General features: G+C 57.8%; 196 protein-coding genes, 1 tRNA gene, 6 pseudogenes and 2 riboswitches (1 of these 205 running past the window's edge). Of the genes and pseudogenes, 81 read left to right on the forward strand and 122 right to left on the reverse strand.

All coding sequences use genetic code 11. The features are described from left to right. From C4N22_RS02410 to C4N22_RS02450, 9 genes are all read right to left on the reverse strand, one after another. A protein-coding gene (locus C4N22_RS02410) for a hypothetical protein (protein WP_112147861.1) crosses the window boundary here: on the reverse strand, positions 1-798 show its 5' portion. It extends 273 nt beyond the left edge of the window; only the first 798 of its 1,071 coding nucleotides appear in the window; its start codon is at positions 796-798; the stop codon falls past the left edge of the window. Between the two features lie 21 nt (positions 799-819). Further along, the gene (gene ftsH / locus C4N22_RS02415) at positions 820-2,952 is read right to left on the reverse strand and encodes an ATP-dependent zinc metalloprotease FtsH (RefSeq protein ID WP_112147862.1); all 2,133 of its coding nucleotides are present in this window, start codon (positions 2,950-2,952) and stop codon (positions 820-822) included. A gap of 30 nt (positions 2,953-2,982) precedes the next feature. Then, positions 2,983-3,531 carry a hypoxanthine phosphoribosyltransferase gene (gene hpt / locus C4N22_RS02420; RefSeq protein ID WP_022257671.1) on the reverse strand — a complete coding sequence of 183 codons (549 nt, stop codon included), beginning with the start codon at positions 3,529-3,531 and terminating at the stop codon, positions 2,983-2,985. Beyond that, positions 3,528-5,003, reverse strand: coding sequence for a tRNA lysidine(34) synthetase TilS (gene tilS, locus C4N22_RS02425; RefSeq protein WP_112147863.1), 1,476 nt, complete (start codon positions 5,001-5,003; stop codon positions 3,528-3,530). Before tilS ends, hpt begins: the two co-directional genes overlap by 4 nt. After that, positions 5,003-6,403, reverse strand: coding sequence for a replicative DNA helicase (dnaB, locus tag C4N22_RS02430; protein WP_112114624.1), 1,401 nt, complete (start codon positions 6,401-6,403; stop codon positions 5,003-5,005). The genes tilS and dnaB overlap by 1 nt, the downstream gene beginning before the upstream one ends. A gap of 73 nt (positions 6,404-6,476) precedes the next feature. Next, positions 6,477-6,932: a 50S ribosomal protein L9 gene (rplI, locus tag C4N22_RS02435; RefSeq protein ID WP_022257668.1), complete on the reverse strand. Its 456-nt coding sequence runs from the start codon at positions 6,930-6,932 to the stop codon at positions 6,477-6,479. Positions 6,933-7,000: 68 nt separating this feature from the next. Further along, positions 7,001-8,107, reverse strand: a complete 1,107-nt coding sequence (glf, locus tag C4N22_RS02440; RefSeq protein ID WP_112147864.1) for a UDP-galactopyranose mutase — start codon at positions 8,105-8,107, stop codon at positions 7,001-7,003. After that, the gene (locus tag C4N22_RS02445; RefSeq protein WP_242980925.1) at positions 8,104-10,113 is read right to left on the reverse strand and encodes a DHH family phosphoesterase; all 2,010 of its coding nucleotides are present in this window, start codon (positions 10,111-10,113) and stop codon (positions 8,104-8,106) included. The genes glf and C4N22_RS02445 overlap by 4 nt, the downstream gene beginning before the upstream one ends. Before the next feature lie 52 nt (positions 10,114-10,165). Then, positions 10,166-11,959, reverse strand: a complete 1,794-nt coding sequence (locus C4N22_RS02450) for a ribonuclease J (protein ID WP_112147866.1) — start codon at positions 11,957-11,959, stop codon at positions 10,166-10,168. Between the two features lie 410 nt (positions 11,960-12,369). Here C4N22_RS02450 and rnhA point away from each other — a divergent pair, with 410 nt between their 5' ends. Then, a complete protein-coding gene (gene rnhA, locus C4N22_RS02455) occupies positions 12,370-12,834 on the forward strand; it encodes a ribonuclease HI (protein ID WP_112114621.1) in 465 nt (154 codons plus the stop codon). Then, positions 12,831-13,349 carry a hypothetical protein gene (locus C4N22_RS02460; protein ID WP_112147867.1) on the forward strand — a complete coding sequence of 173 codons (519 nt, stop codon included), beginning with the start codon at positions 12,831-12,833 and terminating at the stop codon, positions 13,347-13,349. The genes rnhA and C4N22_RS02460 overlap by 4 nt, the downstream gene beginning before the upstream one ends. Before the next feature lie 63 nt (positions 13,350-13,412). On the opposite strand, the gene mgsA is transcribed toward C4N22_RS02460, so the two are convergent. The 9 genes from mgsA to zapA form a co-directional block, all read right to left on the reverse strand. Continuing rightward, positions 13,413-13,823 (reverse strand): methylglyoxal synthase, encoded by a 411-nt coding sequence (gene mgsA / locus C4N22_RS02465; RefSeq protein WP_022257662.1) that lies wholly within the window; start codon positions 13,821-13,823, stop codon positions 13,413-13,415. A 157-nt stretch (positions 13,824-13,980) separates the two neighbouring features. After that, the gene (locus C4N22_RS02470; protein ID WP_112147868.1) at positions 13,981-16,176 is read right to left on the reverse strand and encodes a peptidoglycan D,D-transpeptidase FtsI family protein; all 2,196 of its coding nucleotides are present in this window, start codon (positions 16,174-16,176) and stop codon (positions 13,981-13,983) included. Positions 16,177-16,217: 41 nt separating this feature from the next. After that, positions 16,218-16,751: a rod shape-determining protein MreD gene (gene mreD, locus C4N22_RS02475; protein ID WP_112147869.1), complete on the reverse strand. Its 534-nt coding sequence runs from the start codon at positions 16,749-16,751 to the stop codon at positions 16,218-16,220. 16 nt (positions 16,752-16,767) lie between these two features. Next, positions 16,768-17,598 carry a rod shape-determining protein MreC gene (gene mreC, locus C4N22_RS02480; RefSeq protein WP_022257659.1) on the reverse strand — a complete coding sequence of 277 codons (831 nt, stop codon included), beginning with the start codon at positions 17,596-17,598 and terminating at the stop codon, positions 16,768-16,770. Between the two features lie 57 nt (positions 17,599-17,655). After that, entirely contained in the window at positions 17,656-18,678 is a 1,023-nt protein-coding gene (locus tag C4N22_RS02485; RefSeq protein ID WP_022257658.1) for a rod shape-determining protein, read from the reverse strand. Between the two features lie 173 nt (positions 18,679-18,851). Next, on the reverse strand, positions 18,852-19,409 hold the full coding sequence (locus C4N22_RS02490) for a Maf family protein (protein ID WP_112114616.1): 558 nt from the start codon (positions 19,407-19,409) through the stop codon (positions 18,852-18,854). Positions 19,410-19,545: 136 nt separating this feature from the next. Next, the gene (gene dut, locus C4N22_RS02495) at positions 19,546-19,992 is read right to left on the reverse strand and encodes a dUTP diphosphatase (protein WP_022257656.1); all 447 of its coding nucleotides are present in this window, start codon (positions 19,990-19,992) and stop codon (positions 19,546-19,548) included. Positions 19,993-20,131: 139 nt separating this feature from the next. After that, positions 20,132-22,201: a U32 family peptidase gene (locus tag C4N22_RS02500; RefSeq protein WP_112147871.1), complete on the reverse strand. Its 2,070-nt coding sequence runs from the start codon at positions 22,199-22,201 to the stop codon at positions 20,132-20,134. 62 nt (positions 22,202-22,263) lie between these two features. Next, the gene (zapA, locus tag C4N22_RS02505; RefSeq protein WP_112147872.1) at positions 22,264-22,671 is read right to left on the reverse strand and encodes a cell division protein ZapA; all 408 of its coding nucleotides are present in this window, start codon (positions 22,669-22,671) and stop codon (positions 22,264-22,266) included. Between the two features lie 463 nt (positions 22,672-23,134). On the opposite strand from zapA, the gene C4N22_RS02510 reads away from it, so the two are divergent. From C4N22_RS02510 to C4N22_RS02545, 8 genes are all read left to right on the forward strand, one after another. After that, on the forward strand, positions 23,135-25,531 hold the full coding sequence (locus C4N22_RS02510) for a glycogen/starch/alpha-glucan phosphorylase (protein WP_112147873.1): 2,397 nt from the start codon (positions 23,135-23,137) through the stop codon (positions 25,529-25,531). Positions 25,532-25,712: 181 nt separating this feature from the next. Continuing rightward, the gene (locus C4N22_RS02515; RefSeq protein WP_112147874.1) at positions 25,713-27,569 is read left to right on the forward strand and encodes a glycoside hydrolase family 13 protein; all 1,857 of its coding nucleotides are present in this window, start codon (positions 25,713-25,715) and stop codon (positions 27,567-27,569) included. A 103-nt stretch (positions 27,570-27,672) separates the two neighbouring features. Then, positions 27,673-28,131, forward strand: a complete 459-nt coding sequence (locus C4N22_RS02520) for an NfeD family protein (protein WP_112147875.1) — start codon at positions 27,673-27,675, stop codon at positions 28,129-28,131. 14 nt (positions 28,132-28,145) lie between these two features. After that, the gene (locus tag C4N22_RS02525; RefSeq protein ID WP_022257650.1) at positions 28,146-29,051 is read left to right on the forward strand and encodes an SPFH domain-containing protein; all 906 of its coding nucleotides are present in this window, start codon (positions 28,146-28,148) and stop codon (positions 29,049-29,051) included. 3 nt (positions 29,052-29,054) lie between these two features. Continuing rightward, positions 29,055-29,540: a YhcH/YjgK/YiaL family protein gene (locus tag C4N22_RS02530; RefSeq protein ID WP_112147876.1), complete on the forward strand. Its 486-nt coding sequence runs from the start codon at positions 29,055-29,057 to the stop codon at positions 29,538-29,540. 98 nt (positions 29,541-29,638) lie between these two features. After that, positions 29,639-30,784, forward strand: coding sequence for a GNAT family N-acetyltransferase (locus C4N22_RS13170; RefSeq protein WP_112147877.1), 1,146 nt, complete (start codon positions 29,639-29,641; stop codon positions 30,782-30,784). A gap of 104 nt (positions 30,785-30,888) precedes the next feature. Continuing rightward, the gene (locus C4N22_RS02540; RefSeq protein ID WP_112147878.1) at positions 30,889-31,164 is read left to right on the forward strand and encodes a type II toxin-antitoxin system Phd/YefM family antitoxin; all 276 of its coding nucleotides are present in this window, start codon (positions 30,889-30,891) and stop codon (positions 31,162-31,164) included. Further along, positions 31,145-31,447, forward strand: a complete 303-nt coding sequence (locus C4N22_RS02545; protein ID WP_022257645.1) for a type II toxin-antitoxin system RelE/ParE family toxin — start codon at positions 31,145-31,147, stop codon at positions 31,445-31,447. The genes C4N22_RS02540 and C4N22_RS02545 overlap by 20 nt, the downstream gene beginning before the upstream one ends. Before the next feature lie 51 nt (positions 31,448-31,498). On the opposite strand, the gene mgtE is transcribed toward C4N22_RS02545, so the two are convergent. Continuing rightward, on the reverse strand, positions 31,499-32,887 hold the full coding sequence (gene mgtE, locus C4N22_RS02550; RefSeq protein ID WP_112147879.1) for a magnesium transporter: 1,389 nt from the start codon (positions 32,885-32,887) through the stop codon (positions 31,499-31,501). Between the two features lie 378 nt (positions 32,888-33,265). Here mgtE and C4N22_RS02555 point away from each other — a divergent pair, with 378 nt between their 5' ends. Continuing rightward, positions 33,266-34,153 carry an aldose 1-epimerase family protein gene (locus C4N22_RS02555; RefSeq protein ID WP_112147880.1) on the forward strand — a complete coding sequence of 296 codons (888 nt, stop codon included), beginning with the start codon at positions 33,266-33,268 and terminating at the stop codon, positions 34,151-34,153. 54 nt (positions 34,154-34,207) lie between these two features. On the opposite strand, the gene C4N22_RS02560 is transcribed toward C4N22_RS02555, so the two are convergent. Together C4N22_RS02560 and dapF are read right to left on the reverse strand one after the other, a co-directional pair. Next, complete coding sequence (locus tag C4N22_RS02560; protein ID WP_112147881.1) at positions 34,208-35,395, reverse strand: LL-diaminopimelate aminotransferase; 1,188 nt, start codon at positions 35,393-35,395, stop codon at positions 34,208-34,210. 138 nt (positions 35,396-35,533) lie between these two features. After that, positions 35,534-36,379: a diaminopimelate epimerase gene (gene dapF / locus C4N22_RS02565; protein ID WP_112147882.1), complete on the reverse strand. Its 846-nt coding sequence runs from the start codon at positions 36,377-36,379 to the stop codon at positions 35,534-35,536. A gap of 413 nt (positions 36,380-36,792) precedes the next feature. Here dapF and acpP point away from each other — a divergent pair, with 413 nt between their 5' ends. From acpP to C4N22_RS02585, 4 genes are all read left to right on the forward strand, one after another. Then, positions 36,793-37,032, forward strand: coding sequence for an acyl carrier protein (gene acpP, locus C4N22_RS02570; RefSeq protein WP_022257640.1), 240 nt, complete (start codon positions 36,793-36,795; stop codon positions 37,030-37,032). Positions 37,033-37,169: 137 nt separating this feature from the next. Continuing rightward, positions 37,170-38,609 carry a proline--tRNA ligase gene (gene proS / locus C4N22_RS02575; RefSeq protein WP_112114605.1) on the forward strand — a complete coding sequence of 480 codons (1,440 nt, stop codon included), beginning with the start codon at positions 37,170-37,172 and terminating at the stop codon, positions 38,607-38,609. Between the two features lie 190 nt (positions 38,610-38,799). Further along, entirely contained in the window at positions 38,800-41,409 is a 2,610-nt protein-coding gene (locus C4N22_RS02580) for a peptidoglycan-binding domain-containing protein (RefSeq protein WP_112147883.1), read from the forward strand. Positions 41,410-41,414: 5 nt separating this feature from the next. Next, positions 41,415-42,107, forward strand: a complete 693-nt coding sequence (locus tag C4N22_RS02585; RefSeq protein ID WP_112114603.1) for a peptidoglycan-binding domain-containing protein — start codon at positions 41,415-41,417, stop codon at positions 42,105-42,107. 82 nt (positions 42,108-42,189) lie between these two features. On the opposite strand, the gene C4N22_RS02590 is transcribed toward C4N22_RS02585, so the two are convergent. From C4N22_RS02590 to C4N22_RS02605, 4 genes are all read right to left on the reverse strand, one after another. Next, complete coding sequence (locus tag C4N22_RS02590) at positions 42,190-42,912, reverse strand: NAD-dependent protein deacylase (RefSeq protein WP_112114602.1); 723 nt, start codon at positions 42,910-42,912, stop codon at positions 42,190-42,192. A 94-nt stretch (positions 42,913-43,006) separates the two neighbouring features. Continuing rightward, the gene (locus C4N22_RS02595; protein WP_112147884.1) at positions 43,007-43,906 is read right to left on the reverse strand and encodes an NAD(P)H-hydrate dehydratase; all 900 of its coding nucleotides are present in this window, start codon (positions 43,904-43,906) and stop codon (positions 43,007-43,009) included. 2 nt (positions 43,907-43,908) lie between these two features. Beyond that, on the reverse strand, positions 43,909-46,536 hold the full coding sequence (locus C4N22_RS02600; protein ID WP_112147885.1) for a translation factor GTPase family protein: 2,628 nt from the start codon (positions 46,534-46,536) through the stop codon (positions 43,909-43,911). Positions 46,537-46,545: 9 nt separating this feature from the next. Further along, positions 46,546-46,965 (reverse strand): hypothetical protein, encoded by a 420-nt coding sequence (locus tag C4N22_RS02605; RefSeq protein WP_022257633.1) that lies wholly within the window; start codon positions 46,963-46,965, stop codon positions 46,546-46,548. Positions 46,966-47,482: 517 nt separating this feature from the next. Here C4N22_RS02605 and C4N22_RS02610 point away from each other — a divergent pair. The 6 genes from C4N22_RS02610 to C4N22_RS02635 all read left to right on the forward strand — a co-directional run bounded on the left by C4N22_RS02610 (position 47,483) and on the right by C4N22_RS02635 (position 55,917). Continuing rightward, positions 47,483-49,510, forward strand: coding sequence for a peptide ABC transporter substrate-binding protein (locus C4N22_RS02610; RefSeq protein WP_112147886.1), 2,028 nt, complete (start codon positions 47,483-47,485; stop codon positions 49,508-49,510). A gap of 445 nt (positions 49,511-49,955) precedes the next feature. Beyond that, positions 49,956-51,974 (forward strand): ABC transporter substrate-binding protein, encoded by a 2,019-nt coding sequence (locus C4N22_RS02615; protein ID WP_112147887.1) that lies wholly within the window; start codon positions 49,956-49,958, stop codon positions 51,972-51,974. Between the two features lie 36 nt (positions 51,975-52,010). Beyond that, on the forward strand, positions 52,011-52,961 hold the full coding sequence (locus C4N22_RS02620; RefSeq protein ID WP_022257630.1) for an ABC transporter permease: 951 nt from the start codon (positions 52,011-52,013) through the stop codon (positions 52,959-52,961). Beyond that, the gene (locus tag C4N22_RS02625) at positions 52,961-53,902 is read left to right on the forward strand and encodes an ABC transporter permease (protein ID WP_112147888.1); all 942 of its coding nucleotides are present in this window, start codon (positions 52,961-52,963) and stop codon (positions 53,900-53,902) included. Before C4N22_RS02620 ends, C4N22_RS02625 begins: the two co-directional genes overlap by 1 nt. A 25-nt stretch (positions 53,903-53,927) precedes the next feature. After that, positions 53,928-54,983 carry an ABC transporter ATP-binding protein gene (locus C4N22_RS02630; protein WP_022257628.1) on the forward strand — a complete coding sequence of 352 codons (1,056 nt, stop codon included), beginning with the start codon at positions 53,928-53,930 and terminating at the stop codon, positions 54,981-54,983. After that, positions 54,976-55,917 (forward strand): ATP-binding cassette domain-containing protein, encoded by a 942-nt coding sequence (locus tag C4N22_RS02635; RefSeq protein ID WP_022257627.1) that lies wholly within the window; start codon positions 54,976-54,978, stop codon positions 55,915-55,917. The genes C4N22_RS02630 and C4N22_RS02635 overlap by 8 nt, the downstream gene beginning before the upstream one ends. A 169-nt stretch (positions 55,918-56,086) precedes the next feature. On the opposite strand, the gene C4N22_RS02640 is transcribed toward C4N22_RS02635, so the two are convergent. The 5 genes from C4N22_RS02640 to C4N22_RS02660 form a co-directional block, all read right to left on the reverse strand. Continuing rightward, positions 56,087-57,037: a hypothetical protein gene (locus C4N22_RS02640; RefSeq protein WP_112147889.1), complete on the reverse strand. Its 951-nt coding sequence runs from the start codon at positions 57,035-57,037 to the stop codon at positions 56,087-56,089. Positions 57,038-57,059: 22 nt separating this feature from the next. Continuing rightward, positions 57,060-58,379, reverse strand: coding sequence for a competence/damage-inducible protein A (locus tag C4N22_RS02645; RefSeq protein WP_112147890.1), 1,320 nt, complete (start codon positions 58,377-58,379; stop codon positions 57,060-57,062). Between the two features lie 4 nt (positions 58,380-58,383). Beyond that, a complete protein-coding gene (thiI, locus tag C4N22_RS02650) occupies positions 58,384-59,583 on the reverse strand; it encodes a tRNA uracil 4-sulfurtransferase ThiI (RefSeq protein WP_112147891.1) in 1,200 nt (399 codons plus the stop codon). Between the two features lies 1 nt (position 59,584). Continuing rightward, on the reverse strand, positions 59,585-60,736 hold the full coding sequence (locus C4N22_RS02655; RefSeq protein ID WP_112147892.1) for a cysteine desulfurase family protein: 1,152 nt from the start codon (positions 60,734-60,736) through the stop codon (positions 59,585-59,587). Positions 60,737-60,892: 156 nt separating this feature from the next. Further along, a complete protein-coding gene (locus C4N22_RS02660) occupies positions 60,893-61,180 on the reverse strand; it encodes a hypothetical protein (protein WP_022257622.1) in 288 nt (95 codons plus the stop codon). 162 nt (positions 61,181-61,342) lie between these two features. On the opposite strand from C4N22_RS02660, the gene C4N22_RS02665 reads away from it, so the two are divergent. The 9 genes from C4N22_RS02665 (at position 61,343) to C4N22_RS02705 (ending at position 74,249) form a co-directional block, all read left to right on the forward strand. Then, positions 61,343-62,227, forward strand: coding sequence for a GDSL-type esterase/lipase family protein (locus C4N22_RS02665; RefSeq protein WP_112147893.1), 885 nt, complete (start codon positions 61,343-61,345; stop codon positions 62,225-62,227). A 512-nt stretch (positions 62,228-62,739) separates the two neighbouring features. Then, positions 62,740-64,206 (forward strand): aminotransferase class I/II-fold pyridoxal phosphate-dependent enzyme, encoded by a 1,467-nt coding sequence (locus C4N22_RS02670; protein ID WP_022257620.1) that lies wholly within the window; start codon positions 62,740-62,742, stop codon positions 64,204-64,206. A gap of 18 nt (positions 64,207-64,224) precedes the next feature. Next, positions 64,225-65,085, forward strand: coding sequence for a polyamine aminopropyltransferase (gene speE / locus C4N22_RS02675; protein ID WP_112114590.1), 861 nt, complete (start codon positions 64,225-64,227; stop codon positions 65,083-65,085). Next, the gene (speB, locus tag C4N22_RS02680; RefSeq protein ID WP_112147894.1) at positions 65,082-65,960 is read left to right on the forward strand and encodes an agmatinase; all 879 of its coding nucleotides are present in this window, start codon (positions 65,082-65,084) and stop codon (positions 65,958-65,960) included. Before speE ends, speB begins: the two co-directional genes overlap by 4 nt. Before the next feature lie 49 nt (positions 65,961-66,009). Then, positions 66,010-67,269, forward strand: coding sequence for a saccharopine dehydrogenase family protein (locus C4N22_RS02685; RefSeq protein ID WP_022257617.1), 1,260 nt, complete (start codon positions 66,010-66,012; stop codon positions 67,267-67,269). Beyond that, complete coding sequence (locus C4N22_RS02690; protein ID WP_112147895.1) at positions 67,269-68,486, forward strand: carboxynorspermidine decarboxylase; 1,218 nt, start codon at positions 67,269-67,271, stop codon at positions 68,484-68,486. Before C4N22_RS02685 ends, C4N22_RS02690 begins: the two co-directional genes overlap by 1 nt. A gap of 559 nt (positions 68,487-69,045) precedes the next feature. Beyond that, positions 69,046-69,393 (forward strand): Hpt domain-containing protein, encoded by a 348-nt coding sequence (locus C4N22_RS02695; protein ID WP_112147896.1) that lies wholly within the window; start codon positions 69,046-69,048, stop codon positions 69,391-69,393. A 36-nt stretch (positions 69,394-69,429) separates the two neighbouring features. Beyond that, complete coding sequence (locus tag C4N22_RS02700) at positions 69,430-71,295, forward strand: ABC transporter substrate-binding protein (protein WP_112147897.1); 1,866 nt, start codon at positions 69,430-69,432, stop codon at positions 71,293-71,295. 5 nt (positions 71,296-71,300) lie between these two features. Next, positions 71,301-74,249 (forward strand): response regulator, encoded by a 2,949-nt coding sequence (locus tag C4N22_RS02705; RefSeq protein WP_112147898.1) that lies wholly within the window; start codon positions 71,301-71,303, stop codon positions 74,247-74,249. Between the two features lie 115 nt (positions 74,250-74,364). Here the strand turns inward: C4N22_RS02705 and C4N22_RS02710 are convergent, their stop codons facing one another. The 14 genes and pseudogenes from C4N22_RS02710 to C4N22_RS02775 form a co-directional block, all read right to left on the reverse strand. Then, positions 74,365-76,944 (reverse strand): response regulator, encoded by a 2,580-nt coding sequence (locus C4N22_RS02710; protein WP_112147899.1) that lies wholly within the window; start codon positions 76,942-76,944, stop codon positions 74,365-74,367. After that, positions 76,934-77,761: a substrate-binding periplasmic protein gene (locus C4N22_RS02715; RefSeq protein WP_112147900.1), complete on the reverse strand. Its 828-nt coding sequence runs from the start codon at positions 77,759-77,761 to the stop codon at positions 76,934-76,936. Before C4N22_RS02715 ends, C4N22_RS02710 begins: the two co-directional genes overlap by 11 nt. Positions 77,762-77,800: 39 nt before the next feature. Continuing rightward, on the reverse strand, positions 77,801-79,606 hold the full coding sequence (locus C4N22_RS02720) for a diguanylate cyclase (RefSeq protein ID WP_242980926.1): 1,806 nt from the start codon (positions 79,604-79,606) through the stop codon (positions 77,801-77,803). Positions 79,607-79,864: 258 nt separating this feature from the next. Further along, positions 79,865-82,126: a hybrid sensor histidine kinase/response regulator gene (locus tag C4N22_RS02725; protein ID WP_112147902.1), complete on the reverse strand. Its 2,262-nt coding sequence runs from the start codon at positions 82,124-82,126 to the stop codon at positions 79,865-79,867. A 25-nt stretch (positions 82,127-82,151) separates the two neighbouring features. Further along, positions 82,152-83,936 carry an ABC transporter substrate-binding protein gene (locus C4N22_RS02730; RefSeq protein ID WP_112147903.1) on the reverse strand — a complete coding sequence of 595 codons (1,785 nt, stop codon included), beginning with the start codon at positions 83,934-83,936 and terminating at the stop codon, positions 82,152-82,154. 475 nt (positions 83,937-84,411) lie between these two features. After that, positions 84,412-85,893: a recombinase family protein gene (locus C4N22_RS02735; protein WP_112147904.1), complete on the reverse strand. Its 1,482-nt coding sequence runs from the start codon at positions 85,891-85,893 to the stop codon at positions 84,412-84,414. 18 nt (positions 85,894-85,911) lie between these two features. Next, positions 85,912-86,451, reverse strand: a complete 540-nt coding sequence (locus C4N22_RS02740; RefSeq protein WP_112147905.1) for a transcriptional regulator — start codon at positions 86,449-86,451, stop codon at positions 85,912-85,914. Then, a complete protein-coding gene (locus C4N22_RS02745) occupies positions 86,439-86,978 on the reverse strand; it encodes a DUF6036 family nucleotidyltransferase (RefSeq protein ID WP_117476688.1) in 540 nt (179 codons plus the stop codon). Before C4N22_RS02745 ends, C4N22_RS02740 begins: the two co-directional genes overlap by 13 nt. Before the next feature lie 120 nt (positions 86,979-87,098). Beyond that, positions 87,099-87,233: pseudogene (locus C4N22_RS13205) on the reverse strand (type I restriction enzyme endonuclease domain-containing protein); the annotation flags it as partial. A gap of 149 nt (positions 87,234-87,382) precedes the next feature. Further along, positions 87,383-89,542, reverse strand: coding sequence for a 1,3-beta-galactosyl-N-acetylhexosamine phosphorylase (gene gnpA / locus C4N22_RS02755; RefSeq protein ID WP_112147906.1), 2,160 nt, complete (start codon positions 89,540-89,542; stop codon positions 87,383-87,385). A gap of 38 nt (positions 89,543-89,580) precedes the next feature. Next, positions 89,581-89,769 (reverse strand): DUF6903 family protein, encoded by a 189-nt coding sequence (locus C4N22_RS02760; protein WP_005926920.1) that lies wholly within the window; start codon positions 89,767-89,769, stop codon positions 89,581-89,583. An 11-nt stretch (positions 89,770-89,780) separates the two neighbouring features. Further along, entirely contained in the window at positions 89,781-90,677 is an 897-nt protein-coding gene (locus tag C4N22_RS02765; RefSeq protein WP_112147907.1) for a carbohydrate ABC transporter permease, read from the reverse strand. A 12-nt stretch (positions 90,678-90,689) separates the two neighbouring features. Next, a complete protein-coding gene (locus C4N22_RS02770) occupies positions 90,690-91,574 on the reverse strand; it encodes a carbohydrate ABC transporter permease (protein WP_005926926.1) in 885 nt (294 codons plus the stop codon). 87 nt (positions 91,575-91,661) lie between these two features. Beyond that, the gene (locus C4N22_RS02775) at positions 91,662-93,032 is read right to left on the reverse strand and encodes a carbohydrate ABC transporter substrate-binding protein (RefSeq protein WP_112147908.1); all 1,371 of its coding nucleotides are present in this window, start codon (positions 93,030-93,032) and stop codon (positions 91,662-91,664) included. A 431-nt stretch (positions 93,033-93,463) separates the two neighbouring features. Here C4N22_RS02775 and C4N22_RS02780 point away from each other — a divergent pair, with 431 nt between their 5' ends. The 6 genes from C4N22_RS02780 to C4N22_RS02815 all read left to right on the forward strand — a co-directional run bounded on the left by C4N22_RS02780 (position 93,464) and on the right by C4N22_RS02815 (position 100,056). Further along, positions 93,464-94,330, forward strand: a complete 867-nt coding sequence (locus C4N22_RS02780) for a helix-turn-helix domain-containing protein (protein ID WP_112147909.1) — start codon at positions 93,464-93,466, stop codon at positions 94,328-94,330. Between the two features lie 19 nt (positions 94,331-94,349). Further along, a complete protein-coding gene (locus C4N22_RS02785; protein WP_181567159.1) occupies positions 94,350-95,459 on the forward strand; it encodes a phosphotransferase enzyme family protein in 1,110 nt (369 codons plus the stop codon). A gap of 1,195 nt (positions 95,460-96,654) precedes the next feature. Continuing rightward, entirely contained in the window at positions 96,655-97,119 is a 465-nt protein-coding gene (locus C4N22_RS02800; protein WP_112147911.1) for a plasmid mobilization protein, read from the forward strand. Positions 97,120-97,203: 84 nt separating this feature from the next. After that, positions 97,204-98,691: a relaxase/mobilization nuclease domain-containing protein gene (locus C4N22_RS02805; protein WP_112147912.1), complete on the forward strand. Its 1,488-nt coding sequence runs from the start codon at positions 97,204-97,206 to the stop codon at positions 98,689-98,691. Between the two features lie 12 nt (positions 98,692-98,703). Then, the gene (locus tag C4N22_RS02810) at positions 98,704-99,639 is read left to right on the forward strand and encodes a hypothetical protein (RefSeq protein WP_112147913.1); all 936 of its coding nucleotides are present in this window, start codon (positions 98,704-98,706) and stop codon (positions 99,637-99,639) included. 138 nt (positions 99,640-99,777) lie between these two features. After that, entirely contained in the window at positions 99,778-100,056 is a 279-nt protein-coding gene (locus C4N22_RS02815; RefSeq protein ID WP_112147914.1) for a transposase, read from the forward strand. Here the strand turns inward: C4N22_RS02815 and C4N22_RS02820 are convergent, their stop codons facing one another. From C4N22_RS02820 to C4N22_RS02850, 7 genes are all read right to left on the reverse strand, one after another. Further along, complete coding sequence (locus C4N22_RS02820) at positions 100,057-101,031, reverse strand: SIR2 family protein (RefSeq protein ID WP_112147915.1); 975 nt, start codon at positions 101,029-101,031, stop codon at positions 100,057-100,059. 238 nt (positions 101,032-101,269) lie between these two features. After that, a tRNA-Pro gene (locus tag C4N22_RS02825) sits at positions 101,270-101,347 on the reverse strand. Positions 101,348-101,419: 72 nt separating this feature from the next. Next, positions 101,420-102,220: a ComF family protein gene (locus tag C4N22_RS02830; RefSeq protein ID WP_022256895.1), complete on the reverse strand. Its 801-nt coding sequence runs from the start codon at positions 102,218-102,220 to the stop codon at positions 101,420-101,422. Next, on the reverse strand, positions 102,220-104,316 hold the full coding sequence (locus C4N22_RS02835) for an S-layer homology domain-containing protein (protein WP_112147916.1): 2,097 nt from the start codon (positions 104,314-104,316) through the stop codon (positions 102,220-102,222). The genes C4N22_RS02830 and C4N22_RS02835 overlap by 1 nt, the downstream gene beginning before the upstream one ends. 16 nt (positions 104,317-104,332) lie before the next feature. After that, positions 104,333-105,535 (reverse strand): ABC transporter permease, encoded by a 1,203-nt coding sequence (locus tag C4N22_RS02840; protein WP_022256893.1) that lies wholly within the window; start codon positions 105,533-105,535, stop codon positions 104,333-104,335. Further along, on the reverse strand, positions 105,532-106,287 hold the full coding sequence (locus C4N22_RS02845) for an ABC transporter ATP-binding protein (protein WP_022256892.1): 756 nt from the start codon (positions 106,285-106,287) through the stop codon (positions 105,532-105,534). Before C4N22_RS02845 ends, C4N22_RS02840 begins: the two co-directional genes overlap by 4 nt. A 15-nt stretch (positions 106,288-106,302) precedes the next feature. Continuing rightward, positions 106,303-107,967: an HlyD family efflux transporter periplasmic adaptor subunit gene (locus tag C4N22_RS02850; protein WP_112147917.1), complete on the reverse strand. Its 1,665-nt coding sequence runs from the start codon at positions 107,965-107,967 to the stop codon at positions 106,303-106,305. Between the two features lie 349 nt (positions 107,968-108,316). On the opposite strand from C4N22_RS02850, the gene C4N22_RS02855 reads away from it, so the two are divergent. After that, positions 108,317-108,886 (forward strand): biotin transporter BioY, encoded by a 570-nt coding sequence (locus tag C4N22_RS02855; protein WP_112147918.1) that lies wholly within the window; start codon positions 108,317-108,319, stop codon positions 108,884-108,886. Then, entirely contained in the window at positions 108,883-109,284 is a 402-nt protein-coding gene (locus C4N22_RS02860) for a DUF1284 domain-containing protein (RefSeq protein ID WP_112114575.1), read from the forward strand. The genes C4N22_RS02855 and C4N22_RS02860 overlap by 4 nt, the downstream gene beginning before the upstream one ends. A gap of 141 nt (positions 109,285-109,425) precedes the next feature. Here C4N22_RS02860 and C4N22_RS02865 read toward each other — a convergent pair whose 3' ends face one another. The 5 genes from C4N22_RS02865 to C4N22_RS02885 all read right to left on the reverse strand — a co-directional run bounded on the left by C4N22_RS02865 (position 109,426) and on the right by C4N22_RS02885 (position 115,027). Next, positions 109,426-109,794 carry a NusG domain II-containing protein gene (locus tag C4N22_RS02865; protein ID WP_112147919.1) on the reverse strand — a complete coding sequence of 123 codons (369 nt, stop codon included), beginning with the start codon at positions 109,792-109,794 and terminating at the stop codon, positions 109,426-109,428. Continuing rightward, positions 109,791-111,677 carry a flavocytochrome c gene (locus C4N22_RS02870; RefSeq protein WP_112147920.1) on the reverse strand — a complete coding sequence of 629 codons (1,887 nt, stop codon included), beginning with the start codon at positions 111,675-111,677 and terminating at the stop codon, positions 109,791-109,793. The genes C4N22_RS02865 and C4N22_RS02870 overlap by 4 nt, the downstream gene beginning before the upstream one ends. 125 nt (positions 111,678-111,802) lie before the next feature. Further along, the gene (locus C4N22_RS02875; protein ID WP_022256886.1) at positions 111,803-112,801 is read right to left on the reverse strand and encodes a GGGtGRT protein; all 999 of its coding nucleotides are present in this window, start codon (positions 112,799-112,801) and stop codon (positions 111,803-111,805) included. Between the two features lie 17 nt (positions 112,802-112,818). After that, positions 112,819-113,520 (reverse strand): iron-sulfur cluster assembly scaffold protein, encoded by a 702-nt coding sequence (locus C4N22_RS02880; protein WP_112114572.1) that lies wholly within the window; start codon positions 113,518-113,520, stop codon positions 112,819-112,821. Positions 113,521-113,815: 295 nt separating this feature from the next. Then, a complete protein-coding gene (locus tag C4N22_RS02885; RefSeq protein ID WP_242980927.1) occupies positions 113,816-115,027 on the reverse strand; it encodes an MFS transporter in 1,212 nt (403 codons plus the stop codon). 253 nt (positions 115,028-115,280) lie between these two features. Here C4N22_RS02885 and hisS point away from each other — a divergent pair, with 253 nt between their 5' ends. Continuing rightward, complete coding sequence (hisS, locus tag C4N22_RS02890; protein ID WP_112147922.1) at positions 115,281-116,513, forward strand: histidine--tRNA ligase; 1,233 nt, start codon at positions 115,281-115,283, stop codon at positions 116,511-116,513. Between the two features lie 56 nt (positions 116,514-116,569). On the opposite strand, the gene C4N22_RS02895 is transcribed toward hisS, so the two are convergent. The 6 genes from C4N22_RS02895 to C4N22_RS02920 all read right to left on the reverse strand — a co-directional run bounded on the left by C4N22_RS02895 (position 116,570) and on the right by C4N22_RS02920 (position 124,448). Continuing rightward, positions 116,570-117,853, reverse strand: coding sequence for a putative ABC transporter permease (locus tag C4N22_RS02895; RefSeq protein ID WP_112147923.1), 1,284 nt, complete (start codon positions 117,851-117,853; stop codon positions 116,570-116,572). A gap of 177 nt (positions 117,854-118,030) precedes the next feature. Further along, positions 118,031-119,179 (reverse strand): lactaldehyde reductase, encoded by a 1,149-nt coding sequence (fucO, locus tag C4N22_RS02900; protein ID WP_112114568.1) that lies wholly within the window; start codon positions 119,177-119,179, stop codon positions 118,031-118,033. 240 nt (positions 119,180-119,419) lie between these two features. Next, complete coding sequence (locus tag C4N22_RS02905; RefSeq protein WP_112147924.1) at positions 119,420-119,935, reverse strand: hypothetical protein; 516 nt, start codon at positions 119,933-119,935, stop codon at positions 119,420-119,422. 616 nt (positions 119,936-120,551) lie between these two features. Then, positions 120,552-121,844, reverse strand: a complete 1,293-nt coding sequence (locus C4N22_RS02910; protein ID WP_112147925.1) for a serine dehydratase subunit alpha family protein — start codon at positions 121,842-121,844, stop codon at positions 120,552-120,554. Positions 121,845-121,865: 21 nt separating this feature from the next. Next, positions 121,866-123,263, reverse strand: coding sequence for an alanine/glycine:cation symporter family protein (locus C4N22_RS02915; RefSeq protein ID WP_022257565.1), 1,398 nt, complete (start codon positions 123,261-123,263; stop codon positions 121,866-121,868). A 117-nt stretch (positions 123,264-123,380) separates the two neighbouring features. Then, complete coding sequence (locus tag C4N22_RS02920; protein ID WP_112147926.1) at positions 123,381-124,448, reverse strand: hypothetical protein; 1,068 nt, start codon at positions 124,446-124,448, stop codon at positions 123,381-123,383. A gap of 177 nt (positions 124,449-124,625) precedes the next feature. On the opposite strand from C4N22_RS02920, the gene C4N22_RS02925 reads away from it, so the two are divergent. From C4N22_RS02925 to C4N22_RS02935, 3 genes are all read left to right on the forward strand, one after another. Then, a complete protein-coding gene (locus tag C4N22_RS02925; RefSeq protein WP_112147927.1) occupies positions 124,626-125,555 on the forward strand; it encodes an AAA family ATPase in 930 nt (309 codons plus the stop codon). An 11-nt stretch (positions 125,556-125,566) separates the two neighbouring features. Then, positions 125,567-127,321 (forward strand): hypothetical protein, encoded by a 1,755-nt coding sequence (locus C4N22_RS02930; RefSeq protein WP_112147928.1) that lies wholly within the window; start codon positions 125,567-125,569, stop codon positions 127,319-127,321. Between the two features lie 149 nt (positions 127,322-127,470). Continuing rightward, positions 127,471-128,214 carry a hypothetical protein gene (locus tag C4N22_RS02935; protein WP_112147929.1) on the forward strand — a complete coding sequence of 248 codons (744 nt, stop codon included), beginning with the start codon at positions 127,471-127,473 and terminating at the stop codon, positions 128,212-128,214. A gap of 71 nt (positions 128,215-128,285) precedes the next feature. On the opposite strand, the gene C4N22_RS02940 is transcribed toward C4N22_RS02935, so the two are convergent. The 25 genes from C4N22_RS02940 to C4N22_RS03060 form a co-directional block, all read right to left on the reverse strand. Then, on the reverse strand, positions 128,286-128,960 hold the full coding sequence (locus tag C4N22_RS02940) for a precorrin-8X methylmutase (RefSeq protein WP_112147930.1): 675 nt from the start codon (positions 128,958-128,960) through the stop codon (positions 128,286-128,288). Next, the gene (locus C4N22_RS02945) at positions 128,957-129,469 is read right to left on the reverse strand and encodes a cob(I)yrinic acid a,c-diamide adenosyltransferase (RefSeq protein ID WP_112114561.1); all 513 of its coding nucleotides are present in this window, start codon (positions 129,467-129,469) and stop codon (positions 128,957-128,959) included. The genes C4N22_RS02940 and C4N22_RS02945 overlap by 4 nt, the downstream gene beginning before the upstream one ends. 1 nt (position 129,470) lies before the next feature. Continuing rightward, a complete protein-coding gene (locus C4N22_RS02950; protein WP_112147931.1) occupies positions 129,471-130,955 on the reverse strand; it encodes a cobyric acid synthase in 1,485 nt (494 codons plus the stop codon). After that, positions 130,952-132,007: a threonine-phosphate decarboxylase CobD gene (gene cobD, locus C4N22_RS02955; protein WP_112147932.1), complete on the reverse strand. Its 1,056-nt coding sequence runs from the start codon at positions 132,005-132,007 to the stop codon at positions 130,952-130,954. The genes C4N22_RS02950 and cobD overlap by 4 nt, the downstream gene beginning before the upstream one ends. Before the next feature lie 11 nt (positions 132,008-132,018). Next, positions 132,019-132,969, reverse strand: a complete 951-nt coding sequence (gene cbiB / locus C4N22_RS02960) for an adenosylcobinamide-phosphate synthase CbiB (RefSeq protein WP_112147933.1) — start codon at positions 132,967-132,969, stop codon at positions 132,019-132,021. Continuing rightward, positions 132,969-133,577: a histidine phosphatase family protein gene (locus C4N22_RS02965; RefSeq protein ID WP_112147934.1), complete on the reverse strand. Its 609-nt coding sequence runs from the start codon at positions 133,575-133,577 to the stop codon at positions 132,969-132,971. Before C4N22_RS02965 ends, cbiB begins: the two co-directional genes overlap by 1 nt. Beyond that, entirely contained in the window at positions 133,571-133,891 is a 321-nt protein-coding gene (locus tag C4N22_RS02970) for a bifunctional adenosylcobinamide kinase/adenosylcobinamide-phosphate guanylyltransferase (RefSeq protein WP_112147935.1), read from the reverse strand. Before C4N22_RS02970 ends, C4N22_RS02965 begins: the two co-directional genes overlap by 7 nt. 1 nt (position 133,892) lies before the next feature. Further along, the gene (locus C4N22_RS02975) at positions 133,893-134,645 is read right to left on the reverse strand and encodes an adenosylcobinamide-GDP ribazoletransferase (protein WP_112147936.1); all 753 of its coding nucleotides are present in this window, start codon (positions 134,643-134,645) and stop codon (positions 133,893-133,895) included. Beyond that, positions 134,642-135,166, reverse strand: coding sequence for a bifunctional adenosylcobinamide kinase/adenosylcobinamide-phosphate guanylyltransferase (locus C4N22_RS02980; protein ID WP_112147937.1), 525 nt, complete (start codon positions 135,164-135,166; stop codon positions 134,642-134,644). The genes C4N22_RS02975 and C4N22_RS02980 overlap by 4 nt, the downstream gene beginning before the upstream one ends. Next, a complete protein-coding gene (gene cobT / locus C4N22_RS02985; protein WP_112147938.1) occupies positions 135,160-136,236 on the reverse strand; it encodes a nicotinate-nucleotide--dimethylbenzimidazole phosphoribosyltransferase in 1,077 nt (358 codons plus the stop codon). Before cobT ends, C4N22_RS02980 begins: the two co-directional genes overlap by 7 nt. Continuing rightward, complete coding sequence (locus C4N22_RS02990; protein WP_112147939.1) at positions 136,233-137,591, reverse strand: cobyrinate a,c-diamide synthase; 1,359 nt, start codon at positions 137,589-137,591, stop codon at positions 136,233-136,235. Before C4N22_RS02990 ends, cobT begins: the two co-directional genes overlap by 4 nt. Next, complete coding sequence (gene cbiE / locus C4N22_RS02995; protein ID WP_112147940.1) at positions 137,588-138,802, reverse strand: precorrin-6y C5,15-methyltransferase (decarboxylating) subunit CbiE; 1,215 nt, start codon at positions 138,800-138,802, stop codon at positions 137,588-137,590. The genes C4N22_RS02990 and cbiE overlap by 4 nt, the downstream gene beginning before the upstream one ends. Continuing rightward, entirely contained in the window at positions 138,799-139,536 is a 738-nt protein-coding gene (cobK, locus tag C4N22_RS03000) for a precorrin-6A reductase (protein ID WP_022257582.1), read from the reverse strand. Before cobK ends, cbiE begins: the two co-directional genes overlap by 4 nt. Continuing rightward, positions 139,533-140,273 carry a precorrin-3B C(17)-methyltransferase gene (cobJ, locus tag C4N22_RS03005; protein WP_112147941.1) on the reverse strand — a complete coding sequence of 247 codons (741 nt, stop codon included), beginning with the start codon at positions 140,271-140,273 and terminating at the stop codon, positions 139,533-139,535. The genes cobK and cobJ overlap by 4 nt, the downstream gene beginning before the upstream one ends. Then, positions 140,260-141,273, reverse strand: coding sequence for a cobalt-precorrin 5A hydrolase (locus C4N22_RS03010; protein WP_112147942.1), 1,014 nt, complete (start codon positions 141,271-141,273; stop codon positions 140,260-140,262). The genes cobJ and C4N22_RS03010 overlap by 14 nt, the downstream gene beginning before the upstream one ends. Further along, entirely contained in the window at positions 141,270-142,037 is a 768-nt protein-coding gene (gene cobM, locus C4N22_RS03015) for a precorrin-4 C(11)-methyltransferase (RefSeq protein WP_112147943.1), read from the reverse strand. Before cobM ends, C4N22_RS03010 begins: the two co-directional genes overlap by 4 nt. Positions 142,038-142,041: 4 nt before the next feature. Next, positions 142,042-142,743: a precorrin-2 C(20)-methyltransferase gene (cobI, locus tag C4N22_RS03020; protein WP_112147944.1), complete on the reverse strand. Its 702-nt coding sequence runs from the start codon at positions 142,741-142,743 to the stop codon at positions 142,042-142,044. Then, complete coding sequence (gene cbiD / locus C4N22_RS03025) at positions 142,731-144,686, reverse strand: cobalt-precorrin-5B (C(1))-methyltransferase CbiD (RefSeq protein WP_112147945.1); 1,956 nt, start codon at positions 144,684-144,686, stop codon at positions 142,731-142,733. The genes cobI and cbiD overlap by 13 nt, the downstream gene beginning before the upstream one ends. After that, positions 144,683-145,702: a FecCD family ABC transporter permease gene (locus C4N22_RS03030; RefSeq protein ID WP_112147946.1), complete on the reverse strand. Its 1,020-nt coding sequence runs from the start codon at positions 145,700-145,702 to the stop codon at positions 144,683-144,685. Before C4N22_RS03030 ends, cbiD begins: the two co-directional genes overlap by 4 nt. 23 nt (positions 145,703-145,725) lie before the next feature. After that, positions 145,726-146,874: an ABC transporter substrate-binding protein gene (locus tag C4N22_RS03035; protein WP_112147947.1), complete on the reverse strand. Its 1,149-nt coding sequence runs from the start codon at positions 146,872-146,874 to the stop codon at positions 145,726-145,728. A gap of 4 nt (positions 146,875-146,878) precedes the next feature. Then, positions 146,879-147,763: an iron transporter gene (locus C4N22_RS03040; RefSeq protein WP_112147948.1), complete on the reverse strand. Its 885-nt coding sequence runs from the start codon at positions 147,761-147,763 to the stop codon at positions 146,879-146,881. Positions 147,764-147,885: 122 nt separating this feature from the next. Then, positions 147,886-149,127 carry a sirohydrochlorin cobaltochelatase gene (locus C4N22_RS03045; RefSeq protein ID WP_112147949.1) on the reverse strand — a complete coding sequence of 414 codons (1,242 nt, stop codon included), beginning with the start codon at positions 149,125-149,127 and terminating at the stop codon, positions 147,886-147,888. A gap of 178 nt (positions 149,128-149,305) precedes the next feature. After that, positions 149,306-149,532, reverse strand: a riboswitch (cobalamin riboswitch). A 43-nt stretch (positions 149,533-149,575) separates the two neighbouring features. Beyond that, positions 149,576-152,281 carry a helicase associated domain-containing protein gene (locus C4N22_RS03050; RefSeq protein ID WP_112147950.1) on the reverse strand — a complete coding sequence of 902 codons (2,706 nt, stop codon included), beginning with the start codon at positions 152,279-152,281 and terminating at the stop codon, positions 149,576-149,578. 398 nt (positions 152,282-152,679) lie between these two features. Then, on the reverse strand, positions 152,680-154,986 hold the full coding sequence (locus C4N22_RS03055) for an S-layer homology domain-containing protein (RefSeq protein WP_112147951.1): 2,307 nt from the start codon (positions 154,984-154,986) through the stop codon (positions 152,680-152,682). A 100-nt stretch (positions 154,987-155,086) separates the two neighbouring features. Further along, positions 155,087-157,585: a helix-turn-helix transcriptional regulator gene (locus C4N22_RS03060; protein ID WP_112147952.1), complete on the reverse strand. Its 2,499-nt coding sequence runs from the start codon at positions 157,583-157,585 to the stop codon at positions 155,087-155,089. 171 nt (positions 157,586-157,756) lie between these two features. On the opposite strand from C4N22_RS03060, the gene C4N22_RS03065 reads away from it, so the two are divergent. Next, on the forward strand, positions 157,757-159,121 hold the full coding sequence (locus tag C4N22_RS03065; RefSeq protein ID WP_112147953.1) for an MATE family efflux transporter: 1,365 nt from the start codon (positions 157,757-157,759) through the stop codon (positions 159,119-159,121). Positions 159,122-159,204: 83 nt separating this feature from the next. Here C4N22_RS03065 and C4N22_RS03070 read toward each other — a convergent pair whose 3' ends face one another. From C4N22_RS03070 to C4N22_RS03095, 6 genes are all read right to left on the reverse strand, one after another. Continuing rightward, positions 159,205-161,721, reverse strand: coding sequence for a TIM-barrel domain-containing protein (locus tag C4N22_RS03070; protein ID WP_112114540.1), 2,517 nt, complete (start codon positions 161,719-161,721; stop codon positions 159,205-159,207). Between the two features lie 26 nt (positions 161,722-161,747). Then, positions 161,748-164,243, reverse strand: a complete 2,496-nt coding sequence (locus C4N22_RS03075) for a TIM-barrel domain-containing protein (protein ID WP_112147954.1) — start codon at positions 164,241-164,243, stop codon at positions 161,748-161,750. A 130-nt stretch (positions 164,244-164,373) separates the two neighbouring features. Next, on the reverse strand, positions 164,374-165,693 hold the full coding sequence (locus tag C4N22_RS03080; protein WP_112147955.1) for a TRAP transporter large permease: 1,320 nt from the start codon (positions 165,691-165,693) through the stop codon (positions 164,374-164,376). Then, a complete protein-coding gene (locus C4N22_RS03085) occupies positions 165,693-166,181 on the reverse strand; it encodes a TRAP transporter small permease (RefSeq protein WP_112147956.1) in 489 nt (162 codons plus the stop codon). Before C4N22_RS03085 ends, C4N22_RS03080 begins: the two co-directional genes overlap by 1 nt. A gap of 108 nt (positions 166,182-166,289) precedes the next feature. Beyond that, on the reverse strand, positions 166,290-167,339 hold the full coding sequence (gene dctP / locus C4N22_RS03090; protein ID WP_112147957.1) for a TRAP transporter substrate-binding protein DctP: 1,050 nt from the start codon (positions 167,337-167,339) through the stop codon (positions 166,290-166,292). Between the two features lie 83 nt (positions 167,340-167,422). After that, positions 167,423-167,998: a YcxB family protein gene (locus C4N22_RS03095; RefSeq protein WP_158565122.1), complete on the reverse strand. Its 576-nt coding sequence runs from the start codon at positions 167,996-167,998 to the stop codon at positions 167,423-167,425. Between the two features lie 246 nt (positions 167,999-168,244). On the opposite strand from C4N22_RS03095, the gene C4N22_RS03100 reads away from it, so the two are divergent. Beyond that, a complete protein-coding gene (locus C4N22_RS03100) occupies positions 168,245-169,132 on the forward strand; it encodes a helix-turn-helix transcriptional regulator (RefSeq protein ID WP_112147959.1) in 888 nt (295 codons plus the stop codon). Between the two features lie 130 nt (positions 169,133-169,262). Here C4N22_RS03100 and C4N22_RS03105 read toward each other — a convergent pair whose 3' ends face one another. After that, entirely contained in the window at positions 169,263-170,120 is an 858-nt protein-coding gene (locus tag C4N22_RS03105; protein ID WP_022257398.1) for an AraC family transcriptional regulator, read from the reverse strand. 129 nt (positions 170,121-170,249) lie between these two features. On the opposite strand from C4N22_RS03105, the gene C4N22_RS03110 reads away from it, so the two are divergent. From C4N22_RS03110 to C4N22_RS03130, 5 genes and pseudogenes are all read left to right on the forward strand, one after another. Next, entirely contained in the window at positions 170,250-172,511 is a 2,262-nt protein-coding gene (locus tag C4N22_RS03110; RefSeq protein WP_112147960.1) for a glycogen/starch/alpha-glucan phosphorylase, read from the forward strand. Positions 172,512-173,158: 647 nt separating this feature from the next. After that, positions 173,159-173,443, forward strand: coding sequence for a hypothetical protein (locus tag C4N22_RS03115; RefSeq protein ID WP_015538118.1), 285 nt, complete (start codon positions 173,159-173,161; stop codon positions 173,441-173,443). Between the two features lie 166 nt (positions 173,444-173,609). Beyond that, a complete protein-coding gene (locus C4N22_RS03120) occupies positions 173,610-174,074 on the forward strand; it encodes a hypothetical protein (RefSeq protein WP_112147961.1) in 465 nt (154 codons plus the stop codon). After that, positions 174,071-174,260 (forward strand): annotated as a pseudogene (locus tag C4N22_RS13175) (recombinase family protein); the annotation flags it as partial. The gene C4N22_RS03120 and the pseudogene C4N22_RS13175, both read left to right, overlap by 4 nt. Positions 174,261-174,391: 131 nt before the next feature. After that, a complete protein-coding gene (locus C4N22_RS03130; protein ID WP_112091005.1) occupies positions 174,392-174,763 on the forward strand; it encodes a TnpV protein in 372 nt (123 codons plus the stop codon). Positions 174,764-174,811: 48 nt separating this feature from the next. On the opposite strand, the gene C4N22_RS03135 is transcribed toward C4N22_RS03130, so the two are convergent. Genes C4N22_RS03135 through C4N22_RS03145 form a run of 3 tightly spaced genes read right to left on the reverse strand, consistent with a single transcriptional unit; the run spans position 174,812 to position 177,746 of the window. Beyond that, positions 174,812-175,837, reverse strand: coding sequence for a virulence RhuM family protein (locus C4N22_RS03135; RefSeq protein ID WP_112091004.1), 1,026 nt, complete (start codon positions 175,835-175,837; stop codon positions 174,812-174,814). Positions 175,838-175,848: 11 nt separating this feature from the next. Next, entirely contained in the window at positions 175,849-176,757 is a 909-nt protein-coding gene (locus tag C4N22_RS03140) for a hypothetical protein (RefSeq protein WP_112091003.1), read from the reverse strand. Between the two features lie 56 nt (positions 176,758-176,813). Next, a complete protein-coding gene (locus tag C4N22_RS03145; RefSeq protein ID WP_112091002.1) occupies positions 176,814-177,746 on the reverse strand; it encodes a sigma-70 family RNA polymerase sigma factor in 933 nt (310 codons plus the stop codon). 153 nt (positions 177,747-177,899) lie between these two features. On the opposite strand from C4N22_RS03145, the gene C4N22_RS03150 reads away from it, so the two are divergent. The 8 genes from C4N22_RS03150 to mobQ all read left to right on the forward strand — a co-directional run bounded on the left by C4N22_RS03150 (position 177,900) and on the right by mobQ (position 185,264). Beyond that, positions 177,900-178,208: a transposon-encoded TnpW family protein gene (locus C4N22_RS03150; RefSeq protein ID WP_181567151.1), complete on the forward strand. Its 309-nt coding sequence runs from the start codon at positions 177,900-177,902 to the stop codon at positions 178,206-178,208. Beyond that, complete coding sequence (locus tag C4N22_RS03155; RefSeq protein WP_112091001.1) at positions 178,199-180,241, forward strand: recombinase family protein; 2,043 nt, start codon at positions 178,199-178,201, stop codon at positions 180,239-180,241. The genes C4N22_RS03150 and C4N22_RS03155 overlap by 10 nt, the downstream gene beginning before the upstream one ends. A gap of 68 nt (positions 180,242-180,309) precedes the next feature. After that, entirely contained in the window at positions 180,310-180,939 is a 630-nt protein-coding gene (locus tag C4N22_RS03160) for a CHC2 zinc finger domain-containing protein (protein ID WP_112091000.1), read from the forward strand. After that, positions 180,911-182,212, forward strand: coding sequence for a DNA primase family protein (locus C4N22_RS03165; RefSeq protein ID WP_112090999.1), 1,302 nt, complete (start codon positions 180,911-180,913; stop codon positions 182,210-182,212). Before C4N22_RS03160 ends, C4N22_RS03165 begins: the two co-directional genes overlap by 29 nt. A gap of 515 nt (positions 182,213-182,727) precedes the next feature. After that, the gene (locus C4N22_RS03175) at positions 182,728-182,943 is read left to right on the forward strand and encodes a DUF6471 domain-containing protein (protein ID WP_112090998.1); all 216 of its coding nucleotides are present in this window, start codon (positions 182,728-182,730) and stop codon (positions 182,941-182,943) included. Positions 182,944-182,956: 13 nt separating this feature from the next. Continuing rightward, on the forward strand, positions 182,957-183,163 hold the full coding sequence (locus tag C4N22_RS03180) for a DUF3847 domain-containing protein (RefSeq protein ID WP_008978058.1): 207 nt from the start codon (positions 182,957-182,959) through the stop codon (positions 183,161-183,163). A 166-nt stretch (positions 183,164-183,329) separates the two neighbouring features. Continuing rightward, positions 183,330-183,560 carry a hypothetical protein gene (locus C4N22_RS12715; RefSeq protein ID WP_055145317.1) on the forward strand — a complete coding sequence of 77 codons (231 nt, stop codon included), beginning with the start codon at positions 183,330-183,332 and terminating at the stop codon, positions 183,558-183,560. A 6-nt stretch (positions 183,561-183,566) separates the two neighbouring features. Further along, the gene (gene mobQ, locus C4N22_RS03185) at positions 183,567-185,264 is read left to right on the forward strand and encodes a MobQ family relaxase (protein WP_112090997.1); all 1,698 of its coding nucleotides are present in this window, start codon (positions 183,567-183,569) and stop codon (positions 185,262-185,264) included. Positions 185,265-185,397: 133 nt separating this feature from the next. On the opposite strand, the gene C4N22_RS03190 is transcribed toward mobQ, so the two are convergent. Both C4N22_RS03190 and C4N22_RS03195 read right to left on the reverse strand, forming a co-directional pair. After that, positions 185,398-186,078 carry a hypothetical protein gene (locus tag C4N22_RS03190; RefSeq protein WP_112090996.1) on the reverse strand — a complete coding sequence of 227 codons (681 nt, stop codon included), beginning with the start codon at positions 186,076-186,078 and terminating at the stop codon, positions 185,398-185,400. Continuing rightward, on the reverse strand, positions 186,075-186,635 hold the full coding sequence (locus tag C4N22_RS03195; RefSeq protein WP_055145326.1) for an RNA polymerase sigma factor: 561 nt from the start codon (positions 186,633-186,635) through the stop codon (positions 186,075-186,077). The genes C4N22_RS03190 and C4N22_RS03195 overlap by 4 nt, the downstream gene beginning before the upstream one ends. Before the next feature lie 401 nt (positions 186,636-187,036). On the opposite strand from C4N22_RS03195, the gene C4N22_RS03200 reads away from it, so the two are divergent. The 7 genes from C4N22_RS03200 to C4N22_RS03230 all read left to right on the forward strand — a co-directional run bounded on the left by C4N22_RS03200 (position 187,037) and on the right by C4N22_RS03230 (position 194,293). Continuing rightward, on the forward strand, positions 187,037-187,249 hold the full coding sequence (locus C4N22_RS03200) for a helix-turn-helix domain-containing protein (RefSeq protein ID WP_055145329.1): 213 nt from the start codon (positions 187,037-187,039) through the stop codon (positions 187,247-187,249). Then, positions 187,246-187,914, forward strand: a complete 669-nt coding sequence (locus C4N22_RS03205; protein WP_055145332.1) for a response regulator transcription factor — start codon at positions 187,246-187,248, stop codon at positions 187,912-187,914. Before C4N22_RS03200 ends, C4N22_RS03205 begins: the two co-directional genes overlap by 4 nt. 1 nt (position 187,915) lies before the next feature. Next, positions 187,916-188,923: a sensor histidine kinase gene (locus tag C4N22_RS03210; protein WP_055145335.1), complete on the forward strand. Its 1,008-nt coding sequence runs from the start codon at positions 187,916-187,918 to the stop codon at positions 188,921-188,923. A 100-nt stretch (positions 188,924-189,023) separates the two neighbouring features. Beyond that, positions 189,024-189,704, forward strand: a complete 681-nt coding sequence (locus C4N22_RS03215; protein ID WP_055145338.1) for an ABC transporter ATP-binding protein — start codon at positions 189,024-189,026, stop codon at positions 189,702-189,704. Continuing rightward, positions 189,704-192,208 (forward strand): ABC transporter permease, encoded by a 2,505-nt coding sequence (locus tag C4N22_RS03220; protein WP_112090995.1) that lies wholly within the window; start codon positions 189,704-189,706, stop codon positions 192,206-192,208. The genes C4N22_RS03215 and C4N22_RS03220 overlap by 1 nt, the downstream gene beginning before the upstream one ends. 42 nt (positions 192,209-192,250) lie before the next feature. After that, positions 192,251-192,613 carry a hypothetical protein gene (locus tag C4N22_RS03225; RefSeq protein ID WP_055145343.1) on the forward strand — a complete coding sequence of 121 codons (363 nt, stop codon included), beginning with the start codon at positions 192,251-192,253 and terminating at the stop codon, positions 192,611-192,613. A gap of 123 nt (positions 192,614-192,736) precedes the next feature. Continuing rightward, positions 192,737-194,293, forward strand: coding sequence for a recombinase family protein (locus tag C4N22_RS03230; RefSeq protein ID WP_278320609.1), 1,557 nt, complete (start codon positions 192,737-192,739; stop codon positions 194,291-194,293). Positions 194,294-194,567: 274 nt separating this feature from the next. On the opposite strand, the gene C4N22_RS03235 is transcribed toward C4N22_RS03230, so the two are convergent. Both C4N22_RS03235 and C4N22_RS03240 read right to left on the reverse strand, forming a co-directional pair. Next, positions 194,568-195,320, reverse strand: a complete 753-nt coding sequence (locus C4N22_RS03235) for a carboxymuconolactone decarboxylase family protein (RefSeq protein ID WP_112147963.1) — start codon at positions 195,318-195,320, stop codon at positions 194,568-194,570. Next, positions 195,311-195,859, reverse strand: coding sequence for a flavodoxin family protein (locus C4N22_RS03240; protein ID WP_112147964.1), 549 nt, complete (start codon positions 195,857-195,859; stop codon positions 195,311-195,313). The genes C4N22_RS03235 and C4N22_RS03240 overlap by 10 nt, the downstream gene beginning before the upstream one ends. Positions 195,860-195,976: 117 nt before the next feature. On the opposite strand from C4N22_RS03240, the gene C4N22_RS03245 reads away from it, so the two are divergent. Continuing rightward, complete coding sequence (locus tag C4N22_RS03245) at positions 195,977-196,444, forward strand: MerR family transcriptional regulator (protein ID WP_112147965.1); 468 nt, start codon at positions 195,977-195,979, stop codon at positions 196,442-196,444. Positions 196,445-196,482: 38 nt separating this feature from the next. On the opposite strand, the gene C4N22_RS03250 is transcribed toward C4N22_RS03245, so the two are convergent. Further along, the gene (locus C4N22_RS03250) at positions 196,483-196,734 is read right to left on the reverse strand and encodes a DUF6061 family protein (protein ID WP_112147966.1); all 252 of its coding nucleotides are present in this window, start codon (positions 196,732-196,734) and stop codon (positions 196,483-196,485) included. A gap of 221 nt (positions 196,735-196,955) precedes the next feature. Between C4N22_RS03250 and C4N22_RS12830 the strand changes: the two genes are divergently transcribed. After that, positions 196,956-197,288, forward strand: a complete 333-nt coding sequence (locus C4N22_RS12830) for a hypothetical protein (protein ID WP_181567152.1) — start codon at positions 196,956-196,958, stop codon at positions 197,286-197,288. Positions 197,289-197,351: 63 nt separating this feature from the next. On the opposite strand, the gene C4N22_RS03260 is transcribed toward C4N22_RS12830, so the two are convergent. Continuing rightward, positions 197,352-198,716: a sensor histidine kinase gene (locus C4N22_RS03260; RefSeq protein WP_112147968.1), complete on the reverse strand. Its 1,365-nt coding sequence runs from the start codon at positions 198,714-198,716 to the stop codon at positions 197,352-197,354. Then, on the reverse strand, positions 198,713-199,432 hold the full coding sequence (locus C4N22_RS03265) for a response regulator transcription factor (protein WP_112147969.1): 720 nt from the start codon (positions 199,430-199,432) through the stop codon (positions 198,713-198,715). Before C4N22_RS03265 ends, C4N22_RS03260 begins: the two co-directional genes overlap by 4 nt. 165 nt (positions 199,433-199,597) lie before the next feature. On the opposite strand from C4N22_RS03265, the gene C4N22_RS03270 reads away from it, so the two are divergent. The 9 genes from C4N22_RS03270 (at position 199,598) to C4N22_RS03310 (ending at position 206,765) form a co-directional block, all read left to right on the forward strand. Further along, positions 199,598-200,524, forward strand: a complete 927-nt coding sequence (locus C4N22_RS03270; RefSeq protein ID WP_112147970.1) for an ABC transporter ATP-binding protein — start codon at positions 199,598-199,600, stop codon at positions 200,522-200,524. A 1-nt stretch (position 200,525) separates the two neighbouring features. Further along, positions 200,526-201,275 (forward strand): ABC transporter permease, encoded by a 750-nt coding sequence (locus C4N22_RS03275; protein WP_112147971.1) that lies wholly within the window; start codon positions 200,526-200,528, stop codon positions 201,273-201,275. A 4-nt stretch (positions 201,276-201,279) separates the two neighbouring features. Next, positions 201,280-202,014, forward strand: a complete 735-nt coding sequence (locus C4N22_RS03280; RefSeq protein ID WP_112147972.1) for an ABC transporter permease — start codon at positions 201,280-201,282, stop codon at positions 202,012-202,014. 165 nt (positions 202,015-202,179) lie between these two features. Further along, positions 202,180-202,294: riboswitch (FMN riboswitch) on the forward strand. A 151-nt stretch (positions 202,295-202,445) separates the two neighbouring features. After that, positions 202,446-203,570, forward strand: coding sequence for a bifunctional diaminohydroxyphosphoribosylaminopyrimidine deaminase/5-amino-6-(5-phosphoribosylamino)uracil reductase RibD (gene ribD / locus C4N22_RS03285; RefSeq protein ID WP_112147973.1), 1,125 nt, complete (start codon positions 202,446-202,448; stop codon positions 203,568-203,570). After that, a complete protein-coding gene (locus tag C4N22_RS03290; RefSeq protein WP_181567153.1) occupies positions 203,534-204,175 on the forward strand; it encodes a riboflavin synthase in 642 nt (213 codons plus the stop codon). The genes ribD and C4N22_RS03290 overlap by 37 nt, the downstream gene beginning before the upstream one ends. Positions 204,176-204,187: 12 nt before the next feature. Further along, positions 204,188-205,384, forward strand: a complete 1,197-nt coding sequence (locus C4N22_RS03295) for a bifunctional 3,4-dihydroxy-2-butanone-4-phosphate synthase/GTP cyclohydrolase II (RefSeq protein WP_112147974.1) — start codon at positions 204,188-204,190, stop codon at positions 205,382-205,384. A gap of 21 nt (positions 205,385-205,405) precedes the next feature. After that, complete coding sequence (gene ribH / locus C4N22_RS03300; RefSeq protein WP_005920573.1) at positions 205,406-205,882, forward strand: 6,7-dimethyl-8-ribityllumazine synthase; 477 nt, start codon at positions 205,406-205,408, stop codon at positions 205,880-205,882. A 20-nt stretch (positions 205,883-205,902) separates the two neighbouring features. Next, positions 205,903-206,319 (forward strand): winged helix-turn-helix domain-containing protein, encoded by a 417-nt coding sequence (locus C4N22_RS03305; protein WP_112147975.1) that lies wholly within the window; start codon positions 205,903-205,905, stop codon positions 206,317-206,319. Then, positions 206,316-206,765: a low molecular weight protein-tyrosine-phosphatase gene (locus tag C4N22_RS03310; RefSeq protein ID WP_112147976.1), complete on the forward strand. Its 450-nt coding sequence runs from the start codon at positions 206,316-206,318 to the stop codon at positions 206,763-206,765. Before C4N22_RS03305 ends, C4N22_RS03310 begins: the two co-directional genes overlap by 4 nt. 356 nt (positions 206,766-207,121) lie before the next feature. Here C4N22_RS03310 and C4N22_RS13210 read toward each other — a convergent pair. The 16 genes and pseudogenes from C4N22_RS13210 to C4N22_RS03400 all read right to left on the reverse strand — a co-directional run. Next, positions 207,122-208,616, reverse strand: a pseudogene (locus C4N22_RS13210) (recombinase family protein); the annotation flags it as partial. Between the two features lie 130 nt (positions 208,617-208,746). Then, positions 208,747-210,474: an ABC transporter ATP-binding protein gene (locus tag C4N22_RS03325; RefSeq protein ID WP_112147977.1), complete on the reverse strand. Its 1,728-nt coding sequence runs from the start codon at positions 210,472-210,474 to the stop codon at positions 208,747-208,749. Positions 210,475-210,477: 3 nt separating this feature from the next. Beyond that, positions 210,478-212,247, reverse strand: a complete 1,770-nt coding sequence (locus tag C4N22_RS03330; protein ID WP_181567154.1) for an ABC transporter ATP-binding protein — start codon at positions 212,245-212,247, stop codon at positions 210,478-210,480. 74 nt (positions 212,248-212,321) lie between these two features. Beyond that, on the reverse strand, positions 212,322-213,101 hold the full coding sequence (locus tag C4N22_RS03335) for a hypothetical protein (RefSeq protein ID WP_242980929.1): 780 nt from the start codon (positions 213,099-213,101) through the stop codon (positions 212,322-212,324). Between the two features lie 108 nt (positions 213,102-213,209). Then, a complete protein-coding gene (locus C4N22_RS03340; protein WP_112147978.1) occupies positions 213,210-214,166 on the reverse strand; it encodes a helix-turn-helix domain-containing protein in 957 nt (318 codons plus the stop codon). A gap of 51 nt (positions 214,167-214,217) precedes the next feature. Beyond that, complete coding sequence (locus C4N22_RS03345; RefSeq protein WP_242980930.1) at positions 214,218-215,033, reverse strand: alpha/beta fold hydrolase; 816 nt, start codon at positions 215,031-215,033, stop codon at positions 214,218-214,220. Further along, entirely contained in the window at positions 215,015-215,617 is a 603-nt protein-coding gene (locus tag C4N22_RS03350; protein ID WP_112147980.1) for an L-2-amino-thiazoline-4-carboxylic acid hydrolase, read from the reverse strand. Before C4N22_RS03350 ends, C4N22_RS03345 begins: the two co-directional genes overlap by 19 nt. A 6-nt stretch (positions 215,618-215,623) precedes the next feature. Further along, the gene (locus C4N22_RS03355; protein ID WP_112147981.1) at positions 215,624-216,256 is read right to left on the reverse strand and encodes an L-2-amino-thiazoline-4-carboxylic acid hydrolase; all 633 of its coding nucleotides are present in this window, start codon (positions 216,254-216,256) and stop codon (positions 215,624-215,626) included. Then, on the reverse strand, positions 216,253-217,179 hold the full coding sequence (locus C4N22_RS03360) for a ketopantoate reductase family protein (protein ID WP_112147982.1): 927 nt from the start codon (positions 217,177-217,179) through the stop codon (positions 216,253-216,255). Before C4N22_RS03360 ends, C4N22_RS03355 begins: the two co-directional genes overlap by 4 nt. Next, positions 217,176-217,289 (reverse strand): annotated as a pseudogene (locus tag C4N22_RS13010) (class I SAM-dependent methyltransferase); the annotation flags it as partial. The pseudogene C4N22_RS13010 and the gene C4N22_RS03360, both read right to left, overlap by 4 nt. Beyond that, a complete protein-coding gene (locus tag C4N22_RS03370; protein WP_112147983.1) occupies positions 217,282-217,767 on the reverse strand; it encodes a hypothetical protein in 486 nt (161 codons plus the stop codon). The gene C4N22_RS03370 and the pseudogene C4N22_RS13010, both read right to left, overlap by 8 nt. Positions 217,768-217,885: 118 nt before the next feature. Then, a complete protein-coding gene (locus C4N22_RS03375) occupies positions 217,886-218,380 on the reverse strand; it encodes a hypothetical protein (protein ID WP_055186922.1) in 495 nt (164 codons plus the stop codon). Positions 218,381-218,442: 62 nt separating this feature from the next. After that, entirely contained in the window at positions 218,443-219,240 is a 798-nt protein-coding gene (locus tag C4N22_RS03380) for an alpha/beta fold hydrolase (RefSeq protein ID WP_055186921.1), read from the reverse strand. A gap of 90 nt (positions 219,241-219,330) precedes the next feature. Continuing rightward, the gene (locus C4N22_RS03385) at positions 219,331-220,188 is read right to left on the reverse strand and encodes an MBL fold metallo-hydrolase (RefSeq protein WP_112147984.1); all 858 of its coding nucleotides are present in this window, start codon (positions 220,186-220,188) and stop codon (positions 219,331-219,333) included. Between the two features lie 101 nt (positions 220,189-220,289). Continuing rightward, positions 220,290-221,057: an alpha/beta fold hydrolase gene (locus tag C4N22_RS03395; protein ID WP_112147985.1), complete on the reverse strand. Its 768-nt coding sequence runs from the start codon at positions 221,055-221,057 to the stop codon at positions 220,290-220,292. Positions 221,058-221,282: 225 nt separating this feature from the next. Beyond that, positions 221,283-221,489: pseudogene (locus C4N22_RS03400) on the reverse strand (ZIP family metal transporter); the annotation flags it as partial. Between the two features lie 229 nt (positions 221,490-221,718). Between C4N22_RS03400 and C4N22_RS03405 the strand changes: the two are divergent. From C4N22_RS03405 to C4N22_RS03420, 4 genes are read left to right on the forward strand one after another with little or no spacing between them, the layout of a single operon-like run. Further along, entirely contained in the window at positions 221,719-222,885 is a 1,167-nt protein-coding gene (locus C4N22_RS03405) for an ABC transporter substrate-binding protein (protein ID WP_112147987.1), read from the forward strand. After that, the gene (locus C4N22_RS03410) at positions 222,885-223,916 is read left to right on the forward strand and encodes a FecCD family ABC transporter permease (protein ID WP_112147988.1); all 1,032 of its coding nucleotides are present in this window, start codon (positions 222,885-222,887) and stop codon (positions 223,914-223,916) included. The genes C4N22_RS03405 and C4N22_RS03410 overlap by 1 nt, the downstream gene beginning before the upstream one ends. Next, positions 223,913-224,716 carry an ABC transporter ATP-binding protein gene (locus C4N22_RS03415; protein ID WP_097774985.1) on the forward strand — a complete coding sequence of 268 codons (804 nt, stop codon included), beginning with the start codon at positions 223,913-223,915 and terminating at the stop codon, positions 224,714-224,716. The genes C4N22_RS03410 and C4N22_RS03415 overlap by 4 nt, the downstream gene beginning before the upstream one ends. Next, positions 224,713-225,366: a cupin domain-containing protein gene (locus C4N22_RS03420; RefSeq protein WP_097781442.1), complete on the forward strand. Its 654-nt coding sequence runs from the start codon at positions 224,713-224,715 to the stop codon at positions 225,364-225,366. Before C4N22_RS03415 ends, C4N22_RS03420 begins: the two co-directional genes overlap by 4 nt. Positions 225,367-225,440: 74 nt before the next feature. Here the strand turns inward: C4N22_RS03420 and C4N22_RS03425 are convergent, their stop codons facing one another. Beyond that, the gene (locus C4N22_RS03425; RefSeq protein ID WP_242980931.1) at positions 225,441-229,313 is read right to left on the reverse strand and encodes an acyl-CoA dehydratase activase; all 3,873 of its coding nucleotides are present in this window, start codon (positions 229,311-229,313) and stop codon (positions 225,441-225,443) included. Between the two features lie 163 nt (positions 229,314-229,476). Between C4N22_RS03425 and C4N22_RS03430 the strand changes: the two genes are divergently transcribed. Beyond that, positions 229,477-230,160 carry a Crp/Fnr family transcriptional regulator gene (locus C4N22_RS03430; RefSeq protein WP_112147989.1) on the forward strand — a complete coding sequence of 228 codons (684 nt, stop codon included), beginning with the start codon at positions 229,477-229,479 and terminating at the stop codon, positions 230,158-230,160. A gap of 65 nt (positions 230,161-230,225) precedes the next feature. Here the strand turns inward: C4N22_RS03430 and C4N22_RS13015 are convergent. After that, positions 230,226-230,396, reverse strand: a pseudogene (locus C4N22_RS13015) (DUF6061 family protein); the annotation flags it as partial. Between C4N22_RS13015 and C4N22_RS13020 the strand changes: the two are divergent. Then, positions 230,353-230,508 (forward strand): DUF6061 family protein, encoded by a 156-nt coding sequence (locus C4N22_RS13020; RefSeq protein WP_347476085.1) that lies wholly within the window; start codon positions 230,353-230,355, stop codon positions 230,506-230,508. The pseudogene C4N22_RS13015 and the gene C4N22_RS13020 sit on opposite strands and share 44 nt — an antisense overlap. Positions 230,509-230,686: the final 178 nt, after the last annotated feature.

A 230,686-nucleotide genomic window follows, 5' to 3' on the forward strand; every position in this document is an offset into this window, starting at 1 on the left:
GCGGGTCTGCTCTCCGGCTTCCACCGGCTCCAGCGGCGGCGCAAAGGAGGCCGCCTGCTCCACATGGGGGCGGGCAGGCATGACCCGGGTCGCCTCTTCCTGGGCCGCGCTGCTCATGATACGGGTAGGCTCTTCCTGCGCGGCAGGCTGAACGGGCCGCACCGGTGCTTCCGACTGGGCAGCGGGCACGGGGTCCGGCTGCTCCGGCTGGAGCAGGGTGTTCAGGGCGTTCTGCAGCAGGATGCGGTCACAGCCGCACTCGGTGCAGTATACGGTATCCTCTTCTTTCGGGTGGAACGCGCCACAGGCGCAGTACCAGCCGTTTTCAAATACCTGGGGCATATACTTCAGGCCCTGACGGTTCATCCGGGCCTCCAGTGCTTTCTGCAGCTCGGGGCTCAGGCGGCGGGGGGCCGGCAGGCGCACCCGCTTGATGGCGTCCAGATGGACCACCCGCTTGCCGTTGTAGACGTTCTTGAGGGAAACATCCACACTGGTGATGGCTTTCTGGGTCACAAACACGGCATCGTCCATGCCAAAGCTCTCGCCGGGCTTCACGGCAATGTCACGATACTCAAACTCGTCCTCGCAGAGGATGATGCCGTCCACGCCCTTGCACTTGAAATGAATCTCCAGGGCTGTCAGCGTCACCTTGGAAATATTCTTAAAGGTCAGGCAGACCGCGTGCTCGCCGCTGATCTCGCCCTTGAGCAGCTCCACGCAGACAAACTGCACCGGGCTGCCCGGGGTGTAGTAATTGGCGCGTGTCCGTGCGACCGGTTCAAAATTTTCCTCCACAACACTCTCCCCTTTCCGGGTTTATTCTTCGGGTTTCTGGGCCGGGGCCTCCTCTGCCGGAGTCTCCACGGGCCGGGTCTGTTCCGCCATCTCGGCGGGCTCTGCCGGTTCGGCGGGCTCTGCCGGTTCTACCGTGGTCTGAGCCGGCTGGGCAGGCTCTTCCGCCTTGGGTTCCTCGCCGTCACGGGGGGCCAGAGTGCCGCCCGCCATCACGGTGTTGAACTCCTGCTCGTTGAGCTTTTCGCGCTCCATCAGAGCCTTGGCCAGCGCGTGCAGCTGGTCGATGTGCTCCGTCAGGGTGCGGCGGCAGGTTTCGTAGGCCTCGTCGATGATATCCCGCATCTCGCTGTCGATCTCGGCAGCGGTGGTCTCACTGTAGCCCTTGCCCTGTGCAAAGTCGCGGCCCAGGAACGTCTCTTCCTGAGAGGTACCGTACACCACCGGGCCCAGCCGCTCGGAGAAGCCGTACTTGGTGATCATCTGGCGGGCAATGTTGGTGGCCTGCTGCAGGTCATTGGAAGCACCCGTGGAGATGTCCTCCAAGATCAGCTGCTCGGCCACACGGCCGCCCAGGCTGGAAACGATGTCCTCAAACATCTCGCCTTTGGTCACATAGCTGCGGTCTTTCTCGGGCAGATACATGGTGTAACCGCCAGCCTGGCCGCGCGGGATAATGGTGATCTCATGCACACGGGGGTGGTGCTTGCAGTAGAAGCCCGCCACCGCGTGGCCTGCCTCGTGGTAGGCCGTGAGCTTTTTCTCTTCGGGGGTCACGACACGGCTCTTCTTCTCCGGGCCGGCCATCACTTTCATGGATGCTTCCTCGATGTCCTCCATCGTGATGGCCTTGCGGCTGCGCCGGGCAGCCAGAAGGGCAGCCTCGTTGACGAGGTTTTCCAGGTCAGCGCCCGCAAAACCCGCGGTGCGCTGCGCGATGACTTTCAGGGACACGTCCGGAGCCAGAGGCTTATTCTTGGTGTGGACTTTCAGGATCTCCTCACGGCCCTTGACATCGGGCAGGCCCACATAGACCTGACGGTCAAAGCGGCCGGGACGGAGCAGAGCCTTATCCAGAATGTCGGCACGGTTGGTAGCGGCCATGACGATGACGCCATCGTTGGCCTCAAAGCCATCCATCTCCACCAGCAGCTGGTTCAGGGTCTGCTCGCGCTCGTCGTGGCCGCCGCCGAGGCCGGCACCACGCTGACGGCCCACCGCATCGATCTCATCAATAAAGATGATGCAGGGCATGGTCTTCTTGGCCTTGTCAAACAGGTCTCGCACACGGGAAGCACCGACACCGACGTACATCTCCACAAAATCCGAGCCGGAAATGGAGTAGAACGGCACGCCGGCCTCACCGGCACAGGCACGGGCCAGCAGGGTCTTACCGGTACCCGGAGGGCCCACCAGCAGCACGCCGTGGGGGATGCGGGCACCCAGCGAGTTGAATTTATCCGGGCTCTTGAGGAATTCGACCACCTCTTTGAGCTCTTCTTTCTCCTCGTCTTCGCCCGCCACATCGGCAAAGGTAGCGGTCTTTTTGTTTTCCCGCTCGTCCTTGACCTTGGCTTTGCCCACGTTCATGATGCCGCCGCCGGCACCGCCGCCGCGCATCATGGAGAAGAGCAGGAAACCTGTGCAGCCCAGCATCCCCAGATAGAACAAAATCTCCATCCAGGGGATGGTCTCCTTGAGGGAGGTGTAATCGTACTCCATGGGAGCCGTGGGGTTGGCCGCGTCATAAGAATCAATATAACTCTGCACGTTCTCAATGAAAACGTAGGCATAGGGCAGCTTGTAGCGGACCGTCACGGTACCGTCCGAGTTCTTCTCCGCGGCCGTGGAATCCGCCGACGAAGACGACAGCATCCCGGACAGCAGGCCGCCGGTGGAATCTGCCGTGGAGGCAGCTGTAGCCTGCGGCAGGTCGAGGTCGCCCTCTTTCAGCGTCAGGGTAATGACGCTGGTGTTGCGGTCCAGGGTGAATTTGGTGACCTGATTGTGCTCAAAGTAGTGCACCACCGTCGAGTAGCTCATGGTAGAGCCGCCGGACATACCAGTGCCGCTGGTGAACACCGACCAGATCATCAGCACCGCTGCCAATGCCAGCGCAAAGATCAGCGGGTTAATACGAGGTCTTTTTGGTTGCAAGAATGATCAACTCCAGTTCTGGTAATGTTTTTATTTCTCGTAAACGCAGGGTTTGAGGATGCCGATATACGGCAGGTTGCGGTATTTTTCGTCGTAATCCAGGCCATAGCCCACCACGAACTCATCCGGCACCTGGAAGCCCTCGTAATCCGGCTTGATGTCAGCCTTGCGGCGGCTGGGTTTGTCCAGGATGGTGCAGATCTTCACGGAATTGGGGTGGCGCATCTTGAGCATGGGCACCAGGTTGGAGAGGGTGATGCCCGTGTCCAGAATGTCCTCCACGATCAGCACGTCCTTGCCGGACAGGTCGCCGTCCAGGTCTTTGATGATCTTGACCAGGCCGCTGCTGCTGGTGTTGCTGCCGCCGTAGCTGGACACGACCATGAAATCAATGCTGCAGGGGATGCTCACCGCCCGCATCAGGTCGGCCATAAAGACCACGGAGCCTTTCAGGATGGAAACGAGAACAAGGTTTTTGCCCTCATAGTCCCTGCTGATCTGTGCGCCCAGCTCCCGCACCTTGGCCTTGAGCTCTTCTTCGGAAACCAGAACGTTCTTGATATCGTCATGCATACTCATGATTCTACTTCCTCCATTGTTTGCAGTTTCAATTGCAAAACCAGCGTGCTGCCCGCATCCGGGGCAAGGCCAGCGGCAAAGCCTGTGCCGTGGACCCAAAGCACCTCGCTGCCTGCTGCCAGAAGCGGCAGGCCAGCCCGCTGCCGGGGCGGGATCCCCGCCTCGTTCATCCATTTGCGCAGCTCCTTGCCCACGCCCCGGCCTGCCGGGTGGAAACGGTCTCCCGGCTGACGGCAGCGCAGAACAAGAGCAGGATACAACGTAGTTATTTTAGCATAATCCGCTTGATTTTTTAAGTCTTTTTTATGAACACCCTGTATTTTTTCTTCAAATGGGGCCGGAACCACCCGGATTTTCAGCTTTTGGCCTCCGGGCAGGGGATATTCGGCCCCATCCGTGGGGAAAAACGGCTCATAAAATCCGGTGTTCTCCGGGCAGGCATCCGGCGTTTTTTCCCGCCAGAATGTCCCCTCCCCGGCGCGGAACCGGATCTCACCGGTCAGCTGCACCGCCCCGCTGCCGCGCCGCACCAGCGCTGCCAGCAGGCGGATGTATTTTTCCTCGGCGTCCCGCACCGGGGCCGTCAGACTGTGGAGGGCGGTTTCCAGGATGAGCGGGTCGGCCTTTTGCAATGGCTCCAGCGCCCAGACGCCCTCCCCGGCCTCCCGCGCGTACCGCGCCCCGGCGGGGAGCTTTGGGGGCAGCCGCTGCCCGGCCTCTTCCAGCAGTGTCGCCGCCTGCCGGGCAAAATAGGCGTCTGCCCGGGCGGCTTTCTCGCAAAAGCGGGCCAGATTTTCCTCCGCCGCCTCGTTGACCGAGCCAAGAGCCGGGAGGGCGGCGTGGCGCAGGCGGTTGCGGGCGTAGTCGTCCCCCGTGTTCGTCTCGTCCGTCACCCAGCGCTGCCCGCGGGCCATGCAGACAGCCTCCGTCTCTGCCCGGGTCAGGCCCAGCAGAGGGCGGCAGTAGCCGGGGCGTTTGGGGCGGATGCCCCCTGCCCCGTGCAGCCCGGTGCCCCGGGCCAGCCGGAACAGCAGCGTCTCTGCCTGGTCACTTGCAGTATGGGCCGTCGCAATGCAGTCTATCCCCTCCTGCCGCAGCTGTTCAAAACAGGCGTAGCGGAGGCGGCGGGCCCAATCCTCCCCGGCATGGGGCGGCACCGTAAAGCCAACCTCCGCCGGGCGGAAGACCCGCAGCGGCAGGCCCAGCTCCGCGCAGGCCTCCCGCACAAAAGCTTCGTCCCGGTCGGCCGTCTCCCCCCGCAGGCCGTGGTTGACATGGCAGACACTCAGCACAAAACCGGACTCTGCCTGTAAGGCCAGCAGCAGGTGCAGCAGGGCCATGCTGTCAGCCCCGCCGGACACCGCCGCGGCCAAGTGCAGCGGCTTTCCGGCTGTCAACGGCGTCAGCAGAGCCTCAGCCTCGCAAAACGCGCGGACACGCTGCAAAATGCCGGAAAAATCGTCGTGTTTCATCAGCGTTTAAAGTCCACATCCATAAAGCGGGTGTGGGCACCATCCCAGCCCAGCGGCACGGTACTGGTCTCACCGTGGCGGTTTTTGGCCACGATGCACTCGGCCGTGTCGGCGTCCACCTCGGCACCGTCCGGGTTCTGGCTGGCGTAATAGGAATCACGGTAGAGGAACAGCACGCAGTCGGCGTCCTGCTCGATGGAACCGGAATCACGCAGGTCGGACAGCTGGGGGCGGTGGGAGGAGTTGTTGCCCTGCTTTTCCACCGCACGGGACAGCTGGCTCAGCGCAATGATGGGCACATTCATCTCTTTGGCCATGATCTTGAGGTTTCGGGTGATGGAGCTGATCTCCTGTACACGGTTCTCGGTGCGCTGGCCCGTGGTCATCAGCTGCAGATAGTCAATGACGATGAGGCCCACATTGGGGCGGCTGGGGTCCTGGTTCACCCGGCGGATCTTGGCTTTCATCTCGGTGATGGTGATGCCCGAGGTGTCATCCATATAAATGGGCGCGTCATGGAGCTTCTCGGTGGCAAGGGCCAGGTACTCCCAGTCCTCCGCCCGGAGGGCGCCGGTGCGGAACGCCTGGCTGTCGATGCCGGCCTCCGCCGAGAGGATCCGGTTGGTCAGCTGCTCCTTGGTCATTTCGAGGCTGAAGATGGCCACCGGTACTTTCTGCTGCATGGCTACACGGGTGGCAATGTTCAGCGCAAAACTGGTCTTGCCCATACCGGGGCGGGCAGCCAGAATAATCAGGTCGCCGCGGCCAAGGCCGGTGAGCACGGTGTCCAGCAGGCGGAAGCCTGTAGGGATGCCCTTGTACTTATCGGCATCCGGGCCGCTGATCTTCTGCAGATTGGTCAGCGTTTCCACCATGCTGGAAGAAAGGGGCGTCAGGGCGCTGGAATCCCGCCCGGAGCGGATCTCATAAATGCGCTGCTCGGCGTTTTCCAGCAGCAGGTCCGCGTCCGGCTCGTCGCCCGCATCCTGCAAGATATCTTTCGCCACACCCATGAGCTGGCGGACCAGATATTTTTCCTGCACGATCTGGGCGTAGGCTTTCACGTTGGAGATGCTGGGCACCGTCTCGGCCAGGCCGGTCAGGTAGACTTTCGCCTCGTCCGCGCTGGGAAACACGCCGTCTGAGATGACCGCGTCCAGCAGGGTGACGAAATCAATGGTCTGATCGCTGGTGAACAGCCGCAGCATTTCCGAATAAATTTGGGCGTTCTGCCGGGTGTAGAACATCTCAGGCCGGATGATCTCAACCAGGTCGGTCAGTGTCTCCGGCTTGAGCAGCACCGCGCCCAGCACGCTCTGCTCGGCCTGCATGTTGTAGGGCAGATTGATGCCCACGCTTTCCAGATTCAGTTCATTGGAGTAATGTCGTTCGTTCGGCATGATCGTTTCCTCTGGGTCTCATACTACAAAAAGCGCCCCCTGCCGTGAGGGGGCGCAGACAGGCTTTTTCAGATCAGGCCTGCTCCACTTCCACTTGAATTTTGAACGAAGCCACCACACCGACATGCAGGCGGACTTTGGCGTTGAAAACGCCAGCGTCCTTGATGTCCTTGGTTTCCAGCTCGATCTTCTTTTTATCAATGGCGGTGCCGGCCAGTTCGGAGAGGGCTGCCGCCACTTCTTTGCCGGTGACCTTGCCGTGCAGGCGGCCGGAAGCGCCGCCCTTGGCCTTGATCGTCACGGTCTTGCCGTTGATCTTCGCAGCCACTGCCTGAGCAGCGGCCACGTTCTCTGCCTCATGGAAGTCCGCAGCCTCTTCCTTGCCGCGGGCAATATTCACCGCGCTGGCGTCGGCCACAGCGGCCAGCTTGCGCGGGAACAGAAAGTTGCGGGCGTAGCCGTCGGAGACCTCATGGATCTCGTCCTTTTTGCCAATGCCCTTGACGTCCTGCTTCAGAATCACTTTCATGATGTTATCCCTCACTTCTCACCGGAGAACCGGTGCAGTTTTGTAGCTCTAGTATACCGCAATTGCAATTATTCGGCAAGCTCTTTCTCCGCGACGCTCAGTGCCACCTCAATGACCTTGTCCATATCGTAGTATTTGTACTCGCCCAGGCGGCCGCCGAAGATGACCCCCGGCTCCGCGTCGGCCAGCTGCTTGTAGGCAGCATACAAGGCGCCGTTCTTCTCATCATTGACGGGGTAGTACGGCTCGTCGCCCTTTTTCCACTCAGCACTGTACTCCCGGCTGATAACGGTCTTGGGCTGGGTGCCAAACTCAAAGTGCTTGTGCTCAATGATGCGGGTGTAGGGTGTCTCGGCGTCGGTGTAGTTCACCACGGCGTTGCCCTGATAGTTGTCGGTGTCCAGCACCTCCGTCTCAAAGCGGACGCTGCGGTACTGCAAAGCACCCAGCTTGTAATCAAAGTAGGCGTCCACCGGGCCCGTGTAGACGATCTGATCCGCCAGCTTGTCCAGCTCCGCCTTGCGGGCCAGGTAATCCACACCCAGCTCAATCTCCACGCCGTCCAGCATCTTCTCCACCATGGCCGTGTAGCCGCCGTTGGGGATCCCCTGATACAGGGCATTAAAATAGTTGTCATCGTAGGTAAAACGGACGGGCAGCCGCTTAATGATGAACGCGGGCAGCTCGGTGCAGGGGCGGCCCCACTGTTTTCCAGTGTAGCCCTTGATGAGCTTCTCGTAGATATCGGTGCCCACCAGACTGATGGCCTGCTCCTCGAGGTTCTTCGGCTCGGTGATGCCTGCCTCGGCCCGCTGCTGCTCGATCTTTGCTTTTGCCTCGGCGGGAGTCACCACGCCCCACATCTTATTGAACGTGTTCATGTTGAACGGCAGGTTGTAGATCTCGCCGTGGTAGTTGGCCACCGGGCTGTTGGTATAGCGGTTGAACTCTGCAAACTGGTTCACATACTGCCACACAGCCTTGTTGTTGGTGTGGAAAATATGGGCACCGTAGCGGTGGACATGGATGCCCTCCACGCTCTCGGTGTAGATGTTGCCCGCAATGTGGTCCCGCTTATCAATGACGAGGCAGCGCTTTCCTGCCTTTTTGGCCTCATGGGCAAACACCGCGCCGTACAGGCCCGCGCCCACGATGAGATAATCATACTGCTTCATGGCTTGTTATCCTTTTTCTTTGGTTCCGCGTTCGCCTCGGAAGAAGTCTTCTTCTGGGATTCGCGGTATTGGTCGATGGCGGTCTGGATGCGTGCCCGGGCCGCCTCCGGGGTGATATGCTTGAGCTGTGCCGCCGCCATGGTCTGGTGGCCGCCGCCGCCCAGAGACTCCATGATGACCTGCACGTTGACCGCGCCCAGGCTCCGGGCCGAGATGTTCACGCCCGTGCCCACCTGCACCGCCACAAAGCTGGCCTCCACGTTCTGGATGGTCAGCAGGTCGTTGGCGGCCTGCGCAATGGCTACCCTGGCCTCCGGGGGTACTTCCCCGCTCACCGAGACGGCACAGTTTTTGTACATCTGGGCCGCCTCCACAAGGTCGGCCTTGGCGTTGTACTCCACCATGGTCACATCAAACAGCTGGCGCACCCGCTCGGTCTCCGCGCCATAGCGGCGGAGGGCGGCCGCGGCCTCAAAGGTCCGCACGCCGGTGTGGAGGGTAAAGTCTCTCGTATCCAGCATGATGCCGGCCAGCAGGCCCTCCGCTTCCACCCGGTTGGGCTTGTCATCCCGCTCGCCCACATACTGCAAAAGCTCCGTGACCAGCTCACTGGCAGAGGAGGAGTATGGCTCGTGGCAGACAAGGGCCGGGTTCTCAATAAAGCCCACGCCCTTGCGGTGGTGGTCGATGACGGCCACCTTGCCGCATTTTTCGAGAATTTCTTTGCTCTCTACCAGATTGACCTGGTATGTATCCACCACGATGCACAGCGTCCGCTTGGAGATGATGGGCAGTGCACCTTTGGGGTCGATGAAATCGTCCTCCTGCCCGGCGGCAACGAGAGCATTGATCAGGCTGGACGCCAGCGTGGCATCCCGGCGGACCGCGATAACGGCCGGCACATCACAAATTTTGCAGATGCGGAGCACACCCTCGGCAGAACCGATGGCGTCCAGGTCACTCATCCGGTGGCCCATGATGACCACATGGTCCGCCTCCTTGATGAGCTTGACCAGCTGGTCGGCCACAATGCGGCTGCGCACCTTGCTGCGCTTTTCCACGCCATGGCTGACGCCGCCGTAGAACGTAAAGCCGTCCGGCGTCATCTCGGCGGCCTGGTCGCCGCCGCGGCCCTGGGCCATATCCAGTGCCTGCACAGCCATGTCCTGGGCCTCCCGCAGGGTCTTGGCCCCGCGGCCAATGCCGATGGAGAGGGACAGGTTCACACTGGGGTCAAGGGCGCGGATTTTATCCAGCACGTCGTAGCCCCGCTTGGCAAACTGCTCCAGCTGGCGCTCCTCCACCACCGCGATGTAGCGGCCGCTGGCTACCCGGCGCAAAAAGCCCGTGCCCCGGCCGATCATCTCTTCCAGCACCCGGTTGATGCCCTCCAGCAGGCGGGCGCGCTCACTGTCCAGCATGTCGCTGAACACATCGTCGTAGCCATCCACCAGAAAGACGAGGTAACCCGGGCGGCTGGCTTTATACTCCGCCTCCACCCGGCGCAGGGCGGTCTCCTCATTGAAGACCACCAGCGTCATCGTTTCCGCATCGCCGGGCACGGTGGAGCTGTGGGCAGACCACACGCCATCGGCCAGGGTCAGCTGCTGGCCCTCCTGGGTGCGGGCCTGCTGCAGATCCAGCCCGGGGATGACTTTCTGCACCCGGCTCACCAGCAGGTCCTGCCCGCCCAGCATCCGCTGGCGGAACTGGTCATTGTACCAGAGCACGGTTTCCCCCGAGAGGAGGACCACCGGCTGGGAGAGGGGTTCCAGGCTGAATTTTGTTTTCGATTTTGTAAAGTCGCCGCCACAGACCCAGCGTGCCAGCTGGCTGCGGAGGCGGTAGCGGAACAGGCCCATGCCAATGCACCAGGCCGCTGCCAGCACCACCAGTACCGGCCAGATGGCTGGGCGCTGCACCAGCAATACCAGCATCAGCAGGACACACAGAATCGCCAGACAGGCGGTGAGCATCTCCAAAGTCCATCTTGGTTTTTGTTTCATCAGATCATATGCCTCCTGGCGGGCCTGCTCCTGCACAGCAGGGCCCGGTCGATCAGACCTCCATCAGAATGGGGAGGATCATGGGGCTGCGCTTGGTACGGCGATAGATATAGCTGCTCAGCGCCTCGCGCACACGGGTCTTGACGCTGTTCCAATCCCGCACATGCTCTTCCACGCAGCGGTCCAGCGCCGATTCCACAATGCTCTGGGCACCGTCCATCAGGCTCTCGTTCTCCCGCACATAGACAAAACCGCGGCTGACGAGGTCGGGGCCAGCCAGTACCTGGCCGGTCTTGCTGTCCACAGTGGCCACGATGATGACGAGGCCGTCCTCGGAGAGGTGCTTGCGGTCCCGCAGGACCACATTGCCCACGTCACCCACGCCCAGGCCGTCCACCATGACGGCACCGGCGGTGACAGGCTCGCCCAGCTTGATCTCATCCCGGCTGAGGATGACGTTGGAGCCGTTCTCCGCGATCAGGATGTTGCTGGTGGGGATGCCCAGGCTGGCGGCGGTCATGGCGTGCTTTTTGAGCTGCTTGTACTCGCCGTGCACGGGCAGGAAATACTTGGGTTTGGTCAGGGTGAGCATCAGCTTCTGCTCCTCCTGGCAGGCGTGGCCGGAAACGTGGACATCGTACATGCCCTCGTAGATGACCTCCGCGCCCAGCAGCAGCAGGCCGTTGACGATCTTGGTCACGCTCTTCTCGTTGCCGGGGATGGGCTTGGCCGAGATGATAATGAAATCGCCGGGGCCCACCCGCACCTGACGGTGGCTGCAGGAGGCCATGCGGGAGAGGGCGCTCAGGGGCTCGCCCTGGCTGCCCGTGGTCACCAGAACCACCTGCTCCGGCGGGTACTGGTTGAGCTCATCCACGCTGATGAGAGTCCCCTCCGGGATGTGCATATAGCCCAGCTCCTGGGCCATGGCCGTGTTGTTGACCATGCTGCGGCCGCTGAACGCCACCTTGCGGCCATCCTCCACAGCCAGATCAATGATCTGCTGCACGCGGTAAATGTTGGAGGCGAACGTCGCAATGATGATGCGCTTGTTCTGGGCGCGGGCAAACAGGCTGCGCACACCTGCCGCCACTTTCTGCTCCGTGGCCGTAAAGCCCGGGCGCTCCGCGTTGGTGGAATCGCTCAGCAGGGCCAGCACGCCTTTCTGGCCGTACTCGGAGAGGGTGGTCAGGTCGGTGGGGCCGCAGGCCAGCGGGGTGTAATCGATCTTGAAGTCGCCCGTCTGGATGATGGTGCCTGCCGGGCTGTCGATGGCAAAGGCCACCGAGTCCGGGATGGAGTGGTTGACATGGATGGGCTCCACCGTGAAGCAGCCCAGCTTGAGCTTCTGCTTGGGCACGATCTCCACAAACTTGGTCTTGCCGGCCAGGCCGAACTCCTCCAGCTTGTTCTTGATGAGGCCGCAGGTCAGGCGGGTGCCGTAGATGGGCAGATCAAATTTCTGCAGCAGATACGGGATGCTGCCGATGTGGTCCTCATGGCCGTGGGTGATGAGCAGGCCCTTGATCTTATCCTTATTCTGTACCACGAACGTGAAATCGGGGATGACCATGTCCACGCCGAACATATCACTGTCCGGGAAGACGAGGCCGCAGTCCACAATGATCATATCGCCGCAGCACTCGTACACGGTCATGTTCTTGCCCACTTCCCCCAGGCCGCCCAGCGGATAGATGTGGATGGGCACAGCGGCCTCCTTGGGCTGCTGCGGGCGGCGGGGACGCCGCGAATAATAGGGGCGGCGGGTGCGGGGGCGCTTCTCGCCGCTGTTGTCACTGGCCCGGTTCTGGGCGGGCGCGGGGTTCTGTTCTTTAACCTGTGCCATTCGTACCTCCAAAAAACAAATCGCAGAACACGGCCCACCCCCACCCGGGAGCGGCCGTCTTTTCTGCACAGGGAAGCATAAAATAAGCATCTGCTTCCGTTGGATGCATCCGTATAGAATTTATCCTGTCAGCGCCTTTTTTAAAGCCTGCTGGTGGTTCCGAAACAAGCTCTCTGCCTTTCCAGTCCATCTGTTCGATGCGACCGCGGCACTTATCCGGGAACGCTGTGAGCGCGCACTTACAGCGCGCCCCTATACGCATTTCGTTGCCATCAGTATAGTATTTCTCAGCGTTTTTGTCAATTCCAAGGTTTGGCAGGCCGGGCGGGCTCTATGCACTTTCCTCTTGACAGAACGTGTAAAATGGCTCTAAATAGAAGCAGTAAAAATTTACACACCGGGAGAAACGCATGAAACAGGTTGAAATTTACACCGACGGCGCGTGCAGCGGCAACCCCGGCCCCGGCGGCTGGGGCGCGGTGCTGCGGTATCGGTTCAATGGCAAAGTGTACGAAAAAGAGCTCAGCGGCGGCGACGCCAGCACCACCAACAACCGGATGGAGCTGACGGCCTTTATCGAGGCCCTGCGCCAGCTCAAGGAGCCGTGCGAAGTGCACCTGTGCTCCGACAGCCAGTATGTCATCAACGGGCTGGAAAAAGGCTGGGCCAAGGGCTGGAAGCGCCGGGGCTGGAAAAAATCCGATGGCTCCCCTGCCCTGAACCCGGACCTCTGGGAGCAGGCACTGGAGCAGGAAGCACGGCACAAACTCACATACGTCTGGGTCAAGGGCCACGCGGGCCACCCGGAAAACGAGCGCTGCGACCAGCTGGCCGTGGCACAGAGCCAGGCACATGGCGGGAGGCAGGGACGATGAGCGACACTTTTTTGCCCGGCAGCGGGTTTGATACCTACGAGCAGCAGGACAAAGTGCTGGTAGGCCTGGGCGGCGGCACGGCAGCCAAAGTAGCCGTCCGTATTTTGCAGCAGCAGGGCTTTGCGGTAGTGGGTGCCGTCGTGAAGCTCTCTGCCGAAGAAGAGCCTCTGGTGCAGTCCGCAAAAGAGGCCGCAAAGGCCCTTGGCATCGAGTGTGCCACCCTCAACGCCGAGGCGCTGGCCGCACAGGGAGTCCCTCCTGTGGACGCCCGCCTCTCTGCCCTGCTGACGGCGGCAGACAAACTGGGCATCCAGTACATCGCCACCGGGCACTTTGCCCAGGTGGAGACCGGGGCCGACGGCATCAGCCATATCTACCCGCCGGAAGACCCTGCCCAGGACGAGAGCGATGCTCTTGCCGCCCTGCCGCAGGATATCCTGGCCCGGCTCATCTTGCCGCTGGGGTCTTTCACCCCGGAGGATGTGCAGGAGATGGCCGCGGATTTTAACGTTTGACGCACACAAAAAGGCTCTGGGTCTTGCGATCCAGAGCCTTTGCTTTTTTTATTGATTGAATGATCACACGGACTGCTGCGGGTGGACGATATCACGCCAATCCAGGTCGCCGCGCTCCAGGCCGTGGATGAGCACCTCAGCGGTGGCGATGTTGGTGGCCATGGGGATGTTGTGCACATCGCACAGGCGCAGCAGGGTCATCTCATTGGGCTCGCTGGGCTTTGCATTGATGGGGTCGCGGAAGAACAGCAGCAGGTCCACCTCATTGCAGGCAATGCGGGACGCGATCTGCTGGTCACCGCCCTGAACCCCTGCCAGGAAACGCTGTACCTGCAGGCCCGTGGCCTCTGCGATCATCTTGCCAGTCGTCCCGGTGGCCACCAATTTATGCTGGCTCAAAATCCGGCAGTACGCCGTACAGAACTGAACCATCAGCTCCTTTTTGGAGTCATGCGCAATCAGTGCAATCGTCATCGGTCAACCTCTCCTTTTACCTCGCCCGGCTCTATTTTCTCTCTAGGGCATTGTATTGCATATATCATATTATCACAGTTTCCGTCATTTTACAACTGTTTTTTGGGCATTTCCGCTGGTTTTTCTGGTTTTTCCACCAAATCCGCATGACAGCGCCTTATGCCGCCGGAGCCGCCGCGGGTTCCGGCGCGGGAGTCGTCTCCCCTGCCGTGTCCGTCTCATCGGCTGCGGCGTCGCCGTCCACAGCCTCTGTCTTCGGATCGTCTACCGCCGGGTCGGCGGTCTCGGGTTCGTCCACCGTCAGGGTGCCGTTCTGCATGGCGAAGTAGGCATCAAAAATATCCGCCACCAGCTGGCCGGTACGGGCACCGGCACCGCCGTATTCCACCACGATGCCAATGGCGATCTGCGGGTCTTCCACCGGGCCATAGGCGATCATCGTCGCGTTGGTGTAATGCTTGCGGGTGCTGCCGGCGTAGTAGCTCTCACTGCGCTGGGGACTGCCCGTTTTGCAGGCGACGGTGTAGGGATAGCTTGCCAGTGCCGGGATGGTCTGGGCCACGCCCATCATGCCCTGCTGCACCAGGTCAAAGGTATCGCCCCGGTCTTCGATGACATCCATGACCTCCGGCTGGGTCTCCTGCAGGACTTTGCCCGTGTTGGTGTCCAGGATGGACTTGACAAAGTGGGTACGGTAGCGGGTGCCCCGGTTGGCGATGGTGCCCGCATAGGTAGCCAGCTGCACCGGCGTGATGACCGTGTTGCCCTGGCCGATGGCGGCCTGCACTTCCAGCGAGGCCGTGTAGTTGGAGTCGTTTTTCGTGGTCAGGCGGCCCAGTGCCTCGCTGACCTCCACGCCCGTGCGCTGGCCCAGGCCCAGCTTATAGGCATAAGCGTCGTAGACGTCACTGGTCACCCGGCGGCCCACATCGTAGAAGAAGATGTTGCAGCTCCATTTGATGGCCGTGATGACGTCGATGTTGCCCGTGTGGCCGTGGCGGGTGCACTTGGGGTGGTAATCCTGGAAGTAGTTGTACACGCCGTTGCAGTATACCGTGGAATACCGGTTGATGACGCCGGTGTCCAGCGCGGCAACGGCCACCGAGGGCTTATAGGTCGAGCCCGGGGTGTACAGGCCCTGCAGCGCCCGGTTGAACAGCGGCATCCCGGGGTCGGCGCTGTACTCGCTGTACTGGGTGGCGTAGAGGTTCTGGTCAAAGCTGGGGTAGTTGGCGGAGGCCAGCACGCTGCCGTCCTTGACATCCAGCACCACCACCGCGCCTGCATTGGCCCGGGCACCATCGGTGCCGTAGGCCCGGCTGATCATATCAATGTTTTTGCCCAGCGCCTGCTCCACCGCTTTCTGGAAATCGCTGTTGACGGTGAGCTGGACGGTGTGGCCCGGCTCCGGCACCGTGGTCATGGCCGTGCTGACGATGACGCCATCCGAGTTGCGGGTGATGGTCTCCACACCATCCTTGCCCCGCAGCTCATCCTCATAGGCCGATTCCAGGCCCGAGATGCCGATGACATCGTTCATATTGTAGCCTTTATCCCGCAGCGGATAGGTGGTCTGGCCGTTTTCATCGGTCACTTTCCACTTTTCCGCCGTGATCTTGCCCACCCGGCCCAGCACATGGGGCAGCACCGTGCCCTGCTCATAGCTGCGGGTGGAGGTCTCCACGATCTCCACGCCGGGCAGGGAGAGGCTGTTTTCCTTGATGGTGGCCACGGTCACATCGCTGACGTTTTCGGCCATGACAAAGTTGTTGACGTTGGAGAACGCCTGCTGCTGCATCTCATAGTGGATGCCGCCCAGCACCCGCTGCCAGTGGAGGGAGTAGGCGCTGAGGTCATAGTCCTCCACCAGTTTTTCCATCACGTCATCAGCGGTGGCGTACTGCTGCAGGCCCAGGCCCTCTTTCATGTTGGCAAGGCTCTTCTGATCGCTGGTGCTGTCCTCCGCAGCCGTAAACGTGTAGTGGCCGTTGGCATCCGGCTCGCTGATGAGGAGGGAGTCGTTCCAGCTCTCGCCGTTCTGCTCCAGCAGCTCCACGATCCGCTGCAGCATGGCGTCCAGATCCTCGCCGCCCATCAGCAGCTTGCTGAGCACCACATTGTAGCTGGTGGTGCTGGCCGCGATCCGTTTCCCCTCGCTGTCCACGATGTCGCCGCGGGCCGCCGTGACCGTAAAATGATAGTCCGTGGTGTTGGTGGCGCGGGCTTTGAAGCTGTCGCCGTTGACCAGCTGCAGAAAGATCAGCCGGAACACATACAGCCCCACGATAACCGCCGCAAAGGCGATGAGCAGCCGCATCCGGCGCATAACGGTCTTGTGTTCGTCCAAATTCATCTGGTTTCCTCCCGGCGGGGCAGGCTGCGGAGCCGCAGCACTCAGACCACGCCGTTGTCGATCTTGAATTCAATGCTGATCTTCCGCGCCGCCCAATAGATGGGCAGGCTGACCGGGATGCTCAGCACCGCGCTGGGAAGCACGAACCACAAAAAGCGGTTCCACGCCCCGCTGTAGCCCGGCATGTAATAGAAGAACAGCCAGTCGCAGACCAGCACCAGCACCGCGCACCCCGCCGCGATAAGCAAAAAGTTCTGAGCGGTGTCCTTGAGGTAGAGCTGCACCACGGCGGAGACGGCAAAGCTGAGGATCATCAGCTCCAGTGCCAGCATTCCCACGGTTCGGCCCGCCGTGTAGTCCCACATCAGGCCGCAGACCGCGCCGAAAATAGCCCCGGCAAACTCTCCTTCAAACACGGAGACCGCCAGTGCCAGCGGCAGCAGGTAGAGCGGCTTTGCCGCCCCCAGCTGAAACAGCCCGGGCATGGTCTGCAAAACCGTACACAGCAGCATCAGCAGCGTATAGCAGACCCATTTGAAGATCTGGCTGCTTTTGCGCTTGCGGCGTGATTCCATAGACAGGCTCCTCCTATCAGTAATTGGTAATGATAAACACATGCTTGACGGTACGGGGGTCCGCGCCGGGCTTAATCACCGCGATGGTGGATTTGCCGCTGGCTTCCGGCACCAGCTCCTGCACCACGCCCACCAGCACATCCGGCGGGAACACGCCGCCCAAACCGGTGGTGATGACCTGATCGTTGGCCTTGGTCAGGGTACTGCGGGAGAGGTTGGAGAGGATACACAGGCCCTCGGCGGCGTAATCCGCGCTGCCCGTGATGATGCCGTTGTCCCGGGTGCGGGACACCACGCCCGCCGCGTTGAAGCTGGGGTGCAAAATCGTCATGACCTTGCAGCTGGTCAGGTCTACTTCCGTCACCACGCCCAGCAGGTAGCCCTCGTCGCTGGTGATGGCGTCGTTGGCCTCCACCCCGTCCAGGCTGCCCTGATCCAGCGTGAAGCCGTAGAACGAATCCAGCGGGTCCCGCCCGATGACGAACGACGAAACATAGCTCATCTCCGGGTGCTGCTCCTGAATGTTGGTCAGGGCCTTGTAGGCCTCGTTTTCAGCCTTGAGCTTGTCGTAATCCACCATCTGGCCGCGCAGCTCGGCGTTTTCCGTGGTAAGCTTCTCGTTCTCTTCCAGAATGGCGTCGATGTTGGTGTACTTCTCCCACAGGGAGGAAACGCCATTGCTCACCGCCGCCGCCGCCCGCTGGAACGGGGCCACCGCCACGCTCAAAATCTCCTGCGGGGCGGCCGTCAGGCGGCCATTGGCACCGGCATAGGCCATGATGGCCGCCAGAAACACCGCGATGCCCACGAGGATCTTAAATTTCCAGGTATCGAAAAAATCTTTCAAGGGAGCTTCCTCCGATTGCAAAAAAGCGCGGACAGCCGGAGCCATCCGCGCGCTTTATCACATGTGTGCGCCGTCGGTATCCAGCACATCGTGCAGGACATCCACATGGTCGAGCACCGCGCCGGCGCCCTTGGCCACGCAGTCCAGCGGGTCTTCCGCCACATGGACGTCAATGCCCGTCTCACTCTGGATCAGCTGGTCCAGGCCGCGCAGCAGAGCGCCGCCGCCCGTCAGGGTGATGCCGTGGTCGATGATATCGGCACTCAGTTCCGGCGGGGTGCGCTCCAGCGTCTCCTTGATGGCGCTGGTAATCTTGACCAGGCACTCCAGCAGGGCCTCACGCACATCCTCGGAGTGGACCACGATGTTCTTGGGCAGGCCGTCCACCAGATTGCGGCCCTTGATCTCCATGGTCATCTCGGGGTCCATGGGGTAGGCGGAACCGATCTCGATCTTGATCTGCTCCGCGGTACGCTCACCGATGAGCAGGTTGTACTTCCGCTTGATGAACGCGATGATGGCCTGGTCGAACATATCACCGGCCATCCGGACGCTGCGGGAAGCCACGATGCCGCCCAGCGAGATCACGGCGATCTCCGCCGTGCCGCCGCCGATGTCCACGATCATGCTGCCGGTGGGCTCGCTGATGGGCAGGCCCGCACCGATGGCGGCAGCCATGGGCTCCTCGATCACGGAGACCTGACGGGCACCGGCTTTCAGGGTTGCCTCACGCACGGCGCGGCGCTCCACCTCGGTAACACCGGAGGGGATGCAGATGACCACGCGGGGGCGGGAGAACATGCTGTTGCCGCAGGCCTTTTTCAGGAAGTTTTCCAGCATATTGGCCGTGATGTCAAAATCCGCAATGACGCCGTCTTTCAGGGGGCGGACCGCCACGATGCTGCCGGGGGTACGGCCGATGACCGCCTTGGCCTCGCCGCCCACGCAGCGCACCTCATCGGTCTTGGTGTCCACCGCCACAACGGACGGTTCCCGCATGATAATGCCTTTTCCTTTCATGTAAACCAGGGTATTGGCAGTACCCAGGTCGATCCCTACATCTTTTGAAAACAAACTCATACTGAAGCTCTCTCCTTAAATTCTTTCCAGTTCTATTCCCAAAACGCACGGCAGACCGGACGAGATTCCGTCCGGCTGTCCATCGCAGAATAACACGCTATTATTATAGCCGCAAGACGCTGTTTTCTCAAGCGTTTTGTCAAGTTTTTTGGCAATTTTTCATTTTCAGTGCATCAAAATTGCTCGATGAGCCGGACAGTGCGGCTGACGGGGAGGCCCATAATGGTGTAATAATCGCCCTCGATGCGGTCCAGCCAGAGGGCTGCCCGGCCCTGAATGGCGTAGGCTCCGGCCTTATCGTAGGGCTCTTTTGTGGCCGTGTACCGCTCAATTTCTTCCTCGGAGATGGGGAAGAACGTCACGCGGCAGCTGTCCACAAAGCTCTTGGTCTGTGCGCCGTCCGAGACGCAGACGCCCGTGTGTACCTGATGGGTGGCACCGGACAGTGCCCGGAGCATCCGTTTGGCGTCCTCCACACTGTGGGGTTTGCCGAAGACTTCCCCGTTTACATCCACCACGGTATCGCACCCCAGTACCAGATCCCCCGGGTGTCGGGCAGCCACGGCCAGACACTTGCCCCGGGCCAGCTTTTCCACCAGCCGGGCAGGGGTATCTGCCGTGACGGCGCTCTCGTCAAAATCGCTGACATGGATTTCAAAATCCGTCGTGTACAGGCTCAAAAGCTCTTTCCGGCGGGGGCTGCCGGAAGCTAGTATCAATTTGGAGTTCATCTTATATCTTTCTGCCCTGCACCGCAGGGCCCGGCATTTTCCGTAACATCATTTTTCAGTGTTTCGCACTTTGTTGCCCAGCCTGCCAAGGGCTCCCCTGTCAGGGGAGCTGGCACGCGAAGCGTGACTGAGAGGTTTATTTTCCCGTCGAGCCAAAGCCGCCCTCGCCGCGGGTGGTATCGCCCAGCTCCTGCACCGGAGCAAAGGCGGCGGTGTACACCGGTGCGATGCAGAGCTGCGCCACCCGCTCGCCGGGCTGGATCGTATAGGGCTCCTTGCCCAGGTTGACCATGGGCACTTTCAGCTCGCCCCGATAATCGCTGTCAATGACGCCAACGCCGTTGGCCATGCACAGGCCATGCTTGATGGACAGGCCGCTCCGGGCATAGACCAGCGCCACGGTGTGGGCACCGGGCAGCTCAATGGCAAGGCCGGTGGGCACCAGTGCCCGCTCCATCGGGGCCAGTGTCAGGGGCTCGTCCAGCACGGCACACAGGTCGGCAGCAGCAGAGCCGGGGGTTGCATAAGCGGGCACCTTCGCCCGGGGGTCCAATACTTTATAGTTTACAGTGATGGGTTCCATAGTATACCTCGTTTTAATTGTTTCAGTCTACTCCCCCAGTCACCTACGGTGACAGCCCCCTCACAGAGGGGGCCTCGCCTCACGGTCAGCCTCCCTCTTTGAGGGAGGTGGCATCGCGTCAGCGATGACGGAAGGAGTTTTAGTTTGTACCTTTAAAATAGAGTCCGCGGGTGAAATCGCCCTCAAAGGGTGCATGGACACGGAGATTGTCCAGAATGGCAGCAGCCTCTTCCCTGCTTTCCAGCGTGAAGTAGGCCACGCCGTAGTCCACCGTCAGGGCACCGGGCTTGTCGCCCATATAGATGGGCACCGGGTTGTAGATGGTACGCACGCCCATGCCGCACCGCACCGGGAACTTTTTCGCCTTGCGGTCGGTCAGGGTACCCGTCTTATCGCAGTGGGCGCAGTCGTGGATGTTCTGCAGCGGGCAGGCACGGGTGACCATCAGCGGCATGTGGCCGTAGACCAGCACGCCCGTGGGCACCGGCTTGCCTGCATGGGTGGGGGCAATGGTGCTGATGTCGCTGTCTTTCGTCTCGGGCAGGATGAGCACCGAGCCAAGGCCGTTGTCCGCGTAGAACTGCGCCGCCACCTGATTGGTGACGTTCAGGCCAAAGCCGCCGGACATGGGCAGGCCCCGGCAGAGCCGCAGGTGGGCGATGTTGCTCACCTCATAGCCCGCAAAGCCTGCATCCTGGGTGGCCGCGACGCGGCGGGCGGTGTCCTCTTCCAGCTTGCCGAACATGACCCGGGGCAGCTCCAGGAGCGTCTTGCCCCGCCACTCGCGGGGGACACGGTCGGCCTGCGCGATGGGCAGGATCAGATATTCCACGCCGGAAAGAGCCTGTTCCGGCACCTGATCCCAGCGCTCAAACCGGGCACGGAGGGTCCGGTGGGGCGGCAGGGTGCGCTGGGGCAGCGGCTCCAGCTCCACATCCTGCACCGGCCAGGGGCGCAGCACCTCCCGCTTTTTGAGCAGGGCGTCCAGCGCCTCCCGGCGCAGCTCGTTCACGGTGCTGCCGGGCACGAACCAGGGGCCCTCGTCCATCTCCACCTCGATGTTTTCCGCTGCAAAGGGGGTGCCGCCCGTCTTGGCGAGGCTCCGCTTCAGGCTCTCGGTGGGGTCGGCGCGGGCGGGCTGAGGCTCAAAATCGCCGTAGGCAAACGCCTTGTTGCCGTCGGCGTCGGTCACGGTCAGCTTCTCGCCGCCCTCTTCGATTTCCAGCTTCATCCGCACGGGCACCCGGGAGCGCTCCCGGCGGTAGAGCTCCCGCAGGGCGGGCAGGGTCTTTTTGGTCAGTTCGGCGTCGGCCTCACTGCGGACGCCAAACATCGTGCCGTCGATCTTCCCGTCCAGATAGCCGGAGGTGAAGCCGGAGCGGCTGAACGCATTTTTCAGCAGGTCACGGTCATAGGCACGGCCCTCCCGGCCTGCCAGACAGGCGCTGACCGCCGCTGCCACATACTCCGGCGTGCGCAGGCGGCCTTCGATCTTGGCAGAGGCCACACCGATGGCCTGCAGCTGGTCCAGTTTGTCGATGACGGAGTTGTCTTTCAGGGAGAGGTGGTGCAGCCGCCCGGGCTTGCCCTCGGGCAGGGCGTTGGCCTCAAAGGGCAGGCGGCAGGGGCCTGCACAGGAGCCGCGGTTGCCGCTCCGTCCGCCCAAAAACGCCGACATATAGCACTGGCCGCTGACGCACATGCAGAGCGCGCCATGGACGAAGCACTCCGTCTCAATGCCGCAGTGCCTGGTGATCTGCTCCACCTCCGGCAAGCTCAGCTCACGGGCCAGCACCACCCGGGTAAAGCCCAGCTCCTTGAGCTCCAGCGCCCCCTGCAGGGTGTGGACACTCATCTGGGTGGAGCCATGGCGGGGCAGCTGGGGTGCGATCTTCCCAATGAGGGTGGCCACGGCCAGATCCTGGCAGATGACCGCATCCGCCCCACTGGCGGCCACCGCCCGGATGGCATCGCACAGAGAGGCCAGTTCCCCGCCGTACACGGTGGTGTTGAGGGCCACATGAACCTTGACGCCCCGGGCGTGGCAGAAGCGGACGGCCTCTTTCAGGCTGTCGGCATCAAAATTTCCGGCGCCCGTGCGGGCGTTGAAGCCGGAAAAGCCCAGATAAACCGCATCTGCCCCGCTGAATACGGCGGCGTGCAGCATTTCTTCACTGCCCACAGGGGCAAGGATCTCAATATTTGCCATAACTCTCCTTTTGACGGCATGTTGCTGTACCTATTAAATAGAATGGATCTGAGAGCTGTCCCTCAGTTGCCTGCCTCGGCTTTGGCGGCCTGCTCCCGGGCAGCGGCCTCTTTCATTTTGGCCTGCAGCTTTGCCAGCTGCTCCCGCAGGGCAGCATTTTCCCGCTGAAGCACCTCGTTTTCGGCCCGGACCTTATCCTCGGCCAGCTTTGCCTTGGCTGCATCGGCAATGTAATCCTGGATCTGGCTGCGCATGTTTTCAGCACTGCCCGCGCTCTTGCGGTATTCGTCCAGATAATCCATGGCACAGAAGACCGCTGCCTTGCTCAGGGAAAGGTTGCCGTTGTCGTCCAGCAGCTTTGTAATGTCCTCATCCAGCTTCTTAGCCAGAGAGGTGATGTAGTTCTCGGTATCCGTCGTTGCGATCGCATAGGGCGCGCCCGCAATGGTCACTCTCACTTTGTTTACCATCGTCTATCCTCACTTTACACAGGGTTTTGCGGCTCCTTGCGGCGGGTGTCTGCCGGGACTCCCGGGCAAAATGGCGTGTTCCCGGGGGTTCCGGTACCGGACCCCGCCCTTTGCGGAGCTTTTCTCTGTGGTTTTTTCATTTGGGGTGGAGTTTGTGGCCGAATTACCCCTCCAAAGAGGCTGTTCCGCGCCCGGTTTCGGCCCTGCGCCACCCATCTGTACTCTCTATTATAATATAAATACCGTGCGAGAAAAAGTGGTATTTTTGAAATTTCGGCAGATTTGTCAGAAACTCAGGGCCAAAAATAGCAGTTACGGCAAAAATAGGTGCTTTTTCTTGCAATCGTCGGGGGAACAGATTATAATATTACCGTTGTGTGAAGGACACGCGGGAGTATATTGGATTGTGTCCTATTCCGGAAAACTCAATAAATTTATGCACTCGTGCGGATAGGAGTTATTTATGACTACAAAAGAATTTGCAAAAATTCTTCAGGACAAGCTCACCAGCGAATATGGCGTGGAGCTGAGTGTTGCTTCCCAGCAGCAGATCTACCGTGCTCTGGCACTGATCTGCCGCCAGATGATGAGCGAGAACCACAAAAAGTTCCAGTCCCGTGCCATTGGCACCGGCACCAAGCAAGTGTATTACCTCTGCATGGAGTTTCTGATGGGCCGCAGCCTGAAAGTGAGCCTGTTCAACCTGGGCCTCGAGGATGTGGCACAGAAAGCTCTGGCCGATGCCGACATCAGCATCGACAGCATTTTTGAGGAAGAGCCCGATGCAGGCCTGGGCAACGGCGGTCTGGGCCGTCTGGCTGCCTGCTACCTGGATGGCATGGCCACCACCGGCATCTGCGGCACCGGCTACTCCATCCTGTACGAGTACGGCATCTTCAAACAGAAGATCGTGGACGGCTGGCAGCAGGAGCGTGCCGACAACTGGCTGCCCGGCGGTCAGGTCTGGCTGAAGAGCCACCCCGATCAGGCTGTGGAAGTCCGCTTTGACGGCGAGATCCACGAGAACTGGGATCACGGCTTCCATTATATCCAGCACACCAACTACAACAGCGTCATGGCTGTGCCCTCCGATATGTATGTGCAGGGCTACGACGGCAAGGGCGTGGCAAAGCTCCGCCTGTGGCAGGCCAAGGCCCCCGATTTTGATATGTCCAGCTTCTCTCTGGGCAACTACAACACCGCGATGAGCAAGAACGCAAGCGCCGAGCTCATCTCCAAGGTGCTGTACCCCAACGACAACCACGTTGAGGGCAAGATCCTCCGCCTGCGCCAGCAGTACTTCCTGTCTGCCGCTTCCATCGGTGATATCGTCCAGAGCCACCTGGCCACCTACGGCACGCTGGAGAACCTGGCCGACAAGGTCGCTATCCAGCTGAATGATACCCACCCCACCCTCGCCATCCCCGAGATGATGCGTATTCTGCTGGACGAGTGCGGCTTTGGCTGGGATAAGGCCTTTGAGATCTGCCAGAACGTCTTCTCCTACACCAACCACACCGTTATGGCCGAGGCTCTGGAGAAGTGGAATGTGGACATCTTCAAGATGACCCTGCCCCGCATCTACCAGATCGTGGTCGAGATGAACCGCCGTGCCCGCGAGAAGCTGGAGGCAGCATTCCCCGGCGACGAGGGCAAGATCAATTATATGGCCCTCATCGGCGACAATCAGGTGCGCATGGCCAACATCTGCGCTTACACCTCCAACAGCATCAACGGCGTCTCCAAGCTGCACAGCGAGATCATCAAGGAGAGCGTCTTCCACGATTACTACCTGTTCAAGCCCCAGGCGTTCAAGAACGTGACCAACGGCATCGCTTACCGCCGCTGGCTGCTGGCCTCCAACCCCGAGCTGTGCAAGCTGCTGGATGAGACCATTGGCGATGGCTACAAGCACGATGCTTCCGACCTGAGCAAGCTGAACAAGTACGCCACCGACAAGACCCTGCTCAAGAAGCTGAACGAGATCAAGCTGGACAACAAGAAGAACTTTGCCAACTACCTCTCCAAGAGCACCGGCCAGGTCATCGACCCCAACTCCATCTTTGACTGCCAGGTCAAGCGGATGCACGAGTACAAGCGCCAGCACCTGAACGCGCTGAACATCGCTGCCCAGTACCTGTACCTGAAAGAGAACCCCAACGCAGATTTCATCCCCAAGACCTATATCTTTGGCGCAAAGGCTGCTCCCGGCTACTACATGGCCAAGCAGATGATCCGGATGATCTGCAAGCTGGGCGACCTCATCAACAACGACCCCGCTGTCCGCGAAAAGCTGCGCGTGGTCTATCTGGAAGAGTACTGTGTCTCCCTGAGCGAGCACCTGATGCCCGCTGCCGAGGTCTCTGAGCAGATCTCTCTGGCTGGCACCGAGGCTTCCGGTACCGGCAACATGAAGTTCATGCTCAACGGTGCCATCACCCTGGGCACTCTGGACGGTGCAAACGTCGAGATCGCCGATGCCGCCGGCAAGGAGAACGAGCTGATCTTCGGTATGCTGACCCCCGAGGTCAACAACCTGAAGCGGGTCGGCTACCACCCCAACGCGTTCATCATGGGCGATGACGTGGCCAATGCCGCTCTGAACTTCCTGGAGCGCGGCTGGAACGGCGAGAACTTCCACGAAGTGACCGAGAACCTGCGCAGCAGCGACCCCTATATGGTCATGGCTGACTTCAAGGATTACCGCCGTGCACAGGCCGACCTGCAGAAGCTGTATGCTGACCGCGAGAAGTGGGCACAGATGAGCCTGAAGAATATTGCCAACAGCGGCATCTTCAGCGCGGACCGTGCTGTCCTCGATTACGCTCGTGACATCTGGCACGCCTCCGCTGTCAAGTAAGCCCTCTCAGGCCATGCTTCGCATTGCCAGCTCTCCCAAAGGGAGAGCCCTTGGCAGCCGGGTAAAGTTCCCGGTTTTCACAAAAAGCGTCTTCTCGATGCTTTTCCTGTAGTATCATATCTTATCGCCCCGGACTGTGTAACGGCTCCGGGGCGTTTTTTGAGAAAGGATCGATCTTCCCTTGTCTTGTCTGTTCAACAGCTATGACCCCTATTTCAAGCAGCCCTTTGGTGCCGTGCGCGCCGGGCAGACGGTGCACCTGTCCCTCTGCATCCCGGAAGAGCTGGGCTATGTGGACCCACACCTCGTCATCCAGAAAGAGGGCAAGAACGATGTGCCCGTCCATTACCGGATGAAATTTGACGGCCAGACGCCCAAACAGAACCATTTTTCGGTGGACGTCACGCTGGGCGACGTGGGCCTGTACTTCTATTACTTTGACCTCTACACCGATTTCCGCCGCATCGTCCGCGGGCCGGACAACTGCGGCGTGGTCAGCTGGCAGGAGGGCGAAAGCTGGCAGCTGACCGTTTACGAGCCCAGCTTCCAGACGCCGGACTCCATCAAGGGCAAGGTGTTCTACCAGATCTTCCCGGACCGCTTCTGCGAGGGCGTGGAGAACAAGCCCATGCCCTTCCCGGACCGGCTCTATCAGGCCGATAAGCACGCGGAGCCGTTCTGGCAGCCCAACGAGATCGGCGGCCACCTGAACGAGGACTACTTCGGCGGCGACCTGAAAGGCATCCAGCTCAAACTCCCCTACCTGCACGAGATGGGGGTGGACTTCCTCTACCTCAACCCCATTTTTGAGGCCCACTCCAACCACCGCTACAACACGGCCGATTACCTCAACGTAGACCCATTGCTTGGCACCAACGAGGATTTTGAAGCCCTCTGCATGGAAGCGGCCAAATACGGCATCGGCATCGTACTGGACGGCGTGTTCAGCCATACGGGCTCGGACAGCCGGTATTTCAACCGGGAGGGCCGCTATGGTGAGGGCGGTGCTTACCGTGACGCGAACTCCCCCTACCGCAGCTGGTACGATTTTGACCCCAAGTACAAGGGCGGCTACCGCAGCTGGTGGGGCTTTGAGACCCTGCCCGAAGTCAACGAGGAGACCCCCTCCTATGTCGATTTTGTCACGGGCGAGGGCGGCGTCATCGACACCTGGCTCCGCCGGGGCGCAGCCGGTTTCCGGCTGGATGTGGCCGACGAGCTGCCCGACAGCTTTATTGAAAAAGTGCGCGCCGCCGTCAAGCGGGTGGGCCCGGAAAAGTTCCTGCTGGGCGAGGTGTGGGAGGATGCCACCACCAAGTTCGGCTTTGACAAGCGCCGCACCTACCTGCTGGGCAAAGGGCTGGACAGCGTGATGAACTACCCGTTCAAAAATGCCGTGCTGGATTTCGTCAAAGGCAAGCCCGCCGAGCAGGCCATGAACGAGATCATGACCATCTGTGAGCACTACCCGGCCCCGGCCATGGATACGGCCCTCAACTTCCTCTCCACCCACGATACCGAACGCGCCCTCACCGTCATTGCGGATGAGCCCGCCAATGGCCGGGGCCGGGAGTGGCAGAGCGGCCGCTGCGTGACCGGCGACGCCTACGAAGAGGGCATCCTCCGGCTCAAGATGGCCTACGCCATCATCTACACTCTGCCCGGCGTGCCCTGCCTGTACTACGGCGACGAGATCGGGATGCAGGGCTACCGCGACCCGTTCAACCGCGGCTATTACTGCTGGGACAGCCACGAGAAGCGGCTCCGCCCGGTGCTGGCACAGCTGGCGCAGCTCCGCCACACCTGCGAGGCGTTCCACTCGGGTGCCCTGCGGGTGCTGCGGGCGGACGGCGGCGTGCTCCACTACCAGCGCATTGGGCTGGTGGAAACGGCGGAGATCATCGTCAACCGCACCGAGCACATCATCGTGGAGCCACTGGCCTCCGGCAAGCATACCGAGGTGAACCCCATGGGCTTCACCATCGTGGTGGAAGAGGCAGGTCACAACCCCAACCACAGCTATTACGATTACAAGTGACCGGATTTCGTATCCCACGCAACAATTCATGAAAAAATCATTGACCTTCACCCGGCTTTCTGCTTTATAATAGAACCAGAAACCCCGCAAAGGAGGGATGTGCATGTCTCTGGCTGTTTCCATCGACCCCATCTTCTGGCTGCTGTGTGCCATCGGTTTTGTGGTGCTGGAAGCCATGACCTGGAATCTCGTCTCTATCTGGTTTGCCGTGGGCAGTGCCGCTGCCCTGCTCAGCTGCCTGCTGGTGCAGTCGTTCCGGGTGCAGGCGGCGGTATTTATCGCCGTCAGCGCCCTCTGCCTGCTGGCCTTTAAGCCTCTGGCCAAAAAGCTGCGCAAAGCCCCCACCGCCACCAACGGCGACCGCAACCTGGGCCGGGAAGCCACGGTGCTGACCCCCGTGACAGCGGAAGCCACCGGCCGCGTCCGGCTGGACGGCGTGGACTGGAACGCCCGCTGTGTCACCCCGGGTGACACCCTCGCCCCGGGCGAAAGCTGCCGTGTCACGGAAATTCACAGCACCCTGCTCATCGTGGAGCCCATCCGTACCGAAACCACTCATTAACAAAGGAGCGAACTATGGTCTTGTTTTTTGTCATCCTCGCCCTCATCCTCGTGGTTCTGCTGGTGGTCATCACCAACATCGTCATCGTGCCGCAGTCCATGGTCTATGTCGTGGAGCGGCTGGGCAGCTACTCCGAGACCTGGGCCTCCGGCCTGCATGTCAAGATCCCGTTTATTGAGCGGGTGGCCAAAAAGGTCAGCCTGAAAGAGCAGGTGGCGGACTTCCCGCCCCAGCCGGTCATCACCCGCGATAATGTCACCATGCAGATCGACACGGTGGTCTTCTTCCAGGTAATGGACGCCAAGCTCTACACCTACGGCGTCAACCAGCCCATCGCGGCCATCGAGAGCCTGTCCGCCACCACCCTGCGCAACATCATTGGTGAGATGGAGCTGGACCACACCCTCACCAGCCGCGACACCATCAACAGCAAGATCACGGCCATCCTCGACGAAGCCACCGATAAGTGGGGCATCAAGGTCAACCGTGTGGAGGTCAAGAACATCATCCCGCCGCGCGAGATCCAGGAAGCCATGGAGAAGCAGATGAAAGCCGAGCGTGAGAAGCGCGCCGTCATCCTGAAAGCCGACGGCGAAAAACAGGCCGCCATCACTGCCGCCGAGGGCGAAAAAGAATCCGCCATCCTCCGGGCCGACGCCGTCAAGCAGCAGCGCATTCTGGAAGCCGAGGGCGAGGCACAGGCCATTCTGGCGGTGCAGAAAGCCAACGCCGACGCCATCCGCCTGCTGAACGAGGCCATGCCCAACGATAAGGTGCTGGCCCTCCGCAGCCTGGAAGCACTGGCCAAGGTCGCCAACGGCAAGGCCACCAAGATCATCATTCCCTCCGAGCTGCAGAACCTGGGCGGCGTGGTGCCCGCCATCAAGGAGCTTGTCACCGAGCCCCGGAAAGAAGAGTAACCTATGATCTACGATACCCTGAACAACCTCCCCAATTATCTGGGCATGAGCGAAAATCTAGACACCGTCATTGAATACGTCATGGCCCGGGATATCAACACCCTGCCCACAGGCAAGACCCGCATCGACGGTGACAAGGCCGTTGTCACCGTGAGCACCGTCACCCCGCAGGTGAGCGAGAAAGCGCCGTTCGTCCGGCACGACGCCCATCTGACCCTTGAGACCGACCTCGAGGGCAGCGAGCTGTTTGAAGTTTCGCTGGGCGAGTTCTCCCCCACCAAACCCGCCGACGAGGCTGCGGACATCACCGTGGGCAGCGCCGGCACCAGCATTGCCGGAATGCTCTGCGAGGGCCGCTTTGCCCTCTATCTGGCCGGGGAGCCCTATAAATCCGGCCTCAAGGCACAGGGCTGCGGCAAGCTGAAAAAGGCCGTGTTCAATATCGCGCTGGACGAAGACCCGGATGACGAGAACGACACCGACGAATAAAGAGCAGAATCCGATTCCAAAACACTCCACGCAGCGTAGGTTGCGCGGAGTGTTTTTCTATGGTACGCTGGGTACAAGGAAAAGGAGGAAATAGCCCCATGAACACTTACGTCACCGGCAGCACCATCCGACAGCTGCGGGAAACCAAACACCTCACCCAGGCAGAATTAGCGGCAAAACTTTCCGTCAGCGCCAAGACCATCTCCAAGTGGGAGACGGCCAAGGGCCTGCCCGACATTTCCCTGCTGGAACCTCTGGCGGCCGCGCTGGGCGTCTCGGTACTGGAACTGATGCAGGGAGAGCCCGTGGTCAACCAGAACCGGGCCGCCAACCTCCTGCGTTCCAAGCTCTATGTCTGCCCCGTCTGCGGCAATGTGCTCCACGCCACCGGGCAGGCCGTGGTGAGCTGCTGCGGCATCACCCTGCCTGCACAGGACATTGCGGAAGCGGAGGACGCCGACGAGCACCACCAGCTGACCGTGGAGCGGGTGGAGGACGAGTTGTTCGTTACCATCCACCACCCTATGACAAAGGATCATTTCATCTCGTTCATCGCCTACCTCACGGGAGACAAGTTGCAGTTGGTCAGGCTCTACCCGGAGGGGGATGCCACGGCCCGCTTCCCGCTGCGGGGCACCGGCGTGCTGTACTTTTACTGCAACCGTCATGGCCTGATGAAAGCCCCGGATTTCCGCACTGCCACCCGGCGCACCGCACCCCGGAAGATTCACCTGCGGGAACCGGACGAGGGTGACAAAGCACAGGTGATGGCCTACCGGGAGGAGTTTCTGGCCATCGGCTCCCGGATGGACGGCACCTCCGCGCTGGACCAGTACCCCGATTTCGACGCCTGGCTGGCCAACATCCGCGCTTTGAACGACCCGTCCACCACCCCGGCGGGCTTTGTACCCGCCACCCAGTATCTGGCCCTGGACGAGCAGGAGCACCTGGTGGGCATGACCAACCTGCGCCATTACCTCAACGATTACCTGCTCACCTACGGCGGGCACATCGGCTACAGCGTCCGCCCGGCAGAACGTCAGCACGGCTACGCCATTCAGATGCTCCGCCTGACCCTTGAAAAGGCCCGGGAACACGGCATCGAAAAAGTGCGCATCTGCTGTGACCATTACAACGTGGCCTCCGCTAAGACCATCCGCGCCAACGGCGGCGTGCTGGAAGATGAGTGTTTTGATTCTTCCGACGGGACTCTGACCCAGCGGTACTGGATCCAGAATAAGTAAACAAAAACACGCTTGGTTTCTTCGTCCAAGCGTGTTTTTGTTTACTTTCGCTTTTATTTTGCGCGGAATCATGCTATAATAATGTACAAGAGGAGGTGGCTGTTATGCCTCAAATTAGACCCATTACCGATTTACGGAACACGACTGAAATTTCTGACCTCTGCCATGCCCGCAGAGAGCCCGTATTCATCACAAAAAATGGTTATGGCGACCTCGTTGTCATGAGTATCGAGACCTACGAAGCCATGACCGAGACTGCTGCTGTGGATGCTGCCATCTCGCAGGCCGAGGCTGAATATGCCCAGACCGGCCAGCTTTACGATGCGCATGAGGCTCTTTCGTCATTGAGGAGAAAACATTTTGGAACAGTACAGCGTTAAGTTGCTTTCCCACGCCCTGCAAGATTTAGACAGTATCTACACCTATGTTGCCCAGACACTGGTAGAACCCGAAACCGCGCAAACCCTCATTGGGCAGTTAGAAGATGCGATCTTCTCTCTGGAGACATTCCCCCACCGCTGTCCGGAACGGCGTAATGGCACTTACGCCAATCGCGGTTACCGCCAGCTTCTTATCAAAAATTATACCATTGTTTTCCGCATTGATGAAATGCAGCGGCAGGTTCTGGTTGTAACAGTACGCTATTCTCCCAGTCAATTTTAAGGAACGAAAAAGCTCCGGTGACGCCGGAGCTTTTTTGTCTTTATTGATATTTTAGCCCAGATGGAACATCTCAATGAGCACGATCATGGCAAGGCCATAGTAGACCACCACGGCCACCAGATCGTTGATGGTGGTGATGAGCGGGCCGGAGGCCACAGCGGGGTCAATGTGGATCTTGTGGAACAGCATCGGGATCACGGTGCCGACCAGACTGGAAATGACCATAGCCACAATGAGGGAGATGCCCACACAGCCCGAGAGCAGAAACGCCTGCCCCCAGGCATAGGCCTTGAAGAAGTGGATATACACGCCCAGGAAGCCCAGCGCCATCACGGCCAGCAGCGCACCGTTGACCAGGCCCACCCGCATTTCCTTGAAGAGCAGGTGCAGCTTTTTGCTGGTGGTCAGGTTCTCGTCCACCAGCACCCGGATGGTGACGGCCAGCGACTGGGTGCCCACGTTGCCTGCCATATCCAGCACCATGGACTGGAAGCAGATGACGATGGGCAGCACTGCCACCACCGATTCAAAGGCACCCACCACGGAGGAGACCAGCATCCCGAGGAAGAGCAGCGCCACCAGCCAGGGCAGGCGCTTTTTCACGCTCTGGAACACGCCCTCGTTCAGGTCTTCCTCGCTGGTCAGGCCGCCCAGCTTTGCGTAATCGTCGCCCATCTGGTCATTCACCAGCTCCACAACGTCCGCCGAGGTGATAATGCCCAGCAGCTTGCCGCTCTCGTTCAGCACGGGGAGGCTGCGCTCGGCGTAGTCCACGATGCGGTCAATGCTGTCACTGATCTTTTCGTGGTCGGTCACATAGGGGTAAGACCGGGCGATCAGCTTTTCCAGGCTGTCGTCCGCCCGGGCCACGATGAGGTCTTTCAGATCGATGGCACCGTAAAAGCGCTCGTTCTCATCCACCACATAAAGGGTCGAGATATTGTCGTTCTCGCCCGCCTGCTTCACCAGCTCGCTCATGGCCTGCCGGATGGTCATATCCTTGCGGATGCAGATGTAGTTGGTGGTCATGCAGCTGCCGATCTCGTCCTCGTCGTAGGAGAGCAGCAGCTTGACGTCATCGGCGGCGTCCTTATCCACTTTGTCCATCTGGTGGACGATCTTCTCTTTGTCCTCTTCTTCCAGGTCGTCCAGAGCATCCACAGCGTCGTCCGAGTCCATGTGGGAGACCACCTGCGCGGCCTCTTCCGGCGGCAGCTCTTTCAGGTAGGGCTCCGCGTCGTCCAAGTAGGAGAAGATCTCTGCCACCTGCTCCACGCCCAGGATGGCGTACAGCTTCCGGCGTTCTTCCGCCGTTAGGTCGGCCAGTGCGTCGGCCAGGTCGTTTTCATGGTAATCGGAAAGCTTTTCCGCCAGCTCCGCCTGCGGCAGGCCGCTGTGGATGATGTCCAGAATTTCCTGTACATAGTTTTTCTTCTGCATGGGTTGCCTCCTTGTCTGCCCCTGAAAATGGGCACAAAAAATACACCGCGTCTTGCCAAAGGCTCCTGCGGTGTATCAAGGACACATGCAATTCAGGACGCGGCAGACACACTTGCCATGTCCACATCGCAGGAGAAGCGTGGTTTCGGGTGATCGCTACTGTCGCTGTTCATACGGGAAGCTTCTCCTCCGTTCTTTGAAAAATTCTGCTTTTTCAGCCACGTTATAATACTACGCCGGGCTGGATTTTGCAACCCATTTTGCAAAAGTTTTACTGTTTTCTTTCCGGCATTTCCACGTCCGTTTTTCTCCTTGGCTTTTGGCGCCAAAAGGAGTATACTGGGCACAGAAAATATTGTGCAAAAGGAGTGCATGACCATGCAGGCAACCATCCATAATGAGTTTCTGACCCTGACGGTGGACACCCACGGCGCAGAGGCCGTCAGCCTGAAAAACGCGGCGGGTGAAGAGATGCTCTGGCAGGCTGACCCGGCCATCTGGAAGCGCCACGCGCCCATTCTCTTCCCCTGGACCGGCAAACTGACGGGCGGCACCTTTACCGCAAACGGCAAGACCTACAGGGGCGGTCAACACGGCTTTGCCCGGGATATGGAGCACACCCTGCTCAGGGCCGAGGGTGACACCATCCAGCTGGAGCTGCGGGCGGACGACGCCATGAAAGCAGAGCGCTTCCCCTTTGATTTTGTCCTGACCAGCACGTTCCGGCTGGAGGGCAAGACGGTCCACCATACCCTCACGGTGCAGAACCCCGCTGCGGCCGCTCAGGAGCTGCGGTTCGGCATCGGCTATCACCCGGCGTTCAACGTCCCGTTTGACAGCGCCCACACCACCGAGGATTACGAATTCCGGTTCGACCAGCCCGAGAGCCCCATGATTCTGGACGCCTCCCCCAACGGCCTGTTGAGCGGCAGGTGCTATTACCAATGGAAGAACGCCAGCGCCATCCAGTTGACGGACGACCTGTTTGCCAACGACAGCTTCTGCATGGCCGGCCTGCGCACCAAGACGCTGGGCATCTATGAGAAAGACACCGGCCGCAGCGTGGTCTGCAATGTCGCCGGTTACCCTTATACTCTCATCTGGAGTGCTCCCGCCAAACCCGTGCGGTATGTCTGCATTGAGCCCTGGCACGCCCTGCCCGGGGCCGAGACCGACCCGCAGGAGTGGAGCGAGCGTGCCGCCACCGCCTGCCTGGCCCCCGGCCAGCAGTGGGAAACGACCCTTTCCACGACATTTGACCGTTAAACATAAAAACTCCTCCGGCAGCTGCCGGAGGAGTTTTTGCGTGTATGAAAGATGTTACAGGGCCTTGATGGCGTTCTTGATGCGCTCGGCGGCCACTTTGGTCTTCTCGGCATCGCCGAATGCAGTCAGGCGGAAATAGCCCTCGCCGCACTCACCAAAGCCAACACCCGGAGTACCCACAACGCCGCAGGTGTTGAGCAGCCAGTCGAAGAACTCCCAGCTCTTCATGTTGCCGGGGCAGCGCAGCCAGATGTAGGGGCTGTTTTTGCCGCCGCAGTACCACACGCCGCACTCGTCCAGCGCGTCGGCCAGGACTTTCGCGTTGCGGCGGTAGTAATCGAGGTTGGCCTGAATTTCCGCCATGCCGCTCTCGGTAAAGACAGCGGCAGCCGCGCGCTGCACGAGGTAGGGCACACCGTTGAACTTGGTGGTCTGGCGGCGGAGCCAGAGCTTGTTGATGTTCATGCCCTCGCGCTCCAGCTCCTTGGGCACCACGGTGTAGCCGCAGCGGGTACCGGTAAAGCCTGCGATCTTGGAGAACGAGCAGATCTCGATGGCGCACTCACGGGCACCCTCGATCTCAAAGATGCTGCGGGCCAGCGCGCCGTCCGAGATGAAGCACTCGTAAGCGGCATCGTACAGGATGATGGCGTTGTTCTTCTTGGCGTAAGCCACCCACTCCTTGAGCTGCTCACGGGTATAGGCAGCGCCGGTGGGGTTGTTGGGGCTGCAGATATAGATGATATCCGCCTTGACGTTCTCGTCCGGCATCCCCAGGAAGCCGTTCTCCTCACTGGTGCGGCTGTAGATGATCTTGCGGCCGTCGGTCACGTTATCGTCCACATAGGTGGGGTAAACGGGGTCCGGCACCAGCACGGTGTTGTCCACATCAAACAGGCCCAGGATATTGGCCAGGTCGCTCTTGGCACCATCGGAGATGAAGATCTCATCCTCTTCGATCTTGGTTCCGCGGCTGGCGTAGTAGCCCTGGATGGCCTGCTTGAGGAACGGATAGCCCTGCTCCGGGCCATAACCGTGGAAGCCCTCTTTGGTGCCCATCTCATCGGCTGCCTGATGCATGGCCTCCACCACGCACTTGGCCAGCGGCTGGGTCACATCGCCAATGCCCATCCGGATGATCTCTTTTTCGGGGTGAGCTTCCTGGTAGGCAGCCACCTTGTGCGCAATGTCCACAAAGAGGTAGCTGGCTTTCAGCTCCCCATAGTGATGATTCATTTTCATCGTTGTTCCCTCGCTTTTGTTGTTTCTCTCTTTGGCTCCCCTGTCAGGACAGACTCCCTCCGGCCGGAGGGAGATGTCGCGCCAGCGACAGAGGGAGGATAGTTGGCCGCGCCAGAGCGCGGCCTGAGAGGTTTCATTTCAAATTGATCCTTCTGCAATTCCCTCATATACCGTCACAGCGGCTCCGGTCATGAGCAGTTTCCTGCCCGGGAGCACCCGGATGATGAGCTCGCCGCCCCGCAGTGCCACATGCACATTCTCCCCGGCCGGGCAGAGGCCCAGCTCGGTCAAGGCCGCCACCGTGGCACAGGTACCCGTACCGCAGGCCCAGGTCTCGCCGCTGCCCCGCTCCCACACCCGCATTTTCAGGTGGGTGGCGTCCACCACTTCCACAAACTCGGTGTTGATCCGCTCCGGGAAGTTCGGGTGGTTTTCAAAGGCAGGGCCGATCTCTTCCAGCTTCAGGCTGTCTACCTCCGGCACCACGGTCACGCAGTGGGGATTGCCCACGCCGATGCAGGTCACCTGCCAGCGTTTGCCCTCCACTTCCAGCGGGCAGTCCACCAGCGGGCCCTCGCCCATGTTCACGGCAGGCAGGGCCGCGGCCATGGTGGTGTACTCGCCCATTTCCACCTGCCACAGCTGCGCTCCCATCCGGGTCACTGTCTTGCAGCCGGCGCCGGTATCAATGGCCAGCCGTGGCTTTGCCACTCCGTGGGTGTACAGCCACTCGGCCACACAGCGGACGCCGTTGCCGCACATCTGTGCCTCGCTGCCGTCCGCGTTAAAAATGCGCATCCGGCCATCGGCCCCGGGGGTAACGGGGGCACAGATGCAGATGATGCCATCGGCTCCCACGGAAAAATGCCGCCGGGACAGGTCCCGCGCCAGCGGGACGATGTTCTCCGGCACGCCGCTTTCCCGGCAGTCCAGATAGATGTAATCGTTGGCACAGCCCTGCATTTTGGTAAAGGATAATTTCATGGAAAGCCCTCGTTTTCATGGTGTTTGCCTCGGCTGCAGGGCACGGTATCCCAAGAGCCGCAGGCGACAAAAAACAACCAAAACCGGCCTGCCAAGGGCTCCCCTGTCAGGAGAGCTGTCTGCGAAGCAGACTGAGAGGTTGTTTGTCTTATATAATCATAAGAAGCAAAGGCCGTTCTGTCAAGCAGAAAAACGGACTTTCCCGCAATTTCTGCTGTTAAACTTTGCGGCAAAAGCTCCCAAACGTCAAAACAGGGCTTGACAATCCACAGTCCATGGGATATAAAAAAAGAGAGCGCTTTGCACAGTGTTCCACAGCCGGGCCCGCCAAGGGACGCAATGGTCAAACCGCCCCAGCCCGGGCGGACGGTGCAGGGCCAACAATTTACTGCACAAAAAGGAGACCGCGACAAATGGATACGTTTGAGAAGATCCGCGCACTGCTGGCGGAGCAGCTGGACCTCGACCCCGCAAAAATCACGATGGAGAGCGACATCATGAACGATTTTGAGGCTGACAGCCTGGATATCGTGGATATGGTGATGACGCTGGAGGATGAGTTTGGCATCGAGGTGCCGGACGACGCCATCGAGAACCTGCGTACCGTGGGCGATGTAGTAAACTTTGTGGACAGCCACCAGGCAAACGGCTGAGTTTCAATTTGGCAGAAGCCCCGCTGCACTGGCTCTGCATCCGGCAGAATCAGGGCGGGGCTTTTAATATGGGTTCGTGCGGAACGCAGGGGAAATGAAACGCGTTTGGCGCACGGCCTTTGGAGGAAAAGACAAAAATGGCAAAAGACAACAAAAAGCTCGTACAGGCGATCACCAGCCAGGAAGACAACTTTGCACAGTGGTACACCGACATCTGCGTTAAGGCAGAGCTGGTGGAGTACTCCAGTGTCAAGGGCTTCATCATCCTGCGCCCCTATGGCCAGGCCATCTGGGAGCTGATCCAGAAAGACATGGATGCCCGCTTCAAGGCAACCGGCCATGAGAACGTGGCCATGCCTGTGCTGATCCCTGAGAGCCTGCTGCAAAAGGAAGGCGAACTGGTCAACGGCTTCGCGCCGGAGGTGGCGTGGGTCACGATGGGTGGTTCTGACAAGCTGGAAGAACGCCTGGCCGTCCGCCCCACCAGCGAGACCATGTTCTGCGATCACTGGTCCCGGGTGCTGCACAGCTACCGTGAGCTGCCCATGAAGTACAACCAGTGGTGCAGCGTCGTCCGCTGGGAGAAGACCACCCGCCCGTTCCTGCGCAGCCGCGAGTTCTGGTGGCAGGAGGGCCACACCATCCATGAGACCGCAGCCGAGGCTGAGGCAGAGACCCAGCAGCAGCTGAACTGCTACGCGGACGTCTGCGAGCAGGATCTCGCCATCCCTGTTGTCAAGGGCCGCAAGACCGATAAAGAGAAGTTTGCAGGCGCAGAGGCCACCTACACCATCGAGGCCATGATGAAAGACGGCAAGGCCCTGCAGAGCGGCACCAGCCATTACTTTGGCGATAAATTCAGCAAGGCTTACGACGTGACCTTTACCGGCCGCGACAACCAGCTGCATCACCCGTTCCAGACCAGCTGGGGCGTTTCCACCCGTCTGGTGGGTGCCATCATCATGACCCACGGCGACGACGACGGCCTGATCCTGCCCCCCGCTGTGGCTCCCATCCAGGTGGTGGTCGTTCCGATCGCGGCCCACAAGCCCGGCGTCAGCGAGAAAGCCGCTGAGCTGGCTGAGAAGATCAGCAAGTACGCCCGCGTCAAGCTGGACGACAGCGACAACGCCCCGGGCTGGAAGTTCTCTCAGTGGGAGATGAAAGGCGTGCCTCTCCGCCTGGAGATCGGCCCCAAGGACCTGGAGAAGAACCAGTGCGTCCTGGTCCGCCGCGACACCCGTGAGAAGACGTTCGTCTCTCTGGACGAGCTGGAGACCGCCATCCCCGCCCAGCTGGAGGCCCTGCGCAAGGACCTGTACGAGCGTGCCCTCGCCAACCGCAAGAAGCGTACCTGGTCTGCCACCACCATGGACGAGGTCAAAGAGCTGGCCAAGGCCAACACCGGCTACATCAAGACCATGTGGTGCGGTGACCTCGCCTGCGAGATGAAGATGAAAGAGGAAGCTGGCCTGTCCAGCCGCTGCATGCCCTTTGAGCAGGAGCACCTGAGCGATGTCTGCCCCTGCTGCGGCAAGCCCGCCAAGACCATGGTCTACTGGGGCGTGGCCTACTAAGATTTTCCCGATGAGATGATCTGATTGCAAAGAACCACACCGTGTGCCGGCAAAACGGCACATGGTGTGGTTTTTTTGTTCTGGCCGTCTCTTTTTTGTGCAGGGGTTCCGTGCCGTGGTGCCGAACACTGGAGCAGACTGCGGAATAAGCTGGCTCGAACGATTCTTTCACACAAAGGAGAGCATGAGCATGGCAACCGGAATTTTGCGCATCCAGGCCTTTGCGGCCCGCCAGTCCAGCCCGGTGGAAGGCGTGACCGTGACCATTACCGGGGACGGCTTCACCGTGACCCGCCGCACGGACGCCGAGGGCAGCGCCGGGGACGTGACCCTCACCACCCCGGACTGCGCCCTCTCACTGGACGAAAACAACACCACCACCCGGCCCTACGCGGTGTGCGACCTGACCGCCTTTAAGGAGGGCTGGCGCACTGTCCGCATCCAGGGCGTGCAGGTCTTCCCCGGGCAGGTCACATTGGCCCAGCCCGAGATGATCCCGGACACGGAGGAGAACCGGGACATCCCGGCAGAGCCCATCGTCATCCCCGCCCACGCCCTGTTTGCCGGGGGCGGCGGCAGCGGCCCGGAACCCACCACCAACTGTGACCCCAAAGTCCTCAGCCGGGTCATCATCCCCAAAAACATCACGGTCCACCTGGGCAGACCCGCCGCCAGTGCCCGGAACGTGACCGTCTCGTTCCGCCGCTATATTGCCAACGTGGCGTCCAGTGAAGTCTACCCGACCTGGCCGGAACAGGCCCTCCGGGCCAACATCCACTGCCAGATCTCGCTGGCGCTCAACCGCATCTACACCGAGTGGTACCCCAGCAAGGGCTACCGTTTCAACATCACCAATTCCACCAGTTATGACCAATACTATGTCCACGGGCGGACGGTGTTTGACGTGATGGTGCGCCTGACGGACGACATCTTCAACACCTACATCCGCAAGACAGGCACTGTGAACCCTTACTACTCCGAATACTGCGACGGCAGAGCCGTCACCTGCCCGGGGCTCAAGCAATGGGGCACCGTCACGCTGGCCAACCAGGGCCGCAACGCCCTCAGCATCCTCAAATACTACTACGGGAACAACATCGAGATCATCCGCACCAACAACATCGAGTCCATCCCCCAGAGCTACCCGGGCAGCCCGCTGAAGCAGGGCGACCGGGGCACCAGCGTGTTCACCCTGCAGCGGCAGCTGAACCGCATCACCAAGGATTACCCGTTTCTGGGCCTGCTGACCGTGGACGGCATCTTTGGCAGCAGCATGACCAGCACCGTGAAAAAATTTCAGAAGCAGTTCAACCTCACCGCCGACGGCGTGGTGGGGCGGCAGACCTGGTATAAGATCAGCTATATCTACGTCTCCGTCAAGGATCTGGCCGAATTGACCAGCGAGGGCGAGACGGCCAGCGGCACCCTCTCGGATGGCAGCTGGGGCGGCACCACCCTGCGGCAGGGCTCCACCGGCAGCGCCGTGGAGCAGGTGCAGTTCTGGCTGAATACGCTGGCTCAGTACGATTCCGCCATCCCCTCGGTGACGGTGGATGGTGTGTACGGCACCGGCACGGCCAACGCGGTGCGGGCATTCCAGCGGCGGTACGGCCTGACCGTGGACGGCGTGGCGGGCCAGAACACCTGGAACGAGCTCTACGACGAGTTTCGGAGCATCCAGTCCGACAACGGTGCTCCCAACGCCTACCCGGGCACGCCGCTGCGGCAGGGTGCCAGCGGGCAGAATGTCCGGCTCATCCAGTTCTGGCTCAAGATTGCCCGGACGGTGTATTCCTCGCTGAACAATGTCACGGTGGACGGACAGTTTGGGGCCGCCACTACGGCAGCGGTGAAAAAGTTCCAGAGCTACTTCGGCCTCACTAGCGACGGTGTGGTGGGCCGCGCCACCTGGACCAAACTCTATGAGGTGTACAACGACATTGCCAACCGACTGCTCTCTTCCAGCCTGCGGCCCGGCGAGTACCCGGGCATCCTCCGCCGGGGCAGCACCGGCACCGCCGTGCGGGAGCTGCAGTTCTACCTCTACCTCATGAGTGCCTACGAGAGCAGCATCCCCACCGTCTCCATCGACGGAAGCTTTGGCGCGGCCACCGAAACCGCTGTGCGGGCCTACCAGCGCTTTGCGGGGCTCACGGTGGACGGCATCGTGGGACGCACCACCTGGAATTCTCTCTACCGCACAGCTTCCCGCCTGCGACAGTCCGGGCCGGTGGTCACACTGAGGCGCCTGCCCTACCCCGGCATCCCCCTGACCGTTGGCTCGGACAGCAGCACGGTGCTCTACTACACGATTCTTTTGCAGCGGATTTCCTACTATTACCAGAGCGTGGAGAACCCGCCTCTTTCCAGCCAGTACACCGAGGAAACGGCCAACGCTACCCGCAGTGCCCAGGAGCTGCTGGGCCTGCCCCAGACCGGTGTTGCCGACGCCGAGACCTGGACGGCGGTGGAGGCGCTGAGTTTACAGCTGGCCGCCTACGCCCCAAACCCCGACCGGGATGGTGTGCAGGGCCTCGCCTACCCGGGCCGGGCGTTTGCCGAGGGCAGCACCGGGCCGGATGTCTCGCTCATTGAGCAGTGGATCAATGGCCGGGCCTGCCTCTACTGCGGCGAGGACTATGTGAGCGAAAATTCTGTCTTCGGCGCGGCAGAAACGCGTGCTGTCAAGGCCGCGCAGGCCCGGGCCGGGCTGGAACAGACGGGCACGGTCAACCGGGAGACCTGGGCCGCTCTGCGGGCCCAGAGCCGCGATGCCTGCGAATCGGAAACGGAGGAATGAGCACGATGGCACGGTTACTGGTCTACGACGCATACGAGAACAAAGTTTACACCTACGCCAACCTGCGCGAGAATGACCCCATGCCCTACAGCACTGGCACCACCCTGCGGGTGCGGGAGTTCCGGGGCAAATCGGGCAGCCCGGTGCTCTGGACGACGATCGCGGCCATGGAGGCCTGGAACCTGACCCGCCGCAAGTACGGCAAAGGCATCCCGGTAGGGTACGCGTTCCGCCGCATCTGGGAGGGCGGCCACGGCACCCGCAGCCAGCACTATGCGGGTGTCTCGTTCGATGTAGGGCAGAGCCTGACCCAGCGCGAGCGCACCGCCATCTACAACGCGGCCCGAGGCACCGGGGCCTGGGGCTATGTGGAGCCCCTGAGCCAGACCCCCACCTGGGTGCACATGGACCGCCGCTACGGCACCCCCGCCTGCAGCGGCACCACGGCAGGCTACCCCACCCTGCGGCGGGGCAGCCGGGGCTGCTACGTCATGATCTTACAGGACGCTCTCTCCACCCTGGGCTACCAGACCGGGAGCCGGATCGACGGGCTGTTCGGCGCGCGGACGGAAGAGGCCCTGCGGGGCTACCAGCGCCGCACCAGCCTGAGGGTGGACGGCGTCTGCGGCTGCAACAGCTGGAAGAAGATCACCACCGCCGTGCTGGGCGTGGGCCGGACCAAGACCACCATTGATTAAACATCCATAAATAGAAACGAAGAAGCGCTCCCCGCCGGGCCGTTTCAGCCTGCGCGGGGAGCGCTCTGTTACTTTTTTCGTTTTATCCAACCGTGATGTCCTCACTGAGCACCTGGCCGATGGGCTTTGCGATGCACAGGTCCGCCTGAGCATCCGCCCCGGTGGGCTGCATGTTGATGACCACCAGATGGCGGCCCCGGAAATACCGGATGAGCCCGGCTGCCGGGTAGACCACCAGGCTGGTGCCGCCAATGATGAGGGTGTCCGCTTTCCGGATGGCCTGCACGGCCCCGGAGAGGACTTCCTCGTCCAGCCCCTCTTCATAGAGCACCACGTCCGGCTTGATGATGCCGCCGCACTTGGGGCAGCGGGGCACACCGGTGCTGTTGGCGATGAAGTCCACATCATAGAACGCGCCGCAGCCCGTGCAGTAGTTGCGCAGGGTGCTGCCGTGGAGCTCAAACACGTTTTTGGAGCCCGCCGCCTGGTGCAGGCCGTCGATGTTCTGGGTGATGACCGCTTTCAGCTTGCCCTCTTTTTCCAGCCTGGCCAGCCGCAGGTGGGCCGCGTTGGGCTTTGCGCCCTTTACAATAAGCTTATCCCGGTAAAAACGGTAAAACTCCTCGGGGTTCTCCTCCCAGAACGTGTGGCTCAAAATCTCCTCGGGCGGGTAATCGTATTTCTGGTGGTACAGCCCGTCCACACTGCGGAAATCCGGGATACCGCTCTCGGTGGAAACGCCCGCCCCGCCAAAGAAAACAATGTTGCCGCTCTCGGCAATGATCTTTTCGAGTTCTGCTACCATAACAAAAACGCCCCTTTCCCGGCCTTGTGTTGTTCTGCACCCAGTATAGCACAATTTGGCCGGAAAGAAAGCGTTTGTTTTTCTGTGGTTTTCTTCAGCGGTGGTGCTCCGCAAACAGCCGCCCCAGCTGGGCAAACAAGTCCTGCGGGAGCATCCCGTATTCGCCCCGGAGGGCGGCGGCCCGGTCGGCAGCCGCTCCGTGGAGGTAGACCGCACAGGCGGCGGCTTCGTAGGCGGGCAGACCGCAGGCCAGCAGGGCCGCCGTCATCCCGGCCAGAGCGTCCCCGCTGCCGCCCCGGGAAAGGCCCGGATTGCCCGTGGTGTTGACGCAGCAGCGGCCATCCGGCGCGGCGACTACCGTCCCCGCCCCTTTCAGCACCACCACGGCGTTCCACTCCCGGGCAAAGCGGCAGGCAGCGCCTTCCCGGTCCGCCGCAAGGACGGAAGTGGAACGCCCCGTGAGCCGGGACATTTCCCCGGGGTGAGGCGTCAGGATCAGCTCGCCCGCCGGGTGGGGCAGGGCTCTGCCCGCATTGAGGAGGCTGGCAGCGGCGTTCAGGCCGTCGGCGTCCAGCACCGCGCTGCCGCCAAAGCCGGGCAGCAGTTTTTCCACCAGCTCCCGTGTCTCGGCGGCCCGGGCCGCGGACTGGGCCGTGTAGCCCAGGCCGGGGCCCAGCAGCAGGGTGGTGGCTTTCTGGCGGGTGATGTTCGGGAGGCTGCGGGGCGAGATGCCGCCCTCCGCACCCGCAAGGCAGGGGCAGAGGCAGCACTCTGGCAGGCGGGCAGAGACCGCCGCCAGCACCGGTTCCACGCTGGCCAGCGTGACGATGCCGGCCCCGGTGCGCAGGGCACCCTCCACGGCCAGCGAGGCCGCGCCCCGGTAGCAGGCGCTGCCCGCCACCACCAGCACCGCCCCAAAGCTGCCCTTATGACTGTCCCTTGCCCGGGGCGGGATGTGGGCCCAGACGGATTCCGGTGTGATGGTCGCAGCCATGGTCATACCTCCCCCTGAAGATAGCGCTTGATCTCTTTTTCCACTTCTTTTACTTCTTCGTGGAACATCCGGGCCGAGACGCGGAGGGCACCATGGCCCAGAATGATGATCTGCTCCATGCCGTCAGAGGTCGCCACCCGCACCCGGCGGTCCTTGCCGATCTCATGGGTGACATGCTCAATGAACATGTCCGCCGTCTCGGCCTCTTTGGTGTACACGATGTGGATATTGTGGTACTGCTCGATGCTGCCGGGGCTGCCTGGCACCCGGTAGGCGTCGAACACAAGGATGACCACGCATTTTTTAAAGCCCTGATAATTGCACAGGATGTCTGCCAGCTTTTTGCGGGCGGCATCGAGGCTCTCTTTGGAGAGGGCATTGAGCTCATCCCACGCAAAGATGATGTTATAACCATCCACCAGCAGATATTCCGGGGCCAGCGTCCATTGCTCGGCGGCAAAATCCGGGCGCTCTTTTTTCTGCACCGGGCGGAACGCGGCCAGCGGGTCCCGCTTGATGGGGCCGTAGGTCTGCTCAAAAATTTTCAGCAGCTCCGCATCCTCTTCCAGCGTGGCACGGTAGGCTGCTGCCCGGCGCTGGCGGCCCGCCTGCCGGGCGGAGGCAGCCACGGCGTCCGTCTCGGCAGGCTTCGATCTGCCCCAGCCGCTGTCCACATGCATGTGGCTGCGCACCTGCTCCCAGGGCACCACAAAGCCCGCCCCGTGGGCGCAGAACACCGAGTCCGCCGGGTTGTCCAGATCATGCTCCGGCTCGTAGCCCACGGCCTCGATGACTTCCTGCGCATTGTGGCAGGGGCGGTAGCCCTCCAGCGTCAGGCTCACGCGGCCACGGCCACGGGTGTAGCTGACCACCTCCATGGGATAACTGCGCATGGTGGCGGCGGGGGCCTTGCCCGTCAGGGTGGCTGTCTGGCCGTCGGCGCTGGTCTCCGGCGGGTCAAAGCTGCCCTCCATCCGCTGGATGTCATTCATGGCACGGCCCAGGTTCTCGGCCGGGACTTCCAGCCGGAACGTATACCAGGGCTCCAGCAGCTGTGTTTTGCCGATCTGATTGGCCATCATCAGGCCCTGCCGCACCGCGCGGTAAGTCGCCTGCCGGAAGTCACCGCCCTCGGTGTGCTTGAGGTGGGCCCGGCCCGCAATGAGGGTAATTTTTACATCCGTCAGCGGTGCCCCGATGAGAACACCCAGGTGCTGTTTTTCTTCCAGATGGGTCAGCACCAGCCGCTGCCAGTTTTTGTCCAGTACTTCTTCCCGGCAGTCGGCGGCAAACTGCATCCCGCTGCCGGCGGGCAGGGGTTCCAGCTTGAGGTGCACCTCGGCATAGTGGCGGAGGGGCTCGTAGTGGCCCACGCCCTCCATGGCCTCGGTGATGGTCTCCTTATATAAAATGCCGCCGGGGCCAAACTCCACCTCCAGACCGTACCGCTCGGCCAGCAGGCTTTTGAGCACTTCCAGCTGTACCTCGCCCATGAGCTGAACATGGATCTCGCCCAGCGTCTCGTTCCAGACCACATGGAGCTGGGGCTCCTCCTCTTCCAGCCGGTGGAGCTTGCCCAGCGCGGCGTGGATGTCCGCCCCCTCGGGCAGCAGCACCTGATAGCTGAGCACCGGCTCCAGCACGGGCAGGTCGCTGTCCCGCTCGGCACCCAGCCCCTCGCCGGGGTGGGCCTGGGTCAGGCCGGTGACGGCACACACCTGCCCGGGGCCCACTTCCTCCGCCAGCGTATACTTCACACCGGAGTAGAGCCGCAGCTGGTTGGCCTTTTCGGCCCAGGGGCCGCCGTCGCTTTCGCCGGTGAGCTGGGCCTTTACTTTCAAAGTGCCGCCCGTCACCCGCAGCCAGGTCAGGCGGGTGCCCTGCTCGTCCTGGCTGAGTTTGAACACTTTTGCCCCAAAGGCGTCCAGCGCCGGGGCCGGGCGGGTGTAGGTATCCAACCCGGCCAGCAGGGCGTCCACGCCCTCCAGTTTGAGGGCCGCCCCGAACCAGCAGGGGAAAACATGCCGCCGGGCAATGGCGGGAATGAGCTCCTCCGGCGTCAGGGTTCCGCGCTCCAGCACGGCCTCCATCAGCCGCTCATCGCAGACAGCCAGCGCCTCGTTCCGGGTGTCCTCGTCCGCCCCAAAATCCACAAAGCCCTCGCCCAGCCGGTGGTTGAGCTGTTCCAGCAGTTTCTCTTTGCCGGGGCCGGGCAGATCCATTTTGTTGATGAAGACAAACGTTGGGATATGATATCGCCGCAGCAGCCGCCAGAGCGTTTCGGTATGGCTCTGCACGCCGTCCGTCCCGCTGATGACCAACACGGCGTAATCCAGCACCTGCAGCGTCCGCTCCGTCTCGGTGGAAAAGTCCACATGGCCGGGGGTATCCAGCAGCGTGATGGCCGTCTCCCCCGCCGTGAGCAGGGCCTGTTTGGAAAAGATGGTGATGCCCCGGGCTTTTTCCAGCGCGTCGGTGTCCAGAAAGGCGTCTTTGTGGTCCACCCGGCCCAGTTTGCGGATGGTACCGGAGCGGTAGAGCATGGCCTCGGAGAGGGTGGTCTTGCCGGAATCGACATGGGCCAGAATGCCCACCACCAGCTGTTTGGCCCTTTGTTTTTCTGCTTCCATGGCCGCTCCTTACATTGCGCCCGCGATCAGGCTGATGACGACCAGCGGCACACCCAGCACCAGGTTGGACAGCAGGCTGCAGAACACGCGCTCCTCCGGCTCCAGCTCCTCAAAGGAGACGATCCGCTCGTCGGCATAGTCCACGATGGACTTGGTGGCGTGGCGCTTCTTCTTTTTGCCCATCTCCTTGAACTCTTCTGCCAGGTGGTGGATGGTCACGCCGTCCAGCCGCAGGTAGTCCACCCAGGCCCATGCCAGAAGGATGACCCCCAGCAGCAGGGCCGGGGCCTGCCACATGGTAAAGGTGCCGTCGCTGACATAGCGGTCCCACAGCAGCATCAGCACCGCTACCACGGACACCCGGGTGACGCACTTATATAAAATGGGATGGAACATATACTTTTTGTACATGGGGAACAATTTTTTCATTTTGGCTTACTCCTCCGCGTGCAGACAAATACAGTTTTATTGTAGCATGGTTTTGTGAAAAAAGATAGAGTGCCCGCGGAGGCGGTAGACACCACCCCGCTGACCGGGTTTGTCCCCTGGCGGAACGCCAGCGCTGAGATCGAGTGCTGGAACCCGTTCTTTTATCGCAATTTTCATAAATAGTGCCGATCAAAACGGCATATTTGCGATATGCAGTTTGCGGATGTTGCTTGTGCGTTAAAAACGCAAACTGCTATAAAATCGGTCCAAACGCGGCAGTTGAAGTCATTCTTTTGATTTTAACTGCCATTTTTTGTGTTTGCTTTCCTGGTAAAACCTGTTGTTACAGTTTTGTTTCCAAAAGCACGTCAGATTTCATTGACTTCTTTCGGGCAGGATGCTAGAATAGCAGCTAGTGTGGCTCTGATCTGTGCTCGCCCCGCATACAGCGGCCCGGGCATGACCATACTGTCCATCAGAAAATAGGAAAATACAGATCTGGGAGGATCAAATTCCAATGAGCATCAATTTTGAATCTCATAAGCTTGACCGCCGCAGCTTCCTCAAGGGCGCGGGCGTCATCGGCGCGGCCGGCCTGCTGTCCGCATGTGGCGGCAGCAGCTCCAACAACGGCGCCGCAAACTCTGCCGCTTCCGGCACTGCTGCCCCCAACACCACCGGCGGTGCACCCCTCAGCGAGTACATCTCCTTTGAGTCCGCCAACCGCGAGCTGGAGAGCTGGAACATGCTCTACACCCAGCAGGCTTCCGACGCCAATGTCATCACCAACCTGTGGGACGGCCTGCTGAGTTTTGACTGCTACGGCAAGGTGGCACCCGCCATTGCTTCCAGTTGGGAGCACAACGAGGACTCCACCGTCTGGACGTTCCACCTGCGCGACGATGTCGATTGGGTCGATGTCAACGGCGAGGTGAAGACCCACCTGACCAGCAAGGACTTCCTGGTGGGCTTTGAGTGGGTCATGAACTCTTACAAGAACGAGGCCAACAACACCACCATGCCCAACGACAACGTGGTGGGCGCTGCCGACTACTACGCACACACCAAGGAGCTGGGCGACGCTGCCGCCGACCTGACCTACGAGGATATGTTGAGCTTCGGCGTCGGCGTGGAAGCACCGGATGATTACACTCTGGTGTTCACCTGCCCCAACTCCTGCCCCTATTTCGATACCGTGGCCGCCTACAACAGCTTCTACCCTGCTGCTGAGGACCTGATCAACGAGCTGGGCATCGAGGGCTTCCGCGCCTGCGACAACACCACCATGTGGTACTGCGGTCCCTACATCGTGGAGGAGTATATTCAGGGCAACACCAAGAGCTACATCCCCAACCCCAGCTACTACGGCGCCAACGACGTGAGCCGCTTTGAGCGTTTCACCGTGACCATGCTGAGCGATATGAACATCGGCTACCAGCTGTACCAGAACCGTGAGCTGGACGAGGTCGATCTGATGGAGTCCACCCTGACCACCATCACCAACGACCCCAACAACGGGTACAACAGCCAGCTGTGCGAGAAGCGCCCCAAGAAGTTCAGCTACTGCTTCCTCTTCAACTATGCCCGCAACAACGCCGACGGCACCCCGGATGAGAACTGGAACAAGGCCATTGCCAACAAGGCATTCCGCCAGTGCTTCTACAAGAACCTGGAGCTGAGCCCGTTCTACGCACGCTACAACAAGATCAACCCCCTGAAGTGCGAGAACGACTTCTACACCATGAAGGGCCTGAGCTACACCTCCGACGGCACCGACTACACCACCCTGGTGGCCCGCGAGCTGGGCTTCGGCGATGAGGCTTACGACGGCAAGACCATGATCCGTATGCGCGGCGAGAACGACGCCGACGCCCTGAAGAAGCAGGCCATGGAGGAGCTCTCCGCCATCGGCGTCACGTTCCCCGTCCACTGCCACTTCCACATCCTGGCCGGCTCCACCTCCGCTCTGGACAACGCCACCGTGCTCAAGCAGTGCTTCAAGGACAGCTTTGGCGATGACTTCATCGTGCTGGACATCGACACCTACGTTTCCTCCGTCATGAAGGAGATCGTGGCTTCCCAGCAGCAGTCCTTCGTCCACATGGGCTGGGGCGCGGACTTCGGCGACCCCGTCAACTTCCTGGCTCAGGTGGTGCTGCACGACGACAACGCTTACTACAGCTGCAACTTGACCAACATCGCCGCTGTGGCCGAGAACCCCGCCGACTACCAGAAGGACGTGGTGGCTGCCTTTGAGCAGTTCACCGATCTGGTCAACGAGGGCAAGCAGATCGTCAACGACAACGACGCCCGCTATGCCGCCTTTGCCAAGGCCGAGGCGCTCTTCCTCGAAGAGGACCTGATCTGCCCCACCGTCTACGACGTGTCCTGGTGCCTGACCCACGCCAACGAGTACAGCAAGATCAACGCCATGTACGGCCCCTGCAACTACAAGGCTGTCAACTGGGAGACCAGCGAGGAAGCCTACACCACCGTGCAGTACGAGCAGTTCGCCAAGGCATTCGATCTGGCGTCTCAGGGCTGATCTTCCCTGAATCCCGTTCCTTTTTTGCCGCCAGATGTAAAAGTTTTTTGAACATTGGCCGCAAAACGCAGACAACCGCGGCTGTCTTTCTTACAAGGACAGCTGTGGTTGTCTTATTTTTTTAGGCTTTTTCTCTTATTTTAATCATTTCTCAGCACATCAAAGTAAATATATTTCATGTGTCTTTCGGGTTCCGCTTTCTTTTTTAAGAAAAACGGTTTCCCTTTCCATTGACAACTAATTCTTTCGATGGTACAATATATGTCGTGTTAAGGATTTTGCGGGAGGAGCACAGGCACAGGCAGAGGGGTCTGTTTCTGCGCTCTTTTGTATTCTCTGGCAAAACACCAGGGGCAAAACTCGCGCAGAAGAGTGGGAATCCCGCAGGGTGCCGTACCCTGCACCATGTGCCGTAGCACAGAAAAATTATTGGGAGGATAACACTATGAACATGAACTTTGAGTCCCGTTCCATCAGCCGCCGCAGCTTCCTGAAAGCGTCCGGCGTGGTGGGTGCCGCAAGCATCCTGGCAGCTTGCGGCGGCAGCTCCAGCAGCACCGCTGCATCCGGTGCCGCTTCCGGTGCTCCGGCTGCTTCCGCAGACGCCATCACCGATTACGTTTCTTTCGAGACCGCCAACCGTGAGCTGGAGACCTGGAACTTCCTGTACAGCCAGTCCGCCTCCGATCTGAACGTCACCACCAACATGTGGGACGGCCTGCTGAGCTTTGACTGCTACGGCAAGGTTGCGCCCGCCATCGCCAAGAGCTGGGAGCACAACGACGACTCCACCGTCTGGACGTTCCACCTGCGCGACGATGTGGACTGGTGCGACGTCAACGGCGAGGTGAAGAGCCACCTGACCAGCAAAGACTTCCTGGTGGGCCTTGAGTGGGTCCTGAACGCTTTCAAGAACGAGGCTTTCAACACCTCCATGCCCTCCGAGACTGTGGTGGGCGCTGCCGATTACTACGACCTGACCAAGGACAAGGGCGACGCTGCCGCTGACATGACCTACGAGGATATGCTGGCTGCCGGTGTCGGCGTGGAAGCTCCCGATGATTACACGCTGGTGTTCACCTGCCCCAGCCCCTGCCCCTACTTTGACACCGTGGTTGCCTACAACAGCTTCTACCCCGCTTCCGAGGATCTGATCAAGGAGCTGGGCGTGGAGGGCTTCCGTGCCTGCGATTACACCACCATGTGGTACAATGGTCCGTACCTGATGGAGGAGTTCATCCAGGGCAACACCAAGAGCTTCATCCCCAACCCCAACTACTATGCTGCCAACGAGTGCACCCGCTTTGAGCACCACACCGTCAAGATGATCAGCGACCTGTCCATCGGCCTGCAGCTGTATGAGTCCGGCGAAGTGGACAACATCGACCTGACCGAGTCCAACCTGACCACCATCACCAGCGACTCCAACAACGCTCACAACGCATACCTGTGCGAGAAGCGCCCCACCAAGTTCAGCTACCAGATGCACCTGAACTTCCAGCGTAAGGATGAGAACGGCAACCTGGATGAGAACTGGAACAAGGCTGTGGCGAATTACGCTTTCCGTCAGTGCTTCTACAAGGGCCTGAACCTGGTGAACTACTATGCCCGCACCAACAAGATCAACCCCCTGAAGTGCGAGAACGACTTCTACACCATGCCCGGCGTCTGCTACAACACCAAGGGTGAGGAGTACACCACTCTGGTGGCCAAGGAGATGGGCCTGGACAGCGAAGCTTACGACGGCAAGACCATGAAGCGCCTGCGTGCCAACAACGGCGATATCTCTGACCTGAAGAAGCAGGCCATGGAGGAGCTGAGCGCCATCGGCGTCACGTTCCCTGTCCACTGCTACCACTACATCAAGAGCGGCGATACCAATGCTCTGGATACCGCCACCGTCCTGAAGCAGTGCTTCACCGACAGCTTCGGCGATGACTTCATCGTGCTGGACATCGGCACCTACGTCTCCTCCCTCTACAAGGAAGTCCGTAACGTGCAGCTGCACTCCATCCTGCAGAATGGCTGGGGCGCCGACTTCGGCGATCCCGTCAACTTCCTGGGCCAGGAAGTGCTGGGCGACGACAACGCTTACTACGCTCAGACCACCTCTTGGATCGCAGCTGTTGAAGCTGACCCGAAGGATTACCAGAAAGACCTGCTGGAGCGTTATCAGGAGTTCACCGATCTGGTCAACGAGGCCAAGGCCATCGTGACCGACACCGACGCCCGCTACGCTGCCTTTGCCAAGGCTGAGGCTTCCATGCTGAACAACGCCCTGTGCATCCCCTGCCTGTACGAGGTGCTCTGGTGCCTGACCCACGTCAACGAGTACACCAAGATCAACGCCATGTACGGTCCCTGCAACTACAAGGCAGTCAACTGGGAGACCCGTCAGGGCGACGGCTACACCACCGAGGAGTACGAGGCGTTTGCCGCTGCTTTCGACGCGGCTTCCAAGTAATCCCCGCAGACTAAAATTAAGTAAGGTTCGGTAATAATGTTAAAATACACGGTTAAGCGGCTGGCGCAGTCGCTTGTTACGATTCTTCTGATCGCAACTATCGTCTTCCTGCTGATGCGCTGCCTGCCCACGGACTATTACTTCACTGAGGAACAGCTCATGAAGTTTACCGAGGAGCAGAAGTACGCGGCACTGGAAGCTGCTGGTCTGACCGACCCGATCGGCACCCAGCTCATCCACTTCTACAACGACCTGCTGCACCTGGACTTCGGCACTTCCCGCCGCATCCAGAACGGTGCCACCGTGGTCAAGGTCATTGGTAAAAAGTTCGGCGTCTCCATGCGTCTGGGCCTCATCTCCGCCGGCATCTCTCTGGTGGTCGGCGTGCTGATGGGCATTATCCAGACCGCGTTCAAGGATAAGCTGCTGGACTGGATCGGCACGGCTTACACGGTTTTCGTCAACGCGGTGCCCTCCCTGGTGTCCTATTCGCTGGTGCTGGTCTTCGGCTCCAAGTACCTGGGCTTCCCCACGCTGTACTCCACCCGGAATGTGGGCCCGTCCAGCGTGCTGCCCATCGTCTGCCTTTCTCTGGCTTCCATTGCAGGCTATGCCCTGTGGACCCGCCGCTACATGGTGGACGAGCTGACCCGCGATTATATCAAGCTGGCCCGTGTCAAGGGCCTGAGCTCCAGCGAGATCATGTTCAAGCATGTTCTGCGCAACGCCATGGTGCCCATGGTGCAGTATATCCCCCAGTCCATCCTGCTCACGGTCGGCGGCTCGCTGCTGATGGAGCGGTTCTTCTCGGTGCCCGGCATGGGCCCCCTGCTGACCGACGCCATCCAGCGCTATGACCTGAACGTTGTGCAGACGCTGGTCATCTTCTACGCCGTGCTGGGCATTGCAGGCGTTTTCCTGGGCGATGTTCTCATGATGGTCATTGACCCGCGTATCACCCTGACCGGAAAGGAGGCAGCTCGCTGATGGCTAAGGCATCTGATTTTGAGGGCAAGAAGCAGGACGATCTGTTCTACTTCGTGGATTACTCTCCCGAGGAGGCCGAGCGTGTCGGCTACTCCAACTACTCTTACTGGGGCTCCGTGGTGCAGAACTTCCTCAAGCACAAAATGGCAGTCGTCTGCCTGGTGCTGTTCCTGTTCCTGGTCATTTTCTCGTTCATCGCGCTGGCCGTTGGCAAGTACGATTACCAGACCCTGATCACCGACTCTTCCAAGGCGTTCATTGCGCCCAACAGCGAGTACTGGTTTGGTACCGACAACCTGGGCCGTGACTACTGGTGCCAGGTGTGGTACGCCACCCAGGTGTCCATCCGTCTGGCTCTGATCGTTGCCGTGGGCGAGAGCATCCTCGGTGTCGTCATCGGCCTGATCTGGGGCTATGTCCGCAGCCTGGACCGCTTCTTCACCGAGCTGTACAACCTGATCGACAACGTGCCCTACATCATCTACATGACCCTGATCGCACTGGTCGTCGGCCAGAGCTTCACCATCATGGCCGTGTCGATGATCGCCATTGGCTGGCTGGTCATGGCCCGCCGTGTCCGCAACATGGTGTTCATGTTCCGTGACCGCGAGTACAACCTCGCGTCCCGCTGCCTGGGCACCCCGCTGTGGCGCGTGCTGACCAAGAACATCCTGCCCTATCTGGTCTCCGTCATCATCCTGCGTATGGCCCTGAGCATCCCCGCCACCATCAACCTGGAGTCCACCCTCTCTTACCTGGGCATCGGCCTGGGCATCGAGACGCCGTCTCTGGGCCTGATCCTGAGCAAGGTGCGCGGCTTCTTCCTGGACTACCCGTATCTGCTGGTCTTCCCTGCATCCATCGTGTCCATCATTTCCATTTCGTTCTATATCATGGGCAACGCGTTCTCGGATGCAGCCGACCCGCGCAATCACGTTTAATTAGATGGGAGAGAGAATCACAAACATGGATAGACAACCGATTATCTCTGCCAAAGACGTGGAGATCACCTTTAGCCTGCGCGGCAAAAAGCTGAACGCGATCCGCAAGTGCTCGCTGGACCTGTACGACGGCGAGACCCTTGCCATCGTGGGCGAGTCCGGCTCGGGCAAGTCCGTTTTCACCAAGACCTTCGTCGGTATGCTGGATGTCAACGGTAAGATCACCGGCGGTTCCATCATGTACGAGGGCCGCGATATGACCAAGTTCACCGAGAAAGACTGGCTGGGCATCCGCGGCAAAAAGATCGCCATGGTCATGCAGGACCCCATGACCAGCCTGAACCCGCTGAAGAAGATCGGCAAGCAGATCCAGGAGAGCATTGAGCACCACCAGGGTCTGCACGGCGAGGCCGCCAAAAAGGCTGCCATCGAGATGCTGGCCAAGGTCGGCATCCCTGACCCTGAGCGCCGTTACGAACAGTACCCTCACGAGTTCTCCGGCGGTATGCGCCAGCGTGTCGTCATCGCCATTGCAGCGGCCTGCCGCCCGCAGATCCTGATTTGCGACGAGCCCACCACCGCGCTGGACGTGACCATTCAGGCGCAGATCCTGCAGCTGATCCGTGACCTGCAGAAAGAGCTGGGCATGTCGGTCATCTACATCACCCATGACCTGGGCGTTGTGGCAAACGTGGCCGACCGCGTGGCCGTTATGTACGCGGGCCAGATCGTCGAGTACGGCACCGTGGAAGAGATCTTCTACGACGCATGGCACCCCTACACCTGGGCGTTGCTGCAGGCGCTGCCGCAGCTGGGCACCAAGGGCGAGGCTCTGCCCACCATCGACGGCACCCCGCCGAACCTGTTCAACGAGATCAAGGGGGATGCATTTGCACCCCGCAACAAACATGCGCTGGCCATCGACTTTGTGGCAGAACCTCCGTTCTTCCAGGTAAGCGAGACCCACGCAGCAAAGACCTGGTATCTGGACCCGCGTGCTCCCAAGATGGAGCGCCCGCACTCCATCCAGAACCTGCGCGAGAAAATGGGAAAGATGGGAGGTTCCAACTTCAATGGCTGAGCGCGAAAAGCTGATTGAGCTGAAAGACCTTCAGATCACCTTTGGCTCTGGCAAAAAGAAATTTGTGGCCGTGGACCATGTCAATTTTGACATCTACAAGGGCGAGACGTTCTCGCTGGTGGGTGAGTCCGGCTCCGGCAAGACCACCATTGGCCGTGCCATCTGCCGCATCAACCCCACTTCCGGCGGCGACATCTATTTCAAGGGCCAGAAGATCAACGGCAAAATTCCCAAAGAGCTGGACCGTGAGGTCATCCGCAAAGTGCAGATGATCTTCCAGGACCCCATGGCATCTCTGAACGAGCGTGCCAAGGTGGAGTACATCGTGGCGGAGGGCCTGCTCAACCACCACCTGTACAAGGACCAGAACGACCTGCATGAGAAAGTGATGGACGCTCTGCATGAGGTCGGCCTGCTGCCGGAGTTTGCTTCCCGTTTCCCCCACGAGTTCTCGGGCGGCCAGCGCCAGCGTATCGGCATTGCCCGCGCGCTGGTCATGGAGCCGGAGTTCATCGTGGCCGACGAGCCCATCTCCGCACTGGACGTCTCCATCCGTGCACAGGTGCTGAACCTGCTGAACGAGATGAAAAAGACCCGCGGCCTGACGTACCTGTTCATCGCCCATGACCTGTCGGTGGTCCGCTTCATCTCGGACCGCATCGCCGTCATCAGCAAGGGCCGCATCGTGGAGCTGGCAGAGGCTGAAGAGCTGTTCCTCCATCCCCTGCACCCCTACACCAAGGCGCTGCTGAGTGCTGTTCCCATCCCGGACCCGGGCCTCGAGAAGCAGAAAAAGCTCCTCGTGTACGACCCCTCCTGCCACGATTACAGCGTGGACAAGCCGGTCTGGGAAGAGATCGCCAACGGACACTTTGTTTACGGCAACCAGAAAGAGCTGGAAGCCTACCGCAAGGAGTACGAGAGCCAGCTGTAAGCAGTTGAACCGCTGCTTGCCTGTATTTTAACACAAAGACCCCGCCGCATTGGGAAACTTCCCTCTGCGGCGGGGTTTTGTGCGTTTATTGGAAATTCAACCTCTCACCGCTCCATCCCGCTGCGCGGGCATGTCGCGGAGCTCCCCTGTCAGGGGAGCCTGATGGATGTTATATCAGTTCTGTTCCCGGTTTGGGCTGGTAAGCCTGCCAGAAGTTTTTCAACGCGTCCAGCCCCTGTGTCTGGATGCGCTGGGGCAGCTGGGCAAGCTTTGCCCAATCGCCGCCCATGGCGTACTGGTACCAGACTGCGGCCCCCAACACAGCCAGCAGGAGCAGCACCAGCAGCCAACGGCCTCTGTGGTGCTTTCTGCGGGGGTTTTCCGGTTTGGCAACATTCGTTCCCGCCTCCGGGGCCGGACCGTTCTGGGCCGCTTTGCGGGCGGGCAGGAAGCCTGTTCCCTCCGCCTGCGGGTAATCACAGGCGGCACGGCGGATCATATCCAGCAGCCAGAGTGCGGCGTTGTCAGAAGACGGCACCGTGCGGAGCCAGCAGCCCTTTTTGCTGCTCAGAACGAGAACTTTCTCACTTCCCCGCTCCGCGCAGCCTGCGGCCAGCTCTGAGCCCACCACCCGCCGGGCTGCCTGGGCCCGGGCAAGGGCCAGCCGGACGGCATCCGGCTCTTCCGCTTTGAAACGGGCACGGGCCCGTTTCTCGATCTGAGGCCCGGCCTTAGGGTGGGCGTAGCTCAGTGCCCCAAAGTCAAAGACCTTTTCGGCCCCGGACACTGTTTCCAGACGTGCTTCCAGCAGGGCTCCGGCGGCGGCATCGCTGCAGACCAGCAGGCGGTCATGGGTCTCCAGTGCGTTGACCACCGCGGCGGCAAGGCTGGTATCCCCTGCCCCGTACAGATCCGCCTCAAATTGAGCCTGTAAACTCTGAGCGGCCTTTTTCAGCCCCGAGGGGCTGGCCGCCTGGAGGGCCAGCAGCGTTTCCCCGCCGCGGCTCTTCCACTGGGCCTGCGTCTTCCACTGGGGCGCAAACTGCCCCACAGCCCCTGCCAGCTGCCCCTGCGGCGCACCAAACAGGCGCAGCACACAGCTTGTCTTTTCTTCGGCCAAACCGGATTCCCCCTAGCAAAGTTTACTCTGCCAGAAACGCCTCGTTGAGGGCATCCAGCGCGGCGGCGCTGTGCTGCTCCGAGGCGGCGAGGGGCTTTGTGTGGGCAGGTACTTTCCCCTGCGCCAGCCGCAGGGCCAGCGCCAGCGCAGCCTGTGCGGCACGGGCGCGGACCAGGGCACGGTCCGGGCGGGAGACAAAGAGCTTCTGGACATAGACGGTATCGCCCCGGGCAGCGCCAAGGTAGACCGTGCCCACCGGGCGGACTTCATCGCCGCCTGTGGGCCCGGCAACGCCCGTCACGCTGACGGCGATGTCCGAACCGGAGGCCGCAGCGGCCCCCAGTGCCATCCGGGCTGCCACCGGGGCGGACACCACATTGTATTTTGCGATGACCTCCGGCTCCACGCCCACCAGCCTGGTCTTTGCCTGCTCCCAATAGGTCACAAAGCCATAGCCGAACACCTCGCTGGAGCCTGACACCGAGGTAACGCGCTGGGCGATCATGCCACCGGTGCAGCTCTCGGCAGTGGAGAGAGTGAGACCCTGCTCTTTCAGGGTGCGCACCACCGTCTCTTCCAGTCCGGCTACGTCTTCATCATACACCGCGTCGCCCAGCAGATCATAGAACTTTGTGGCGTATGCGCGGCACATTTTTTCGCCGTCCTCCTCCGAGGAGGCCCGGGCCGTGATGCGGATCTCACACTCCCCCGTCTTGCAGTAGATGGCGGCGGTGGGGTTGGCATTTTCCAGCAGGTGCTTTACCCGGTATTCAATGCTGCTCTCGCCGCCCAGCACCCGGAGGGTGACGGAGTGGAGGGTGCAGTTCTGCCGCGCCAGCAGCAGCGGGCGGACGCTCTCGGTCCACATGGCTTTCATCTCGTGGGGCACGCCGGGCATCAGCACAGCGCAATGGCCCTCCTGCTCAAACCAGGCACCGGGGGCGGTGCCGTGGTTGTTGATGATCTTATGCCCTTTGGTGGGCACCATGGCCTGCTTGCGGTTGTTGGGGGTCGTCTCCCGACCGGAGCGGGCAAAAAAGCGGGTGATCTTCTCCCACTCGGCTTCGTCAAAGGCCAGCTCGTCCCCAAAGCAGGCAGCCACCGTCTCCTTGGTCAGGTCGTCTGCCGTGGGGCCCAGGCCGCCGGTAAAGACCAGAAGATCACAGCGGCTCTTGGCCTCGTTGACGAAATCCGCCAAACGGCCATGGTTGTCGCCAATGGTGCTCTCCCGCTGGACGGTGATGCCCAGGTCGGCCAGCTCCCGGCTCAGGTACTGGGCGTTGGTGTTGAGGATGTTGCCGAGCAGCAGCTCGGTGCCCACACTGATGATCTCTGCCGTCATCGTCTCACCCCACAAAATCCACGTCGTCGGTGATCCGGATCCGGATGCGCTCGGCGTTCTCGGCAGCCTCGGCTTCCAGCTGGGCCAGGCCCGGCATCCCAGCCTCGGCCTCTAAGATCTCGTCCAGCTCGGGGCGGATCTTCGGGTGCGGCGGGGTAAAGATGGTGCAGCAGTCCTCGTAGGGCAGGATGCTGGTCTCAAAGGTATTGATGTGGCGGGACGTCTCGATGATCTCGGTCTTGTCCATCCCGATGAGGGGGCGAAGGATGGGCAGGTCCTGGGCGGCATCGGTGCACTGCAGGGCCTTGACGGTCTGGCTTGCCACCTGGGCCAGACTCTCGCCGGTGACGAGGGCCTCACAGCCCTGCTTCTTGGCGATGACGTTGGCAATGCGCATCATGCTGCGGCGCATGAGGACGGTGAACAGCACGTCCGGGGCGTTGTCCCGGATGTACTCCTGCGGCTTGGTGTAGGGCACCACAAACAGGTTGGTGCTGCCGGTATAGGGGGTGATGAGCTGGGCCAGAGCTTTGACCTTGAGCTTGGCGCGCTCCGAGGTGTACGGCGGGGACGCAAAATGGATGTGGTCCAGGCCGAGGCCGCGCTTTGCCATCCGGTAAGCGGCCACCGGGCTGTCGATGCCGCCGGAGAGCATGTTGAGCGCGCGGCCCGAGGTGCCCACGGGCAGGCCGCCCTCACCGGGGATCTTCGGGCCGTGGATATACGTGCCGTAATCCCGGACTTCTACAATCACTTTAAAATCGGGGTTGTGGACATCCACCTTGAGGTAATTGTGCTTGCCCAGCAGGTAAGCGCCCAGCTCCCGCATCAGCTCCGGGCTGGTCATGGGGAAGCTCTTGTCGGCGCGGCGGGCCTCCACCTTAAAGGTGCGGATGCCGTGGAGACTGTCGCCCAGATAATCCTCCGCCGTCTGGCAGATGGTGTCAAAATCTTTCTCACAGACCACGGCACGGCTCAGGGCAGCCAGACCAAAGACGGTCTTGACCCGGTCGAACGCGAGGTCCATGTCGATGTCCTCTTCCTCGGGCTCCATGTAGAACGTGGACTGGGTGCAGTACACCCGGAACTTGCCCACGGTCTTGAGGCGGTAGCGCAGAATTTTCATCATGGCCGACTCAAACTGGTTGCGGTTGAGGCCTTTCAGGGACATTTCGCCCTGATAGCCCATAATCACTTCTCTCATATTATCTCCTCATTCTCTGTAAATGCTTCATGCCGTCTTCAAAGCGGTTGAGGAACGCGTCCACGTCCTCCGGGGTGTTGTCGGCGCAGAACGAAACACGGATGGCCGTGTCGATGGCCAGCGGGTCCCGGCCCATGGCCGCCAGCGTGTGGCTGGGCTGGCCCCGCCCGCAGGCACTGGCCGAGGAAACATAGATCTGTTCTTCGGCCAGATAAGCCAGCATCGTCTCGCTCTTGATGCAGTTCTCGCTGAAATTGAGCACCTCCGGCACCGCGTTCTCCGGGCTGTTGAGGACCACTTCCGGGAACGCTTTCAGCCCCTCCCGCAGCCGGGCGTTCAGGGCACGGACCGCCGTGTCCCGGCTCTTCATGGTCTTGGCCAGCCGGGTGGCAGCGGCTGCCAGACCCATGGCGTAGGGCAGGTTCTCGGTGCCGGGGCGCATTTCCCGCTCCTGCTCGCCGCCGAGGTAAGGCGGCTGGAACGCCTGCACGACGCGGTCGCTCAGGTAGAGGGCACCGATGCCCTTGGGCGCGTGGATCTTATGGCCGCTGACCGACAGGGTATCAATGTTGGCCAGCTTGAGGGGCACCCGCATCCAGGCCTGCACGGCGTCCACATGGACGATGGTGCGGCTGTTGCGGCGCTTGACCTCGGCGGCCAGGCGCTCCACATCGTTCCGGGTGCCGATCTCGTTGTTGACCATCATGCAGGCCACAAGGATGGTGTTTTTGTCCACATGCTCCAGCATCTCGTCGATGCTGAGGGTGCCGTCTGCCCTGGGATTGACCACGGTGACGTCATAGCCCATGGCGGCCAGGCGCTCCAGCGGCTTCTGCACGCTGGGGTGCTCGAACCCGGACACCACGATGCCCTTGCCGAATTTGCGGGTGAGCGCCGCGCCCAGCAGGGCCAGATTGTTGCTCTCGCTGCCGCAGGAGGTGAAATAAAGCTCTTTGGGCTTGCAGCCAAAGGTGCGGGCCACCGCCGCCCGGGCCGCGTTGAGGGCCTCCTCGCTCCGGGCCCCGGGGGCGTACAGGGACGAGGGGTTTGCCCAGTGCTCCCGCATGGCCTTGTCGATGACGTCCGCCACCTCGGGGGCTACCATGGTGGTGGCGGCGTTGTCCAGATAATGGATGTTCGGGTCTTGTATCATAACGGATGATTCCTGCCTTTTTCTTGCATAGTTATGGATAGTATATCACAAACCGCGTGCCAGCGTAAAGTACCTGTACACAGCAAAAAAAGCCGCCCCGCAGCGGTGCGGGCACGGCTCTTTTCCATGCGGGGCTCACGGCCGCGGGCGTGCGGCTCAGTGGTTCTCGTTTGCTTTCTGCAGCCAGATGCTGCCAATATCCAGTGCGTTGTACAGACCGTTCTTGGTGGTCTGGCGGGCAACACGAGCTTCCGGCGTCTTGGCCTCGTCGGTGGAGAGAAGCTGCAAATGAACCTTATCGGCTACCTGCATATTGCCGCTCTGTTTTGTGGAAAGGATCTGCAGGTAAAGCACATAAGGGTCGGTCATACGGCCGTAATACAGCTCGTTGTCCTTGCGGACGAGGGGCTTGCCTTTATAAGTCAGTTTCGGTGTAAATGGCATCGTGAAAGCCTCCCTATCGTTTAGATTCAGTTTAGTATACCATAATCCGCGCCCCTTGTGCAATAGATAGACGGACTCTTGCACAATTTTTCACGGCTTGCGCCTGCTGCCAGGGCGCTGTATAATAGGGCTGGAGATCACCACACGAACGGGGGAACTTTTATGGCTGATTATCAGGAATACCGCCGCCGCATCCTGCACCGCCGCTGGCGCCGGATGTTTACCGCCGTTGCCTTGCTGGTACTGCTGGTGCTGCTCATTTCCGTGGGCGTGCTCTGGAAGCGCCTCCACCGCGACCAGCGCCCGAATACCGTGGAGGGCCCCACCATTTTGCAGCAGGAACTCACCGGCACCGAGTGGAACACCATCAGCTACACACCGGCCCGCCGCCTGAGCGTCCAGACCCAGGCCGACGGCACCACGGCCATGGATTTCCGGCTGGCGGCGCAGCCCGCCTCGGAGGCCGTGGACCGCAGCTGGTTTTCGGACGTGTGGTTCCTGGGCGACAGCCTGACCCAGGGGATGCAGATGTATGAAAACGGCCTGCCCAACGCGCATTTTTGTGCTTATAAAGGCGTAGGCCCCAACGCCGTGGTCAACGGCGCCACCTGCAAGCGGGCCGACGGTGTGGCAGAGATCCCTATGGATGTTCTGGCCGCCCAGCAGCCCCGGGCGCTGTACATTCTGCTGGGCACCAACGTCCTCAACCGGGACGACGATTACAGCAGCTTTCTGACCTATTACCGTCTGATGCTGGATATGGTCTCCCAGTCGCTGCCCAACACCACTCTCTATGTCCAGTCCATCACCCCGGTCCGGCCCGAAGTGCGGGAAAAGCACCCCGGCCTGTACAAGGAGCGGCTGTGCCAGATCAACGATGAGCTGGCGGCCATCGCGCTGGAGAAGAACTGCGTCTTCCTCAACCTGTGGGAGGTACTGGCCGATGAAAACGGCGACCTGAAAGCCGAGTACGCCCAGCCGGACGGCTACCATGTAAAGCCGGACGGTTACAGCGTCTGGGTGGAGTATCTGGCAGCCCACACCTGAGATTGATAGTACGACTTTTTACCATGTCTGACAAAAATTTTTTGTCGAAATATTGACATTCCCCCAAACCCATGATAAGATAACACACGATTTTGAGAGACGAAGCGTGTCAGAGTCTTTTCAAAGCAATTTACCTTGGACCGCCCCGCGGGGGCTAAGGCCATACGGACAGCCGGGTCCACTGCCGACCGGCGGCGCAAGCTGCCATTATTGATTGAGTTTGAAGCTCAAATTTTATAAGTTGGTTCCTTTACAACCATGAAATTGCGCGGAACGCCGTGCAGACTTGTGAAACGGTCAATAAGAGTAGTAAAAGTGTAATTGCTATATAGACTCTCCTCATCCCGTCTTTTTTGAATCATGTGATGGACTGCACTCCGGCATTGCATCCCGGGGGTTTTGTCCGCACGTTCAAAATGGCTTTTTAAGCGCAAGTCTGCACCAGCGTGCAGGGCTTGCGCTTTTTTGTTTGTTCATGGCTTGGTACAGAGGACCAGGGACGGAGGAAAACAATGAGTGAGAACCGTACAAGGTTCCGGCTGGACCAGCGCCGTGCCCCTATTTACGAGGCGTTGGAGCAGTTCCGGCAGATGCGGGTGGTGCCTTTTGATGTGCCCGGCCACAAGCGGGGCCGCGGCAATCCGGAGCTGACCGCTTTTCTGGGCCAGCAGTGTGTGGGCGTGGATGTCAACAGCATGAAGCCGCTGGACAACCTCTGCCACCCGGTATCGGTCATCCGGGAGGCAGAAGAGCTGGCCGCCGATGCTTTTGGCGCGGCCCATGCCTTTTTGATGGTAGGCGGCACTACCAGCAGTGTGCAGAGCATGGTGCTTACCGCCTGCAAGCGGGGCGATGAGATCATCCTGCCCCGCAATGTGCACCGCAGTGTGCTGAACGCGCTGGTGCTCTGCGGCGCGGTGCCCGTCTATGTCAACCCCGAGGTCGATAAACGTCTGGGCATCTCCCTGGGCATGAAGCGGGAGCAGGTGGCAAAGGCCATCAAAGAGCACCCCAATGCCGTGGCTGTGCTGGTGAACAACCCCACCTACTACGGCATCTGCTCCGACCTGCGGGCCATCGTCAAGATGGCACACGACGCCGGGATGCTCTGCCTGGCCGACGAGGCTCACGGCACCCACTTCTACTTTGGCGGCGGGCTGCCCGTTTCCGCCATGGCAGCCGGTGCCGATATGGCTTCCGTCTCCATGCACAAGAGCGGCGGCAGCCTGACTCAGTCCAGCCTGCTGCTCATCGGGCCCAATGTCCACCCGGGCTATGTGCGGCAGATCATCAACCTGACCCAGACCACCTCGGGCAGCTACCTTCTCATGTCCAGCCTGGATATCTCCCGCCGCAACCTCGCCCTGCGGGGGCGGCAGGTGTTCCACCAGGTGGCGGACATGGCCGAGTACGCCCGGGAAGAGATCAACGCCGTGGGCGGCTACTACGCCTTTGGCAAGGAGCTGTGCAACGGAAACTCCGTCTTTGACTTTGACACGACCAAACTCAGCGTCCACACGCTGGACATCGGCCTGGCCGGCATTGAGGTCTACGACATCCTGCGCGACGAGTACGACATCCAGATCGAGTTCGGCGACATCGGCAACATTCTGGCGTACCTCTCCATCGGTGACCGCCCGCAGGAAGTGGAACGGCTGGTCAGCGCACTGGCCGAGATCAAGCGCCGCTTCCGCACCGACGGGGCCGGCCTGCTGAGCCAGGAATACATTGACCCCGTGGTGGCCGCCAGCCCGCAGGAGGCGTTCTACGCCCCCAAAAAGAGCCTGCCTCTGAGGGAGACCGAGGGCATGGTCTGCAGCGAGTTCGTCATGTGCTACCCGCCGGGCATCCCCATCCTGGCCCCCGGCGAGCGGATCACCAAAGAGATTTTGAACTATATCGAGTACGCCAAGGCCAAGGGCTGCAGCATGACCGGCCCGGAAGACCCTGAGATCTTACGCCTGAACGTTCTGGCCTAAAGGAGGAGAGAAACAACCATGGAATTTTGGTTTTCGGAATTTCACACCCCGGATGTGAAGCACAGCATCCGGGTCAACCGGCAGCTCTACTCCAAGCAGAGCGATTACCAGCGCATTGATATTTTTGAGACGCCCGAGTTCGGCCGGGTGCTCACCCTGGACGGCAACGTCATGCTCACCGAGCGGGACGAGTTCATCTACGACGAAATGATCGTCCACGTCCCCATGGCCGTGCACAAAGAGGCCAAGGACATCCTCGTCATTGGTGCCGGCGACGGCGGCGTGGTGCGGGAGCTGACCCGCTATGACCGGGTGGAGCGGATCGACCTGGTGGAGATGGATCCCCAGGTGGTGGAGGCCTGCCGCGCCTACCTGCCCGGCAATGCCTGCCGGATGGATGACCGCCGGGTGCACATTTATTTTGAGAACGCCCTCAAATACATCCGCCGCTGTGAGGAGGAATACGACCTTATCATCGTGGACTCCTCCGATCCGTTCGGCCCCTCTGAGGGCCTGTTCACCCGGGAGTTCTACGGCAGCTGCTTCAACGCCCTGAAAGCGGACGGCATCATGGTCAACCAGCAGGGCAGCCCGTTCTACACAGAGGACGCCAGCGCCATGCAGCGCAGCCATAAGCGCATCGCTTCCACATTCCCGGTCAGCCGGGTGTACCAGGCCCACATTCCCACCTTTGCGGCGGGCTACTGGCTGTTTGGCTTTGCCAGCAAAAAGTACCATCCCATTGACGATCTGGACGCGGACGCCTGGAAAGCGCTCAACATGCGCACCCGTTATTACACCACCCGGCTGCATGTCGGGGCATTCTACCTGCCGGCATTCCTTGAGGAAATGCTGCGGGAAGTGGAGGAACCCAAATGATCTCACCCAATATTGAAACTGTTCTGGGCTGCGACAGCAGCTACCGCGCCGCCGACATCGTGCTCTACGGTGCCCCCTACGATTCCACCACCAGCTACCGCCCCGGTGCCCGATTCGGCCCCAGTGCCATCCGGCACGAGAGCTACGGGCTGGAGACCTACAGCCCCTACCAGAACGCCGACCTGACCGATTTTGACATCTTTGACAGCGGCGACCTCGAGCTCTGCTTCGGCTCCAGCGAGCTGGCCCTTGCCGGCATTGAGGCCCGGGCTGCTGAGATTTTGCAGGACGGCAAGCTCCCCCTGCTGCTGGGCGGTGAGCATCTGGTCACGCTGGGTGCCGTGCGGGCTGCCGTGAAGAAATACCCAGGCCTCCACATCGTCCACTTTGACGCCCACGCCGACCTTCGGGACGATTATCTGGGTGCCAAGCTCAGCCACGCCTGTGTCCTCCGCCGCTGCCATGAGCTGGTAGGCGACGGGCACATCCACCAGTTCTGCATCCGGAGCGGGGACCGGGCCGAGTTTGAGTTTGCGGCCCAGCACACCGAGATGCACAAGTTCGATTTCACCGGCCTTGCCGAGCTGACAGCCTCCCTCTGTGAGAGCAAGGTGCCGGTCTACCTCACCATTGACCTCGACTGCCTCGACCCCTCCTGCTTCCCCGGCACCGGCACCCCCGAAGCCGGCGGCGTGAGCTTTTTGCAGCTGCTGGACGCCATCCGCACGGTGGCCAAGGCCAACATCATCGGAGCCGACCTCAACGAGCTGGCCCCCATGCTGGATGCCTCCGGCGTGTCCACGGCAACGGCCTGCAAGGTGCTGCGGGAGCTCCTGATCGCGCTGGACAAAGGCTGGCCCGGGTTCCAGGTTTGACGCATTTCGACGCATTACCATAAAACAACCAACAAAGGAGAAATTTACCATGAGTAAAGTCCTCATCATCGGCTGCGGCGGCGTGGCCTCCGTTGCCATCCACAAGTGCTGCCAGGTGCCTGAAGTGTTCACCGAGATCTGCATCGCCAGCCGCACTAAATCCAAGTGCGATAAGCTCGCCGCCGAGCTGGCCCCCAAGACCACCACGAAGATCACCACCGCGCAGGTGGATGCCGATCAGACCGAAGAAGTGATCGCCCTCATCAAGGCCTACCAGCCCGATCTGGTCATGAACATTGCCCTGCCCTACCAGGACCTGACCATCATGGATGCCTGCCTGGCCTGCGGCGTCAACTACATGGACACCGCCAACTATGAGCCTGAAAACACCGACGACCCGGAGTGGCGCGCCATTTATGAGAAGCGCTGCAAGGAGGCCGGTTTCTCCGCCTACTTTGATTACAGCTGGCAGTGGGCTTACGCCAAAAAGTTTGAGGAGGCCGGCCTGACCGCCCTACTGGGCAGCGGTTTTGACCCGGGCGTCACCCAGGCTTACTGCGCCTATGCCAAGAAGCACGAGTTCGACACCATCGACACCATTGATATTCTGGACTGCAATGGCGGCGACCACGGCTACGCTTTTGCCACCAACTTCAACCCGGAGATCAACCTGCGGGAGGTCTCCGCCCCCGGCAGCTACTGGGAGAACGGCCACTGGGTGGAGATCCCGGCCATGAGCATCAAGCGGGAGTACAACTTTGACCAGGTGGGCGAGAAAGACATGTACCTGCTCCACCACGAGGAGATCGAGTCTCTGGCCAAGAACATCCCGGAGGCAAAGCGGATCCGCTTCTTCATGACGTTCGGCCAGAGCTACCTCGACCACATGCGCTGCCTGGAGGACGTGGGAATGCTCTCCACCACCCCCATCCACTTCAACGGCCAGGAGATCGTGCCCATCCAGTTCCTCAAAGCCCTCCTGCCCGACCCCGCCAGCCTTGGCCCCCGCACCAAGGGCAAGACCAACATCGGCTGCATCTTTACCGGCAAAAAGGACGGCAAGGAGAAGACCTATTACATCTACAATGTCTGTGACCATCAGGAGTGCTACAAAGAGGTGGGCAGCCAGGCCATCAGCTACACCACCGGTGTGCCCGCCATGTGCGGTGCCCTCATGCTGCTGACCGGCAAGTGGACCACCAAGGGCGTCCACACCGTGGAAGAGTTTGATCCGGACCCCTATCTGGATGCACTGGACAAGTACGGCCTGCCCCGCTCCGAGAGCCACGCCCCGGCTCTGGTGGACTGATGCGCTGCACCGACACCCGTCCGCCCTTTGCGGGCCTGCACGGCAAAGAGCTGGATGCCCTGCTGGATGCCCTGCCCTCCCCCTGCTACCTGCTGGATAAGGCCCGGCTCCGCCGCAACGGCGAAATTCTGCTGGGCGTCCAGCAGCGGACGGGATGCAAGATTCTGCTGGCACAGAAAGCGTTCTCCAATTTCGGCTGCTACCCCGTTCTGGCCCCCTATCTGGCGGGCACCGAAGCCAGCGGCCTGTACGAGAGCCGCCTGGGCAAAGAGGAGCTTCCGGAAAAAGAAAACCATGTTTTCTGCGCCGCCTACCGGGCCAATGAGTTTGATGAGCTGCTCCAATATGCAGACCACATCGTCTTCAACTCTCCCCGCCAGCTGGCAAAATTCGGCCCTGCCGCCAAGGCCGCAGGGAAGAGCGTAGGCCTGCGCGTCAACCCGGAGTGCTCCACGCAGGAGGGCCACGAAATTTACGACCCCTGCGCGCCGGGCAGCCGCCTGGGCACCACCCGTGCCCAGTGGGATGCCGCCGTGGCCCAGCAGCCCGGCCTCGCCGCCCTGCTGGACGGCCTGCACTTCCACACCCTCTGCGAGCAGGACGCTGATGCCCTGGCTGCCACCCTGCCCGCCGTGGAAAAAGCGTTCGGCGACCTGCTTCCCCAAATGAAATGGGTCAACTTCGGCGGCGGGCACCACATCACCCGCCCCGGTTACGACCGATCCACGCTGGAGCGCTGCATCACCGAGACACAGCGCAAATACGGCTTGCAGGTCTATCTGGAGCCCGGCGAAGCCTGGGCCCTCAATGCAGGGTATCTCCTCACCACCGTGCTGGACACTTTGCAGAATGGCGAGACGTCCCTTGCCATCCTGGACATGTCCGCCGCCTGCCACACGCCGGACGTCATTGAGATGCCATACCGCCCGCCTCTGATGGACGCGGGCGAACCCGGCGAAAAGCCCTGTACCATCCGGCTGGGCGGCCCCACCTGCCTGGCAGGCGATGTCATCGGCGATTACAGCTTTGATGCCCCCCTCACGGAGGGTGACAAGCTGCTCTTTGGTGACATGGCCATTTACACCACCTGCAAGAACAACACGTTCAACGGGATGCCCCTGCCGGACATCTGGGCCCTGCAGGAAGATGGCACCCTCCGGCAGCTGGCTCATTTCGGCTACGGCGATTTCAAACAGCGGCTCGGCAGCTGCCGCTGACCCTTACACAGCACAAAAGCACTGCTTCGGTTCCTTTCCGGGAACGAAGCAGTGCTTTTTATTGATAGAAAGGTTTGCCAAGCGCCACACGTTCCGTGTGTACAAATCACCTGAGACACTTTATCATAAGAAAAAGGCCGCCACGCCTTGCCGACCGCCGCTTCCCATACATTTGATTCCTATGATCGCAAGTCAAGAGATCCGTGCAGCATTCAAACAGCATCTTTGCGATCTGCAATTCAACGTGGTTGCTGTTGCATTCAGAAAGCTTCCTTGCGAATATATCCGCGTAACAGGCAAAATCTCTTGAAACGCTTCCGCAATAATGTTACAATTGTGCTATATAATGGTATATATTCGGAAAAAGCTGCTGGCAGCAGAACGAGAATGAACTTGCGGTGACATTCCTGAAATCAGCAGAATGAAAATGAAACCGGGATGAGACCGTCCGGGGCGGAGCGGAATTGAAAAAACGAAAAACTCTGGAACGAGCGAAACGCAACGAGAATAAACGATCCTTTTGTGACGTGAAAAACAAAGAAAGGTGGAACAAGTGGTTATGACGATTCAGGAATGTTATCAGAAAATGGGGGCTGATTATGAGGATGTGCTCAAGCGGTTGTACAGTGAGAGCATGATCCGTAAATTTGCCCGGATGTTTTTGGACGATGACAGTTATCCAAAGCTGGCGGACGCTCTCAAGAAAGAAAATGTAGAGGAAGCATTCCGCGCGGCACACACGCTCAAAGGTGTATGCCAGAACCTTGGCTTTACCAATCTCTATCAGCCCGCCTATGAGCTGACCGAGGTGCTGCGCGCGGGCACACTGGAAGGCTCCAAGGAGTGGTTTGACCGTGTGACAGAACAGTACAACATCACGATCGACGCGATCCGCGCGGTGCAGTAACGCAGGCTGCCCAAGAGGTATCAGGAGAAGGAATTGATGAAAGCAAAAACATTGCGCCGCCTTGTTTCGGTGCTTGCGGCACTGGTGATGGCGGTCTCCCTGCTGGCCGGATGCGGCACAAAAACCGCAGAACAGGTACAGGAGCAGGAGGATGCCCAGACCATTCAGGTGTATCTGTGGAGCACCAGCTTGTACGAAACCTATGCGCCTTATGTTCAGTCCCAGCTGCCGGACGTGAACATTGAGTTCATCGTCGGCAACAACGATCTGGATTTTTACAAATTTTTGCAGGAGAACGGCGGTCTGCCGGATATCATCACCTGTTGCCGCTTCTCGCTGCACGATGCGGCTCCCTTGAAGGACAGCCTGATGAACCTTGCCATGACCAACGAGGCGGGCGCTGTCTATAACACCTACCTCAACAGCTTCAAAAACGAGGATGGCAGTGTGAACTGGCTGCCGGTCTGCGCCGACGCCCACGGCTTTGTGGTCAACCGCAGCCTTTTTGAGCAATACGGCATCCCGCTGCCCACCGATTCCGAGAGTTTTGCGGCGGCCTGTCAGGCATTTGAAACAGTGGGCATCCGCGGCTTTACCGCCGATTATGCCTACGATTACACCTGCATGGAAACGCTGCAGGGGCTTTCCGCCGCCGAGCTTACCACCACGGCGGGGCGCAAGTGGCGCACTGCCTACAGCGACCCCGCCAACACCGCGCGGGTGGGTCTGGACGATACCGTGTGGCCGGGGGCGTTTGAACGGATGGCGCGGTTCATTCAGGATACCAACCTCACGGCGGAGGATCTTGAGCATACTTACGATGACGTGATGAACCTGTTCCGGAACGGGGAAGTTGCCATGTACTTTGGCAGCTCTGCCGGGGTCAAGATGTTTCAGGATGAGGGCATCGACACGATCTTCCTGCCTTTCTTCAGCCAGAACGGGGAAAAGTGGCTGATGACCACCCCCTATTTCCAGATTGCCCTGAACCGGGATCTGGAGCAGGACACCGCGCGACGCGAAAAAGCCATGAAAGTGCTGAACGTCATGCTCTCCGAGGAGGCACAGAACCGCATCGTTGCCGACGGGCAGGATGTGCTGAGCTACAGCCAGAACGTCCCCCTGCGCCTGACCGAGTACATGAAAGATGTGCGCGGCGTGGTGGAAGAAAACCACATGTATATCCGCATTGCCTCCAACGATTTCTTCGCCGTCTCCAAGGACGTGGTCTCCAAAATGATCGCGGGCGAGTACACGGCAAAACAGGCGTATCAGGCATTCAACGCCCGGCTTCTTGCCGAGGATGGGTCTGCCGATGACGAGATCGTGCTGACCTCCGGGAAGAGCTACTCCAATGTCTTCCACAAAAACGGCGGCAACGCCTCCTTTTCCGTGATGGCAAACACGCTGCGCGGCGTTTATGGCACCGACGTGCTCATCGCCGCCGCAAACAGCTTTACCGGCAGTGTGCTGAAAGCGGACTACACCCCAAAAATGGCCGCTTCCATGATCATGCCCAACAGTCTTTTGGCTTACCAGTGCGCGATGACCGGCGCGGAGCTGAAAGAGACCGTCCGCGCCTTTGTGGAAGGCTGCGAGGGCGGGTTCGTGCCTTTCAACCGTGGTTCTCTGCCGGTGGTCAGCGGGATTGCCGTGGAGGTAAAAGAGGCAAGCGGCAGCTATACCCTGACCGGCATCACCCGGAACGGGCAGCCGCTCCGGGACGACGACACCGTTACCGTGACCTGCCTGGCAACGGCAAAGCAGATGGCACCGCTGCTTGCGGACAAAAGCGCCGGATTCACAGGCGGAGATCAGCAGGTAAAGAGCACATGGACGGAGGATGTCTCCGGCGGCGGCGCGGCGCTTGCTGAACCGGAAAACTACATGACATTGAGGTGAGCAGGATGGCAAACGAAAAGCACGAACCCCAAGGCAGCCGCCATCCCCGGCGGAAAAGGCTTTCTGCCGCTGTTGTCCTCTTTCTGCTGGTCTTGCTGGCAGCAGGTTTCAGCGTCCGATACCTCTCGTTTGCGTCGTGGACCATCTATCAGGAAAGCACCTCGCATCTGGAAGAGGTGCTGCATAAATCCAACAATATGCTGAAAGAGATGGTGCGCAAAAACCTGACCTATCTGCATCTGTACAACGGCTTTCTGGAAAGCACCTCGGATGAGGACGAAATTCAGGCGTATATCGAGGCAGCGCAGCAGAATACCGGATTTGCCGACTTTTACTTTCTTACCTACGACGGCAACTACATGACCGTGACCGGGGAGACCGGCTATCTTGGCTTGCAGACCAATCTGGACGAAAAGCTCGCTCACGATGAGGATGTCGTCGTGAACACGGCGCTGCCCGGCAAGCCCCAGATGCTTGCGTTCATCTGTCCCGAAACGCAGGGCAGCTACCGGGGCTTTGCCTACGACGCCATTGCCATCTCTTATTATAATGACGCGGTGCTTCGATTGCTGGACAACTCTGCCTTTGAGGGCAATGCCAGCAACTATGTCATCTACCCGGACGGGCGGGTGGTGATCGACAATTCCGTAAACCGTAAGGAAGTGATTTACAACTTCCTTGCGACGCTGCGCGACCATTCCGACCTCTCCGAGGAACAGATCCTTGCCCTTTCGGATGCCTTTGCGCAGGGCAGCAGCGGAAACTTGAAGGTAAAACTGGGCGACACCAGTTATTATCTGGTCTACGAGGGCACGGCGGTCCAGAACTGGACGTTGGTGGGGCTTGTCCCGGTCAGCATCGTCAACGCCAGTCTGGATCAACTGTGGTTCTATACGGTGCAGATCGTGGCGGGCATCGTCCTTGGCTTTGCGGTGCTGATCATCCTGTTGATCGCGCGCAGAAGCCATATCACCCTGCGCCGGAAGGACACCGAGATCCGGTACCGGGACGTGCTGTTCCAAAAACTCTCGCTGAACGTGGACGACGTGTTCCTGATGCTGGATGCCGAAACCTCCAAGGCGGATTACGTCAGCCCGAACATTGGCCGTCTGCTGGGCATCCCGTGGAGAAACGTCCGGCAGGATGTCCATGCTCTGGTGGCACTGTACCCGAAAGATGACCCGGACCGCGACAAGAATTTTCTGGAGGGGCTTCACCGCGGGGAACAGCGCGAGTGGGACGCGGCGTATCTGCATCAGGAGACCAGAGAGCCGCGCTGGTTCCACATCGTTGCCATGGGCAGCGAGGTAGAGGGCAAAACCAAGTACATCCTTGTCATGTCCGACCGCACCGCTGATAAACAGGTGAACCAGGCGCTTTCGGATGCCGTTGCTGCCGCCGAGACCGCCAACCGCGCCAAGAGCACTTTCCTCTCCAATATGTCCCACGATATCCGCACCCCTATGAACGCCATCATCGGCTTTACCACACTGGCGATCAGCAACCTCGACGATAAAGAACGGGTGAAAGATTATCTGACCAAGACCCTTGCTTCCAGCAATCATCTGCTCTCGCTGATCAACGACGTGCTGGATATGAGCCGCATCGAAAGCGGAAAGATCCATCTGGAAGAAGTGGAAGTCAACCTTTCGGATGTGCTGCATGATTTGAAAACCATCGTCAGCGGGCAGATCCACGCAAAGCAGCTGGAGCTTTATATGGACGCGATGGATGTGACCGACGAGGATGTCTCCTGCGATAAGACCCGGCTGAACCAGATCCTGCTGAATCTGCTGTCCAACGCCATCAAGTTCACCCCGGCGGGCGGCACGGTCTCGGTGCGGGTGCGCCAGCTTGCCGGGCAGGCGCGCGGCTGCGGGCAGTACGAGTTCCGCATCAAGGACAACGGCATCGGCATGAGCCCGGAATTTGCCAAAAGGATCTTTGAGCCGTTTGAGCGGGAGCGCACCTCCACGGTCAGCCGGATCCAGGGCACCGGCCTTGGCATGGCCATTACCAAAAACATCGTGGATATGATGGGCGGCACCATCGAGGTGCAGACAGCGCAGGGCAAGGGCAGCGAGTTTATCGTTCGCGTGCCGCTGCGGGTACAGGCGGAGCACCGCCCGGTGGAAAAGATCACCGAGCTGGAGGGTCTGAAAGCTCTGGTAGTGGACGACGATTTCAACACCTGCGACAGCGTGACAAAGATGCTGGTCAAGGTGGGCATGCGCGCGGAGTGGACCCTTTCCGGCAAGGAAGCGGTGCTGCGCGCGCGGCAGTCCATCGAGATGAGCGATGTCTACCACGCCTATCTCATTGACTGGCGGCTGCCGGATATGAACGGCATTGAGGTCACCCGCCAGATCCGCAGCCTGCACGACGATACGCCCATCATCATCCTGACGGCCTATGACTGGTCCGATATTGAGGTGGAGGCAAAGGCTGCCGGTGTGACCGCTTTCTGTTCCAAACCCATGTTCCTATCCGACCTGCGCGAGACCCTGATGAGTGCCCTCGGCCAGAAGCAGACGGATGCGGCGCAGGAGCTTCTGCCCCAAAAAGATGCCGACTTCAAGGGCAGGCACATCCTGCTGGTGGAGGACAACGAGCTGAACCGCGAGATCGCGCAGGAAATTTTACGGGAGTATGGCTTCCGGGTCGATCCAGCTGAAAACGGTGCCGTAGCGGTGGAAAAAGTAAGCACCGCCGTGCCGGGCAGCTATGATCTGGTGCTGATGGATATTCAGATGCCGGTCATGGATGGCTATACCGCCACCCGGCAGATCCGCGCGCTGGAAAACCCCGCTCTGGCCGGGGTCCCGATCCTTGCCATGACCGCCAACGCGTTCGATGAGGATCGCCGCCGCGCCATGGAAAGCGGCATGAACGGTTTTTTGTCCAAACCCATCGTGATCGGCGACCTGGTGCAGGAGCTGCACAAGATCCTGTGAGCCAAATGCCTGTCAGGTATCAAAAAATAAAGCACCCGCGGCAATTCGCATTCGGAGGTCAAGAACCTCTGCGAAGTTTGCCGCGGGTGCTTTTGCTTTTGTTGGCCGGTAGCCGTCAGGATCTCAGTACCTCTGCAAGGACGTGCAGCAGGTGCGGAATATCCAGCGGCTTTGCAATGTGGCCGTCCATCCCGGCTTTCCATGCATTCTGACGGTCTTCCTCAAAGGCATTTGCCGTCATTGCAAAGATGGGAATGCCTGCCTTTGCAGCGTCCGGCAGAGCACGGATCTGCCGTGTCGCCTCGTAACCGTCCATCTTGGGCATCTGGATGTCCATTAAGATCAGGTCGTACTGCCCGGGGGCCGCCTGCCTCATCTTCTGGACGGCGATCTCACCATCCTCGGCAGTGTCCACCGCAAAGCCTGCTTCTTTCAGGATCTCCTGGGCAAGCTCACGGTTCAGTGCGTTGTCCTCCACCAGCAAAAGCTTCTTTCCCTTGAGATCGGCGGCATTTGGCTGCGATGGTTCGTGGGCAGGCGCCGCACCGAACGGTTCTGCCAGCACCCTGCGCAGTTCGGAAAGGAACAGCGGCTTTTCGCAGAAGGCGGTCACTCCGGCGGCGCGGGCTTCCTCTTCGACATCTGCCCAGTCGTAGGCCGTCAGAATGATGATGGGGCAGCTTTTCCCGATCACCTTGCGGATCTGCCGCACGACCTCGATGCCGTTCATATCGGGGATCAGCCAGTCGATGATGTAGACATTGAATTCGTCGCCCTGCTCCAGGGCGTATCGGGTGCGGATCACCGCCTCCTTGCCGGAGATCGTCCACTCCGGCCGCATCCCGATCTTGGAAAGCATGGTGCTGACGCTCAGGCAGGTGTCGGTATCGTCGTCTGCCACCAGCGCGCGCAGCCCTTCCAGCTGCGGGATCTGCTTGGGCTCCACCTTTTGTCCGCTGAGGGCGAAGCAGAGATCTACGATGAATTCACTGCCCTTGCCCGGTTCGCTCTCAATGGCGATGGTGCCGCCCATCAGGTCCACAATGTTCTTGGTGATGGACATGCCCAGGCCGGTGCCCTGAATGCCGCTGACGGTGGAGTTTTCCTCCCGGCTGAACGCCTCAAAGATGTGCTTCTGGAACTCTTCGCTCATGCCGATGCCGTTGTCTTTGATGCGGAACTCATAGCAGCCACGGCCCTTGGGCGCACCGTTCTTCTGGGCAATGCGAATGCTGATCATCCCGCCTGTGGGAGTGAACTTGATGGCGTTGGACAAAATGTTCAGCAAGATCTGGTTCAGCCGCAGCGGGTCGGTGATGATGTCCTCGTTCTCCACATCCATGGTATCGATGAAAAGCGACAGCCGTTTTGCCGAAACATTGGGTTGAATGATGGAGCGCACATCGTGGACGAGGTCTGGCAAGTGCACCGCTTTTTCTTCGATCTTTACTTTTCCGCTCTCGATGCGGCTCATATCCAGCACATCATTGATGAGGGAAAGCAGATGCTGGCTGGAGGTGGAGATCTTTTTCAGGTAGTCCAGCACCTGTTCCTTATTGTCGATATGGGTCGCAGCCAGCGAGGTGAAGCCAATGATGGCGTTCATGGGGGTGCGGATATCGTGGCTCATATTGAACAGGAACTCCCGCTTGGCACGGTTTGCCGCCCCCTCGTGCTGGAGCGCGATCTCCAGTTTTCGGTTCTGTTCCTCCAGCTGAGCCTGATACTTTTTCTCCTGTTCTTTCTTCTGCCGCTCCATCTCCTGCACGGAGCGTCTGCGCAGCACCCAAAGAATCATTACAAGCAGGATGTAACCGACCAGCGCCATCAAAATCGACGGAAGCGATTCACGGAAGACCGATTTTTCATCCGTATACGCATAGAGATCAAAGGATCTTCCATGGCAGTACATTCCAAAATAGCAGCCGGAGCCGTTCCAATCGTGGGTATGGATCAGCGTTTCGGCGGTCCCGGCTTTGCGGATCCCCTGTACCAGCGAGCTGTCCGCTGCATCCTGCCCGATCAGCTCCGGGCGGTTGGAGGCAATGACCTGATTGTTCTGTACGATGAATAATGTACCGCTGGTTTCTGCCGGGTAGCCGTCCAGCACGCTCTGAATGGATAGAGCCGTTCCCTCCACAAATTCCGCCGGGGTGTACCGGTAGGCAAGCAGGAGCAGCTCTGTGCTTTCTGCCCGGTGCGCCGCAACATCCACGGCAGAGCCATCTTCCAGCAGGACGCGCTTCACATAGGTTTTTCGCGGGTAAGAGAAAACGTCCAGAACAGCGTCATTTTTCAGCCGGTCGCCAAACCGGTCATAGCCGATGCCGTTGGTCGTGGACTCGCACTGGAGCGTGCCATCCGGTCCCAGAACCGAAATGCCGGTGAGCCAGAGCTTTTCTGCCTGCCTGTTCAGGCACTGCGGGTCGGAAAGGTCAAGCGCAGGATTCTCTGCCAGCTGATGGACTGCGACCGCCGCGCGGCGGAGCGCCTTTGCCGTGATGGTATCGTTGTACTTTTCAAAGCTGGTGGACTGGGATTTGACAAACTCAAGGGTCTGGCAAAAGCGTTCCTCTGCTGTGCGCATTGCCCGCCAGCCGGAGAAAAAAACAACACCGGCCATCAAGAGCACGCCGATGATCAGATAGGCTGTCCATATCCTTTTATCCGGGGTGGTTCTGTTTTTACGCGCCAATGGTGTCCACCTCCAGATACTGCGAAGCATGTTCAAGGTATCGGCCAACGATCTGCTCCAGCGTGCCGTCCGCGCGCATCTGCGCAAGAACAGCGTTCAGCTGGCTGTCCAGCCCGCGGGTGTCGTTTTTGGCAAAGGCGATGCCCAGCCCGGTGACCAGCAGCGGTTCCTCCAAAATGCGGAAGTCTACGGCATTGTCTTTCCCATATTGCAGGATGCCTGTCTCGTGGGCGGCGATGCCGTCCACATAGCCGCAGGCCAGCATTGCGTACTGCACACTGCGGTTTTCGATGCTGAGCACCTCCACCGTCTGCGGGACGCGCGGGTCGGAGCCGCTGAGAAAGATCTCCTCCGGCTTGCCGGTGCTCTGCACGGCGATGGTCTTGCCGGCAAGGTCGCTGAGGGATCGGATGCTGCTGTCGGCATCCACCGCAACCACCTGACGGCTCACCATGTAAGGCCCCGCCCAGCGGTATGCTTCTTCGCGTCCATCCATGGAAAAGCAGCCCCAGATGCAGTCGAGGGCGCCGCTTTCCACCAGAGTTGTTTTCTGCTCCCAGTCGATCGTTTCAAACCGGGCAGCATACCCCATGCGGCGGAACGCCTCGGTGGCGATCTCCACGTCGATCCCGGCGGGAATGCCGTCATTGTTCAGATAAATATAGGGCGGATAGGTATCGCTCCCCACAATGATCTGCGGAAGACCGCTCTCCATCGCGTTCGTTCCGCCGCAGGAAGTCAGGCTGCCGACGGCAGCAGATGCCGCCAGCAGCGTGCAGCCGTGCAGAAATGCACGGCGTGAGATTCTGTGTTTCATTTGGGCTTTTTATACTCCTATTTTGATTGCGTCCGCTGCTCAGTTGTACTGCTTTAATTCTTCTTTCAGGTCAGCCTGGATATCCGTCAGGCATTGCAGCAGCAGCGGGTTGAACGCCCCGCACTCGCCGTTCAGGATCATCTGCACGGCTTTTTCGTGGGAGAAGGCTTTTTTGTAGCAGCGTTCACTGGTCAGCGCGTCGTACACATCCGCCAGCGAGACCAGTTGTGCGCTGATGGGAATTTCATCCCCTTTCAGCCCATCCGGGTAGCCGCGCCCATCCCAGCGTTCGTGGTGCCAGCGGGCGATCTCGTAGGCCGTTTGCAGCAGCGGCTGCTCGGCAAACTGATCCAAATCGTGCAGCATCTTGGCTCCCAGCATACTGTGGGTCTGAATGACCTTGAATTCCTCCGGGGTCAGCTTGCCGGGTTTATTGAGGATTTTTTCGTCAATGCCGATTTTTCCGATGTCATGCAGGGCGGAGGCCAGCGGGATCAGATCCTGCTGTTCCGCGGTGATCGAGTAGTTGCTGCTGATCTCCAATAGACGGTGGAGCAGCATTTCTGTGATGATACGGATGTGCCGCACATGGGCACCGCTTTCGCCGTTGCGGAACTCCACGATATGGCTCAGCACATCCACCAGCGTATCCGTATTATTTTCACGGGCGCGGATCTGGTCAGAGACCATCTGCACCAGCCGCCGCTGCTTGGCATACAGCTTGATGGTGTTGGTCACGCGGCGGTACACGATACGAGCATCAAAGGGGCGGTTGACATAATCACTCGCGCCCAGTTCATAGGAGCGCCGGATCGCCGCGTCGGAGTCCTCACTGGAGATCATGATGACCGGGGTATCCTCGATGGTGTGGTTGGCGTTCATCGCCTTGAGCACCTCGAAACCGTCCATGACCGGCATATTGATGTCCAGCAACACCAGCGCGATGTTCCCGGCCTCCGCCTGCATTTTTTCCAGGCATTCTTGTCCGTTTTCTGCTTCAAGAATGCTGTAATCGCCGCCCAGGATCTCCTTTAGCATCATGCGGTTCATTTTAGAGTCATCCACAAGTAAGATCTGCGACTTATTCTGTAAAAGTTTTTCCAGTGCTGCAAGACTCTGCCCCGGAACCTCCACCATGACGGCATTCTTGCGGCACTTTGCCTGATACATCAGCCGGTCTGCCCGGCGCACGATATTTTCCAGAGGGTCGGTGATCGTCTGCATCGTTCCGCCGATGCTCAGCGAGATGCGGAAATGCGAATAGCCGGGTACCGATGTCATCTGCGCGGCCGTGCGGATCTGTTCCAGTTTGGTCTGCAGAAAGTCTCCCGGAATGCCGGGTAACACCAGCAGAAATTCATCCCCGCCGTAGCGGATGAGCAGGTCCGACTCCCGGATGCAGGACTGAATGGCTTTTGCCGCCGTTTTCAGTGCCATATCCCCGGCGTAATGTCCATAGGTGTCGTTGCAGATCTTGAAATCATCCACATCCAGCAGTGCGACACCCGCCGGGCCGACGATACGGGATGCGATATCTTCATAGTAGCGGCGGTTGTATGTGCCAGTCAAGGCATCGTGGTAAAGTTTTGCACGGTAGCTCTCTGTTGTTTCTTGAAGCTTTTCCTCGGCTTCGGCCTGCATCTTTTCCATGCTGGAGCGCTTGAGCTGCCATTGCAGGCGACCGATCAGCAGAATATTCGCAGCGATCCCAAGGCCGGCCACGATGAGCTTTTGAAGATTCAAAGAGGTGTAAAGAAAAAAGCTGTGGTCGGTAGAAAAGAAAAACGCGGTGTATAGGAATGCAATGAGGCCGCTTACGATTCCTGCTGCATAGCCGTGTTTCACGAGCACAGCAGAAAGAACAACAAAAAGCACGATATTGGGATTTGGAATATGAAAATTCCAGACGATCAGGCAGGCACTCAATTGGGCAAGTGCCGATAGCAGCATAGGCCGGATTTTATTTGACTGTTGTTCCATACGCAATACCATTCAATCCTTTGATTTATTCTGATTGCTCTCTCACAAAAAAAGAGCTGGGCCGCAAACGGGCGGCCCTGCTAGGTCGTGGGTGTCGGTCATCTGCGAAACCGCGCGATTCCACTATTTAATTGGGGGGGTAACACGGAAGCGCTTGACGGTCTGTTCCAGTGCTGCAATGTCCACGGGCTTGGAGAGATGTGCATCCATGCCGGCTTCCTTGCTCTTTTGCATATCTTCCAAAAAGGCGTTGGCCGTCATGGCGAGGATGGGGATGACCCGGCCCAGCGGGTTTTCGTCATTGCGGATGCGGCGGGTGGCCTCCAGGCCGTCCATCACCGGCATCTGCACATCCATCAGGATCATGTCATACTCGCCGGGCTTGACATTGGCAAAGGCATCCACGATCTCCTGACCGTTGGGGCAGATGGTGCAGCTTGCGCCTTTTGTTTCCAGCAGCATTTGTAGAATTTCGGCGTTGATGGCGTTATCCTCGGCGCAGAGGAACTTCATGCCGGACAGGGGCGAAGTTTCTTCCGCTTCCTCCGGCAGGGCCTGCACCTGCTGCGCATGGTCTGCCTCGGCGTCAATGGGAAATTCCAGCACCACCTCAAAGCGGGTGCCCTTGCCGGTGGCGCTTTCCACATTGATCGAGCCGCCCATCAGGTCCACGATGCTCTTGGTGATGGCCATGCCAAGGCCGGTGCCCTGCACCTTGTTGGTGCCGGAGCGCTCCTCACGGGTAAAGGGGTCGAAAAGGGTCTTTTGGTAGTCCGCGCTCATGCCGATGCCGTCATCCTGCACCACAAAGCGGTACCGGGCGTAGTGCTCGTTCCGGGGCAGCTCTTCCACCTCCAACTGGATGTGTCCGCCGGTGGGCGTATACTTGACCGCGTTGGAGAGGATGTTCATCAGCACCTGATTCAGACGGTTGGGGTCTGCCAGCACGTTTTCGTGCTGCAGATGGGTGCTTACCGTAAAGGTCTGGCAGCGCTGGCCTGCCTGCTGGCGGATGATGCTGTCCAGCTGGCGGATCTGTTGGGGCAGATTCATCTTTTCCACATTCAGGGTGGTCTTGCCGCTCTCGATGCGGCTCATATCCAGAATATTGTTGATGATGCCCAGCAGCAGCTGGCCGGAGGTTTCCAGCTTGCCCAGATGCTCGGCAAGCTTTTCCGGCTGGTGCAGCTCGTTTTTCATCAGGGTGGTAATGCCGATGATGGCGTTCATGGGGGTGCGGATATCGTGGCTCATGTTGGAAAGGAAGTCCGTCTTGGCTTTGCTGGCACGCTCGGCGGATTGCAGCGCCTCTGCGGCAGCATCCTGCGCCCGCCGCATCTCGTCGTTTGCCTGTGTCAGCTGGATGTTATACTGCTCCAGACGGAGGCTCGTCTCTTTTTCAGCCTGCAGCTCCCGCCGCTGCTTTTCCCGCAGAAAGAACCAGCCAGCAATGACTGCCATGATCGAAAACACCGTCGCAAAGCCTACAATAGTGACCATGACGAGATTGACCAGCTTCTGCGTATTCACGGCCACATATTCTGCCGGAACAAGGAACGCCAGCGTCCACTGGGCGTTTTCCATCTGCTTCAGGGCGTAGAAATACTCGGTCCCGTCCAGCACGGCGTTGGAATAGCAGGAGCCTGTGCGGGCAAGCCGCTCCTTTGCTGCTGCAAAGGAAGAACCGTGCAGATAGGACATCTGGGAGAGCACGGTGTATACGTTGTGCCCTTTCAGCAGCTCGGTATCATTGGCGTTGAACAGCTTGAAACCGTTGTGATCCAACACATAGACGCTGTTGTTATTTTCGTAGGCGTCGCAGCGGAAATAATCGTTCAGCTGGGCCATGCACCGGGAGATGCCGAAGTAGCGCAGGGTGATCTCGCCGATCTCGCTTTGCAGTGTGATGGGGGTGGAGAGCTGTTTCAGGAACACCATCCGGGAATCATCCACGGTCAGCGAGTTGGAAACATAGCTGACCCGCTCCGGTGCGCTTTCCAGATAGTTCATTCCCCGCATCAGCCCCATGCGGCCATGCTCGGTATAATAATGTCCGGCAGAGTCCACGGCAATCAATTCGGTCTGTTTTTCATGGTAATCGGAAAGCTCCGACAGCTTTTTCAGATAGCGGTAGAGATCGGCATCGGTCTCCAGCGGGGTGCAGTATAAATAATTGCATTGTACCTCCACCTCGTCCCAGTGGTTGTCGATCACATCCTCCAGACTGCGGAACATCTGGTGGGTGACCTCTTCCATCTGGCTCAGCCGCTCGTGGTAGACAAGGTTCTGGATGTAGGTCTGGCTCATGACAAAAAGGTTCAGGATCAACACGATGATGCCAAAGCCGAAGCCCACAAACAGCTTTTTATAGATTTTGTTGTTCACATCCAGTATCTCCTGTCCGTTTGATTCAACTCCATGCGGTGTCTGCCCGGCTGATGGTGGTGTAAGCGCCAAAGAAAGTTTTTGCGGCATCCATGCCCACCACGCCGCTGTCTTTCACCGTTGCTTCGGCAGCCAGCTGGTCGCTCACACCGCAGATGGCAACCTGATAAGTCTTGCCCACCTCCGGCTGCACTGGGCTTACCAGCACATAGGGATAGCCCTTGCCGTTGCCGTAGGCATCGTAACCAGAAGCCAGCAGTTCGCTGATCTGCTGCCCGGTCAGGACAACGGTCTGGATGGTGCGGTTCCAGCCGGTGGGCAGGATGACCGAAAGGTCGTAATCCGTAATGCCCTTGGCGTACAGCTTGGCGGCTACGCCGTGGTGGTTCTGTTCGGGCGGGTTGCCGGGGATCCAGGTGCTCAGCGAGACCAGCGCAAGGTCGCTGCCGGTAGCCTGTGCAAAGCAGCGGCCTACCAGCATGGCGCAGTCCTGCTGCGAAAGCTCCTCCGTAACGGTAGTGATGACATCCGGGGTGTTGTTCACCACACGGTCCTGATCCTCGTCCAGCTGACGGATGACATCCTCCATGGTAGCGTTGCCTTTCATGAAATCCAGCATCTTGTTGCCGGTGCTCACAACGGTGTTTTCCCAGCCGGAGTAGATAAAGGGCGCGGTATTCCCTTCATTCAGGGCATCGGCGATGTCGGCATAGTAGGTGCCGTCTGCCTTTGCACCCTTGAAAGGCAACAGGCTGCTTTTCAGTGCCGTTGCAGGCTGCAGAGCGCTGGTGCCTGCAACGGTGGAAAGCACCCGCATCACCTTGAGCGCATCTTCCAGCTTCTGGGGGCTCTGTTTCAGCTTTTTGTTCAGACCATAGAAGCGGTTCACATTCAGCACAAAAACGTTCTGGGTGCCGTCCTCCGAGAGAAACGGCATCAGGCCGAATTGATCGGCGTTGCCGTCTGCCTCCACGATGCCGTTGGTGTTGCCCATCAGAAACAGGGTGTTACCCTCGGCCATTCGCTGCCGGGTCACGTTGTCGTCAAGAGCATCGCCAGAGCCGTTCAGCATCCCGATGTCTTTCCATTTCTGGACGTATGCCATCGCCTGCATCATGCCGGGGGTGTTGCTGACGTTCGCCTTGCCGGACAGATAATCTTTCTGCCACAGTCTGCCGTCCAGTGTGCCAAGGAAATCGGCATCTGCAATGTTGCACAAATACTGGAAACTGGAGCCCGGATACTGGATCTGCGGCAGGCAGAGATCGACCCCGGCTTCCTTGGCTTTTGCAGCCAGCGCTTCCAGTTCAGCGAAAGAATTGGGCAGTTCCCAGCCGTATTTCTTCAGCAGGGTCTTGTTGTAGGTGATGCCGTAGCAGTTGTAGGTCGAGGGCAGCAGGTAGATGGCACCGTTGTCGAACACGTCCTGCAGACGGGACTCCACATAGTTATCCGTAAAATCGTAGCCGGAAAGGTCCAGCAGTTTGTCGGAGACCAGATCGAGCTGGGGGTCGTAGTAGGTCAAGGTGCAAACGTCCGGCAGGTCGCCCGCCGCAAACATATTCTGCAGGCAGGTGGTGGTGTTATCGCCGCTGTAGGGCACGACTTCGATGTTCACTTCCGGGTAAACGCTGTGCACCTGCTCAATAAAGGCTTCTACCTCTTTATAAGGTGCCATAAAGGTGATGGCCTCGTGCGCGTCTTCCGTTTTGCTTTCAGCCTTACTGCCGCCGCAGGCGGTCAGCACTGCCGTGGCAGCCGTAATGCCGCAACCCTGCAAAAACGAGCGGCGGGAGATCTTCTTCATCATACAATAATACCCCTTCCTCACGGTTTCGGAGGCAATCCTGCATGAATCCAATGGGGTGCAGTGCCGCCTTGATTTTGGTGATTCTTACACACCCCACAGGAATCCCCCTGCTCGCAGCCTGTCCGCACTGGATCTTGAGAAAATTCTCCTATAAAAGTAGCGTTACTATTTTAACATTATGTAAAAAGCGTTTCAAGCTAATTGGGGATTTCTTGCAATAATTTGCATGAAAAACAGGGAGGAAATCTGAGCTGTTTGGAGGCGTGTCAGCCCCGGCGCGGCGCAAAACAGAAGAAAATGAATCGAAGCAATCGTAAAGCCGCTCACCATGCAGGAAACCTGCACAGTGAGCGGCTTTTTGCTGCCCTATTTACAAATATGAGGAATGCAAGAAGTCTTTTATTGTGGTCAAAGCCAAATGAGGCCAGCCCGTAAACAAAAAAATCCAACGATTTCTAACGTGAAATCGTTGGATTTATAGTCCAGCAGAACTGGACAAATCCGAACTTTTTTCCTCCGCTGAGTCGGCGGTCAAAGTGTCCTCAAAACGGACGGTTTGGGTGCCATCCTTGTAGTTGAACGTGATCAGCATCCGGTCATCGTACAGGAAAATGGCATTTACAAAAATTTCAATCAGCGCTTTCCGCTGCCTTTTCTGCGAAATATCGAACTTTCTAAATTTCATCAGCCAGAACCGGATGAAATCCTCATTGAAGCTGGGCTTCTTCAACTTTTCATCTGCGATTTTTGCAGTCAGCTCATCCTTTTGGATTTCCAAAGTTTCCAGACGTTCTTTCGTTGTCCGGGTGTACAAACCGTCCTCGATAGCCTTCATCAGGTTGTCCAGCTTTTTGTCGATTTCTCGCAGTTGCTTTTCTAGCAGCGGGATCGTGGTGTTCTCCTGATTCTGGACATCCATGACCAGTTGAACGATCTTGTCGATCACCGCATCGTCCTGAATCAGCTTCATGGTCTCCCGGACGACCAGATCTTCCAGCCATTCCTTCTGCACGGTCTTTTTGTTGCAGCCCTTGCGCCGCTTGACGTTGGCGCATTTATAATAATAGTAGGTGCGTCCGGTGGCACTGGTTCCGCTTTCGCCGAACATCAGCGCACCGCACTTGCCGCAGAACAGCTTGGTGGTCAGTAGATATTCCTCGTCTGCCTTGCCACAGGCAGGGGCACGCTTGTTCTTATCCAGACGCTTCTGCACCCGGTCAAACAGGTCTTTCGGAACAATAACTGGAATCGCTTCCGGCACAACGATATCCCGGAAAGACAATTCACCAATGTACCGGCGGTTCTTCAACATGGTGTTCACGCTACTGTGGGTCATTTTGCCGCCCAGCATATTGCGGACACCCTTGTCGTTGAGAAAGTTTACAATCTCCACCATTTTATCGCCGTTGTCATACCGCTGAAAGGCTTCCAGTACCAACGGAGCGGTCAACGGGTCAAGATGATAGAACTTGTCATCGTCGATTTTATAGCCAATGGTCCCCGTACCGCCAGTGCACTTACCCTTCAAGGCGTTCTCGGTCTGACCACGAATCACCTTTTCGGACAGCTCTGCCGAATAGTATTCTACCATACCTTCCAGAAGGGTTTCCACAAAAATGCCCTGTGAGCCCTCGGCAATGGGTTCCATAACGGAGATCAGATGGACACCGTTCTTTTTCAGGATCATCTTGTAGTTTGCACTATCAAAACGATTCCGTGCAAAGCGGTCAAATTTCCAGACGAGAACAACATCAAACAGCTTCTTGCCGCTGTCTTTGATCATCTGCTGGAATTCCGGGCGGTTGTCTGTTTTGGCAGAGAATGCACGGTCAATGTAGTGCTTGATGACCGTGATGCCGTTCTTTTCCGCATAAGCCGTGCATTCCCGAATCTGGCCTTCGATGGATTCTTCGCGCTGGTTATCCGATGAATAGCAGGCATAGATTACAGCGGTCATAGACTCACTTCCTTTTTCTTATCGAACAGACGGGTAGCTTTTTGCGTACTTGTAAATCTGCCGTGCACAGTCAAGGCTCATTTTGCTGGAATCGTTGTGTTTGAGCCATGCATTCACATTGCCCGGATTCAGCTTCAAGTCTGTGTAAAGGCGATAATTCGTCAGTTTCTTTTTTTGCTGAAGCTCCAATACCCGGCGATGGATCAGCTCTTTTGTGTCATTGTCTGCAAGGGCGGCATCCCGCACCGAACAATAGCTGCGCCAAACCTTCAAATAGCCTTCCGGCAATTCTGGTGATTGCTTTTCCAGAAGCAGCAGCATTTGCACCAGCGAATAGCGATTGGAATGCTGCTCATATTCTGCAGCAACAGCGCTGGTTGCAGTATAGCGGAGCAACAAATCTACTTTATTAAAGGCCAGCGCATAGAGAAACAGCGGTTCTTTCAGGCGGGGATTTTCAGCCATACGATCTGCCAGCTTATGGACGCTTGCCGTTTGAACCCCGGAAAGCTCTGCCACATACTGCTTCAAAAAGCCTTCGAATGTCAGCTTTCGCATGGTCTCCACCTCTCTACATACTCCTGATAGCGGATATAGAAATCCCGATACCGCCAGTCGTTCAAGATGCTGGCTCTCAACTCATCTTCATCCGTTGCAAGGTGTTCCAGCAAATCCCAATCCAACGAATTCCGCACAGCCTCACTCTCTACGTCTGCTTTGTCAGTGTCCCGAAAAGAGCAGAGCTTTGCAATCACCAAGTCCTCCAGACTGGGTGTGTAGAACTGTACCTTTGTACCACCAAAGGGTAGCGGCTGAAGCCGGTCTTGGAAGTTATACGGGAAATTGTCGATGTAAGCTTCCACATCGGTGTTGATGTCGTACTTGCCGAGCAAGCTATACAGTTCTTTCGGAACACTCAAGGCATCAATGTCATGAGTAGCGCGGGTCAGTTTGCCCAGCAAAATAAACGCACTGCCGCCTACGATCACCATCTGATAGCGGTCGTTATTGTCGATCATCAGATCTGCGTCTTCGTCCAGACGTTCCAGACGCTTGCGGAGGTCATCTAAGATCATCTTTCCCATAAAACAGCCTTTCGTATTTTCAATAATAGTATTTTCTAAAGTCATTTTACAGAAAAGGAATCCGATTGTCAAGCACAAATCAACGACATTTCATACAATTCATACTATCATGTTGTCAGTCTACATCTCACACTGGCTAATGACCGTGCTGATTGCCGTATCATAATCTTCCGGTGGATACTTATATTTTTTCAGCAAGCGCTTCACCATCTTACGCATACTTGCGCGGGCAGTTTCTTTTTTCTGCAGGTCTATTACGCTTGCATTACTGAATTTCTGCGTTTCCAGCCATCTCCATTGCAGCGTTCGATTGACACAGGTTGAGTTATCGGAAGATACAGCAAACACAACGGGCAGCTCTGGTAACAGAGCTGCCCGTTGTGTTCGTTTATGAAAAGGAGAACTTAGATCTCATACCACTTGATCTCGTTGGCATCCAGATGCAGAGCAAAGCTGCTGCCGCCGGTGGTGTAAACGGTGGTATCCTGCGGCTCGTAGGTGTTGTTCACCACACAGTACTTGCCGTTCTTGACGTAGGCGTGAACTTCTACATTATAATTGGAGCTGAACCATGTATGCAGTTCCTCCTCGCTGTGGGCACTCCACAGGATAGCGCGATAAAGGGTGCGGCTGTTGGCAAAACTGTAAGGCACACCGCTGATGTACACGGCACGACCCTTTCCGAAGTCGTGTGCCGCCATCTGCACTTCTTTGTTTCGCTGCACCAGCACTTCGGTGCCCTCAAGGGCGTAGATGTTCTTTTTGCCCTCGCCAAAGTCGATAGGCCGGTCGGCGTCCTGCAAGATAAAGTGGTCCGGGTGTTCTTCCCAGTTGTATTTGTCGTAGTTCAGGGTGAAGCCGTTTTCCTCCTCCACGCCCAGCACGCTGGCAAGCTGGAGAATGTGGCCCTGATACGGGTGACCGGAAGGCTCACCCACGCCGATAAAGCCGCCGCCGTTCCAGACGAACTTGCGGATAGCGGAGGAGATCTCCGGGTCTTCCCACCAGATTCCGCCGGTATGAGCGGTGTCGGCATCGCCCACGTTGATGACCACGTCCAGTTCATCCAGCAGAGCGGGGTCGTTCTTGATGTCCTCAAAGCTGATGAACTTCACCTCAAAGGGTGCGCCGGACAGCATCTCAATGACACCGGCATAGCTATAGTTCTGCTTGTAATAGAGGGCGTGATGCACCATGTGGCAGCCCCAGGCCCGCATTTTACCCCAACAGTTCAGCACGGCCACTCGCTTGACACAGTAGGGTGTGGTGCCCTTGATGTTCTCGTACAGTTCGCGGAACTCGTTGCAGACGCTCTCCACGTAGTCCACGAACTCCGGGAACTGCAAGGCCAGTTTCAGATAGCCGCCATAGCCGATGCGGTCGATGGGCTTGCGCAGGATAGCGCGGCGGGCTGTAACCCAGTTCTCCTTGGCTTCCCGCACCGGGTCGCCGCCCTCGTGGAAGGTGTCGGGGAAGAAGTAGGGCAGGAAACGGCCCTCGGTGTACTTCACGCCCTCGATATCCGAGATGAGGCGCAGGGTGGAGCCGTTGCCCACGCTGCCCACCACGGCATCCAGCCCGATGGTCTTGAACTCCGGCATAAAGGGTTCGGTGCCGATCCAGTGGTCGCCGAGGAACATCATGGCTTCGCACCCGCACGCGTGGGTGATGTCCACCATCTCCTTGGCAAGCTTTGCCACCTCGCGGCGCTGGAAGGCCTGAAAATCCCGGAATTCCTTGCTGGGCACCCGGTACTGGTTGTTATAGTAGCCCTGATCGATGATGTACTCCGGGCGGAACTTGTAGCCCACCTCCTGCTCAAACTGGTTGAGGATATAAGGGCTGACCGAAGCAGAGTATCCATACCAGTCCACGAACTTCTCCCGCTTCAGCTCGTCGAAGATCAGAGTGAACTGGTGGAAGAAGGTGGTGTAGCGGATGACGTTAACATAGGGGTGCTCTGCAATGAACTTGCGCAGGCGCTCCATGGAATACTTGTGGGTCTTGGGCTGACGCACGTCAAAGGTGATCTGGTGCTCAAAATTCGTCCAGCCGTTGGTGGTAGCGTTGTACATATGCACCGGGTCCCAGATGAGGTAAGCCAGAAAACTGACGGTATACTCATGGAACGGTACGGCCTGTACGGTCACACTGCCGTCGGCGTAGCTCCACTGCTCCGGCGGCACGGGCTGACCGGTGGTTCGATCCATGACCTCCCACCAGCGGGTGATGTCGTCGTTGGTGTTCACCTGCATCAGCTCCGGGCTGATGCCCTTCATCAGCGGGATGGTCACGGTGTCGCCGGGGGCGGTGTAAAAGCCGGTCATGATGTAGCACTGCTGTACCTCGTCCGGGTTTGCCTTTGCCCATGCGTTGTCCTTGCGGGTGGTATAGTAGGTGGAGTAGATCTTGGCGTCCGCATCCTTGAGCTGCTGCGGGAAGTCGGTGCCGTCGCAGTCGCGGATGGCATCAGCGCCCCACTTTTTTAAGATCTCCAGCGTTTCGGGCACAACGTCCAGGTCTGTGGGAATGGTCACGCGCCCGGTCTTTCTCAATTCGTCCATGGGAAACTCTCCTTTACCTCTCTTTGAATCGTAGGGGGTCAATCGTAGGCGGCGTTATACAGCGCCAGCACAGCCAGCAGCAGCGCTACGCCCACCAGCATGATGCCAAGCCCTGCCAGCTGCCCGGTCATTTTCCAGCCGGACACCACCAGCACCAGTGCCAGCACGAACAGCACCAGCATCAGGATCATGCGCAGGGCGGGATGGTTTTTCCAATATGCTTTCATCGTCTGTCACCTTAACCTTTCAGGCCGCCCACGGTCATGCCCTGCGTCAGCTGCCGCTGCACGCAGATGTACAAAATCAGGGTGGGCAGCATCACCAGCACAAGGCCTGCGTACATGGTACCGTACTGGGCGGCGCTCTGCTGCGCCTGCATCAGGTTCAAAAGACCGACCGGCAGGGTGCGGGGTGCCTTGGTGGAGCTCATCAGGGTCATGGAGATGATATACTCGTTCCAGAAGGACAGGAAGTTGAACAGGATAATGGTGATGATGGAGGGCTTTGCCATGGGGAAGATGATGCGGGTCATGGTGGAAAAGTAGCTTGCACCGTCGATGTAGGCGGCCTCCTCAAAATCGTGGGGCAGGGTGGCAAAGTAGCCCGACAGCAGGTAGATGGTAAAGGGCAGCGCGGTGGCGGCGTATACCACCGCCAGCACCACCAGATTGTTCAGCAGAAAGCCGCTGCCGAAATGGCCTTTCAGCCACACATCGCTGTCCCGCAGCATCAAAAAGATGGGCACCACGATGTAGTTCACGTTGATGAACAGGCCCGCCATGAACAGGGTGTTCAGTACCCTGCGCCCCTTGAAGTGGAAGCGGGACAGGCAGTAGGCGGCGGGCAGGGCAACGACCAGCAGCAGTGCCAGCGCCAGCGCGGTGACGATGACCGAGTTGAGCATATATTCGCCCATTTGGGCACCATTCCATGCGTTGACAAAGTTCTGCCAATAAAACCCGGCGGGCAGTGCCCAGGGGTTGCCGTAGAACTCGGCGTTCTGCTTGATGGAGGCCATGAACACCCATGCCACCGGCACGATGATGGTAACGGCCAGCAGAACCAGCACAAAATAGATGAAAAACTTGTACAGACCTTCCGCAGAGCGGGAAGATTTTTCGGTGGTATTCTGCATCTTCTTCCCTCCTTAAAATTCCAGCGTATCGCGGTTGGTGACCTTGTTGACACAGGCGGACAGGGCAAACGAGAACAGGAAGATTACCACGCCGATAGCCATACTGTAACCATACAGGCCAGCGTCTTTCTGGCTGTACATATAGCTCAGTGCCACATCCGATGCGCCGTTGGGCCCGCCGCTGGTCATGGCCTTGACGAAGAGGAAGGCCATGTTGATGGTGGAGATGATAAAGAAGGTGAGGGTGGTGCGGATATTCGTCCAGATGAGGGGGATGGTGATCTGGAAGAACTGGGTCAGCCGCCCGGCACCGTCCAGATTGGCGCTCTCGTACAGGCTGATGGGCACGGCAGACATGGAGGCCATGTACATGACCATATAGTAGCCGATGGCCTGCCACACCATGGCAATGATGATGGAGGGGATGACCAGTTTTTCGCCCTTCCACAGGATGGGGTCGCTCATGTTGCGGAACAGGCCGATGATGCTGTTCAGCATGCCGTTTTCCGGCTTATAGATGGCAGAGAAGATGCCGGAGATGACGACCACCGACAGGATGTTGGGGATGTAGAAGATGATGCGGAAAAAGTTCTGGCCTTTGATCTTCTCCCGGGTGAGGATGGCGGCAAATACCAGTGCAAAGGCGAAGGTGATCAGGGTGACCGTTACCACCAGCAGGATCATATTCTGCATGGAGCGGATGAACTGGGCGTCCCGCAGCAGATGCTGGAAGTTTTTAAGCCCCACAAAGGTCTCGTTGGGAGAATAGGCACCCCGCTCATACAAACTCATGCGGAACACGTTGAGGGTGGGCAGGATCATAAAGAGGAAAAACAGGATGGTAGCCGGTGCCACACAGAGGAATACGAACCGTTTGCGGCTTTTATCCGTTCTCATAGGGGATTGACCGCTCCTTTCTTGATGGTACTGTACAGCCCAAAAAAGCGGAGGCGGTAAAAACCGCCCCCGCTGGGCAGGGCTCAATTACTCGATGATGTTGGCGCGCATCTGGTCGCTGGCGGACTTGATGCCGTCGATCCACTGCTGCTCGGTCATGCTGCCGGACACCAGAGAGTTGACAGGGTCGAAGAACACGGTGCGCACTTCCACGCCGGGGATGGCACTGAAGGCTGCAAAGTTGCCCATGGCGGCCTTTGCGCCGTTGTCGTAGATGGAGTAGAACATCTTGTTGTCGCCTTCCAGACTGTCGGCGATGCCCAGCACAGGCTGGATCGCGCCGCTCTCGGCAAACAGCTTGCAGGCTTCGTCGCTGTACAGGTAAGCCACGAACTGCTTGGCGGCATCCTGATGCTCGGCACCGGCGGGGATCCATGCCTGCTCGAACCAGGTGTAGCTGTAACCATCGCCGCCGGCCTTGACAGCGGGCAGGGCGGTCATGCCCCACTCAAAGCCGTCTGCACGGGGAGCCTCGGCCATCTCGCCCACGATCCAGGTGCCGTTGGGCATGAACAGGGCCTTGTTGTCCAGCACCAGCTGCTGGTTCTGGGTAAAGTCCTGATCGTTGGCCTGTGCGGGGGTGATGGGGTTGGTGTAGGAAGCCAGCTTTGCCACGATATCAAAGCAGGTCTTTGCCTCGGGGGTGTCCCAGATGCCCTCGGTGTAGTGGGTGGCCTTGTTGAAGAACTCCGGGCCGCCGGCAGCGTACATCAGCGCATAGAAGAAGGCGTCGAAGTAGCCGGTGGTGGGATAGGTGAACAGGTAGGTGCCCTCAGCGGCAGCCTTGTCGCCCAGTTCCCACATCTCGTCCCAGGTCTTGGGCACGTCCCAGCCCTTTTCCTTCAGGAAACCGGCGTTGTAGAACAGGCCGCAGGGGCTGTAGAACATGGGAGCCAGATAGGTTTTGCCGTCGCCGTAGGGGTTGGTCAGGGAGGTGTCGGTAAAGCCGCCGGCGATCTTCTCGCTCACCTTCTTGCTCTCGCCGGGCACGGTCATGCTCAGCACATCGGTGATGTCGGCGATCAGGTTGCCCTTGATGAACTGCTCGGTCAGGGCAGCTTCACGGCCGGTGGCCAGATGGACCACGTCGGGGTAGTCGCCGCCCTGCATGGAGGGGCCGATGACGTCCTCCAGCTTTTTGTCGGTGGTCAGGTCCACCTTGATGCCGGTCTGGGCGGTAAAGGCCTCGGCGACCTTTTTCCACATCTCAGCGCCGTAGCCGGTCTCGATGGCAGCAACCTTGATGGTGACGTCCGCAGCCACTGCGGAAGAAGCAGCGGCAGAAGATGCCGTGCTGGACGCGGTGGAGCTGGCAGCACCACCACAGGCAGCCAGGCTCAGTGCAGCGGCACCCACGCCAGCCGCTTTCAGAAAATTGCGACGAGAAATGCGTTTCATAGTGTATCCTCCATCATAAAGTTCCGTTCAAAACACAGCCGGGGCAAACAGGCTTCGTCCGAGAGGGCTGTGGTTTTTTCTGGTTCCAATATAGAGGTTTTTACGGTTCACAACAAGGTCTTTGTTGTTTCGTTTTTTAGAAATATTGCTTTTCGGAAATTTCTTTCAGCAAAAGCAATAAAATTTGTACTGTGGTTTTGGTACATTCTCCCCGCTTGTAACTCCCCGCTTGTAACCAGTTTGACATATTTTTGCACGCCATCAAAGGCAAAAGTATTGATCCTATCCAAAAATCAGGGCTTGCATTTTTTCTTCATTGCCTCTATAATAAGAAAAAACGTACGAAGTAACGCATCGTTTTTAGGCTCGTATTTTTAGTATCTTGCTTTTATTTTTATGTTTTTTGTTCTTCGCCTCAAAAGGAGCCATTTATGAGTACCGAGCGATTTGATATCCGCCATGCTCCCGCTCCACGGGAATCCTTCCGGCTGCTGTATATCAGCAAAAGCAAATTTGGCGGCGATTGGAACAGCACTGCCCACACCCATTCCTGCACCGAGCTGTTCTACTGTCTGAGCGGAGAAGGTCAGTTTTATTTAAGCGGTCAGCTTTATCCGGTCAAACCGGATGATATGATTATCGTCAATCCGCAGGTAGAGCATACCGAGTTGAGCCTGAATGCTTCACCGCTGGAATACATTGTATTGGGCGTTGCTGGCATCGAGATCTTATTTGGAAAATCAGATTCTTCCTACGCCATATTCAACTGCCGGGAAAATCGGGAGCGGATGGTGACGCTGCTCCATATGCTGCTGGCCGAAGCAGACCGCAGTCTGGACGGCTGCGAAACGGTCTGTCAGGATCTGCTGGAAGTGTTGCTCATCTGGCTGGTGCGGTGTACCACGCTTTCTTTGCAGGTAGAGGAAACGCCCCGCTCCGACAACCGGGAGTGTGTGGAGATCAAGCGGTATCTGGACAGCAACTACCGGGAAGATATCTCGCTGGATATCCTTGCTGAAATCGCCCACATCAACAAATACTATCTGGCCCATACCTTCCAAAAAGAGTATGGCATCTCTCCAATCACCTATCTGAACCGCCGCCGCATTGAGGAAAGCAAGTATATGCTGGGCAACACCGGTTACAGTCTGGCGCAGATCAGCGAGTTGATGGGCTTTTCCTCTCCCAGCTATTTTTCCCAATGCTTCCGCAAGGCGGAAGGCTTGACCCCCAATGAATACCGCCGTCAGGTGCGGCAGGGACAACGCCCTGCCCCGTCAAAACGGCATGAAGTATAACGAAAACGAGGAATTTATGATGAAATCCGTTACCCTTTCTCTGCTCCAGTCTGCTGCAAATGCCTTTGATTTTGGCGGGCCCGTGGTCTGCGATGCTCACCACTATGGTGAGGGGCATATCAACGACACCTTTGTGGTCTGGCGGGAAGATCATTCCAAACGCTTTATTTTGCAGCGCATCAACACAGATACCTTTACTAACCCGGTGGGCCTGATGGAGAATGTCTGCGGCGTGACCCGGCATCTGCGGGCGAAAATTCTTGCCGAGGGCGGCGACCCAGCACGGGAAACGCTGAATGTCATCCCAACTTTGTCGGGGTCGACTTACTATCTGGATGCAGACGGCGGCGCATGGCGTGCCTATGACTTTGTAGAAGATACCATCTGTTTGCAGCAGGTCGGCAGCGAAACCGACTTCCGCACCGTGGCCGAGACACTGGGCAAATTCCAGAACCAGCTGGCGGATTACCCGGCCTCCACCCTCCACGAAACCATTGCCCGTTTCCACGACACGCCCAACCGCTATGCTAATTTTGAAAAAGCCCTCGCCGCTGATGCACTGGGCCGGGCAAAAAATATCACGTCGGAAATCGAATTTATCCATGCGAGGGAGCAGGACTGCCATGTCCTGCTGGATCAGCTGACAGCTGGCGAAATTCCTCTGCGCGTCACCCACAATGACACCAAGATCAACAATGTCCTCATCGATGCCGCTACCGGAAAAGGCATCTGTGTCATTGACCTCGACACCGTGATGCCGGGACTTTCGGCCTACGATTTCGGCGATTCCATCCGCACCGGTGCCAACGACTGCGCTGAGGACGAACCTGACCAGAGCAAAGTCCATTTTGACCTGCATCTGTACGAAGTGTTCGCCAAAGGGTATCTCTCCACTGCCGGGGCATCCATGAGCATGGCAGAAAAAAAGAGCCTTGCATGGGGTGCAAGGCTCATGACGCTGGAATGCGGCATCCGTTTTCTGACTGACTATCTGGAAGGCGACCATTATTTCCATATTGCTCGCCCGGATCACAACCTCGACCGCGCCCGCACCCAGTTCACACTGGTGCGGCAGATGGAAGAGGTTTTCGATCAGATGCTGGAAATCGTCTGCCCGGACAATCACTGATTTCGCAATCTCCTCCATTCGGATACAGCAAGAAGCATGGGCGCTCTCCTTTTCGGGGGCGTCCATGCTTCTTTTTACAGCTTATCCCTACACACCCATCAAATCGTCCTTTGAGGACGCTGGGAGCGTCGAGGACATGATGCGCTGCAGCAAATTATGAAAGCCCTTTTCAGCCCTGACCAATCACAATCCCCCAATGGCTATCATTGTAGCTGTAAATAGAAAAAACAGCTCAAGCAGCCTCCTATAAGTCCTACTATCACCGCTTTGCCGCAATAATTTTTTTCAAATTATCTTGACGCACCGTTCAATGCGTGATATTCTCTGTCACAAATCCCGCTGCTTTTGTGGATTGGCTTGAAGCCATCCACAAGATGTGGTCGTGTTCATTTTGAACACAGCCTCGCCGTGGATCATCCCTAAAAGATCAACCACCCCGCAACACACCGATTCATTTTGCCGCTGTTTCACCCGACAAAATCCATCGCTGCGCTGCGTGGGCGGTATTTTTCTTTTTCACAAATAAAATCTTATGTAGTTGTTCAATCTTCCAAAATTTGTTTTTAGTCGTCGACCGCACAACTTCAAAATGTTATTCTTGTGTTTGAAAGAAGCAGGTTGTAGTGTCCGCACTGTGCCCGGCTTTCTTCATACTGTACCTTGAGCCCTTCATAAGCCGTCTGAACGTGATACTGTGCCATGACCTCACACTTTCTGTGGGCGAGCCGGACAACGCCGCTGCACAAACAGGGGCAGGAACTTCGTTCGGAGCAAACGGTGATCAACATACACGAGCAGCGGAACTCTCTACTTATTTTTGCGTCTTAACAATTCGGAAACATTTGTTAAAAATACGTTTTGAGCGCAGCGGTAGAGGGCAAGAACCGTCCCGTGGCCACAAATTTTCAATTCTTGAAAATTTTCTGTCCATCCGGGACTTCACTTCTCAAACTCTTGCGAGTTTTCCAAGTGATCTTGTTGGGGTAGCGCTTGTCGGGGCAACGCCCCTCCATCTGCTGTTACAGACCGCGCAGCAATGAAAGCCCCACTGGGGCTTTCATTGCTGCGCTGCGCTTCGCAAACGCGGTCCAACCCCAAACCCTGCTCATGGTTCGCACCTGACGGTGCGAACAGCAACGGCGTGTCGTGCTTTACATAACTTCATCGAGGAGTTATCGAACAGACAGGAGGTACAATGACCAAAACGAATGTTCAACCGATTCCTAGCAATTCCCAGCACCACGACACGCCGAACAACAAAACGCACGTCATCAAGTTCCGTGTAACGGAAAATGAAAAACTGGAACTCGAATGTACTGCAAAACTCCTGAATCTCTCCCTCTCCACCTTCATCCGCCGTGCCATCCACAACGTCAAGATCGAGAAAACGGTCATCGTTGCCGGTGGTGGCGAAGAAACCCTGACCGCTGTTTCCACTTTGCTTGCCCAGTGCAGCAAGGTGGGCACCAACCTCAACCAGCTTGCAAGGCACTTCAATTCCGGCGGTGCAGACACCGAGCAGATCCGGGCGAAACTCCTTGACGAACTTGCAGACCTGACCGCATTCCGGCTCAGCGCCGAGAAAGTTCTGGGTGAACTGTATGGCAACGCTCAAGCCTATCGCCTCAGTCGCAAGGGCAGCTGCATTGTTCAACCATAAACCGCATATTTGCGACATACAATTCGATGTTGTTGCCAACGATTTGAATAATCGAATTGTAATAAAAACTCGGACTACACCGCCATCGAAGCGTACCTCGTTTACCAGCACGACGCGTTCACCGGAAAGCAACTTCTGGATGAGCACGGCAAGCCGAAGCTGCGGGATTCGTACCTGCTCGACACCCTTGAGTGCGGCGATTTCTCGTTCGCAACGGCCTGTCTGCTGGCAAACCGCAAGTATGGCAAGAACACCCAACGCGATGATATTAAGAGCCATCAGTATATCATCAGCTTCGACCCCAGAGATGCAGCCGACAACGGCTTGACCATGGAAAAAGCACAGGCACTTGGCCTGAAATTCTGCGAAGAAAACTTCTCCGGTCACCCCGCCATCGTCTGCACTCACCCGGATGGGCATAACCATTCGGGAAACATCCACGTCCACATTGTGATCGGCAGTATCCGCACACGAGAGGTGGAACGTAAGCCCTATATGCAAAAGCCCCGTGACTGGCGTGAGGGTATGAAGCACTCCAGCACAGCCCAGACCATGCGGCACTTGCGTGTTGAGGTCATGGAACTGTGCGAGGGTGCCGGACTGTACCAGATCGACCTGCTCAACGGCTCGAAAGAGCGCGTGAGCGAAGCTGAGTATTGGGCGCGTAGGCGTGGTCAGTTGAAACTTGACCGTGAGAACGCAGCCCTCACCGCAGCTGGACAGCCGCCCCAGCAGAAGAAGTTTGAAACCGTGAAGGACACTTTGCGGAAGCAGATTTCTTCGGTGCTGTATCGCGCTGTGAGTTTTGAGGATTTTTCCGATAGGCTCATGCAGCAGTACGGCATTGCCGTCAAGGAAAGCCGTGGGCAGCTCAGCTATCTGCCTGCTGGCAGAACCAAGTTTATCCGAGCGAAACATCTCGGTGACAAGTTCGACAAGGCAGAAGTACTAGCCACCCTGACCGCAAACGCAGCGCGCAAACCCAAGGTACAGTCTAAAACGACCAACCTTGCAAAGCTGATTGATATTCAGGCAAAGCTGACCGAGGGCAAGGGCATTGGCTACGAACGTTGGGCAAAGAAGTTCAACCTCAAAGCCATGTCGCAAACTCTGATCCTCTTGCAGGAGAAAGATTTGCTCAACGAGGATGATTTGAACCAGCGCATCGCTGAACTGGAAACCAAGTATCACGACTCGCTGGCGGTGGTGAAAGACCTCGAAGGTCGCATGAAAGCCAACAATGAGCTGCGCTATCATGTCGCAGCCTATGCCAGCACCAAGACAATCGCACAGCAGTTAAAGACCGCCAAGCGACCCGCAGCATTTGAGGAGCAGCACCGTGCAGAGCTGACAGCGTACCGGGCGGCAGCAGCCTATTTCAAGGCAAACAACCTCACCAAGCTGCCCAGCCCGAAAAAGCTGGAAGCCGAGTATGCGCAGCTGGCATCCGAAAAGGCAAAGTTCTACGAACAGTACAAGGAAGCCAAGGAAGAACTGTTCAAGCTGAAAACAGCAAAGCAGAATGTTGCGTCCTTTTTCCGGGAGGAAGAACCGGCGCAACAGGAGAGATAAAGGAGTGTGCGTATGATCAATCTTAAAATCGACCCGGAGTTTCAGTCCCAGATTCCCCCTCTGACCGATGATGAATTTAAGCAGCTTGAAGAAAATATCCTCAAAGAGGGCAAGCTGATCTCTCCTTTGATTGTCTGGAATAACACCCTCGTTGACGGCCACAATCGTTATGAAATCGTTCAGGAACATCCCGAAATCTCCTTCTCCACGATGCCACTCCCGTTTGAAAGCAGAGAAGAAGTCCTCGCATGGATCTGCAAAAATCAGCTGGGGCGGCGCAACCTCACACCGGAGCAGAAGAAGTTCCTTATGGGTAAGCAGTATTCCTCTGAAAAGCGCACCGAAGCATTTCGCGGCAATCAGCATACTGCAAAGAAATCTGGCAGTGTTCAATCTGAACACAACCAGAAGCCCATGAAAACCTGTGAGCGCATTGCACAGGAAAATCACAGCAGCGCAAGTTCAGTCCGCCGGGCAGAATACTATGCCCACGGCGTTGACGTTGCGGATGAACTGTCTCCCGGTTTCCGTAATCGGTTCTTCCGCGAGGAACTGCACATTCCCGATTATCTTCTCGAAAATCTCGGCAAGGCCAAGCCCGAAGAACAGGCTGAAATTTTTGAGGAAATCAAGAATTATGTGCCGAAGCCGAAGAAGGTCAAGCCTAACAAGGTAACGGTGAAGCAGGCAGAGAAAGCCGCCAGCAACACCATTGATGAAAACTATGATGTTCCCCAAAAGTTTCTCGAACTGTACTACCGGCTCCACAATGCTGAATCTCTCATGCGAAAGAGTTGGGAGGTTACGTTCGACTTGAACCCGAAACTTCTTACGCATCCGGAACAGGTCAAAGTTCTTCGCTTTGCCTTGAAACCTCATCTTGAATTTTTGAAAACGCTGGACGAAGTTCTTGCAGAATCCAGCGGTGAATCCTCTAAAACGGCATAACGACAGGCACTTGTAAGCCATCAACGAGCCACCAGCCGCAAGTGCAGGGCGGAAACTATCCGCGCCCTTGCGCCTGATATGAAATTGGAACTTTGATTTTCTTGCCCGGCTTTGCCACGGTGGGACGATCAAAGGAGCGTGCGTTTGAACAAAAAGAAAAAGTCCACAAACACTTCCCCCTATCCCGATGAAGTCATCAACCGTCTGGCACGGGCATTCTACCCGGCCATCCTCGCTTGCTGGAACAGCGAGGAAGGCCAGCGGGAGTTTGCCGCGTGGCAGACAGAACAGGCTCATCATGCCCCCAGCAAAGAGAAACAGAGCGTTCCTGACGGGGAACGCCCTGTTGTACATATCGCTATTGTCCGTGGTCTTTGGCAGGGTGCGTCCGATTGGGCGCACCCTGTTTTTTGTTAGTTAGCATCCGCTTTGCCGCGAAATCATTTCATAAACATCTAACAGATACTCAGGATTCGCCGAATGCTTTCTAAATTCATACGAAACTATCTGATATTGAACGCCAAACGATTCTAGTACCTTTTCTTTTGCTTCTGCCTCTGCCTTTGCTTTTGCTATTTCTGCTTCTGTTTCTGTTTTCTGCTGTTGAGGAGCATAGAAGAAAATCTCATTTGAAATCTCTAGCTTTTCTTTGAATCTAGCACGCTTATTTAAGAGCCACCATATATCCGTTTCCGAAAAATCAAGGCCAAAACCAATAAAATAGACCGTTGCCACAAAAAACAAATCCACCCATGTCTGAAACTGAAATGTTTCAATTTTATTTTTGGTTATATCTGATTTCGCCTTATTGGGAAATTTCATTTCCATTGGATTATCAGTCGTTTTTCCACCAAGTCTTCCATGCTTAATGAAATCATCCATTTTGCCAATTGCACCGCAATAGTGATCCAGACCCAGCATAACACTTTTAGGTGCCACCGCATCCCCATGAACTTTCCAAAGCGTGATTAATTTTTCATTGTACTTGTAAACATAATTTCTACGAATACTATAAATCTTTTCGGAATTATTCTGGGAAATAAGTTTAGCATTCTGTGATAGTAGCAGATGCTCTACAAGTCCATCGTAATTCGTTGTCAAAATATCTGTTATCTCATTTTCCGCTAAAAAACTCAAAAAACTTTTTGCTGCACCTTTTAATTCAACCTTACTAAAGTCTGGAAGTTTTCTGCAAATTTCGCTTTTTAATGTTTCCTCATCTGATTTGCGTTCACCGAGGTAGTTCATTTCATATTGAAAAGTATACGGAATAATCTGTTGAAGGTCATCTTCGAGATTGGTACCACCGATCAATTGTCCCCATGCTGGCACATTCCCAACTAACGCTCTTGTAAATCCATTTCCTAAAAATACAGCTTTTCTTTTACTCATTATCTTTCTTCAACCTCATCTTACCTTGTATCGGTCAATCTATGATTTCGGATTTCATCTTCCACGGACACCTGCATGGAACTTGTCGGGGCAAAGCCCCTCCATCTGCTAACGCAGACCGTTCCGTCGCTTAAAAGCCCCACTGGGGCTTTCATTGCTTCGCAAACGCTAATTTTCCGAAGAAAACAAATAATCCGAACCCATCTCCTATCGGAAACAAGTTCGGATTAATTTTGTTTGGTCCGAGTGGCGAGAATCGAACTCACGGCCTCTTGAACCCCATTCAAGCGCGCTACCAAAACTGCGCTACACCCGGATATTGCATGTGGCTTATCGCTCATAGCTCAATTAGTATACCCGATGCAGGGTGTTTTGTCAAGCGCTTTTTTCAAGTTTTTTCGATTTCTTTTTCGTCTTCCTCCGCCGTTTCCGCAATGGGCTGGCTGCGGGACGGTAGTGCGTCAAATTCCACGGTAGCCAGCGCCACGGCGAACACGCTTTGGGCCCCGGCATCCAGCAAAGCCTGCGCACAGGCGGCTGCCGTGGCTCCGGTGGTGATGACATCATCCACCAGCAGCACCCGCTTCCCGTCCACATTGTCCGGTTCCAGCACCCGGAACGCGCCTGCCACGTTGACCAGGCGCTCGTCCAGCGAGAGCCCGGCCTGATGGCGGCCAGTGCGGGCACGGCCAAGGGCGTTGGCGGCCAGCGGGACGCCCACCGCCTTTGCCAGCGGCCGGGCCATCCGCTCCGGCACATTATAGCCGCGTTTTTTGCTGGAGGCCGGCACCGGGACGATGGCGTCATAGCCAAGGCTCAGGCCCTCCACCCGCTGGGGTGTGGGCTCCGCGCCGCGCATAAGGATCTCGCTGCCAAAGAGCAGCCGGGCCATCTCGACGCCCAGCTCCACGGCCGTCCACGGCTCGCCCTGGTACTTGGCCCGCAGCACCGCACTGCGGACACAGCCCGTGTAGCGGTAGGGTGCCGCGGCCCCGCTCAGGGTTCCCAGATAGTGCTCACTTTCCTTGAGCCGCATGGGCATCCGGCGGAGCGGTTCCAGCCGTTCCGCGCATTCCGGGCAGGTTGGCACAAAGCCCAGCACCCGGCGGCAGAAAGGGCAGCGGCGGGGATACAGCAGCTGCCGGGCTTGCCGCAGCAGCCAGCACGGGGCCGCGTAATCCCCTGGCATCAGTCTTTCTTGACTGCGATGATAACGCGGACTTTCTTGCCCGCCGTGCAGCCAAAGTTATCGTACCAGCCGGTCAGGTAGTAATCATCCGAGTTGACGTATGCCAGCTTGGTGGCGTAATACTGGCCCTTGTACCACAGGTAGACCTGCGTGTCGTCGGCCATCTCATAGCGCTTATCGCCCGAGAGGACGGAGGCAGCGCCCACCTGATCGATCTTCATGGGCATGAGCTGCATCATGGATTTGACCGAACCAGACGCCTCCTGGCTGACGGCAATACCGCCCGCCAGCACCGGGTACTTGATGGAGGTGGTCAGGCTGGCCTGCTGGCCATTGATATAGCAGATGTAGTTGGCACCGCCGCCGATGAAGTTGAAGATGTTGCTCAGCGGAGCCCCGGTAATGGCACCGATCTGCCGGAAGCCAATGCCCAGCAGGCCCGCGGTGTTGCCCGTCAGGCGATTCCATGCCGTGCTGAGGATATCGCCGCTGATGACGCCCCACAAAATCTCGCTCGTGGTGGGCACCAGCAGATTTTTCACCTCATCCACGGTGGTCTTGGTGGTCGTGTTGCCCGAAGAATCGGTGGTCACCAGCGTTTTGATGCTGCTGTAGTTGGCGGCCAGATTCTTCACATCGTCCAGCACGCCGTAGTTCCACAGATCGCCCGTGACATCGTTGAGGATGAGGCGGTCGATCTGGCCGTTTTCATTGGTGGTGTAGTAGCGGACGTCAGAGCCCGAGAGCGTTACCCCCGATAGGCGGCTGGGACGAATCGCCCCAGCCGCACCTCCTGACGTTGTATCCATAATTTCCACATCGTCGGCCAGGGCAGCGTCGCCCAGAGCGGTGGCGTCCGCGTTCACGGTGCCGCTGACGGACCGGCTGCTGATTTTTTTCACGTTCTCTCCGTTGGCACCGTCCACGCTGATTTCTACCAGCCAACCGGTGGGAAAATTGAGACTTTTGTCCACGTTGACGCTCCGGACGATACCGTCCGTGCACATGACCGAGACTTTCTGGAGCACATCGGCCCCGTTGTCCTCTTCAATCAGGTTGCGGGAGGCGGACTGGACAACGCCATAGAAGACGCTGTCGGCCTCTTCACCGGTGACGATGCCGGCCACCTCATTGTTCATGCCCAGCAGCAGGGTGACCACCTGGCCCACACCGCCGCCGTTGAGGGAGGACACCTGCGAGGCCACCGCCGTGCTGCCCAGCGTGTAGGTACTGCCCGCCACGGTGACCGAGGTGGGCGCGCTGGCCGAGGGAGACACTGCCGTGATGCGGCCGGCCGCGCGGCGGGTGTAGACCCAGATCGTGCGCAGGCTCTCGCTGTAATAGTACACGTCGTACTGGTTCAGCTCGCCCGAGGGGGAAACTTTATCGTTGCGGTAGACGGCTACCGGGGTAAAGGGCACCTGTGCCCCCTCGCCGTAGATAAAGGGGCCCTGCAGGCTGCTGAGCAGGACGGTGGAGGCATCCACCTGGCCGTTGGAAACGGTAAAGCCCAGAGTGGTGCCGTAAGCGCCGCCCGAAGCCGTGTTGGCCGTGAGGGCGTTGTAGAGCAGGACCGCGGCGTCCTCATAGTTCATAGCCTCGCCCTGCTTGCGGTCCAGTCCGGTGCGCAGGCCAATCTCGCTGGCCTTGTTGAGCTGCGCGTTGGGGAACGCGCCGTTCAGCTCGGTCATCTTATAGCCCATCAGCTTGAGGACCGCCGTGCAGGCCTCCTCCAGCGTGACAGCGTTGTCCGGGCGGTAGCTGCCGTCCGTGTAGCCGTTCAGCCAGCCCTGCTGCACCGCAATGCGGATGTAGGGGGCCCAGGGCGAAGTGCCGGGCACGTCGGTATAAAGGGTGCCCACCGTGCCCTGTGCACCCACGCTCTCCCGGAATGTGGAGAACGAGGTAAGCATCCGGGCAAAGGCACCACGGGTGACCACGGCGTTCAGGGCCCCGGTCTGGTCGGTATCCATGGCCCCCAGGGTAATGGCCATCTGGACCGCGGTGTTGTTGGTGGCAGCCGCCGAAGCCGGGAGCACCAGCATGGAGGCTGCAATGCACACCGCCAGCAGCAATGCAAGGATTCGTTTTTTCATGGCTTATCTTCTCCTTTTAATCATACCGCAGGGCGTCGATGGGGTTGAGCTTGGCGGCACGCTTGGCCGGCAGGTAGCCGAACAGCACGCCGATGCCCGCCGAAATGCCGAACGCCACCACGATGGAGTCGAACGAGGGGCTCACCGTGATATCCATGCCGTCGGTGAACATGGGCAGCACCCGGTTGGCAGCCATGCTGACGATATACCCCAGCACGATGCCCAGAGCGCCGCCCAGAGCGGAAGTGGTAGCGGCCTCGGTGACGAACTGGGCCAGGATGACCCGTTCCTTGGCGCCCATGGCCTTGCGGATGCCGATCTCTTTCGTCCGCTCCGTGACCGACACCAGCATGATGTTCATGATGCCGATGCCACCCACCAGCAGCGAGATGCTGGCAATGCCCGTGAGGATAACGATGACCATGTTGATCATCTTGTTCATCTCTTCCAGCCACTCACTGGCCGAGTAAACGTAATACGCATTGTCACTTTTGAAGAGATTATACAGTCCGTTTTCCATGGCAGCCTTGGCCTCGTTGGCCTGATTCTCGTCCACCATGATGCAGATGTACGAATCCGCGGTGCTTTTCTGCGACAGACGCATGGCGGTGGTATAGGGCAGGTAGATGCAGTCATCGTCATTGCCCTGCTGCATGGTGGGGTCGCTGATCTTGGCGTTCAGCACGCCCACGATGCGGAATTTGTAGGGGCCCAGCTTGATGGTTTTGCCCATACCGTTGCCGCCAAAGGCGGTGCGGTTGATGTAATCGCCGATGACGCAGACCTGCTTGTCGTCTTTCATGTCCATGTACTGCAGGTTGCGGCCCTTGGCCAGGGTGTAGTTTTTCATCTCGGTATAGTCTTCGTCCACGCCGTACAGGTTGGTGTAACGGTAGGTGGTGGTGCCCACCTTGGGCGTGTTGCTGCTGAAATCGATCTGCGGGGAGATGGACTCCAACAGGTCGGGGTTTTTCTTCACGATGTCATACACGTCATCCACCGAGGCGGTGCGGGAGCCGTAGCCCCAGATGCTGACAGACAGGGTGTTGGTGCCCATGGCCGAAAAGCTGTCCCGCATACTCTTGGTCATGCCGTTGCCCAGGCCCACGATGACGATGACCGCCATGACGCCGATGATGATGCCCAGCATGGTCAGGAACGTGCGGAGCTTGTTGCTCCAGACGTTCTGGATGGCCTGCCGGAAAGTTTCAATGATCATGCCTGTGCCTCCTCGGTCTGGGATTCCTGCTCCGGCAGCAGGGTGGGCTGAACGACCGCCTCCGGGGCGTGGGAGTCGCCGTCGTAGACGACACGCCCATCTTCCAGCCGGATGATGCGTTCCGCCTGCACGGCAATGGAATTGTCGTGGGTGATGAGGACCACGGTGTGGCCCTCATTGTGGAGCTCCTGCAGCATTCCCAGCACCTCGCGGCCGGTGTGGCTGTCCAGAGCGCCGGTGGGCTCGTCCGCCAGGATGACGGGCGGGTTGCGCACCAGAGCCCGGGCGATGGACACGCGCTGCTGCTGGCCGCCGGAAAGCTGGTTGGGCTTGTTTTTGAGCTTATCGCCCAGGCCCACCTTTTCCAGCACCTCTTTGGCACGCTTGTGCCGCTCCGCGCGGGAGACGCCCGCGTACACCAGGGGCACCTCCACGTTTTCCATCAGGTTGAGCTTGGGCAGCAGGTTGTACTGCTGGAAGATAAAGCCCAGCATCTCGTTGCGGATGGCGGCCAGCTCGTTCCGATTCATCTTGCCCACGTCCCGGCCATTGAGCAGGTAGGTGCCCTGGGTGGGCACATCCAGGCAGCCGATGATATTCATACAGGTGGACTTGCCCGAGCCGGACTGGCCGACAATGGCTACAAACTCCCCTTTTTCGATCTTCATGGAGATATGGTCAGCCGCCTTGACGGTCGTGTCGCCCATCTGGTAGTATTTGCACACTTCATCAAATTCGATCAGAGCGCTCATGTTCAGCCCTCCTCATCAAAAGGAACTGCTTCCGTCATCATAGAAACCGCTTCCGTCATCATAGTAGCTGTCACTCACCGAGTTGGGATCGTAAGCAATCGTGTCTTCCGCCGTGATGCCGTCGAGGATCTCGGTGTAATCGTCGTCGCTGACGCCCGTCTTCACGTCCACATAGACATAGCCGTCCGGAGCTTCCATCTCCGGGTCCGCATTGGCCGCGCTGGGCGAATCCTTGGTCACCAGCACATAGCCGCCGCGGACGATGGCCGCGTTGGGCACGCAGAGGGCGCTGGTGGACTCGGCCACCACGATCTCCGCGTTGGCGTTCATGCCCGGGCGGAGGCCGTCGATGGAGTCGATGCGGATGGTCACGGGGTAAGTCGTGGTGCCGCCGGAAGAGTTGCCTTTCATCGAGACACGGGTCACGGTGCCCACATAGTTCTTATCGGCCACCGCATCCGCCGTGATCTGCACTTTCTGGCCCACGGAAAGGGAGCCGATCTCCAGCTCGTCCACATTGATGCTCATTTCCAGGTAGCTCAGGTCATACAGCACACAGAGGCTGGTGCCGGAGGTCAGTGCGTCGCCCTGCTTGACGTCTTTTTCGATCACGGTACCGCTGATGGGGGCCGTGATGGTGTAGTTGGCCATCGTGTCCTGCATATTCTGCATCGAGATCTCGGCACTGCGCAAGGTCTCGGAAGCAGACTGGACGGATTCGGTCAGGTCATCACCCGCCAGCTCAATGAGGATGGCGTCCTTTTCCACCGCGCTGCCCTCCTGCACATTGATGGCGGAGACGGTGCCGGAAGAGGGAGCCGTCAGGGTACGCTCTGCCTGATAGGCAAAGGTGGCGGAGGCAATGGAGCTGACGCCATTGATGCTGGCCGTGGCTGCCTGGGCCGTGGTCAGGCCGCCCGCGTTCCGCACCGCGATGGTCACCGTACGGGTGAGCAGGTTGCCAGTGCTCAGTTCATCGGTGCCAGTCACAGCGGTAATGGTGCCGTCCAGCGTCTCAAAGGTGCCGTCCAGCACCACCTGCGCGCTCTGCCCCACCGAGAAGTTGGCGGCGTCGGCCGCCGGGAAGAGCAGGCTGAGCATCATCTTGGAGTTATCCCGGATGACGGCCACTTCCTGGCCGCTGGTCACTTCATCGCCCTTGGCCACTTTCAGGCTGCTGACAGTACCCGCCACCTCAGCACGGACGTACTGGCGGTCTACCGTCTTATCGTAGCTGCGCTGGGCCTGCTGGAGGGCGATCTCCGCTTTTTCCAGGTTGGTGGAAGCGTCGGAGCTGTCGATAGTGTAGAGGATCGTGCCCTCTTCCACGGTGTCGCCCTCTTCAAAATCAGCGGTGAGCACTTTGCCGTCCACCAGAGATTTCACGGTGTAAGTATTGGCCGGGTTCAGGGTGCCGGTGCCGCTGAGGGAGTTGGAGACATCCCGCTCCTCAGGCGCCGTTTCCACATAGCTGGTGTCCACATTGGCCTGCTTGTCGTTGGCGGGCTTGAGCAGGAACACCCCTCCTGCAAGGACGACCACCGCCGCCGGGACCAGCCATTTCCAGTTCTTCCGGGCAAATGCTTTGGCCCCGGCAAGCTTCCCGGCGGTCTTATCGTTTGCAGCCGCTGCCGAGGGGTCGTTCCCCTGCATGGCCGCGTTCTTCTTTTTCCAGATCATGCTTTTCCTCCTCGCTGTGCGGCGCGGGGGGCAAGATCCCCCTCCCGCAGAAGTGTCTGTTATAAGGTAGTGTATCGCATTTCGGGAAATTAAACAAGCGTCCAAATTTCATTTCACGCATCTTTGACAAATATTCCGGCAGTTTCTCCCGGTTTCCGCCCCCGGGGCACCGCTGCCGCCTGCCCGAAACCCGGCCTGGCAGGCGGATTTTCCAAATTGTAAACCTGCTGCATATTTCAAAGTTGACGCACCCGGGAATTTCTGGTTTAATACGGGGCAAAGCGCAGTTTTTATGCGATGTTCCCGGCCCGTCCAAAACAGCGGGCCGCAAATAGAGGAGGATTTTTTTATGAGTCAGGCAGCTGCCAAAAACACCCAAAGCTCGAAATTTTCGGTCCGCGACATCTGCTATACCGGATTGTTCGCCGCCGTCATCGCCGTGATGGCCCAGATCTCCATCCCGATGCCTCTGGGCGTCCCCATGACCATGCAGACATTCGCCATCACCCTGGCCGCTGTGGTGCTGGGCTCCAAGCTCTCCGCCATGGCAAGCCTCGTGTACCTGATCCTGGGTGCCGTGGGCGTGCCCGTGCTGGCCAGCTTCTCCGGCGGTATTGACAAATTCGTCGGCCCCACGGGCGGTTTCCTCATCTCGTTCCCCCTCATGGCCTATCTCATCGGCCTGGGCGTGGAGCACCGCAATGCCTTTAAGGGCGCGTTCCCTCTGGCCGTTGTCGTGGGCACCGTGGTCAACTACATCGTCGGTGTGATCCTGTTCGTCATCGTGGCCCACAGCACCGTGGCCGTGGCTATTTCCGCCTGCGTGCTGCCGTTTATCCCCACCGCCATCATCAAGGCTGTGCTGGCCTGCGCCATCGGCCTGAACATTCGGAAACGGATTCCGGGGCTCAAGGCATGATCGTACTCCGCCCGCACCATTTACTCTGCACCCAGGGCTACTCCGGCCACGGCTACGACGACGCCTTTGTGGAGCACATGAACGACGTGGTCCACCAACTGCGGGAGGTTCCCGGGACGCGGATCCACCTCACGTTCTCCACCGACACGCTTTGCTCCTGCTGCCCCAACAAGCTGGGCGAAGACCTGTGCGACACCCAGGAAAAGGTAAAGCGGTACGACCGCAAGACCGTGGAATACTTTGGCCTGGAAGAAAAGGATTATGTCTATCAGGACCTCATTCGGGCCATGGATGCCAAGGCTACCCCGGAGATGCTGGCGGATATCTGCCGCGACTGCTGCTGGTTCCCCGTCAGCGCCTGCTGCAAAAACATCTGCAGCGGCAAATATGTAAAATAACCTCTGTTTCTCCCCTGCAAAAGGGCCCGTACCGGCATTGGTACGGGCCCTTTTACCGTTTCAGCACGCAAAAAGAGGCCGCTCCACGGAAAATTTCCAGTGGAACAGCCTCTTTTTCGATTTACTTACCGCGTTTTCTGCTCACTTCACCGCAGCGTCATCCGCCGCATAGAGCTGGACATATACCCCTGCGGGGACGCAGGCGGCCCAGGCGTCTTTCTGGCTCAGCCAGCCGAATTGCTCACAGACATGGTCCGGGCACTGGCTGTCCTGAAAGGCGATGGCACCGTCTTTTACCTGTAAATGCACAACGTAATCGCCCACATCGTACAGATAATCGTAATCTTTGTCCAGCGGGATGGTCTCGGTGACGCCGTCGCCGAAATCGGCTACCGCCACCAGCGCTTCCCCCTGTTTGTGGCCCCGCAGCGCCCAGAAAAGCACCACTGCAGCCAGCAGGAGCACTGCCGCAAAGAGCAGATTTTTCTGCAGCCGGGTCAGGCGTTTCATGCAGCGTAATCGCTGGCAGCCTGGCCTGCAATGCGGCCAAAGACGGTAAAGTCGGCCACAGCGTTGCCGCCCAGACGGTTTGCACCGTGGACGCCGCCGGTGATCTCACCTGCTGCAAACAGGCCGGGGATCACGTTGCCATTGGTATCCAGCACTTCCGTGTTGGTGTTGATGGTCAGGCCGCCCATGGTGTGGTGGACACCGGCAGTGACCTTGATGGCATAGTAGGGAGCGGTATCCAGCGGGTTTGCAAAGCTGGTACGGCCAAACTCGGCGTCGGCCTTATCGGCCACGCACTGGTTCCAGTTGTTCATGGTCTCGGCAAAGGTCGCCTCGTCCACGCCAATGGCCTTGGCCAGTTCCTCGTAGGTAGCGCCCTCCGCGGTATAGCCTTTCTTGATGTAGCCCTGGATGACGCTGGAAGCATCGGCCATGGCCTGATCGACCACCAGCCAGCTGTAGCTGCCCGGCTGTGCGATCTCCGCAGCGGAAACCACGTCACGGGTGCCCACTTCGTCAATGAAGCGCTTGCCGTCAGCGTTGACCAGGATCGCGCCATCGCCGCGCAGGCCCTCGGTGATCAGGGCAGCGGTGTTCGCCTCCACAGTGGGGTGGATCTGGATCTGGTCCATATCCACGGTGCCGGCACCGATGGCCGTTGCCATCTCAATGCCCTGGCCCAGGATGCCAGGAGCGTTGGTGGTCATAAAGCCCTTGAGCTCAGGCTTGTACTTCACGACCATGTCCAGGTTGGCACCGAAACCGCCGGAAGTCAGGACCACGGCTTTGGCGTTGACGGTGACGGTCTCACCGGAAGCGCCGGTGGCCTTAACGCCGCAGGCTGCGCCGTTGGCATCGGTCAGGATCTCGTTGGCGGTGGTGTTCAGCAGGATCTGAACACCGGCCTTTTCGCAGTTCTCCTGCAGCAGGGGGATCATGTAAGAGCCCACAGAGAGGGTCTTGCCCTCTGCGTCCACAGGGCGATGGATGCGCTTGACAGAAGCGCCGCCAAAGCTGGAAACGCTGTGCAGGGTGATGCCGTTCTCGTCCAGCCAGTCGATGGCATCGGCACTGTTTTCGCAGAGAGTCTCCACCAGAGCGGGATCGTTGATACCCTTGCCGCCGATCATGGTATCCAGCTCCATCAGCTCCACAGAGTCGAAGTAGCCGGTGGGGTTGGCCTGATAAGCAGCCCACTGCTCGGCCACGGTAGCAGCCAGAGCGGTGATGGTCTCATTGTCGGCATACTTTTCGGCAGCGGTCTTCAGGGTCTTCTCGACACCTGCGGACTCGCCGAACTCGTTCTCATCCTGATAGACGGTCTTGCCGGCGTTCATGCCGCCGGTAGCGCGCACGGAGTTGCCGCCCACCATGGCCTGGCTCTCCAGAATGACCACGCTCTTGCCCTCGTTGGCAGCGGTAATGGCGGCAGTCATGCCGGCACCGCCCGCGCCCACGATGACCACATCGGCGTCCACCGTGGAGTCCTCAGCGGGCTCGGCGGTGTTGTCCACAGCGGTCTTGTAGTCGTCGGGGTTCAGGCCGGCCGCGGTCAGGGCGGCAGCGGCAGCCTCCTTGATGGCGTTGGAGGTGACGGTTGCGCCTGCAACGCCGTCCACGGCAATGCTGCCGCTCTCGGCGATGGCGCCGGGCAGCTGGTCGATGGCCGTAGAGCCCACGCCCTCGGTCTCGTCCTTGCCCTCGGCGGTGCAGCCGATGATCTTGCCGTCGGCAAGGGTCAGGGTAACGGTCACATCGCCGCCAAAGCCTTTGGCAGTGCCCATGCTGGTGGTTTTGCCGCTGCTGTACACCAGCAGACCGGCTGCCACCACCACCACCATCGCCACAGCGAGGAGGATTTTCTTTATCTGGTTCTTCTTCATGGTTATTCCAATTCCTCAGCAGATTTGAGGGCCAATGCCCTCAGTTTGTTAATGCGAACATATCAGCAGAAAAAGGGGGCTGCTCATTCGGAAAGCAGCCCCCTTTGCCGAACTAAGAGAAAAAATCAGGCGTTGGCCTGTGCAGCAGCAACTGCGCAGGCAACGGTTGCACCGACCATGGGGTTGTTGCCCATGCCGATCAGGCCCATCATCTCAACGTGCGCAGGCACGGAGGAGGAACCAGCAAACTGAGCATCGCCATGGACGCGGCCCAGAGAGTCGGTCAGGCCGTAGCTGGCGGGGCCGGCTGCGACGTTATCGGGGTGCAGGGTACGGCCCGTGCCGCCGCCGGAAGCGACGGAGAAGTACTTCTTGCCGTTCTCGATGGCCCACTTCTTATAGGTGCCAGCAACCAGGTGCTGGAAGCGGACGGGGTTGGTGGAGTTGCCGGTGATGGAGCACTGGACGTCCTCTTTCTTCATGATGGCAACGCCTTCCATGACGTCGTTGGCGCCGTAGCACTTCACAGCGGCACGCTCGCCATCGGAGAACGGGATCTCCTTGACCACTTTCAGGGTCTGGGTGGGGATATCATACTCGGTCTGCACATAGGTGAAGCCGTTGATGCGGGAGATGATGTAAGCGGCGTCCTTGCCCAGGCCGTTCAGGATGACGCGCAGGGGGGTCTTGCGGACCTTGTTTGCGGTGCGGGCGATGCCGATGGCACCCTCAGCAGCAGCAAAGGACTCGTGGCCAGCCAGGAAAGCGAAGCAGGTGGTGTCCTCGCTCAGCAGGCGGGCACCCAGGTTGCCGTGGCCCAGGCCGACCTGGCGCTGCTCAGCAACGGAGCCGGGGATGGTGAAAGCCTCCAGGCCCTCGCCGATGGCAGCTGCGCACTCGGCAGCGTCGGTCAGGCCGCGCTTCACGGCGATGGCGGTGCCCAGGGTGTAAGCCCAGACAGCGTTATCAAAGCAGATGGGCTGCACGCCGCGCACGATCTTGTCGCAGTCGATGCCCTTGGCGAGGAGCATCTCGTTGCAAGCGTCCAGAGACTCCAGGCCGTTAGCCTTCAGGCATGCCTCAATTTTCGGCATGCGGCGATCCATAGATTCAAAAGTTGCCATGAGTTGTTCCTCCTCTCTTATTCCTCACGCGGGTCGATGTACTTGACAGCGCCTGCTTCCTTGCTGAAGCGGCCGTAGGTGCCCACGTTCTTCTCGTATGCCTCGTTGGGGGTCTTGCCGTGACGGATATCCTCCATCATCTTGCCCAGCTTGACAAACTGATAGCCGATGACCTCATCGTTCTTGTCCAGAGCCAGCTTGTTGATGTAGCCCTCGGTCAGCTCCAGGTAGCGGACGCCCTTCTCCTTGGTGGAGAAGATGGTGCCGGTCATGGAGCGCAGGCCCTTGCCCAGGTCGTCCAGACCCGCGCCGATGGGCAGACCGTCCTCAGAGAAAGCGGTCTGGCTGCGGCCGTAGACGATCTGCAGGAACAGCTCGCGCATTGCCACGTTGATGGCGTCGCACACCAGGTCGGTGTTCAGAGCTTCCAGGATGGTCTTGCCGGGCAGGATCTCGCCAGCCATAGCAGCAGAGTGGGTCATGCCGGAGCAGCCGATGGTCTCCACCAGAGCCTCCTCGATGACGCCGTTCTTGATGTTCAGCGACAGCTTGCAGGTGCCCTGCTGGGGTGCGCACCAGCCCACACCATGGGTGTAGCCGCTGATGTCCTTGATCTCATAGGCCTTGACCCATGCGCCCTCTTCGGGGATGGGAGCCGGACCATGCTTAGGACCTTTGGTGATCGGGCACATATTCTGTACTTGCTGCGAATAGGTCATAATCATACTCTCCTTTTGACAATTTGTGCTCTGCGGGCAAAAAACGAGCCTGGTGTCCCAGCCTCATTTTATGTTCCACGTTGCCTTGACCGGGCGTGCCGCTCTCTTTCTGCACCACATTCCGGTACTACCACGCATGATTTTATTATAGAGAACCTTGGCGCATTTTGCAAGACATTTCCGATAAATAATTCGCAATCTTTTTGACGGTTACTTATGTCTAACCGTCATTTTTGCTTCTTTCGTCTTCCACATCGTCATATTTTTGTCAATTTTGTCGGAATGGATTTTTAGTTCAATTGGGACGGGGCGCGCGGGGCGGCTGGACGGGTCTCAGGGCCCAGATGGCAACAAATCCGCCCACCGCTCCCGCAATGGCAAGGATGTGCCGCCCCTGCTCCAGCCCCCAGAGATTGGCCATAAACGGAAACGCCAGGCTCCCCACGCTCTGTCCCAGAGCCAGAAAGCCATAGTTGACCCCGGCATGGGGAAACCCGAACAGATCGGTGGAGAGGGCGGGCAGCACCGCCGCCAGCGCCGAGTAGCAGAACGTCAGGCCCGCGTACACAGCCACCACGGCCCACCCCTGTGCAAACCAGAAGACGGCACTCAGCCCCAGCGAGACCGCAAACAAGATCATATCCGTCGGCCTGCGGCCAATTTTATCACTCAGCATGGGCATCAGCAGCCGCCCGGCTGCACTGCCCACGCTGCCCAGCACCACGCTCCACAGCGCGGCACTCTCGTCCAGCCCCCGCTCCATCCCCAGTTTTAAGATGATGGGGCTGAACAGTAGCACCGCCGGGGTGGAGCAGCACACCGCCCCGGCGCAGAGCCAGTATTGCCTGGTGCGGAGCATCTGCCCAGGGGAGAGGTCCAGCCCCGGGGCCGCCTTTCCCCTGCCCTGCTGGCTGGGCCGGGGCTTTTCCGGCGGAGGGTCGGTCAGCAGGGCACTGCCCGCAAGGCAGACGGGCAGGGTGAGCGCCCCCAGCGCCCAGAACGCGCCCCGGATGCCCTGCACCGGGCCAAAGCCCCGCAATGCCGTCCGGACAAAGACCGTGAGGAACGCGCCGGAGAGCCCCACCGCCCCGCCAATGACACCCGTGGCCAGCCCTTTGCGGCCCTTGTACCATTTCTGGGCGCAGGACTGGATAGAGGGGTACAAAAAGGCCGTGCCCAGCCCCGCCGGGACACTGAACAGTACCCAGAACCACCCGCCCGCGGCCCCGGGCAGGAGGGCCGCCGCAAAGAACCCGCCGCAGAGCAGGGCCGTGCCCCAGAGCGCCGCGTGGCGCGGGCCGTTCCGGTCTTGCAGAAAGCCGCCGATCACACACCCCACCCCGAATGCCGCGATCAGGATGCCGAACGCCAGCCCGGCCCCCTGTTCCGAGAGGCCGTACTCCTCCATGACCGGCTGCTGGAACACGCCCCAGGCCGCGGGCAGGCCTGTTAATATTTGAATGGCCGCCCCCGCCGCCAGAATGGCCCATGGTCTTGTTTTCTGCATTTTGCGCATCACCTCACAGGATAGTGTGCCCTTTTTGATTGACAAACCCGCATATTTCTTTATAATTGAGGGGTAAGAATTACGATGAAACCTCTCAGTCTCGCTCCGCTCGACAGCTCCCCTACTGAGGGGAGCCTCTGGCGAAGAGGGAAAGCTTCTCGTTTTTGCCAAGGCCTCCCCTATGAGGGGAGGTGGCACGCCGCAGGCGTGACGGAGAGGTTTTACTTCTTTAAAAAGAGAGGAATTACCAACCATGAAGACCCAAGCGTTGAAAGGTATGCGGGACCTGCTGCCCGCGGAGCAGACCCTGCGCGATTATATCCAGGGCAAAATTCTGGAGACCTACCGTGCTTCCGGTTTCGAGCGTATCTCCACCCCCATGCTGGAGGATATGGAAAACCTCGATAAATCCGATGGCGGCGACAACCTGAACCTCATTTTCAAGGTGCTCAAGCGGGGCGATAAGCTCACCGCCGCCCTGAATAGCGGCGACCCCAAGGCCCTCTCCGATATGGGCCTGCGCTATGACCTTACCCTGCCCCTGAGCCGCTTCTATGCCGCCAACAAGGACAAGCTCCCCCACCCGTTCAAGGTCATCCAGACCGACCGCGTCTTCCGCGCCGAGCGCCCCCAGAAAGGCCGCCTGCGCGAGTTTGTCCAGTGCGACATTGACATCCTGGGCGATGAAAGCCCCAACGCCGAGGTGGAGCTCATCGACGTGACCACCCGCGCCCTGCTGGGCATCGGCTTCACCGGCTTTACCGTCAACATCAATGACCGCCGCATCCTGCGCGGGATGCTGGAAAGCATGGGCTTTGCGGCCGACACGCTGGACTCCGTCTGCATCACCTTTGATAAGATGGACAAGATCGGTGCCGAGGGCGTCAAGGCCGAGCTGACCGAGAAACAGCTGCCGGAGAACGCCATCCACGCACTGGCTGAGTTCATCGCCGCCGGGGAAGTCACGCTGGACGCCGTGGCCGCCCGCTGTGCGGACCCCGCCATTGCCGACGACCTGAAATATGTCCTGGCCACCGCCAAAGCCATGGCTGGGGACCGTTTCAGCGTGGCTTACTGCCCCAGCCTGGTCCGCGGCCAGGGCTACTACACCGGCATGGTGTTTGAGATCACCTGCCCGCAGTTCAGCGGGGCCGTGGCCGGCGGCGGCCGCTACGACAACATGGTGGGCAAGTTCCTGGGCACCCAGGTGCCTGCTGTGGGCTTCTCCATCGGCTTTGAGCGCGTCTGCGGCATCCTGCTGGAGCAGGGCTACCAGATCCCCGGCGCCAAGCAGAAGATCGCTCTGCTCTATCAGAAAGGCTCCGACTTCCCTGCCGTGCTGACTAAGGCCGCACAGCTGCGGGAGCGCTACAACGTGACCGTGCTGGAGCAGGCCAAGAAGCTGGGCAAACAGCTGGGCCAGCTGGAAACCGCCGGTTTTGCGGGCGCTGCCTTTATGGATAAAGAAGAGATCAAGATTTTCTAAACTCACAACGAGCAAGGGCCTCCGCATCTGCGGAGGCCCTTGTTTTTTCTGTCTTTTTATGTTTTCTTCGCGTTGGGGTAGACACGCTCCATCCGGGCGTTGTCAAAGTGTTCGTCCAAAAAAACCTCCAGCTGGTTCCGCGGCGTGATGCCGTCGGTCCGGCTGTTATACCGGGCCAGTGCCAGACCGGAAAGGGACATGTTCACCGCCATAAAAATGGCCAGTAAAATGGTCATCCAGGGTTTGACGTGCCGCCGAACGAGGTCCATCCCCTTTGCCACCAGCGGATAGCCCAGCCGGAGCCAAACCACCGCCGCAATGCCCCAGAAAAAACAGTACAGCAGGTTGACGCGGCCCGCAATGTTGAATTTGAAACCGCTGTAATCCCAGAAGATGACACCAAACAGCAGCTCGCCTACGGCGCTGCACACATACTCATAGGCACCGCCCATGAAGACGCCAAAGGCAAAGATGGCGCTGTCGCTCTTGTTCTCACAATTCCGCAGCAGAACGGTGGAGAGGGCCAGTGCCAGCCCCCACACCACGCTGAACGGACCCCAGACCAGGCTGGAACGGCTCATCCAGACGCCCGCCGTCACCCGGCAGAACAGCGTCTCCACAATGTCGCCCAGAAATGCCCCGATGACGAACAGCCAGAGCAGGTCGGCAAAGCTCAGGGTCTTTTGGGCTGTGACGGTCGGCGTCCCCCGCGCGGCGGCCGGGTAAGCTTTCTGGACACGGCGCTCCACCCAGCTGCTGAGCCGGGTGCGGAGCTGATCGGAGTGCTTTTCCAGCTCGGCATTGAGCTGTTCCAGGTGCGGATGCTCCCGGGCGTAGCGGCTCACTGCCAGGAACGCGCCCAGCTGGTCCAACAGGGAGATCGTGATGGAGACCCACAGCAACGGCCGGACGAGCCACTGGGGCAGCAGGCCGTAAAGCTTGAAGAGCAGACCGTTGCCCCACAGGACCGTCGCCGTGCCCAGCGCGCCCCAGAGCAGCGAGTATTGCAGGCAGATGTAGCCATCCACGTTGAAGCGCTTGCCGGAGTAGTCCCACCAGCGGCGGCGATCCACCCGCTCCAGCAGTTTGGCCGTCAGCCACTCCACCACGGTGGCGTCAATGGCACAGCCCAGAAACAGCAGCAGCGGGCCGGGGCGGTCTGCAAAGGAAATCGCCAGCAGCACCGCCGTAAAGCCGTAGATAAAGCAGAACGGGCCGGACGCCACGCCTCGGTTGGCAAAGCGGCGGCCCTTTATCGTTGCCACCACCGTCTCGCCTACCCAGCCCAGGAACGAATAGACCAGATATAGAACACTCAGAGAGTAAAAATTGAGCTCCATTGCAGCTCCTTTCCATCGCGTGTGAATTGCATGGTACAATTTTATGCTATTTTAGGCTTCCTGGCAAGATAAAATGCAAAAAACACAGCGATACACGCTCTGTTTGCCAGAGACAGCGTATCGCCGTGTTTGGATGTTTTCTTTCAGCGGGCTTGCCCTCTCAGGCGCTGCGGACCATTACAGCTGGCTCTTGTACAGCTCCACGATCTCTTCCACACTGGTGTCGCGGGGGTTGCCCGGGCGGCAGGCGTCTGCATAAGCGGACTCCGCCAGGAACTGGATGTCCTCTTCTTTCAGGATGCCGTGCAGGTTTGCGGGGATGCCCACATCCGCGCTCAGCTGCTTGACCGCGGCGATGGTGGCATCGGCTGCCTGCGCGTCGTTCATCTCGTCAATGCCCTTGACGCCCATGGCCTTGCCGACCGCGCGGTAACGCTCACCGGCAACGCTCTTGTTGTACTCCAGACCGACCGGCAGCAGGATCGCGCAGGCCACACCATGCGGAGTGTCATACAGAGCGGACAGGCCGTGTGCCATGGAGTGGACGATGCCCAGACCGACATTGGAGAAGCCCATACCGGCAATGTACTCGCCCAGAGCCATGCCCTCGCGGCCTTCCGGCGTGTTCTGGACCGCACCGCGCAGGTTCTCGCTGATGAGCTTGATGGCTTCCAGATGGAACATATCGGAGATGGTGCAGTGGCCCTTGGTGATGTAGCCCTCAATGGCGTGGGTCAGAGCATCCATACCGGTGGCAGCGGTCAGGCCCTTGGGCATGGATGCCATCATATCGGGATCGACGACCGCGATCTCCGGGATATCGTTGGTATCCACGCAGACAAACTTGCGCTTCTTCTCCACGTCGGTAATCACATAGTTGATGGTGACCTCGGCAGCGGTACCGGCAGTGGTGGGCACTGCAATGGTGAACACCGCGTGCTTCTTGGTGGGAGCCACGCCCTCCAGAGAGCGGACATCCGCAAACTCGGGGTTGTTGATGATAACGCCAATGGCCTTAGCGGTATCCATGGAGGAGCCGCCGCCGATGGCCACGATGCAGTCTGCCTCCGCGGCCTTAAAAGCAGCCACGCCGTCCTGCACGTTGGCAATGGTGGGGTTAGGCTTGATCTCGCTGTACACGCTGTAAGCAAAGTTTGCAGCATCCAGCAGGTCGGTCACTTTCTTGGTGACGCCGAACTTGATCAGATCCGGGTCAGAGCAGACGAACGCTTTCTTGTAGCCACGGGCAGTCAGCTCGGGCACAATGTTCTCGATGGCACCGTGGCCATGGTAAGAAATCGTATTCAGGACAATGCGATCAGCCATAATAGTAAGCCTCCAAACATTCTCTTCCCCGCCCCGTGCGGGGTTTTCTTTACCATTACTTTACCGCATTGTTAAAAATAATGCAATCGGATTTTCTTGTAATTTTCATGAAATTTTTATACAGATGATTTTTGTTTCAGAAACTTTATCCAATTTACAATTATAAAAAAGAACCATGCAAGCCTTTCAGCCTACATGGTTCTTTTTCTTTTATTGTAATTTCAAGCGATGGGCCTTTGATTACTTCTCGTAAACCAGAACGATGAACTCGCCCTCAGTAAAAGTGCCACGGACCTCTTTCTCAAAAGCGGCCTTGGTACGAGAATTGGAATAACCGTACTTAGTAGCTTTATTTGTTTTCAGGGTAGAAACGATAGAAGCAATGGTATCTGCATCTTTCTCCTGAACGGCAACGAAACCAATCTGCTCACCACCAACCAGAGTAGCAGCGTTTACAACTTTATCGAGTGCTGCTGCACGAGCTTTCTGATAATCAGCAGTAGTATCATACTTGTGCTCAGACTGCTTCTTCTCAATGCTCTTGATCTCAGCAGCATAACTATCCCACAGCTGTGCAATCTTCTCAGCCTTTGCAACATCTGCAGTGTTATACTCAGCAGTAACCTTTGCATCAGACAGAGCGTCGGTCAGCTGCTTGTGGAAAGTGGTCTTGTCGCTGTCGCTGCAGCCAGTCAGGACTGCCAGAGCCATGACGCCTGCCAGAACGATAGCAGCCAGTTTTTTGAATGCCTTCATAAGTAAGGTCCTCCTCAAAAAATAAAATTTCGTTCAGGATATTTTCCTGTTTCCTGCATTGTACCCTCCCCCGGGTGCCTTGTCAAGTGTTTTGAAAATTTCACAAATTATTTGTGCATCCCGACAAAAAGTGGCCGATATTTTTTGGATATCTTTTCAATTTTTTATCACAAATCAAAGAGTTTCTTCTATCCTTTCGCATTCCCGGAATGAGTTTCTTTTCCCCGAACAAACCTAGAAACATCCTCTCTGTTCCTCTTGCGGAATTTCTAGCATCCAGAATCAAACGCCTGTCTTTTTCTGTCCATCTATGTTATACTAAAGTTGCTGCCCTTTCCACTCAATTTTCATTGAGATGGGAGGTGAACCTTTTGGAACTGTTCGTATCATTCGTTTTGTCCGTCGCAGCAGGTGTGGTTTCCAACTGCATCAGCAAGTGGCTTGACGGCAAGCACAAGGACAGCAAGCACTAACAAATGGAAGAACCCCCTTGGAGCTGCAACTCCGAGGGGGTTCTTTCCTTTTGGTGATACCCATTGGAAATGTGTATCGTATCGTTCGCACTTTTATTATATGCGATTTTGCAAAAAAGTCAAGCCATGGCAGTATTTTTCCATCAGCAGCCCGCTACCCCCTCCTGCGGGGCGATCATCAGGCGGATGATCTCACGGTCGGTCTCGGCCATGCCGTCGTGGGCCATCTTGCTCACGTTGCGGATGGTGTTCTCCACGCCCTTGAGCACGATGCCGTCGCCGCCCACAAACTCGCTGTCGTGCATCTGCATCTGCATTCCCAGCAGACCTGCTTCCACGGCAGAAGCGATCTTTGCGGCGCAGCTGGCCTTGGCACCATCGCAGACCATACCGGAGTTGATGGCCAGCGCGTTGACCACCGTGTGAGCGATCTCGTTATAACGGCCGCCGTGGAGGTATGTAATGCCTGCGCCTGCACCGCAGCCGGCACTGGTGGCGCCACAGTAGGCCGAGAGGGGCCCGATGCCTGTTTTGAGGTGGATGGTAACGAGGTTGGACACCAGCAGGGCACGGTAGAGCAGCTCCCGCGAGGCTCCCATATCCCGGGCGTAAATGATGACCGGCAGAGAAGCCGTCAGGCCCTGATTGCCGCTGCCGGAGTTGATGACCACCGGCAGCTCGCAGCCATTCATCCGGGCATCGGAACCGGCGGCGGCCCAGGCCTTGGCCCGGTTGTGGACGCTGTCGCCGTAGGAGCGGAGCAGGATGCGGCCGATCTCGGCACCCCAGTGGCCCTCCAAGCCCTGCTTGGCAATGGCCGTGTTGCAGTCGATCTGGCGCTGCAGGGTCTCTTTCACGTCGTTCAGGTCGGCTTCATCGGCAAACTGGACGATCTGCTCCACGTTGAGCAGGGTGTGGTCGGTGGCCTGGGTGCTGGTCTGCTCCACGTATTCTTTCTGGAGCAGGACCTCGCCGTCCCGCTGCAGGGCGATGACATTGGTGTGGTGGCCTGCGATCTCCGCAAAAGCGGTATGCCCGCCGCCGAACAGCCGCACCTGGATGTCAAACAGGTAGGGCTTGCCCGAGCGCTCCACATGGATGGGCGTCTTTTCCAGGAAATCCGCCATCTTCTTCAGGTCATCCTCCGTCACGGCGCAGAGCACTTCCAGCTCCTTGTCCACATCGCCTGCCACGATGCCTGCGGCAGCGGCGGCCGCAATGCCCCGGCGGCCGCCCGTGTGGGGCACCACCACGCTTTTGACGTTCTTGATGATGTTGGCACTGGCGGCTACCTCAGCCTGCTCTGCCGGGCAGCCCAGTGCCCGGGCAGCCAGGGCAGCAGCATAGGCCACCGCGATGGGCTCGGTGCAGCCCATCGCGGGCACCAGCTCTTCTTTCAGAATTGCAAGATAAGTATCGTAAAGCGCTTTTTCCATTTTCCTGTCCTCCGTTTTATTTTACCGGGCACCCTCGCCCGCAAAAAACTCTTTGACCAGCTTTGCCACCGTGCCGGAGAGCAGCAGCAGGGCGATCAGGTTGGGAATGCTCATCAGGCCATTGAACGTATCGGCAATGTTCCACAAAAGGCCCAGATCCATCGTCGCGCCCACAATGGACACAAAGGAATAGAGCACGAGGAACGGCCCCACCACCTTATCGGTGCGGAACAGGAATTCCGCACAGCGAGAGCCGTACAGGCCCCAGCCGATGATGGTGGAGAACGCAAAGCAGCACAGTGCCATCGCCGTAAAGATGGACGACCAGCCGCCGTAAGTCGCGGTAAAACCAGCGATGGTCAGCTCGGCGCCAGCGGCAGCCCCGTAGCCCACCGGCACGCCGCTGCACAGGATGACCATGGCTGTCAAAGTGCAGATGACAATGGTATCGGCAAAGACCTCAAAGATGCCGAACATCCCCTGCTTGACGGGCTTCCGGGTATCGGCGCAGGCATGGGCGATGGAGCCCGTACCGAGGCCGGCCTCGTTGGAGAAGATACCGCGGGAGACGCCTTTCTGCACGCTGAGAAACACACTGCCGATGGCACCGCCCGTGAACGCTCTGGGGTTGAACGCGCCCGCGATGATGGACTCCAGCACATAGGGCAGACGCTGCACATTGAGCACCACGACGCCTACCGCCAGCACCACATAGAACAGTGCCATGAACGGCACCAGCTTCTCCGTGACGCTGCCAATGCGTTTGATGCCGCCCAGCAGCACCATGGCCACCAGCATGGCCACTACCACGCCCACAATGAGGTTGAGGGTGGGCAGAAAACTTTTTACCGAGGTGTTGTACGCCAGCACGGCGGAATCAATGGCCGTGACGATGGTGTTGACCTGAGTGGCGTTGCCGGTGCCAAAGACCGTCAGCACGCCAAACAGGGAGTACAGCACCGCCAGGAACTGCCAGCGCTGCCCCAGGCCGTTTTTAATATAGTACATGGGGCCGCCCACCAGCTCCCCGTTTTTGTTCCGCTCCCGGAAATGGACGGCCAGCGTTACCTCCGAAAACTTGGTGCACATGCCCAGCAGCGCCGAGCACCACATCCAGAACACGGCACCCGGCCCGCCGATGGCGATGGCACCCGCCACGCCCGCGATGTTGCCGGTGCCCACCGTCGCCGCCAGTGCGGTGCAGACGGCCTGGAACGGGGTCATGGTGCCGTCCGAGGCATCCTTTTTGCGGAACATCCGGCCAATGGTGGTGCGGATGGCGTAGGGGAATTTGCGGATCTGCAAAAAGCCGGTCCGCACACTGAGCAGCAAACCCACGCCGATGATGCACACCATGGCCGGGATCCCCCAGATAAAGCTGTTGACCGCCTGATTGACGGCCGCAATGGTTTCGATCATATATTTGTTTCCCCTGTTACTTGGATTTTTAACACAACAGAAAACATTTTATCTTATTTTAGGGGTGGTGTCAATTTGTTTGGGTGGTGAAATCTAAACGTCTTGGCTGAAAGTTTCTTAAAGGAGTTTCACGTCGGCGTCCGCACAGGGCTTGCGGCAGAACGACGCCTGCCATGTGATGGTTTCCAGCTGGACCGGTTCGAAATAACAGGCGGAACATGCCGCAGCCGCACCATTTGTCTCTTCTGTTTCCCCGCGCACTGTGCAGAAAACGGCGGTCGGGCCGTCGGCACCCCCGATCACCGCAATGGCCGCGTCTCCTTCCATCTGCGGTTCCAGCCCATACTTCTTTTCCAGTGCCGTCCGTTCCGGGTCAATGGGCGGACGCGCTCTGCGGCGCGGGTGGTCTCCCTCCGCGCAGTCGTCGAGAAAGAAGTTTTCCGCTTTTGGGGTCAGGCGGTAGGTCATCAGGCAAAAGCAATTGGGCCGCTCCCATCCATCATCATCCGGGAGCTCCAGCGTTTCCGACCTGGCCCCCAGCACCGTCAACCGATAGGCTGTTCCATCTGCCGCATCGTGGACCATCACCGATTCCCCCACCACAGGGGTCCGGAAACACTCGCTCCGATACTGTTCCAACTCTGCTTCCATTTGTACTTCCAGCGTGCGGAACCGTTTTGGGCAGCTTCTCCGGCTTTTCGTTGCCCACGGATAGCTGTTCCGCCAGAACCGCCAGATTTTCGTTTTCTCCAGTCCATAGTGGAACAGAAGTTCTGCCGCCTCATCGTTCCCGGCAGCATCCCCCGGAAGATACCCTACCCCACAGCCGTCGCTTGGGCGCAGGCGCATCCCGTTCAGCACCAGCTCTGCACAAAATCCCCCATCCAGCGGATTTTCCTGCTCCATCTGGCGTTCCTCGGCTCTGGTCAGGGTGCGGGTGCATTCGCCGTCTTCCGCAATGCCCCATTTTTTCATGAAGGCCCGAAGCTCTTCCTGCGGCACCTCCATGGCAAAGTCCACGACCAATCCCTGTCTGCACCGGTAAAGGGCCGGGATCTGCCACCGATGGCCGTTCCATTCAAATTCCCGGTCAAGGCACAGTTCCTCGCCGGGGTCGGTTCCCTTTTGGGTTCCCCAATAGTTCGTTTCAAAGCAGACCTTCCAGCGGCGGCGGTCTTGTTTCATGGCAGTGCGCCCCTTTCGTTTTTTCTTATTGTAGCAAGGCGGCTCTGCAAATGCAAATCAGTTTCTTTTTTCTTGCCGCATCTTGTCCGTTCTCCCCTACCAAACCATCCGCATTTGTGCTATGATAGGGCTGAAAAATTGGTTTGGCAATGCCAACCGCAAGGAGATGTTTCCGAAATGGTCACAACTTCCACTCTGATGGAAAATTTACGGCAGGAGGGCGTCAGCCCGGATCTGCTGCTGGCCGTCAATGAATATCGTACCACCCACCCGCTGACCGAGGCTTTGGCTCCCCGTGTGCCGCAGTCGGCCTTTACTTACTATGGAAAAGATGTCTGGGAGCAGGCACTGGCCGCCCTGCTCTGCGGCGAGAACCTGCTGCTGGCCGGCGGCAAGGCCACCGGCAAAAATGTGCTGGCGGAGAATCTGGCCACCGCCTTTGGCCGCCCGGCATGGGATATCTCGTTCCATGTGAATATGGACGCGGCCTCCCTCATCGGCATGGACACCTTTGAGGGCGGTGCCGTCAAATTCCGGCCCGGCCCGGTCTACCGCTGTGCTCAGTGCGGCGGCTTTGGCGTGCTGGATGAGATCAACATGGCAAAGAACGAGGCGCTGGCTGTCCTCCACGCGGTGCTGGATTTCCGCCGCGCCATCGATGTGCCCGGCTACGAGCGCATCCCGCTGGCCGAGGAGACCCGTTTCATTGCCACCATGAACTACGGCTACGCGGGCACCCGGGAACTGAACGAAGCCCTCACCTCCCGCTTTGTGGTCATCCAGATGCCCACCATCACCGAGGAAAACCTCGAAAAGCTGCTCCGGGCCCAGTTCCCGGATCTGACGGGCAAGTACGTCCATCAGTTTGCCCAGCTTTTCCTCGATTTACAGAAAAAGTGCGACAGCGCGGAAATCTCCACCAAAGCGCTGGACCTGCGCGGGATGCTGGACGCCCTGCGGCTCATCCGCCGGGGCGTGCCTGCCGGGGCCGCACTGGACATGGGCATCACCAACAAAGCCTTTGATTCCTACGAGCAGGGGCTCATCCGGGACGTTATTGCCGCCCGCATCCCGGCCCAGCTCACCGCCGCCAAGCTCTTCCGCTGAGGGGCCGCCCTATGGAAGCGCAGAGCTACACCGCGCAGGAGCGGCGGGCCGCCAATCAGGTGTGGGCCGCGGCAGGCGAATACGGCTTTGAGCCGCTGTTTCTGGCCCGCAACACCGATGGCACCGTGGATTTTTACATGAACTGCATCGTGGGGCTGGTGCACAAATATTACGGCGACGACCTTGTGCGGGGGCTGTTCAATACCTGGGACGGCGACGTGAAGCAGTCCCTGCTGGACGACCTGACCTGGCTGTACCTCGAAAGCGCCGCCTACGCGCTGGAGCTGCCCCGCCGCCCGGTGCTGGCCGAGCTGCGGCGGGCCCACGCGGATTATTTCTTCGGCATCCAGTACAAACTTTCGCGGCAGGAGTGGATGGCGAAAAACCAGCTGGTCTACTCCATGCAGGCCACCCGCTGGCGGCGGGTACAGGGTCGGGCCGACCCGGTGCTGACCCCTTATGAAAGCCAGCTGGCGGCGGCCCTGGCCCCGGAAACACCGCCCAAGCCCGAGGAACTGAAAGCCAGCGTGTTGGCCCTTTACGCTAAATTTGCCCTCTTTGACGGCACGGTGCACCAGAAACTGGCACTGCACCTGCACTTGGAGGGGCTTCTGGCCTCCCTTGCCACCAAAACCATGCCCACCCAGATGATCAAGACCGACCGGATGACGGTGGAGCACTCGGGCAGTGTGGACGCGGGCGGCGGCGGGCCGACTGCCGACAAGCGGCTGGCCCATATTACACTGAAACAGAACGCCGCCGAGGACCGGGCCTACATCGAGAGCTGCTTTGGCCGCTCTCTCTACCCGCCGGAACGGCTGCGCAAGGCCGAGCAGGAGCTCTGCACCGGGGACCATCTGGGGTGCCATTTGTGGTTTGCCTCCGGCGTGCCCAGCCCGGAGCAGGCCCCCACCCCCGAAGCGAAACATCTGGCCGAGCAGGCCGAATTGCAGGCCGACCGCAACCGGGCTTACGATGCCAAAAACCGGGAGCTCCACCGCAGCGTGGTGCTCCGGCTGACCGAGCAGATCCAGAACTGCATCCTCGTCCACCAGCAGCCCAACGCCCGGATCGCCCGCAGCGGCAATCTGGACCCGGAGCGGGTCTGGCGGGCTCCTCTGCTGGACGACAGCCGGGTCTTCCGCTGTGCCGAGGAGGAGAACCAGCCCTCGTTCACCGTAGACCTGCTGCTGGATGCCTCGGCCTCCCGGCTCCACTGCCAGGAAGTCATTGCGGCACAGGGTGCCATCCTGGCCGAGAGCCTTTCCCGCTGCCACATCCCAGTGCGGGTAAGCAGCTTTTGCAGCCTGCGGGGCTACACCGTGCTCCGGGTGCTCAAGCATTTCAAAGACAAACAATGGCAGGGTGTCAACCAGTATTTCGCCTCGGGCTGGAACCGGGACGGCCTGGCCCTGCGGGCGGCAGGCGACCTGCTGGATTTTGACCCCGGCCCGGCTCCCCGCCACCTGCTCATCCTGCTGACGGATGCCTCCCCCAATGACAGCCGCCGCATCCCGCCCAGCCCGGAAAACCCGCTGGGCCGGGATTACGGCGGGCCCTACGGCGTGGACGATACCGCCGCCGAGGTGCGTGACCTCCGCCGCAAGGGGATCCAGGTGTCCGCCGTCTTTATGGGCGAGAACAGCTCCATCCCCGCCGCCGAGCGCATTTACGGCAAAAACCTGGCCCGCATCCGGGGCATGGACCAGCTGGCCCGTGCCGCCGGGCAGCTCATCCAGCACGAGATCCGGGCCCTGGGGGATTGAGTTCATACAACCATATTGTTTATTTCGTTTTCCGTTTTAAAAATATTTTTGTCCGGTATGCAAACTTATAGTTGTATTTTGTTGTTGTTTGTGGTATACTCCTCTCAGAAATACAACCAACATCGGTCCCGGAAGAGAGGAGAACCACCATGGATGCTGCCCGTTACTTTGAGATGATGCACCGCGCCATGTCTGCCCGGAAACGCGATACCACCCTGCTGCTCCGCGTGAAAGTGCAGGATCTTGGCGGGGCAGACGCTTATCTGGAACTGCGGCAGGAGCCCGGCAGCGCCCGGGTGCGGTTGTTTTACTCCACCATGGGGCGGCGCAACCTCAACTTCCAGTTGTTCCGCAAGGGCTGGCAGCTCTGCCACAACGCTTCCGGCGAGATGACGGGCCGCTTCCCTGCCAAGGCGGATGAACTGCTGAGTGCGGACGACTTTGCCGCCTACATCCGGGACGATGCCCTTGATGCAGGCCGGGCCGAGCGCGTCCTGCACGAGCTGCGCCGCTGCTCCGGCGACCACACCGCCGCCCTGCCCCGCAATGCGCGGGAGGGGGCGCTCATCACGGTGGACAGCTTTGTAGGCCGGGGCGCGCACTGGTGCTACTGGAGCACCGATGCCGCCGCCCAGCTGCCCATGGCCGCCGTCCTCTGCTGGCTGGGCGATTTCCTGGCCGGGACGGAGCGGCGCACCCTCCAATCCTGCCCGGAGGCCGTCCAGCTGGCCGCTCAGTGGCAGGCCGACCTTGCTTCGCCCTTTGCCTGCCCGGTGGACCGGATGCCCCAGCCCATGGCCCCCGCCGCTCCGGCTGCTGCCCGCCGCGCTTCTGCACAGCCTGTGCAGAACCCCCGGTGGCAGAGCATCCTCGCCGTGCTGGCAACGGTATAAGAAATGCCCGGAGAACGCTGTGATTTGCAGTGTCTCCGGGCAATTTTTGTCTTTTGCGATTCTAAAAATCTTCAACCGTTCCAGCCCCGGGCCGTGGGGTCCAGCATCTCCGCGGCAGAATAAATGAGGGCGTTGCAGATGGCGGCGGCCACATTGCTGCCGCCCTTGCGGCCCATTGCCACAATGGCAGGCACGCCGTGGGCCTCGCAGGTGACAAACAGCCGCTCCTTGCTCTCCACCACATTCACAAACCCTACCGGGACACCGATGACCAGCGCCGGGCGCAGGCCCGCCTCAATCTGCTCCGCAATGGTGAGCAGGGCTGTGGGTGCATTGCCGACGGCCAGGATGGCCCCCGGGTGCTCGGCGGCTGCTTTGTGCATCGCCGCCACAGCCCGGGTGGTGCCCTCCGCCTTGGCCCGCGCGGCCACTTCAGGGTCCGCCATATAGCAGGCTGCCTGCCCGCCCAGCTTGGCAAGACCGGGCTTGGTAATGCCCGCCAGCGCCATGTTGGTGTCGGTGACGAGGAACGCCCCTTTGTGCAGGGCCTCCACGGCCTTTTGCACGGCCCCGGGCGTAAAGCGCAGGTTTTTGGCGTAGTCAAAATCCGCCGTGGTGTGGATGACCCGCCGGACAACGGCTTCCGTCTCCGGAGGCGGAGTCAGGCCCATCTCGGCCAGCTCCGCGGCAATCATTTTCAGGCTCGTCCGCTCAATATCAGCGGGCAGATGGTGCTGCGGCGTCAATATTCTATCCCCTTTCGCGCCGGGACCCCTTTCTGGTAGGGGTGGCGGTGGCATTTCATTTCCGTCACATAGTCGGCCTCGTCCAGCATCCACTGGGGCGGCTGGTGGGCCGTCAGCACGCACTCCCGCGCGGCAGGGCGCTCCCGCACCGCCTTTTGGAGCAGTGCCTTGTCCACCATGTCCAGCTCCCAGGCCGAACCGGCCTCGTCCAGGACCAGCAGATCGGCAGGCCGGGCCATGGCGTTCCGCAGGTTCCGGTTCTGTAATTCCCGGGTGGCGGCTTTTTCGGCTTCATTCATCTGGAAGACGAATTTCTGCCCCGCCTTGCCCCGGTAAATTTCGGCCCCCAGCTTTGCCAGCAGCGGGATCTCCCCGCTGTTTCCGCCTTTCAAAAACTGGACGATGACCACCCGTTTGCCGCTGCCCAGTGCCCGCAGGGCCAGGCCCATGGCGGCGGTGGTCTTTCCTTTTCCGTCCCCGTAATAGAGGTGCAAAAGTCCCTGTTCCATCTCAGCGCTCCATTCCCATGGCCCGGTAAACCGCGGCCATATCCAGCGCGCCCCGCACGCCGTCGGCCAGCAGATCAAACTGCTGCTGGCGGTACTGCTCCATGGGCACAAGGGCAGCGGCTTCCGGGGCGATGCCCTTCCGTTTGCACAAAAACACGGTCAGTTTTTCGGTCAATTCGCCGGTATCAAAGAGGCCGTGGAGGTAGGTGCCAAACACACTGCCGTTGACACAGCCCTCGGGCTGGCCGTCCGCAAGGGTATCAAAGGGTGTGCCCTCCACCACGGTCCGGCCGGTGTGGATCTCATACCCCGTCAGCTTTGCCCCGGCAAAGGGCTCTGCCGTGACCGTGGCCGTGACCTGGGTGCGGCGCTTCTGCTCCGAGAAGACCGTCCGGGTGGGCAGCAGGCCCAGCCCCCGCAGGGACTGCACCCGGCCACTCTCGCTGCCGGTGGGGTCGTCCAGCTGCTGGCCCAGCATCTGGTAGCCGCCGCAGACGCCCAAAATAGGTGTGCCGCGCTCGGCCAGCTTTAAAATGGCCGCTTCCAGTCCGGATTGACGGAGCCAGAGCAGGTCGTCCACCGTGTTCTTGGTGCCGGGCAGGATGATGCAGTCCGGCGCGCCGAGGCCGCGGGTGCTCTCCACATACCGCACGCCCAGCAGCGGGTGCTGCTCCAGCGAGATGAAATCTGTAAAGTTGGAGAGGCGGGGCAGCCGGATGATGGCCACATCCAGCGGCTTGACGACATTTTTCACGTCCAGCCGCTGGGAGAGGGAATCCTCGTCCTCAATGTCCACGTTCAGGTAGGGCACCACGCCCAGTACGGGCAGGCGCGTTTTTTCTTCCAGCATGGTCAGGCCCGGGCGCAGAATTTCCACATCCCCCCGGAATTTGTTGATGATGAGTCCCTGAACGCGGGCCCGCTCCTCCGGCTCCAGCAGCTCCACAGTGCCGTAAAGCTGGGCGAACACGCCGCCCCGGTCGATATCGCCTGCCAGCAGGACGGGGGCATCCACCAGTTTGGCCAGCCCCATGTTGACGATGTCGTCCGCCTTGAGGTTGATCTCCGCCGGGCTGCCGGCGCCCTCGATGACGATGATGTCCACCTCCTCCGCCAGGCTGTTGTAGGCAGCTAAAATATCGGGGATGAGCTGTTTTTTGTGGCGGAAGTAGTCCGCCGCTTTCATCTGGCCCCGCACCTCGCCGTTGACGATGACCTGGCTGCCTACATCGCTGCTGGGCTTGAGCAGAATGGGGTTCATCCGGACGTCCGGCTCGATGCCCGCCGCCTGGGCCTGCACCACCTGGGCGCGGCCCATTTCCAGCCCGTCGCGGGTGACAAAGCTGTTCAGGGCCATGTTCTGGCTCTTGAACGGGGCCACCCTGTACCCATCCTGCGCAAAAACGCGGCAGAGCGCCGCGCAGAGCAGGCTTTTGCCCGCGCCGCTCATGGTGCCCTGCACCATAATGCATTTTGCCCGGCTCATCCCAACACCTCCTGCAGTGTTTTCAGCAATCGTTCATTTTCCGGCCCCGTGCGCACGGCAGTGCGGTACCAGCTGGCGTCCAGCCCCGGATAATTGGCGCAGCCGCGCAGGACAACCCCCTTTTGCCGCAGCTGCTCGCCGAGAGTCTCCGGCCCTTGCAGCAATAAATAATTGGCCCTGCCCTCGATCACCCGCAGGCCCAGCGCCCGCAGGCCTGCCGTGAGTTTCGGCTTCTGCGCTGCAATGAGGGCCCGCACCCGTGCGACGTACGCCGTTTCTTTCAGGGCCGCCACACCGGCGGCCTGAGCCAGGCTGGACACCGCCCAGGGCTGGCCCGCGTTCCGCATTTTTTCCAGCAGAGCAGCGTCCGCACTGAGGCAGTAGCCCAGCCGGACGCCTGCCATGCCGTAGAGCTTGGTAAAGGCCTTGAAAATGATGAGGTTCTGATCCTCGTGCAGCAGGGGTTTTGCCGTCCAGCGGCCGCCATCCGGCAGGAAATCCAGAAAGCACTCGTCCACAGCCAGAACAGCCCCGCACGCCGCGCACCGCTCCGCTGCCCGGCGGACAAGGGCCGGGCTGGCCAGCTGGCCGGTGGGGTTGTTGGGCTGGCAGAGGAAGACGATCTCCACCCCCGGGACGATGGCGTCCAGAAACTCCTCTGTCACCGCGAAATCATTGGCTTCGTTCAGCGTAAAGCGCTCCACCGTGCAGCCCACGGTTTCGAGTGCCGTGGCGTACTCCGCAAAGGTGGGGGCCGTCACCAGCGCCCGGCGGGGTTTTACGGCCAGCGCCAGCCGGAAGATGAGGTCCGCCGCGCCGTTGCCGCAGAGGATCTGATCGGCGGGCAGGCCCTCCGCCTCGCTCAGTGCCGCGCGCAGGGTGCGGCAGAGCGGGTCCGGGTAGCGGTCCGCCTGCGGCAGGGCCGCCGTGATGGCATCGGCCACCCCTTTGGGCAGGCCCAGCGGGCTGACATTGGCCGAAAAATCCAGCGCGTCGCGCCCAAATTGTTCGCGGTAGCCCATCCAGTCACCGCCATGGGTCAAAGTCTGCATAAAAGCCTCCTTCAGAAAAGCGCGCGAAGGGCGCATCCCCACGCCAGTGCGAAGCTGCTGGCCACATACATCATGCGGTTGGCCCGGAGGATGTCCTCGGGCTCGATGGGCCGCAGGGCGTCGCCGATGGTGAGTTTGGGGTAATACTGGCCGAAATAGTAGGCCGGGCCTGCCAGCTGGACGCCCAGGGCCCCGGCACAGGCGCTCTCGGTCTGGGCGCTGTTGGGGCTGGCGTGGCGGCGGCGGTCGCGGCGCCAGATCTTCCACGCTCCTTTTGCGTCATTGTGCGTAAAGGCTGCGGCAGCCACCCACAGCAGGGCGGCAAGGCGGCTGGGAAGGTAATTTGCCACATCGTCCAGCTTGGCGGGCACACGGCCAAAGTAGAGGTATTTTTCATTTTTGTAGCCCAGCATACTGTCCATCGTGTTGATGGCCTTGTAAGTGAGGGCCAGCGGGGCCCCGCCGATCAGCATATAGAGCAGCGGCGCAATGACACCGTCGCTGGCGTTTTCGGCCACCGTCTCCACAGCGGCTTTCGTCACGCCCTCGGCAGTGAGCTCCGCAGTGTCCCGGCCCACGATCCGGCTGACCGCTTTGCGGGCCCCGGGCAGGTCGGGTTTTTTGAGCTCTTTATAAACATTGGTGCTCTCCTGCACCAGGCCCCGGGCGGCCAGCGCCTGCCCGCACCAGAACATCTGGACGGCCAGCCCCAGCAGCGGGTGGAGCCGGGCGGCCCCCCAGCAGACGAGCCCTGTGAGCAAAAAGGTGCCCACCGGCAGGCAGAACGCCACGATGGCACCGCCCAGCAGCTCTCCCTGAGGCGTTTTGGGCAGACGGGGGCGCAGGAATTTTTCAAGCTTGGAGATGGCCTTGCCCATGTACACCACCGGGTGGGGCAGCCAGGCCGGGTCGCCAAAGAGGACGTCCAGCACAAAGCCGCCCAGCACGGCCCAAACCGTCATCATGGGTTCTCCTCTGCGGCACTCTTTGTATATTGCACCGTCTTGATTACCGTGAGGATATGCTTTTGCGTCCAATCTTTGGCGTCCAGCACATAACCGCCCGCATTGGGGCCGCACCACCTGTAATAATCCTGATGAGGCACCCCATACCGCTCCATGGCCGCCATCTGGGTACCGCCATGGGCCAGAATGACCAGCCGGTCTTTTCCCTCTGCCAATGCCTCATCCACCAGCTTGGAGAATGCGGCACAGATGCGGTTGGAAAAGTCTTCTTTCCGTTCGCCGTCCGGGCAGGAGCTCTCACAGTTGGCCTGCACCCAGGCCTGATAATCCGGGTCATGCTCCATCTCAATGAAATTGCGGCCCTCAAAGCTGCCAAAGCACATCTCCTTGAGGCCGTCCACCACCACGAGTTTTGCATGGGGGAAGACGATCTTCGCCGTCTGGGAGGTGCGCTGCAGCGGGGTGACATAGACCACATCGGGGTCAAAATCCGCTTTGCGGAGCTGGGCGGCTCCCTCGGGCGAGAGCGGGATATCCCGCTGGCCCTGATAGCGCTTCTGGGCGTTGTATTCCGTCAGACCGTGACGCAGTAAATAGATCAGCATTTTTTCGGCAATTCTCCTTTCAGCACCGTAGGGATGCCGCAGAACATCTGCACCACGCAGTCGGCGCGGGCCGCCAGCAGGCAGGCCAGCCGCCCGGCGGCTTCCCGGGCGGCACGCTGCCCGGCATCCACCGGGACCACGCCGCCGCCCACCTCGGTAGCAATGACGATATCGTATTGGGCCAGCTCTTCCGCCAGCTGGGTCAGATCGGCAGCATCGGCGGCTTTGTCCTGCACATCGGTGATGCAGCTGCCCGCAAACTGCCGCGCAAAGGTGCGCTTGCCGCTGTAGAGCGGCCCGGTAATGAACATCATGTTATAAAATGCCTCCCCACTGGCTGGCCGCCAGCGCCGCCAGCATCCAGAATTCGGCTTTTTGCAAAAACCACCCGGCCAGATCCCCCGTGATGCCGCCAAACTCCTTGACGGCCACATGGTGGTACCGCCACAGCACCAGCAGAGCCGCCGCCACCAGTGCCCCGCCGCCCAGCGCAATGAGCGCCGCAGCCAGCAGGACGGACAGAACGATCAGGATTTTTTGAACGCTTTCCCGGTCTGCCGCCGTGGCAAAGGTGTGGGCCAGACCGGTGTTTTTGGCCATGGGGAACGCCGCCACCGCCAGCCCCGAGAGGCCGCGCTCCAGCACCAGCGCCAGCGTCCAGCGCAACCCCACCCGGGGGGAGAAGCGGATGCAGAACGCAACACAGAAATACGCGAGGAAGTAGGTGCAGAGCCGGATGACGGCAAAGGCCCCGCAGTGGGGGTCTTTTAAAATTTCCAGCTTCTTTTCCCGGTCGCCATAGCTGGAAAGGGCGTCCGAAGTGTCGGCATAGCCGTCCAGATGGATGCCGCCGGTGACCAGCACCGGAATGAGGCAGAAGCCGCCGGCCCGGATCATATCGGGCAGCGGCAGCGCCCCGCAGAGGCTCCACAACGCCCCGATGACCCCCCCGATGAGAGGGAACGCACAGAGGGCGTACCGCATGTTTTTGGAGTTCCAGGTAAATTGCGGCACCGGCAGGGCCGAGAACATGGCAAACGCCACGGCCATGGTTTGGAGCACGATCATTCCGGGGTCCCTCCTTTGTAATAGACCGGGATGCCGCAGACCACCCGGCAGACATTGTCCGCCCGGGCGGCAAGGGCGTTGTTGACCTGCGCGAGGGCCAGCAGATACTGGTCGGTATCGCCTGCATAGTCGGCCCCGCCGCTGAAGACTTCGTTGGAGACGAGGACGAGGTTTTCGCACTGGGAGGCCACCGCCTCCACACCGGCCAGCACAGCCCGGGCCGCGTGCTTCCCTGCCCCGCCGGGGCTGTAGAGCTCGTTGGCGGTCAGATTGCCCAGGTCTTCCAGCAGGGCAGTGCCCCGGGCGGGGAGCTGCACCTGTTCGAGATGGAGCGGGCACTCCACCGTGGCAAACTGCTTTCGGGCCCGCATTTTCCGGTGCTTTGCCACCCGGGCGGCGCACTCGGCGTCCCACACCTGCATGGTGGCCAGATAATAGCGCGGCAGGGCCGTTTTCAGCACCAGACTCTCAGCATACTCGCTTTTGCCGCTGGCCGCGCCGCCCAGCACCAGTGTCAGCATCCGGCACCTCCTTGAGGCGTGTAAGGGGTCAGCCCGCCGTCTGCGAACGAATAGCAGTTCCGATAAACGGCCAGTGCCATATCCCACAGCGGGATGGCGGCCACGGCCCCGGTGCCCTCGCCCAGATGGAGTCCGGCGGTGATGAGCGGGGCTTTGCCCAGCGCTTCCAGCACGAGGCGGGCGGCGGGCTCGGAGGAGCAGTGGCTGGCGAACACGGCCTTGGTCGCCGCCGGGCAAAGCCGGACGGCGCAGAGGGCCGCCACCCCGCTGATGAAGCCATCCATCAGCACGGGTACGCCCTCCAGCGCACCGCCCAGAAAGACGCCGCAGAGACCCGCGATGTCAAACCCGCCAAGCTTGGCGAGGACATCCAGCGCGTCGTCCGGGTCGGGCTGATTGACCGCAATGCCCCTTTGAATGGCATTGATCTTCCGGGCAAGGCCCTCATCCGAGAGGCCCGCGCCCCGGCCGGTCATGCACTCCACAGGCTGGCCCAGCAGCACCGCCGCCACCGCGCTGGAGGTGGTGGTGTTGCCAATGCCCATCTCGCCTGTGGCCAGCAGGGTGACGCCCTGCGCTTTCTGCTCCCGCACCAGCGCAATGCCCTTGGCAACAGCCTCCACGGCCTGCTCCCGGCGCATGGCCGGGCCCTGGGTAAAATCGGTGGTGCCGGAGGCAACGCGGCAGTTCCGCACGCCGGGCACCGGCTCCCCGGCCATGCCCATGTCCACTGGCACCACCTCGCACCGGGCAGTGCGGGCCATCTGGCAGACACTGGTGCGCCGAGCGGCAAGATTCTCCGCCACGGTGCGGGTCACGCTCTGGTCCGTCTGGCTGACGCCCTGCGCCACCACGCCGTTGTCCGCGCAGAGGACGAGGACGGCACGCTTGGAGAGATCCAGCGCCGCGCTTCCGGTGAGGGCGGCGGCGGATTCCAGCGTGGTTTCCAGCGCTCCCAGCCCGCCCAGCGGCTTTGCCAGGCTGGCCCAGTGGGCATGAGCCGCCGCGCGGGCGGCCTCGTCCGGCGGGGTGATGCCCTCCAACAGGGTTTTGAGTGTTGCTTCTGTCATAAACTGCCTCGTTTGTTCTGGTAAGATTCTGCCGCGGCCACGAACCGTTCCGGCAGGGGCGTACCCGCCCAGTACAAATGCGGGAACCCCGCATAGAAATGCTCGTTTGCAAAGCCGCAGGCCCACTGCCTGCCATTGGCCTTGGAGGCGGTAAGGGCCGTGCCATTTTCCGTGGAATCCCAGTGGTGGAACTCGTGTACGGGGAACTGTTCCCCGGCCCGGAAGAGCAGGCTGTCCGCCCGCGCCGTAAGGGTGGCGTAGCCAAAGCGGACCAGCCGCCCGACCTTGACTCCCTGCCCGGGCAGGACTCCCGCCATGGGCCAGATGCCCCCCTCAGCGTCTTCCAGCGTCTGGCCGAGGTAGAGGAAGCCTCCGCACTCGGCCACGGTGGGCAGGCCTGCCGCGACAGCCCCCCGGATGCTCTGCCGCATGGAGGTGTTCTCGCTCAGGGCCTGGGCGTGGAGCTCCGGGTAGCCGCCGGGCAGGTACAGCCCGCCGGCCCCCTCCGGCAGGGCCGGGTCCCGCACCGGGCTGAAGGGGACAGGCTCTGCCCCGGCGGCAGTAAGGGCCTCCAGCGTTTCGGCGTAGGCAAAGCAGAACGCTTCATCCCGCGCCACCGCGATTTTGACACACTGTTTTTTGTGTTCCTGTTTGATCTGCGCTGCTGCCGGGGCAGGCTGCTCACAGAGGGAAAGCAGTTTTTCCCAATGGATAGTTTCTTCGGCAGCCTGTGCCAGCAGGGCGATCTTCTGCTGTAAGTCCGCCACTTCCCCGGCCGTGTAAAGGCCCAGATGGCGGCTCCCGATGGCGGCCTCCGGCACCGGGGGCAGGAAGCCCGCTACCGGCAGGCCGGTCTCCGCTTCCAGCATGGGGGCCAGCATCTTGTACAAACCGGGCTTGCAGTCATTGAGCAAAATGCCCGCTAAATGGCTGGGAGTGCGGAAGCTCTGCAGGCCTTTGATCTGGGCCGCCAAGGTCAGGCTGGCCCCCTTGGGCCGCACCACCAGCAGCACGGGCAGATTCAATGTATCCGCCACCTGCCAGGCGCTGGCCGTGGTGCTGGTACCGCCCAGGCCATCGTAAAAGCCCATGGCTCCCTCACAGACGGCGGCACCGTGGCCCGCCGCACCGCTGGCGTAGAGGCCGCGCGCCATCTCCGGGGAGGAAAAGAATAAATCCAAATTGTGGCTCTCCACCCCCAGCACCGCCCGGTGGAACATGGGGTCGATGTAGTCCGGCCCGCACTTGAACGCACAGGGGGCGTACCCCCTGTTTTTCAAAGCTGCCAGCAGGGCGCAGGCGAGGGTGGTCTTGCCGCTGCCGGAGTTCGGCGCGGCCAGCAGGAACTGGATCATACGCTTTTCTCCGCTTCGTCGGCCCGGGTGATGAGGAAAATGGGGTTATTGGCCATGAGCAGGTGGAGTTTGCCCGCCGCTTTGGCGCGGCTGACAGAGATCTGGCAGACCTCCGCCTGCAGGCCGTGGGCCGTGAGGGCCGCCACCGCAGCAGAGAGCGTCTCCAGCGCAATGGCTGAAATGCAGATGCGGGCCGCCGGGTTGCGGGCCAGCGCAGCCTCCACCACCGCTGCCATATTCCCCTTGGTGCCGCCGATGAAAACGGCATCCGGAGCGGGCAGGTTTTCCAGCGCGGCGGGGGCGGTGCCCTCCACCAACGTCAGGTTGCGGACCGCGAATTTTTCTTTGTTCTGGCGGATGAGGGCACAGGCCTCCGGGTCACACTCCACGGCATACACCCGGCCCCGGGGGGCGGCCAAGGCCAGCTCCACGCTGACGCTGCCGGTTCCGGCGCCCACATCCCAGAGCAGCTCCCCGGGCTGGACGCCCAGCTTTGCCAGCACGGCGGCACGGACTTCCTGTTTGGTCATAGGCACTTTGCCCCGCGCAAAGGCTTCGTCCGGCAGGCCCTGGGTACGGCGGGACGGCACCTGGGCCGCCTCCACCAGCAGCACGCTCAGGCTCTCGAAACGGCTGGCGGCCAGCTGGCCCACCGTGCCGGTATAAACTTTCTGCTCCGGGGTCCCCAGGTTCTCGCCCACGGCGGCAGCCAGCTTTCCAAAGCCCTCTGCCGCCAGCTGGGCACAAAGGGTGGCGGGGCTCTCGCTGCCGCCCGTCAAAAAGAACGTAGGCTTGCCCTCCATGCACTCGGCCACCGGGTCGCAGGCGCGGCCATGGGCCGAGACGAGCTTCCAGTCCTGCCAGGGGCGGCCCAGCGCGGCAGAGAGCATCTGCACGCTGGAAAGGCCGGGCAGCACCACAGGCTGATATCCCTGTGCCTGCAGACGCTCCACCAGTGCCGAAGCCCCGGAGTAAAACCCGGTGTCGCCGCTGTACAGGAGCGCGGCGTTCTCACACCCGGAGGCGTGGAGCAGCTCCAATATTTCATCCGGCAGGTAGGCGGCGGCACGGTTCTCCGTGCAGCCAGCAGGCAGGGCCGACAGCAGCCGACGGGCCCCTAAAATCAGGTCCGCTTCCCGCAGGGCCGCATAGCCCTGCACGGTCAGGCTCTCCGGGCAGCCGCTGCCCATCCCGATCAATGTGATCTTCATAGCATTTTCTCCTTGCAGAGGTTCAGAATCTCCTGTGCGGTCTGGCCCTGTTCCGGCGGGCGGCGGAGCACCACGAGCTGGGCCCCGGTGCTTTGCGCGGCCTGCACTTTCTCGGCAAAGCCGCCCGCCGCGCCGCCATCCTTGGTGACGAGCCAGCGAATTTCAAACTGCTGGATCAGTGCTTCGTTCAGCGCCCGGGAGAACGGCCCCTGCATCGCAATGATGTTGCGGTGGGGGACACCCGCCGCCTCACAGGCCGCAATCCCCTCCTGGGTGGGCAGCACCCGGGGGTAGCACCGCTCCGGTGCGATGGGGGAAAAGGCTCCCAGCTCTTTGGCCCCGGTGGTGAGGAGGACATTGCCCTCCGTCCGGGCCAGCTCTTGGGCGGCCTCCGCCGCACCGGCAAACACTAGTGCACCCTCCGGCAGCGGGCTGGGGGCCCGGAGCAGGCGGTGGTATTCCACCCCCGCCCGGGCCGCCGCCGCTCGGATATTTTTGGTAGCCTCCACGGCGTAGGGGTGGGTGGCGTCGATACAGAGGTCTGCCCCCTGCAAAAGAGCCGTCATCTCCTCCGGTTCCAGCCGTCCGGCCCGGACGGTGACACCGGGAGCACTTCCCTGCTCCTCCGCCCCGAGGTCCGTCGCCACGCTGACGAGGACATCCGCCCCAAGGGCCCCCAGCTGTTTGGAGAACGCGCGGCCCTCGGTGGTACCGCTGAACACGACCGCTCTCATCGCTTGTACCCCCGGGGCGTGACCATCCGGCCAGCCAGCTCACGGGTGGCGGCATTGCCGATGAAGACGGTGGTGAACATATCCACCTGCGTCTTTTCCAGCTCGGCCAGCGTCAGAACACGTTTTTCCTGCCCCTCCCGGCCAATGTTGCGGACGATGCCGCAGACCGTCTCCGGCGTTTTCCCGTTGGCCAGTAAAATGCGGACCGCTTTTTGCAGGTAATCCGGGCGGCCCTTGGAAGAGGGGTTATAGAGTGCCAGCGCAAAATCGCCCCTGGCGGCACAGGCCAGCCGCGTCTCGATGACTTCCCACGGGGTGAGCCGGTCCGAAAGAGAGATGACGCAGAAATCGTGGGCCAGCGGGGCTCCCAGCACGGCTCCGCCGGAGAGGGCCGCCGTCAGCCCGGGCACCACCTCCACGGTGACATCCGGGTAGCCCTGCGCCAGCTCCAGCAGCGGGCTGGCCATGCCGTACACGCCGGCATCGCCGGAGCAGACCAGCGCCACAGCCCGCCCTGCCCGCGCCGTTTCCAGCGCCCAGCGGCAGCGGTCGAGCTCTTTGGTCATGCCGGTGGAATAGGTTTCTTTTTCCGGGAAAAGGGGGCGCACAAGGTCCAGATAGACCGTATAGCCGCACAGCACCTCGGCCTGCTGCAAGGCGCTCTGCGCCTGCGCGGTCAAAAACCGCGCGCCGCCCGGGCCAAGGCCCACGACGAAAACAATGTTATGGTTCTGCATCCTTCCAACTCCAATCCGGGGCAAATGGTTTTGCGGCCAACGCCAGCGTGACGCCGCCGCCCGCCTGTTTGGGCACCTGCAGCGGCCCGTCCGCCGCACAGACGGCGGCCCGCTCACAGACATTGTCCACCCCGGTCACGCTGCGGACAAAGGCCGAGGGGGTAAAATGGCCCTCCACGGCCTGCAGCTGCCGGGCCGTATAAAAAGTGATGGGCCAGCCGTGGGCGGCACAGAATGCCGCCAAGCCGGGCTCGTCCTGTTTTAAATCAATGCTGGCCGCGCCGCGGATGCCCGCCGGGGCAAGGCCATGGGCGGCACAAAAAGCCGCAAAGGCCGCTTCCAGCTGATCAGCTGTGGTTCCCCGCTTGCAGCCCACGCCCAGCACCCCGATACGGGGTACCAGATGCAGCGCTTCCGGGGCTGTTTTTCCCGGGGTGAGGGTCAGGGCAAAATCCGCCGTTTCTCCTGCCCCAGCCAACGCCACCCCGGCGGGCGGGGTGCCCTGCACGGGCCAGTCCGATGCCAGCCGGACGGTGTGCCCGGCCAGCAGCGCCCCGCTGACCAGCTTGATCCGCTCCGGCTCCAGCACGGCGCAGCCCTGGGCTTTGGCCCACTCATCCACGGCGAACACGCCATTGGCATCGGTGGCCGTCGTGATGACCGGGATGGCCCCGCAGGCTTCCGCCAGTGCCCGGGCCAGCGCGTTGGCCCCGCCCAGGTGGCCGGAGAGCAGCGGCACGGCAAACCGGCCGCACTCGTCCAGCACAACAACGGCAGGGTCGGTGGCTTTGCTCTTGCAGTGGGGCGCAATGGCCCGCACGGCGATGCCAACAGCCCCCACAAAAATCAGGGCGTCCACTTGTGCAAACTGCGTACTCGTCCACTCCGCCAGCCGGACGCCGCCCGCGCCGCAGCGGGAAACGCTGCCGGGCAGTGCCCGGGCCAGCCGGTGGGCCAGAGCCATGCCTTTTTCTGTAAAGGCCAGATAGGCGCGGCTCATTGCTTTGGCTCCGTGGCGGGGCGGTACTCGGTGGCAAAGGCGGGGTCGTAGAGCTTGCTGCGCTCGTACCGGGTGCCCAGGAAATCGCCTACCACGATGAGGGCCGTTTTGGTGATGCCTGCCGCCTTGGTGCTCTCGGCCAGAGAACCCACGGTGCACCGCACCACCCGCTGCTCCGGCCAGGTGGCCTTATAGACCACCGCCGCCGGAGTATCTGCCGTGTAGGCCCCGCCGGCCAGCAGAGCCTCCTGCACCTTTGCCACCAGACCGATGGACAGGAAGATGACCATGGTGGCCCCGTGGGCGGCGAGGGACTGCAGCTTTTCTTTTTCCGGCACCGGGGTGCGGCCCTCCATCCGGGTGATGATGACGGTCTGGCTGACGGTGGGCAGAGTGTACTCCGCACAGAGGGCCGCCGCCGCGCCGCAGAAGCTGGACACACCGGGAGTATCATCGTAGGGGATGCCGTCGGTGTCCAGTGCATCCATCTGCTCCCGGATGGCCCCGTAAAGGCAGGGGTCGCCGGTGTGGAGGCGGACAGTGGTCTTGCCCGCCGCTTCCATCCGGCGCATGGTGTCCAGCACCTGTTCCAGCGTCATCTCGGCGCTGTTGTAGATGGCACAGCCGGGCTTTGCCAGCCCCAGCAGGGCCGGGTTGACCAGACTGCCCGCGTAGATGATGCAGTCGGCCCCCTGCAGCAGGGCCGCGCCCCGCTGGGTGATCAGATCGGGCGCGCCGGGGCCCGCCCCCACAAAATGAACCATGGTGTTACTCCTTTACCAGAATGGTTGCAAAATATCCGGCATCCTGTGCCGGGTCATAATCCGTCAGTGCTGGGAAAACGGCCTCGTCCGGCAGACCGCAGTTGCAAACCATTGCGCTATTTGCCAGAAGCCCACGCTCCCGCAGGGCGTCCAGCGTCTTTGGCAGGCGGCGGCCGGTCTTCATCAGCACTTTTGCGCCCGGGGCAGCCAGCACCTGTTCTACATGGCGGCCCGGAGCGATGGTCAGCGGCTGCTCCATCCCGCCGGTCAGGCTCTGGCCCAGCCGGGCGGCAGCAGCGCAGAAACTGGGCACGCCCGCAATCCGGACAGCGGCATAGCCCTGCGCCGTCAAAATTTCTTCCAGATAGCCGTAGGTGGCATAAATGGAGACATCACCCAGGTTGAGCAGGGCCACGTCCCGCCCGGCATCCAGATGGGCCCGGACGGCATCGGCGGCCGCCGCGTGAGAGGCCTTTAACACTTCCGAATCCCGGCTCATGGCAAAGTGCAGCGGCAGGATGATCTTACCGCTGACATCCACTGCCCCTTTGGCAATGTCCAGCGCCAGCATCCGGCCCGCAGCTGTCTGGGGCGCTGCCAGCACGGGGCATTGCTCAATGCACCGCACGGCTTTCAGGGTCATCAGCTCAGGGTCTCCCGGGCCAACGCTGACACCGTGGAGGGTGCCTTTTTTCACATTGTCCATGCTTGCAGTAGCTCCTTTGCAGTCTGGGTCTGGCCCAGCGGGCCATGCTGGTTGGAAAAGAGGATGGCTCCCACACGGAACGCCCCGGCCGCCCGGCGGTCGAGGTGGGTCTGGATGGCATCCACCAGCCCGGCCAGCACCGGGGCCCGGAGGCCTGCTTTGTCCAGGATCTCAATGCAGGCGTCCGTGGTGGCCGCGTGGAGGAGGGCCGCGCAGACCTCCTGCCCCGCCCCGCTGAGGGCGGCGTAGGTGCAGAAGAGCTCGGTGCGGCAGTCCGCCGTGTGGGAGTGGGTATTCATGATGCCACCCGCCAGCTTGCACAGCTTGCCCACATGGCCGATGAGCAGCACTTCCTCAAACCCGGCGGCGGCCGCCATGTCCAGCGTGTCACCAATGAAGTTGGAGCACTTGACCACCGGGATCTTTTCCAGCTGGGGCAGGGTGCCGTGGAGGTAATCCAGCCCATAGTTGCCCGGGGCCAGGATCAGCCGCTGGGGCGTACCCGGGTGGGGGCGGAGGCGAGCCTGATTCATTTCCAGCTGGATGGTGTCCAGCAGGGCCTGCTCACTCATGGGCTCCACGATGCCGCTGGTGCCCAGCACGCTGAGGCCGCCCTCCACCCCGATATGGGGGTTGAACGTCCGCTTGGCCACCTCGGCACCGCCCTCAATGGAAACCGTCACGGCAAAACCGCCCGCATAACCGGCGGATTCGGCTTCTTTTTGCAGGGCCTCCGCGATCATCTCCCGGGGGACATGATTGATGGCGGCTTCGCCCACCGGCTGGTCAAGGCCCGGCTTTGTCACCAGGCCCACCCCCGGCCCGCCGAAGATCTGCACATCCGCGCGTTCCGGTTTCAGGACCACTTCCGCCGCAACGGGCAGGCCGGTGGTCACATCGGCATCGTCACCGCCGTCCTTTTCAATCACGCAGACAGCACCGTCTTCCGTTGGATGGCAGGCCAGCGGGGCCACCTCCACCACAATGCCTTTTGGGGTGCGGAGAGCGACCGTTTCCGGCGTGCGTCCGGTCAGCAGGAGCCGGGCGGCTCCTGCCGCGCCCAGTGCCGCACAGGTGCCGGTGGTATAACCGCAGCGGAGCAGTTTCTGCCCGCTGCGGACATAGTGCTCGAATTTGGGTCTTGGCTTTTTGGGGGCCTCTGCCTGCGGGGCAGGCGTCTGCACCGCGGCGTCCGGGCCATAGAGAAACGTGTATTCCTCCGCTGTCAGGTGGTAGATGCGGCAGATATTTTCTTTGGTGAACGCTTCTTCGGGCGTCAGCACGCCAGACACACTCTCAGGCGAGACGCAGACCACTTTGTCCGAAATTTTGCGGGCGAGATCCAGCTCATGCAGACTGAGCAGAACGGCCATGTTCCGCTCCCGGGCCAGCTGTTTCAGGATGCCCAGCAGTTCCACTTTGCCCTTGATATCCAAAAAAGACGTAGGCTCATCCAGCAGAATGATCTCTGGCTGCTGGCAGATCGCCCGGGCCAGCAGCACCCGCTGGCGCTGGCCATCGCTGATCTTGTTGAAATCCCGGTCGGCGAGGGCCTCCGCGCCCACCAATCTGAGGGCGGCGCGCACCTGCGCTCTGTCCTCTGCCGAGAGGACGCCCAGCCGCCCGGTGTAGGGGTAGCGGCCCGCCGCCGCCAGCGTGAAGCAGGTGGTGAGCTCCGTGCGGCGGGTGTGGGGCAGCATCAGGGCCATTTTGCGGGCCCGGGCGTTGCCGGACAGCGTGGAAAGCTCCGCGCCGTCCAACAGCACCGCACCGCCCTGCGGGGCCAGCTGGCCCGCCAGCGTTTTGAGCAGGGTGGATTTGCCCGCGCCGTTGGGGCCCACGAGGGTCAGGATCTGGCCCCGCTCCACCCCCAGCGCGATATTTTGTAACAGGGCTTTGGTGTAGCCCACAGCCAAGTCTTTTGTCTCGCAGTAATAACTCATCGTTCCCCCTCCTGTGTCTGGCGGCGGATCAGCAGCCAGATGACCACCGGTGCGCCGAACACGGCCGTGACCGAGCTGATGGACAGCTCGGTAGGGGCAAACAGGCTGCGGGCGATGAGGTCGCAGAGCAGGCAGAACGCCGCCCCGCCCAGCGCGCAGCCCGGCAGGACGTGCAAGGGTTTGGCGCTGCCCAGTGCTCCCTTGACGAGGTGGGGCACCGCGATGCCCACAAAGGAGATCGGCCCGGCAAAGGCCGTGACGCAGGCCGCCAGCAGGCTGGAAAGAAGCACCAGCGCCATGCTGAATGGCCGCACCGCCACGCCCACGCTTTTGGCGTAACTTTCCCCCAGCTGGTAAGCCGCCATGGGCTTGGAGAGGCAGAACGAGGCTGCCAGCGCGGGCAGCACCACACAGGCCGCCACCTGCACATTGCCCCAGGTAACGCCCGAAAAGCTGCCCATGGACCAGTTGTGGAGGTTGACGATGTTGGAGTCCTGCGCAAAAGTGACCACAATGTCCGTGATGGCAGAGCAGATATAGCCGATCATGACGCCGCAGATGACCAGAATGCTCATCCGCTGCACCCGCCGGGCCACAGCCAGCACAAAGGCCATCGCCGCCATGGCACCCGCAAAGGCGGCGATGATGAGCGCCGCCGAGCTGGTGAAGCGCCCCTGATTGAGGAACATCACCATAGTGAGGGCCACGGCCAGCTTGGCACCGCTGGAAATGCCCATGACAAACGGGCCCGCAATGGGGTTGGCAAAAAAGGTCTGGAGCAGATAGCCTGCTGCCGAGAGCGCCGCCCCCAGCAGGATCACCATGACCGCCCGGGGGAGCCGCAGCTGCAGGATGATGCCCATGGAGAGCGCGTCCTGCCCTTTGCCCAGCAGGGCCGCCAGCACGGCCTGCGGGGTCAGCGAAACGCTGCCCCACAGCAGATTCATGCCAAACAGCACCAAAAGCCCCGCCGTGAGGGCGAGGTAGGTCAATGTGAGGCGTTTGGGGGTGGTCATGGGGTACTCCTTTTCACATCCGGTCAGGAAATTTTCTGTAAGAGGGTCAGCTCCTCCGGGGCGGGGTCGCCCTCGGTGAAGACACGGTTCATATCCACAATGAGGTCCGGCAGGGCCATGCTCTGCTGGAAAAAGCTCTTGGAAGTGCACCAGCAGTCACCGGACTGGACGGCTTTGAAATCGGCCAGCATGGCGCATTTTTTCACCAGCTGCTCCCGGGTATCCACCACGCCCTCGATGGTGCTGTTGTAAATGAGTACATCGGCGTCTCTGGCCTGGGCGTAGAAGGTTTCCTGCGGGAGATTCATGGTGGAAAGGCTGTTGCCATTGTCCGTGAGGTCGGCAAAGACATAGCTGCCGCCGGCCATCCCGATCATCTGGGCCACATAATCCCCGCCCTTGCGGACGGTGATGAGGTTATTTCCCGTGACGGAGAAGAACGCCACCGTCTTGCCCGTGGGCTCCTGCTGCAAAACGGGCTCGATCCGCGCGATCTTCTCGCTGAAAACGCGCTCGGCCTCTTCGGCTCTGCCCAGCAGCAGCCCAATGAACTTGATCCACTCCATCCGGGCAAGGGGGCCGCTCTCATAACTGGAGCGCTCCACCAGCACCGGCACCCCGAAGTGTTCCAGCTGCTCCTTGACCTCCGGGGTGTGGTAGATCATGGTGTTTTCAATGGCAAGGCTGCAGTGGGCAGCCAGGATGCACTCGTAGTCCGGCGCACTGTACTTGCCCGCATAGGTGATCTCGCCCGCCTCCATGGCGGCTTTGGCCTCGTCGAGATACCAGCCATCGGCCCGGGTGCCGGAAAGAGCGATGGAATCCAGCGCGTCCAGGTGGATGAAGTAATCCATAATGGAGCTGGACACGAGGTAAATATTTTCCAGCGGCTGGCGCAGCTCCACGGTTCCCTCCGGGAGGACGGAAAGCTCCGCCGCTCCCTCGGGCCGGACAAGGAACTTGTCCCCAGATTCCGCGATCGTGAGCAGAACGGAGCCGTCGGTATAAACATCCGCCGTGAATTGCCGGGCATAATCCAGCGGGTAAGCGTGGTCCAGCACAAGGGCATCCGTGGTGGCCGGGGCCTCCTGCTGCCCGCTGCCACAGGCCGTCAGGGCCAGCAGGGCAGCCGCCGGGAGGGCTTTGAGGAATTGACGTCGGTTGATCTTCATGGCATCAGTTCTCGCTCGGGGCGCTGAACGTCAGGGTGTACTCGATCTCATGGGGAGTGCTCATGGCGACGGTATCCGCCACGACAGAGAGCGGCGTGCCAAGGGCAGAGACCGGGATCTCAAACGTGGAATTGCCCTCGGTGTTGGTGGGCAGGTACTTCTCGCCGTCCACGATCATATAGTCATAGTTGGGGCTGGACCAGACGATGGTGGCGGTCATTTTGCCGTCGGCCACAGTCAGGGCAGCGGGGCTGTCCACGGTGGCACGGCCGGAGCCGCCCTCCAGCGTCACCTCGCAGGTGTAGCTGCCGTCCGCGGGAGTCTCCACAGCCTCCGCGGCCTGTGCCTCGACATTGCGGACGCTGACGGTGTGGTCATACCACTTGCCCTTGGTGCCCAGGATGGCCAGCTGGAAATCGGTGTCCAGTGCTTCCACCGGGACGTCAAAGCCGTAGACTTCCTCGGAGGTTCCGTCGGAGTAGGTCACGGTGTCGGTGGTGGGCTGGAGCCAGTCGGCCTCATGGTCCGGGGCATCCGCCGCCATACCGACATAGAGGTTGACGATCTTCTTGGACTGCAGGCTGATGTGCAGGGTCATCTGGCCGTCTTCCACGGTCAGCGTGCCCTTGCCGTCGCTGGCCTCATTGACATGGAACATGCTGCTGTCGGTATCAAACTCCGCCGTATAGGTGCCGTCTTCCAGCGCCCGTGCAGAAGAAGCAGCGGCACTCTCGGAAGCGGCCTCGGAGACAGCGGATTCCGCCACGGAAGACACCGCCTCCGAGGAAGCGGAAGAAGCCACGCTGGAAGCAGAGCTGCCGCAGCCAGCCAGAGAAGCAGCCAGCAGGGCGGACACTGCCAGCAGAGAAACAAAACGCGTGTATTTCATTGCATTACACCTCAAAAACAAGATTACTTGAATAGTATAGCACGCAACTGGGGGAACAGAAAAGGGGGACACAAACAAAATTGCCCGAAAAGGTCTCCCTTTCCGGGCAACGCGGGTCTATTTTAGCCGTTCAGGGAGTCGATGGCAGCCTTGGTGTGGGCAATGTAGAGCTGCTGGACGTCAGCAACCCCGCCCAGGCCTGCGATCTGGCAATCGACAGAGTCGAATGCACCGGAAGCCTCAAACTGGCTCAGCCAGGAGTCCTCGTCCGCACCGGCCATATCGTTGTTGGCGTGGTCGCCGGCAACGACCATCAGCGGGCGGAGCACGACCTTGGTGTAACCGGCAGCCTTGACAGCCTCGATGACATTCTCGCAGGAGGTGGACTCAGGCTCGCCCTCAACAGTGCCGATGAAGACATTGTCATAGCCCAGGGTCTGCATGACGGTCTGCATCTGGCTGTAGCTGACTTTAGCGGTGTGAGAAGTGCCGTGGCCCATGAAGACGAATGCAGTGCCATCCTTGGCAGCAGCCTCTACGCTGTCGTAACCAGCAGTGGCAACAGCCTCGGCAGTGACAGCCTTGGCAACAGCTTCCTTATCCTCGTTGATCACGGTAGCGTCAGCGCCGACCTCACCCAGCAGGGGCTCAGCCACAGCGACGGACTCGAACTTGTCGCGGTAGTCGTCGATCATCTCCATCATCTCGTCGTACTCAGCGCCGTGCATCAGGTGAGTGGGCTGGACGACCAGGTTCTTGACGCCGTTGGCAACGGCACGGTCCATGGCCTGCTGCATGTTGTCGATCTTCTCGCCGTCACGCGCCTGGACATGGTTAATGATGATCTGAGCGGTGAATGCACGGCGGACAGACCAATCGGGGTAAGCGGCCTGCAGAGCATCCTCGACGCCCTTGATGTCTTTCACGCGGCTGTCGTTGAACGAGGTGCCGAAGCTGACCACCAGCAGCTCGTTGTCGCCGATGTTGTCCTCATTGCGGGGGTCATCCTTGGAAGCATCGCCGGTGTCGCGGCCAAAGTAATCGGGATCAGCCTCTTCCCCCTCGACCAGCTCTTTCTGGGCGTCGGTCAGAGCGTCCCAGGCGTCCTTGGCAGCCTTGCACTGCTCATCGGTGTTCTCGTTGCGCTCCTGCACATAGATGGCGTCGATCAGGTCTGCCACGTTCTTTGCGGCCACTTCGTCAGCCTCCTCGCTGCTCACCTCGCTGGCAGCAGTGCTGGATGCTGCCTCGCTGGAAGCGGCGGTGCTGCTGGAAGCGCTGCTGCCGCAGCCTGCCAGGGTGCCGACGCAGAGCGCCAGAGCGGCGGAGACTGCCACGGTCTTTTTCCAATTGAGTTTACGCATGGTTCTTGTTTGTTCCTTTCCTGTTTTTGCTTGTGTGCGGATCTTCTGACAGAAAGGGTACAGGCGGTACGCCCGGACACAAAAAGGGCCCTTTTGCCGCGCGGAGTGCACAACAAAAAGACCCCTGTTATTTCTGGGCTTTTCGGTACAACCAATTCCTCGTGATCTGGAGCATCTGCTCCCGTACCAACAGCAGGCAGGTTTCCTGGCTGAAAGGGACGGGCAGAACTGCCCGCGCCCGCGGCTGCCTTCCCGGAGGTTCCCCCAGTGACCGGCGCAAAACGCGCCAACGCCGCAAAGCTCCCTTATCACAGTGACGAGATCGTGCGGGAATCCCACCCGCTTCTCTTTTACCCTTTCCGCCGCCCGAAAGCGGCAAAAGGCACCTGCTGTTTTCTATTCAGACGGGGTTAGTATAGCACAAGCCCGCCAAAAATGCAATTGGTTTTCAGCCCTCTGCCGGTGCCCAGACCATGCCCAGGGCGCTGAGGTTTTCCACCCGCTCCGGGGTCAACCGGGCGTCATGGGCTGCATAGCTCTCCCGCATCCGGCGGATCCAGTCGCCCAGGCAGAAGCCATCCTCCGTTTTATAATTGACGGGTACGGCCAGATCCCCGTGGGCGGCGCGGTACTCCCCGGCCCGGCGGAGGGCGCACTGCCACTTGGCCTCCCGGGCGTCCCACTGCATCCCGATCTCGTCCAGCATCGCGATATGCTCCGGCGTGACCTGGAACGAGTCAGGCCGCGTCTTGCGGGCGGCCCGCAGGTTGGAGATCCAGACGCCAAGGCGGAACCCCGTTTCATCCACATAGCTGGCAGGGACCAGCAGATCTCCCCGGCGCTTGGCGTAGGCCTTGGCATGGCGGTAGTTGTTGAGCCAGTTCCGCTCCCGCACGCTGCAGCGGGCACGGGTGCGGACAGCCCCGCTCCGGCGCTCCGGCTCGCCCCGGAAGAGCTCTTTCAGGGCTTTGACCCGCTCACCGTGCAGGCTCTTATCCCCATTCTGGAGCAGCTGCTTCTGGCGGCTGAGCCAGCTGCCCAGCCAGATCCCTTCTTCCGTGCGGTACTGGGCCGGGAGCTCCAGGCTGCCGTGGGCGGCCTTGTAGGCAGCGGCCAGCTCATAGCGGTGCTGCCAGGAATCCGGCTTCTGCCACACCATGCCCAGCTGGTCCAGCAGGGCCTTGCGCTCCGGGGTAAGGCGCGCGCTGCTGCGGTCCGGGTTCTGCCAGGCGTAACGCTGGCGGCTGACCCACTTGCCCAGCAGCACGCCGTCCGGGTCGATGTACTCCGAGGGGACGTTCAGGTCGCCATGGGCCTGATAATACCGCGCGGCGGCATCATAAGCGGCCTGCCACTTGCGGTCGTTGCGGTTGGTCCAGTCCACGTCCAGCGCCTCCAGCCAGGCTTTCTGCACCGGCTTGATGGTGCCCGCCTTGTAGGCGGCCCGCTGGCTGCCCAGCCAGACGCCCAGAGCCACGCCCTCCGGGGTGGTGTACTTGACCGGTACTTCCAGCGTGCCGTGGTCGAGCCAATACTGGACAGCCGCGCAGTAGCTCTGCTCCCAGATGTCCTGCACGGTGTCCCACACCATGCCCAGTGCTTCCAGCCGCTCAGCACGGTCGGTGGACAGATTGTTGCCGAGGAACCGCTGACGGTTGTAAACGATCCACTCGCCCAGGGCAAAGCCGTTTTTCTCCCGGTAGCGGACCGGCACCATCAGGTTCCCGTATTCTCCGCGGTACTCCCGGGCTGCGGCATAGCCCCGCTCCCAGGCCTGCTCCATCCGCTGTTTCCAGGCGATGCCCAGCTTTTCCAGCCGGGCGGCCTGCTCAGCGGTCAGGCGGCCGGGCTTTTCCCCGGCCTGGATCTGTCGCTGCAGCTCCAGCCAGCGGCCCAGCCCAAAGCCGGCTTCCGTGGTAAAGCCGCGGGGCAGCTCATGGATATCCCCTTTTGCGGCGGCCTCTTTGGCGGCTGCAAAGGCCTGCTCCCACTGAGCGTCCAGTTGGCGCTGCAGTTGGCGGGCCGGACGGATGCAGGCCTGGTACGGTTCTTCCAGCGGGAACCCGGTGCCGCCGGCCTGTTCCGTCCCCTGCACCAGGTCCTCTGCATTGCGCAGACCCGCAAACGAGACGTTGAGCTCCACCAGCGGGGCGGAGTCCCCGCAGAGCGCCAGTGCCCGGGCCAGCATCCGGCGGTGGTTCTGTTCCAGCCCGGTGGAGCGGACCAGCACAGCACCCGCCATTCCGGCCAGCCGCGCCAGCCCGCCGGGGGTGCTGACGGTGACCAGCACCTGCACGCCCCGCGCCGGGGAAGCCGCAAACCGCACGGCCATCTCCTGATCCCAGCCGTCTTTCAGGATGGTGGCTTCTGTGTCCGGGCCGAAGAGGGCTTCCAGATTTTCCGTCACCCGCCGCATGGCAGCGGCGTCCTCACACAGGACCAGCTGCTTGCCCTTGGGCAGAGCCTCCCGCAGCCGGGGCAGCGCCGGGCCGCATTTTTCCACCGCGCGGCGAAGATTGGTGAAAACTTTTTCGCCCACGCCCGGGACGCCCGCGGCGTTCCACTGCTTCATCTGGATGCGGAATTCTTCCAGCGCCGTCTCGGCGGGCCAGAGGAGCACGGTATCCGCGGCAGGCGGCGTGACAAGGCCCCGGGCCAGCGCTTCCGCCAGCGAAATGGAGAACGTGCCCGCCCCCTGAAACATGGCTTCCGCCAGGCAGCAGCTGACAGGCTGGTCGGTGTCGATGAGGCCCAGCAGCTTCGCCTGCGGGTTGAACCGCTGCAGCCAGCGGACACGCTCTCCACACGGAAACGCCGTAAACTCCCGCGAGCCATCCAGGATGATGCAGGCCGGGCGGATCTTGGCCAGCTCCAGACAGCGCTGCGGTGTATTGTCCTCACAGTGGATCAGCTGCACCCGCGGCGGGATCTCCTGGCCGATCCGTTTGGCTTCTTCCAGCCGCATCCCGCGCCGGGTCTCCCCGGGCACCACCCAGATCACGGCCGCGTCCGGGTGAGCGTTGATCCACGCCCAGACGATCCGCCCGCTGCCGCTTCCAACGGGATAGAACAGCGCGGCTTTCCCTTTCTGCTCCAGCTGGGTGTCAATTGCCTCCGCCATCCGCTTATAATATTCCTGCAAATTTTCTGCCATAGTTTCCGCCTTTTTCCTGTTGTTGGGGTTTTTATCCCAGAAAAAAGAAGACCCGGCACAGCTCCCATTGCGTGAACTGCCTCCGGTTCCTTTTCAAATAGAATTTCATTCTTATTTTATTACAAAAGTTTATTTCTTGTCAAGCAAATTTTCCGTGCTTTCCCCATTGGCAATTAAAAACTGCATCAAGCCGGTCGGTCGAAGCAAAAAATCACTATCCAGCTGTCAATTCAGGGCTGCTTGCAGGGTGGTTTGTTGTATTCAAGCTTGTTTTCAGGCAAAAGTTTGTTTCACATGAAAAAGGCGGAGCCCCCGCGCGTGGTGCACAGAGGCTCTGCCTTTCTTCAACCTGTCCGTCCTCCTCGCTTGCGCTCGGTGCCTGAGAGGTTATTTTGAGGTTATTTTATGGTCTGCTGATAGGTGCGGAGCACTTTCCAGCGGGAAACGTGCTTGCCGGGCTTGAAATTGCCGTCCTCACGAGGCCGGAAGAAGCCTGCTTCCACGCACCACTGGGCTGCTTTGGCCGTGTCGGGGTCTGTCACGTCCGCAAAGGCGGGCAGTGCGGTAGGCTCCGGGCGGCCTGCAGTGTTCCAGAGCAGGAGGGCCAGCTGGGCGCGGTCCTGCGGCACGGAGGTACCTGCCGGCAGCAGCTGGTTCAGGGCCACCTCGGTGCCCACAAGGTAGGCGGTGGCGCCCACGACGCCCACGACAGCGGTTGCAGCCGCGATGGTACCGAAGTCGGCACTGGAATCCTCCTCTTCCAGCGTGGAGAACTTGGCCAGAACGCCAATGTCCTCCTGCATGGTAAAGGTGGCAGTGGTGCCGTCCTCCATCAGGTCTTCCGGGCGGGGATCATCAAACACCCAGCAGGAGAACTTCATCCCCTCCGGGATGGCCTTTTCATCCAGCGTGATCGTCACCTTTGCGCCCTTTGGCAGCCGCTGACTTTGTATGACACCGGTAAGAGCATCCAAGTGCAGGGTGGTGCCGTCCGGTTTCTCGACGTCCACAGAGCAGTCCTCAAACTGGAGGAAAACGTCTTTGTCGTCGGGGTCAGGATTCGGGTCCGGGTTCGGGTCAGGATTGGGGTTCGGGTCAGGATTCTGCTCCGGCAGAGCGATTTTCGCTGTCTTGCTCTCGTTTACTTTGCCTTCCACCAGAGCGAGGCCGTCGTTCAGGGTCAAAAGGTTTTCATTGTCCAGTTTGAGGGCATAATCATCCTCTTCCTCCGATGCATCCGTTTCCGCCGTGATGACGGTGCCTGCGCCGGAAGCCTTCAACTCGTCTGCCACGATGGCCGAGCCGCTGTTGGCTTTCACATCCAGCGTGCTGTCCGCCACGGTGAGGTTGCCGCACCGAATGCCAAACTGGAAGAAGTTTCCTCCTACACTCGTGCCTGCAATGGTCACCTTGCTGTTTTGGATGGTGATGTCCTCGTCAGAGCGGCCTGCCCGGATTGCGTCATCGCCGCCGTCTTCTTCTTCGTCATTATCGCCAGTAATGGTAAGGTCTGCATTGTTCAGCGTCAGCGGGCCATCCGTTCTGATTCCATCGGCGTTGGAAAGGGTGGCGGTGCCGGTAATGGTCAGCATATCATCCGTCAAGTCGGAATCGATGCAGCTGGAAATGCCTTCCTCCGCATTCTCGCCCAGCGTGAGGTGTGCATTGTTCAGGGTCAGGGTGTGGGTATCCGGGTCAAACTTCACAGACCCGCCATCCTCCAGCACGTCGTTCTGGTTGCTCTTTGTGACCTGCTTGCCTGCTACCCAAAGGGCATAGGTTTCGCTTTCCGGCTGGTCCGGGTCCACATCCGTCAGTTCCAGATAGTCTTGGTTCTGTCCTATGGCAGCCGTAAAGTTCTCATAATTTTCCTTCACGTTGATTTCCGTATACGCTCCATTCTCGTCGGTGCGATACCAGAACCTGCTTACGTCATTTCCGATGCTCAGTCTCCCCTGGACGATGTTATTGCCGTCGCCGTTTTCCGCCACAATCATAAGCAGATGGCCGCCGTTGTATGTCAGAAGACAATCCTTCCTGATGTACCGATCCGCATGGATCTCCAGCTCGCTGCCCGGGTTCATGGTAGTGAAATTGGCGATGCCGTAGGTTGCTCCCTCGAACATTGCCCCTGTGATGTTCACGGTGCCATCGATCCGGACGTCTCCTCCGCCGATGCCCGTATGAAAATCTTTCAGCGTGATTTCGGTCCCGGCTGTGATCGTTGTTCCTGTGTCTCCTCCCAAAATTCCGTTCGGCTTAGTATCCAAATAGGCACCCAGATCGGCATAGGTGAGATTGTATTCTCCCCCGGCGATCTCTTTTGCTTCCTCAATGCCGTTGCCTTTCGTTCTGCCCGTCACCTTGCCGTTTGCCACCAGCCTCAGATTTTTTTCACTGAGGGCTTTGACCAGCGGGACCGTCCCCAAATCCGCAACTCCAACTGTGGTCAGCGTCACGTCTCCGTGAAAGGTCAAAAGGCCATGGTCATAGGATACCTCACCCTGAATGCAACTCACATTCTCACCATCGACCCGTCCGACATACTCCGGATACAGAAACACACTTGTCACACTGCAAGCTGCTCCGATCGTCGAGCTGCCCGCCAGTGCCAGCGGGGCCGCGAGGTTCAACAGCATGGCCACCGCCAGAAACGCGCTCAGGACACGCAGTTTGGGCGGGGTTCGGGTGGTTTGTTCTTTCATTTTACACGCCTCCTTCTGGTGCAGGAAAATCCAAAGAAAAAAGCCCTGTGGTTTGATTTTACTCTACCACAGAGCCTGCAAAATTCCTATTAACCTTTGGTTAGTATTTTGTGCCAAAAAGGGCAGCCAGCTGGGCGCGCTTGTTTCGCACGGCCCCGCCGATGTCCAGCTTGGCGTACAGCTGGTTGATGTACTGCTTGACGGTCCCCTCCGAGAGGTGGAGTGTTTCGGCGATCTCCTTGTTGGTGCGGCGCTGGGCCACCAGCCGGGCAAGGGCCAGCTCTTTCTCGGTCAGTGCGGCGGCAATGGCCGGGCGGTCTGCCGAGCCGTTGAGCTGGGCGCGCCGGGCCTCGCACCGCTGCCCCAGAGCGATCGCCCGCTCCACCAGCGGCTGGGCACTGCCCCAGCCGCCCTGCGCCAGCAGCGGGGCCAGATAGCGGTAATTTTCGGCCAGCGGCATCCAGAAGCCATCCGGCGCGGCCTCTGCCAGCGCCTGCTCCAGTGCAGCCCGGGCCTCGGCAGGCTGGCCATACAGTCCGTACGCTGCCGCCATCTGCACCCGGACATGGAGGGCCACCAGCCCATAGTGGAACCGCTGGCAGGCGGCCAGCAGCTCCTCACAGCGGGCCAGCACCTTGACTGCCTGCCCCTGTGCCAGCCAGACCTGCAGCTCGATCATTTCCATCATGGGGCGGCAGAGGGCAAAGTAGCTCACGGAGGCAAGACGATGCTCCCGGAAGACCTCGGGCACGGCATCGGTGCGGCCAAGCAGGGCGTAGTAATAGGCCTCGATGCTCTCCAACAGGTGGAGCAGAACGGCATCGTGCCGTTGGAGGAGGGCGGCACGGCGGGCCTCGAAATCAAACGGCTCCCCTGCCTGCCCGCAGAGGGAAAGCCGCAGGGCGAGGAAATCACAGCAGAGGGCCATGTTCTCCTGCCCGCAGGAAGCCGCCCGCACCCGGGCCCGTTCCAGCAGCAGGACCGCCCGCTCAAAATGTCCCTGCATGAACGCGGCCTCGGCATCCATCACCAGCTCGGCCCCCTGCCCGTGGCCCTGGGTGATCTTATAATAATGGGGCATACACTCGTACATCTCGGCCAGCTCCTTGCCCAGCTCCCCGGGAGCACGGTAGTACATCATCAGCACCGAGGGAGAGCCGAACGTCCAGCTGCCGCTGTTGCGCAGGGTAACGGCAGGGCGGGTCATCTGGCGGCTGGCACTGCGGTGGAGGCGGCTCATCCGGGTGATATCGTTGTACATCAGAAAGCTCAGGATGAGGTCGCACTCGCCCAGCAGGTTGCCCCGCTCCTGGGCCGGGAGCTCCGGATGCTCCCGCACGGCGGCTTCCAGCAGGGCCTTGAGCTCCATCATTTTGGGGATCTGCTGGCAGGTGAACATTCGGCGCATCAGCACCAGAATGGCCAGCGGGTGCCGCTTAAGGGCGTCCACCGGGCAGCGGCCCAGCCGTTCCAGCAGCTCCGCCGGGCCGAGGGATGCCAGCAGGATGCCGGCGTCCTCCTCAATGACGTGGAGGGCGGCGTCATAATCCCCGCATTTTTCGTAGGCACGCAGGGCGGGCAGATACTGCCGCCGGACCTCGTACCAGCGGCCATACCGTTCCCAGACGGCCGCCTGCCGCGGGGCGGGCAGCTGGGCAAACAGCCGCTCGGCGCATTCTTTCATCATGTGGTGGAACCGGAAGCTCTCGCCGTCCGGCAGGCGGGTGACAAAGGCGTTCTGCCGCGTCAGGGCCAGCAGCACCTGCTCGGCGTCCGGCATCCGGGTCACGGCAGAAGCCATCTCCACCGTAAACTCATCGGCCAGGCCCATCACGGCCAAAAACTCCTGCCGCTGCGGAGACAGGGACTCGATCATGGCCGCGGTGAACATGGCGTAGATGTCCGAGCTGGTGGGCAGCAGGGTGCCCCGCTCCGCCAGCGCGTGGAGATTGAGGTAGATGGCAAAGAACCAGCCCTCGCAGGAGTGGAGCAAGGTTTCCCGCTGGGGCTCCGTCAGCTCCATGCCGCAGCGGCGGACGTAGGCGGATAACTCTTTCTCGTTCAGCCGCAGCTGGTCGGCCCCCACCCGGTGGAGCCGCTGCCCCAGGCGGAGGATCTCGCCCTGGGGCAGGAAATCGTTCCGGCTGGCCACCACGAGGTGGGCGTTGCCCGGCAGGCGGTTGGCCAGCGCACAGAGGAACGCGGCGGCCTGCTCGTCCCGGAGCAGGTGGAAGTCATCCAGAAAGAGATCGATCTCCCGCTCCCCGGCCAGCGCAGTGCAGAGGTCGTCCAGCAGCAGGGCCGCGCCGCTGGCGTCCGTGGGGCACTCGTACCCCTCCAGCACGGTCAGCCCGGCCTGCGCAAACGCCTTTTGCAGGCTTTTCCAGAAGATGGCCCGGTTGGCGGAGTAGATGCTCACCCGCAGCACGGCGGCTCCCTCCCGGCCGCGCTCGTTCAGGTACCAGTTGATGGCGGTGGTCTTGCCGTAGCCCATGGGAGCCACCACCGCCGTCAGGCTGCTGCGGGCAACGGGCTGCAGGCTGTGCCGCATCCGCTCCGAGATGTAGATGATATTCAGTTCCGGCTTTTGTCTGAGCATCCGCGTCCCTCTTTTCTATTCTTATTGATTATATTACCACAAATCTCTAGAAGTTGGAAGTAACGCCTGCATCACAAAAAGCATGGTTTCCATCACAAAAACCTGTTTGGCCGCACCGGATCTCCATGGTACAATATCCTCAAATCATTTTAAGATAAGGAGTCTCTTTTTATGGAAACGACCTCAAAACGCAAGTCTGGCACCACGGACCTTACGGTGGGCAAGCCGTTGTTCCAGATTTTGCGGTTTGCGCTGCCGCTGGTGCTGGGCACCCTGTTCCAGCAGCTGTACAGCTTTGCGGACACCGTCATTGTGGGCCGGTGCCTGGGCACCGACGCACTGGGTGCGGTAGGCACCACCTACTCCCTCAACTTCCTCATCCTGGGCTTTGTGCAGGGTGCCTGCGTGGGCTTTGGCATCCCGGTAGCCGAGACGTTCGGTGCCAAGGATCAGGGCGGCCTGCGGAAGTACCTGTTCAACGGTGCCCTGCTCTGCGTGGTGCTGAGCGTGGTGTTCACCATCTTCACCACCCTGATGGCGGGCCCGCTGCTCCAGCTCATCCACACGCCGGAAGAGCTGTACGCGGACGCCGTGCTCTACATCCGGATCATCTTCCTGGGCATCCCGGCCACGGTGCTGTACAACTACGCTTCCAGCGTGCTCCGCGCCATGGGCGACTCCCAGCACCCGTTCTATTTCCTGCTGGCGGCCAGCGTGCTGAACATCGGGCTGGATTACCTACTCATCGTCTCCATGGGCATGGGCGTGGACGGCGCGGCCATTGCCACCGTCCTCAGCCAGCTGCTCAGCGGCGGGCTGTGCGCGTTCTGGTTCTTTACCCGGACGGCCAAGCAGGAGGAGCTCACGTTCCGGGGTCAGAGCAGCCTGCTCTCCGCCGGGCACTGTAAGCGGCTGGCCTACATCGGCTTTCCCATGGGCTTTGAGTATTCCATCTCGGCCATTGGCGCCGTCATCATGCAGGATGCCACCAACCTGCTGGGCAGTACCGCGGTAGCCGCCCAGACTGCCGGTGAGAAGATCCGCCAGATGTTCACCCTGCCCATGGAGAGCGTGGGCATGGCCATGGCCACCTATGTCGGTCAGAACCATGGTGCCCACCGCACCGACCGCATCAAGCAGGGCATCAAGGACGGCTGCACGATCCAGCTGACCTACTGCGTGGCCGCCTGGGTCGTCATCTTCTTCGTCAAGCCTTACGCCGTGGGGCTGGTGCTGGGCGATGCAGACCCCGCCGTGACCGCCGGAGCCATCCAGTACCTGGCCATTATGAGTCTGCTGTTCTGCTTCCATGGCCTGCTGATGATCTTCCGCAACACGCTGCAGGGCCTGGGCTACAGCGTGCAGGCCATCATTTCCGGCGTGGGCGAGCTCATCGGCCGCAGCCTGGGCGGTCTGCTGGCCGTGAAAACAGGCCTGGGCTATGTTGGCATCTGCCTTTCCAACCCCTTTGCCTGGGGCCTGGCCATGCTGTACTGCATGTTCATGGTGCGCCGGATGCTCAAGCGGGAAGAATAACAAAACCAAAAGAAAGGCCGAGGCCTGCGGGAGCTTTCCCACAGGCCTCGGCCTTTTTATAGAAGAAGATTGGAAGTGGCAGTTTAGTCTTCAGCCATGCCGATGAGGTCGAACTTCTCGGTCGAGATGGTGACGGTGAAGTCTTTCTTGGCAGGCTTGTTGAACTTGACCCAGATGGTGCGGTCCGACAGGTTGTAGTACCAGCCGGACTCTGCTTCCTCCCAGCCATCGCGGACGATGTACCGGGTGAGCTGCTCGCCATCCACGCTGGCCCAGAACGCACCCTTTTTCTTGCTGACCAGCTTGATGGTCATGCGCTCCACGGGAGACTCGTAGGTGCCCTCGGTGGAGAAGTGGATATCGGTGCGGTCGCCGGCCTTGACGTCGATGGTGGTCTTGGCGTAGACACCGTTCTTGTAGTCCTCGGTGTGGCCGTCGTCGTCATACAGCACAAAGCTGGTGTCGGTCTCGGCGGCGACCAGCAGGTCGAGCTGATGCATGGTGTCGCGGAGGATGTGCTTGACGTCCTCGCTGGTGGCCACGATGGCGCTTCCGCGCAGGAACATGGGGATGCTTGCCAGAGTGACCGGGATCTCGATGGTCTGGCCGCCCTCATACTCGCGCAGGTTGTCGCTCATATCGTACCACTTGCAGCCGGCGGGCAGGTAGATGGTGCGGGTGGTTGCACCCTTTTCCACCACGTTTGCCACCAGGATGCTCTTGCCGAACATAAAGGTCAGGTTCTTGTCGGTGTAGCACTTGGGATCGTCCGGGAACTCCAGGAACAGCGGGCGCCATGCCGGCATACCGTCCTGGTTGCTCTCGTACATCAGGGAGTACAGGGTGGGCATCAGGCGGTAACGCAGCTTGTAAGCCTCGCGGATGTAGGGCAGATTCTCCTCATACATCCAGGGCTGGGTGACGGTGTTGTCGTTGTTGGCGGAGTTCAGGCAGAAGCGGGGCTGGAGCACGCCGTTCTGCAGCCAGCGGAGCAGCAGCTCAGCCTCCGGAGCCGGGCCGGCAAAGCCGCCGATGTCGCAGCCCATATTGGAGCAGCCGGACAGGCCCATGCCCAGAATGGTGGCAATGTTGAACTTGACGGTGCGCCAGTCGGTGAGGTTGTCGCCGCCCCAGACCTGTGCATAGCGCTGGATGCCGGCGTAGCCTGCGCGGTTGATGATGTAGGGACGCTCGCCGGGGTAGACCTCGGCCAGAGCCTGCTTGGCGGTGTAAGCCATCAGGTTGGAGTGGAGGATCTTCAGCTCGGCCATGGTGCCCTTCTTGCCCTCGAAATCGCACTGGGCGTCACGGTCTTCCACGCCGTCCATCTCGCAGTTGTCGTTCCAGACGGTCTTGGTGCCCATCTTGAGGATATTCTCCTCCAGCAGCTGCTTCCAGGTATCGCGGCCCTTGGGACCGGTGAAGTCGAAGAAGCGGCCCTCGCCACCCCACCAGCGGCCATAGTACGGAGCCTTGCCGTCCGGGGTCTTGATGAAGACATCGTTCTTCTCGAACAGGTCGATGTAGGGGTGACGCTTCAGGATGCCCGGCTTCAGGTTGGGGATGACATTGATGCCGCGGGCATTCATGTTCTCAAAGAACTTCTTGGGGTCCGGGAAGCGCTTGTGGTTCCAGTTGAACACATAGCGCAGGTTGTCCTCTTCGCCGCTGGAATAGCCGGAAGCCAGCCAGAAGTTGTCGATGAGGATGCCCTCTTTCTCGTGCTTGTCGATGACCTTGTAGATCTCCTCATCGCAGTTCTTTTCCAGCTCCGCGTAGTACATGGTGGAAGCGCAGTAGCCCAGAGACTGCTTGGTGGGCAGAGCGCTGCGGCCGGTCAGCAGGGTGTACTCGTTGAGGATATCCGGCAGGGTGGGGCCAGCCAGCAGGAACAGGTCGATGTCGCCGCCGTCGGTCTGGTAGTAGCAGTAGCGCTCCCAGTAACCGGACAGCTCCTCGCCCAGGTCGAAGACGCAGTCATAGGAGTTGTGGTAGAACAGGCCGATGGGGCGGCGGTCCTTCTCGTTCACACGGATGTAGAACGGAATGTGCTTGTACATCGGGTCGCCGGTCTCGGGGTCGTGGCCGATGGCGTCCTTGGGGGACATGCGCAGGCGGCGGCCTTTCTTGTCCAGGTGGCCGGTCTTCTCGCCAAAGCCGAAGAAGTGGTCATACTCGCGGTCCACCTTGGAGAAGTGGGTCAGGCGGCCGATCTGGTCTTTCTCGAACGCGCGCTCCCGCAGATCCTGATACAGCAGCTTGCCCTCTTTGTCGTACATCTCAAAGTGGAACGGCTTCTTGAACAGCTTCAGGGTAACGTGAGCGGTCTCAAAGGTCAGGCACTTCTCATCCTCGGTGCAGGGCACATCCAGCGCGGTGATGCGGGTGCGCTCGTCCTTAAGCAGGTCGTCCATGCGGTCGGGCCATGCGGTGGTCACCAGGGTGTAGGACTCCTCCTCCATGGGGGTGCCCTTGTCGAAGTGGACGCGGACACGGATGATGTCATCCGTCATGAAGATCAGCTTTACGTCCGCAGCGTCGCCGTGGATGAGATAGCCATTCTCCGTTTTTTCAAAAGATTCAAAACTGCGAAGCAGCATAACAGGTTCCTCCGTGTTGTTTTTTATTACATGCCGATCAGGTCGAACTGCTCAAACGAAACGGTCAGGTTGTAGTCCTTGCCCGGGTTTGCATACTTGACCTCGACCGCTTTCTTGGTCTGGCTGTAGTACCAGCCCTCAGCAGCCTCGTCGAACTTGCGGCGGTTGAGGAAGTGCTCGATCTTGCGGCCGTCCAGAGTGACCCAGAACGGGCTCTTCTCCTTGGCGATCATCTCCACCTTGACGGTCTTGACGGTGTCCTCATAGCTGCCCTCAGAGGTGAAGTCCATGGTGACACGCTCACCGGCGGTGGTGGTGATGGTGGTCTTGCGGAAGACGCCGCTCTTGAAATCGTTGGTCACGCCGTCATCATCATACAGAGTGGTGGTAACGGTGCCCTTGGGAGCCACGATGAGGTGGAGGTCGGTGGTGTGGTCCCCCTCCATGGTCATCAGCTGGTTATCCGCCATGGCGATGACAGCGCCCTCACGGATGAACATGGGGATGCTTGCCATGGTGACGGGGATCTCGATGGTCTGGCCGCCCTCGTAGCAGCGCATCTTGTCGCTCCAGTCGTACCACTTGCAGCCTGCGGGCAGGTAGACCTTGCGGGTCTTGGCACCCTCTTCGATGACGTTGGCCACCAGGATGTCACGGCCGAACAGGAACTCGAAGCTCTCCTCGTAGACGTTGGGGTCATCCTGGAAATCGTAGACCAGAGCGCGCATGATGGGAGCACCCGTCTTGCTTGCGTTGTACTCCGCGCTGTACAGATACGGAGTGAAGCGATAACGCAGCAGGATCGCGTCACGAATGAGATCTGCAGAGCCGCGGAACATCCAGGGCTCGGTCACGGTGTTATCGTTGGAAGCGGAGTGGATGGAGAAGCGGGCCTGGAAGATGCCCTGCTGCACCCAGCGGACGAACAGCTCCTCGGTGGGAGCGGGGCCTGCAAAGCCGCCGATATCCGCGCCCTCATTGGGCTGGCCGGAGAGGCCCATGCCGGTGATGATGGGGATGTTGTACTTCAGGGACTTCCAGCTGGTGTAGTTATCACCGCACCAGGTCTGCGCGTAGCGCTGGATGCCGGCGCTGCCGCTGCGGCAGACCATATAGGGACGAGCCTTGGCATTGTGTTCCACAACCGCGTCTGCACCCACCTTGCACATCAGGGTGCTCATAATGGGCTTCAGCTGAGCGATGGTGCCGCCCTTGCCGTCAAAGTCGCAGATGTCGTCCTTATCCATCAGACTGTCATACTCGCAGTTGTCGTTCCAGACGGAATCGGTGCCCACGGCAATGATGGACTCGGTCAGGTACTTCTTCCAGGCTGTACGGCCCTCGGGTTTGGTGAAGTCCCAGAAAGCGCCGTCGCCGCCCCACCATTTGCCAACGCCGTAGTTCTCGGGGTGTTTGCTGTCTTTCACAAAGACATCATCGGCGTTAAATTCATCAAAGCGGGGGTTGCACAGCAGGACGCCCGGCTTGACGTTGGGCACGTTCTGGGCGTGCTTTTCGTTCATGGCACGGAAGTAAGCACTGGGGTCCTTGAAGCGCTCGGTGTTCCAGGTAAAGACACAGCGCTTGTTGTTCTGGCTGGTGTAGCCGCTGGACAGGTGGAATCCATCAATGGGGAAGCCCTCTTCCTTGATGGTGTCAACGAATCCCAGCACAGCGTCGTCGCTGTCTTTCTCCAGCTCGGGGTAGTACATGCTGGAGCCCTGATAGCCCAGAGCACGCTTGGGCAGCAGAGCCGGACGGCCGGTGAGCAGGGTGTAGTTGTCCACAACGCGGGCGATGGTGTCGCCGCCGATCAGGAAGCAGTCCAGATCGCCGCCGTCGGCCTGGAAGTAGGTGTAGCGGGGCCAGTAGTTGCTCTTCTCGCGGCCCATGTTGAACACGGACTCGTAGAAGTTGTGGTAGAACACGCCGACAGCCTTTTTGGTGTCACGGTCCAGACGGATGTAGAAGGGGATGTGCTTGTAGAGGGTATCCATCTTCTCGGCATCGTAGCCCATCGCGTCGGTAGCACGCTCACGCTGGAACGTCTTGTTCTTGTCCAGCTCGCCGGTCTTCTCGCCAAAGCCGTAGAAGCAGTCGTCCTCTTTCATCCGGCTGTAAGCCACAACGCGGTTGTTGGAGTCCTTGACGAACGGGTTGCCGGGCAGGGTGCTGTACAGCTCCGAGCCGTCAGCGGACAGCAGCTTGAAATTGATGGGGTCCTTCTCGACCACCAGAGTCACCTTGCCGGTGGCAAAAGTGATGGTCTTGTCGTCCTCGGTGACCTCAGCCGCAAAAGGCTCCACGCGGGTGCGCTCGCCCTTGAACAGGTCGTCCATACGGTCTTCCCAGGCGGTGGTCATCAGGATGTAGGATTCCTCGGCCAGCTCGTGGTCAAAGCTGGCGCGGACACGGACGATCTCGTCGGTCACGAAGCAAACCTTGACATCCGCGTTGTCGGTGTGCAGCAGGAAAGCGCCATCCTTGCGCTCCATGCCGGTAAAACGGGAGCAGATTTCCATAATGCAGTTCCTCATTTGTTTTTGTGGGGTGTGGTTTCGGATACAAAAAGCCCCCATTCCCCCTCAGATGCATGATATCTTCAGAGAAACGGGGGCAAACATTCAGTTGCTCAACCCAGAGCAGTCAATCTCACATGGTCCAGCCCAGGCTGGGGACGAGGCCGCACAGATAAGGCACGACCAGAGCGATGGCCGGGATAAAGGTGACCAGGAACAGTGCCACGACCATGGCGGCGAACAGAGGCACGATGTACTTGGTAACGCCCTCGATCTTGACCTTGCCGACGCCGCAGCCAACGAACAGGCAGGAGCCGACGGGAGGAGTGACGGAGCCGATACCCAGGTTCATGATGAGCATGATGCCGAACTGGACATCGCTCATGCCGATGCTGCGGGTGATGGGCAGGAAGATCGGGGTGAAGATCAGAACGGCAGGAGTCAGGTCCAGGAACATGCCCATGACCAGCAGGAAGACGTTCATGATCAGCAGGATGACATAACGGTTGCTGGAAACGCTCATCAGGGCGTTGCTGATCGCAGCCGGGATGCCGGAGTAGCTCATGACGTAAGACATGATGGAGGAAGCGGCGATCAGGAACAGGATGGTAGCGCTGCTCTCCATGGTGTCAGCCAGCAGGTTGTAGAAGCTCTTCAGGGTCATCTCTCTGTAGAGGATGGAGAGCAGGCCGCAGTACAGGCACAGGACAACGCCGGCCTCGGTCGCGGTGAAGAAGCCTGCCAGAATACCGCCCATGACGATGATAACGGCCAGCAGAGAGGGCACTGCATCAATGATGATCTTGATGGCGGGATCGGGATCCTTGACGTCCGAGGACTTGTAGCCTTTCTTGACCGCGATGAACACAGCCAGACCAGCGACACACAGACCCATCAGGATGCCGGGCAGGTAGCCGCCCATGAACAGAGCAGCAACGGAAACGCCGCCAGCGGTGATGGAGTACAGGATCAACGGACCAGACGGGGGGATCAGGATGCCGGTAGGAGCCGAGCAGATGTTGACGGCCGCGGAGTAGTTGGGGTCGTAACCCTCATCCAGCTCCAGAGGAGCCATGATGGAGCCCATTGCGGAAGTAGCTGCAACGGAAGAACCGGAAACGGCGCCGAAGAACATGTTTGCCAGAACGTTGGTGGCAGCCAGGTAACCGGGCATCTTACCAACGGCCAGACGGGCCAGACGGACAAGGCGCTTTGCAATGCCGCCCTTGTTCATGATGTTGCCGCCCAGAGAGAAGAACGGCAGAGCCAGCAGAGAGAAAGAGTCAATGCCGGAGAAGCAGCGCTGTGCCGCGGTCAGTGCGAAAATCGCGGGGTCCATGCTGAACAGGGCCGTGAAGATGGATGCGATGCCGATGCCTGCAGAGATAGGCACACCGGCCAGCAGCATCACAAAAAAGGAACCGAACAGCAGTAACGTAGCCTGTGCAACCATTATGCGTTTTCTCCTTTCTTTTCTTTACTGTCCAGGAAGAGCTGAACGTACTTCAGCACGCGGGCCAGAATGATGAAGATGCCGGAAATCGGCAGGATGGAATACAGGAGCTTAAAGGGAATGCGCATAACCGAGGAAACGTTGGTAGCGTTCGCGGTCAGCTTCCAGCCGCCATACACGAAGACATAGCCAACGAAGAAGACGATGGCAGCCTCAATGAAGACGCTCAGAAAGACATTGAACGCGCCCTTTGCACGGCCCTTGACCAGGTCCAGTGCCAGGTGCTTGTCTTTGTAGAAGCAGTATGCGGAACCGATCATGGAAGCCCAGATCAGAACGTAGCGCAGGAACTCATCGGTGACCGTGGAGGGGTTGCGCAGGATCCAGCGGGTAAAGATCTGCCAGGTGCCGCCTGCCAGCAGGGCAAACATTGCCACTGCCATCAGGAAACGCATGACGTTATCCAGAATTTTATCCAGTTTTTTCACAAGATCATCTCCTTGAGCTTGGTTCCTCCCGCGCGGCCACGGGCAAAGGCACTCAATGCCCTGCCCGCGGCCTTTGGGAGGCAAGAATCAGAATGGAACTGCGGCCGATCAGACCATTGCGCGGATCTCTTCCACGACCGCATAGGTGGTGGGGTTCGCGGTCTTGAGGTTCTCGTAGATGGGCTGCACAGCAGACTGGAATGCCGCGATGTCCACGTCCTTGACCAGCTCGACGCCGTTCTGGTTGACAGCCTTGTCCAGAACCTCGTCCTCGAAGTTCTTCCAAGCGGTCTTGTACTCCTCGGTAGCAGCCTTGGCGCACTCGGTCACAGCGGACTTCTGATCGTCAGAGAACTGGTTCCAGATGTTGGAGGAGATGATGACCATATCGGGGATGCGGGTGTGCTCGTCGAAGCAGTAGTACTTGGTGACGTCGCCGTGGTCACGCAGAGCGGTGACGTTGTTCTCAGCGCCATCGATAACGCCCTGCTGCATACCGGTGTAGATATCGCTGTAGCCCATAACGGTAGCGGAGCCACCCAGGCAGTTCATCATGTCGATTGCCATCTGGCTGTCCATGGTGCGGATCTTCAGGCCCTTCAGGTCAGCCGGGGTGCGGATGGCGGTAGCCTTGGTGTAGAAAGAGCGAGCGCCGGAATCCAGCCAGGTCAGGCCGCGGAAGCCCTGATCGTCGGTGGACTCAAAGACAGCCTGTGCGGAATCGCTGTCCATGTAGGTGTAGTAGTGAGCCTGATCGTCGAAGACATAAGGCACGGAGAAAGCGTTGTACTTCTCGCTGAAGTTGCCCAGCGTGGAAGCGGAGACCTTAGCCATGTCCAGAGCGCCGGCCTGGATCTGGGAGATCATATCAGACTCGCTGCCCAGGGTGCCGTTGGGGATGATCTGGATGTTGACAGTGCCGTTGGTCTTCTCCTTGACCTGCTCTGCAAAGCTGGTCAGCTGGATGTGAACAGCATGGTCCTCAGCCAGGTTGTGGCCCAGCTTCAGGTTGAAGCTGCCGCCTGCAGCAGCTGCCGCGCCGGAAGCAGCAGTGCTGCCTGCTGCAGAGTTGTTGGAAGAACCGCCGCAAGCGGTGAGCAGAGCGGAAGCGCCTGCAACTGCCAGGACCTGAACGAACTGTCTACGAGAGATTTTCATAGTGGATTTCCTTTCTTCTTCTTGCTTATGTATACCACGTCACAGCCGGTCGGCCGTGAAACAACAAATTTGGAATGCAGCGGTCAGGACTCGCCGCGGTGAAACCGATCTTTCACCATCTGGATCAGATCTTTCAGGTTGAGGCCCCACAGGCTCTTGGGCTGCTGCCAGTCCTTGCCGGTCTCTTTGGCAAGCACCTTGGCAAACCGCTCGGGGTTCGCCGGCAGCAGGCTGCCTTTGGGGATCATCACCGCCATCTGGCGGCTCTGGAACAGGTAGAAGTACTGGTCGTCCTCGACCAGGCGGTCGATCTTATCAAACGGAATGTGGGCACCGTTTTCCACGTCCACGCCGCCTGCGTTGATCCGGCAGCTGACCGTGCTCTCGGCCCCGCCCCGCTGCATGATGACGCCCTCGGCCGCCACCCGGCTTAGAAAATCCGGCATGGCGAACATCGCGCACCCCACCAGCAGGCAGAGCACCTTGACCACCGTTGGGATGGGAACGAAGAGTGCCAGCATCACCAGCGCGAATGCCACGGCCAGCCAGACCAGCCGCTGCATCCCCTCGTAGGTGTAAAACTCGGTGCGGAACATCCGGCGGATGGTCTCATCGTTAAAGATCACTTTGGCTTCAAAATGATTTTTAGAAGTCTGCATGAGCTCTTCCTTTCCGTGAGTCACGAAACACGACGGCTGCATTTGTAAAATATACCAAAAATTTTGTCACTGTTTTGTCATTTTTGTTCTTGTCGTCTTCTTGCACTCATATCATACTAAAATTCCAATCCGTTTTCTTGCGGTTTTGTGATTCAAATATTGCAATTTGTGATATCAGCTGATATACTAGAGCCAAAATCAACGATAAAGCACATTTCTGATTTTTTTCACAAAGGTGGAATCGCTATGGAAATCGAGCGCGTTACGCATTATGTCGATAATGTCCTCACACAGGCGGAAGCACGGATGGGGCTGCGCAACACAAGACTGCTGGTGGCATGGTATACCAACCAAAAAAACGACCAGTCCGTGGTCCATTCCCACCCCTACCATGAGCTGGTGCTGCCCATCGGCGGCAGCACCGTGCGTTACTCCATCGACGGCAGTGTTTATCTGGTGCATGTCGGCGAGCTCATCTACTTCCCTGCTCAGATCTACCACGCCGGCATCTTCAATATTGATAACGACCACTCTGACCGTCTGGTCATCCAGATCGACGACGCCCTCTGGCAGGCCTGCCGCCGCAACGCAAACCTGAAAAACGCCGCCTGGATGCACAGCATCACTGTGCTGGACCCGGATGTCTGCAACAAGTGGGATTTTCAGAGCCTTTTTGTGCGGATGGCCCAGAGCCAGGAATTGCCAGCCCAGATGCGTGACATCGTTTTTGAAGCCCAGGTGTCGGAGATGATGCTGCTCATCACGCTGGCCACCGGCAGCGGCCAGACCACGGCCCCCAGCAGCACCAACGTTCTGGTGCAGCGTGCCGTGTCCTACCTGCAAGCTCACTATCAGGACCCGACCCTCACCACGGTAAAGCTGGCCCAGGAGCTCTATGCCAGCCGGGAGCACCTCTCCCGCGCGTTTAAAGAGTGTACCATGGAGAGCATCCACAGCTACCTGACCCATCTGCGGATGCAGCACTGCCGCAAAGCACTGGAAGATGGTGTCTCCGTCCTCAACGCCTGCACCGAGAGCGGCTTTCCGGATTACAGCAGCTTCCTCAAAACGTTCCGGCGGCTGTATGGCATCACACCCGCGGAGTATCGCTCCCAGAACCGGAAAAAAGTTTGATTACGGAACGTATTAAGAGAAGCAAAAGTTCCATCATGGATATGAAAAGCAGCCATCTATGCTGTATGGCAAATGCAAAACGAGGCCGTTCCCTCTCTTTTCCAGAGAAGCGGAAACGGCCTCGTTTTGTTTATTTTTTTCGGTATTCCCGCGGGGTCATACCGAAGTGCGCCTTGAACGCCCGGTTGAAATAGGAGAGGTTTTCGAATCCGCACCGGGAGGCGATGGTCAGGACGGTCTCGTCCGTGGTCTGCAGCGCCTCGGCGGCGGCATTCAGGCGGTATTCGTTCAGAAAGGCAACGAAGCTCTGCCCGGTCATCTGCCGGAACCAGCGCATGAAATGGCTGGCGCTGAAAGAGCAGACCCCGGCGGCATCGGCGACCCGGAGCACCTCGGCATAATGGGCCGAGAGCCATTGCAGAACGGCTTTCAGCCGCTGGGTGTCGGCTGTTTCCGCGGGGAGCTGCTGCTTCCCCTGCGCAATGAGCAGGGAAAGGAAGCGCAGCAGCGCCCCCTTGACCAGCAGCTCGTAGCCGGGGAGCTTGGCGCGGTTGGCTTCCTCCACCTCCCGCAGGCAGGCAGCAGCCGGAAGGTAGCACAAGTCGTTCGGAGTCAGACGTGCCTGCAGCGACAAGCGCCCGCTTTGGAGCGGCAGCAGATACTTCTCGGCGCAAAGGTCTTCCGCGCCGCCCAGAAGCTCCAGCGCGAAGATGATATTTTCGTATTCCATGCACTGCCCCTCGGCCTGCCGCAGGGCGTGGAGGGTGCCGGGCGTAAAAATGAAGATGTCCCCCATGCGGGCCGGGCAGGTCACAGCGCCCACCTGCACCAGTCCTATGCCCCGCTTGACAAAGACCAGCTCCATGCTCTCCTGCCAGTGGAGCGCTACCTGTGGAAAATCCCCCGGAATGGCGCAGGGATACAGATTAAAGGGGAAACGCACGGCACCGTGCTGCTTGGTCTCCTGCAAAGATGCCTGATTTTGCATCGTCTCACCTCCTGATGATAGGATTGTACCACAGTCTGCACTTTTTAGGCAAGATTTTGATTGTTTTATGTGGTATATCTGGAAGTACAGATGTCAAACCTGTTTTCCGTAGAAAAGGAGGATGCATTTATGAGCTTTACCGAAATGTTACAGAGTCTTACGGGCAAGCCACTGGTGGACTGCACCGATCAGGAGCTGTATCTGGCACTACTGGAGCTTGTGCGGCAGAAGAGCGCCGACCATGTGCAGCCGGTCACTGGACGCAAGCTGTACTATATCAGCGCCGAATTTCTCATCGGCAAGCTGCTGTCCAACAACCTCATCAATCTGGGGCTGTACGATGAAGCCCGCGATGCACTGGCTGCCGCCGGCAAGAGCCTTTCCGATATCGAAGAGGTGGAGCCGGAACCCTCTCTGGGCAACGGCGGTCTGGGCCGTCTGGCGGCCTGCTTCCTCGACTCTCTGGCAACGCTGAATCTGCCCGGCGACGGCGTGGGCCTGCGGTATCACTTCGGCCTATTCCGCCAGTCCTTTGAGGACGGCGTGCAGAACGAAAAGCCCGACCCGTGGCTCACCGCCCACAGCTGGGCGGAAAAGACCGACATCACCTACCCGGTGGAGCTGGCAGGCAAAGAGTACACCGCCCGACTGTACAAGCTGGCCGTTACCGGCTACGAGGGCCGCACCAACACCCTGAACCTGTTTGACCTTGACACCATTGACGAGCGTATAGTCCATGACGGCATCGCGTTCGACAAGACCGCCATCGACAAGAACCTGACCCTCTTCCTCTATCCGGACGATTCCGATGAGGCAGGCCGCCGCCTGCGGGTGTACCAGCAGTACCTGATGGTCTCTGCCGGTGCTCAGCTCATTCTGGCCGAGTGTGCCGCCCGGGGCTGCGATTACCACGATCTGGCCGACTATGCCGCCATCCAGATCAACGACACCCACCCTAGCATGGTCATCCCGGAGCTGATCCGTCTGCTGGGCGAAAAGGGCATCGAATTTGAGGAAGCCGTGGAGATCGTCACCAGGACCTGCGCCTATACCAACCACACCATTCTGGCCGAAGCACTGGAAAAGTGGCCCCGCGCCTATCTGGATGCCGTTGTTCCCCAGCTGATGCCCATTATCGAAAAGCTGGATGCACTGGCCCGCACCCGCACCAAGGACGAGAGCCTTGCCATCATCGACAAAGACGACCGGGTGCACATGGCCCACATGGATATCCACTTCACCCACTCCACCAACGGCGTGGCGGCGCTGCACACCGAGATCTTGAAAAATTCCGAGCTGCACGGCTTCTATGAGCTGTACCCGGAAAAGTTCAACAACAAGACCAACGGCATCACTTTCCGCCGCTGGCTGCTGGAGTGCGACCCCCGCCTGACCGCCACGCTGGAGCAGCACATCGGCTCCGGTTTCCGCAAGGACGCGGCCGAGCTGGAAAAGCTGCTGGCGTTTGCCGACGACGAGACCGTGCTGAACGAACTGACCGCCGTGAAAAAAGCCAACAAGGCGGCCTTGGCGGAGTGGCTGCTGCGCACCCAGAAAGTAACGGTGAATCCCCATGCCGTGTTCGATATCCAGTCCAAGCGTCTGCACGAGTATAAGCGCCAGCAGCTGAATCTGCTGTACCTCATCCATCAGTACCACGAGATCAAGGCCGGGCATCTGCCTGCCGTCCCGCTGGTGAGCATCTTTGGTGCCAAGGCGGCCCCAGCCTATACCATCGCAAAGGACATCATCCACGCCCTGCTGACCCTGTCTAAGGTCATCGCCGCAGACCCGGAGGTGTCTCGGTGGCTGCAGGTGGTCTTTGTGGAGAATTACAACGTCACCGCTGCCGAAAAGCTCATCCCGGCCTGCGACCTGTCCGAGCAGATCAGCCTTGCCTCCAAGGAGGCTTCCGGCACCGGCAACATGAAGTTCATGCTGAACGGTGCGCTGACCCTGGGCACCATGGACGGTGCCAATGTGGAGATCAGCCAGCAGGTGGGGGAAGAGAACATCTATATCTTCGGCCAGACCTCCGATCAGGTCATCCATCGCTATGCCGTCGGCGACTACGACCCGGCCCAGTGGGTAGAGGGCGATGCCAACATCCGCCGTGCCATCCGCTTCCTCACCGGCCCGGAGATGCTGGCTGCAGGTCATGCCGAAAACCTGACCCGCCTGCACGACGAACTGATCCATAAGGACTGGTTCCAGACCCTGCCGGACTTCAACGCATACGTCGTGCGCAAGGGGCAGGCCCTCTGCGATTACGCCTGCGACCCCATGGGCTGGCGGCGCAAGTGCCTTGTGAACATTGCCAAAGCGGGCATGTTCTCCTCCGACCGCACCATTGCCGAGTACGACCGCGACATCTGGCATCTGGGCGAATAGTTTACGCGAGCTTTCCTATGGCAGTCGGAGCAGGCTCATCATGCCCCCAGAAAAGAGAAGCAGGGCGTTCCCGACTGCTGGGTATCCGTAAAACAGTTTTCGAAAAATGACACGGCAACTGCCTGTCAGGATTGGTTACGGAGTACCCGGCTAGGCCGAGGAAGCATCAAGTCCCATGTCCGCACCGTCAAGGTGTTGGGTATGGGGCTTTTTGCATTTCAGGAACGTGTACATCTCTGGAAAGGTGTAACACACTAGACTTTGTACCAAAGTCGTGTGCCAAGGGTGCTGCGCCCCTTTGGAATCCCTGCTCACATCGCCTGTGGGCGATGTGGATTCGCCGGACAGAAAGCTCTCACAAAGGTGCACCGGGCTGTCTGCGGCGAGGAAAAGGCACTTCTGCGGAAGTGTAATAACCCACTATGACGCTTTCAGCCCTGCGGTCTGCAAAGTGTAGTGGGCTCTCCGAGGGGGAAACGGCTATATAGGGTGCGCTTCGGGCAAATCGCTGCGTACGTGCGTACCAATCTCTCGTACGCACGTACGCAGTAAAACGGCTAAAATCTCCTATATAGGGGTGTTCTTCTGGAAATCAATATGATATACTCAACTTAACCAACCATCAACTAATAGGAGGCGGTAATATTATGGGAAAAACTTTTGTGTGTAGCTTATGCCGTAATGGAATCATTGGCGGTGGTTTGTACATTGATGAACAGAGCATTACATATTCAACTCAAAAGCTCACAGTCAGTCCACTGTATCGCAACCTTGTATTGCCCATGAACGAGATAAGGGAGCTTTCATGGAGTCAGATGGTCGTTCCTGTTGCAGCAATTTCCATGAAAGATGGAGAATGTTATAAATTTATCATATATAACAAATCAGGATTTGAAAAGGCATATAAGCAATATAGCAACCACCAAGAATGAAATCACCTAGCAGGGTTTGGGGCAGGCACGCCCCAACAAGAAACAGTCCCAAAGGGGACAGGAAATTTTCGAGTATTGAAAATTTGTGGCCACGGGACGATTCTTGCTCTCACGAAAACCCATACTTTTTGAAAATCCGCTTTTCGCAGCCAAAGGAGGATGCACCATGAAAAAAGAGATCGAAGCCTTCGTCAACGCAGCCAACGAGCAGGAGTTGGAAGCCGCATGGAATAACCTCTCGGCAGAGGAACAGCGAGTTTTCGAGAAGCTCATGGAGGAAGAACCACCCGAAGATGCACTGGCATTTTTCGCACAGCTGTATGATGATGCCCCGAAAGAGCAGACCAGCGAGACTGTGAACATCTCCGAAAATGAAATCTATTTCAAGCGGAAGCCCTTGACCGAAGAGCAGAAGAAACACAGCTCTTATGTGGACGAGAACGGCAACCTCCATGTCAAGAACCTGTCCGCTTTCTGGATTCCAGAACTGACCACCACGGAGAAAGTCGGTCACACCACCTACACCGTGACCGGCAGCTATGAGGGCAAGGAGTCCTTTTTGAAGAAGCTGGAGCGCATTGTTGCCAAGAACGCCCAGCAAAAATTTGAAGATGAGGGTGCAGACGAATGACAACTGCGTCCAATTCTGCTATACTTGACCCGGTAACCAATCCTGTACCGACAGTTGCTCCACAGAGTAAGGAGGACACAACAATGTCTGGAGCAACGAATAAAATCACCGCACTTTACTGCCGACTGTCGCAAGAGGACGCACGGCTCGGCGAAAGCCTGTCCATTGAGAACCAAGAGTTAATATGTAAAGGGTGGTTTCTGCCACCTAATACATATGACTGCGGCTCATTTGTGGTGAATGGAACAGCAGTTGTAGGAAAGGAGTAAAAACACCTTATAACCGCTGGAAATCAACACAAAAAGGAGCTGATTCATATGAAATCTCTATTTGAGGAAATGGGCGGCACTTACCGTCAGGAGGGCGATTACCTCATCCCGAACCTTGCGCTGCCGGACGAACCGGAATACCAGATTGGCAAGTATGGGCGTATGCGCCGCAGCTATCTGAAAGAACATCGTCCTGTTCTCTACGCAAACCTGCTCACAAGCGGAACGCTGCATCGGCACCTTGCCGAGATCGACCAAGCCTGCAACGAGCGCATGGCAATCATCGTATCTGCAATAGCGAAGCAGGAAGGCGTAACAGAAGCACTCAAAGCTGCCGATCAAATGGAATGGGTGCGCCGCATGAACAGCATCCGCAGCCGCGCAGAGGAAATTGTCCTGACCGAACTTGTATATGAATGATGAACGCCCGTTATTGGCCGCATGGCCGATAACGGGCGTTTCTGCGTTTTAGTTCTTTTGCTCCGTGCTGGCTACCAGCCGGTCAAAGTCGCTCTGATACAGCCGATCCTGAATGACACGGTACTGCTCAAACTCGCTTTCGGCAAAGGCTTTTGCAATGGCAGCGGTGACTTTTCCCTTATTTTGCAGAATCTCTGCATCGTTGAATTGCAGAAAAGCATCCAGCTTGGAGGCCCAATCTGCCATGGTCATAGGGATATGCCGTCTGGCCTGCCGGGTGGCGTAGTCCAGATACATGGTGACGATTTCGTTCAGTTCCTGCATTTCATCCATGGATAAGTAATTTTTTGCAACGGACACATCTGCCTTGACAATCTTGCCGTCAGGAGCATTCTTCCATGAGGTCAGTCCCATGTGTTCCTTGGTGTGATCGGCTCGTGCCATAATGACCTCTGCCGCTGTGCCGCCATGGACGGCATAGTGCATCTTATTCTGAACTGTGGCAAAGAAATCCTTTGTGGTCTGGCTATCGAGAGAGTAGTCCACAGCGGTGGCGTAAATGTCCGTGATTTTCTGGTAAAAGCGCCGTTCGCTGGCCCGAATCTCCTGAATCTCGGAAATCAGGTGATCGAAGTAGTCCTCATCAAAAATCTGCCCATTGATGAGCCTGCTCTTATCCAGCACATACCCCTGCTTGGTGAAGGTGTCCAGCACCTTGGTTGCCCACTGACGGAACTGCGTGGCTCTGCCGGAATTGATCCGATAGCCTACGGCTATGATGGCGGGCAGAGAGTAGAACTTATAGTGATAGGTTTTTCCGTTATCCGCAACTTGTGCAAAATTTGCACAAGTTGCATCTTCGGACAATTCACCGCTTTCATATACATTTTTCAGATGCTTTGTCACAACGCTCCGGTCTACATCAAAAAGCTGTGCAATGGCCTTTTGGGTCAGCCAAACGTCGTGATCCTGTACCCGTACCTCAATGCCATCCTCATGGGCATCTTTCGTGAACACAAGGAAATCCACTGTGCTGTTGCGGATTTGCAGTTTATCCTTCTTGGCGTCTGCCATGTCGTTTCACCTCAATCTTCTTCGCTGGTTTTCTTTCCCCGGCTCTTATAGACATTATACTGATTCTTGCACCGGGGGCTGCAAAATGCGGAATTGGAGCGGCTGCTCAGGAATACCTTCTGGCAGTGCTTGCACAGCCGCAGGGGTTTCTCTCCGTCCACCAGCAGGAAGCTGAACATCATCTGGATGCCCAGCAGCAGCGAATGGAAGTCCCAATAGATGGTCGGCTTGTCCAGCAGCTCAATATGATAGCTGGGCGCAATGCCGCCGAAGGCAGCCATGCCCTTGCGGTAAAGATTTCTTGTATCCTCGTCAATGCTGTCGTAGTCGTTATAGTACAAAACAGAGGTGGTCAGCGTGAACGCCCAATCCTTGAACTGCTGTGCTACCCAGTCATAGGCTTCCGCATACTCCCGCTGGAAGCTCATGGTTTTCGCCATAGGTTCGTCCGCAAAGGTCATGGTCAGCGCCACCATTGTTCGGTCGCCGGACACGCTCCAACTGGATTCAACGCCTTGTTTCACCACATCCAGCTGGTCAAAGGGATAGAACAGTGCCAGATAGTCTTCGGTTTCCATGGATTCTGCCTTGATGAAATGGTTTTTCGGCAGATAGACTGCCTCATAATCCATAAAGGACGGCGTAGTGGGTAGCGCCGTCATCAGACCCAGCAGGCCGTAATGGGTTACAAACTCTAAGATAGCCTTCTGCACCTCGTCCTCTGGCTGCCGGTTCATCATCAGCATACCCACATTCAGTGCATCCAGCACGATTCCCGACGCTTCCTTCAAGGGATTATAGATGTCAGGCTTGGCATTCTTCCCCGGCGTGATGTACCGCTTGCCGTCTGCGGCGGTTTTCAGTTCATAGCGGTCATACCGCACCCAATGGGAGCGGGACTGCTCAAAGAGATTCTTCATGGTGCTGTTCCTCTCAACTCGTAATCCAACTATATATTAACTATATTACTATTGTATCAACCGTCCTTGTCATCGTCAAGGGCGGCTTTCATTTTTCTCGGTTTGGTTTTGTTTTCCCGGCGGATCACGGCATCCTTGCCCATGGTTTGCAGCAGTGCTTCATATTCCTCCACGAACTCGCGTTCCCGCAGAGTAATGCTGTAGTCCTTTTCCAGCTTTTCGCTCAGATGCTCATACATCCGCCTTTGCAGCTTTTTCTGAATGGTCATCCGCAGCTTTCGGATGTTTCGGTCGGACTGCCCGCGGAGGGTGGCAAGCCGTGTGGTGCTGTATTGCTTAACGAACAGGTAATACAGCACCTCCTTCTGCTCATCACTGAGTGTGAAAAAGAGCTTGGAGAGAAAACGGTTGGAAGTCAGCTGGTGCAGCTCGTAGGGACAGGAGAAGATGATGTCGAGAAAATTTCCCTGACAAAGCTGGCGGAACCTCGGCAGATTCATCCAGAGGGGAGCGATCTTTGGATCAGGTACAGCCTGAAACTCCAACGGCACGTCTCCACGCAGGTTTTCGTGGTCACGTTCCCGGCGCTCCCGGTTTCTGTCCAGCTTGTTCCACTCGTCTACTACAGTTAGAAAATCTGATTCCGTCCGGGCTGCTTCCTCCAGCCGCCGCAGAGCCTCTGCGCGAATTTCCCGCTTGAGCCGTTTCTCACTGGTGGGCGCGGCTTCTTCCTCCTCGTCCTCCAGCTCGGCGGCATAGTTTCTGGGATGCTCATCCTGCTCCAGCTCGCTCTCCAGCTCCAGCGTGCGTTCCTCTGCAAGCGCTTCCTCCAGTGTCTCATCCACCGGCGCAGTGTCAGACGAATCCTCCCAATCGGCAAAGCCGTCCGCATCCATTTCAAGGCCGGTTTCCTCTATTTGCTCCTCGGCATCTTCTTCCTCATCGGAAAAATCATCTTCCCACAGCAGTTCATCCTCCCATGGTTCCACGACAGCTTCACCTCCCCGAAAAAATATTTTTCTTTTTCTCAAAAACAGTTCCGATTTACACCCCGTTTTTCTCCTATTAGTGAAAGGGTAATCTAAACGCAAGTTACTAAGATTACTTTCTTAAAACACAGAGGAAAGAAAGGAGAAACAAGTATGGAAAATCAGCGCAAAGACGCAGTTGGCTTACAGCCAACGGAACCGGATTTATTATATCAAAAACCAGCAAATTACGCAAGGAGGAAGCCTATGGAGCAAACGCAACAGGAACAGTTCATCATTCGGCGCATCGGCGGCACCACCTATAAGGTAAGGGTCGCATTCAGCGAAACAGCAGCGGAGACTATGGAGGAAAAGATTCTGCGGATGATCCGCAATGAGGGGGTTACAAATGACGGTACTTGTGGTATAATGGAAGCACCACAAATGAGCCGTCAGTCTGAAAGGAGCGCCGAATGCGCATGAAACAGACTGAGGAAAAGATCACCGCTCTGTATGAGCGGCTGAGCCGTGACGATGACAATGCTGGTGATAGCAACTCCATCGTGAATCAGAAAAAATACCTCGAAAGCTATGCCCAGCAGAGAGGCTACGCCAACTGCCGCCACTATACCGATGACGGATGGAGCGGCGGTAATTTTGACCGTCCCGCATGGAAACGGCTGGTGGCGGACATCGAGGCCGGAAAGGTTGCCCATGTCATTGTCAAGGATATGAGCCGGGCCGGTCGTGATTACCTGCAAACCGGCTTTTACACGGAGGTATTCTTCCGGCAGCACGGCGTCCACTTTGTGGCGATTGCCAACGGCGTGGACAGCGACGATCAGAACAGCAACGAATTTGCGCCCTTCCTCAACATCATGAACGAATGGTATCTTCGTGACCTGAGCCGCAAGCAGAAAACCGCCATTCGGGTCAAAGGGGAATCCGGCAAGCCCACCACCAACTGCGCCATCTATGGCTACAAGAAAGACCCGGAGAACAAGTATCACTGGCTGATCGACGAGGAAGCTGCCGCCGTGGTGCGGCGTATCTTCCAGCTGACCATCGAGGGTAAAGGCCCTTACGATATTGCCCGCATTCTGTTCGATGACAAGATCGACACGCCTGCGGTCTACTTTGGCAAGCAGAATAAAGGCGTCTGGAAAAGCAAGGAGGAGTTCCCCAACCCCTATAACTGGAGCGGCTACATCGTTGGGCAGATTTTGTCCAAGCCGGAGTATATGGGGCATACGGTGAATTTCCGTTCCCACAAGCAGTCCTATAAGGATAAAAATGCCGTAATGAATCCCAAAGAGGATTGGCTGATTTTCGAGAACACCCATGAAGCTATCGTAGACGCAGAAACATGGGAGCTGGCGCAGAAGCTGCGGAAAACACCACGGCGGCATGACACGCTGGGCGAGGCCAATCCGCTGACAGGGCTTGTGTTCTGTGCCGACTGCGGGGCAAAGATGATGAATCACCGCTCAAGGGGCGGCACGGAGAACAATCCTTATCCGTCGGACTTTTACGATTGTTCCACCTATACGCTGGCACATCAGAAACGCACCCATGCTTGCAAAGGACATTATATCCGCAGCAAAGTACTGCGGGAGCTGATTCTGGAAACCATCCGGGCTGCCAGCACCTTTGCCATCTCTGACCGAGATGCTTTTCTGGAGAAGGTGCGCTCCGCCTCCCAGCTGCGCCAGGCGGAAGCCACCAAGGAAACCAAGCGGAAGCTGAACAAGGAGAAAAAGCGGATTTCTGAGCTGGACACCATCATCAAGAAGCTCTATGAATCCTTTGCCGTCGGTCGTATCACCGGCGAGCGGTTTGACATTCTGCTGGCAGAATATGAGGCGGAGCAGAAAGCGCTGACAGCATCCGTCTCCGAAATGGAAACGCAGATGTCTGCCTTTGCGGAGGACACCGACCGAGCCAGGCAGTTTCTGGAGCTGGCAAAGAATTATACGGACTTCTCCGAGCTGACCACGCCCATGATCAACGAGTTCGTGGAGAAGATTATCGTCCACGCCCCAGAAAAGATCGACGGCGACCGGGTGCAGGAGGTAGAAATCCATCTGCGGTTCATCGGGCGGTTTGAGCTGCCTGTCACAGAGCTGAGCGAGGAGGAAATCAAGCGGCAGGAGTTTTTGAAGAAAGAACGCATCCGTAGCCGGGAGCGCTATCAGAAGCTGAAGTCCGGAGAGCGCACGGTTGGCGTTCCGGTTACACTGACATGCAAGTGCTGCGGGCAGGAATTTGCATCCAAGCGGACAAACACCCTGTTCTGCGGCCCCAACTGCCGGGCGAAATTCTACCGGCAGGAGGCGGCGGAGAGCCGCAGCCGGGCGTGTACCTGTGAGAACTGCGGCAGGGTGTTTACAACAACGAGGGCAGATGTGAAATACTGCGGTGACGATTGCCGTTATCAGGCACAGATCAAGCGGCAGGGCGCACGGAAGAAAGCCTTGCGAGACGCTAAGAACGAAAAAGAAACGAAAACAGCATAAGATAAGACGCAAACGGCGGCTTGTCCCTTAATGGGCAGGCCGCCGTTTTGTGCAGAAATGGAGGAACAATGAATCTTTTCGAAATTGTAAAATACGGCGTAAGCTGCCGGGAGGCGGCGGAGCGGTACGGCGTGGAGGTCAACCATTACGGCATGGCCCTTTGCCCGTTCCACAATGACCGGTATCCCAGCTTATATGTGGCAGACGATCACTACCATTGCTTTGCCTGCGGGGAACATGGCGATGTGATCGACTTTGCTGCAAGGCTGTTCGGCTTGCCGCTCTATGAGGCGGCGCAGCGTCTGGCAGCAGACTTTCACCTTACCCCGGACAAACCGCCCAGCGCAGCGGCGCTCCACGCAAAGCGCATCCGAACAGAAGCACAGCAGCTCAGGGAAAACGAGCGGCTGTGCCTTTCTGTTCTGTCCGATTATGCCCGTGTCCTGCGGGACTGGAAGGTGCAGTATGCGCCGCAGTCACCTGACAAGCCTGTTCACGCACGGTTTGTAGGAGCCTGCCACGAACTCGACCGGACAGAGTATTACTTAGATATTCTGTGCGCCGGGGATTCTCACGAACGTGCCGAAGTAATTCAGCAGCAGATGGCGGACGAAAAGCTGGACAGGCTGCGACGGAGGTTAGAGAAAATTCACAAGGAGGAATTGGAAGATGGATATGACACCGCAGACGTGGCCTGAGTGGTACGATGGCAGGCACATCAACGAGGTGCTGTTCTGTCAACAGTTTTTGGACAAGCACCCCATGAAATGTGTGCGTGGGCGGCTGTTCACCGTGGACGGGCTGATTGAGGATGAAGGGCAGATTGGGAATCTCATTCTGGAGGAAATCTCCGGCGTGCTGACCGCCAATCTTTCCAAGACGGTTGCGAATCTGCTTGCCAGCATCAAGCTGCAAGCCTATTCGCCGCCGCTGCCCATTGAAACCGACCGCATCCATGTTGCCAACGGAACGTACTTCATGGACGGTAGCTTTTCCACAGACAGGAGCTACTGCAACAATCGTCTCACCGTCACTTATAATCCAGACGCACCCACTCCGAAAAAGTGGCTGCAATTCCTATCGGAGCTGCTGCAACCGGAGGACATTCCAACCTTGCAGGAATTTCTCGGTTACTGCCTGCTGCCTACCACCAAGGGGCAAAAAATGCTCATGCTCATCGGCAAGGGCGGCGAGGGCAAAAGCCGCATTGGTCTTGTCATGCGCTCGCTGCTGGGGGACAGCATGAATACCACCAGCATCCAAAAGGTGGAGAGCAACCGGTTCAGCCGTGCAGACTTGGAAAACAAGCTCCTGATGGTGGACGACGATATGGACATGAGCGCCCTGCCAAAGACCAACTACATCAAATCCATCGTGACCTCCGAGTGCAAAATGGACATGGAGCGTAAGGGTGTTCAGAGCTACCAAAGCCAGCTCTATGTGCGTTTTCTTTGCTTCGGCAACGGTGCGCTCACCGCCCTGCACGACAAGTCCGACGGTTTCTTTCGCCGCCAGATCGTGCTGACCACCAAAGACCGGCCCGCAGGCAGAGCGGACGATCCGTTTCTGGTGGATAAGCTGCTGCGGGAAAAGGAGGGCATCTTCCTCTGGTGTCTGGAGGGGCTGCACCGGCTGATTGGCAACAACTATCAGTTCAGCATTTCGGGAAAAGCCAAAGAAAATATGGAGACGGTCAAGCGCAGCAGCAACAATGTGATCGAGTTTCTGCAATCCGAGGGCTATATCCGCTTTCGGGCAGACAGCGAAGCCAGCTCCAAGGCGATCTATGAAGCCTATACAAGATGGTGCGACGACAACGCGCAGAAGCCCATGTCTGCCAACCGCGTCAGCTCCGAGCTTGCACAAAATGAGCGGCTTTACAATGTGGAGGCCACCAACAACGTCCATGTCGGCGGCAAGCGGGTGCGCGGGTTCATGGGCATTGAGGTGGTCAATCCGCCGCCGTATTAAAAATGAGGAATGGACTTCAAAATTGCCGTACACGCCGTACACCCTGTACGGCTGTTTTTGATTTCATTCTTAAAAACCATTTTGCTTGTGTGCACCGTGGAGTATTTCACGGCAGAGTGTAAAATCTGCCGCTGAACCGACGGCTGGTACGCAAAACAGGCGTACAGAAGCGTACACAAAGAGACTTTGCCGTACCGAGCCGTACACTGGCGGCTCAATTTAGCGGCTTCAAAATCAATGCTTGTGAAATCCGTGAAGATTTTCGCCGCAGGTCGAACACGATGCACCATCCGGTGATTTACCGAAATGCGAAGCTGCTGTACCGGACTGTGGCATATCCTGCCATTCCGTATGTTCTCACACAGAACGATGAAGCCGATAGGGCGCAGTTGTGAACAGGGCATCACGGGCGGAAATCTGAGCGGATTTGCGGCACGGCAGATTCTTCACCGCAAAGCGCACACAGTTCACTTACTCAAAAACCAATATCACGAAAATATGGAGGTAAAAAGTTGATGAAATCCAATCTGAGAAATGAGATCAAGTCGTACATCGTCCGTCAGGGCATGACCATGCAGGAGGTGGTCGATCTGCTGCGGGACGAACACGGCTGGTCTGACAGCGTTTCCAACCTTTCAAACAAGCTCCAGCGGGAGTCCCTGCGCTATGTCGAGGCTGTCCAGCTTGCCGACGCACTGGGCTATGAGATCGTCTGGCAGAGGCGGAAGTGAGGAGGATGTTCACATGACGGATACGGAAAAGAAGCTGTTGCAGGCGCAGCACCGATTGGAGGAAGCACAGGCGCGGGATCGCGTCAAGGAGCGAAAAGCCCGCACTCGCAGGCTCATTCAGGAGGGTGCAATTCTGGAAAAGGTGCTGCCGGAGGTGCGGACGATGGAGCTGCCTGCGCTGGAGGGGTATCTTTCACGGAAGCTGGGAAAAGAAATCTAAATTTCAGATGGGAGGTCTCCGGGAAACCGGGGGCCTTCCTCTTTTTTCTCCCGAAGGGCGCACTTACTCACCACCTGCGAAGCAGGCGGTGGTATCCCTTCCGTTGGTCGGGCTCGTGCGCTCTTCACGAACTGTCCATCGGACACTTCTCCAGAGAGGGCAGGAAATGCCGCAAGTCAGCATTCCCTGTGCAGTCGGCGCTTCTGCTGATGCAGAGATTGCTGCTTGTCGCACCAATCCGGCAGATACTCTGCCCGCCTCCTGCCTGCGAAAACCTGCCACCGGCAGCTTTATCGCAGATATGGGCAGCAATGCAGCCCATTTTCTCTTTGCAAAGAGAAACAGAAACCAAGGGGTGGCGTTTTACCACCCCCTCACAAAATACGAATCGAGGTGAACGCAAATGGCAATTTACCACTTGGAGGCAAAGGTGGTCAGCCGGGGAGCCGGACGCTCCGCCTGTGCAGCCTCCGCTTATCTCAGCTGCTCCCACATCCTCAATGACTATGACGGGGTGCAGCACGACTACACCCGAAAGCAAGGGCTGGTCTGGCAGCAGGTACTTCTGCCGGACACGGCCCCGCCCGCATGGAAAGACCGGGAAGTGCTCTGGAACGCCGTGGAGGAAAACGAGAAAACCAAGGACAGCCGCTTGGCCCGTGAGTTCGTGGTAGCCTTACCCATGGAGTTGTCCCCAGAACAATGGCAAACGCTGCTGACGGATTTCGTACAGAATCAATTCGTCGCAGATGGGATGTGCGCCGATACGGCGATCCACGATCCCGATCCACCCGGTCACAATCCCCACGCCCACATTCTCTTGACGGTGCGCCCGCTTGATGAAAGCGGCAAATGGCAATACAAAACGGAGAAGGAATATCTCTGCAGCCGTGACGGTGAGGAACGGGGCTTTACCGCTGCCGAGTTTAAGGCTGCACAGGCTGACGGATGGGAGAAACAGTACCAGTACAAGGTAGGCAGGAAGAAAGTGTATATGACACCATCCGCAGCTGAGGAACATGGATATGAGCGTGCCAGCAAGTATCCCAAAAGCACCAAATACGGGAGACAGAATCCCATTTCTGAACGCTGGAACAGCGAGGAACAGCTCCTTATCTGGCGCAAAGCATGGGCAGATGTGACAAACAAATATTTGGAGCGATACGGTCATGAGGAGCGCATCGACCACCGCAGCTTTGTCGAGCGAGGCATTGACGAGCAGCCCACCATCCACGAGGGCGTGATTGCCCGTGCTTTGGAACAGAAAGGTATCGTGTCCGACAGGTGCGAACTCAACCGTCAGATCAAGGCGGACAACAGGCTCCTGCGGGAACTGAAGGCGCAGTTCAAGAAAATTACGGAGGCGGTGAAGAACACGCTGCCCGCTATTGCAGAAGCGTTGGAAAAGCTGCGGGAAAATATGCTGATCTTCTGCTATCAGTTAGGGCATATCCGCAGCAGCAAGAAACAGATGACCGGTGCCTTGAATATTCTGAAGCCAAATCTGGCACAGTACCGCTCCCTTGTGCAGCAGATAAAGGAAACAACCAAAGAACGGAAGTCCCTACTGGCTGAAAAGAAATCCCTTCCTGCGATCCACTTTGTCAGGCACCGTGAGCTTGCCTCCAAAATAGCCGAGTTGACGGAAAAGTTAGAGGAGCTAAAAAGCGAAAAGGCTATGCTGCTTCATTCTCTGGAATACCCAGAGGACGCCACAAGCGATACCTTCCAGCGCCAGATTGACCGCTATGAAGATAATCTCAAACGGCTTGAGGCGCAGGAGAATAAGTATGCCGGAGAGCTGGAGGCTGCATTGTCTGAGTATGCCGAGCTGAAAGAGCAAGCTTCCGGCTTTGATTCCTTGCAGCTTTATCTGGAGCGGAAGGCACTTCGACCTGACAGAGAGAAAGCAGCAGCCCAACGCATTGAAGCGGCTTATGGCGACAAGTTCAGTTGGTGGTTGATGGAGAGTGGCCTACGGGATGTGTCTGGCTATCTTGACGAATATGCACAGGAAAAGACAATGGATCGAGAACTGCGGCAAAGGCGGCGATCGGAGCGGCTTGAGCGTAAGATGAAAAACAGAGATATGGAACGTTAAAAGTGCTGGAGGTTGAAACTTCAGGTGAAGTCTGTGACATAGGGGGATGGAGATAATCCCTATACGTCAAGCGTAAAATAAGCACCGGTATGGGTTTTCCATACCGGTGCTTGCAATATTTAATCGAATTCTATCACTTATTTACAAGTGAAAAATCAAAAGAGTTTTCCAACAACTTATCAAGTGCTGCCATCAGTTCCGCTCGAACAGCCTCTCTTTCACTTTCTCCGCCTGCATTTTCGATATAGATGGAATAGTTATCAAATGTGATATAGGCGTAATAGATCACAGTCTTAATTCCTTCGCTGTTTGCATTTGTAACGAAGTAGCCAGCTTTAACTGGCGTATCTCCAACCATAGATACATTTTCCTTGCCAATTACGGTAGTATCCATAAGATTGTTCCCAGACAGCGAAACAACAAATTTCATATCGCTGTAATGACCATAAAAGCCAACAAATGCTACATCGTCCAAGGTAAAGAGGGCATCTCCGGAAATCGGAAGATCACCGAAAATAGTCTGAACCTCATCTTTGGTCAATGCTCGTGCTTGCAAGTTCAAACTCAGAGCAGAGGCTACCGTATCTGCTTTAGTGAAAGATATGGTAGTTCCATCACCTAATGTAGCTGTTTCTGTACTTTTGCCGAATAATCCCATACTAAACACTCCCACCACGATTAGACAGAGACACGCAGCAATTGCCCCAAATTTCAGCCAAATGCTTTTTTGTTTCTTTGCCTGATAACTCGCCGTTTCTTCGATATGACGGCTACCAATGCCACCAACGGCGTCAGAGATGTTCTTTCGTGTCATAAATCATACCCCGCTTTCTGTAAATGATTTTTAAGTTTGCTTCTGATTCGGGAAAGGCGGACAGACACATTGTTATTTGTTGTACGAAGCCTCTTTGCAATTTCTGTAATGCTATCTGAGTACCAATACCTTGCTACAAACATAACCCTGCTTTCCTGATCCAAGCTGTCAAGGAAACGATCAATTTCCTGTGACAGCTCCTTTGCATCCACTTCCTGTTCAATAGTAGATGCAGAAGTTAGGCACTCTTCCAACTCATCAAGTGCAACATCATAGTAACTGTTTCGCTTTAGTGCAGTATTTGCGTGGTATTTTGCGGTAGCGATATTGCGGGTAATACGAAAAATATAGGTTCTGAGTGGGTCAGGTCTTTCTGGAGGAATTGCATTCCACGCAGCAAGGTATGTATCATTTACACATTCCTCTGCGTCGGGTTCGCATTTCAAAATGTTGTTTGCAATTCTTTTGCAAGTTGAACCGTATTTTGCAGCAAGTTCAGCTATTGCCTGCTCAGTACGAGCAAAGAACAGTTCAATGATCTTCACATCCTCTAACAAGGTATCCACCTCCTCACCTATGTACTATGGATCTGGCGGACAATCTTACAGAAGCGAGGGAAAATTTCACACCTTTATTATAGTACATTGCAATTCTATTTTCTATCGCCTCAGCAAAATCGTTTGGCACCAGTCGAGGTCGCTCGGCAGTCTGAAAATATGGTCCTTCGGTTTTGGTAGAGTTGCTCGCAGCAGAGGAGGCGTAACAAAAAATTAAAGGTAGCTGCCCGGACAGAATGGGTTGGGTGGAAAAATAAATAATATCCGAAACAGGATGACGGAAATTGTTAGCGCCGAGTTAATTCGTACACAGTTAGTGTTTAAGTGTTTACAAACAGCCCATTGATATTGTTCGTTTGTGCGTATATAATATATATAACTATTTGATGCGGAGGTAAACTATGTTTGAATACATGACAGTACAGGATGCGGCTAAACTTTGGGGAATATCGGTGCGTCGTGTTCAAAAGCTGTGTGAGGAGAATCGCATTGATGGAATTGTTCGGCTACCTCGTGCATGGCTAATTCCCCAAGATGCCCAAAAGCCGGCTGATGGAAGATATAAACAAAATAAAAATGAATTTATAGCTGACAACAAGGAGAACACACGATGAGTAAATTGTTATTAGTGGAGGATGACCAAAGTATCGTATCCTCATTATCAGACTATTTAGGAAATGAAGGGTTCAAAATCGAAAATGCTCCCGGTCAAAAAGAAGCAATAGAAAAATTGGATAGCGACCAATACGATATAGCCTTGGTGGACATTCAATTATCAAACGGAAATGGTTTTTCTGTTTGTTCTGCAATTAAAGAAAGAGGAACTATGCCAGTTATTTTCTTAACGGCTTCTGATGATGAATATAGTGTTGTGGCTGGGTTAGATATGGGGGCTGACGATTATATCAGCAAACCGTTCAGACCAAGAGAACTGCTTTCAAGGATCAACAGCGTATTAAGGAGAACTAAGAACACACAAAACATTATCAGTTACCTCGACTTAGTTGTGGACACAAATCAAGCAACCGTATCAAAGAATGGGAAAGAGATTTTGTTGTCTGCTATGGAATATAAGTTGCTGTTAGTCTTTTTGCGTAACAAAGGTATTGTCCTTTCTCGCAGAAGATTGTTGGAGCTTTTATGGGACACTACCGGGGAGTTTATCAATGATAATACATTGACTGTCTATATGAAAAGGCTACGTGACAAAATTGAAACCAATCCGCAGGAGCCGGAAATCATAATTACCGTTCGTGGGCTTGGCTATAAGGTGGGTTGATATGGACTTTATCAGAAATAAAGAAGTTAAAAGGCAAATTGTTGTCAGCAGTATTCTTATTCTATTTTGGGGCGGCATTGGCATTATCGTTGATAGCAAAGCTGTGTGGATTGTTCTGTCGGCTATCATTTCATCCAGTGCAGTTTCCCTCTTTTTCACATATCAGAGATACAAGAAAATTGCTGATTTTAGTTTGCATATTGATAGGCTGTTACATGGAGATGAAAAAATTTCTTTTGGGCAGTTTCAAGAAGGTGAGTTATCTGTTTTACATGATGAAATATCCAAGATGACAAGACGGCTTATTGAACAGGCAGAAGCTCTGAAAATGGAGAAAGGTAATTTGGCAAATGCTTTAGCCGATATTTCACATCAATTAAAAACACCTTTGACATCGCTGAATATCTTAAATGCTTCTCTGTGTAATGAGGAACTGACTGACGAAGAAAGGTATGAGCTGATCCGCGAACAGACTATGCTCTTATCAAGAATGGAGTGGCTGATAGCCACACTTCTGAAAATATCCAAGCTGGATGCAGGAACGATTACTCTAAAGCCACAGGCGGTATACTTAAAAGATGTGGTAGAAAAAGCAATTCGTCCTCTGGAGATTGCGGCAGAATTAAAAATGCAGACAATCACGCAAGTGATTCCGGCAGAATTAAAACTATCTCTTGATACTGATTGGACTGCTGAAGCCTTGGGGAATGTAATCAAAAACTGTATCGAACATTCACCAGAGGGCAGCACTATCGAAATCAAGGCAATAGAAAGACCTCTTTTGACACAGATCATTATAGAGGATAGCGGAACAGGTTTTCAGGAAAAAGACATCCCCCATTTATTTGACCGATTTTATCAAGGAAGTGGCTCTACAATCGGTAATGCCGGTTTGGGGTTGGCTCTGGCAAAGACGATTATTGTCAATCAGGGTGGTGTCATCCAAGCGAAAAATCGGGAGTCAGGCGGTGCAAAATTTGAAATCTGCTTTTATCGGGGGACTGCTTAATGCAGCCCCTTTTTAAGTGACATTTTTGTAATGAAAAAGTAATGAAGCAGTCACTTGGCTTTGCTATACTGAATTGCAAAAATATATGGAGGAACTTTTTATGGAGATATTAAGAGTAGAGAATATCTGCAAAACCTATGAAATGGACAATGCTCCTGTCCATGCTTTGTCAGATGTTTCTTTTTCCGTCGATAAAGGAGAGTTTGTTGCAATCATTGGAGCATCTGGGTCTGGCAAGTCTACCCTGTTGCACATTTTAGGTGGTGTTGACAGACCGACTTCGGGAAAAGTATTTGTGGATGGACAGGATGTTTATGAGCAAAATGAAGATGAATTGGCTGTATTCAGAAGAAGGCAGGTTGGGCTTGTCTATCAGTTTTATAATCTGATCCCGGTTTTGACTGTCGAGGAAAATATCACGCTGCCGATTCGATTGGATGGGCGTAAAATCAATCAGGAGCGTTTGAAAGAACTGCTATCCACACTCAAACTGGTAAAGCGTAGAAAGCACCTGCCAAGTCAGTTATCCGGCGGTCAACAACAAAGAGTGGCAATCGGACGAGCGTTGATTAACGCACCTGCGATTATCCTTGCGGATGAGCCGACGGGAAATCTGGACACGGAGAACACAAGGGATATTATGAAACTTCTGCGTGAATCCAATGAAGTCTATCGCCAGACAATGATCCTGATTACCCATGACCGTGAAATCGCAATGCAGGCAGACCGTATTCTGGAAATTCAGGATGGCAGACTTGTGAGGGATGAGGTGATACGCTGATGAATATGATTTTCATGCTTACACTCAGGAATCTGTTGTCGAATAAAAAGCGTACCCTACTCACACTTTTAACCATTCTTTTGTCAATCAGTATGATAACCGCTATTCTCTGTGGGGGATGGTCGTTGGTTGATTTTTTGAAAGAGAAAGAAAAAGTGTATGGTGGCGATTATGACTACTACATGGAGGATTTGACTTGGGAGCAGGTTCAAGAGCTATATAGTCAAAACAATGTAGGCGAAGTTTCGCTTCTCCGCTTTGCCGGAAACAGTTTTTACGGGGAGAAATCCAACAGTACAATGCTCTCCGTTGGCGAGATTGACGAGAACTTTACCCAAAGATTTTCGTTAAATCAGTATTTGCTTGCAGGGCGTTTCCCGCAAGATGAAAATGAGATTGTTATTTCAGAATCTTTTTTGAAGAAAAACAACATGAATACAGAGATTGGAGATACGATTTCTTTAACTCTTGGTTCAAGAATTTGGGATGAATATAATGCCCAGCTTTCCGGGCTGACAAATTATAGGGGTGAAGAAGAAAGCTTCGTTCCAACAAAAGAGAAAGCGTATGTAGTTGTTGGTATTCTGTCAGATGTGAATGACTCAAAAATCGCAGCAAACTATAATGCCTTTGCAGGTGTTGACAAAACGGCATCCGATTTTGCTGCGTATGTCAAGGCAAAGAATTTATCCAATTCGATCTATACAGAAGCCGAAGAAGTGGCTGCGGCAGTAGACAGTCATGTAGCAAAGTTTCATTCGGAATTGTTAGTCTATCATGGAATTACCGGGGGTAAAGGAGCTGCAAAACTGATTGCTTTGGTGGTCATGGTCGTTTGTCTTTTGATGGCTGCATCTGCTTCAATGATCAGCAACGCCCTCTCCATTTCCTTACAGGAACGAATTAAGCAGATGGGAATGCTATCCAGTATTGGAGCCACAAAAGGGCAAAAACGCCTTAGCGTATATTTAGAAGCCTTCCTTTTGGGAGTGGTGAGCATACCCTTTGGATTGGTTGTTGGTATCCTGCTATCTGCTCTGTTATTAAGTGTGGTCAGGGCAGCTTTTGGAGAAACATTCACTTTTGGCATCGTAGAACTGTCCTTGAAGGTAAACGGATTGATCCTGCTCGTCAGCGGATTATCCGGCATTGCTTCTTTGTACTTCGGAAGTAGAAAGCCTGTGAAGCAAGCAGCTAAAATTACAGTTATTGAAGCGATCCGCCAGTCTAACAATGCGGTATCAAGAAAGAAATTCCGTGACGGAAAAATCGTTTCTTTGGTTTTTGGCATTTATGGTTCGTTAGCAGCAAAAAATATTAAGCGTAATCCAAAACGCTTCCGAGCGATTACCGGCTCTATTTTCTTGTCGGTGGTAATTGCCCTTTCCTTATATAGTTTCTCTGATTTTATGCTTTATCAGACATCCTTGGATATGAAGGAGGACGGTTCCTGTTATACTGATGTGATTTCGATGATTCAATACAAAGATATTCCTGTCGCAATCGGGGCATTATCGGATGAAAATATCACTGCGGATGTTTCCTATTCTTTTCAGCGATATATGACCGCTGAATTTTCGCAGGAACAAATCAATCCTGATATGCAAGGATATTTTATCAATGGTACGAAAGCAGAGGTATATGTCGTAGGATTGGACGAAGAACATTTTGTCTCTTTTTGCGATGAAAATGGATTCAGTCTGGATGTGACAAATTTCAATCATGGAATTTTGCTCAATCAGACTATGGGATACTATAATTCGGCACAAAATCGGGTAATTGCAGGCTCACCGTTTCTTATTGAACCGGGAACAGAAATCATTCCGCTGGGGGCATCCGAGGATGCCTTGCCGATTATCGTGGAAAAAATCGTTTCAGAAGAAAATGCAAATATCCAATCCATGTTTGTGAGAGATCGAGCTGTCCTCATCGTGCCTTTAAGTTATTTTAACTGGCTGATAGATGATAACGCCTATGTGGAAATGAGAATACAGACAGCACAGCATAAAGAAGCAATGGAATGTCTGGCTGACAGAGGATTTCCGCAAACTGTGGACATTGCAGCCGCAACGAATAATTCCAGACAGGTATATACGATTGCAAAACTGGTAATCTGCCTGTTCTCGATCCTGATGACGGTTATTATCAGCTTGAATGTTTGTAACACTATCTCGAATACGATTCATTTGAGAAGAAGCGAATTTGCTGTTCTGCGTTCTGTTGGTATGACTGCCAAAGGATTAAAATGTACGCTATTGCTCGAAGCTGTTTTGTACGGCGTAAAAGCATTGGTTCTTGCGTTGCCTGTGAGCTTTTTGATTCATTGTGCTATCTACTACTTCATATCGTCGGGTATGACACCATTTGCTTTTTATATGAACGGCGGTATTTATGCTCTTGCAGTTATGGCTGTCGGCGCTATGGTATGTATCGCTATGCTGTTTGCTGTTAGAAGCGTATCAAAGGTGGAAATTGTAGAGGAACTGAAATTGAGCAATATGTAATCATTCAATCTAACAAAGCAACTGAAACAGAGGTAATAGAAATTGCGTAAAAAGAAACTGGTAAAGAGAGTTGCAGGCATTGCTTTGACTGTTGGTGCAGTTATACTTGCCATTGTATGTGTTGGTAAAGTAAATCGCATTCAGAACGAAAAAGATATTATTGGCACATGGAAGGATGCAAATGCTGAGGAGATATTTACCTTTCAAGAAAACGGGGAACTTGCTGTGAGTAAAGATATGCCCGATTCGGGTCTATCCTGCGGTGACGCATATTATAGTTTTTCTTACTCGGATATAATCTGTGTTACACAGGGAAATAGTAGTGTAGAATTTGAGATAGAAGTAGATCAAAACGAATTGAAAATCTTCTTCATGGGACAAGAATATCTGGAATTGGAAAAGTAATGATTACAAATAAAAGAAAACCATTGAGCCGATAATTCGCATCCTTTGCGGACTAACGGCTCTGCATATATTTTGAACGCTATTTTCAGAAACATTGTGTTTTGCAGAAAAGCCCCTTGACAAATTCCATCTCAGAAGGCTATTCTTCTGGAATACGCTAAGAAGAATCACTTTCCGAACCCGGTGTTCTTTGTGGACGATGGATATTCCGGCACGAACTACGACCGCCCCGGCTTTCAGAGTATGCTGACCGAGATCGAAGTAGGGCATATAGGAATCGTTATCACGAAGGATTTGTCCCGACTGGGACGCAATTCTGCCTTGACAGGTCTGTACACAAACTTCACTTTTCCCCAGTATGGCGTTCGCTACATTGCCATTAACGACAACTACGACACCATTGACCCAAACAGCGTAAACAACGATTTTGCGGGCATTAAGAACTGGTTCAACGAGTTTTACGCCCGTGATACCAGCCGCAAGATTCGGGCTGTTCAGAAGGCCAAGGGAGAGCGTGGAGTACCGCTGACGGTCAATGTGCCGTACGGCTATGTGAAAGACCCGGAGAACCCGAAACATTGGCTTGTTGATCCAGAAGCGGCTGCAATCGTGAAGCGCATCTTCTCCATGTGCATGGAAGGCCGTGGCCCGACCCAAATTGCAAACCAACTGTGGGTGGACAAAGTTCTGACTCCCACCGCCTATAAGTTGAGCCATGGCCTGAGTACGAACTCACCCGCCCCGGAAGACCCTTATCGCTGGGATAAAAGAGCAGTAAGTTCGATTCTGGAACGCCTGGAGTACACTGGCTGCACAGTCAACTTTAAGACCTATACTAACTCTATCTGGGATAAAAAGAGACATCTGAATCCCGTGGAAAATCAGGCTATCTTCCCGGATACACATGAGCGCATTATTGACGATGATGTGTTTGAAAAGGTTCAGGAGATTCGTAGCCAGCGTCACCGCATGACCCGGACAGGCAAGAGCAGCATTTTCTCCGGTATGGTCTACTGCGCTGACTGCGGTTCCAAGATGCAATATGGTTCGTCCAATCACAGGAACTTCAGTCAAGACTTCTTTGATTGCTCTCTGCACAAGAAGAACGGGAGCAAGTGCAAGGGACACTTCATCCGGGTAAAGGTTTTGGAGGGCCGTGTGCTAAGCCATGTTCAGCGGGTGACTGACTACATCCTCTGTCATGAGGACTACTTCCGCAAGGTCATGGAGGAGCAGCTTCGGGTGGAAAGCACCGAAAAGCTGACTGTCCTGAAGAAGCAGCTTGCCCGGAATGAGAAGCGGATCGCAGACCTCAAACGGCTGTTCATGAAGATTTACGAGGACAATGTTAACGGAAAGCTTAGCGATGACCGCTTCGACATGATGAGTCAGAGCTACGATGCCGAACAGAAGCAGCTGGAAGAGGAAGTTCTCTCCATCCAGCAGGAAATTGAAGTACAGGAACAGCAGATCGAGAATATTGAAAAGTTCGTCCAGAAAGCGCACAAGTACGTTCATATTGAAGAACTCACCCCTTATGCTCTCCGTGAACTGGTGTCGGCCATCTATGTGGATGCCCCGGATAAGTCCAGCGGAAAGCGGGTGCAGCACATCCATATCAAGTACGATGGGCTGGGGTACATCCCTCTGGATGAACTGGAAGCGAAAGAAAAGGCGTGACCGAAGTCACGCCAAATCTTCCCCATTTAGGGAACTTTTGCAAATACTGTTTTATGGGAACTCTGCTACGGGGAACGCCCTGTTGTACATATCGCTATCGTCTGTGGCTTTAATCGCAAGTTTTACAGGCAGCGCAATTCTCAACGACCTGTTTGCGATATGCAATTCACGGTTGTTGCCAACGAATCAAATCGTGAATTGCGAGGCAGGGTGCGTCCTATTCAGGGCGCACCCTGTTTTTGTTTTATCATGGTTGGGGGTACGTCAAAACGCATCACCGCAACTCCTTATAGGTCTCTTCCGGCACCGGCTCGCACCACTCGTTAGAGGTGCCTTCGCCGGGCACTTCCACTGCCAGATGAGAGAACCAGCAATCGGGTGCGGCACCGTGCCAGTGCTTGACCTCCGGGGGAATGTTCACCACATCGCCCGGATGCAGCTCCTGCGGAGCTTTGCCCCATTCCTGATAGTAGCCCCGGCCTGCCACGCAGACAAGGATCTGCCCGCCACCCTTTGCGGCATGATGGATGTGCCAGTTGTTCCGGCAGCCCGGCTCAAAGGTGACGTTGTAAATGCCAACCTGTGCGGTGGACAAGGGTGCCAGATAGCTTTTTCCACTGAAATACTGCGCAAAACCGTCGTTGGCTGCGCCGATGGGGAACACCATTTCGCTCTGGTGCTGTGCCTTGGCATCCTCTGCAGCGTCCTCTGCCCAGACTTCCTTGGCCATACGGAAAGCCGCCCACGCCTTGGGCCAACCTACATAAAACGCCGCATGGGTCAGGATCTCTGCAATCTCAGTCCGGGTAATACCGTTGTTTTTTGCTGCCGTCAGGTGATACCGAAACGAGGAGTCCGTCAGTCCCTGCGCCATCAGTGCTACCACCGTCACAAGGCTGCGGTCCCGGAGGGAGAGTTTATCCTCTCGGCTCCACACCTGCCCGAATAGTACCTCATCGTTCAGTTCTGCAAATTTTGGCGCAAATTCGCCCAGAGCATCCCGCCCTGCTGTCTGTTTCACTGCCATGATACGTTCCTCCCCATCTCGTAAGCCTGTGCCATGGCAGGCGTACCGCACACTGCACCCGGCTCGTAAACGCCACCTGCTACAAGGACTCCCTTTTCCACGGCTCCTTCCACGCAGTCTGCATAGCCCCGGAAGCAGGCCAGCGTCGTGTCCGCAGAGGCTTTTTCCTCGTCTGCCATAGTGGTAATATAGTAGAACTCTTTGTCTTTAATCTCCTGCCACCGTGCCACAGTGCGGTCAATGACCGCTTTCAACTGAGCACTGATGGAGTAGAAGTATACCGGGCTTGCCAGCACAATGACATCGGCATCGATCATCTTTTGCAGGATGTCTGCCATATCATCCTTGTGGACGCAGGCTCCGCCGTGGGTGCTGCAGTAGTAGCAGCCGGAACAGGGAGTCACCTTTTTCTCAGCGACCCGGATCTTTTCTGCTTTGTGCCCGGCATCCTGCGCTCCACGCAGAAATTCGTCGCATAGAATATCAGAGTTGCCGCCCTTCCGGGGACTGCCAGACAAAATCAATACCTTCTTGCTCATAGGAACCTCCTTGACAGCAGAGTGCATCCGCATTATGATGTTGATAAAGTTTGATTTTATCATACAACTTAAAGCGTACTTTAAGTCAAGGGCTTTTTGAAAAAACGGAGGTTTCAGATGATCTATACCGTAGGTGAAATGGCACAAAAGCTGGGCGTACCTGCCTCCACCCTGCGCTACTACGACAAAGAAAGGTTACTTCCCTTTGTGGAGCGTTCCTCCGGCGGCATTCGGATGTTCCGGGAAAACGACTTCGAGTGGCTGCAGGTCATCCGCTGTATGAAAAAAGCCGGAATGTCCATCAAGGATATCCGGCAGTATATTGAGCTTTCCATGCAGGGAGACGACACCATTGACACCCGGCTGGAAATGTTCCGGCACCAGCGGGAGGTACTCACCCAGCAGATCCAGCAGTTACAGCATACGCTGGAGACCGTGGAGTATAAATGCTGGTTCTATGAAGCCGCCAAAGCCGCTGGGACAGTGGATGTCCCCGGTGCAATGACCGATGCGGACGTGCCGGAGCAGTTCCGTGCCATCCGACAGGAGCTGCGGGGACAGAAGATTCCGAATAGCGAAAGATAAGAAATGCCGTTCCAGTTGATTTTGGAACGGCATTTCTCTTAATCTTCTAACCCATGGTTCCCGGTTACGTTTTTCAAATATTCCTCCGGGTCACCGTTCAGAATCAAATCCGCATAGCCAAGCGGGTCATTGTAGATAAGATAATCCAGTTCTGACCTCTGCGCCATAGTAACATCCAGTGCATCCTCGACCCCGGTGCAGTCGATGGAAATCTTTCTCCCATCCCGGAGCAGCAGTTCCACGCAGCCGGTGTCCATGTTGAAATGGCAAGCTCTTGCATCGTACTTCATACTCGTGTCCTTTCCGCCTTACGGCACTCTCACCGTGGTCTGTCGTGCTTTCTTATGATAAGGTCTAGGACGTTTTTCGATGGAAGCAGGGGATTCGTTCTGTTTTCCGAAGAACACAAAAAATCCGAACCTTTCTCCTATCGGAAAAAAGTTCGGATTTTGTTGTTGTGGTGCACCTCCAGGGACTCGAACCCTGGGCCCACTGATTAAGAGAAGCCAACGTGCAACAATCGTCAATTTTCAGAATTGCGTCAATTCGTTATTTTTATCGTTTTATCGTAAATTTGCGTTTTGCATCTGCTGCATTCTTTGCACCTGTTGTCCCCTCTCGCATCCGTTATCCAGCCGTTCCGGTGTGCAAAAAGTGTGCAAAAGTGTGCAGAGACAAAATCAGCCTCTTAAAACAGGCATCGGATTTTTATGCAAAGCCGGGAAAATGGGCTGGTTTGGCTCGAAAATGGCATCCGCAATTTCACCTGTTTAAACCACGCATCAAATGTACATCAACAACTACGATTCATGGCAGGGATTTGGACAACTGCGATCTCTTATAAATCCAAAGCAGCTCTTTCTATGTGGACTTTTCTGGGTGGAAACACCTAAAAGGTTCACATTTTTTATTTTACCGGCAGCCAGGCCGTTGCTTTTGCTCCGCAGTGGGTGTTCTGCCCAAACACTGCCCTGCCGCCATGGGCGGCGGCGATCTGCTGCACTACATACAGGCCAAGGATATGAGGCGCATTTTCGGCAGGCTCCGCAGCGTTCAGTGCCACCAGAACGGCAGCCGGATAGCCAATACCGTCATCTGCCACGGTCAGGCAGAAGCGCTCTCCTACCTGCCGGGTGTGCACGGTAATGTTCACCGGCTTTGGGTTATGCCGGACGCTGTTGTTCATCAGGTTTTCCAGCAGCCGTGCCAGCAGCGCCTCATCCACCGAAAGCACTGTCTGCTCTGCTGGTTCTTCCTGTTCCAGTGTGATCTCGCAGCGCTCTGCCAGTGGGCTTTCACAGAACTGCGCCACCAGCTGCCGGAACAGCGGCCCTGCCCGGAGGTCTTTCCGGCGCAGAGGTTGGGCACCGTATTCCAGCTTACTGGTCAGGTTCAGGTCATCAATGAGGGTGCGCAGCTTTTCGCACTGGGTGCGGATGCCGGTCGCTTTCTGCCGGGAGCTGTCCGGCAAAAGTGCATCCTGTTCCAGCTGCTCCGCCCAGCCTAAGATCAGCGCCAGCGGGGTGCGCACGTCATGGCTGACCCCTGCGATCCACTGGGTGCGGGCGTTGTCCCGCCGGGAAAGCATCTCATTTTTGGCTTGCAGCTGCGCCCCGGTCTGGTTCAGCTTTTCTGCCAGTTCCCCGGCAAAACCGTCGGTAGGCAGCCGGACGGTCTGTCCCTGCGCCAGTGCATCCAGACCGTTTGCCACGGTCTCCAGCCGCTTTGCCCCCCGCCAGCTCAACCAAAAGCAGAGAACCAGACCCAGCAACAGCATTCCCAGCGCTGCTGCCGGGAGCACCCGCACCATGCTCAGAGCAAAGTCCGGTGAGCTGTAAATGCTGTACTTCCACAGGCTCCCCTTTGGCAGCCCGATGACGAACAGTCCGTAGGGTTCTGTCCAGCAGAACACCGGGTAATCCGCCAGATACCAGCGGGCAAATTTGGCGATATCGCCGGGAGTGTAGGCATGGTTCAGATCCTGCGGCAGGCCGTAGCTCCAGCGGATGTTTCCCACATCGTCCAGCACCATCGCCCACTCGTAGCCGTTCATCCATTCCTGCGGGGTGCGTTCTGCCCCAAAGGCAAGCCCTTCGGCGGTCTCCACCATGGAATCCGCGATCTCGCTGGAGGAGTACTCCCGCTGCGGCAGGCGGCAACTCTCCTGCCAGCCCAGCCAGCCCAGCACCGCAATACCGGAAAACAACAGCAGCAGAACAATGCCCACCGCCGCCAGCACATACCGCCGGATCAGGCGCACAAAGGTTTTCATGCTTCTTCCCCCTTTGTCAGCTTATAGCCAATGCCCCGCACCGTCCGCAGAAACTGCGGCGCACCGGGTTCGGCTTCCAGCTTCTCCCGCAGATGCCGGATATGTACACCCAGACTGTTCTCATAGCCATAGTAATCTGCGCCCCAGACCGCCGCACAAAGAGCATCGTAGGTAACGACGTGTCCCCGGTTCTCTGCCAATTTCCGCAGCAGCACCAGCTCGGTAGCGGTCAGCGTCAGTGTTTTGCCCTCTGGCAGGGTAACAATGGCATCATTCAGGTCTACGCACCGCTCCCCCAGCTGCAAAGGTGCCGGTTTTGTACGGGACAGCTCTGCCCGGTACGCCCGCTGCAAAATATGCTGCACCCGCAGCAGCAGTTCCTGCATCAGAAAGGGCTTGGTCAGGTAGTCATCTGCGCCAAGACCCAGCCCGAACAGACGGTCGGCATCCGCATCCTGTGCGGAGAGAAACAGTGCCGGAACATCCGCTTTTTCCCGCAGCGCCCGGAACAGCGAAAAGCCATCCCCATCCGGCAGGTTGATATCCAGGATCATCAGCTCCGGCTGCTCTGCTGCAAAGCAGGCGCGGGCAGCGGCGCAGCTTTGGGCGGTTCTGATATGGCCATATCCTGCGCCCCGCAGCTGCTCACACAGCAGTGCCAGCAGCTCGGCGTTGTCGTCCACAAGCAGGAGCTTTGCATCATAAACGGTATCCATAAGGGCAGTTCTCCTTTCCCGCCTTTACTATACCACACTTTTTGCGCCGCAGCGGAAAACACCTGCAAATTTAAGGGTAAATTAAGCTGCGCTTCCGGTCAGTTTAAGGCAGCGGGTGTATTCTGGCATCGTTCCGAAAACCATTAATGCGAAAGGAGACCATTTATGAAACCTGTGATCGAGACCCATGCCCTTTGCAAAAGCTACCATGGCCGTCCGGTGGTGGATCATTTGAACCTGACTGTCCCGGAGGGCTGTGTTTACGGATTTTTAGGCCCCAACGGTGCGGGCAAATCCACCACCATGAAGATGCTGCTGGGGCTTGTACACCCCACCGGTGGCAGTGTGGAACTGCTGGGACACACCCTGAACGAAGTAAACCGCATTGCCCTGCTGCGGCAGACCGGCAGTCTGATCGAATCCCCTTCCGGTTACCTGCACCTGACTGCCCGGGAAAATCTTTCCATCGTGGCTGACTTGAAAGACGTGGACCGGAAGGACATCAGCCGGGTGCTGGAGATCGTGCACCTGACCAAAGACGCTGACCGGAAGGTGGGGCAGTATTCCCTTGGTATGAAGCAGCGGCTGGGCATTGCCATGGCGCTGCTGGGCAGCCCCAAACTACTGATCTTGGACGAACCCACCAACGGTCTGGATCCGGCGGGCATTCAGGAGATGCGCAGTCTGATTGCTTCCATGCCCCAGACCACCGGAGCCACCGTGCTGATCTCCAGCCACCTGCTGGGCGAGATCGAGCAGATGGTGGATCAGGTGGGCATCCTGAACCACGGCAGGCTGCTGTTCGAGGGTTCTTTACAGCAACTGCAAAAGCACAGCCGGGGCGGCATTCTGCTGCGAGTGCTGGACGCACCCAAAGCCGCAGCCGTCCTGCAGCAGCAGGGAGTAAAAGCCGCTGCACCGGCAGACCAGCCGGACACCCTGCAGTTGCCCCCGCTGCCGGACGAAGCGCTGGCGGCGCTGGTCTGTACCCTTGCCGAAAGCGGCGTGGGCGTGGTGGGACTGACAGCACAGACAAAGAGCCTTGAGGACATCTTCCTCAGCCTGACCCAGACCAGCGGGGAGGTGGCGTAAGATGGCAGCTTTCCGTGCAGAACTGCAAAAAGCTCACCGTAGGCACGACCTTGCTCTCTGCCTGCTCATTCCCGGCATTGTCGTGCTGTGGGTGGGCGGCCTTGCTCCGGCAGACCCGGAGGAGCTTGCCAACGGTTACAGCGCCCTGCTTTACAGCCTGCCCGTCATTGAAGCCATTCTGATGCCGGTGATGATGGCAGTGCTGGCCTCCCGGCTGTGGGATATGGAGATCAAAGGCAACACCGCCAAGCTGCTCTACACCCTGCAGAGCCGCCGAAGCCTGTTTGCAGGCAAGGTGGTCTTTGGAGTGCTGGAGGTGCTGTTGGTCACGGTGCTGGAGCTGGCCTGTGTTCCGGTGCTGGGGCGTGTCCATGGTTATACCGAAGCCTTTCCCACTGGGCAGCTGGTCTATCTGTTCGTCTGCACGCTGGCGGTGGACACAATGCTCTTCTTTGGCGAATTTCTGCTGATGCTGTGGGTGGGCAATCCCCTGCCGGCGCTCTGCGTGGGCATCGTAGGGGCGCTGGTGGGTCTGTTCTCTGCTTTTATGCCGCCGCTTGCCAGTTACTTTGTGCCTTTTGGGTACTACATCCCTCTAAGCGCCTACGAAGTGGCGAACTGGGACAAGGCTACCCACACCGTCACCTACGGCACCCGCCCCTTCAACTGGGGGCTGCTGGCCTTCACCCTTGCGCTGGGCGCTGTGCTGTTTGCCCTTGCGTGGCGCAAGGTACAGGACGAGGAGGTATAAAACCATGCTGAAACGCTGTATTCTTGCGGAGAACCGCAAACTCCACGCATCCCCCATCTGGGCAATGTTCTTTGTGCTGCCCATTCTTTCGGCCACCTATGGCACTTTCAATTATCTGCAAAATCTTGAGATCCTCACCGATGGCTGGTATAGCCTGTGGACCCAGCACACCCTGTTTTATTCCATGCTCTTCTTCCCTGCCATGGTAGCCACCTATGCTGCCTACTTGTGGCGGCTGGAACATCTGGGGCACAACTGGAACCTGATCATGGCAAGCCCTGTACCGCCGCTGGACCTGTTTGCCGCAAAGTTTGCGGTGGTGACGAAGCTGGCGCTGCTGACTCACGGCTTTGTGTTTGCGCTGTTCGTGTTCTGCGGCAAGGTATTTGCCCATCTGCCCGGGCTGCCGCCGGTCACCTTACCTCTGTTTTTACTGCGGGGACTGCTGGGGGCGTTGGCTGTCATTGCCGCACAGCTGGTGCTGGCCATGGTCATCCGCAGCTTTGCCGTGCCCATTTTTTGGGGGCTGCTGGGCGGCATTACCGGCATCTTTATCAGCTCCAAAGGCTTTGGAATCCTGTGGCCCTATTCCCTGATGCAGCTGGGTATGAACTCCAACAGAAGTGCGGATGCTCTGGCGGGCAGCTACGGGCTGTTTGCCTTCAGCTGCATCTTCTGGCTGGGGACAATGTTTCTTCTGGCATGGCTGCTTTTACGCCGGGAGGATGTGCGGGCATAAAGCAGAAACCTGCATATCCGCTCCTGTCAAGAGGGTGACAAGGCAACAACGGCCAAAGCGTTTCATTCTCACCCTCAAACCATCTTCATCCCGGTTTCGTCCCGGTTTGCAGAATGCCCTTGCAATCCGAAAGAAGCCGTGCTATAATGCCGCTATAATTGAATCAGAAATCTTCAGGGCAGGGTTCGATTCCCTACCGGTGGTACAGCCCACGAGCCGTAAGGCATGATTCGGTGAAACTCCGAAGCCGACAGTACAGTCTGGATGAAAGAAGATACCAAGCGCAGAGCCCACACGGTTCGGCGCTTGTGGAGGCTGCTCTGGGATGCGTTTGCATTCTGGAGCTTTCTTTTTTGCACAAGGGTCCCTTGTGTCTTTTCGCCTTACCCTGAACGTTTTTGTTCAGGGCTTTTTCTTTTGGAGGCGACACGATGAATGACAAAGACTATATGCGTCTGGCTTTGCAGCTTGCAAAAAGGGGTTGCGGGTGGACATCGCCCAACCCCATGGTGGGTGCCGTGGTCGTAAAAGAGGGCAGGATCATCGGACAGGGCTGGCACCAGAGATACGGTCAGGCTCATGCGGAGCGCAATGCGCTGGCATCCTGCACCGAAGATCCGCAGGGAGCGACCCTGTATGTGACATTGGAGCCGTGCTGCCATTACGGAAAGCAGCCGCCCTGCGTGGATGCGATTCTGGACGCGGGCATTCACCGGGTGGTCGTGGGTTCTGCTGACCCGAATCCGCTGGTGGCCGGAAAAGGAATTGCAATCCTGCGCGCACACGGCATAGATGTGACCGAAAATGTTCTGCAAGAGGAATGCGATGCGCTGAACAAAGTATTCTTCCACTACATCACCACAAAACTCCCTTTCGTTTCCATGAAATACGCCATGACGATGGACGGAAAAATCGCCACATACACAGGCGCTTCCAAATGGATCACCGGGGAAATTGCCCGGAATCATGTTCAACGGCAGCGACACCGATTCCGCGGCATTATGGTAGGAGTCGGAACCATTCTGGCAGATGACCCGCTGCTGACCTGCCGGATAGAGGGTGGCCGTGATCCCGTCCGGATCATCTGTGATACACATTTGCGGACACCGCTGCAATCACAGGTGGTCATGACCGCCAAACAGGTTCCGACCATTCTTGCGACCTGCTGCGGCGACCCAGAGAAGCAGGCGGCATATCAACAGGCCGGTTGCCGGATCCTTTGTCTGGAAGAGCATTGCGGTCATGTGAATCTTCTGCAACTGATGGAACAGCTGGGACAGGAGCAGATCGACAGCATTCTGCTGGAAGGCGGCGGAACCTTGAACTGGTCTGCACTGGAAAGCGGCATCGTGCAGCAGGTACAGGCTTACATTGCCCCGAAGCTGTTCGGAGGAAAGGATGCCAAAGCACCCATTGAGGGTGCAGGTGTCCCGCTTCCGGATGCTGCATTCCGCCTGAAGAACAGCCGATTGGAACAGCTTGGCAAAGATTTCCTGATTGAAAGTGAGGTGGAGTACCCGTGTTTACCGGAATCGTGGAAGAAGTCGGAACAATAAAATCCATCAATCGGGGACAGCATTCCGCCGTACTGACTGTTCGTGCAAAAACGGTTCTGGAAGAAACCAGAATCGGTGACAGCATCGCCGTCAACGGCATCTGCCTGACCGTCAGGCAGCTCTTCCCGGATAGCTTTGCTGCGGATGTCATGCACGAGACCTTGAACCGCTCTGCACTTGCACAGCTCACCGTTGGAAGTGCTGTCAATCTGGAACGTGCCATGCCGGCCAACGGACGTTTTGGCGGACACATCGTAGCAGGCCATGTGGATGGCGTCGGACGCATTGCCAATATCCGAAAAGACGATACGGCCATCTGGTACACCATTCATTCAGATCCCGCGATCCTTCGCTATGTCGTTGAAAAAGGCTCTATCACAATAGACGGCATCAGCCTGACCGTGGCTGCGGTGGAACCTACGGGCTTTTCCGTGTCCACGATACCGCACACCGTCCGTCAAACGAACCTGAACCAACGGCACAAAGGGGATTTTGTCAATTTGGAAACCGATGTTGTCGGAAAATATATTGAGAAGCTGCTTCCATCAGAAGCACCGAAGCAAAACACGCTCACAAAAGAAATGCTGCTGCGCTGCGGCTTTTAAGGAGAGTTTAGGATGAACTTCAATACCATTCCCGAAGCTTTGGAAGACCTGAAGCAAGGAAAAATCATTCTGGTAACGGATGACCCCGACCGTGAAAACGAGGGGGATTTCATCTGTGCTGCCGAATTTGCCACCACCGAAAACATCAACTTTATGGCGACCCACGGCAAAGGTCTGATCTGTATGCCGATGTCCGAGGCTTTCGTCCAGAAGCTGCAATTTCCGCAGATGGTGCAGCATAACACCGACAACCATGAAACGGCATTTACGGTGTCCATCGACCACGTTTCTACTTCTACGGGCATTTCTGCCGCAGAGCGTTCCATTACGGCGATGGCTTGTGTGGACGATCACGCAAAAGCAGAAGATTTCCGCAGACCGGGCCATATGTTCCCCCTTCTGGCAAAAAAGAACGGTGTGTTGGAGCGCAACGGCCACACGGAAGCAACCGTTGACCTGTGCCGTCTGGCAGGGCTGAAAGAATGCGGCCTGTGCTGCGAGATCATGCGGGAGGATGGCACGATGATGCGCACCGCTGAACTGGCAAAGCTGGCAGAGCGTTTCCAGATCAAATTCATCACCATCCGTGATTTACAGGAGTACCGCAAGTGTCACGATAAACTGGTCGATCAGGTGACGGCGGTGAACCTGCCCACCAAGTATGGCACCTTCAGAGCTTATGGTTTTGTGAGCCGCCTGAACGGAGAGCATCACATTGCACTGGTAAAAGGTGACATTGGCGATGGAAAGGATATTCTGTGCCGCGTCCACTCGGAATGCCTGACAGGAGATACATTTGGTTCTTTGCGTTGCGACTGTGGCCAGCAGCTGGCCGCTGCCATGACGCAGATCGAAAAAGAAGGCCGGGGGATCCTGCTCTATATGCGGCAGGAAGGCCGGGGCATCGGTCTGATCAACAAACTGCGTGCCTATGAACTTCAGGAACAGGGCATGGATACGCTGGAAGCCAATCTCGCTCTGGGGTTCCATGGAGATGAACGGGAGTATTATCTCGGCGCACAGATCCTCCGGGAACTTGGCGTAAAAAGTCTGCGCCTGCTTACCAATAACCCGGACAAAGTATATCAGCTCTCCGAGTTTGGGCTGGAGATCTCCGAGCGCGTACCCATTCAGATGACGGCGACCCCGTATGACCTGTTTTACCTGAAAACGAAGCAGGCACGGATGGGGCATCTTCTGGAATATTAACAACGAAAGAGGTATTTAAAAATGAAAACATTTGAAGGTAAGCTGGTTTCTCAGAATATCAAGGTCGGTATCGTAGCTGCCCGATTCAATGAATTTATCACGTCCAAACTTCTGAGCGGAGCAATGGATGGTCTGCTCCGGCACGATGTGCAGGACGCTGATGTTCATGTTGCATGGGTTCCGGGTGCTTTTGAAATCCCGCTGGTTGCCTCTAAAATGGCAAAAAGCGGAAAGTATGATGCTGTGATCTGCCTTGGTGCCGTGATTCGCGGTTCTACCAGCCATTACGACTATGTGTGCAATGAGGTTTCCAAAGGCATTGCCACGGTCTCGCTGGAAAGCGGGGTTCCCGTCCTCTTTGGTGTTCTGACCACCGAAAACATCGAACAGGCCATCGAGCGGGCAGGCACCAAAGCAGGTAATAAAGGCTATGACTGCGCGGTCAGTGCCATCGAGATGGTAAACCTGCTCCGGGAAATGGATACCGCCGCAGAGTAAAATACACGCAGGAGTTTGCCATGATCGTTATAAAGACCCGACAGCCTGACCCGGAATTGGAGCAGAAGATCCGGATGCTTCTGGAACGAGAGCACATCGAGGCAGAGCAAATATCCATTGATTCATGGGAGAAGTTGGTTCTTCCGGGGCTTACACTGGATGGAATGACCCACGAAGTGTCGTGCAACGGCAGAAAAATCTCCCTTACACGACTGGAGTTCGATTTGCTGCTGATGCTTGCCTCCCACGAAGGACAAATCTTCTCAAAAGAAGAGCTTTTTCGTGCTGTGTGGGGACAAAACTGTGACGACACCTTAAAGGTCGTGGCAAATACCGTTTCCAATCTGCGAAAGAAGCTGGTCGGCTGCGGCAGCTTTATCCGCACTACCCACGGCGGCTATATTTTTGTAAGCCAAAAGGAGAACGACCCGGCATGACCAGAATCTTATTTGTTTGTCTCGGAAATATCTGCCGAAGCCCGATGGCCGAATCTATAATGAAAGATCTTGTGTCCAAGGCAGGTCTTTCCGAGCAATTTGAAATCGCATCAGCCGCCACCAGTGCATGGGAAATCGGAAATCCGGTCTATCCTCCTGCACGGCAGAAGCTGGCAGAACATGGCATCGACTGCAACGGCAAGACCGCCCGGCAGATGACTCGGCTGGATTATGCACGGTATGATCATCTGATTGGCATGGATGAAAGCAATCTGTGTGACATTCTGCGGCTTGTCGGCGGTGACCCACAGCATAAAGTCTCGCTGCTGATGGCGCATACGGATCATCCCCGTGAAGTGGCAGACCCATGGTTCACAGGAGATTTTGAAGCCACATGGCAGGATGTGCTGGAAGGCTGCACGGCATTGCTTGAGGAACTGCGCTAAATTGGTGTAAATTTTGGCGTATGCCAAATCAGGAGTGTTTGACACTTGCCAACGACAAATTGATTTAACCACAGGAGAAGTTGCCTGTCAGCATAAAATCTCTATACGAAACAAAAAGCGGCAGCTACGTTGCATTTACACAACATAGCTGCCGCTTTTTTGCGTTTGTGGTTCGGTGTACCTACTACACCAATCCACCTATTCAATTCTTACACCACACCGCTTTGTAAGGCTCCTTTTCGGGAAAACGTCCCAAAATTGGTGTAGTTGTGGTGTAGTACCGCAGATGCCGTCTGAAATCCAATCAAAATTTCATCGTATATTCGACTCATTTTCACGAGTGTCTGCTTTTTGGCATCTTCATAATTAAAGGTAATAAGTACCTTATCATCGTAGAGATAGATGGCATTGATGAAGGTATCCACCAGTGCCTGCCGCTGCTCCGGCTGGGTCATATCCAGCTTGCGGAAGCGAAGCAGCCAAAAGCGGACGAACTCCTCTTTCATCTTTGGCTTAGCCAGCCGTTCCTCTGCAATGCGGGCTTGCAGTTCTTTTCGCTGATCTTCCAGAGCTTCCAGCCGTTCCTTGGTAGAGCTGGTCAGAATGCCCATCTGGATGGCATTCAGCATATTGGTGATGCCGACTTCCGTTTCCTTCAGCTGATTTTTGTAGATGGGCAGGTCCGTGCTTTCCTGATTTTGCAATTCCATGACTTTGGCAATGATGGCATTCATGGAAGCGTCATCTTCCACCAGCTTCATGGTTTCGTTGATTACCAGATCTTCCAGCCACTGTTTCCGCACGGCCTTTTTATCGCAAGTCCTTTTCTTCTTGGCGGCAGCGCACTTGTAATAGGTATACATTTTCCCGGTGTGGCTGACACCGCTTTCTCCGAACATCAGCGCACCGCACTTACCGCAGTACAGCTTGGTGGTGAGCAGATAGCTTTCCTCTGCCTTATGACGGGCAGGGGCCTTTTTATTTTTCGCCAGCTTTTCCTGCACCTTGTTGAACAGGTTCGCGTTTGCGCAGCGAAGCGGAGCAATGAAAGCCCCAGTGGGGCTTTTAAGCGACAGAACGGTCTTGCGCAGCAAGATGGAGGGGCCTCGCCCCGACAAGTTCACCTGATACGAGAGCCGGAATCGCATTGGGCTGTACCACATCCCGCAAACGCAATTCGCCGATGTACCGGCGATTACTCAGCATCCGCTGAATTGTGTTATAGGACATCTCCCCGCCCATCGAATTTTTGATGTTGTGTGCCTTTAACCAATCTCGCAGGCCGGTCATGGTCGCGCCGTCTGCGTACTTCTAAAATGTCTGTTCCACATAAGGAGCCAACAACGGGTCGGGCTGGTAATGCCGGGTCTCATTGATCATGTAGCCGAACGGAATCGTGCCACCATTATAAATGCCCTTGAGAGCGTTCTCGGTCATGCCGCGCACGACCTTTTCAGACAGGTCAGCCGAGTAGTATTCGGCGTAGCCTTCCAGCACCGATTCCAGAATAATGCCCTCCGGGCCAGCCGAAATGACTTCCGTTGCCGATACCAGTTTCGCGCCGTTCCGCTTCAGTTGGGTCTTGTACCGGGCACTGTCGTAGCGGTTTCGGGCAAAGCGGTCGAGCTTCCAGACAATGATGATGTCAAAGATGCCACGCTCACTGTCCTTGATCATCTGCTGGAACTGCGGGCGGTTATCGGTCTTGGCGGAGATGGCACGGTCAATGTAATGCTTCACCACCGTGAAGCCGTTCTTTTCCGCATAGGCGGTGCACTCCCGGCTCCGACCTTCAATGGATTCTTCACGCTGACTATCAGTAGAATAACGGGCATAGATCACGGCGGTCATGGCAGGCACCTCCCATTTACACATCATTGAACGGTGGAGCGTTCTTTCAAAATAGTGTTTCGTATAATGGATGTGCCACAGTTTTTAACCGAATGCAAGACTTTTTCCAAAATAAAAGCCGCCCTCATTCTCAGATCGTCCAGTTCTGGCTTGCCGACTGCAGATCCACCATGTGGGTGTACAGTCCCTTCCGGGCGTACAGCTCTGCCGGGCTGCCCTGCTCGGCCACGATGCCACCCGACAGCACCACCACCTGATCCGCACCGGCTACGGTGCGCATCCGGTGGGCGATGATGAGGACGGTCTTGTTTTTTATGAGCCGGGATAGTGCCTCCTGAATGGCAGTTTCGTTTTCCACATCCAAGCTGGCGGTGGCCTCGTCCAGCAGAATGATGGGCGCATCCTTCAGGAAGGCGCGGGCGATGGAAATGCGCTGACGCTCGCCGCCGGAAAGAGCGCAGCCGTTCTCGCCGATGTTCGTGTTCCACTTGTCCGGCAGCTTCTCGGCAAATTCTTCGCAGTTTGCCAGCTTTGCCGCCGCCAGAACCTCCTCGTCGGTGGCACCTTTGCGCCCCAGACGGATATTTTCCAGGATCGTGTTGTCAAACAGGGTCACATCCTGAAATACGATGGAATACAGGCTCATGAGCTTTTCCGGGTCGATCCGGGAAACCTCCATGCCGCCCACGGTGATGCTGCCCTTCTGGTAGTCCCAGAACCGTGCCGCCAGCCGGGAAACAGTAGTTTTGCCGCCGCCGGAGGGGCCCACCAGTGCCGTGACCTCCCCCTGCTTTGCGGTAAAGGAAACATCCCGCAGCACCGTTTCGCCGGAGTTATAGGCAAAGCCCACATGGTCGAACACGATATCGCAGCCCTGATTGGTCAGCTGCTCGCTGCCGGTCTGCAGGGGAGCGTCCAGAATCTCATTCATCCGCCCCACATTGGTGCGCATGGCGATGACCGCCGCCAGATTCTGCAACGCGCCCTGCATGGGGTCGTACATCCGAGAGGCCGCCATCAGGAACAGAAACAGAGTCAGCACGTCGATGCTGCCCTGCACCAGCAGCACCGCGCCGGTGAGTGCCACCGACGCAATGCCCAGCTTGAGCACCATGCCCGCAGAGGACACGAACAGCGCTGTTGTCAGTTCTGCCACGATGGACTGCTTTTCCACTGCCCGAATTTTGTCGGAAAGGCCGGACAGATACCTCTGCTCCGCATTGCTGGCTTTCAGGTCGCGGAGGGTCTCGATGTACTCCTGAATGCCGTCCGCACAGGCCATTTTCGCCGCCATGGTCCTGGCCTGCACCTTGTCCTGTACCCGATAGCTGCCCACCACGATGGCAGCAGATACCGGAATGACCCACAGTGCCGCCAGAGCCATCCGTCCGTCAAAGGCGAACAGGCTCAGGGCAATGAGCACGGTAGAGATGAGGGAACCGAACAGACCGGGGATGAAGTGGGAGCAATCCTTTTCCAACACCTCGCAGTCTGCCATGATGGTGCTGGTCAGGTCGGCAAGGTCCCGCTTGCCGAAAAAGGACAGGGGCAGCTTGCGCAGCCGCTCCGCAAGGGTCAGGCGGCGGGTGCCGCTCTCTTTATAAGTAGTAAAATAGGTGCCGTTATACTGGAACCATGTGGTCAACAAGATCAGCGCAAAGCAGGCCGCACACCCCAGCAGATAAAAGGCGGTTCTCCCGCTCGTGGAGCCTGCAAGCAGATCTTTTACCAGGAGATACAGCAGCCCGGTGGGCAGCATGAACGCCATGTTCTGGAACGCACAGGCCAGAACGCCCTTTACAAGCCCCTTTGCGCCCTCCGGGGAACTGGCCGTGGCGTGTTGAATTTTTTCGATCATCCTTTACCCCTCCTTTGCGACCTTCCACTGCACCGAGGCCTGATAATCCTGCCACATCCGGGCAAACAGGCCGTTCTGCGCACACAGTTCGTCCTTTGTGCCGGTCTCCGTAATACGCCCATCCTGCACTACATAGATGCAGTCGGCGTTGGCGACGGTAGACAGGCGGTGTGCGATCATCAGCACGGTTTTGCCCTTGGCAAGCCGGGCAAAGGCTGCCTGCACCTTTGCTTCATTGTCCGGGTCGGCAAAAGCGGTAGCCTCGTCCAGGATCAGGATGGGCGCATTTTTCAGCATGGCGCGGGCAATGGCAATGCGCTGCTGCTCGCCGCCGGACAGATACACGCCCTTGGTGCCAATGACGGTATGGATGCCCGCCGGGAACTTTTCTATAATATCCATGCACTGCGCCGCCTTGAGCGCTGCCAGCACCTCGGCTTCGGTGGCCTGCGGTCTGCCCAGACGGACGTTATCCAGAATGCTGCCCTTGAGCAGGCGGCTGTTCTGGAACACAAAGGAGATGGTGTCCATCAGCTCTTCCTTGGGGATATCCCGCACATCCGCTCCGCCCACCTGGACGCTGCCGCTCTGCACATCAAAGAACCGGCAGACAAGGTTTGCCAGCGTGGATTTGCCGCCACCGGAGGGGCCTACAAAAGCCACAGTCTGTCCCGGCCGGATCTCCAGCGAAACACCCTTGATGACCTCGGTTTTTCCGTCGTAGCTGAAATGCACATCCTGCAACGTGACAGAGGAATCCTTCGGGTGCTGCGGAACAGCCTGCACCTGCATGGGCGCTGCTTCCAGCACCGAGTCGATGCGCGCCAGCGCATCCGCCACCACCATCTTGCTTTCGCTCATGTACATCATACGGGTCAGAGTCAGGGAGATCACCGGCGTGATAATGATGTAGAACAGCAGGTTCAGCAGAAATTCCGAAGTCACACCGTTCCGGGTGAACAGAAGCCCACCTACAATCAAGAAAGCAAACACACCGTTGATTGCGGCAGTATAGAGCATCATCGGCATCCGCAGCTCTTTGGTGTAGGCAATGACCCACTTTTCGTACTCATCAATGGTCGCTTTGAATTTTTTGAACGAAAAGACGGATTGCCCGAAGGTCTTGACTACCGGGATGCCGCGGACATACTCCACGGCCTCGTTAGACATTGATTCCAACGCATTACCGTATTGCCGCATTTTGTCTGCCATCCGCCTTCCTGTCATGGCGGACATGATGACGAAGCCCAGTGCCACCGGAACGAGACTCAGCAGACCCAGCCGCCAGTCGAACACAAGCAAAAGAACCAACAGACCTATGGGTGTTGCCATTGCATTATATTTGTCCGGCAGCTGATGGGCGAGAAATGTCTCCGCTGCGCCAGTACTCTCGTGGATGATCTTGCGCAGCTTACCGCTGCCAAACGTCTCCGTAAAGCCCAGCGGCAGTGTGGCAAGGTGTTCGGAAACCTCCAGCCGCAGATTGGTCGCCACCCGGAACGCCGACAGATGGGAGCACATCAGTGCCGCAATGTAAATGAGGTAAGCCAGCACCGCAAACAACACTGCCCTCCAGCCGTAATGGGGGATGTTCACCGCCTGCGCATAGTTTGGCGCGGCGTTCAGCACATCCCGCAGGATCTTCCAGATGTACACAAAAGGCACCAGCGCCACCAGCGCACTGACCGCAGACAGCACCCACGAAGCGTAGGTGAAATATCGGTAGTTCCCGGCGTAGCCCATCAGCCGGGAAAGATCGGACTGTTTTTTCACGGAAAGACCTCCTTCAAATAATTTTTATGCAAAAATGTGCCGTGGCGTTTTTGCTCCACAGCACATTCTGCGTATTAACCTGCTAGATTTTCCGTACAGAACAGCTCAATGCAGTTGTCGATCATAGTCTGGTCGCAATCCGTAGAAATGCCAGATGCCACCCAGTAAGCATATTCGCCTGCATCGTACTGGCTCAGAGCTTCTGCATCCGAACCATAGCGAAACTCAATGTGGTAGGTTTCCGCACTGGTGTCTGGCGCGAGGAAAAAGTAGGTGAACTCGCCGGAATCGGCATCATCACTTTCAAACTCATACAGTCCATGCACAGGCTCCATGCCAATGTAGTGATAGGTATGGGAGAACAGCACATTGCCGTCCTTATCGGTGCCGGAAATGGTAGAAGTTTCACCATCGAAGGTCAAGGTCGCAAGGCTATTGGTAAAGCCGCAGAAATAGGCTCCGCCGCCGTTGGCATACGCTTTGACTGCATCTTCGCCGTAAACATCACCTGTCACCATAGAGGACAGCTTCTCAAAAGCAGCTTCGGCATTGTCCTCGCCCACGAGAGCGGTACAATCATCCAGCCATGTCTGCTGATATTCGTCCGCCAGAATCACCGGCCACAGTTCCTGATAGCTGCCTGTTAGGTCGTTCAGCAGCTGTGCAGCGGCAGCTGCGTTTTCATCCGCCGCTGCGGATGTCGTTTCGGAAACAACAGAGCTTGTAGTGCTCTCTGCCGCAGTGCTTGCAGTAGAAGACACTGGGGATACCGCCGTGCTGCCGCAACCGGCCAGCAAAGAGACCGACAGAGCCAGTACGGTTACCGTACCCAGAACTTTTTTCATCATACGCATGGAAAATCCCCTCCAGAAAAATCGTTTGATTTTGTAATTAGCGTCCACTAACCACAAACAGATTTTACTGGAACAGGCCGTTTTTTACAAGAACCAAACAGACAAAATCTATCCAATCGGACGCATCTTCCTATACTCCGTAGGCGTCATGCCGGCTGCTTCCCGAAATGCAGAAGAAAACTTATTCGGATTTTCGTACCCGACCCGATGGGCGATTTCAGCAACCGTGCAATCGGTTTCGAGTAGTAGCTTCTGTGCCAGCTGCAGCCGGTACTCTTTCTGATACGCATAGACCGAGCTTCCGTAAATGCCTTTGAAACAGCTTTTTAATGCCGTAGGCGAAAGGCCGACCTCCTGTGCAAGCTGTTCGATTGTACGGTGAACTGTCAGTTCCTGCGTAAGAAGAGCCGCAGCCTGCTTCACACACTCCACCTGATGCTGATTGAAATACTCTGTCTGCTGCACATCTTCCCTGTTTTTCAGCCGGGTCAGAATATGCAGCAACTCCAGCACTTTCAGCCGAAGATAGCCGGTGTCCGGCACAGAATGCGCTGTGTAAAGCTCTGAAAAAATATGAGCAATGGTCGGTTCTGACCGCAGGATACAGCAGCGGTTTTCCGTGCAGATGTACCGCCGTATGACATCAAGGTCTACGCCGTACCATTCCATTTGTTTCCGCATTTCCGGCGAAATCGCATCCAGATCCAGTAGGATGGTGATGCCGTGGTAGTGCCGCAATGGGAAGCAGGAGGACGACTTTTTGCGCGCTGCTGCACACACCGCAAAATCCCCTGCTGCCAGATAGCAGCAGCTATTTGCCCCAAAACTGCACTCGTAACGCCCCACGCGGCAGTGGTTGATCTCAATGACATTCCGCATTGGTGCCGTGGCTTCCTCAAAGAATGCAAGGTGCATATCGTTATAATACAGCTCTGCACCCAAAAACAGTGGACAGATAATCATACTCCCAGTTCCTGTCTCATTGGAAAATTTCACGGTGTGAGGCATTTCAGTCGAAGTCGTTTCTTCTATGGAAAGATCAAAAAGTGATTTATACATAGCCATTCTCTTTTCCTGAAGATTCGCTTTTTCTTACTGATTCGCAGACGTGAACTGTCAAATTCCATTTCTCTGCAAAAATGTTTCCATCAAATCAAGATACCGTTCCAGCTCCGACGCAAGCAGTGCCGGATGATTGATGATCTCGCCATGGCCGAAACCGGGGAAACAGCGGACGATCAGGCTCGGATATGCCGTCCGCAGCCGCTGGATGGCCTTTTTCATGTGCCCTTCTTTTTCTCCGTACCAGCAGGCGACCTTTGCATCGGGCTGTACCAAAAAGTCCGTCCGATAGAGATAAAGCCCTGCCGCCCAAGTGGCACGGACGGATTCCAAGCTGATATGATCCGGGATACGGCGGAGCATAGTCTGCATTCCCTGCTCCGTCTGCCCCATAAAGCGCAGCGCCCATGCAGGCATGTACTTTTCGTGTGCCGTTCGATATTGCTTTTGCGGCATGACCTTCAAAATCAGTCGATTCAGCACCCCGAAATCCAGATACTCCGGCCCACTGAGGATCATCCGATCGATCTGAACGGTTGGGGAAGCCTTCAGAAAAACAGCCGGTCCACAGCCCAGCGACTCTGCAAAAAGCAGATCCAACTGTCCGTCAAGCTCTTTTTCAATATAAGCGGCCAACTTGTCCGCCTGATCCCGGGCAGTCGTGTAGTTCGTTTCACCGGTTCCATCAAAGCCGTCGAAGCTGACGGCATACACGCAGAATTTCCTTTCCAGCAGCGGGATCAGATCCTCAAACTGCCGCCAGCACATAAGATTTCCGTGCAGCAGCATCATGGTCTTTCCCTCTATATTGCCGAATCGTTTGATTTCCATACCAATCTGCCTCCCCGCTATTATCTGATCTTCATGCAAAAATCGCAGCGGTCATTACCGCGCCCAAGCGTCATGGTTCTCTCCCAGATCAGCTTCGGATGCAGCCCGGTATAGCTGATGTCGTCGCTGTCGCAAAAGCAGCGGCACAGCTCCGGGCAGCCGTATTCTGTGCAGGTGTCGTGATAGGGACACTCCATCATATCCACACGCCAGACGCCGTTGCCGGTCTGCAGTTCTTTTGGGGCAAAGCCCGCCGCCGGGCCGAAAACGCTCCGGGTGGATTTGACGAAAACGCCGGGAACAAGGCGGTAAAGCCCCGGTATGTGCAGCAAGGCGGCAAGCTGTTTGTGGCTCGTTCTCGCCAGCCGCTCCACATAGCCGTGAACGGTTTGCAGTGCTTCTTCTTTCGGCATGACCCGCTGCAAGGTCTCGTAGGCCGAAATGCCCGGCAAGATCTGCCGCTTGAGGTGGTATTGCTTTTCCTTGCTTGCACCCGCGTTTTCAGCCAGCAGCGCATTCAGGCGCATATCGAAAGCGGTGTTCAGTTCCTTTGCCTGCGCGGGAAAGCGTTGCGCCGCAGTCTCCCGGAAATCACGGGAAAGATAGGTTTCCTTCCTCTTCATCGTCCGTTACCCTTTCTTTTTGTACCCGCAGTCGCAGTAGGGCCCGCCGGAGGCAAGGGTGTACTGCCGCACAAAATTTGTCACACCGCCCGCTTCGCTCATGGTGTAGTCCAGATGGCACAAAGCGGGGGTCAGGTCGTACAGCCCCAGCTCCTTCATCAGCACACAGATGCCGCACTTGGTAAAGCGTCCCTCGTAGCCGCTGCCATCCGGGTATTCGTAAAACTCCATGTTCCACGAGTAGGGGTTGCGGTCGGCGGCTTTCAGGGCGGCAGTGGCTTTCATAGCGGCAATATCCTTTGGGGTGAACTTGCTTTTTCCGCTTTTGCGGCAGAACCACTGCATGGGCTTTGTCATCATGGATCTTGCATAGTAATCCGTCATCCTGTCCACCTCCGGACGTTGCGGCATGGAGAGGATGAACGCGCCGAGCATTGCGCAGTTGACGATGTTCATCTTGAAGCGGTCCGCTTTTTCAAACTCCGGCAAGCCAGCAATGATCTGCCGGTATTGCGGCTTTGCCTTTTTCGTGATGGCTTTTGCGGTGGCTGCATCATAGCCCAGCACAGTGGTCAGCTGCTTTCGGAACGACGGTGCAAACAGAGCCCACATACCGAAAGGCATTCCAGCGTATTTCATTGCAGGTACCTCCCGGCTTCCGTTTCCAGTGCCTGCCATACCGGGTAGGCTGCGCCATGTTCATCAAAAAATTTCTTGAGGTCCCGGTTCAGCGCGCTCATTTCGTCGATGGCGTTCATAGCATGGTCGGAGGCGCAGAGTTTGCCCAGCGAGGTAGCGCACATCAGCTTGAAAAAGTGCAGGCAGGTCTTGCGGTACTTTTCCCCTTCAAAGTCTACATCCGCTTTGGGCAGAATGGCGTGCCCGGCATCTCGGATGGCGCGGTATCCCTCGATGTTGGCATCCAGCACACGGTTCAGGTACGCGGTATCTCCCCGGAGCTTTTTCAGGTCGCCGTCTGTCTTATAGCAGGCGAAGGCCGCAGGCATCACAAACGCGGCATGGCAGAGCAGATAATCCTCCATGTTCGGCTCGTAAACGACCTTGTATTTTGTGCCGTGAAAGATGCGCCCGATCAGCTGTTTATTGGAGATTGCACCCGGCAGCTGTCCGATGGTGATCTTTTTCAGGTCGATGGAGACCACCCGGTCAACCTCCCGATGCCCCGCAGAAAGCGCAAAGGCAAACAGGACGTTCTTTTCCGGCAGTGCCGCCGCCAGCGCCCTCGCCTGCACATTGTTCCCCACAAATACGATGTTTTTCGTCCGATTCGCCCGCAGCGTGTCCAGAGCGGAATCCAGCTGTGTATAACGCAGGACCACAAAGATCACATCGTACTTTGCATCCGGCGCAAGCTCCGTCACCACCGGAATGCGGCTGACCGAAGTGCAAAGCGAAAACTTATCCTTGATCCGCAGACCGTTCTGCTTGATCTCCACTGCCCAGTTTCCTCGCGCAAGCAAGGTGACATCCTTTCCGGCGCGCAGCAGATTTCTTGCCAGATTGCACCCCAGAACGCCTGCACCATATACCAGAATCTTCATTTCTTGCCTCCAAATCTGATCTTCACGATCTGCATTTTCATCCCGTTGTCTCCGACCTTGGCGAGAAACCGGAAAAAACCGCTGACGGAAGGGTCTTTCCGATCACTGTACTGTCATCATTGCCGCCAGTACCGCCGCTATGACTGCCATGCCCACCGTGCCGAACAGCCACTTTTTCTGCTTGTCTTTTGCAGTAATGTAGGGCTTCAGATCCTCCGTTCCTGAGATCGTCCATGCGTTCGTGTGCCCCACCCAATAGCCGTCAACCAACAGGCGGTCCATGAGATTCATAACGGACAAGATGACGAGTAACTGCCAGAAACCCTGAACAAAGCCCTTTGCACCGTTTATCCCATAGACACAGACCAGCACATAGCCGATATAGCCGGGAATGCAGACTGCTTTGAACAGCAGGCTGTTGCGTCGGATGCGTTCCGGGCTTGTAAGCCCCAGTTTTACGCACCGCTGCTGCACCGCCGGGCTGTAAAGATGCACCATCCCAACAGCCCCCTTACGGATGCCCGCAGCGCAGATCAGAACCAGCAGAACTCCCAACCCAAGACCTTCCAGAATCACCTGTAAAAGCATTCCTTATTCCTCCTGTATCCGTTTTCATCCCGGTATTCGGGATGTTCCTTTACGTATGGATCCTTATCGCCGCAGATAGTGTAATCACACTTACAGCCATCCCTCTACGATGTATGGTTCAAAACGCCGTGACGATCAAGGCTGACAGTGCAGCGACTGCGGCAAACAACGGGATACCGCGCCAAAACGATTCGATATGCTTTTTCGGATTTTGATAGTATTTCTTCTCCGGCAGGAAAGAGAAGCGGGTACGTTTTGTGTTGCGCCACCAGAGAAGATCGATCACCAAAAGATCGAACAACCCAAGCCCCTCGCTGAACGCAAGAAAGTACCAAAATGCCGACAGATAACCGTCCAAGTTCAGCACGCCTCTCAGCGCAAGTCCTAAAGCGGAAAACACGACTGTGAAAAGCAAAAGATTGCTGAGCCAAACGGCAGCGGTGGATTTCCTCTTCGGAACAGCCTTTCCAAGCTGATGGTCGCTTCGCACACGGTTTTGAACTTCTTCGGGATAAGAACGCAGCCCCATGAGATTTTTCTTGTCCGTGCCTGTTCCAAGAAAACATACGCCCCAATACAGAAAATAAAAAGCAATTGCAACGATGATTTTCATCAGCCTATATCTCCGTTGAATCCAAAAAGCTGCGGATAGAGCATTCTGATTTTTCCTTTCTTTCAGCTTCTTTTGTTTTGAGCTGCCGATGTGTGTGTCAGGAACTCCATGATTCTCCGATAAAAATCCTGCGGATACATCATCACAAGCTCCGCGTGATCCATCTTCGGAATTTCATGCAGTTGCGCCCGCGGAAAATATTGCTTTATAAAGCAGATATTGCTGTGTCGCGCCTGCTTTTCCTCTTCGCCGTACCAATATGTGATTTGGCAGCCCATTTCAGCCGGCTTCGTCGGCAGAGTATAATTGTTCGCCGACCAGAAAATGTTGCGGACGGTGCGTTTTGAATAGGTTTTCAGATACGCCGCCAGCGCATCATACTCCTTCACTGGATCGCGCCCCGGCATCGTCCAGCGCTCTGGCGGATAGACCGTCTCAAGGACCTTGCGGCTCTTCGCTATGAGCCTGAAACCAAGATTGTCACGCAGGCAGGCGAGACGGCGCAAAATCAGCGGCATCCGATACGGCGTAATGCCTGCATCAATAACGGCGCGCTCGACCGGGATTTTTCCCAAGGCGAGAAAGCGTGTCAGACACGCACCGCCCAGAGAACAGCCATATGCCGCGTTCAAGTGGGTAATGCCGCGCGCTTGCAGCCAATCTGTTACCTCGTCTACTGTCGTCTCCACAGAGATAAAGTCTTCTCCCGTTTCGCCGTGACCGTCATAGACGATCTGAATCACATGGTAATCCTGCGAAAGCAGGCCAACCGAGTCGGCGAACGCCCACTCCGGCTCCGCCGTGCACGGCAGAAACAGCAGCGTCTTTTCATGTTCTTTTCCATATTCCAAAGTTCTCATACCATCCGCCCCTTGGTTTTTGCAGCATTATTTTTTCGGATTACGCTCCGTCATCGCGCCAAAGAATGCCGGTGCGCCGCCTGCACTTCCTTATCTTCCCACGCCCTTCAAGTACCCGCTTTTTGAGTTTTCCTCAGTATCATCGGATTCATCATAGGCATCGTAAAGCGCATTGGGGTCGTGGGCTCTTTTCTTGAAAGGCGAGCACAGCTCATTTTTGTGCGCAAAGGCAAAATTGTCCGTCCATCCCGTGTGACCGGTGATGAAATATGGATGCAGCCCACGTGCGCGCAGTTTCCGCTCCAGCTCCGCCAGTGACTGCACAGCCAGCTTATTGTCCTCCGCCAGCGAAGAAATGAAGCTGTAGCCGCCGTCCGCGCCAAACCAGATAGTATCGCCGGTAAAGAGATATTTCCCGTCCACAAGGTATACCATGTGCCCCCATGTATGACCGGGAACGAGAAAGCACTCGATTCTGATCCCGTCGATGTCGATGACCTCATCGTCGTGCAGCAGCACTTTTTCATTGTTGATCGTCACCTGCGGCAGCTTGTAAAGGTGGTAAATGACCCTGCGGCGCACCTCGCCGGTCAGATAGCGGTTCTCGATCTCGCCGATGTACAGATTCGCATTCCGGAACAGCCTCGGACTGTCTGCTTCCACCGCACCCACATGATCGGTGTCCTGATGGGTGATAAGGATATGGTGTATCGACTTCGGATCAATCCCAAGCCAGCCCATTTTTTCGGCAAGGCGGTCGTAGTTATATCCCGCATCGACCATAATGGTGGTATCGCCTTTGCGGTAGAAGAAGATGTTCGCCACCCATTCGCGCACGCAGGCAACATTCTCGTCGATCCAGCCGGTGTTCAAAGGCTTGAAGATCTCCTTGCCCCGGTACATCCAGCTCATTGCTTTTCTTTGAAATTCCGTTGCCTTTTTCGACATGATCGCACCTCATTTCTGTGCTGTGATGCACAGACAGCCCTTTTTATTTTTGTGGTTCTGGATCTTACAAAATCCTGCTTGCTCCAGATACGTTTTACCGTTCACAATGCAATGCTTTTTACCAGATGCGCCCACTGCTCCGGGTGACAGGCCAGCAATTCCTCGTGCTGCAAGTTCTGCTCATGGAGAACAGGATGTGCAAAATGCTGCTGATACCGGGCACGATATTTTGCGCCCATTTTCAGGGCGTAAAAAATATGGATTTCGGTACCGGGCACATGGATCTTATCCGGCAGCGGAGTGATAAGATCGGAGTAGAACTGATTTTTACAGCTCTGCATGGTCACATAAGGGCGGGCCTCACCGAACATTTTCAGAAAGGCTTTGACATAATCCCCCGACTCTTTAGCACACTTGTCCAGACGTTTTTGGAGAAATTTCGCCTTAATCTTTCCGTCCCGCACCACAGGGTAGATCAATGGCAACAGAAAATCCGTCTGCAAGCTTGCCGTCAGCGGCGATGCCTGATCCAAATCGGAGCTACCCAGAATGCCGTAGTCCATGTGGATATTCTTCCGCGCCGCCAGCAGCCCCACAAACGAGCCGCCCAGAGAGCAGCCGTAGGCCGCCCGGATGTGACCGCCGCAGTGGGTCTTGAGGTAGGCCTCGATCTTTTCGGTCTCCTCCAGCATGGTGGGAAATTCGGTCTGTTCAGTCTCATCAAAGCCATCGTAGCTGACGCACAGCACCTGGAAGCTGTCAGCCAGAAGCGGGATCACCGCACCGAAATTGCTTTTCCAATGGCAACAGGTGCCCGGCAGCAGCAACAGCACCGGGGCATCCTCTGCACCAAAATGGTAAATCTTCATCCTGATACGCTCCTTCTCTATTTATTTTCCACCTGTAAATAGAAGAGATATATTTCTTCGTATAGGGCAGAGTTTCAAGTTAGGCAAAGCTAACTTTCAGTCTTATAAAAAGCCGCTTCTCAGCGGTTCTTCTGACAAAAGAATACGCCCTGCCGTCTCCTCTGTCAAGAAGTTTAGGCATTTTCGGAGATTTTGAAAGAGATTTCGCTTCCGTCCCCCCAACCATCACCCCAGTGCTACGTCCAGCACCATCATCACGCTGAAGCCCACCGCAAAAAACACCGTTCCAACGTTGGAGTGCTGCCCCTGCGACATTTCCGGGATCAGTTCCTCCACCACCACATACAGCATGGCTCCGGCTGCAAAGCTGAGCAGATAGGGCAAAGCAGGCACCACGATGCCTGCCGCCAGAATCGTCAGCACTGCCCCGATGAGCTATTCACGGTTGTTATCAACGAATCAAATCGTGAATTGCGATGGCAGGGTGCGTCCGGGTGGACGCACCCTGTTTTTGTGTCTATTTTTACCATCACATAAATTTGCGCTGTTGTTGCCATAGCAACCGACAAAGGAAAATGAATCTGATAAACTGCTTGGCAGTTGGTTATTCTTGACTAACTGCCACAAACAAAGAACTATCTGTTTATTAAAGGAGTTTTCCATGAAAAAGATTTCCCGCCGTTCGTTTATCACCGCTATGGCTGCTGTAAGTGCAGCCGGTGTTCTGGCCGCCTGCGGTTCTTCTGCCAGCAGCACGGCTTCTTCTGTGGCTTCTTCCGCTGTATCCAGCGAAGCAACTTCCTCTGCCGCATCTATGGATGAGACCGGTACCCATACCGTCGTAGACCACGGCGGCAACGAAGTAGAAGTGCCTAATAAGGTCACCCGTGTCGTCATCGACCAGATTCCAATCCTGTCCACCTACATGGCTTATTTTGAGGGCAGTGCTCCCTACATCGTGGGTTACTGCGGCTCTTTCAAGTCGGTCATTTCTGACACTGTATTGAAGAATATCGCCCCGGAGCTTCTGGAGTCCAGCGATACGGTCTATGCTCAGAGCGACCTGAACATCGAGGAGATCATGAAACTGAACCCTGATGTTATCCTGTACAATGCTGGCAACTCCTCCCATGCCGAAATCCTGAAGGCCAGCGGAATCCCCTCCATCGGTTTCGCTACTGTGGGCGCATCTACGGAAGCTGATCCCATGGAACGTTACGAAGAGTGGCTGAAGCTGCTGGAGCAGATCTTCAACGAACCGGGCAAGACCGACGCCTTTGTTGCTGCCGGTGATGAGATCGTGACCGATGTGGAAGCCCGTATTGCGGAAATTCCTCAAACGGATCGTCCCAGTGCGCTGATTCTGTGGAAGTATGCAGACGGTGTGCCGCAGGTATCCGGTCAGGGCACCTTTGGCACCTACTGGATGAAGCGTCTGGGCGTAACAGACAAGGCACTGGAAGCCACTGGCTTTGCACAGGCAAGCATGGAGCAGATTTATAGTTGGAATCCCGATATTCTTTTCTTGGATGGTCCCGGCCTGCAGCCCCTGCGCACCGAGGACGTGCTGAGCGGGAATGTGGACGGTGCTGACTTCTCCACCCTGACTGCCGTGAAGAGCGGCCGAGTCTACAACACTACGCTGGGTATGTGGAACTGGTTCACCCCGAATCCGGATGCTCCGCTGGTGCTGGCATGGCTGGCCTGCAACACCTACCCGGATGCTTTTGCCGATTATCCGCTGGGCGATACCATCAAGGAATATTACAAGACATGGTACGGCTACGATGTGACAGATGACGAGTTGGAGGAAATGCTGCTGTACTGATGAAAGATACCATCTGGATCAAAAAAGGCCGGTTCACTCCTCTGGCTGTGGTATTGATGTTCGCTTTTCCCCTTGTGACCGCACTCATCTGCCTGTGCTTTGGACGAATGAATGTTCCGGTAGGCGAAGTTCTCACAGCTTTGCGCACTGCTCTGACGGGTGGGAGCACCTCAAATGTACAGAACTACTCCATCGTCATCAATCTGCGGCTGCCCCGCATTCTGACGGCCATCATCGTCGGCGCAGGTCTGTCTTGCGCAGGCAATACCTATCAATCCTTATTCTCCAATCCGCTTGCCACACCGGATATTTTGGGTGTAACCAGCGGTACCTGTGTGGGTGCAATTCTTGCTATTATCCTGTCTTGCAGTATTCTGGAAACGCAGCTCATCGCCTTGGTCTTTGGCCTGATTTCCGTCTGTTTTACTCTGAAAGTCGCAGGCAAGAGTGATGGGCGTTCTATGGTTTATCTGGTGCTGGCCGGTACGATTGCATCCTCTCTGTTCAACGCACTGGGTTCGCTGTTGAAATATACTGCCGATCCGCAGGACAAGCTGCCGGAGATCACCTACTGGCTCTTGGGCAGCTTTACCAGTGCCAGTTACCAAAAGATCCTGATTGGCTGCCCACTTATCGTTGCTGGAATCATCATCATCTATCTGCTGCGCTGGCGGCTGAACATCCTTTCACTGAGTGATGACGAGGCTCGTACCAGCGGCATCAACATCAAACAGACCCGGATGCTGTTTATTGTTGCATCTACGCTGATCACGGCTTCTGCCGTTTCCATGTGCGGTCAGGTGGGCTGGATTGGTCTGCTGATTCCGCACGCATCCCGGATGCTGGTTGGAAGCAACAACCGTTATGTGGTGCCCCTCAGTCTCAGTCTGGGAGCCAGCTTTATGATCCTGATCGACACCCTGTCCCGCAGCATCAGCATCATCGAGCTGCCTCTTTCCATTCTCACCGCTATCATCGGTGCACCGGCGTTTATTTCTCTGCTGAACAAAACAAGGAGCAACCTGCAATGATCTTGGAAGTGCAGAACGGTTGTTTTGGCTACCCAAAGCAGCCTGTGATTCTCGAAAACATCAATTTGAGCCTGGAAGAAGGCCACATCCTTGCGATTCTTGGTCCAAACGGCATTGGTAAAACCACCCTGCTCAAGTGCATGATCGGTCTGCTGCCATGGCACAGCGGCAAGACTCTGCTTTACGGGAAGGACATTCACACCCTCAAGCCGAAGGATGTCTGGAGCACGATCTCCTACATTCCGCAGTCCCGTGGCTTCGCTTTTTCCTACACCGGTCTGGAAATGGTTCTGCTGGGGCGCAGTGCGCATCTCGGAACCTTTCAGCAACCCGGCAAAGAGGAAATCGAAATGGCGGAAGCCATGATGGAACGAGTGGGGATCACCCGTCTTGCCAACAAGGACTGCAACCGGATGAGCGGCGGTGAACTACAAATGGTGCTCATTGCCCGTGCCCTCATCAACGAGCCGAAGCTCATCATTCTGGACGAGCCGGAAACCGGTCTGGATTTCCACAATCAGATCTTAGTACTGAATATGGTGGAGCGGCTGGCGCATGAATCCGGCATCAGTGCCATCATGAATACCCACTATCCTACCAATGCCATGAGCGTAGCGGACGAAGCCCTGATGCTGAACCGCAAAGGCGAATTTTTCTACGGTCCAGCTGCGGAGATCTTGAACGAGGAGAACATCTCGTATTCTTTTGATGTTCAGGTGCTGGTGGATGAACTGCATTATCAGGGGCGGTCGGTGCGCAGCATCGTTCCGGTTGCTCTGCGGGAGGAAACTGCTGTATGAACAATGTCCCTTTTACACTTTCCCAGGTTCGCCCGATCCGGGACGCTATGACCGTTTCCCGACCTTCCGGACTGGGCTATGGAGTGCCGGTAACATGGTTTTCCTTGGGCGCAGGCACTTCTATTACCCCGGAATACTATGACTGCACCACTCTTTATCTGGGTGGTGAGGGAAACGGCAAGTTTCTTCTGGGAGTCGATGGGCAGGAAGTGTCTGTCAAACCCGGAGAAGTGCTGTATGTACCGCCGAAAACACTGTGCGGCACAAAAACCGACAGTGGAATGATCTATACCGAAATCATTTTGAAAAAGGAGAATTTTACCATGAACAACATCATCAAGGCAGGCCAGCCCACCGAACTGAAGAACCTCATTTCTTATGAAGAGGGCAGCATCGCCAATCTGGACATCGCTCATGCAGACAACATGAAATTTGTCCTGATGGCTTTTGACGAGGGCACTGGCCTGACTCCGCACCGTGCTCCCGGCAATGCCATCCTGACCGCCCTCGAAGGCAAGGCCATTATTGGCTATGAGGGCAAGGATTACGAGCTGAACGCAGGCGAGAGCTTCCGCTTCGATAAGAACGGCCTGCACAGCGTTACCGCACAGGGCAAATTCAAAATGAGCCTGCTGCTGGTCATCGAATAAGCGATTTTCTGTTTCATAACAGACGCAAAGAACCCGTCCGGACGTACCGGACGGGTTCTTTGCGTCTGCCAGATTCAGCAGTAGTAGAGGAACGAACGCAGGCGGCTCCATGCAGTTTCATCCCAGTCGTTATCAAGGGAAAGCTGGAACAGTGGGGCACTGCAGGCATCGTGCAGGCCGCGCATATCCAGAATCATCGCGGTATTTTCATACCGGGGTGCAAGGGTCAGCACTGCATTGGTACGGCCAGAAAGCTCCACGGCCTTGGCGTACCGATATCGACCGTTCCCGCCTGAAAAATTCGGCAAGGCAGAGTCCGCAATGAGGAACAGTGTTTCAGCGTCTTCCGCAAAGGCACTGTGCGCTCCAAGTTCATTCCCAAGGGTCTGCATCTGCCTCTGCATCTGGTCAAGCCAACCAGCCGATGGTTTGTTTTCATCCAAATTGTCTTTCCACAGAAACCAGAGCGCCTCGCTGAGTGGGGCGCGAAGCACCTGTTCGCCTTCGGCTTCCAGCGCGGCAAGTACGCCGCTGTCCAGTTCTGTCAGGCAGAGCGGCGTACCAACAGCGGCAATGCGGCGGCCTTTGGTGAGAAGTGCGCCGATTTCCCTCGCCGCAGCGTGCAGTTGCTTCCAGTCGGGCAGAGCATCCCATTGCGCTGCAATGCCGGGACGTTTTTCAGTCGGGGCTGCATAGAGAAGATCACCGGCAAGCAGTGCACGGAAAAGCATATCACGGTTCTGCGCCATTTCGGGCAGTGTTTCCAGCATCGGACTGACCAGTTGAGCATTCCGCTCTTTTCTGCGGTCCAATACAGCGCGGATGACACGGGCGTACTGACCGTCTGCCTCCGCACCCTGCGTCTGCGGAATCAGGAACTGCGCATGTGCTTGGTCTTTTTTTCGGTCGGCAAGGATGCTGCCAAGCAAGGCTGGGAATGGCAGGTATTCTTTTGCACTCGTTTCCGCCCGGCCAAGGCTTAGAATGTCGTCCGTCAGGTGTGGCAGTTCGTAGGCGTCTACCCCTTGCTGTTTGAAGTATGCAGCCAGACAGGACGTATAAATACCCATTGCCGGAAGATAGAGCGGCACATTGGGGGAGGGTGTCTGTGCCAGACGACAGGGGTGAATATCGACCTGCTCAATGTTGAAATCTGTCGGCAGAGCCACCGCCGGGCGGTGCTGCAAGCTGTTCAGGAATGCTTCAATGCGAGTGATGACACCCACATTGGAAAAATGCTCATCCACTTCGATTTGCAGGTAGGGTTTATCGCCCATCTCCTGCTTGAACAGGTGTGAGAGCATGGTGTCCGGGCCGCAGCCGTGGTTCGTCAGGTAGACAGCGTAGAGGTTCGGGTGGTGAGCGATCAGCTTTGCTCCGGACAGGATATGCTGCCCGAACGGATAATAAAGATTATCGTATTCATCAGAGATGTCCAGCGCATGACCGGGCAGGTGGCTCAGCGTGATGACTTTATAGCCGCGTTCCAACAGCAGTTCCGGGATGCCCATGTTCAGGATGGGGTCGGAAACGCCGTAGTTGCGGGTGATGAGTACCAACACTTTATCGTCTGGTCTCAGGGTAGCCAATAGAGCTTTGCCTTGTTTTTCCACGGCGGCGGTATGGCGGCGCACCGCCATGGCACCACTGAGCAGAGCTTTGGCACAAAACGGTTTCGGGATTCCTAAAATTTTGCTCAGTCCCAGCATTGCAGATGCCATAGCTTCCTGCCCAAAATCGAGATCGAATACCGGACTGAGCAGAGTGATGCCCTTGCTCTCAATGTCCAGAGCTTTGGCAATGGATGCGGCTGCCGTCTGCATATAGACGCAGCCGTAGTTGTGTTTCACACGGCTCTTTTCGTGCTTCATCGTGTGGATGGTGGGCAGGAAGATATAATCTACTTTTTGGTCGATGAGCTGCTGCATATGGCCGTAAATAAGTTTGACCGGGTAGCAGGTCTCCCCTTGTGCGGTCTGCTGAGCCAGCCTGATCGTTTCCTCACTGGTGGGGTCAGTCAGGACGACATTGAAGCCCAACGAGGTAAAGAAGGCATTCGCCATCGGGAAGAATTTGTGGATCATCAACGCAAAAGGCACACCTACGGTCTTTTTACGTGGGTCGCGTTTGCCGGTATAACCCTCCAAAAGCAATTTGTCCGCCTGCTTATAGAAGTCAATGTTCTTCTGGATCTCCGCGCTGCGGCTGTCGTCTGCGGCTTGTGCAGGGCTGTCGAAGCCCACAAACTGACTAGGTGCATCGCCCACCGCTTCCTGTGCCAGAAGAGCCGCGCCATACGCACCACTGATGGAAAAGACCGGGCTGACCTGTATGCGGTCGCCGTATGCGGATTGGAATGCCGCCACAATGCCGGGGTTGTAATCGACACCGCCCTGCAAAACGATGTGCTGCCCCACAGGTTTAGAACCAACCACTTTATGCAGATAGTTCTGTACGATGGAGTGACACAGCCCGGCGGCGATCTCTGCCTGCGAAACGCCTTCTGCGGCGGCTGATGCAATGGCCGTTTCGATGAATACGGTACAGCGTTCGCCCAACGCGGCCGGATGTTCGGCAGAAAGGGCCAACGGGCCGAATTCTGCCAGCGGGATGCCCATGCGGACGGCTTGCTCCTCCACAAAAGAACCGGTACCGGCAGCGCAGATCTTGTTCATCTGAAAATCCACAACTTCACCGTTCTGGATGCTGATGTATTTGCTATCCTGTCCGCCGATCTCAAACACAGTATCGACTTCCGGCACCCAGTGAGTTGCACCCTTGGCCTGCGCAGTGATCTCATCCCGGACAGCATCTGCTCCGATGCGTTTGCCGACGCGCTCTCGTCCTGAACCGGTCACACCGACTGCGGTGAACCGGATATCACCAAACCGCTGACGAATCCTTGCAAGGCCTTTGCGGACAGCTCCTTCCGGGTCACCTGCGGTGCGCAGATATTGAAAGTCTACCAGTTCACCGTCAGCACCGACCAGAACAAGATCGGTACTGGTAGAACCGATGTCGATGCCCAATGCGCAGCCACTTTCTGGAATGATCTTGGTAGCGTTTGGCTCCGCAAGGCTCGTGCCGGAGCGCAGTTCCAGTTTGGGCAATGTTCCGACCGTGTGGTGTGTTGTTCGTGTACGGTCCAGAGAATCATTCAGTTGACGTAACGTGAACGAGCCGGATGCTTTGCGTGCAGCACCAAGAGCCGCTTCATATCGGGCAAACTCCGGAATGATGAGTTCTTTCTCACTCAACCCGAATACATCCCGGATGGCTCGGATGACGCCGGTGTTGCAGGTCACGCCGCCACAGAACACTACTGGCTTGCAGACGGGAAGCCGACGCACGATGGTAGCTTTGTAGTTGCGGATCATGGCATAACACAACCCCAACAGGATATCCGGCGTGGAAACGCCTTCCTGCTGGCGGTGGATGATATCGGTTTTGGCAAAGACGGCACACCGACCGGAAAGGCGGGGGACACTCTGTGCCTGCTCGACCAGTGAAGAATAATCTTCTAGTTTGCAGCCTACGCGGGACATCTGATCTTCAAAGAACGAGCCCGTGCCGCCTGCACAGTGTTCGTTGACTGCGAACTGCGGTGCACGGCTCTGCAAGTCCGTGATGAATCGCGCGCCCTGACTGCCAATTTCAATGACCGAACCCACCTGCGGAATGATCCAGCGCACGCCCTCGACGATCGCTGGGATATCGCCTAAAGAGGGAATGGCTGAATCTTGCTCCAGCAGAGCCTCCGTGTTGCTTCCGGTCACACAGAGTGAAAACGGAGTATCCATCGCCAGTTCCAACGTGGAAAGACCCTTTTTCAGGCAGACAAAAGGGTTGCCGTGATGCACCGCCATCCACTGCTTTTCAATTTCTTGATTTTTCAACAGCACCAACTTGACCGTTGATGTACCGATATCCATTCCCAACGAAAGCATTGTGTCACTCCTTCGATATCAACCCTGAACGTTATAGGGTTTGACATTTCAAACTTTATACCGTATAATAATGATGCCTTTTAATTAGGCATCTCTAACCAAGAGTTTAACACAACTACCTCGGAGTGTCCGTTGTTATGGCAACGGCAAAGCAAATTTTAAGATGGAGCAATATGATTCAATTTTACAGCAATGCGGCATGTTCAACGGCATCCAGCCACGAAAATATAGGGAAGTCCTTCGTTGCTTGAATGCGACTGTCCGTGAATATCCTCGTGGTGCGCACATCGTCGAGCTGGGTGAGCAGAGCCACAATACGGGTGTCCTGCTGGATGGCACGATGGAAGAATTTTTGTATGATGAAAATGGCAATCAAATCAGCATCTGCCGTTTTTGTCCCGGAGAAGTATTTGGTGCAGAACTGGCCTGTACTGGCTGGACGGCAAGTCCGGTCTGTCTGCGTGCCAGTTCGGACTGTACCGTAATGCTGCTGGATTTCAGCGCATTGATGTCACAGAAGACGCTGACCTGTCCCTGCCGGATGCAAGTCACAGCAAATCTTATGCAGGATATGGCGCAGCAGCTTCTCTTTTTTAACACCAAAGTGCGTATTTTAGCACAAAAACGGCTTCGGGATCGTCTGAAGATTTATCTTCAAACCTTGACACCCGATGAAAAAGGCTGTTACAGTCTGCCCTACACCCGGACAGAACTGGCAGATTTCCTCTGTGTGGACCGCAGTGCTCTTTCCCGTGAGCTGTGCCGGATGCGCGATGAGAGGATCCTTGATTTTTCCGGTGCAAAGATTCACCTGTTGAACCCAACGTTTTTGTATGGTTGGAACTGACCGTACTTCTAAATCTATGAAAAAAATTGTCTGCCGAATATTTTTGTTCGACAGACAATTACTTTTTAATCTTCTAGTGTACGACTACCGGACACATTCTTCAAATATTTCTCCGGGTCGCCATTCAGAATCAAATCCGCATAACCCAGTGGGTCGTTGTAGATAAGGTAGTCCAGTTCCGTCTGCTGCGCCATGGTCACATCCAGTGCATCCTCAACCCCAGCACAACGGACAGAACTGGACTGGCTGCTCTACAATAAGCCCTTGGAGTACGCACAGCTTGTGCTGGGTGGGGAGATTGAGCATTATCTCTCGCTTGGTTGCGACCATGGAAGAATGGAAGATTGATTGACAAGGTTACATAACAGTTAACACAGCTTGCATTTGCCCTGCAATTTTTCAGAATGGAACGCCCCAAGGGCATCCGGTCTATATCCGGCAGATTTTTCAGAATGAATCTGCCGGGTATTTTTGTTTGTCATAAAGGAAGTCTTGCTTTTTATTGTAAAATTGGATACAATATAAA

It is taken from the genome of Faecalibacterium prausnitzii (assembly GCF_003287495.1).
GTDB lineage: Bacteria > Bacillota > Clostridia > Oscillospirales > Ruminococcaceae > Faecalibacterium > Faecalibacterium prausnitzii_I.

What these genes read in the sequence shown, in the direction of transcription:
- C4N22_RS02860 (WP_112114575.1), top strand. Translation starts at nt 108,883, where the DNA reads ATGATCGTACTCCGCCCGCACCATTTACTCTGCACCCAGGGCTACTCC.
- C4N22_RS03060 (WP_112147952.1), bottom strand. Translation starts at nt 157,585, where the DNA reads ATGCTCAGACAAAAGCCGGAACTGAATATCATCTACATCTCGGAGCGG.
- C4N22_RS03095 (WP_158565122.1), bottom strand. Translation starts at nt 167,998, where the DNA reads ATGCAGACTTCTAAAAATCATTTTGAAGCCAAAGTGATCTTTAACGAT.
- zapA (WP_112147872.1), bottom strand. Translation starts at nt 22,671, where the DNA reads ATGGTAAACAAAGTGAGAGTGACCATTGCGGGCGCGCCCTATGCGATC.
- dut (WP_022257656.1), bottom strand. Translation starts at nt 19,992, where the DNA reads ATGGAACCCATCACTGTAAACTATAAAGTATTGGACCCCCGGGCGAAG.
- C4N22_RS03425 (WP_242980931.1), bottom strand. Translation starts at nt 229,313, where the DNA reads ATGCTTTCGTTGGGAATGGATATCGGTACATCAACGGTCAAGTTGGTG.
- C4N22_RS02735 (WP_112147904.1), bottom strand. Translation starts at nt 85,893, where the DNA reads ATGACCGCTGTAATCTATGCCTGCTATTCATCGGATAACCAGCGCGAA.
- rplI (WP_022257668.1), bottom strand. Translation starts at nt 6,932, where the DNA reads ATGAAAGTGATTCTGAAGCAGGACGTCAAGGGCATTGGCAAAAAGGAC.
- C4N22_RS02770 (WP_005926926.1), bottom strand. Translation starts at nt 91,574, where the DNA reads ATGAGAACGGATAAAAGCCGCAAACGGTTCGTATTCCTCTGTGTGGCA.
- C4N22_RS03265 (WP_112147969.1), bottom strand. Translation starts at nt 199,432, where the DNA reads ATGGATACCGTTTATGATGCAAAGCTCCTGCTTGTGGACGACAACGCC.
- C4N22_RS02485 (WP_022257658.1), bottom strand. Translation starts at nt 18,678, where the DNA reads ATGAGTTTGTTTTCAAAAGATGTAGGGATCGACCTGGGTACTGCCAAT.
- C4N22_RS02665 (WP_112147893.1), top strand. Translation starts at nt 61,343, where the DNA reads ATGGCTGATTATCAGGAATACCGCCGCCGCATCCTGCACCGCCGCTGG.
- C4N22_RS03275 (WP_112147971.1), top strand. Translation starts at nt 200,526, where the DNA reads ATGGCAGCTTTCCGTGCAGAACTGCAAAAAGCTCACCGTAGGCACGAC.
- C4N22_RS03155 (WP_112091001.1), top strand. Translation starts at nt 178,199, where the DNA reads ATGCGCATGAAACAGACTGAGGAAAAGATCACCGCTCTGTATGAGCGG.
- C4N22_RS03075 (WP_112147954.1), bottom strand. Translation starts at nt 164,243, where the DNA reads ATGGAAATCTGCTCCCGTTTTACCGGCATGGAGCGCAAGGATGGCGCT.
- C4N22_RS02830 (WP_022256895.1), bottom strand. Translation starts at nt 102,220, where the DNA reads ATGCCAGGGGATTACGCGGCCCCGTGCTGGCTGCTGCGGCAAGCCCGG.
- C4N22_RS03165 (WP_112090999.1), top strand. Translation starts at nt 180,911, where the DNA reads ATGGATATGACACCGCAGACGTGGCCTGAGTGGTACGATGGCAGGCAC.
- dapF (WP_112147882.1), bottom strand. Translation starts at nt 36,379, where the DNA reads ATGAAATTATCCTTTACCAAAATGCAGGGCTGTGCCAACGATTACATC.
- C4N22_RS02470 (WP_112147868.1), bottom strand. Translation starts at nt 16,176, where the DNA reads ATGAATTTGGACGAACACAAGACCGTTATGCGCCGGATGCGGCTGCTC.
- C4N22_RS03375 (WP_055186922.1), bottom strand. Translation starts at nt 218,380, where the DNA reads ATGAAAATCATCGTTGCAATTGCTTTTTATTTTCTGTATTGGGGCGTA.
- C4N22_RS02970 (WP_112147935.1), bottom strand. Translation starts at nt 133,891, where the DNA reads ATGATGTTCATTACCGGGCCGCTCTACAGCGGCAAGCGCACCTTTGCG.
- C4N22_RS03380 (WP_055186921.1), bottom strand. Translation starts at nt 219,240, where the DNA reads ATGAGAACTTTGGAATATGGAAAAGAACATGAAAAGACGCTGCTGTTT.
- C4N22_RS02460 (WP_112147867.1), top strand. Translation starts at nt 12,831, where the DNA reads ATGAGCGACACTTTTTTGCCCGGCAGCGGGTTTGATACCTACGAGCAG.
- C4N22_RS03355 (WP_112147981.1), bottom strand. Translation starts at nt 216,256, where the DNA reads ATGAAATACGCTGGAATGCCTTTCGGTATGTGGGCTCTGTTTGCACCG.
- C4N22_RS02645 (WP_112147890.1), bottom strand. Translation starts at nt 58,379, where the DNA reads ATGACGGCAGAGATCATCAGTGTGGGCACCGAGCTGCTGCTCGGCAAC.
- C4N22_RS03260 (WP_112147968.1), bottom strand. Translation starts at nt 198,716, where the DNA reads ATGAAAACCTTTGTGCGCCTGATCCGGCGGTATGTGCTGGCGGCGGTG.
- C4N22_RS02810 (WP_112147913.1), top strand. Translation starts at nt 98,704, where the DNA reads ATGATCAATCTTAAAATCGACCCGGAGTTTCAGTCCCAGATTCCCCCT.
- dnaB (WP_112114624.1), bottom strand. Translation starts at nt 6,403, where the DNA reads ATGCCGAACGAACGACATTACTCCAATGAACTGAATCTGGAAAGCGTG.
- C4N22_RS02745 (WP_117476688.1), bottom strand. Translation starts at nt 86,978, where the DNA reads ATGGGAAAGATGATCTTAGATGACCTCCGCAAGCGTCTGGAACGTCTG.
- C4N22_RS02705 (WP_112147898.1), top strand. Translation starts at nt 71,301, where the DNA reads ATGGCAAACGAAAAGCACGAACCCCAAGGCAGCCGCCATCCCCGGCGG.
- cbiB (WP_112147933.1), bottom strand. Translation starts at nt 132,969, where the DNA reads ATGACGGTTTGGGCCGTGCTGGGCGGCTTTGTGCTGGACGTCCTCTTT.
- C4N22_RS02870 (WP_112147920.1), bottom strand. Translation starts at nt 111,677, where the DNA reads ATGAAGAAGAACCAGATAAAGAAAATCCTCCTCGCTGTGGCGATGGTG.
- C4N22_RS02615 (WP_112147887.1), top strand. Translation starts at nt 49,956, where the DNA reads ATGAACATGAACTTTGAGTCCCGTTCCATCAGCCGCCGCAGCTTCCTG.
- cobD (WP_112147932.1), bottom strand. Translation starts at nt 132,007, where the DNA reads ATGCAGACTTTGACCCATGGCGGTGACTGGATGGGCTACCGCGAACAA.
- C4N22_RS03430 (WP_112147989.1), top strand. Translation starts at nt 229,477, where the DNA reads ATGGAGCAATATGATTCAATTTTACAGCAATGCGGCATGTTCAACGGC.
- C4N22_RS03350 (WP_112147980.1), bottom strand. Translation starts at nt 215,617, where the DNA reads ATGAAGAGGAAGGAAACCTATCTTTCCCGTGATTTCCGGGAGACTGCG.
- C4N22_RS03140 (WP_112091003.1), bottom strand. Translation starts at nt 176,757, where the DNA reads ATGAAGAATCTCTTTGAGCAGTCCCGCTCCCATTGGGTGCGGTATGAC.
- C4N22_RS03340 (WP_112147978.1), bottom strand. Translation starts at nt 214,166, where the DNA reads ATGGCTATGTATAAATCACTTTTTGATCTTTCCATAGAAGAAACGACT.
- C4N22_RS02910 (WP_112147925.1), bottom strand. Translation starts at nt 121,844, where the DNA reads ATGGAAAAAGCGCTTTACGATACTTATCTTGCAATTCTGAAAGAAGAG.
- mreD (WP_112147869.1), bottom strand. Translation starts at nt 16,751, where the DNA reads ATGGAATCACGCCGCAAGCGCAAAAGCAGCCAGATCTTCAAATGGGTC.
- C4N22_RS03040 (WP_112147948.1), bottom strand. Translation starts at nt 147,763, where the DNA reads ATGAAATACACGCGTTTTGTTTCTCTGCTGGCAGTGTCCGCCCTGCTG.
- C4N22_RS02875 (WP_022256886.1), bottom strand. Translation starts at nt 112,801, where the DNA reads ATGGCAACTTTTGAATCTATGGATCGCCGCATGCCGAAAATTGAGGCA.
- C4N22_RS03235 (WP_112147963.1), bottom strand. Translation starts at nt 195,320, where the DNA reads ATGGCAGTGAAACAGACAGCAGGGCGGGATGCTCTGGGCGAATTTGCG.
- C4N22_RS02925 (WP_112147927.1), top strand. Translation starts at nt 124,626, where the DNA reads ATGGTCACAACTTCCACTCTGATGGAAAATTTACGGCAGGAGGGCGTC.
- C4N22_RS03385 (WP_112147984.1), bottom strand. Translation starts at nt 220,188, where the DNA reads ATGTCGAAAAAGGCAACGGAATTTCAAAGAAAAGCAATGAGCTGGATG.
- C4N22_RS03270 (WP_112147970.1), top strand. Translation starts at nt 199,598, where the DNA reads ATGAAACCTGTGATCGAGACCCATGCCCTTTGCAAAAGCTACCATGGC.
- mobQ (WP_112090997.1), top strand. Translation starts at nt 183,567, where the DNA reads ATGGCAATTTACCACTTGGAGGCAAAGGTGGTCAGCCGGGGAGCCGGA.
- C4N22_RS02895 (WP_112147923.1), bottom strand. Translation starts at nt 117,853, where the DNA reads ATGGAGCTCAATTTTTACTCTCTGAGTGTTCTATATCTGGTCTATTCG.
- C4N22_RS03370 (WP_112147983.1), bottom strand. Translation starts at nt 217,767, where the DNA reads ATGCTTTTACAGGTGATTCTGGAAGGTCTTGGGTTGGGAGTTCTGCTG.
- ribH (WP_005920573.1), top strand. Translation starts at nt 205,406, where the DNA reads ATGAAAACATTTGAAGGTAAGCTGGTTTCTCAGAATATCAAGGTCGGT.
- C4N22_RS02775 (WP_112147908.1), bottom strand. Translation starts at nt 93,032, where the DNA reads ATGAAACGCATTTCTCGTCGCAATTTTCTGAAAGCGGCTGGCGTGGGT.
- C4N22_RS03310 (WP_112147976.1), top strand. Translation starts at nt 206,316, where the DNA reads ATGACCAGAATCTTATTTGTTTGTCTCGGAAATATCTGCCGAAGCCCG.
- C4N22_RS02855 (WP_112147918.1), top strand. Translation starts at nt 108,317, where the DNA reads ATGAGTCAGGCAGCTGCCAAAAACACCCAAAGCTCGAAATTTTCGGTC.
- C4N22_RS02700 (WP_112147897.1), top strand. Translation starts at nt 69,430, where the DNA reads ATGAAAGCAAAAACATTGCGCCGCCTTGTTTCGGTGCTTGCGGCACTG.
- C4N22_RS03110 (WP_112147960.1), top strand. Translation starts at nt 170,250, where the DNA reads ATGAGCTTTACCGAAATGTTACAGAGTCTTACGGGCAAGCCACTGGTG.
- C4N22_RS02670 (WP_022257620.1), top strand. Translation starts at nt 62,740, where the DNA reads ATGAGTGAGAACCGTACAAGGTTCCGGCTGGACCAGCGCCGTGCCCCT.
- C4N22_RS03415 (WP_097774985.1), top strand. Translation starts at nt 223,913, where the DNA reads ATGATCTTGGAAGTGCAGAACGGTTGTTTTGGCTACCCAAAGCAGCCT.
- C4N22_RS03120 (WP_112147961.1), top strand. Translation starts at nt 173,610, where the DNA reads ATGAAAAAAGAGATCGAAGCCTTCGTCAACGCAGCCAACGAGCAGGAG.
- C4N22_RS02945 (WP_112114561.1), bottom strand. Translation starts at nt 129,469, where the DNA reads ATGGAACAGGGACTTTTGCACCTCTATTACGGGGACGGAAAAGGAAAG.
- C4N22_RS02520 (WP_112147875.1), top strand. Translation starts at nt 27,673, where the DNA reads ATGTCTCTGGCTGTTTCCATCGACCCCATCTTCTGGCTGCTGTGTGCC.
- C4N22_RS03240 (WP_112147964.1), bottom strand. Translation starts at nt 195,859, where the DNA reads ATGAGCAAGAAGGTATTGATTTTGTCTGGCAGTCCCCGGAAGGGCGGC.
- tilS (WP_112147863.1), bottom strand. Translation starts at nt 5,003, where the DNA reads ATGAAACACGACGATTTTTCCGGCATTTTGCAGCGTGTCCGCGCGTTT.
- C4N22_RS02760 (WP_005926920.1), bottom strand. Translation starts at nt 89,769, where the DNA reads ATGAAAGCATATTGGAAAAACCATCCCGCCCTGCGCATGATCCTGATG.
- C4N22_RS02585 (WP_112114603.1), top strand. Translation starts at nt 41,415, where the DNA reads ATGGCACGGTTACTGGTCTACGACGCATACGAGAACAAAGTTTACACC.
- glf (WP_112147864.1), bottom strand. Translation starts at nt 8,107, where the DNA reads ATGAAGCAGTATGATTATCTCATCGTGGGCGCGGGCCTGTACGGCGCG.
- C4N22_RS02695 (WP_112147896.1), top strand. Translation starts at nt 69,046, where the DNA reads ATGACGATTCAGGAATGTTATCAGAAAATGGGGGCTGATTATGAGGAT.
- C4N22_RS03135 (WP_112091004.1), bottom strand. Translation starts at nt 175,837, where the DNA reads ATGGCAGACGCCAAGAAGGATAAACTGCAAATCCGCAACAGCACAGTG.
- C4N22_RS02490 (WP_112114616.1), bottom strand. Translation starts at nt 19,409, where the DNA reads ATGAACTCCAAATTGATACTAGCTTCCGGCAGCCCCCGCCGGAAAGAG.
- C4N22_RS03065 (WP_112147953.1), top strand. Translation starts at nt 157,757, where the DNA reads ATGGAAACGACCTCAAAACGCAAGTCTGGCACCACGGACCTTACGGTG.
- C4N22_RS03280 (WP_112147972.1), top strand. Translation starts at nt 201,280, where the DNA reads ATGCTGAAACGCTGTATTCTTGCGGAGAACCGCAAACTCCACGCATCC.
- C4N22_RS02930 (WP_112147928.1), top strand. Translation starts at nt 125,567, where the DNA reads ATGGAAGCGCAGAGCTACACCGCGCAGGAGCGGCGGGCCGCCAATCAG.
- C4N22_RS02450 (WP_112147866.1), bottom strand. Translation starts at nt 11,959, where the DNA reads ATGGCACAGGTTAAAGAACAGAACCCCGCGCCCGCCCAGAACCGGGCC.
- C4N22_RS02765 (WP_112147907.1), bottom strand. Translation starts at nt 90,677, where the DNA reads ATGCAGAATACCACCGAAAAATCTTCCCGCTCTGCGGAAGGTCTGTAC.
- C4N22_RS03420 (WP_097781442.1), top strand. Translation starts at nt 224,713, where the DNA reads ATGAACAATGTCCCTTTTACACTTTCCCAGGTTCGCCCGATCCGGGAC.
- C4N22_RS03055 (WP_112147951.1), bottom strand. Translation starts at nt 154,986, where the DNA reads ATGAAAGAACAAACCACCCGAACCCCGCCCAAACTGCGTGTCCTGAGC.
- C4N22_RS02660 (WP_022257622.1), bottom strand. Translation starts at nt 61,180, where the DNA reads ATGCCATTTACACCGAAACTGACTTATAAAGGCAAGCCCCTCGTCCGC.
- C4N22_RS02780 (WP_112147909.1), top strand. Translation starts at nt 93,464, where the DNA reads ATGAGTACCGAGCGATTTGATATCCGCCATGCTCCCGCTCCACGGGAA.
- C4N22_RS03050 (WP_112147950.1), bottom strand. Translation starts at nt 152,281, where the DNA reads ATGGCAGAAAATTTGCAGGAATATTATAAGCGGATGGCGGAGGCAATT.
- C4N22_RS02820 (WP_112147915.1), bottom strand. Translation starts at nt 101,031, where the DNA reads ATGAGTAAAAGAAAAGCTGTATTTTTAGGAAATGGATTTACAAGAGCG.
- proS (WP_112114605.1), top strand. Translation starts at nt 37,170, where the DNA reads ATGGCAAAAGACAACAAAAAGCTCGTACAGGCGATCACCAGCCAGGAA.
- C4N22_RS13020 (WP_347476085.1), top strand. Translation starts at nt 230,353, where the DNA reads ATGGTCACATCCAGTGCATCCTCAACCCCAGCACAACGGACAGAACTG.
- C4N22_RS03305 (WP_112147975.1), top strand. Translation starts at nt 205,903, where the DNA reads ATGATCGTTATAAAGACCCGACAGCCTGACCCGGAATTGGAGCAGAAG.
- C4N22_RS02715 (WP_112147900.1), bottom strand. Translation starts at nt 77,761, where the DNA reads ATGAAACACAGAATCTCACGCCGTGCATTTCTGCACGGCTGCACGCTG.
- C4N22_RS03010 (WP_112147942.1), bottom strand. Translation starts at nt 141,273, where the DNA reads ATGAGCCGCGCCTATCTGGCCTTTACAGAAAAAGGCATGGCTCTGGCC.
- C4N22_RS13170 (WP_112147877.1), top strand. Translation starts at nt 29,639, where the DNA reads ATGAACACTTACGTCACCGGCAGCACCATCCGACAGCTGCGGGAAACC.
- C4N22_RS03205 (WP_055145332.1), top strand. Translation starts at nt 187,246, where the DNA reads ATGAGTAAATTGTTATTAGTGGAGGATGACCAAAGTATCGTATCCTCA.
- C4N22_RS02525 (WP_022257650.1), top strand. Translation starts at nt 28,146, where the DNA reads ATGGTCTTGTTTTTTGTCATCCTCGCCCTCATCCTCGTGGTTCTGCTG.
- mgsA (WP_022257662.1), bottom strand. Translation starts at nt 13,823, where the DNA reads ATGACGATTGCACTGATTGCGCATGACTCCAAAAAGGAGCTGATGGTT.
- C4N22_RS03360 (WP_112147982.1), bottom strand. Translation starts at nt 217,179, where the DNA reads ATGAAGATTCTGGTATATGGTGCAGGCGTTCTGGGGTGCAATCTGGCA.
- ribD (WP_112147973.1), top strand. Translation starts at nt 202,446, where the DNA reads ATGAATGACAAAGACTATATGCGTCTGGCTTTGCAGCTTGCAAAAAGG.
- C4N22_RS03045 (WP_112147949.1), bottom strand. Translation starts at nt 149,127, where the DNA reads ATGCGTAAACTCAATTGGAAAAAGACCGTGGCAGTCTCCGCCGCTCTG.
- C4N22_RS03035 (WP_112147947.1), bottom strand. Translation starts at nt 146,874, where the DNA reads ATGAAGATCAACCGACGTCAATTCCTCAAAGCCCTCCCGGCGGCTGCC.
- C4N22_RS02555 (WP_112147880.1), top strand. Translation starts at nt 33,266, where the DNA reads ATGCAGGCAACCATCCATAATGAGTTTCTGACCCTGACGGTGGACACC.
- C4N22_RS02935 (WP_112147929.1), top strand. Translation starts at nt 127,471, where the DNA reads ATGGATGCTGCCCGTTACTTTGAGATGATGCACCGCGCCATGTCTGCC.
- C4N22_RS02605 (WP_022257633.1), bottom strand. Translation starts at nt 46,965, where the DNA reads ATGAAAAAATTGTTCCCCATGTACAAAAAGTATATGTTCCATCCCATT.
- C4N22_RS02845 (WP_022256892.1), bottom strand. Translation starts at nt 106,287, where the DNA reads ATGAGCGCTCTGATCGAATTTGATGAAGTGTGCAAATACTACCAGATG.
- C4N22_RS02655 (WP_112147892.1), bottom strand. Translation starts at nt 60,736, where the DNA reads ATGATACAAGACCCGAACATCCATTATCTGGACAACGCCGCCACCACC.
- cobJ (WP_112147941.1), bottom strand. Translation starts at nt 140,273, where the DNA reads ATGCAGAACCATAACATTGTTTTCGTCGTGGGCCTTGGCCCGGGCGGC.
- C4N22_RS03115 (WP_015538118.1), top strand. Translation starts at nt 173,159, where the DNA reads ATGGGAAAAACTTTTGTGTGTAGCTTATGCCGTAATGGAATCATTGGC.
- C4N22_RS02865 (WP_112147919.1), bottom strand. Translation starts at nt 109,794, where the DNA reads ATGAAACGCCTGACCCGGCTGCAGAAAAATCTGCTCTTTGCGGCAGTG.
- thiI (WP_112147891.1), bottom strand. Translation starts at nt 59,583, where the DNA reads ATGAGAGAAGTGATTATGGGCTATCAGGGCGAAATGTCCCTGAAAGGC.
- C4N22_RS02595 (WP_112147884.1), bottom strand. Translation starts at nt 43,906, where the DNA reads ATGGCTGCGACCATCACACCGGAATCCGTCTGGGCCCACATCCCGCCC.
- cobI (WP_112147944.1), bottom strand. Translation starts at nt 142,743, where the DNA reads ATGGACAATGTGAAAAAAGGCACCCTCCACGGTGTCAGCGTTGGCCCG.
- C4N22_RS03200 (WP_055145329.1), top strand. Translation starts at nt 187,037, where the DNA reads ATGTTTGAATACATGACAGTACAGGATGCGGCTAAACTTTGGGGAATA.
- C4N22_RS02590 (WP_112114602.1), bottom strand. Translation starts at nt 42,912, where the DNA reads ATGGTAGCAGAACTCGAAAAGATCATTGCCGAGAGCGGCAACATTGTT.
- C4N22_RS02965 (WP_112147934.1), bottom strand. Translation starts at nt 133,577, where the DNA reads ATGCTGATCTATTTACTGCGTCACGGTCTGACGGAATACAACGCCCAG.
- acpP (WP_022257640.1), top strand. Translation starts at nt 36,793, where the DNA reads ATGGATACGTTTGAGAAGATCCGCGCACTGCTGGCGGAGCAGCTGGAC.
- hisS (WP_112147922.1), top strand. Translation starts at nt 115,281, where the DNA reads ATGAAGACCCAAGCGTTGAAAGGTATGCGGGACCTGCTGCCCGCGGAG.
- C4N22_RS02730 (WP_112147903.1), bottom strand. Translation starts at nt 83,936, where the DNA reads ATGATGAAGAAGATCTCCCGCCGCTCGTTTTTGCAGGGTTGCGGCATT.
- C4N22_RS02580 (WP_112147883.1), top strand. Translation starts at nt 38,800, where the DNA reads ATGGCAACCGGAATTTTGCGCATCCAGGCCTTTGCGGCCCGCCAGTCC.
- C4N22_RS02685 (WP_022257617.1), top strand. Translation starts at nt 66,010, where the DNA reads ATGAGTAAAGTCCTCATCATCGGCTGCGGCGGCGTGGCCTCCGTTGCC.
- C4N22_RS02915 (WP_022257565.1), bottom strand. Translation starts at nt 123,263, where the DNA reads ATGATCGAAACCATTGCGGCCGTCAATCAGGCGGTCAACAGCTTTATC.
- C4N22_RS02690 (WP_112147895.1), top strand. Translation starts at nt 67,269, where the DNA reads ATGCGCTGCACCGACACCCGTCCGCCCTTTGCGGGCCTGCACGGCAAA.
- C4N22_RS03160 (WP_112091000.1), top strand. Translation starts at nt 180,310, where the DNA reads ATGAATCTTTTCGAAATTGTAAAATACGGCGTAAGCTGCCGGGAGGCG.
- C4N22_RS03130 (WP_112091005.1), top strand. Translation starts at nt 174,392, where the DNA reads ATGAAATCTCTATTTGAGGAAATGGGCGGCACTTACCGTCAGGAGGGC.
- C4N22_RS03335 (WP_242980929.1), bottom strand. Translation starts at nt 213,101, where the DNA reads ATGCGTATGATGAAAAAAGTTCTGGGTACGGTAACCGTACTGGCTCTG.
- C4N22_RS02445 (WP_242980925.1), bottom strand. Translation starts at nt 10,113, where the DNA reads ATGAAACAAAAACCAAGATGGACTTTGGAGATGCTCACCGCCTGTCTG.
- C4N22_RS02800 (WP_112147911.1), top strand. Translation starts at nt 96,655, where the DNA reads ATGACCAAAACGAATGTTCAACCGATTCCTAGCAATTCCCAGCACCAC.
- C4N22_RS12715 (WP_055145317.1), top strand. Translation starts at nt 183,330, where the DNA reads ATGCCGCAAGTCAGCATTCCCTGTGCAGTCGGCGCTTCTGCTGATGCA.
- C4N22_RS02990 (WP_112147939.1), bottom strand. Translation starts at nt 137,591, where the DNA reads ATGATCCAGTTCCTGCTGGCCGCGCCGAACTCCGGCAGCGGCAAGACC.
- cobT (WP_112147938.1), bottom strand. Translation starts at nt 136,236, where the DNA reads ATGACAGAAGCAACACTCAAAACCCTGTTGGAGGGCATCACCCCGCCG.
- C4N22_RS03190 (WP_112090996.1), bottom strand. Translation starts at nt 186,078, where the DNA reads ATGACACGAAAGAACATCTCTGACGCCGTTGGTGGCATTGGTAGCCGT.
- C4N22_RS03215 (WP_055145338.1), top strand. Translation starts at nt 189,024, where the DNA reads ATGGAGATATTAAGAGTAGAGAATATCTGCAAAACCTATGAAATGGAC.
- C4N22_RS02905 (WP_112147924.1), bottom strand. Translation starts at nt 119,935, where the DNA reads ATGAAGGCATTCAAAAAACTGGCTGCTATCGTTCTGGCAGGCGTCATG.
- hpt (WP_022257671.1), bottom strand. Translation starts at nt 3,531, where the DNA reads ATGAGTATGCATGACGATATCAAGAACGTTCTGGTTTCCGAAGAAGAG.
- C4N22_RS02835 (WP_112147916.1), bottom strand. Translation starts at nt 104,316, where the DNA reads ATGAAAAAACGAATCCTTGCATTGCTGCTGGCGGTGTGCATTGCAGCC.
- C4N22_RS02620 (WP_022257630.1), top strand. Translation starts at nt 52,011, where the DNA reads ATGTTAAAATACACGGTTAAGCGGCTGGCGCAGTCGCTTGTTACGATT.
- C4N22_RS02530 (WP_112147876.1), top strand. Translation starts at nt 29,055, where the DNA reads ATGATCTACGATACCCTGAACAACCTCCCCAATTATCTGGGCATGAGC.
- C4N22_RS03100 (WP_112147959.1), top strand. Translation starts at nt 168,245, where the DNA reads ATGGAAATCGAGCGCGTTACGCATTATGTCGATAATGTCCTCACACAG.
- C4N22_RS03245 (WP_112147965.1), top strand. Translation starts at nt 195,977, where the DNA reads ATGATCTATACCGTAGGTGAAATGGCACAAAAGCTGGGCGTACCTGCC.
- C4N22_RS03030 (WP_112147946.1), bottom strand. Translation starts at nt 145,702, where the DNA reads ATGACCACCCCCAAACGCCTCACATTGACCTACCTCGCCCTCACGGCG.
- C4N22_RS02785 (WP_181567159.1), top strand. Translation starts at nt 94,350, where the DNA reads ATGAAATCCGTTACCCTTTCTCTGCTCCAGTCTGCTGCAAATGCCTTT.
- C4N22_RS02635 (WP_022257627.1), top strand. Translation starts at nt 54,976, where the DNA reads ATGGCTGAGCGCGAAAAGCTGATTGAGCTGAAAGACCTTCAGATCACC.
- C4N22_RS03210 (WP_055145335.1), top strand. Translation starts at nt 187,916, where the DNA reads ATGGACTTTATCAGAAATAAAGAAGTTAAAAGGCAAATTGTTGTCAGC.
- C4N22_RS03250 (WP_112147966.1), bottom strand. Translation starts at nt 196,734, where the DNA reads ATGAAGTACGATGCAAGAGCTTGCCATTTCAACATGGACACCGGCTGC.
- C4N22_RS02920 (WP_112147926.1), bottom strand. Translation starts at nt 124,448, where the DNA reads ATGAAACAAGACCGCCGCCGCTGGAAGGTCTGCTTTGAAACGAACTAT.
- C4N22_RS03105 (WP_022257398.1), bottom strand. Translation starts at nt 170,120, where the DNA reads ATGCAAAATCAGGCATCTTTGCAGGAGACCAAGCAGCACGGTGCCGTG.
- C4N22_RS02950 (WP_112147931.1), bottom strand. Translation starts at nt 130,955, where the DNA reads ATGAGCCGGGCAAAATGCATTATGGTGCAGGGCACCATGAGCGGCGCG.
- C4N22_RS02885 (WP_242980927.1), bottom strand. Translation starts at nt 115,027, where the DNA reads ATGCAGAAAACAAGACCATGGGCCATTCTGGCGGCGGGGGCGGCCATT.
- C4N22_RS02980 (WP_112147937.1), bottom strand. Translation starts at nt 135,166, where the DNA reads ATGCTGACACTGGTGCTGGGCGGCGCGGCCAGCGGCAAAAGCGAGTAT.
- C4N22_RS03325 (WP_112147977.1), bottom strand. Translation starts at nt 210,474, where the DNA reads ATGATCGAAAAAATTCAACACGCCACGGCCAGTTCCCCGGAGGGCGCA.
- fucO (WP_112114568.1), bottom strand. Translation starts at nt 119,179, where the DNA reads ATGGCTGATCGCATTGTCCTGAATACGATTTCTTACCATGGCCACGGT.
- C4N22_RS02880 (WP_112114572.1), bottom strand. Translation starts at nt 113,520, where the DNA reads ATGACCTATTCGCAGCAAGTACAGAATATGTGCCCGATCACCAAAGGT.
- cbiD (WP_112147945.1), bottom strand. Translation starts at nt 144,686, where the DNA reads ATGAGTTATTACTGCGAGACAAAAGACTTGGCTGTGGGCTACACCAAA.
- C4N22_RS02740 (WP_112147905.1), bottom strand. Translation starts at nt 86,451, where the DNA reads ATGCGAAAGCTGACATTCGAAGGCTTTTTGAAGCAGTATGTGGCAGAG.
- C4N22_RS02975 (WP_112147936.1), bottom strand. Translation starts at nt 134,645, where the DNA reads ATGATCGTGCTCCAAACCATGGCCGTGGCGTTTGCCATGTTCTCGGCC.
- C4N22_RS03080 (WP_112147955.1), bottom strand. Translation starts at nt 165,693, where the DNA reads ATGGTTGCACAGGCTACGTTACTGCTGTTCGGTTCCTTTTTTGTGATG.
- C4N22_RS03295 (WP_112147974.1), top strand. Translation starts at nt 204,188, where the DNA reads ATGAACTTCAATACCATTCCCGAAGCTTTGGAAGACCTGAAGCAAGGA.
- C4N22_RS02610 (WP_112147886.1), top strand. Translation starts at nt 47,483, where the DNA reads ATGAGCATCAATTTTGAATCTCATAAGCTTGACCGCCGCAGCTTCCTC.
- C4N22_RS03070 (WP_112114540.1), bottom strand. Translation starts at nt 161,721, where the DNA reads ATGCTGCTTCGCAGTTTTGAATCTTTTGAAAAAACGGAGAATGGCTAT.
- C4N22_RS03150 (WP_181567151.1), top strand. Translation starts at nt 177,900, where the DNA reads ATGGAAAATCAGCGCAAAGACGCAGTTGGCTTACAGCCAACGGAACCG.
- C4N22_RS02850 (WP_112147917.1), bottom strand. Translation starts at nt 107,967, where the DNA reads ATGATCTGGAAAAAGAAGAACGCGGCCATGCAGGGGAACGACCCCTCG.
- C4N22_RS02560 (WP_112147881.1), bottom strand. Translation starts at nt 35,395, where the DNA reads ATGAAAATGAATCATCACTATGGGGAGCTGAAAGCCAGCTACCTCTTT.
- cobK (WP_022257582.1), bottom strand. Translation starts at nt 139,536, where the DNA reads ATGAGAGCGGTCGTGTTCAGCGGTACCACCGAGGGCCGCGCGTTCTCC.
- C4N22_RS03405 (WP_112147987.1), top strand. Translation starts at nt 221,719, where the DNA reads ATGAAAAAGATTTCCCGCCGTTCGTTTATCACCGCTATGGCTGCTGTA.
- gnpA (WP_112147906.1), bottom strand. Translation starts at nt 89,542, where the DNA reads ATGGACGAATTGAGAAAGACCGGGCGCGTGACCATTCCCACAGACCTG.
- C4N22_RS02500 (WP_112147871.1), bottom strand. Translation starts at nt 22,201, where the DNA reads ATGGCAAATATTGAGATCCTTGCCCCTGTGGGCAGTGAAGAAATGCTG.
- speB (WP_112147894.1), top strand. Translation starts at nt 65,082, where the DNA reads ATGATCTCACCCAATATTGAAACTGTTCTGGGCTGCGACAGCAGCTAC.
- dctP (WP_112147957.1), bottom strand. Translation starts at nt 167,339, where the DNA reads ATGAAAATCTCTCGTAGACAGTTCGTTCAGGTCCTGGCAGTTGCAGGC.
- rnhA (WP_112114621.1), top strand. Translation starts at nt 12,370, where the DNA reads ATGAAACAGGTTGAAATTTACACCGACGGCGCGTGCAGCGGCAACCCC.
- C4N22_RS03175 (WP_112090998.1), top strand. Translation starts at nt 182,728, where the DNA reads ATGAAATCCAATCTGAGAAATGAGATCAAGTCGTACATCGTCCGTCAG.
- speE (WP_112114590.1), top strand. Translation starts at nt 64,225, where the DNA reads ATGGAATTTTGGTTTTCGGAATTTCACACCCCGGATGTGAAGCACAGC.
- C4N22_RS02510 (WP_112147873.1), top strand. Translation starts at nt 23,135, where the DNA reads ATGACTACAAAAGAATTTGCAAAAATTCTTCAGGACAAGCTCACCAGC.
- cbiE (WP_112147940.1), bottom strand. Translation starts at nt 138,802, where the DNA reads ATGAAGATCACATTGATCGGGATGGGCAGCGGCTGCCCGGAGAGCCTG.
- C4N22_RS02600 (WP_112147885.1), bottom strand. Translation starts at nt 46,536, where the DNA reads ATGGAAGCAGAAAAACAAAGGGCCAAACAGCTGGTGGTGGGCATTCTG.
- C4N22_RS02625 (WP_112147888.1), top strand. Translation starts at nt 52,961, where the DNA reads ATGGCTAAGGCATCTGATTTTGAGGGCAAGAAGCAGGACGATCTGTTC.
- C4N22_RS03180 (WP_008978058.1), top strand. Translation starts at nt 182,957, where the DNA reads ATGACGGATACGGAAAAGAAGCTGTTGCAGGCGCAGCACCGATTGGAG.
- mgtE (WP_112147879.1), bottom strand. Translation starts at nt 32,887, where the DNA reads ATGCAGAAGAAAAACTATGTACAGGAAATTCTGGACATCATCCACAGC.
- C4N22_RS02630 (WP_022257628.1), top strand. Translation starts at nt 53,928, where the DNA reads ATGGATAGACAACCGATTATCTCTGCCAAAGACGTGGAGATCACCTTT.
- C4N22_RS03395 (WP_112147985.1), bottom strand. Translation starts at nt 221,057, where the DNA reads ATGAAGATTTACCATTTTGGTGCAGAGGATGCCCCGGTGCTGTTGCTG.
- C4N22_RS03410 (WP_112147988.1), top strand. Translation starts at nt 222,885, where the DNA reads ATGAAAGATACCATCTGGATCAAAAAAGGCCGGTTCACTCCTCTGGCT.
- C4N22_RS03220 (WP_112090995.1), top strand. Translation starts at nt 189,704, where the DNA reads ATGAATATGATTTTCATGCTTACACTCAGGAATCTGTTGTCGAATAAA.
- C4N22_RS02840 (WP_022256893.1), bottom strand. Translation starts at nt 105,535, where the DNA reads ATGATCATTGAAACTTTCCGGCAGGCCATCCAGAACGTCTGGAGCAAC.
- C4N22_RS02540 (WP_112147878.1), top strand. Translation starts at nt 30,889, where the DNA reads ATGCCTCAAATTAGACCCATTACCGATTTACGGAACACGACTGAAATT.
- cobM (WP_112147943.1), bottom strand. Translation starts at nt 142,037, where the DNA reads ATGGTTCATTTTGTGGGGGCGGGCCCCGGCGCGCCCGATCTGATCACC.